Annotated in this window: 202 protein-coding genes, 4 pseudogenes and 1 riboswitch; of the genes and pseudogenes, 115 read left to right on the top strand and 91 right to left on the bottom strand. The window is 33.1% G+C overall.

Annotated features, from left to right (window positions below; genetic code table 11):
- Positions 1-43: 43 nt before the first annotated feature.
- The 11 genes and pseudogenes from HM986_RS09835 to HM986_RS09780 all read right to left on the bottom strand — a co-directional run bounded on the left by HM986_RS09835 (position 44) and on the right by HM986_RS09780 (position 10,343).
- The gene (locus tag HM986_RS09835) at positions 44-964 is read right to left on the bottom strand and encodes a glutaminase (protein ID WP_179334916.1); all 921 of its coding nucleotides are present in this window, start codon (positions 962-964) and stop codon (positions 44-46) included.
- Positions 965-1,120: 156 nt separating this feature from the next.
- Complete coding sequence (locus HM986_RS09830) at positions 1,121-2,023, bottom strand: EamA family transporter (protein ID WP_179334915.1); 903 nt, start codon at positions 2,021-2,023, stop codon at positions 1,121-1,123.
- A 50-nt stretch (positions 2,024-2,073) separates the two neighbouring features.
- On the bottom strand, positions 2,074-2,715 hold the full coding sequence (locus tag HM986_RS09825; protein WP_179334914.1) for a thiamine phosphate synthase: 642 nt from the start codon (positions 2,713-2,715) through the stop codon (positions 2,074-2,076).
- Between the two features lie 219 nt (positions 2,716-2,934).
- Complete coding sequence (locus HM986_RS09820; RefSeq protein WP_179334913.1) at positions 2,935-3,732, bottom strand: type 1 glutamine amidotransferase domain-containing protein; 798 nt, start codon at positions 3,730-3,732, stop codon at positions 2,935-2,937.
- Positions 3,733-3,831: 99 nt separating this feature from the next.
- Complete coding sequence (locus HM986_RS09815) at positions 3,832-4,992, bottom strand: iron-containing alcohol dehydrogenase (protein WP_179334912.1); 1,161 nt, start codon at positions 4,990-4,992, stop codon at positions 3,832-3,834.
- Between the two features lie 21 nt (positions 4,993-5,013).
- Positions 5,014-6,012: an NADP-dependent oxidoreductase gene (locus tag HM986_RS09810; RefSeq protein ID WP_179334911.1), complete on the bottom strand. Its 999-nt coding sequence runs from the start codon at positions 6,010-6,012 to the stop codon at positions 5,014-5,016.
- Between the two features lie 14 nt (positions 6,013-6,026).
- Positions 6,027-6,659: pseudogene (locus HM986_RS17760) on the bottom strand (NAD(P)H-dependent oxidoreductase).
- A gap of 17 nt (positions 6,660-6,676) precedes the next feature.
- Positions 6,677-7,342: an NAD(P)H-binding protein gene (locus HM986_RS09795; protein ID WP_179334908.1), complete on the bottom strand. Its 666-nt coding sequence runs from the start codon at positions 7,340-7,342 to the stop codon at positions 6,677-6,679.
- 1 nt (position 7,343) lies between these two features.
- Positions 7,344-7,928 (bottom strand): TetR/AcrR family transcriptional regulator, encoded by a 585-nt coding sequence (locus HM986_RS09790; protein ID WP_020897202.1) that lies wholly within the window; start codon positions 7,926-7,928, stop codon positions 7,344-7,346.
- Between the two features lie 110 nt (positions 7,929-8,038).
- Positions 8,039-9,367 carry a Na+/H+ antiporter NhaC family protein gene (locus HM986_RS09785; RefSeq protein ID WP_179334907.1) on the bottom strand — a complete coding sequence of 443 codons (1,329 nt, stop codon included), beginning with the start codon at positions 9,365-9,367 and terminating at the stop codon, positions 8,039-8,041.
- Positions 9,368-9,423: 56 nt separating this feature from the next.
- Positions 9,424-9,521, bottom strand: a riboswitch (SAM-I-IV-variant riboswitch).
- Positions 9,522-9,605: 84 nt separating this feature from the next.
- Complete coding sequence (locus HM986_RS09780; RefSeq protein ID WP_179334906.1) at positions 9,606-10,343, bottom strand: NUDIX hydrolase; 738 nt, start codon at positions 10,341-10,343, stop codon at positions 9,606-9,608.
- A 344-nt stretch (positions 10,344-10,687) separates the two neighbouring features.
- Here HM986_RS09780 and HM986_RS09775 point away from each other — a divergent pair, with 344 nt between their 5' ends.
- The 3 genes from HM986_RS09775 to HM986_RS09765 are packed head-to-tail and all read left to right on the top strand — an operon-like array spanning position 10,688 to position 14,856.
- The gene (locus HM986_RS09775; RefSeq protein WP_179334905.1) at positions 10,688-12,403 is read left to right on the top strand and encodes a purine-cytosine permease family protein; all 1,716 of its coding nucleotides are present in this window, start codon (positions 10,688-10,690) and stop codon (positions 12,401-12,403) included.
- Between the two features lie 5 nt (positions 12,404-12,408).
- Positions 12,409-13,896, top strand: a complete 1,488-nt coding sequence (locus tag HM986_RS09770; protein ID WP_179334904.1) for a mannitol dehydrogenase family protein — start codon at positions 12,409-12,411, stop codon at positions 13,894-13,896.
- Positions 13,897-14,856 carry a carbohydrate kinase family protein gene (locus HM986_RS09765; RefSeq protein ID WP_179334903.1) on the top strand — a complete coding sequence of 320 codons (960 nt, stop codon included), beginning with the start codon at positions 13,897-13,899 and terminating at the stop codon, positions 14,854-14,856.
- 101 nt (positions 14,857-14,957) lie between these two features.
- Here the strand turns inward: HM986_RS09765 and HM986_RS09760 are convergent, their stop codons facing one another.
- Both HM986_RS09760 and HM986_RS09755 read right to left on the bottom strand, forming a co-directional pair.
- Positions 14,958-15,695 carry a hypothetical protein gene (locus HM986_RS09760; RefSeq protein ID WP_179334902.1) on the bottom strand — a complete coding sequence of 246 codons (738 nt, stop codon included), beginning with the start codon at positions 15,693-15,695 and terminating at the stop codon, positions 14,958-14,960.
- 208 nt (positions 15,696-15,903) lie between these two features.
- Positions 15,904-16,797 carry an AraC family transcriptional regulator gene (locus tag HM986_RS09755; RefSeq protein ID WP_179334901.1) on the bottom strand — a complete coding sequence of 298 codons (894 nt, stop codon included), beginning with the start codon at positions 16,795-16,797 and terminating at the stop codon, positions 15,904-15,906.
- Between the two features lie 159 nt (positions 16,798-16,956).
- On the opposite strand from HM986_RS09755, the gene HM986_RS09750 reads away from it, so the two are divergent.
- The 23 genes from HM986_RS09750 (at position 16,957) to HM986_RS09640 (ending at position 42,458) form a co-directional block, all read left to right on the top strand.
- On the top strand, positions 16,957-18,459 hold the full coding sequence (locus HM986_RS09750; RefSeq protein WP_218841422.1) for a BCCT family transporter: 1,503 nt from the start codon (positions 16,957-16,959) through the stop codon (positions 18,457-18,459).
- Between the two features lie 70 nt (positions 18,460-18,529).
- Entirely contained in the window at positions 18,530-19,159 is a 630-nt protein-coding gene (locus HM986_RS09745) for an alpha-ketoglutarate-dependent dioxygenase AlkB family protein (RefSeq protein ID WP_179334900.1), read from the top strand.
- A 215-nt stretch (positions 19,160-19,374) separates the two neighbouring features.
- Positions 19,375-20,049 (top strand): NAD(P)H-dependent oxidoreductase, encoded by a 675-nt coding sequence (locus HM986_RS09740; RefSeq protein WP_179334899.1) that lies wholly within the window; start codon positions 19,375-19,377, stop codon positions 20,047-20,049.
- A gap of 565 nt (positions 20,050-20,614) precedes the next feature.
- Positions 20,615-21,211, top strand: a complete 597-nt coding sequence (gene kefF / locus HM986_RS09735; protein WP_179334898.1) for a glutathione-regulated potassium-efflux system oxidoreductase KefF — start codon at positions 20,615-20,617, stop codon at positions 21,209-21,211.
- A 3-nt stretch (positions 21,212-21,214) separates the two neighbouring features.
- Complete coding sequence (locus tag HM986_RS09730; RefSeq protein WP_179334897.1) at positions 21,215-23,104, top strand: monovalent cation:proton antiporter-2 (CPA2) family protein; 1,890 nt, start codon at positions 21,215-21,217, stop codon at positions 23,102-23,104.
- A gap of 287 nt (positions 23,105-23,391) precedes the next feature.
- Positions 23,392-24,012 carry a MarC family protein gene (locus tag HM986_RS09725; RefSeq protein WP_179334896.1) on the top strand — a complete coding sequence of 207 codons (621 nt, stop codon included), beginning with the start codon at positions 23,392-23,394 and terminating at the stop codon, positions 24,010-24,012.
- A gap of 272 nt (positions 24,013-24,284) precedes the next feature.
- Positions 24,285-24,788, top strand: a complete 504-nt coding sequence (locus HM986_RS09720; RefSeq protein ID WP_179334895.1) for a GbsR/MarR family transcriptional regulator — start codon at positions 24,285-24,287, stop codon at positions 24,786-24,788.
- An 11-nt stretch (positions 24,789-24,799) separates the two neighbouring features.
- Positions 24,800-25,924, top strand: a complete 1,125-nt coding sequence (locus tag HM986_RS09715) for an efflux RND transporter periplasmic adaptor subunit (RefSeq protein WP_179334894.1) — start codon at positions 24,800-24,802, stop codon at positions 25,922-25,924.
- A 22-nt stretch (positions 25,925-25,946) separates the two neighbouring features.
- Positions 25,947-29,084, top strand: a complete 3,138-nt coding sequence (locus HM986_RS09710; RefSeq protein ID WP_179334893.1) for an efflux RND transporter permease subunit — start codon at positions 25,947-25,949, stop codon at positions 29,082-29,084.
- Between the two features lie 4 nt (positions 29,085-29,088).
- Positions 29,089-30,507, top strand: a complete 1,419-nt coding sequence (locus tag HM986_RS09705) for an efflux transporter outer membrane subunit (RefSeq protein ID WP_179334892.1) — start codon at positions 29,089-29,091, stop codon at positions 30,505-30,507.
- A gap of 11 nt (positions 30,508-30,518) precedes the next feature.
- Positions 30,519-31,112 carry a TetR/AcrR family transcriptional regulator gene (locus HM986_RS09700; protein ID WP_179334891.1) on the top strand — a complete coding sequence of 198 codons (594 nt, stop codon included), beginning with the start codon at positions 30,519-30,521 and terminating at the stop codon, positions 31,110-31,112.
- Between the two features lie 101 nt (positions 31,113-31,213).
- Positions 31,214-32,218, top strand: a complete 1,005-nt coding sequence (locus HM986_RS09695; protein WP_179334890.1) for an LLM class flavin-dependent oxidoreductase — start codon at positions 31,214-31,216, stop codon at positions 32,216-32,218.
- A 421-nt stretch (positions 32,219-32,639) separates the two neighbouring features.
- Positions 32,640-32,981 carry a hypothetical protein gene (locus tag HM986_RS09690; RefSeq protein ID WP_179334889.1) on the top strand — a complete coding sequence of 114 codons (342 nt, stop codon included), beginning with the start codon at positions 32,640-32,642 and terminating at the stop codon, positions 32,979-32,981.
- Positions 32,982-33,016: 35 nt separating this feature from the next.
- On the top strand, positions 33,017-34,129 hold the full coding sequence (locus HM986_RS09685) for a DUF6688 domain-containing protein (RefSeq protein ID WP_179334888.1): 1,113 nt from the start codon (positions 33,017-33,019) through the stop codon (positions 34,127-34,129).
- A gap of 200 nt (positions 34,130-34,329) precedes the next feature.
- Complete coding sequence (locus HM986_RS09680; RefSeq protein WP_179334887.1) at positions 34,330-35,658, top strand: TolC family protein; 1,329 nt, start codon at positions 34,330-34,332, stop codon at positions 35,656-35,658.
- Positions 35,659-35,669: 11 nt separating this feature from the next.
- Entirely contained in the window at positions 35,670-36,878 is a 1,209-nt protein-coding gene (locus tag HM986_RS09675) for an efflux RND transporter periplasmic adaptor subunit (RefSeq protein ID WP_179334886.1), read from the top strand.
- 6 nt (positions 36,879-36,884) lie between these two features.
- Complete coding sequence (locus tag HM986_RS09670; RefSeq protein WP_218841421.1) at positions 36,885-37,628, top strand: ABC transporter ATP-binding protein; 744 nt, start codon at positions 36,885-36,887, stop codon at positions 37,626-37,628.
- 89 nt (positions 37,629-37,717) lie between these two features.
- Positions 37,718-38,938 carry an ABC transporter permease gene (locus tag HM986_RS09665; RefSeq protein ID WP_179334885.1) on the top strand — a complete coding sequence of 407 codons (1,221 nt, stop codon included), beginning with the start codon at positions 37,718-37,720 and terminating at the stop codon, positions 38,936-38,938.
- A gap of 6 nt (positions 38,939-38,944) precedes the next feature.
- Positions 38,945-39,982: a sensor histidine kinase gene (locus HM986_RS09660; protein ID WP_179334884.1), complete on the top strand. Its 1,038-nt coding sequence runs from the start codon at positions 38,945-38,947 to the stop codon at positions 39,980-39,982.
- A 2-nt stretch (positions 39,983-39,984) separates the two neighbouring features.
- A complete protein-coding gene (locus HM986_RS09655; protein WP_179334883.1) occupies positions 39,985-40,713 on the top strand; it encodes a LytR/AlgR family response regulator transcription factor in 729 nt (242 codons plus the stop codon).
- A 134-nt stretch (positions 40,714-40,847) separates the two neighbouring features.
- Positions 40,848-41,147 carry a hypothetical protein gene (locus HM986_RS09650; protein ID WP_179334882.1) on the top strand — a complete coding sequence of 100 codons (300 nt, stop codon included), beginning with the start codon at positions 40,848-40,850 and terminating at the stop codon, positions 41,145-41,147.
- Positions 41,148-41,400: 253 nt separating this feature from the next.
- Positions 41,401-42,015, top strand: a complete 615-nt coding sequence (locus HM986_RS09645) for a DUF6515 family protein (RefSeq protein ID WP_179334881.1) — start codon at positions 41,401-41,403, stop codon at positions 42,013-42,015.
- Positions 42,016-42,284: 269 nt separating this feature from the next.
- Positions 42,285-42,458 (top strand): adenylosuccinate synthetase, encoded by a 174-nt coding sequence (locus HM986_RS09640; protein WP_179334880.1) that lies wholly within the window; start codon positions 42,285-42,287, stop codon positions 42,456-42,458.
- A 121-nt stretch (positions 42,459-42,579) separates the two neighbouring features.
- On the opposite strand, the gene HM986_RS09635 is transcribed toward HM986_RS09640, so the two are convergent.
- Complete coding sequence (locus HM986_RS09635; RefSeq protein ID WP_179334879.1) at positions 42,580-43,449, bottom strand: outer membrane beta-barrel protein; 870 nt, start codon at positions 43,447-43,449, stop codon at positions 42,580-42,582.
- Positions 43,450-43,668: 219 nt separating this feature from the next.
- Between HM986_RS09635 and HM986_RS09630 the strand changes: the two genes are divergently transcribed.
- The 3 genes from HM986_RS09630 (at position 43,669) to HM986_RS09620 (ending at position 50,075) form a co-directional block, all read left to right on the top strand.
- Positions 43,669-44,997, top strand: a complete 1,329-nt coding sequence (locus HM986_RS09630; RefSeq protein WP_179334878.1) for a sensor histidine kinase — start codon at positions 43,669-43,671, stop codon at positions 44,995-44,997.
- Between the two features lie 97 nt (positions 44,998-45,094).
- Positions 45,095-46,021 (top strand): 1-phosphofructokinase family hexose kinase, encoded by a 927-nt coding sequence (locus HM986_RS09625; RefSeq protein ID WP_179334877.1) that lies wholly within the window; start codon positions 45,095-45,097, stop codon positions 46,019-46,021.
- A gap of 514 nt (positions 46,022-46,535) precedes the next feature.
- Positions 46,536-50,075, top strand: a complete 3,540-nt coding sequence (locus tag HM986_RS09620) for a prolyl oligopeptidase family serine peptidase (protein WP_179334876.1) — start codon at positions 46,536-46,538, stop codon at positions 50,073-50,075.
- 542 nt (positions 50,076-50,617) lie between these two features.
- On the opposite strand, the gene HM986_RS09615 is transcribed toward HM986_RS09620, so the two are convergent.
- Positions 50,618-53,539, bottom strand: coding sequence for a hypothetical protein (locus tag HM986_RS09615; protein ID WP_179334875.1), 2,922 nt, complete (start codon positions 53,537-53,539; stop codon positions 50,618-50,620).
- A gap of 610 nt (positions 53,540-54,149) precedes the next feature.
- Here HM986_RS09615 and HM986_RS09610 point away from each other — a divergent pair.
- Positions 54,150-54,749 carry a DUF6642 family protein gene (locus HM986_RS09610; RefSeq protein ID WP_179334874.1) on the top strand — a complete coding sequence of 200 codons (600 nt, stop codon included), beginning with the start codon at positions 54,150-54,152 and terminating at the stop codon, positions 54,747-54,749.
- A gap of 166 nt (positions 54,750-54,915) precedes the next feature.
- Here HM986_RS09610 and HM986_RS09605 read toward each other — a convergent pair whose 3' ends face one another.
- Positions 54,916-55,302, bottom strand: a complete 387-nt coding sequence (locus HM986_RS09605) for a DUF302 domain-containing protein (protein ID WP_179334873.1) — start codon at positions 55,300-55,302, stop codon at positions 54,916-54,918.
- A 345-nt stretch (positions 55,303-55,647) separates the two neighbouring features.
- On the opposite strand from HM986_RS09605, the gene HM986_RS09600 reads away from it, so the two are divergent.
- Positions 55,648-56,442 (top strand): hypothetical protein, encoded by a 795-nt coding sequence (locus HM986_RS09600; RefSeq protein ID WP_179334872.1) that lies wholly within the window; start codon positions 55,648-55,650, stop codon positions 56,440-56,442.
- Between the two features lie 10 nt (positions 56,443-56,452).
- Here the strand turns inward: HM986_RS09600 and HM986_RS09595 are convergent, their stop codons facing one another.
- The 4 genes from HM986_RS09595 to HM986_RS09580 form a co-directional block, all read right to left on the bottom strand.
- A complete protein-coding gene (locus HM986_RS09595) occupies positions 56,453-56,902 on the bottom strand; it encodes a TlpA family protein disulfide reductase (RefSeq protein WP_179334871.1) in 450 nt (149 codons plus the stop codon).
- A 428-nt stretch (positions 56,903-57,330) separates the two neighbouring features.
- Complete coding sequence (locus HM986_RS09590) at positions 57,331-58,059, bottom strand: DUF6090 family protein (RefSeq protein ID WP_179334870.1); 729 nt, start codon at positions 58,057-58,059, stop codon at positions 57,331-57,333.
- 99 nt (positions 58,060-58,158) lie between these two features.
- The gene (locus HM986_RS09585) at positions 58,159-59,034 is read right to left on the bottom strand and encodes a YihY/virulence factor BrkB family protein (protein WP_179334869.1); all 876 of its coding nucleotides are present in this window, start codon (positions 59,032-59,034) and stop codon (positions 58,159-58,161) included.
- A 68-nt stretch (positions 59,035-59,102) separates the two neighbouring features.
- Positions 59,103-59,609, bottom strand: a complete 507-nt coding sequence (locus HM986_RS09580; protein WP_179334868.1) for a redoxin domain-containing protein — start codon at positions 59,607-59,609, stop codon at positions 59,103-59,105.
- Between the two features lie 251 nt (positions 59,610-59,860).
- Here HM986_RS09580 and HM986_RS09575 point away from each other — a divergent pair, with 251 nt between their 5' ends.
- Positions 59,861-60,601 carry an SDR family oxidoreductase gene (locus HM986_RS09575; RefSeq protein ID WP_179334867.1) on the top strand — a complete coding sequence of 247 codons (741 nt, stop codon included), beginning with the start codon at positions 59,861-59,863 and terminating at the stop codon, positions 60,599-60,601.
- 36 nt (positions 60,602-60,637) lie between these two features.
- Complete coding sequence (locus HM986_RS09570) at positions 60,638-62,032, top strand: NAD-dependent succinate-semialdehyde dehydrogenase (RefSeq protein ID WP_179334866.1); 1,395 nt, start codon at positions 60,638-60,640, stop codon at positions 62,030-62,032.
- A gap of 75 nt (positions 62,033-62,107) precedes the next feature.
- Here the strand turns inward: HM986_RS09570 and HM986_RS09565 are convergent, their stop codons facing one another.
- On the bottom strand, positions 62,108-62,299 hold the full coding sequence (locus HM986_RS09565; protein ID WP_179334865.1) for a cold-shock protein: 192 nt from the start codon (positions 62,297-62,299) through the stop codon (positions 62,108-62,110).
- A gap of 206 nt (positions 62,300-62,505) precedes the next feature.
- Between HM986_RS09565 and HM986_RS09560 the strand changes: the two genes are divergently transcribed.
- Positions 62,506-62,769 carry a hypothetical protein gene (locus HM986_RS09560; RefSeq protein ID WP_179334864.1) on the top strand — a complete coding sequence of 88 codons (264 nt, stop codon included), beginning with the start codon at positions 62,506-62,508 and terminating at the stop codon, positions 62,767-62,769.
- Between the two features lie 168 nt (positions 62,770-62,937).
- Here the strand turns inward: HM986_RS09560 and lpxD (HM986_RS09555) are convergent, their stop codons facing one another.
- From lpxD (HM986_RS09555) to HM986_RS09535, 5 genes are all read right to left on the bottom strand, one after another.
- Entirely contained in the window at positions 62,938-63,927 is a 990-nt protein-coding gene (gene lpxD / locus HM986_RS09555) for a UDP-3-O-(3-hydroxymyristoyl)glucosamine N-acyltransferase (protein ID WP_179334863.1), read from the bottom strand.
- Between the two features lie 346 nt (positions 63,928-64,273).
- Positions 64,274-65,392, bottom strand: coding sequence for a DEAD/DEAH box helicase (locus HM986_RS09550; protein ID WP_179334862.1), 1,119 nt, complete (start codon positions 65,390-65,392; stop codon positions 64,274-64,276).
- 115 nt (positions 65,393-65,507) lie between these two features.
- Positions 65,508-67,058 carry an SDR family NAD(P)-dependent oxidoreductase gene (locus tag HM986_RS09545; protein ID WP_179334861.1) on the bottom strand — a complete coding sequence of 517 codons (1,551 nt, stop codon included), beginning with the start codon at positions 67,056-67,058 and terminating at the stop codon, positions 65,508-65,510.
- 30 nt (positions 67,059-67,088) lie between these two features.
- Positions 67,089-67,538: a KTSC domain-containing protein gene (locus HM986_RS09540; RefSeq protein ID WP_179334860.1), complete on the bottom strand. Its 450-nt coding sequence runs from the start codon at positions 67,536-67,538 to the stop codon at positions 67,089-67,091.
- 79 nt (positions 67,539-67,617) lie between these two features.
- A complete protein-coding gene (locus tag HM986_RS09535) occupies positions 67,618-69,171 on the bottom strand; it encodes a DEAD/DEAH box helicase (protein WP_179334859.1) in 1,554 nt (517 codons plus the stop codon).
- A gap of 208 nt (positions 69,172-69,379) precedes the next feature.
- Between HM986_RS09535 and HM986_RS09530 the strand changes: the two genes are divergently transcribed.
- On the top strand, positions 69,380-70,306 hold the full coding sequence (locus HM986_RS09530) for a peptidoglycan DD-metalloendopeptidase family protein (RefSeq protein WP_179334858.1): 927 nt from the start codon (positions 69,380-69,382) through the stop codon (positions 70,304-70,306).
- A 60-nt stretch (positions 70,307-70,366) separates the two neighbouring features.
- Positions 70,367-72,601 carry a type IA DNA topoisomerase gene (locus tag HM986_RS09525; protein ID WP_179334857.1) on the top strand — a complete coding sequence of 745 codons (2,235 nt, stop codon included), beginning with the start codon at positions 70,367-70,369 and terminating at the stop codon, positions 72,599-72,601.
- Here HM986_RS09525 and HM986_RS09520 read toward each other — a convergent pair.
- The 5 genes from HM986_RS09520 to HM986_RS09500 form a co-directional block, all read right to left on the bottom strand.
- Entirely contained in the window at positions 72,591-73,067 is a 477-nt protein-coding gene (locus tag HM986_RS09520) for a GyrI-like domain-containing protein (protein ID WP_179334856.1), read from the bottom strand. The genes HM986_RS09525 and HM986_RS09520 overlap by 11 nt on opposite strands.
- 125 nt (positions 73,068-73,192) lie before the next feature.
- On the bottom strand, positions 73,193-73,768 hold the full coding sequence (locus HM986_RS09515; protein ID WP_179334855.1) for a fasciclin domain-containing protein: 576 nt from the start codon (positions 73,766-73,768) through the stop codon (positions 73,193-73,195).
- Between the two features lie 154 nt (positions 73,769-73,922).
- On the bottom strand, positions 73,923-74,384 hold the full coding sequence (locus HM986_RS17650) for a cold-shock protein (RefSeq protein WP_218841420.1): 462 nt from the start codon (positions 74,382-74,384) through the stop codon (positions 73,923-73,925).
- 254 nt (positions 74,385-74,638) lie between these two features.
- Complete coding sequence (locus tag HM986_RS09505; protein ID WP_179334854.1) at positions 74,639-75,100, bottom strand: hypothetical protein; 462 nt, start codon at positions 75,098-75,100, stop codon at positions 74,639-74,641.
- 1 nt (position 75,101) lies between these two features.
- On the bottom strand, positions 75,102-77,570 hold the full coding sequence (locus HM986_RS09500) for a zinc-dependent metalloprotease (protein WP_179334853.1): 2,469 nt from the start codon (positions 77,568-77,570) through the stop codon (positions 75,102-75,104).
- A gap of 134 nt (positions 77,571-77,704) precedes the next feature.
- Between HM986_RS09500 and HM986_RS09495 the strand changes: the two genes are divergently transcribed.
- The gene (locus HM986_RS09495; RefSeq protein WP_179334852.1) at positions 77,705-77,998 is read left to right on the top strand and encodes a DUF3817 domain-containing protein; all 294 of its coding nucleotides are present in this window, start codon (positions 77,705-77,707) and stop codon (positions 77,996-77,998) included.
- Positions 77,991-79,229, top strand: a complete 1,239-nt coding sequence (locus tag HM986_RS09490) for a mechanosensitive ion channel family protein (protein WP_179334851.1) — start codon at positions 77,991-77,993, stop codon at positions 79,227-79,229. Before HM986_RS09495 ends, HM986_RS09490 begins: the two co-directional genes overlap by 8 nt.
- On the opposite strand, the gene HM986_RS09485 is transcribed toward HM986_RS09490, so the two are convergent.
- The gene (locus tag HM986_RS09485) at positions 79,226-79,621 is read right to left on the bottom strand and encodes an acyl-CoA thioesterase (RefSeq protein WP_179334850.1); all 396 of its coding nucleotides are present in this window, start codon (positions 79,619-79,621) and stop codon (positions 79,226-79,228) included. The two genes, HM986_RS09490 and HM986_RS09485, sit on opposite strands and share 4 nt — an antisense overlap.
- Before the next feature lie 47 nt (positions 79,622-79,668).
- Positions 79,669-80,562 (bottom strand): DUF72 domain-containing protein, encoded by an 894-nt coding sequence (locus HM986_RS09480; RefSeq protein WP_179334849.1) that lies wholly within the window; start codon positions 80,560-80,562, stop codon positions 79,669-79,671.
- Positions 80,563-80,745: 183 nt separating this feature from the next.
- On the opposite strand from HM986_RS09480, the gene HM986_RS09475 reads away from it, so the two are divergent.
- Together HM986_RS09475 and HM986_RS09470 are read left to right on the top strand one after the other, a co-directional pair.
- Complete coding sequence (locus HM986_RS09475) at positions 80,746-81,162, top strand: glyoxalase (RefSeq protein ID WP_179334848.1); 417 nt, start codon at positions 80,746-80,748, stop codon at positions 81,160-81,162.
- An 11-nt stretch (positions 81,163-81,173) separates the two neighbouring features.
- Complete coding sequence (locus HM986_RS09470; RefSeq protein WP_179334847.1) at positions 81,174-81,620, top strand: hypothetical protein; 447 nt, start codon at positions 81,174-81,176, stop codon at positions 81,618-81,620.
- Here HM986_RS09470 and HM986_RS09465 read toward each other — a convergent pair.
- The 3 genes from HM986_RS09465 to HM986_RS09455 form a co-directional block, all read right to left on the bottom strand.
- The gene (locus HM986_RS09465; protein ID WP_179334846.1) at positions 81,615-82,292 is read right to left on the bottom strand and encodes a DUF2461 domain-containing protein; all 678 of its coding nucleotides are present in this window, start codon (positions 82,290-82,292) and stop codon (positions 81,615-81,617) included. The two genes, HM986_RS09470 and HM986_RS09465, sit on opposite strands and share 6 nt — an antisense overlap.
- 76 nt (positions 82,293-82,368) lie before the next feature.
- Entirely contained in the window at positions 82,369-82,539 is a 171-nt protein-coding gene (locus tag HM986_RS09460; protein ID WP_179334845.1) for a hypothetical protein, read from the bottom strand.
- A 123-nt stretch (positions 82,540-82,662) separates the two neighbouring features.
- A complete protein-coding gene (locus HM986_RS09455) occupies positions 82,663-83,562 on the bottom strand; it encodes a mechanosensitive ion channel family protein (protein WP_179334844.1) in 900 nt (299 codons plus the stop codon).
- Positions 83,563-83,898: 336 nt separating this feature from the next.
- Here HM986_RS09455 and HM986_RS09450 point away from each other — a divergent pair, with 336 nt between their 5' ends.
- On the top strand, positions 83,899-84,120 hold the full coding sequence (locus HM986_RS09450; RefSeq protein ID WP_115808801.1) for a hypothetical protein: 222 nt from the start codon (positions 83,899-83,901) through the stop codon (positions 84,118-84,120).
- A gap of 246 nt (positions 84,121-84,366) precedes the next feature.
- Here the strand turns inward: HM986_RS09450 and truA are convergent, their stop codons facing one another.
- A complete protein-coding gene (gene truA / locus HM986_RS09445) occupies positions 84,367-85,152 on the bottom strand; it encodes a tRNA pseudouridine(38-40) synthase TruA (RefSeq protein ID WP_179334843.1) in 786 nt (261 codons plus the stop codon).
- Positions 85,153-85,262: 110 nt separating this feature from the next.
- On the opposite strand from truA, the gene HM986_RS09440 reads away from it, so the two are divergent.
- From HM986_RS09440 to HM986_RS09430, 3 genes are all read left to right on the top strand, one after another.
- Complete coding sequence (locus HM986_RS09440) at positions 85,263-85,922, top strand: hypothetical protein (RefSeq protein ID WP_179334842.1); 660 nt, start codon at positions 85,263-85,265, stop codon at positions 85,920-85,922.
- A gap of 5 nt (positions 85,923-85,927) precedes the next feature.
- Positions 85,928-86,719 (top strand): LytTR family DNA-binding domain-containing protein, encoded by a 792-nt coding sequence (locus HM986_RS09435; protein ID WP_179319885.1) that lies wholly within the window; start codon positions 85,928-85,930, stop codon positions 86,717-86,719.
- A 95-nt stretch (positions 86,720-86,814) separates the two neighbouring features.
- Positions 86,815-87,762: a DUF5694 domain-containing protein gene (locus HM986_RS09430; RefSeq protein WP_179334841.1), complete on the top strand. Its 948-nt coding sequence runs from the start codon at positions 86,815-86,817 to the stop codon at positions 87,760-87,762.
- A 96-nt stretch (positions 87,763-87,858) separates the two neighbouring features.
- Here HM986_RS09430 and HM986_RS17880 read toward each other — a convergent pair.
- From HM986_RS17880 to HM986_RS09330, 20 genes and pseudogenes are all read right to left on the bottom strand, one after another.
- Positions 87,859-87,969: pseudogene (locus tag HM986_RS17880) on the bottom strand (T9SS type A sorting domain-containing protein); the annotation flags it as partial.
- Between the two features lie 172 nt (positions 87,970-88,141).
- Positions 88,142-88,741 (bottom strand): bifunctional phosphoribosyl-AMP cyclohydrolase/phosphoribosyl-ATP diphosphatase HisIE, encoded by a 600-nt coding sequence (gene hisIE / locus HM986_RS09420; RefSeq protein WP_179334840.1) that lies wholly within the window; start codon positions 88,739-88,741, stop codon positions 88,142-88,144.
- Between the two features lie 57 nt (positions 88,742-88,798).
- Entirely contained in the window at positions 88,799-89,554 is a 756-nt protein-coding gene (gene hisF, locus HM986_RS09415) for an imidazole glycerol phosphate synthase subunit HisF (protein ID WP_179334839.1), read from the bottom strand.
- Between the two features lie 68 nt (positions 89,555-89,622).
- Positions 89,623-90,357: a 1-(5-phosphoribosyl)-5-[(5-phosphoribosylamino)methylideneamino]imidazole-4-carboxamide isomerase gene (hisA, locus tag HM986_RS09410; protein ID WP_179334838.1), complete on the bottom strand. Its 735-nt coding sequence runs from the start codon at positions 90,355-90,357 to the stop codon at positions 89,623-89,625.
- Positions 90,358-90,427: 70 nt separating this feature from the next.
- Complete coding sequence (hisH, locus tag HM986_RS09405) at positions 90,428-91,009, bottom strand: imidazole glycerol phosphate synthase subunit HisH (RefSeq protein WP_179334837.1); 582 nt, start codon at positions 91,007-91,009, stop codon at positions 90,428-90,430.
- A gap of 58 nt (positions 91,010-91,067) precedes the next feature.
- Entirely contained in the window at positions 91,068-92,201 is a 1,134-nt protein-coding gene (hisB, locus tag HM986_RS09400; protein WP_179334836.1) for a bifunctional histidinol-phosphatase/imidazoleglycerol-phosphate dehydratase HisB, read from the bottom strand.
- A gap of 89 nt (positions 92,202-92,290) precedes the next feature.
- Positions 92,291-93,337: a histidinol-phosphate transaminase gene (gene hisC, locus HM986_RS09395; RefSeq protein WP_179334835.1), complete on the bottom strand. Its 1,047-nt coding sequence runs from the start codon at positions 93,335-93,337 to the stop codon at positions 92,291-92,293.
- A 58-nt stretch (positions 93,338-93,395) separates the two neighbouring features.
- On the bottom strand, positions 93,396-94,682 hold the full coding sequence (gene hisD / locus HM986_RS09390) for a histidinol dehydrogenase (protein WP_179334834.1): 1,287 nt from the start codon (positions 94,680-94,682) through the stop codon (positions 93,396-93,398).
- A 16-nt stretch (positions 94,683-94,698) separates the two neighbouring features.
- On the bottom strand, positions 94,699-95,556 hold the full coding sequence (gene hisG / locus HM986_RS09385) for an ATP phosphoribosyltransferase (RefSeq protein WP_179334833.1): 858 nt from the start codon (positions 95,554-95,556) through the stop codon (positions 94,699-94,701).
- Between the two features lie 268 nt (positions 95,557-95,824).
- Positions 95,825-96,640 (bottom strand): prohibitin family protein, encoded by an 816-nt coding sequence (locus HM986_RS09380; protein WP_179334832.1) that lies wholly within the window; start codon positions 96,638-96,640, stop codon positions 95,825-95,827.
- Positions 96,641-96,650: 10 nt separating this feature from the next.
- Complete coding sequence (locus tag HM986_RS09375) at positions 96,651-98,684, bottom strand: VWA domain-containing protein (protein WP_179334831.1); 2,034 nt, start codon at positions 98,682-98,684, stop codon at positions 96,651-96,653.
- 49 nt (positions 98,685-98,733) lie between these two features.
- Positions 98,734-99,480, bottom strand: coding sequence for a 3-oxoacyl-[acyl-carrier-protein] reductase (gene fabG, locus HM986_RS09370; RefSeq protein WP_179334830.1), 747 nt, complete (start codon positions 99,478-99,480; stop codon positions 98,734-98,736).
- A gap of 226 nt (positions 99,481-99,706) precedes the next feature.
- The gene (locus HM986_RS09365; protein WP_179334829.1) at positions 99,707-102,679 is read right to left on the bottom strand and encodes a M16 family metallopeptidase; all 2,973 of its coding nucleotides are present in this window, start codon (positions 102,677-102,679) and stop codon (positions 99,707-99,709) included.
- A 104-nt stretch (positions 102,680-102,783) separates the two neighbouring features.
- The gene (sucD, locus tag HM986_RS09360) at positions 102,784-103,656 is read right to left on the bottom strand and encodes a succinate--CoA ligase subunit alpha (RefSeq protein WP_179334828.1); all 873 of its coding nucleotides are present in this window, start codon (positions 103,654-103,656) and stop codon (positions 102,784-102,786) included.
- Positions 103,657-103,939: 283 nt separating this feature from the next.
- Complete coding sequence (locus tag HM986_RS09355) at positions 103,940-104,875, bottom strand: UDP-3-O-(3-hydroxymyristoyl)glucosamine N-acyltransferase (protein ID WP_179334827.1); 936 nt, start codon at positions 104,873-104,875, stop codon at positions 103,940-103,942.
- Positions 104,876-104,942: 67 nt separating this feature from the next.
- Positions 104,943-105,509 carry an elongation factor P gene (efp, locus tag HM986_RS09350; RefSeq protein ID WP_179334826.1) on the bottom strand — a complete coding sequence of 189 codons (567 nt, stop codon included), beginning with the start codon at positions 105,507-105,509 and terminating at the stop codon, positions 104,943-104,945.
- 61 nt (positions 105,510-105,570) lie between these two features.
- On the bottom strand, positions 105,571-106,356 hold the full coding sequence (lpxA, locus tag HM986_RS09345) for an acyl-ACP--UDP-N-acetylglucosamine O-acyltransferase (protein ID WP_179334825.1): 786 nt from the start codon (positions 106,354-106,356) through the stop codon (positions 105,571-105,573).
- A gap of 259 nt (positions 106,357-106,615) precedes the next feature.
- Complete coding sequence (locus HM986_RS09340; RefSeq protein WP_179334824.1) at positions 106,616-108,022, bottom strand: bifunctional UDP-3-O-[3-hydroxymyristoyl] N-acetylglucosamine deacetylase/3-hydroxyacyl-ACP dehydratase; 1,407 nt, start codon at positions 108,020-108,022, stop codon at positions 106,616-106,618.
- Complete coding sequence (gene lpxD, locus HM986_RS09335) at positions 108,009-109,037, bottom strand: UDP-3-O-(3-hydroxymyristoyl)glucosamine N-acyltransferase (RefSeq protein WP_179334823.1); 1,029 nt, start codon at positions 109,035-109,037, stop codon at positions 108,009-108,011. The genes HM986_RS09340 and lpxD (HM986_RS09335) overlap by 14 nt, the downstream gene beginning before the upstream one ends.
- Before the next feature lie 50 nt (positions 109,038-109,087).
- The gene (locus HM986_RS09330; RefSeq protein WP_179334822.1) at positions 109,088-110,317 is read right to left on the bottom strand and encodes an HD domain-containing protein; all 1,230 of its coding nucleotides are present in this window, start codon (positions 110,315-110,317) and stop codon (positions 109,088-109,090) included.
- A 41-nt stretch (positions 110,318-110,358) separates the two neighbouring features.
- Here HM986_RS09330 and porX point away from each other — a divergent pair, with 41 nt between their 5' ends.
- The 9 genes from porX (at position 110,359) to asnB (HM986_RS09285) (ending at position 119,747) form a co-directional block, all read left to right on the top strand.
- Entirely contained in the window at positions 110,359-111,906 is a 1,548-nt protein-coding gene (porX, locus tag HM986_RS09325; RefSeq protein ID WP_179334821.1) for a T9SS response regulator signal transducer PorX, read from the top strand.
- A 200-nt stretch (positions 111,907-112,106) separates the two neighbouring features.
- Complete coding sequence (gene tsaE, locus HM986_RS09320; protein ID WP_179334820.1) at positions 112,107-112,553, top strand: tRNA (adenosine(37)-N6)-threonylcarbamoyltransferase complex ATPase subunit type 1 TsaE; 447 nt, start codon at positions 112,107-112,109, stop codon at positions 112,551-112,553.
- Positions 112,554-112,729: 176 nt separating this feature from the next.
- Positions 112,730-112,876 carry a hypothetical protein gene (locus HM986_RS09315; protein WP_179334819.1) on the top strand — a complete coding sequence of 49 codons (147 nt, stop codon included), beginning with the start codon at positions 112,730-112,732 and terminating at the stop codon, positions 112,874-112,876.
- On the top strand, positions 112,839-113,372 hold the full coding sequence (locus tag HM986_RS09310) for a hypothetical protein (RefSeq protein WP_246288491.1): 534 nt from the start codon (positions 112,839-112,841) through the stop codon (positions 113,370-113,372). The genes HM986_RS09315 and HM986_RS09310 overlap by 38 nt, the downstream gene beginning before the upstream one ends.
- Before the next feature lie 97 nt (positions 113,373-113,469).
- Positions 113,470-114,663: an alanine dehydrogenase gene (locus HM986_RS09305; protein WP_179334817.1), complete on the top strand. Its 1,194-nt coding sequence runs from the start codon at positions 113,470-113,472 to the stop codon at positions 114,661-114,663.
- A 44-nt stretch (positions 114,664-114,707) separates the two neighbouring features.
- Complete coding sequence (locus HM986_RS09300; protein WP_179334816.1) at positions 114,708-115,085, top strand: hypothetical protein; 378 nt, start codon at positions 114,708-114,710, stop codon at positions 115,083-115,085.
- Positions 115,086-115,168: 83 nt separating this feature from the next.
- A complete protein-coding gene (locus HM986_RS09295) occupies positions 115,169-116,188 on the top strand; it encodes an NAD-dependent epimerase (RefSeq protein WP_179334815.1) in 1,020 nt (339 codons plus the stop codon).
- A 144-nt stretch (positions 116,189-116,332) separates the two neighbouring features.
- On the top strand, positions 116,333-117,712 hold the full coding sequence (locus tag HM986_RS09290; protein ID WP_179334814.1) for a nucleotide sugar dehydrogenase: 1,380 nt from the start codon (positions 116,333-116,335) through the stop codon (positions 117,710-117,712).
- 229 nt (positions 117,713-117,941) lie between these two features.
- The gene (gene asnB, locus HM986_RS09285) at positions 117,942-119,747 is read left to right on the top strand and encodes an asparagine synthase (glutamine-hydrolyzing) (RefSeq protein WP_179334813.1); all 1,806 of its coding nucleotides are present in this window, start codon (positions 117,942-117,944) and stop codon (positions 119,745-119,747) included.
- A gap of 231 nt (positions 119,748-119,978) precedes the next feature.
- Here the strand turns inward: asnB (HM986_RS09285) and HM986_RS09280 are convergent, their stop codons facing one another.
- On the bottom strand, positions 119,979-125,588 hold the full coding sequence (locus HM986_RS09280) for an Ig-like domain-containing protein (RefSeq protein ID WP_179334812.1): 5,610 nt from the start codon (positions 125,586-125,588) through the stop codon (positions 119,979-119,981).
- A 92-nt stretch (positions 125,589-125,680) separates the two neighbouring features.
- Between HM986_RS09280 and tnpA the strand changes: the two are divergent.
- The 14 genes and pseudogenes from tnpA (at position 125,681) to HM986_RS09215 (ending at position 139,213) form a co-directional block, all read left to right on the top strand.
- A pseudogene (gene tnpA, locus HM986_RS09275) lies at positions 125,681-126,058 on the top strand (IS200/IS605 family transposase).
- A gap of 461 nt (positions 126,059-126,519) precedes the next feature.
- Positions 126,520-126,927, top strand: a pseudogene (locus tag HM986_RS17900) (transposase); the annotation flags it as partial.
- Between the two features lie 57 nt (positions 126,928-126,984).
- Positions 126,985-127,137, top strand: a complete 153-nt coding sequence (locus HM986_RS17755; RefSeq protein WP_246288490.1) for a hypothetical protein — start codon at positions 126,985-126,987, stop codon at positions 127,135-127,137.
- Positions 127,138-127,295: 158 nt separating this feature from the next.
- On the top strand, positions 127,296-127,463 hold the full coding sequence (locus HM986_RS17750) for a hypothetical protein (RefSeq protein ID WP_246288489.1): 168 nt from the start codon (positions 127,296-127,298) through the stop codon (positions 127,461-127,463).
- Between the two features lie 406 nt (positions 127,464-127,869).
- Complete coding sequence (locus tag HM986_RS09260) at positions 127,870-128,862, top strand: glycosyltransferase (RefSeq protein ID WP_179334810.1); 993 nt, start codon at positions 127,870-127,872, stop codon at positions 128,860-128,862.
- A gap of 27 nt (positions 128,863-128,889) precedes the next feature.
- On the top strand, positions 128,890-130,437 hold the full coding sequence (locus HM986_RS09255; protein ID WP_179334809.1) for a lipopolysaccharide biosynthesis protein: 1,548 nt from the start codon (positions 128,890-128,892) through the stop codon (positions 130,435-130,437).
- A 19-nt stretch (positions 130,438-130,456) separates the two neighbouring features.
- Positions 130,457-131,548: a glycosyltransferase family 4 protein gene (locus HM986_RS09250; RefSeq protein WP_179334808.1), complete on the top strand. Its 1,092-nt coding sequence runs from the start codon at positions 130,457-130,459 to the stop codon at positions 131,546-131,548.
- A gap of 71 nt (positions 131,549-131,619) precedes the next feature.
- A complete protein-coding gene (locus HM986_RS09245) occupies positions 131,620-132,738 on the top strand; it encodes an O-antigen ligase family protein (RefSeq protein WP_179334807.1) in 1,119 nt (372 codons plus the stop codon).
- On the top strand, positions 132,725-133,306 hold the full coding sequence (locus tag HM986_RS09240) for a serine O-acetyltransferase (protein ID WP_179334806.1): 582 nt from the start codon (positions 132,725-132,727) through the stop codon (positions 133,304-133,306). Before HM986_RS09245 ends, HM986_RS09240 begins: the two co-directional genes overlap by 14 nt.
- Positions 133,307-133,324: 18 nt before the next feature.
- The gene (locus HM986_RS09235; RefSeq protein ID WP_179334805.1) at positions 133,325-134,392 is read left to right on the top strand and encodes a glycosyltransferase; all 1,068 of its coding nucleotides are present in this window, start codon (positions 133,325-133,327) and stop codon (positions 134,390-134,392) included.
- A complete protein-coding gene (locus tag HM986_RS09230; RefSeq protein ID WP_179334804.1) occupies positions 134,379-135,527 on the top strand; it encodes a glycosyltransferase in 1,149 nt (382 codons plus the stop codon). Before HM986_RS09235 ends, HM986_RS09230 begins: the two co-directional genes overlap by 14 nt.
- 11 nt (positions 135,528-135,538) lie before the next feature.
- Positions 135,539-137,443, top strand: a complete 1,905-nt coding sequence (asnB, locus tag HM986_RS09225) for an asparagine synthase (glutamine-hydrolyzing) (protein WP_179334803.1) — start codon at positions 135,539-135,541, stop codon at positions 137,441-137,443.
- Positions 137,444-137,449: 6 nt separating this feature from the next.
- On the top strand, positions 137,450-138,586 hold the full coding sequence (locus tag HM986_RS09220) for a glycosyltransferase family 4 protein (protein WP_179334802.1): 1,137 nt from the start codon (positions 137,450-137,452) through the stop codon (positions 138,584-138,586).
- 6 nt (positions 138,587-138,592) lie between these two features.
- Positions 138,593-139,213, top strand: a complete 621-nt coding sequence (locus HM986_RS09215; RefSeq protein WP_179334801.1) for a sugar transferase — start codon at positions 138,593-138,595, stop codon at positions 139,211-139,213.
- An 8-nt stretch (positions 139,214-139,221) separates the two neighbouring features.
- On the opposite strand, the gene HM986_RS09210 is transcribed toward HM986_RS09215, so the two are convergent.
- Together HM986_RS09210 and HM986_RS09205 are read right to left on the bottom strand one after the other, a co-directional pair.
- A complete protein-coding gene (locus HM986_RS09210) occupies positions 139,222-139,878 on the bottom strand; it encodes an HAD family hydrolase (RefSeq protein WP_179334800.1) in 657 nt (218 codons plus the stop codon).
- The gene (locus tag HM986_RS09205; protein ID WP_179334799.1) at positions 139,862-140,833 is read right to left on the bottom strand and encodes an ATP-grasp domain-containing protein; all 972 of its coding nucleotides are present in this window, start codon (positions 140,831-140,833) and stop codon (positions 139,862-139,864) included. The genes HM986_RS09210 and HM986_RS09205 overlap by 17 nt, the downstream gene beginning before the upstream one ends.
- Before the next feature lie 359 nt (positions 140,834-141,192).
- On the opposite strand from HM986_RS09205, the gene HM986_RS09200 reads away from it, so the two are divergent.
- Genes HM986_RS09200 through HM986_RS09185 form a run of 4 tightly spaced genes read left to right on the top strand, consistent with a single transcriptional unit; the run spans position 141,193 to position 147,414 of the window.
- Positions 141,193-142,320: a DegT/DnrJ/EryC1/StrS family aminotransferase gene (locus tag HM986_RS09200; protein ID WP_179334798.1), complete on the top strand. Its 1,128-nt coding sequence runs from the start codon at positions 141,193-141,195 to the stop codon at positions 142,318-142,320.
- Positions 142,314-144,209, top strand: a complete 1,896-nt coding sequence (locus HM986_RS09195) for a polysaccharide biosynthesis protein (RefSeq protein ID WP_179334797.1) — start codon at positions 142,314-142,316, stop codon at positions 144,207-144,209. The genes HM986_RS09200 and HM986_RS09195 overlap by 7 nt, the downstream gene beginning before the upstream one ends.
- 36 nt (positions 144,210-144,245) lie before the next feature.
- Positions 144,246-145,022 (top strand): polysaccharide biosynthesis/export family protein, encoded by a 777-nt coding sequence (locus HM986_RS09190; protein WP_179334796.1) that lies wholly within the window; start codon positions 144,246-144,248, stop codon positions 145,020-145,022.
- A gap of 25 nt (positions 145,023-145,047) precedes the next feature.
- Positions 145,048-147,414: a GumC family protein gene (locus tag HM986_RS09185; RefSeq protein WP_179334795.1), complete on the top strand. Its 2,367-nt coding sequence runs from the start codon at positions 145,048-145,050 to the stop codon at positions 147,412-147,414.
- Positions 147,415-147,506: 92 nt separating this feature from the next.
- Here HM986_RS09185 and HM986_RS09180 read toward each other — a convergent pair whose 3' ends face one another.
- Positions 147,507-148,679, bottom strand: coding sequence for a proline dehydrogenase family protein (locus HM986_RS09180; RefSeq protein ID WP_179334794.1), 1,173 nt, complete (start codon positions 148,677-148,679; stop codon positions 147,507-147,509).
- Positions 148,680-148,777: 98 nt separating this feature from the next.
- On the opposite strand from HM986_RS09180, the gene aroB reads away from it, so the two are divergent.
- A complete protein-coding gene (gene aroB / locus HM986_RS09175; RefSeq protein WP_179334793.1) occupies positions 148,778-149,848 on the top strand; it encodes a 3-dehydroquinate synthase in 1,071 nt (356 codons plus the stop codon).
- Here the strand turns inward: aroB and HM986_RS09170 are convergent.
- The 3 genes from HM986_RS09170 to HM986_RS09160 all read right to left on the bottom strand — a co-directional run bounded on the left by HM986_RS09170 (position 149,845) and on the right by HM986_RS09160 (position 152,122).
- The gene (locus tag HM986_RS09170) at positions 149,845-150,357 is read right to left on the bottom strand and encodes a DinB family protein (protein ID WP_179334792.1); all 513 of its coding nucleotides are present in this window, start codon (positions 150,355-150,357) and stop codon (positions 149,845-149,847) included. The two genes, aroB and HM986_RS09170, sit on opposite strands and share 4 nt — an antisense overlap.
- A 68-nt stretch (positions 150,358-150,425) precedes the next feature.
- Complete coding sequence (locus tag HM986_RS09165) at positions 150,426-150,905, bottom strand: Lrp/AsnC family transcriptional regulator (protein ID WP_179334791.1); 480 nt, start codon at positions 150,903-150,905, stop codon at positions 150,426-150,428.
- A gap of 74 nt (positions 150,906-150,979) precedes the next feature.
- Positions 150,980-152,122 carry a M14 family zinc carboxypeptidase gene (locus tag HM986_RS09160; RefSeq protein ID WP_179334790.1) on the bottom strand — a complete coding sequence of 381 codons (1,143 nt, stop codon included), beginning with the start codon at positions 152,120-152,122 and terminating at the stop codon, positions 150,980-150,982.
- A gap of 303 nt (positions 152,123-152,425) precedes the next feature.
- Between HM986_RS09160 and HM986_RS09155 the strand changes: the two genes are divergently transcribed.
- From HM986_RS09155 to HM986_RS09145, 3 genes are read left to right on the top strand one after another with little or no spacing between them, the layout of a single operon-like run.
- Entirely contained in the window at positions 152,426-152,842 is a 417-nt protein-coding gene (locus tag HM986_RS09155; RefSeq protein WP_179334789.1) for a helix-turn-helix domain-containing protein, read from the top strand.
- A gap of 41 nt (positions 152,843-152,883) precedes the next feature.
- Positions 152,884-153,270, top strand: coding sequence for a hypothetical protein (locus tag HM986_RS09150; protein ID WP_179334788.1), 387 nt, complete (start codon positions 152,884-152,886; stop codon positions 153,268-153,270).
- A 4-nt stretch (positions 153,271-153,274) separates the two neighbouring features.
- On the top strand, positions 153,275-154,060 hold the full coding sequence (locus HM986_RS09145; RefSeq protein WP_179334787.1) for a TerC family protein: 786 nt from the start codon (positions 153,275-153,277) through the stop codon (positions 154,058-154,060).
- Between the two features lie 31 nt (positions 154,061-154,091).
- Here HM986_RS09145 and HM986_RS09140 read toward each other — a convergent pair whose 3' ends face one another.
- The 10 genes from HM986_RS09140 to HM986_RS09095 form a co-directional block, all read right to left on the bottom strand.
- Complete coding sequence (locus HM986_RS09140) at positions 154,092-156,740, bottom strand: DNA gyrase/topoisomerase IV subunit A (RefSeq protein ID WP_179334786.1); 2,649 nt, start codon at positions 156,738-156,740, stop codon at positions 154,092-154,094.
- Entirely contained in the window at positions 156,737-157,213 is a 477-nt protein-coding gene (locus HM986_RS09135) for a hypothetical protein (protein WP_179334785.1), read from the bottom strand. Before HM986_RS09135 ends, HM986_RS09140 begins: the two co-directional genes overlap by 4 nt.
- Positions 157,210-159,069, bottom strand: coding sequence for a DNA topoisomerase IV subunit B (locus tag HM986_RS09130; RefSeq protein ID WP_179334784.1), 1,860 nt, complete (start codon positions 159,067-159,069; stop codon positions 157,210-157,212). The genes HM986_RS09135 and HM986_RS09130 overlap by 4 nt, the downstream gene beginning before the upstream one ends.
- 197 nt (positions 159,070-159,266) lie before the next feature.
- The gene (locus tag HM986_RS09125) at positions 159,267-160,679 is read right to left on the bottom strand and encodes a hypothetical protein (protein ID WP_179334783.1); all 1,413 of its coding nucleotides are present in this window, start codon (positions 160,677-160,679) and stop codon (positions 159,267-159,269) included.
- Between the two features lie 9 nt (positions 160,680-160,688).
- Complete coding sequence (ychF, locus tag HM986_RS09120; protein WP_179334782.1) at positions 160,689-161,783, bottom strand: redox-regulated ATPase YchF; 1,095 nt, start codon at positions 161,781-161,783, stop codon at positions 160,689-160,691.
- A gap of 929 nt (positions 161,784-162,712) precedes the next feature.
- The gene (locus HM986_RS09115; RefSeq protein ID WP_179334781.1) at positions 162,713-163,399 is read right to left on the bottom strand and encodes a hypothetical protein; all 687 of its coding nucleotides are present in this window, start codon (positions 163,397-163,399) and stop codon (positions 162,713-162,715) included.
- Between the two features lie 206 nt (positions 163,400-163,605).
- Positions 163,606-163,983: a hypothetical protein gene (locus HM986_RS09110; RefSeq protein WP_179334780.1), complete on the bottom strand. Its 378-nt coding sequence runs from the start codon at positions 163,981-163,983 to the stop codon at positions 163,606-163,608.
- A 40-nt stretch (positions 163,984-164,023) separates the two neighbouring features.
- Positions 164,024-164,350 (bottom strand): hypothetical protein, encoded by a 327-nt coding sequence (locus HM986_RS09105; protein ID WP_179334779.1) that lies wholly within the window; start codon positions 164,348-164,350, stop codon positions 164,024-164,026.
- Positions 164,351-164,431: 81 nt separating this feature from the next.
- Complete coding sequence (locus HM986_RS09100) at positions 164,432-168,019, bottom strand: PAS domain S-box protein (protein WP_179334778.1); 3,588 nt, start codon at positions 168,017-168,019, stop codon at positions 164,432-164,434.
- A gap of 7 nt (positions 168,020-168,026) precedes the next feature.
- A complete protein-coding gene (locus HM986_RS09095) occupies positions 168,027-168,470 on the bottom strand; it encodes a response regulator (protein ID WP_179334777.1) in 444 nt (147 codons plus the stop codon).
- A gap of 988 nt (positions 168,471-169,458) precedes the next feature.
- On the opposite strand from HM986_RS09095, the gene HM986_RS09090 reads away from it, so the two are divergent.
- Positions 169,459-170,820: an acyl-CoA dehydrogenase family protein gene (locus HM986_RS09090; protein WP_179334776.1), complete on the top strand. Its 1,362-nt coding sequence runs from the start codon at positions 169,459-169,461 to the stop codon at positions 170,818-170,820.
- A gap of 93 nt (positions 170,821-170,913) precedes the next feature.
- Here HM986_RS09090 and HM986_RS09085 read toward each other — a convergent pair whose 3' ends face one another.
- A complete protein-coding gene (locus HM986_RS09085) occupies positions 170,914-171,270 on the bottom strand; it encodes a 4Fe-4S dicluster domain-containing protein (RefSeq protein ID WP_179334775.1) in 357 nt (118 codons plus the stop codon).
- Between the two features lie 155 nt (positions 171,271-171,425).
- Here HM986_RS09085 and HM986_RS09080 point away from each other — a divergent pair, with 155 nt between their 5' ends.
- From HM986_RS09080 to HM986_RS09045, 8 genes are all read left to right on the top strand, one after another.
- Positions 171,426-172,484 carry an acyl-CoA reductase gene (locus HM986_RS09080; protein WP_179334774.1) on the top strand — a complete coding sequence of 353 codons (1,059 nt, stop codon included), beginning with the start codon at positions 171,426-171,428 and terminating at the stop codon, positions 172,482-172,484.
- 118 nt (positions 172,485-172,602) lie between these two features.
- Positions 172,603-173,664, top strand: coding sequence for a 3-phosphoserine/phosphohydroxythreonine transaminase (serC, locus tag HM986_RS09075; RefSeq protein ID WP_092467520.1), 1,062 nt, complete (start codon positions 172,603-172,605; stop codon positions 173,662-173,664).
- 140 nt (positions 173,665-173,804) lie between these two features.
- Complete coding sequence (locus HM986_RS09070; protein WP_179334773.1) at positions 173,805-174,755, top strand: D-2-hydroxyacid dehydrogenase; 951 nt, start codon at positions 173,805-173,807, stop codon at positions 174,753-174,755.
- A 101-nt stretch (positions 174,756-174,856) separates the two neighbouring features.
- Entirely contained in the window at positions 174,857-175,492 is a 636-nt protein-coding gene (locus HM986_RS09065; RefSeq protein ID WP_179334772.1) for a DUF937 domain-containing protein, read from the top strand.
- Positions 175,493-175,704: 212 nt separating this feature from the next.
- Positions 175,705-176,142, top strand: a complete 438-nt coding sequence (locus HM986_RS09060; protein ID WP_179334771.1) for a DUF6146 family protein — start codon at positions 175,705-175,707, stop codon at positions 176,140-176,142.
- Between the two features lie 48 nt (positions 176,143-176,190).
- The gene (locus HM986_RS09055; protein ID WP_179334770.1) at positions 176,191-176,685 is read left to right on the top strand and encodes a DUF6787 family protein; all 495 of its coding nucleotides are present in this window, start codon (positions 176,191-176,193) and stop codon (positions 176,683-176,685) included.
- A gap of 375 nt (positions 176,686-177,060) precedes the next feature.
- Positions 177,061-179,457, top strand: a complete 2,397-nt coding sequence (locus HM986_RS09050; RefSeq protein ID WP_179334769.1) for a TonB-dependent receptor — start codon at positions 177,061-177,063, stop codon at positions 179,455-179,457.
- 14 nt (positions 179,458-179,471) lie between these two features.
- Positions 179,472-180,044, top strand: coding sequence for a type 1 periplasmic binding fold superfamily protein (locus HM986_RS09045; RefSeq protein WP_179334768.1), 573 nt, complete (start codon positions 179,472-179,474; stop codon positions 180,042-180,044).
- 44 nt (positions 180,045-180,088) lie between these two features.
- Here HM986_RS09045 and HM986_RS09040 read toward each other — a convergent pair whose 3' ends face one another.
- Complete coding sequence (locus HM986_RS09040; protein ID WP_179334767.1) at positions 180,089-180,367, bottom strand: hypothetical protein; 279 nt, start codon at positions 180,365-180,367, stop codon at positions 180,089-180,091.
- A gap of 197 nt (positions 180,368-180,564) precedes the next feature.
- Between HM986_RS09040 and HM986_RS09035 the strand changes: the two genes are divergently transcribed.
- Positions 180,565-181,239, top strand: a complete 675-nt coding sequence (locus HM986_RS09035; RefSeq protein WP_179334766.1) for an ABC transporter ATP-binding protein — start codon at positions 180,565-180,567, stop codon at positions 181,237-181,239.
- A 10-nt stretch (positions 181,240-181,249) separates the two neighbouring features.
- Here HM986_RS09035 and HM986_RS09030 read toward each other — a convergent pair whose 3' ends face one another.
- On the bottom strand, positions 181,250-182,479 hold the full coding sequence (locus HM986_RS09030; protein WP_179334765.1) for a DUF3999 family protein: 1,230 nt from the start codon (positions 182,477-182,479) through the stop codon (positions 181,250-181,252).
- The gene (locus tag HM986_RS09025) at positions 182,463-184,856 is read right to left on the bottom strand and encodes a DUF2339 domain-containing protein (protein WP_179334764.1); all 2,394 of its coding nucleotides are present in this window, start codon (positions 184,854-184,856) and stop codon (positions 182,463-182,465) included. Before HM986_RS09025 ends, HM986_RS09030 begins: the two co-directional genes overlap by 17 nt.
- Before the next feature lie 440 nt (positions 184,857-185,296).
- Here HM986_RS09025 and fumC point away from each other — a divergent pair, with 440 nt between their 5' ends.
- The 3 genes from fumC to hutI all read left to right on the top strand — a co-directional run bounded on the left by fumC (position 185,297) and on the right by hutI (position 189,503).
- Positions 185,297-186,694: a class II fumarate hydratase gene (gene fumC / locus HM986_RS09020; RefSeq protein ID WP_179334763.1), complete on the top strand. Its 1,398-nt coding sequence runs from the start codon at positions 185,297-185,299 to the stop codon at positions 186,692-186,694.
- An 81-nt stretch (positions 186,695-186,775) separates the two neighbouring features.
- Positions 186,776-188,170, top strand: coding sequence for a T9SS type A sorting domain-containing protein (locus HM986_RS09015; RefSeq protein ID WP_179334762.1), 1,395 nt, complete (start codon positions 186,776-186,778; stop codon positions 188,168-188,170).
- A gap of 97 nt (positions 188,171-188,267) precedes the next feature.
- Positions 188,268-189,503, top strand: a complete 1,236-nt coding sequence (gene hutI, locus HM986_RS09010) for an imidazolonepropionase (protein WP_179334761.1) — start codon at positions 188,268-188,270, stop codon at positions 189,501-189,503.
- A gap of 62 nt (positions 189,504-189,565) precedes the next feature.
- Here hutI and HM986_RS09005 read toward each other — a convergent pair whose 3' ends face one another.
- A complete protein-coding gene (locus HM986_RS09005) occupies positions 189,566-190,453 on the bottom strand; it encodes a chromosome partitioning protein ParA (protein WP_179334760.1) in 888 nt (295 codons plus the stop codon).
- Positions 190,454-190,567: 114 nt separating this feature from the next.
- Here HM986_RS09005 and HM986_RS09000 point away from each other — a divergent pair, with 114 nt between their 5' ends.
- Positions 190,568-191,587 (top strand): formimidoylglutamase, encoded by a 1,020-nt coding sequence (locus tag HM986_RS09000; protein WP_179334759.1) that lies wholly within the window; start codon positions 190,568-190,570, stop codon positions 191,585-191,587.
- A gap of 254 nt (positions 191,588-191,841) precedes the next feature.
- Here HM986_RS09000 and HM986_RS08995 read toward each other — a convergent pair whose 3' ends face one another.
- The 4 genes from HM986_RS08995 to HM986_RS08980 all read right to left on the bottom strand — a co-directional run bounded on the left by HM986_RS08995 (position 191,842) and on the right by HM986_RS08980 (position 193,940).
- Positions 191,842-192,669, bottom strand: a complete 828-nt coding sequence (locus HM986_RS08995) for a mechanosensitive ion channel family protein (protein WP_179334758.1) — start codon at positions 192,667-192,669, stop codon at positions 191,842-191,844.
- Positions 192,670-192,694: 25 nt separating this feature from the next.
- Positions 192,695-192,877 (bottom strand): hypothetical protein, encoded by a 183-nt coding sequence (locus HM986_RS08990; RefSeq protein WP_179334757.1) that lies wholly within the window; start codon positions 192,875-192,877, stop codon positions 192,695-192,697.
- A complete protein-coding gene (locus HM986_RS08985; protein WP_246288487.1) occupies positions 192,861-193,454 on the bottom strand; it encodes an RNA polymerase sigma factor in 594 nt (197 codons plus the stop codon). Before HM986_RS08985 ends, HM986_RS08990 begins: the two co-directional genes overlap by 17 nt.
- 81 nt (positions 193,455-193,535) lie before the next feature.
- On the bottom strand, positions 193,536-193,940 hold the full coding sequence (locus HM986_RS08980) for a DUF2721 domain-containing protein (RefSeq protein WP_179334755.1): 405 nt from the start codon (positions 193,938-193,940) through the stop codon (positions 193,536-193,538).
- Positions 193,941-194,202: 262 nt separating this feature from the next.
- Here HM986_RS08980 and HM986_RS08975 point away from each other — a divergent pair, with 262 nt between their 5' ends.
- Positions 194,203-194,793, top strand: a complete 591-nt coding sequence (locus tag HM986_RS08975) for a hypothetical protein (protein WP_179334754.1) — start codon at positions 194,203-194,205, stop codon at positions 194,791-194,793.
- A 197-nt stretch (positions 194,794-194,990) separates the two neighbouring features.
- Here the strand turns inward: HM986_RS08975 and fabV are convergent, their stop codons facing one another.
- The 6 genes from fabV to HM986_RS08945 form a co-directional block, all read right to left on the bottom strand.
- Positions 194,991-196,181, bottom strand: coding sequence for an enoyl-ACP reductase FabV (fabV, locus tag HM986_RS08970; RefSeq protein ID WP_179334753.1), 1,191 nt, complete (start codon positions 196,179-196,181; stop codon positions 194,991-194,993).
- Between the two features lie 10 nt (positions 196,182-196,191).
- Complete coding sequence (lpdA, locus tag HM986_RS08965) at positions 196,192-197,592, bottom strand: dihydrolipoyl dehydrogenase (RefSeq protein WP_179334752.1); 1,401 nt, start codon at positions 197,590-197,592, stop codon at positions 196,192-196,194.
- A gap of 8 nt (positions 197,593-197,600) precedes the next feature.
- Entirely contained in the window at positions 197,601-198,158 is a 558-nt protein-coding gene (locus tag HM986_RS08960) for a porin family protein (RefSeq protein WP_179334751.1), read from the bottom strand.
- 81 nt (positions 198,159-198,239) lie between these two features.
- Positions 198,240-199,847 (bottom strand): S41 family peptidase, encoded by a 1,608-nt coding sequence (locus tag HM986_RS08955; protein ID WP_179334750.1) that lies wholly within the window; start codon positions 199,845-199,847, stop codon positions 198,240-198,242.
- 287 nt (positions 199,848-200,134) lie between these two features.
- On the bottom strand, positions 200,135-200,905 hold the full coding sequence (locus HM986_RS08950) for a LuxR C-terminal-related transcriptional regulator (protein WP_179334749.1): 771 nt from the start codon (positions 200,903-200,905) through the stop codon (positions 200,135-200,137).
- A gap of 175 nt (positions 200,906-201,080) precedes the next feature.
- Positions 201,081-201,539 carry an Lrp/AsnC family transcriptional regulator gene (locus HM986_RS08945; protein WP_179334748.1) on the bottom strand — a complete coding sequence of 153 codons (459 nt, stop codon included), beginning with the start codon at positions 201,537-201,539 and terminating at the stop codon, positions 201,081-201,083.
- Between the two features lie 255 nt (positions 201,540-201,794).
- Between HM986_RS08945 and HM986_RS08940 the strand changes: the two genes are divergently transcribed.
- The 5 genes from HM986_RS08940 to HM986_RS08920 all read left to right on the top strand — a co-directional run bounded on the left by HM986_RS08940 (position 201,795) and on the right by HM986_RS08920 (position 206,095).
- The gene (locus tag HM986_RS08940; RefSeq protein ID WP_179334747.1) at positions 201,795-202,994 is read left to right on the top strand and encodes an aminotransferase class I/II-fold pyridoxal phosphate-dependent enzyme; all 1,200 of its coding nucleotides are present in this window, start codon (positions 201,795-201,797) and stop codon (positions 202,992-202,994) included.
- Between the two features lie 147 nt (positions 202,995-203,141).
- Entirely contained in the window at positions 203,142-204,611 is a 1,470-nt protein-coding gene (gene nhaC / locus HM986_RS08935; RefSeq protein ID WP_179334746.1) for a Na+/H+ antiporter NhaC, read from the top strand.
- 141 nt (positions 204,612-204,752) lie between these two features.
- Positions 204,753-205,391, top strand: a complete 639-nt coding sequence (locus HM986_RS08930) for a peroxiredoxin (protein WP_179334745.1) — start codon at positions 204,753-204,755, stop codon at positions 205,389-205,391.
- Positions 205,392-205,483: 92 nt separating this feature from the next.
- Entirely contained in the window at positions 205,484-205,792 is a 309-nt protein-coding gene (locus HM986_RS08925; protein WP_179334744.1) for a thioredoxin family protein, read from the top strand.
- Between the two features lie 45 nt (positions 205,793-205,837).
- A complete protein-coding gene (locus tag HM986_RS08920) occupies positions 205,838-206,095 on the top strand; it encodes a DUF6952 family protein (protein WP_179334743.1) in 258 nt (85 codons plus the stop codon).
- Positions 206,096-206,147: 52 nt separating this feature from the next.
- On the opposite strand, the gene HM986_RS08915 is transcribed toward HM986_RS08920, so the two are convergent.
- Positions 206,148-207,206 (bottom strand): flavin monoamine oxidase family protein, encoded by a 1,059-nt coding sequence (locus HM986_RS08915; RefSeq protein ID WP_179334742.1) that lies wholly within the window; start codon positions 207,204-207,206, stop codon positions 206,148-206,150.
- A gap of 510 nt (positions 207,207-207,716) precedes the next feature.
- Here HM986_RS08915 and HM986_RS08910 point away from each other — a divergent pair.
- The 8 genes from HM986_RS08910 to HM986_RS08875 all read left to right on the top strand — a co-directional run bounded on the left by HM986_RS08910 (position 207,717) and on the right by HM986_RS08875 (position 217,757).
- Entirely contained in the window at positions 207,717-208,286 is a 570-nt protein-coding gene (locus HM986_RS08910) for a Crp/Fnr family transcriptional regulator (RefSeq protein WP_179334741.1), read from the top strand.
- Between the two features lie 62 nt (positions 208,287-208,348).
- Positions 208,349-209,353 (top strand): NAD-dependent epimerase/dehydratase family protein, encoded by a 1,005-nt coding sequence (locus HM986_RS08905; RefSeq protein ID WP_179334740.1) that lies wholly within the window; start codon positions 208,349-208,351, stop codon positions 209,351-209,353.
- A gap of 316 nt (positions 209,354-209,669) precedes the next feature.
- Positions 209,670-210,476: a hypothetical protein gene (locus HM986_RS08900; protein ID WP_179334739.1), complete on the top strand. Its 807-nt coding sequence runs from the start codon at positions 209,670-209,672 to the stop codon at positions 210,474-210,476.
- 166 nt (positions 210,477-210,642) lie between these two features.
- The gene (locus HM986_RS08895) at positions 210,643-211,629 is read left to right on the top strand and encodes a hypothetical protein (protein WP_179334738.1); all 987 of its coding nucleotides are present in this window, start codon (positions 210,643-210,645) and stop codon (positions 211,627-211,629) included.
- 168 nt (positions 211,630-211,797) lie between these two features.
- A complete protein-coding gene (locus tag HM986_RS08890) occupies positions 211,798-212,232 on the top strand; it encodes a hypothetical protein (RefSeq protein ID WP_179334737.1) in 435 nt (144 codons plus the stop codon).
- Positions 212,220-213,512, top strand: coding sequence for a hypothetical protein (locus HM986_RS08885; RefSeq protein WP_179334736.1), 1,293 nt, complete (start codon positions 212,220-212,222; stop codon positions 213,510-213,512). The genes HM986_RS08890 and HM986_RS08885 overlap by 13 nt, the downstream gene beginning before the upstream one ends.
- Positions 213,513-213,724: 212 nt before the next feature.
- Positions 213,725-214,444, top strand: coding sequence for a hypothetical protein (locus HM986_RS08880; RefSeq protein ID WP_179334735.1), 720 nt, complete (start codon positions 213,725-213,727; stop codon positions 214,442-214,444).
- 154 nt (positions 214,445-214,598) lie between these two features.
- Positions 214,599-217,757: an SIR2 family protein gene (locus HM986_RS08875; protein WP_179334734.1), complete on the top strand. Its 3,159-nt coding sequence runs from the start codon at positions 214,599-214,601 to the stop codon at positions 217,755-217,757.
- A gap of 167 nt (positions 217,758-217,924) precedes the next feature.
- Here the strand turns inward: HM986_RS08875 and HM986_RS08870 are convergent, their stop codons facing one another.
- A complete protein-coding gene (locus HM986_RS08870; protein ID WP_179334733.1) occupies positions 217,925-218,170 on the bottom strand; it encodes a hypothetical protein in 246 nt (81 codons plus the stop codon).
- Positions 218,171-218,216: 46 nt separating this feature from the next.
- On the opposite strand from HM986_RS08870, the gene HM986_RS08865 reads away from it, so the two are divergent.
- The 12 genes from HM986_RS08865 (at position 218,217) to HM986_RS08810 (ending at position 230,485) form a co-directional block, all read left to right on the top strand.
- A complete protein-coding gene (locus tag HM986_RS08865) occupies positions 218,217-218,558 on the top strand; it encodes a hypothetical protein (RefSeq protein WP_179334732.1) in 342 nt (113 codons plus the stop codon).
- 783 nt (positions 218,559-219,341) lie between these two features.
- On the top strand, positions 219,342-219,932 hold the full coding sequence (locus tag HM986_RS08860) for a hypothetical protein (RefSeq protein ID WP_179334731.1): 591 nt from the start codon (positions 219,342-219,344) through the stop codon (positions 219,930-219,932).
- Between the two features lie 56 nt (positions 219,933-219,988).
- A complete protein-coding gene (locus tag HM986_RS08855) occupies positions 219,989-220,771 on the top strand; it encodes a hypothetical protein (protein ID WP_179334730.1) in 783 nt (260 codons plus the stop codon).
- Positions 220,772-220,859: 88 nt separating this feature from the next.
- Positions 220,860-221,414, top strand: a complete 555-nt coding sequence (locus HM986_RS08850) for a hypothetical protein (protein WP_179334729.1) — start codon at positions 220,860-220,862, stop codon at positions 221,412-221,414.
- Between the two features lie 173 nt (positions 221,415-221,587).
- Positions 221,588-221,986: an Imm7 family immunity protein gene (locus tag HM986_RS08845; protein ID WP_179334728.1), complete on the top strand. Its 399-nt coding sequence runs from the start codon at positions 221,588-221,590 to the stop codon at positions 221,984-221,986.
- 242 nt (positions 221,987-222,228) lie between these two features.
- Complete coding sequence (locus HM986_RS08840) at positions 222,229-223,416, top strand: alpha/beta fold hydrolase (RefSeq protein WP_179334727.1); 1,188 nt, start codon at positions 222,229-222,231, stop codon at positions 223,414-223,416.
- A gap of 107 nt (positions 223,417-223,523) precedes the next feature.
- Entirely contained in the window at positions 223,524-224,255 is a 732-nt protein-coding gene (mddA, locus tag HM986_RS08835; RefSeq protein ID WP_179334726.1) for a methanethiol S-methyltransferase, read from the top strand.
- A 182-nt stretch (positions 224,256-224,437) separates the two neighbouring features.
- Positions 224,438-225,565 carry a phosphatidylserine decarboxylase gene (locus HM986_RS08830; protein WP_179334725.1) on the top strand — a complete coding sequence of 376 codons (1,128 nt, stop codon included), beginning with the start codon at positions 224,438-224,440 and terminating at the stop codon, positions 225,563-225,565.
- A gap of 350 nt (positions 225,566-225,915) precedes the next feature.
- Positions 225,916-226,425, top strand: coding sequence for a DUF6933 domain-containing protein (locus HM986_RS08825; RefSeq protein ID WP_179334724.1), 510 nt, complete (start codon positions 225,916-225,918; stop codon positions 226,423-226,425).
- Between the two features lie 207 nt (positions 226,426-226,632).
- A complete protein-coding gene (locus tag HM986_RS08820) occupies positions 226,633-227,889 on the top strand; it encodes an aryl-sulfate sulfotransferase (RefSeq protein WP_246288486.1) in 1,257 nt (418 codons plus the stop codon).
- A 304-nt stretch (positions 227,890-228,193) separates the two neighbouring features.
- Positions 228,194-229,189, top strand: coding sequence for a glycoside hydrolase family 26 protein (locus HM986_RS08815; protein ID WP_246288485.1), 996 nt, complete (start codon positions 228,194-228,196; stop codon positions 229,187-229,189).
- Between the two features lie 84 nt (positions 229,190-229,273).
- Complete coding sequence (locus HM986_RS08810) at positions 229,274-230,485, top strand: hypothetical protein (RefSeq protein ID WP_179334722.1); 1,212 nt, start codon at positions 229,274-229,276, stop codon at positions 230,483-230,485.
- Positions 230,486-230,686 lie beyond the last annotated feature (201 nt).

The following is a 230,686-nucleotide window of genomic DNA, read 5'->3' as shown; positions in this document are numbered from 1 at the left end:
CAATCAAAAGCAGAAATGGTTTTTAAAATCGTAATTAAAATGGTTAAAAAATACTCATTTCTGAATGAGTAGTCACCGTTTCTAGTAATTTCATACCTTTAAAAGAGTTTCCGTTGGGATTTAACTTAGGACTCCAAACCGCAATCGTAAAGTTATTAGGATATAAGGCGACAATACCTCCGCCAACACCACTTTTTCCTGGTAATCCAACTTTAAATGCAAATTCACCAGACTCATCATAGAAGCCACACGTAAGCATTAAAGCATTAATACGTTTAGTTTGGCTGCTTGTTAAAATCTTTTTGCCATCGTTTAATTTTAGGCCTCCATTAGCTAGAAATGAAAAGGTACGTGACAATTGCTCGCAATTCATTTCTAAAGAACACATATCGAAATAAAAATCTAATACTTCAGCAGGATCGTTTTTAATATTACCCAAAGACTTTATAAAATTACATAAGGCAACATTTCGGAAACCTGTGGCTTTTTCAGAATCAGCTATTTTATCAGAGTAGTTCAAATCGGGAATATCACTGAGGTCTCTGACAAATTCTAGAAACTCTTCCCTTGCATTTTCTAGATGCGAAATTAAGATGTCGCAAATAACAATAGCACCAGAGTTCACAAAAGGATTACGAGGAATACCTTTATACGTTTCTAGTAAAAGAAGCGAATCGAACTTAGTTCCCGAAGGCTCAACATCAATACGCGTCCAAATACGTTCTCCAAGAAATTTAACAGCTAAAGAGAGTGATAATACTTTGGCAATACTTTGAATAGAAAATTTCTCTAAATGGTCTCCAATTCCAAAATTATGACCGTCTAATTTTGTTATATGTACTCCAAATTTATCGGGATCAACGTTCGCTAATTCCGGTATGTATGTTGCTAGTTTACCTTGATTTTTAAGGGGTTTCGTAAACTTGTATGCGTTTTCTATAATCTGACTGTAATCTGAATTCATGTGCTTTACTACTTTTGAAAAATTAGAGCAAGTTAAGTTTTAAATTGGTATTTCTAAATAGGTTGTCGTTCTGAAACTTATATTAATGTGTAGCTCATCTAATTGTTCATGGCTAAAAAACTGAAACCGCTACAATAATATTGAATTGGTTTTTATCTAATTTGAATATAAAATGAGAAAAACCCCAATCATAATGCCTGCTAAAGGCACTAATTTTTTACGTTTGTTTTGTTCTTTAAATACCAAACCACCAACGACAACGGCTATTAAGATTTGACTGCGTTTTATAGCCGATAAAAGCATAATTAAAGCATCCGGATCTTGTAAGGCTTTAAAATAGAAATAGTCTGCGGCTTGTAATAAGACTCCCACAGCAACAATGGACCAACGAAATTTAAAGGCTTGTCGTTTTTCTGCATACGGAAACCACGTGATGGTTAAGATGACTAGTAAAATTAATATGGTGTATAGGCAAAACCAGAATTGTAAGGTTTGTGGGTTGAGACTTAAGTTTTGAATTAAGAATTTATCATATAAACCACTGGAAGCACCTAAAAATGTAGCTCCAATTATAGCGAAAATCCATTTATTGCGTTTGAAGTTAATGCCTTCTTTTTTTCCTATTTTAGAATAAAGCATTACTGAAAAAATGATGAGGAAAAAGCCAATCCATTGTAAGGTATTTGGTTTTTCTTGGTAAATTAAAATGGCACCAATAAAGGTAAAAAATGGTCCTGCAGAACGAATGGGAGTCACAATCGTAATCGGCAAATGCTTTAAGGCTTGGTAGGCTAATATCCATGAACTCGCCATAATTGCTGATTTTATAAAAATAAAACCATGAGTTTGCCAAGGGATATATTGAAAATTGTAGCCATTAGCGAGCGCATATTCGGGCTGATACAACGACCAACAGTAAAAACTAGCAATAAATAAAAAACCACTAGAAACCGTTCCTAAAAGCACAGGAAATACTTCGTTTCCTTGTACGGCATGTTTTTTACATAAGTTGTGTAATCCTAAAAAGAGTGCGGCCAATAAGCCTAAATACATCCACATATTGGACTATAAATTTTAGTAATGAATTGTTGTGAAGGATTAAGATTTATCTACTCAAACGTATGTCTAATTTCACCCGTTGCAGATGCTTTCAACAACTGATTGAATGTTTTTATGCTGTCAAAATTTTCTGTGATTGCATCAGATACGGCAATTCCAGAAAGCCCTGTTTCTAATATATCTGTGACATCATCTGTGGTGATGTCACCAAAACCAATAATTGGTTTTTCTGTTATTAAAGCATTACTAATAGAGGCATAACCGTCTAAACTTAAAGCTTTAGTTGAACTATTTTTAGTTGATGACCTCAAAGGTCCTAACTTAATATAATCGATATCTTTAGCAAGTAATACCTCACAATCTTCTAAATTGTTTGCTGTACCACCAATAATTTGCCAAGTGTATAAAGCTGGTCTAACTGCAGTAGGGCAGATGTCTGATTTTTCTAAATGCACACCTTCTGCCTTAACTTCTTTAGCTATTTTATAATTAGAATTAATGATTAATCGTGTTTGAAAATGAAAGGTGATTTCTCGAGCAGCTTTGGCGATCTCTAAATATTTAGCATCCGAGACATCTGTAAGATGCAATTGTACTAACTCCGCACCAGATGTACATGCCTTTTGAATGTTTTCTAAATGCGCTTCAGGAGTATTTCCCTGAGATATGTAATGTAGTTTAGATATAATCATGTCGTGGTGTCTTAATATTAAGCCTTCTCTTTAAATGCGGCGCAAAAATACAAATGTTTGGTGGTGTAAGTCATTAATATCGAATAGAAATAGATGGCTTCTTAGATCCTTAAGACTCTAAATCTTAATCAAACGGACAAACAGACTTATGCAAACAAATAAAAAAGCCTGCAAACATTACGTTATACAGGCTTTTCGCTACTAATTAACTAGGGGTAATTATTTCAATGTTTCTAATAACTTTTCAGCAACTAACTCTGACGATGCTGGATTTTGACCTGTGATAAGGTTACCGTCTTGTACAGCATAAGGTGCCCATTTATCTCCGTTTGAATAGAACGCTCCATTCTCAATCAACATATCTTCAAGTAGTAATGGTACAACTTCGGTTAAACCAACTGCCGCTTCTTCTAAGTTTGAAAATCCAGTGACTTTTTTACCTTTTACTAATGCTGTTCCGTCTTCATTTTTTACATCCTTCAATACTGCTGGTGCATGACAAACGAATGCTATTGGCTTGTCTTGACGGTCAAACTTTTCAATTAATGCTACTGAATTTGCATCATTAGTTAAATCCCACAAAGGACCATGACCACCTGGGTAAAATACAGCATCAAAATCATCAGCATTCATATCTGCTAGTACTTTAGTGTTTGCAATTTTATCTTTTGCATCAGCATCCTTGTTATAACGGTCAGTAGCTTCAGTTGCCGCATCTGGCGAATCACTACTTGGATCTACTGGTGCAGCTCCACCTTTTGGTGTCGCGATTGTAATGGTTGCACCTTTATCTAATAAGGTGTAATATGGACTTGCGAATTCCTCAACCCAAAATCCTGTTTTCTTTCCTGTATCTCCTAGTTTATCGTGAGATGTTAATACGAATAATACCTTCATGTTCTTTTCTGTTTTTAATTCTTTTTGTCCTTCTGAAACGGTTTCAGAAGCTGTATTCTCTTTACAACTTGAGGCTGTAATTAAAGTTAGAATAACTACTATAGTTTGTAGTGTTTTCATTTTTTATAAAATCTAATGTCAGTTTGAGTGTTGAACAAATTGATCTTGATACATTCCGACGTCAACGTCGAGATACTCAAACGGACATTTCGTTTAAAATTAATATGCCATTTTTACGATTTTCTCTACTTTATCTGGTGAAAGCGATTGGTGTTCACCTAATCCCAACCATCCACGATCAGTAAAACGTTTTGCTATTTTTTCAGCCGTACCTTCATAATCTTTAGTGTAATCTGATAACTTAGTATCGATACCTAATTGGTGAAAGAAAGCTGTTGTTTTTTCAATCGCAGCATAAGCTTTATCGTCTGTGCTACCTTCAGTAACATTCCAAACACGCTCGGCGTATTGTGCTAATTTTTCTTTCTTCGATTCAAAATTAAACTTGTAATGGCTTGGTGCAATTACGGCTAAAGTACGTGCGTGGTCAATACCAAACAACGCCGTTAACTCATGTCCCATCGCATGAACAGCCCAGTCTGAAGGTACCCCTTTTTGGATTAATCCATTTAAAGCCATAGTACAACTCCACATAAAGTTAGAAGCAGCTTTATAATCTGTTGGATCTTTCATCACTTTAGGAGCCACCTCAATTAAAGTTTGTAAAATGCTCTCTGCGAAACGGTCTTGTAATAAGGCACCAACAGGATACGTCATGTATTGTTCTAAAACATGAGTAAAAGCATCTGTTAAGCCGTTTGCTAATTGACGTTCTGGAATAGACGTAATCACTTGAGGATCTAATATAGAGAACTCAGGGAATAAACCAGGTCCACCCATTGCTAATTTCTCTTGGGTTTCAGCTCTTGTAACTACAGCACCAGAATTCATTTCAGATCCTGTAGCAGGAAGCGTTAAAACGGTTCCGAAAGGCATTCCTTTTTCAGTTCTAATATTTTGGGTTAAAATATCCCAAGGAGTCTCACCATCATAAACCGCAGCTGCTGATAAAAACTTAGTCCCATCAATTACAGATCCACCACCAACGGCTAATAAGTATGTAATGTTTTCATCTTTTATCACCTTTAATGCTTCCATTAACTTAGCGTATTCCGGATTTGCAGGAATACCACCAAACTCAACAACATCTACTTTAGATAAGGCTGTTTTAACCTGATCGTAAATGCCGTTTTTCTTGATACTTCCTCCACCATATAGCAATAATACTTTGGAGTCTTTAGGTATTTCGTTTTCTAGTTTTTCTATTGTGTCCTTTCCAAAAATTATTTTGGTAGGGTTTTTAAAATCAAAATTATTCATCTTCTTTTCTTTTTATCTTATTTATAATTCAACTACCATTTTCCCTTTGTTTTTACCTTCAAATAAATCGATAAACGCACTCGGAATGTTATCAAAACCTTTAACTATGGTTTCTGAATAGGTTAGTTTGTCTTCTGCTAACCATTGTGATAATTGCTTCATAGCTTCTGGGAATTTGTCCGTATAATTAGAGACAATAAACCCTTGCATTAACGCACTGTTTTTTACTAAAAACGGTTGAACGCTCAAGCTTTTTGGTGCCTCTGTATTGTTATAAACCGAAATGGCTCCACAAACAATGATTCGTGCGAGTCTATTAATATTCACTAAAACCGCATCTGAAATTGGACCTCCAACATTATCAAAATAAATATCTACACCATTTGGTGCTGCTTCTGCAATGGCAGCTTTCATGTCTTTTGTGGTTTTATAATTGATACCAGCATCAAAACCAAACTTGCTTTTTAGAAGTTCTATTTTTTCATCCGTTCCAGCGATACCAATCACTTTCAGGCCGAGAATTTTTCCAATTTGTCCTACAACAGATCCAACGGCACCAGCTGCACCAGAAACTACTAATGTTTCTCCTGCTTTCGGTTTTCCAATTTCGGTTAATCCTGTGTACGCTGTTAAACCTGTCATGCCTAAAATCCCTAAATAAGCAGATAATGGTGCTTTAGACGGATCAACTTTAGTTAAGCCTTCAGCTTTAGAGACTTGTTTTGTTTGCCAATTAAGCATACCAGAAACATAGTCACCTTCTGCAAATTTTTCATTTTTAGATTCTAATACTTTGGCGATAACGCCAGATTGAATCGGTTTATCAAGTTGAAATGGTGGCACGTATGATTTGGCATCACTCATTCGTCCTCGTAAATAAGGATCTACAGAAACATATTTGGTTTCTAATAGTAATTCTCCTTGGTTTACTGTGTTTTCAGATTCCTCTGTTTTAAATTCGAAATCTGACATTGAAGGTTTTCCTTCAGGTCTATTTTTTAATAAAATTGTCTTTGTCATGATTCTTTGTTTTTTTAGTTAATTACAGTTACTAAATCTTCCATAGGTTTTCTCACCTTAACAAGATCTACTAACCAATCTTCATTTTCTTTTCTGTAGCCAACAGGTAATAATACCGCGCTACGTAATCCTTTTTCTCTTAGTCCTAAAATTTCATCAACTGCATCAGGATCAAATCCTTCAAGTGGAGTGGTATCTACGCCTTCAAAAGCCGCAGCAGTTATCGCTTGTGAAAATGCGATATACGCTTGCTTAGCGGCATGGTTAAAGTTTTCTTCCGCATCTTTTTGAGGATATGAACTTAGTAGCATTTGGCGATAGTTTTCCCAACCTTCGTTTTTAAAACCACGAATCTCATTAGTTAAATCGAACATATAATTAATTCTATCTGCCGTTTACGTATCCCAAGCTGCAAAAACGAGTAGGTGAGAGCAGTCTGTAATTACCGACTGGTTCCATGCTACAGGTTTTATCTTTTTTTTTATATCTTGATTTGTAATCACCATAATCTCAAAAGGTTGTAAACCACTTGATGTTGGTGCTAAACGTGCTGCTTCTAAAATGCGTTGTATTTTTTCTTCTGGTACCACGTTTCCATTCATTGCTTTAGCGGCATATCTCCAATTTAATTTATCTAATAATTCCATATTTGTAATTTCTTTTTTTAAGCGTTGTTTCCTAATTTATTAATGTCATCTGACGTTATAATCACATCAGCATAATGTTTTGTATTTGCTAAGTGTATCATAGCTTGCGCAATGGTTTCGGCATTCACTATTTTATATTTCTTTAATTTACCGATGAATAACGGTTGAATTACCTTGAAAATCACCAATCCTATTTTTTCTAATAGTCTAGATTCTTGTCTATCACCACCAATTAAAGACGGTCTTAAAATAAATGTCTTTTTAAGTTGCTGCTTTAAGACGTTGTGTTCCATTTCTCCTTTTGTCTTATTGTAAAACACATTACTATTTTTATTAGCTCCCATTGCTGAGACGACTAAAAATGTAGAAATGTTATTTTCTTTTGAAAGCTTTGCTGCTGCAACCGGAATTCCGAAATCTATTTTCTTATAAAGTGTTTTATCTGGTGTCTTTTTCGCCGTTGTACCAATACAACAAAACACCTCGTCTGCGGTAAAGTCATTTTTAAATTGGTTGAACTCTAAGAGATCTCCAATAAATTGTTTGACTTTATTTGGTAAACCTTCAATTTTAGAGCGTGAAAACAATTTAATAGTATCGTAACGGTCGTCTTCAATTAATTTTTGAAGAACATGAGATCCTGTTAATCCTGAAGCTCCTAATATGATTGCGGTTTTTTTCATCTTATTTACACATTTTTATACTGCTCCAAGCCGATTGATAAGCCTCTTCTAGATGTGCTTTATCTAAAGTAAATGAACCTCGTTTTTGAGTCATCATTAAAAAAGATAAAGGGTTGATAGCGTAAGCATATAATATGTAATCCGAGAGCGGTTTTATAACGCCTTCTTTTTTACCACGTTCCCAAAGATCGAGTAGGGGTTGTAAATGCTTAATGCCTTCTTGTCTGCTTTCCTCATCTATCATTGGAGTATTATCACACTGTGCTAAAAACATAGCATGCTCGCATTCGTTGAGTTTAAAGTCGGCAATGCGTTTCCATATCATTTCAAAGCCTTCTTCAATTGGCATGTTAGGATCAAAATCGGCAAATGCATAATTGGTGTATTCGGCCTTAACATCTATATACGTTTGATTTACTAAATCTTGTTTATTTTCGAAGTATAAGTAAATCGTGGCTGGTGACACATTAGCCATTTTAGCAATCTTACTCATAGGAGTCGCATGGAACCCGTTGTTGTTAACCAGCTCTATGGTTGCCTTAACGAGTGCATTACGTTTATCTATACTTTTTTGAAGTTTTGCCATTGTGTTTTAATTCTGATGCAAATATACAGAAAAAATGAACGTTCATTCTTTTTTTAACAAAGGTTTAAGTTTAGACTTTAAATGAGCATTCTAAAATGAATATCGTTTGCTTAAACTAATGCGTTTTTCGGGTTGGCATGACTTCTAGGATGGTTTCTAAAAGTAATGAATAGAGTAGTAGAAACAAGTAGTAACACTAAATACCAAGTATTAGATACCAAATCCAAATACGTAATATTACCATTCGCGAAACTTAAAATCATTAATACTTGCGCGCCATATGGCAAAAGTCCTTGTGTAATACAGGCAAACACATCTAAGATTGACGCCGTTTGTTTGTTATCTAAGCCATATTCATCATTAATAGATTTAGCTATAGAACCTGAAATAATAATCGAAACCGTATTGTTTGCAATGGCCGTATTAATAGTGGAAACTAAGGCGGCAATGCCGAATTGCGCTGTTTTCTGATTTCTAATCAGGGTTTTAATTTTGACTAAAATAAATTCAATACCTCCATTGTAAGCTACCAAAGCTGCTAAACCACCAGTTAATAGAGATAGCAGGAAAATCTCTGTCATGTTGGTAAAACCTGTATAGCTGATTCTAGTAAATTCAATGATTGAAAAATCCCCATAAAACACTCCTAGAATTCCCGCTGAAATAACACCCAACATCAAAGTTGTAAAAACGTTAATACCTATTATAGATAAAACAATCACAATAACATAGGGAGCAATCTTTAATACAGAATAGGAATATGCGACGGTTTCTGTACCATCCGTTTGCAGACTTAAGCCTTGATAAATAAGAATTCCAATAGTTACAAGCGCTGCAGGTAAGGCAATCTTAATGTTGGCTTTAAATTTATCGCTCATTTTACAGTCTAAAGATTGGGTAGCTGCAATGGTAGTATCCGATATTACCGATAAATTATCTCCAAACATGGATCCACCTAATAAGGCTCCACATAAAATCCCCAAAGAGAAATCACCAGTGTCCGCAAATCCAATCACTATAGGAGCCAAAGCTACAATAGCACCAACGGAAGTTCCTGTTGAAACGGATAAAAAAGCAGCGATTATAAAAACTCCGAAATAGATGTATTGGCTATTAATGAGGTCTAATCCTAAATGAACAATGGTATCTACACTTCCCGTAGCTTTTGTGACGGCCGCAAATGCACCTGCTAGTAAATAAATTAAACACATGGTGAGTATTTTAGGATCTCCACAACCTTCTAAAAGTGTGCTAATTTTAGAATTGATAGACTGCTTAAACATGAGAAACGCCACTAAAATTCCTGCAATAACCGCAATAGGAGCAGGTAAGGCGTAAAAATCATTTTGAATAATTCCAACACTTAAAAACGTAATGATGAATACAAAAAATGGAAGTAAGGCTTTAAAACTTGGAGTAATTGGTTTAATTGACGACATGAATCTGTTTTTTGTCAGAATCACAAAAAGTAAACAACAAGTAAATACGTGGGAATTGGTGTAACGTTTTTTCCAAAGTATTTGGCTTATCTTATTTAGCACCTTGCTCGTTACTGCAGGTTGCTATCTCTTTTTGAGATTCTTGATAATTAAGTGGGCAAAACTAAAGGGTTTTTAAATACTAAAACTTAAAATTGTGTTATTTTTTTAAACTAAATTTTAAGCTGTATTTTTCGAATTAAATATTAATCAAGTAATTTTTATGATACATCTTTTTGTAAATGTCTTTACTAAACATATACAACTGTGCTGGTTTTTTAGACACACCCACTTGTTTTTCATCTAAAGGAATGATGTACTTTTTATTAATCAGTTTTCGTCTGAAATTACGGTTATCAATCTCTATTCCTAAGATAGATTCATAAAGATCTTGCACGTCGTTTATAGTGAATTTGTCTGGAAGTAATTCGAATATAATGGGTTCAGCTAAACATTTTGTTTTTAAATCCTCATGTGCTTCTTCTATAATTTGCTGGTGATCAAATCCTAGTTCTGGTAATTCTCTAACAGGGAACCATTTAGCCTTGTACTTATTATTTTTTACGTCAACACATTCTGTTTTTAGTAAAAAATAATACGCTATCGTGACCGTTCTAAGGTTGAATTCTTGATTTTGAATCCAGATAAGATCCTTTTTATTTGATAAACGATCTGGATTCCCAAAAGCCTTAAATTGTTGTTTATACTGATTTGTTAAACCTGTCAACTCTTTCAATACGCGCGTCGCGGATTCATCTAAAGTTTCATCTTCATAAACATGATAGCCAGTTAGCACATAATCATCAACCAGAATTTCTTTGGTAGCGCTAGCTTCTAAATACCGTTTTATAAGTAAGACATTCAAAGATTTTGTATTGGTATCGTATCCAAAAACAACACAATCTACAGATAAATTCAGAATTTTATTTGGTATCATACTATCAAATTATCTGATAAAAGTAAATAATTATACTGAATAAACGTCATTATTACATTAAATATTTATTTGTTAACCCCTTTATAAATAAAGCATTCAAGTATCAATATACCATAGTATCAAGGTAATATATTGTATTTTTATGGGGTTGATTAGGAGTTATTCAAATATTATTTTATACATTTGACAAATAAACGTAAATATGACGTTTGCAAATAAAGCAGTATTAAAACCATAGAATTATAATTACATAAATCTTAATTCAGAACATTAACTAACGACAAATACATTGGTATGTACGTCAGAATAAAAAACTAAACAAGACTAATTTCAATTTATAAATCATGGACGCTACCAATGACTTTCAACAATTCGAAAACTTAGAAGACGAACAATTGCCAATTGCAAAACATAAATTGCATAATTGGACGCATTTTGCTGGTATTTATGCCGCTGAGCACGTTGCTGCAACTGAGTTTGTTATTGGTGCTACTTTTGTGGCTTTAGGAGCTACAACAAAGGATATTCTATTAGGATTATTAATTGGTAATATTTTAGCTGTTTTAAGTTGGACCTTCATTACATCTCCTATTGCTGTAGATACGAGATTAAGCCTATACACATATCTTAATAAAATCGCAGGTGATTCAATGACCAAACTTTATAATTGGGCTAATGTCATTATTTTTACAGTGATTTCTGCTGCGATGATTACAGTATCTGCAACAGCGGTTAGGTTTGCGTTTAATATACCTCCACAATTAAATTGGTATCCCACCAATTCTTGGTTTGTACTCATCGTATTAATTGTTGGAACAGTCGTTGTATCTATAGCTATTTATGGTTTTAAAGCAGTTTCAGAATTTGCTGGTATATGTGCTCCTTGGTTATTTGTAATGTTTACCTGTGGTGCATTTGTGCTTTTACCTGCTTTATCTTTGGAAGTTTTAGGTAAGCCATTACCAAATGGATGGGCTGACTTTGTAAGCTTAGGTGACCAATCCATCTGGACAGGTATAAACAGTGATGGACAACAAGGTATAGGTTTAACAGAAGTTATTGGTTTTGCTTGGGCTGCTAATACCATCACGCATTTTGGACTGATAGATATGGCCTTATTCCGATTTTCTAAAAAGAAATCATACGGATTAACCACCAGTACAGGCATGATGTTTGGGCATTATGTAGCTTGGATTTCTGCTGGAATTATGGGAGCAGGAGCGGCCGTTATCATCGGAAAATCTATAGTAGAATTAGATCCAGGTGATGTCGCTTACTACGCTTTAGGATGGTCAGGATTTGTTATTGTTATTGTAGCCGGCTGGACTACGGCAGTTGCCAATCTCTATAGAGCAGGTTTGGCAGCACAGGCGATATTTAAAAGTCATTCGCGTAAAAAAACCACTATAGCAGTAGGATTAGTAACTATGGTCGTGGCCTGTTTTCCTTTTGTGTTTTCTCAAATACTTCCGTTACTTACTTATGCTGGTTTATTAGTTGTACCTGTAGGAGCCATAGTGTTTTCAGAACATCAAATATTTCCCCGAATTGGTTACACACGCTATTGGTTACATTATCGTCAATTGACTGTTAGTACTCCTGCAATTGCCTCTTGGGCACTTGGCCTTGTTTTTGGATTTGGTTTAAACGCATTAAATGTAATGTCATTCTTTTATCTCTTTATACCAACTTGGATATTCACTATATTAATCTATACCTTTTTAGCTGGCCGCTATGGCGCTAAAAATAAGTACCCAGAAGCAGAAGAAAAAGAAAAAATCCGCAACACAAACATCTTAAAATTTCAAGAGCAAAAAGCAGAAGGAGAACGTATAATCATCAAAGACACAACCCTTTTCACTAAGCTATTAAGAGGCATCTCTTTACTTGTATTAATCATAACGGTAATATTAGCCTGTATTGTCTTATTTGGTAGTGAAAATGCGGAGTCGTACACACAGAATAGAGAGGTATTTTATAAATACGCATTTATCTGTACAGTAATATATTTTGTTACGGCCTATTGGGCACTTAAGCGCGGAAAAATTAAAAACACTTAAATATCATGGAAATTAACATCAAACTTAATCAAGAGAGTTTAACAGAAATTTCTAAAAGAATTTCTTGTCCAACTTATGATAGAAGCCAGATCAAAACGGGTATTATACATATTGGTATTGGTGGTTTTCACAGGGCGCATGAAGCCTATTACACCGATCAATTACTACATAACAACGCAATAACCGAATGGGGCATTTGCGGAGTGGCTTTACTGCCTTCTGATACTAATATATATAACACTTTAAAAGCACAAGATGGTCTTTACACATTAATGGTTAAGGAGTTTGATGGCTCATTAACCAAACGTGTTATTGGCTCAATAACCGAAATCCTTTTTGCCCCAGAAAATCCGATACACGTCATTCAAAAAATGGCGAGTCCAGAGGTTAAAATAGTGACTTTAACTATTACGGAAGGCGGTTATAATTACAATGAAGCTACAAAGTCATTTGACAAGGAAAATCCTACAATTCTTCATGATATAAAGAATCCATCGGCTCCGAAAACAGTATTTGGCTATTTAACTCAAGCTTTAAAACTAAGAAAAGATAAGGGAATCCAAGGATTTACCATTCAATCATGTGATAACATACAAGGCAATGGTGATATGACTAAAACAATGCTTTTGAGTTATGTAGAAATGGCAGAACCAAGTTTGGCAGATTGGATTGAAGAGCATGTGTCTTTTCCAAATAGTATGGTAGATCGTATTACACCAGCAACATCACCATCTGATATTGAACGATTAAAGACAGAAGTTGGTATTGTTGACGCTTGGCCTGTGGTATGCGAACCATTTAAACAATGGGTTATTGAAGATGATTTCGTCAACGGCAGACCACTTTGGGAAGCTGTTGGTGTGCAGTTTGTTAAAGATGTGGTGCCTTATGAAAAAATGAAACTGAGTCTTTTAAATGCAGGCCATACTGTTCTTGGTGTTCTAGGGGCATTATCAGGCTATGCTACAATAGATGAAGCGGTTCATGATACTCAAATAAGTACGTTTTTAAAGCATTATATGGATACGGAAGTTACACCAACTTTAGCCGATTTGGAAGGTGTGGATTTAGAAGCCTACAAAGCATCATTGTTACAACGCTTCGGCAATGTAAATATTAAGGATCAAATAGATCGGATTTGCTCAGAAAGCTCAGCTAAAGTTCCAATATTCGTATTGCCTACAGTAGTCGCTAATTTAAAATCTAAAGCATCTATTGACTTTGCCGCATTCCTTATTGCTGCATGGGCCATTTATAGCTTAGGAAAAGATGACAAAGGAGGCGACTTAATTATAAAAGATGCCATGGCAAACACTTTACATGATAAGGCAGTGGTAGCATCAAATGGAAATCCAAAAGCTTTTTTAGAAATTGAATCTGTTTTTGGACAACTTAAAAATTCCGAACGATTTGTTGAAGCTTACACCACAGCGTATCTTAATATAGTGAAAGTTGGTATCACAAAGAGTATTCTTAATTTAAACACTATTTAAATGAAAAACATAGTATGTTTTGGAGAAGTGTTATGGGATGTTTTTCCTAATCGTAAAAAAATTGGTGGAGCCCCTTTAAACGTCGCGTTGAGACTTAAAGCGTTTGATAATAATGTATCTATAATTACCAGAATTGGTGAAGATTTAGATGGAGAAGGTCTTTTTCAGTTTATTAAAGAGAATGGAGTAGCGGTAGATAATATTCAAATTGATTCGGAGTTAAAAACAGGAGACGTAGCCGTTTTGTTAAATGACGAAGGTTCGGCATCTTATACTATAAATTATCCAAGAGCTTGGGACCGTATACAACTAACAAAAGAGGCTGAAGCCATTACTATAGCGTCAGATGCTTTTATATTTGGAAGTTTAAGTACTAGAGATCATAGCACAAAAAAAACGCTATATAAGCTTTTAGAAATTGCTCCATATAAGATTTTTGATGTTAACCTTAGAGCTCCATATTACACTAATGAAATTTTAAATCACTTAATGGAGGCTGCAGATTTTATTAAGTTTAATGATGATGAGATTATTGAAATCGTTACACATCTAATTACGAAAGCTGCGGATTTTAAAAAATTCAATGATAAGGAAGTTACAGCCATTATAAATAAGCTAAATTCCGATACACAAACTTTGGAAGGAAGCATAAAGTTTATAGCTCAGCAGACCAATACAGCATCAATTTGTGTCACCTTAGGCTCAAAAGGAGCTATACTGCTTTATAATGGTACCTTTTACTATAATAAGGGTTATAAGATAAAAGTCGTAGATACGGTGGGTGCAGGCGATTCATTTTTAGCCACTCTAACGGATCAATTACTTAAGGGTGAAGCGCCACAAACGGCGATTGATTTTGCTTGCGCTATTGGTGCTGTTGTAGCGAGTAGTGAAGGAGCTAATCCTAAACTTAATCAAAATGACATAGACGCATTATTAACTAAACATATAAATTGCTAAATTCTAGATCCCTCGCTAGTAGTAATTTTAAAAAAGCTTTATGATATATTCATAAAGCTTTATTTTTTTTCAAAAAAAATCTAAACCAACAGCTAGCTTTTTTATATAAATTTTTCTTTAATATCTTCTAATTTAACAACCTTAGTTTTAGCAATAAAAGTCATAAATAAATACATGGCCATTACATGGCAGCTAACGGCTAATACGGTAAAAGTTTTATCGTAAAATAAAAACTCGTTAATAGCAATTAGTGTAATTTGAAAAAAAGTAAAAATACATGATGCTAATAAAACCGTACTATTATGGTATGTGTCACGAATGTGAATAAAGGCAACCGTTACGGTATAAATTATCAAACTTATTGAACATAAAAAAACAAAGAACAGCTGAATACCTGGTAAAAAATCAATAAGCAAGTCTACAATCGCACAAACTATATATAAGATCAATATAGCACTTACAATTACTGAAAAAGATAATACCGACCTTAACTTTCCTTTATGCAAGTATTTCTTAAGACTCAACGCGCAAAATATTAAATATATCGAAGCAAATATAGCAACCCATATAAAGCATGCTTCAAAACAATAAATTGACAAGATATCAGAAATTAATATAGCCAATAAGGCTAGAGGAAATAGCAGATTAGCTCGCTTCTTTGTAAGGCTTATATATTTGATGAAAATTGAAAAAATAACAACGGGTAAAGCGTATACTAATTGTGCTCTTTCAAGAAAGATACTTATAAATATAGCCGCCAGAAATGAAATGTAAAATACACAATCAATAAAGACTGTCTTTTTTAGAAAACGAGTATTGACTTCTACTTTTTTAGTCATTAGAATGAAGTAATAGTTGTTCTCATAGTATCAAATATACTTAATTTGAATTTTAAAAACAGACCTAATGTATTTAAAATCAATCTATATACTGTTTATTTGTGTTTTAATGACATAGAATTTATGGCCCCATAAAAAAAGAACATATTTTAAATAGCAGTGATTAAAAGAACAATTAACTATTCAAAAAATAAAATATAAGATCGATTTAAAGACTAACATGAGGCGGACAAGCACTTCTTTTTAGCATCATATATTCCCCGTTTTTTTTAAAATCACGGATTGAAATACCTGTGTAACGTTTAAACGTTTTAGATAAATGACTAATATCAGTAAACCCAAGTTCGTCAGCAATTTGAGTTAAGGTATAATCAGAATTTATTAAACGAATTTCTACTAATTTCAACTTTGCTTTAATAATGTATTCTCGCAAAGACATTTGAACTTGTTTTTTAAAATATTCACTCACGTAGGTAGGTGACATCATAAATACTTCAGCTAGATTTTCGACTTTTAATAATTCTGTTTTACTTATATGTTCATTAATATATGCAAGCATCTTGGTGATTCTATCATCAGTATGATTCGGAATCTCAAAATAACTACTCTTTTTAATATTACGGATAAGTATTTCTAAAACACTCGTCATCAGACTAGTAATCAAATTAATAGAAGTATTATCGTAACCTCTAGATTCTTGTAAAATCATGTCAATCAATCTAGTTAAATGACGTCTGTCAATTTCGTTTTGAATAATATCTCCTGGTAATTGATTATAATTTGATAAAATATAGGATGCTTCTTTAAACCATTCATTTCGGTCGATGTTGATTCTATTTACGTTTTTAAAAAATGAGTCCGTGAACTTTAAAAATACAAATTGAGTAGGCTTTTTGATAGTAAAAGAATGACACTTTAAAGGAGGAAGTAGAAACAAACTTCCTTCCCCGTAATTGTATTCGTTGTAGTTAATACATTGCGTTCCTTCTCCTGTCTTGATTAATACAAGCTCGAAAAAATTATTCTTAACAGGTCGTTGTTTCCATTCTGTTAATTCTATGTCTTGTATTTCGAAAGGTTTGTAAGATTCTATGACTTGCATAATACTTAATTTTAGCGCAAATTAAAGTCAAATTTATATGAAAAAGTATTATTCATCTCTATTTTCACTTTAAAAACCTTTAAAAATACATCATTATCCATTCATTATACAAAATCAGGTTAATATTCTAATTCTTATTTTTGTATAAAATAAATTCTATTGATTTTAAAGCAGCTTAGAAAACATTCCATCTTATCCATTTCGGTAGGGATACTATTCGCATGTAGTTTAATTGTGTTTTTCGCTACAGAAGCCAGTTATAGCACCATTGAAAGGGCTTCATTATGGGTTAGAAATTATTTTGGCTATTTCTATTTATACCTAGGATTTGGATGCGTATTAGCACTCATACTCATTGCTTTTTCTAAATATGGAAATATAAAACTAGGAAAACCATCCTCTAAACCAAAATACACACTTTGGTCCTGGACAGCCATGTTATATAGTGCAGGTATGGGATCAGGTATTTTATTAAGAGCAGTGCAAGAGCCTGTTTTTATGCAACAAAATCCACCTTTTGCATCTCAATTATCTCCAAATATCTTAGCTCTAGAGTTTACCTTTTATCAATGGGGATTAACAGCTTGGGCATTTTACGGCCTTTTTGCAATGGTTGTTGGCTACGCGCTGCACGTTAAAAAGAAGAAAGTCAGGATTAGTGCCACAATAAGTGATCATGTAAAAAGTAAGGTTTTAAGAAAAGGAGTCGATATTACTACAATTATAACTACTGTATTTGGACTAATTGCAGCAATTGGCCTTGGAACAACTCAAATTAATGGAGGTCTTAATCATATTTCAGATTCTAATTTTGGAATCGCAACAACCATTGGGCTCTGTGTTTTTATATCGACCATAGCATGTTATTCTGCATGGCAAGGGGTCAATAAAGGAATAAAAATATTTTCAAAACTAAATATCATTGTCACTTTTACGATTTTAATGTTTGTATTTACCACAAGTGATATGGGTGGTATTTTGGTTTCGTTTTCTAAATCAACTATGCATTATATCATAAATTTTGCCCCGATGAGTTTAGCCTTGGGATCTTATAATCCTGGTATAGAATTTTTAACTGATTGGACGTTTTATTATTGGGCCTTCTGGTTAGCGTGGGCACCTTTTACAGGAATATTTATTGCAAGAATATCCAAAGGGCGCACCATAAGGCAATTATTATTAGGTGTTTTAATTATACCGTCTTTGGGGACGTTTTTCTGGTTCTCTGTTTTTGGCACTTCCGCATTCCATTTAATAGAAGAATGGGGAGTTTACAATAACGAATTCAGTAATGTATTCACTTCTATATTTATATTTTTTGAACACTATCCATATGCGTCAATTTTAAATATAACATCCCTGTTTTTGCTGATAAGTTTCTTAATAACTTCAGTAGATTCAGCCGTATTTGTATTAAGTATGTTTACAGATAAGGGCTCTAAAAATCCCAGCAAAACACATCGCGTTATTTGGTCTGTTTTTATTTTATTAGCAACAATCGCTTTGATTCTTTTAGGTAATGCTAAGACAAATATTAATGTTTTAGAAGCTGTTCAGCGCTTATTAATTATTACATCTTTACCATTTTCGTTTTTCATTATCATTATGTTCTACTATTTTATTAAAGATCTTAGGAACAGAAAGATGAAAGAAAAAAAATAACACACTATTTTTTCTGTTAGTTTTTTACTTTTTACACGATTAATACACAACCTATTTAAAGCATGATTATATGGATCTATTTAATCAAACGGACTTATTTTCTACAGATGAAATTCATAAAACAACATTTGATTTACCAGGTGCTGATATAACATTGTTTGAAAACTTTTTCACTACAGAAGAGAGCAATAGGCTTTATAATAGCTTGCTAAAACATACCTGTTGGGGACAAGACGCTATGACCATTTACGGTAAGAAGGTTAATTTACCGCGATTAACAGCATGGTTCGGTGACACAGATAAAACGGAACCATACGCTGCTTTTAATCGTAAAATGCTGCCATGGAATCCCGATTTAATTCTTATTAAAGAGCGAGTAGAAGAAGAGGTCAACGTCAAATTTAAACGCTGTTTACTCAATTATTACAGAGATGGAAAAGATAGCGTTGATTGGCATCAGGATTATGAAGAAAATCAGCGTAAAAACACGGTTATTGGCTCTGTCACTTTTGGGGCGACTAGACCTTTTCAGTTAAAACACGTCACGCGTAACGATCTAGGGCGAATAGCTATTCCGTTAGCACATGGAAGTTTGCTGCTTATGCAAGGTGCAACACAAAACAACTGGAAACACAAAATACCAAAAACCACAAAACAAATTCAACCTAGAATAAATCTTACTTTTAGATGGATTGAGTAAATTAAAAGAGGTATTACTAAAGGTTTATAAGTTCTAAATAGGTACAAATGAGAGCGGATAATGGCGCTACTTTATTTAAATTAAGAGTATTTTACAGTTTAGAGACATAAAAACCTTCTTTTGTACCAATATCACCTTTTGATGTACTTTAAATACGGATGCTGCTGCACATACATTTGCATTAAAATATTAAATAACTTTATAAATCACATAAAATGACAACACCAAACATTGCTAAAGAAGACATATTAAACGCTTTTAATTTTAGACATGCGACTAAGGAATTTGATGCTACGAAAACGGTTTCAGATGAAGATATCAATTTTATATTAAAAACAGCGCAGCTATCACCGAGTTCATTTGGTTTTGAACCTTGGCATTTTATAGTCGTTCAAGATAAAGAATTACGCGAGCTATTAAAACCTGTAGCTTGGGGTGCTCCATTAAAGTTAGATACTGCAAGTCATTTTATATTAGGCTTAAGTATGAAAGCGCCAATGGTTAAGCACAATTCAGATTATATTATACACATGATGAAAGACGTTAAGCAGTTACCAGAAGACGTCATTGAAATGTATTCTAAATTTTACAGAGAGTTCCAAGAACGAGATTTTAATTTGGATACGGATAAAAAGCTGTTCGATTGGTCTTCAAAACAAACCTATATCGCTTTGGGTAATATGATGACAGCTGCAGCTTTAATAGGAATTGATTCTTGTCCGATTGAAGGTTTTCATCAAGAAAAAGCAGAGGCTCTATTAAAAGATAAGTTTAATGTAGATACAGACAAATACGGATTGTCATTTATGACCGCTTTTGGATATAGAAAAGATAATCCTGCTCACGAAAAATCGAGACGAAGCTTCGAAGATATGGTAACGTTTAAATAAATTATTCTGAATAATTATTTTTTTGTCGTTCTGAACGCAGTGAAGATTTTTTTTTAAATATCCTATTGAAAGTGAACAAATTAAGTACAAAAAAACATGAAATCATAGCTTATAAAGAGACTTTTCTAGAAGTAAATGTTAATGCATTACAAAATGTATTATAAGCACTAGTTAGGGATATAAAAGCCATTTCTATAAATACAGCAGGCTTATAAAGTCTAATTTAGTATGACACCTATTTTTAATTAGAGTCGCTGTCTTAATTGATAATGGAACCATACAAGCTTAGGTGAAAATTTCGGAATTATTACTGAGAAAAATCAGGGTAGAGCACATGCGTTGCTAGAAATAGGAAATGCCAAGGATATAATAGTTTAAAGAAAAGGGGAGCTAATATAACATTCAGATGCCTAAGCGTTAGGTGCTTTGCTAGTGATAAAAGCGTGCTAAAGAATTTCTTTTCAATAGCTCATGATGCAAAAACATGGATATATTACTAAGCATCAGCAATTCAATATCGCAAAAAGACTGAGATGTTTTAGTACTTTTCATTTAAATTTGTATAATGAAGAAAATATTAGTCCTTTTTTCCCATCCTAAGTTTGAAAAATCTAGAGTTAATAAAGCGCTCGTAGATCATATAAAAGACATGGAAGGTGTTACTTTTCGCGATTTATACGAATGTTACCCTAGTTTTCATGTAGATGTGGAAGCAGAAAAAGAACTACTAAAAGCACATGATATTATCATTTGGCATCATCCATTTTATTGGTATAGTTGCCCTCCTTTAATGAAGCAGTGGATAGATCTGGTTTTAGAATTTGGTTGGGCCTATGGTCCAAACGGAAATGCGTTACAATCTAAAACATGTCTAAATGTTATTACTACAGGCGGAGCGCGAGAAGTATATTGTTCTGAAGGCACAAATAGTTTTACGGTAAATCAGTTTTTACGCCCCTTTGAACAAACCGCAAATCTATGCGGCATGAATTATTTGCCGCCATTTGCGGTGATGGGAACTCACCAATTGACTGAGAACCAATTAAACGCCTATGTCACTCAATATAGTCAATTAATTAAATTGCTTCAACAAAATCTAGCGTTAAGCGAGTTTAATGGATGCTTTTTTTTAAATGATATTCCTCAACTACAACCACAATAATCTATGACAGGAAGTATACTTTTCGAAGCCATCGTATTTCTATTAGGTGCCATTATTTGCGTATCTATAGCCAAACGATTAGGCTTAAGCTCAGTAATAGGGTATTTGTTAGCGGGTGTTTTAATAGGACCTTATGTTCTAGGTTTTATCGGGACTGAAGGCGAAGATATTATGCATTTTGCTGAATTTGGCGTTGTCGTCATGCTATTCTTAATTGGCTTAGAGATTGAACCCAAAAACTTTTGGGACATGCGAAAAACCATCCTTGGAATGGGTGGGTTACAAGTCCTGGGTACAATATTACTGTCTTATATTTTATTTACCTGTCTTGATTTTGATTGGAAGGTAGCATTGGTTATTTCTATGGCTGTTGCACTATCATCTACAGCTATTGCAATGCAAACCATTAAGGAAAAAGGATTGATGGATACGACATTTGGAACATCATCCTTTTCAATTTTATTATTTCAAGACCTTATTGTTATTGTAATGCTAGGAGCCATGCCTTTATTGGGCAATTCAAATACCATTTCTTCTGTAGATAATCACAACGAACATGTTAATCTGTTAGATAGTTTACCAATGGGTCTTCAAACATTAGCCATTATTTTATCTGTTATATTAATTATTGTAGCGGGTAAATACTTAATTGTACCTATGTTGCGTAAAGTGGCAAAAACCGAAGTGCGAGAATTATTAATTGCAGCCGCACTACTAATAGTGTTCTCTATTTCCTTTTTGATGGAATATGTAGGCTTGAGTCCAGCTTTAGGAGCTTTTTTAGGTGGCGTCGTACTATCTAATAGTGAATTTAAACACGAACTTGAAAGTACTCTTGAACCTTTCAAAAATCTACTATTAGGTTTATTCTTTATGGCAGTAGGTGCCTCAATCAATTTTATTGTAATTGCTAAAAGTCCGTTAACTATTGGAGGATTATTATTGGCTATAATTATACTAAAAGCAGTTGTGTTATTTATAACCGGTCAAATTTTTAAACTGAAATTAGATCAGAAATTATTGCTAACCTTTGGTTTGGCACAAGTGGGGGAATTTGCATTTGTACTGCTGTCCTTCGCTTTTGGTTTAAATATATTAAATCAAGAACAAATGGATATGATGCTTGTAATTACAGCTCTAACCATGTCACTCACGCCAATTATAAGCATTGTTAATGAGCGATTGATCCTTCCAAGAATTGGCACAAAAGAATCTGTAAAGCGACCGATGGATCATATTGCAAAATCGCAAAAAATAATTTTAGTTGGTTTTGGGCATTTTGGAAGTACGGTAGGACGATTTTTAAGATCACATGGTGTTGAGGCTACCATTCTAGATCAAGACTCTAATCGCGTAGATTTTTTAAGAAAAATGGGATTTGAGGTGTACTATGGAGATGCCACCCGTTTAGACTTATTAGAATCTGCGGGAATAGCTGAAGCCAAAATTCTTATATGTGCAATTGACAACCCTAGTGTTACGAAACAAGTGACTAAAATGGTCAAGGCAAAATATCCACATGTAGAGCTTATGATTCGTGTTAAAAACAGATATGAAGCCTATGATTTATTGAATTTAGGTATGGAAAACATATATCGAGAATCATTAGACACCTCTTTAGTTCTGGCTAAAGATGTATTAAGTAAAATGGGGTTTAGAAAATACACCTTAAATACACAAGTTCATAATTTCATTAAATATGAAGAAGCGATAATTAGGCGCTTAGCTAAAGAACTAAAACCCGGTGACGATAGCTATATTTTTAAAGCCCGTCAAGAATTAGAGCAGCAAGAAAAATTCTTAAATGAAGATTTTAAAAGAGGCATAGTAGATTTTGATAATCATTGGGATAGCGAACACATTAAAAAAGCTTTAGAAAAGTCGAAAGATTGAACAAGTTTGTTGCGGCCCAAGAGTAATGAAATATGCGGTCTTAAAGTATCTTATTACTAGCAGATGATGGCACTTAAGACTCTAAAAAAAGAATAATCTAAAAATTACAATCGCTTTTAGATGAACGAAAAGCGCAGTTTTATTGAGTATTTTCCTTAAAGCGCATCAAATTTTGTATCTTTTAAAACTGATAAATAAGAGCGATTTAAATATTAAAAAAACAAAATTAGTTTAGAGATAAAGAACTAGTTTTGCGTTCTTTTTTCAAAAACAAAATTTTCCGTCCAATGGATAACTTAATTACATTTTGTATAACCGTCTTTACCGGTTTTTTCGCCATCACTAATCCCATATCAAATATGACGGTTTTTGTGGCCTTAACTCAAGGTGCTAATAAAAAAACAAAAGATGACATTAATAAAAGAGCAAATATCATTGCCTTTATAATTGTCACTGTTTTTGTATTGTTAGGCAAGTTTATTTTTGAGTTGTTTAATATTAGTATTCCAGCCTTTAAAATCACAGGTGGGATTTTAATATTCTTTATAGGTTTTGAAATGCTACAATCTAAACAATCTAATGTAAAAAGTCTAAAGCATGTAGACATTGATGAAAACATAGCAGTATCACCATTAGCTATTCCTATTTTGGCAGGTCCAGGTACTATTGTTACAGCGATGAACTTTGTAGCCAACGTAGAACCGATTCACATTATTTTAGTCATCGCTATTTTTGGATTAATGAGCATACTTGCCTATGTAACCTTTAGATTAAGTGACAATATTGTGAAACTAGTCGGTAATAACGTTATCTCTGTTATTGGTAAAATAATGGGTTTAATTATTGCTATTATTGGTACTGGTATGATTATACAAGGGATTAAATTATCATTCAATTTAATGTCTTAATTCACTTGTAAACCCAACAAGTTATTGCGTTTTATTTCAACAAATTTCCACTGAGAAATCATTACCTGTTCTCATTGCTGAAATGGTTATAAACCTCCAAACCCTTATGTATTTATAAAATAAATTAAGAGCTCCTTTATGGCCGTTAATTTATTTAACAATCATTTAACTTCGTTTTGTTCGGCTTGTTCCGAACCAATCAATATATTTGCGCAGAATTTTACTGTACATGATCAATTTTATGTTCAAAATCAGTAGCAAATTATTAAAAAATGAAAGAAAACATCTGCCAAAAAAAAATGGGCTTAGTTGAGAAACTAGGAGTCCATTTAGAAAACAGAGAGCAGTTAGCACCTGTCGCCGCGCGAATTTTATCTTACATTATACTTACCGGAAAAAGAGGAGCCACTTTTGAAGACTTAGTAAGTATCCTTTGCGCAAGCAAGAGTACCATTTCAACGCATCTCAACCACTTACAAGATTTAAATAAAATTGAGTATTTCACAAAAACAGGAGATCGTAAAAAGTATTTTGTAATCAATAAAGATACTATAGTGCAGCATGTAGACAGAATGATAAGTCATTGGCAAGACGAACGCGAAGTGCATATCGAAATTAAAGCTTATAAACAAAAACAAAACAATGAAAAAATCGAAAATGAAGACGAGAAGTTCGATTTAACATTTCATAACGATTATATCATGTTTATAGATGAAGCGTCTTCGTCTGTAAAAGCCCTAAGAGAAAAATTAAAAAACAACCAATTCCAAATTTAAACTAAAACGAAATGAGAAAGACTAATTTATATACTATCCTAGGATTATTCTTAGTTATTGTCAGTTGTGGCGATAAACAAAATGCAGCCGCACCATCCGAAGCTCCACCTGCACCTTTTCCGGTGACTCAAATACAAAAGATGACAGTAACAGGACATACTGAATACCCTGCAACTATTGAAGGTATTGTTAACAGTGATGTAAGAGCTAAAACATCTGGTTATATTGAAAAAGTATACGTTGATGAAGGCCAGAAAGTAAAAAAAGGTCAAATGTTATTTAGACTAGAAACTCAGTCTTTAAGTCAAGATGCTGGCGCAGCTCAAGCACGTATTAATGTGGCACAAGTAGAGGTAGATAAATTAATTCCTTTAGTAGAAAAGAACATCATAAGTGCAGTACAATTAGAAACCGCTAAAGCGAACTTAGCACAGGCTAAAGCTAATTATAGCGGGGTTACAGCAAACATTGGTTATGCGACGATTAAAAGTCCTATTGATGGTTATGTAGGTTCTATAAACTTTAGGGAAGGAGCTTTAATTAGTCCTAGCGATGCACGTCCACTAACTACTGTAAGTGAGATCGATCAAGTATACGCTTTCTTTAGTTTTAACGAAGCGCAATATATTAATCATTTACAGAGATCTGAAGGAACGACTAAAGCAGAACGCATTAAAAATTCTCCAGATTTAAGTTTAATTTTAGCCAACGGAACAGAATATTCTGAAAAAGGAAGAATTCAAACGAGTACAGGGCAGGTCAATCAAAACACAGGAACTATAAAAATTAGAGCCGCTTTTGATAATCCTAATGAAATTTTAACCAATGGAAACAGTGGTACTATAAAATTTCCGATAGAATATAAAGACGCCATCGTAGTTCCTCAAACAGCAACATTTGAACAACAAGGAAATATTATGATTTTTAAACTTGTTGCTGAGAATAAAATAGAGACTGTAATTTTAAAAGTACAAGGTACTGTAGACAACTTATACGTTGTAGAATCTGGCTTAGATACCAATGATAAAATTGTGGTATCTGGAGTTGGTAAATTAAGAAACGGTATGGTGATTTCTCCACAAGACACATCTTTTGAAGATGCCATAAAACCTATCGCAACTTTATTTAGAAATTAAATAACCTCTAAACAGATTTATCATGTTAAAAACATTTATTGAAAGACCTGTGCTTTCAACAGTAATCTCTATTATTATAGTGTTGCTAGGAGCCATTAGTATTGGTACGCTACCAATAGAGGAATATCCAGATATTGCACCACCAACAATTAAAGTAACCGCAAGTTATACAGGGGCAAATGCAGAAACTGTATTAGAGAGTGTTATTATTCCTATAGAAGAGCAAATTAATGGGGTAGAAGGAATGACTTACATTACCTCTACGGCATCAAATACCGGAACAGCAGAAATCACGGTCTATTTTGATCAAGAAATGGATGCGGATATTGCGGCGGTAAACGTTCAAAACCGTGTAGCAAGAGCAGCACCATTATTACCGTCAGAAGTAACTCAAACAGGTGTAATTACACAAAAAGTAGAAACAAGTGCTTTAATGTTTGTCTCAATGTATTCTGAAAGTGAGAATTATGATGCAACATTTATTCAGAATTACTTAAAAATTAACGTCATTCCTGCCATGCAACGTATTAGTGGTGTTGGTGATGTTAGTGTATTTTCACAACAAGATTATGCCATGCGTATTTGGTTAAAACCAGATAAATTAGCCGCTTACAACTTAATTCCTTCAGATATTTCAGCAGCTTTAGCAGAACAAAATTTAGAAGCAGCAGCGGGGTCTTTAGGTCAAAACAGTGGTGAATCTTTTTCGTATACATTAACTTATAGTGGTCGTTTTAAAGACGAAGCACAATACAGTAATATTGTAATTAAAGCTTTAGGAAATGGTGAGTTTTTAAGATTAAAAGATGTGGCAACTATTGAATTAGATGCACAATCTTACGCCGCTAACGCAATGAGTTTAGGACATCCTGCTGTATTTATGGGGATTTTTCAAACTAAAGGTTCTAATGCTCAGGAGATTATTGAAGGTATCAAAACAACTTTAACTGCTGTAGAAAATGATTTACCAGAAGGCTTAGGTATTTTTGTCCCTTATGATACAAGTTTATTCTTAAACGCATCGATAGAAAAAGTAATTCACACCTTATTAGAAGCCTTTCTATTAGTATTCTTAGTGGTATTTATCTTCTTACAAGATTTTAGATCAACATTAATTCCGGCTATTGCGGTACCCGTTTCTATTATTGGTACATTCTTTTTCCTAAATGTTTTTGGGTATTCCATTAACTTGTTAACGTTATTCGCATTAGTCCTTGCCATTGGTATTGTGGTAGATGATGCCATTGTTGTGGTAGAAGCCGTCCATGCTAAATTAGATGAAGGAGAAAAGAATCCTAAAAAAGCGACTTTAACCGCAATGAACGAAATATCAGGGGCAATTATCTCAATTACATTGGTAATGGCAGCGGTATTTATTCCGGTAACTTTCGTAACAGGTCCGACAGGTGTATTCTACGAACAGTTTGGTGTCACTTTAATTATTGCGATTTTAATATCTGCAGTAAACGCTTTAACGTTAAGTCCGGCGTTGTGTGCATTGTTACTAAAACCTCATAAAGATGATGAAGATGTAAAAGGTAAAAGTCCTTTAAAACGTTTCTACACGTTATTTAATCGTGGTTTTAATGCTACTATAGAGAAATATGGAAATTCACTTCAATTCTTATACAAGAAAAAATTTATATCTGTATTGTTATTAATTATCGCAGTTGGAGGTATTTATTGGGCAGCAAACAATACACCTACTGGTTTTGTACCTAATGAGGATAGAGGTATTATTTTCGCTAACATTGAATTACCAGCTGGTGCATCTTTAGATAGAACAGATGGAGTCGCAAGAGACCTATACTCTAAAATAGAAGGTATGGATGGTATTGTTGGGGTTAATTTTATTAAAGGTAGAAGTTTAATAAATGGTACAGGCTCAAACTACGGAATGGGAATTATTAAGTTAGAGGATTGGGGTGAACGTGAAGATCCATCACTTTCTTCAGCAGCTATTACAGGAAAATTATTTGGTATTGCAGCAGGAATTCCAGAGGCTAAAATTATTTTCTTCTCACCACCGAGTATACGTGGATTTGGTAATTCGGCAGGATTTGAAGTGAATTTATTAGATAAATTTGGAGGAGAATTCACCGATTTAGATCAGGCTAATAAAGATTTCACAATGGCTTTAATGAGTCATCCAGAAATTAAGTATGCACAGTCCGCATTTAACACAAGTTATCCACAATACGAGATGGAGGTCAATGTGCCTTTAGCAAAAGAAAAAGGAGTGGATATATCTAGTATTTTTTCCACGTTACAAGGTTATATAGGTGGAGTATATGCATCAGATTTTTCTAAATTCGGAAAACAATTTAGAGTGTATATTCAGGCTTTACCTGAGGACAGAGCAGATGTAAATGCTTTAAACAGCATGTATGTAAGAACAGAGACTGGCGAAATGACACCAATTACGCAGTTTGTAAACTTAAATAGAGTTTATGGACCACAATCGGTAACGCGTTTTAATTTGTTAAATTCTACGAGTATTACAGGTGCTACTAACGAAGGATTTAGTACAGGTGACGCTATTAGAGTTATAGAAGAAGAAGTTGCTAAACTCCCAAGTAATTATACCGTTGCTTATTCTGGTTTAACTCGTGAAGAGGTAAGTGCAGGAAATCAAACGACGTTTATTTTTATCTTAAGTATTCTGTTTGTATATTTCTTATTAAGTGCGCAATATGAAAGTTATTTACTTCCGTTTGCAGTCATTTTATCCCTTCCTTTTGGTGTATTTGGTGCTTATATTAGTACACATCTTTTAGGATTAGAGAATAATATCTATTTCCAGATTTCCCTAATTATGCTGATTGGCCTATTGGCTAAAAACGCCATACTTATTGTTGAAATAGCGCTGCAACGCCGAAAGAATGGAGATAGCATTGTAGATGCTGCGATGCTTGGAGCTAAAGTACGTTTACGACCTATTTTAATGACATCATTTGCCTTTATACTAGGATTAATGCCATTAGTATTAGCTAAAGGTGTTGGATCTGAAGGGAACAAATCTATTGGTACAGGTGCCGTTGGAGGATTGCTAATTGGTACTATTTTAGGAGTCTTCGTCATTCCAATTTTATTTATATTATTTCAATGGTTACAAGAAAAAGTTTCGAGTAAACCAGCAGTACAAATTATTGAAGAATAAAACTATGACATCAATTATAAAACATAGAAATTTTAGTAAAGGTGCCCTTTTACTAATTGTAGCGCTAACATTACAAAGTTGTTTTGTAGCACAAGATTATGTGCGACCAGAATTAGATATAGAATCTGAAGCGCTTTACAGAACAGAAAATCTGCCAACAGACAGTGTGTCTATGGCAGATGTATCTTGGAAAACATTATTTACAGATCAGAAGCTTCAAAACTATATTGAAGAAGGTCTGCAAAATAATATGGACATTCGTATAGCGATTCAGCAAATGATAGCTGCAGAGGCTTATGCAAAACAAGGTAAAGCAGGGTATTTGCCAACTGTAAATGTAGGTGCTAACTATACGCGTCAAGAGTTTTCAGAAAATAGCCAATTTGGTTCAATTTTTAGTGGAGGTTTAGACACCTATGATATTACTGCAGATTTATCCTGGGAAGCTGATATCTGGGGAAAAATAAGAAGTAATAAAAGAGCGTCGCAAGCTGATTATTTACAAAATGTTGCAGGACATCAAGCGGTGAAAACACAATTGATTTCTAGTATTGCAAACACGTATTACAACCTATTAGCTTTAGATGCACAGTTAGAGATAACTAAAGAAACTATAGCTACTAGAGAAAGTGGTGTAGAAACCATTAAGGCTTTAAAAGATGCCGGACAAGTAACACAGGTTGCTGTAGATCAAAATATCGCACAATATAATAGTGCAAGAGCATTACAGGTAGATATTGAAGTTGCTATTTTTAAAACAGAAAATACGTTGAGTATTCTGTTGGGTAAAGCTCCTCAAGAGTTCGAAAGAAGTACTCTAGATACTCAAAGTCTTTCTCAAGATATGAAACTAGGCGTTCCTGCTACACTGCTAAGAAACAGACCAGACGTTATGGCTGCAGAATATGCTTTAATTAAAGATTTTGAGTTAACTAATGTAGCCAATAGTAATTTTTATCCATCCCTAACTTTAACCGCTTCTGGTGGTTTACAAAGTTTAGAATTAGATAATTTATTTAATGCTAACTCATTATTCGCTACAGTTATTGGTGGCTTAACGCAACCACTTCTAAACCAAAGAAAACTTAAAACTCAAAAAGAAGTTGCCCTTGCAAATCAAGAAGCTTCACTTTTAAACTTTAAGAAAACCTTATTGGTTGCGGGTAGCGAAGTCTCTAATGCGTTATATGCTTTTAATGCCGAAACTAAAAAATTCGAATTTAGAAAAAATGAAGTTGAAGCGTTACGTACCGCGGAGGCAAACTCAGAAGAATTATTAAAAAATGGGTATGCTAACTATTTAGATCTATTAACAGCAAGACAAAGTGCCTTAAGTGCAGAATTAAATATCATAGATAGCCAATTACAACAATTAATATCTATAGTAGATTTATACGAAGCACTTGGTGGCGGATGGAGATAAAATAGTTTACCATGATTACTAAAGCAGAATTGTTAGAACGCTCTATTAAAAAGTTTACCCAATTTGGTAGTAAACACGTCACCTTAGATCAATTAGCAAATGAACTTGGTATTTCTAAAAAGACTATTTATACATTTTTTGATAATAAAGAAGACTTAATCACCTCTGGTGTAGAAAGTCTAATAAATGAGTATAAAGCCTATATAAATGAGATTGTTGCCAATCACGATAACGATCCTATTTTGAGTGTTATATTAATTTACAAAAGAGGGTTTCAGTATTTAAGATACTTTAAACCCTCTTTTCTTTTTGGCTTAGAAAAGTACTATCCTAATGCGAGTCGTTTATTTGATAATTTCGTAGAAGAATTATCAAATACTAAAGTTTATAATTTACTAGAACAAGCCCAAGAATTAGGGCATATTAAAAAAGAGGTGAATATAAAACTAATCGTGAAAATTTATTTCTTTAGAATCGATAATCTCGTGTTTAAAGAAAATAATTTGTTCGAATCGTATCAAAATGAAGATTTATTTAAGCACATGGTCATTTACAACTTTAAAGGAATAATTAATTCAAATTATTCTAATTCGTATTTTGACTAGACTTATCAATTACCGTACATTTACTAAAATTTAAACTAAAACAAATAAAAGTATATCATACGACTATTATTAACACTAAATCCTAATAATTGTGTTTATTTATGACAATTGAATCCCCAGCATATTCCATTTTAGACCTGGCATTAGTTTCCGAAGGTTTATCGCTTAAGGAAACGTTTAATAACACCCTAAAATTAGCCCAACATGCAGAAACCTCAGGATATATTCGCTATTGGTTAGCAGAGCATCATAATGCATCTAACATTGGTAGCAGTGCAACATCGGTATTAATTGGCTATGTTGCACAAGGTACAACAACCATACGTGTTGGTTCTGGGGGTATAATGCTACCAAACCATTCCCCTTTAATTATAGCCGAACAGTTTGGAACTTTAGGCTCATTATATCCTAATCGTATTGATTTAGGTTTAGGTAGAGCTCCAGGTACAGACCCAGAGACCGCTCAAGCTATTCGTTCCGATTTTATGCAGGCGGCACACTCTTTTCCGAAAGAAGTAGAAAAAATACAAACCTATTTTTCAATTGAAAACGAAGAAGCTAAAGTACGTGCTACAGTGGCTGAAGGTGTAGATGTGCCTATTTATATTTTAGGTTCTAGTACAGATAGTGCCCATTTGGCTGCCAAAAAAGGTTTACCTTATGCTTTTGCAAGTCATTTTGCAACGACGCATCTATGGGATGCTATGCACATCTATAGAACCGATTTTCAACCTTCTGAAACGTTAAAAGAACCTTATGTAATGACTGGTGTTAACATTATCATTGCAGATACAGACGAAGAAGCCGAACGCTTATCAACCTCATTAATCCGAATGATTGTAGGGATTTTTACGGGCAGACGCGCAAATGTGCAGCCACCAACAGACATGACAGAAGATTTACGGGATATTATGAGGAATCCTCAAGTACACCAAATGTTGAAATATTCCTTTATAGGAAGTAAGGCGACGGTTAAATCTAAAATTAAGGAATTTTTAGAACACTCTAATGTCGACGAACTTATTGCTGTTACCAATATATATGATATTAATGACAGAATTAGATCTTATGAATTATTTGCTGAAATTATGCAAGAATTAAATTAGGTTTTGCCCCCCTAAAGCTAGTATTCACACGTAATAAAAACCATTTAAAAGAGGCGCTTATTTCGACTATATAGTAACTGATTTTCAACAAAAGGAAACCTGCTCTTTAGCAGGTTTTTTTATGGTCATATCACAATAATTAAGTGCTATTAATTTATCTACAATCTATTATAAGGCTCTGCATAAACATACACTGTTAAGTTAAAACGCGTCACTTATCGTTATAACGTCTTCATATAGAGATTCCTTTTCTATCATTTTGAATACAACTATTTTATTTTTTTAACATTTAGGGACTAGGAGCCATAATTACTTTATATTTAATCCTGTATAAGGGCCTTACTATTTATGTAAATTCTATCGGATTCAAACAGATTAAAACAATGGATTTTAGATTAGCTGTACCATACGAAATTTACCTATGAGAATTTTAAAACGTATTCTAAATTATAGTATTACCACCAGTATAGCCTTATTGTTTGCCTTTGCCTACATGCGAATTATTTTAGGGCCCAAATCAAACGATACGGATTGGATTGCTAAATTTTCACGCATAATTTACGATGTAGCTTTTGCTTACGCTAGTCTTATATTGGGCTGCATTATCGCCGTACTATACATTGTAATCGATGTGTTATACACTTATAAAAAATTAGAGGACAATGCAAATGCAACGCGCATTCGCTTACTCATACTTATTGGATTAGCTATACTGGTCACAGTAACACATTACATCTTAGAAAAAGGTATTGATGTCATATAATAAGTAAATACTAAATTTAAAACAACACCAAATCTATGTTTCCAATAGTTTTAATTATTATAATTCCATTTTGCTTTGTTCTATTTAACGGGTTCTATTATGCCGCTAAAGGCAAAATTAAAACTAGCGAAAAAGGCTTCAAAATAATTCAATTATGGACCGTTCTCTTAGTACCTACATTTTTTATAGTAACCTTCGATGTTGGTAAATTAAATGATTGCTGTGCAGATAGCGCATTGTTTTCTCCCGATCACAGCATAGGCATGTATATATTATTAATCGTCTATACGGTATGGTATAGCATCTCAATCTTCAGAAAACGTATTTTTCCTCCTTTGGTTGAATTGTTTTTAAATTCCTTTTTAGTATTGGGTTTAATCATCAATGTGCTCTTGTGTTTTCATATTCATAATATAGATATCGGACTATTTTTATGGGTTTTTGGTAATCTCCCAATTATCATATTACTACTTATTGAATTAGCTAAAAATCAAAAAATCATAACACAACATATAGAACAGAACAGATTAGAATCTCACCATATTATCGGAAGATTCAGCATTACCATTTTAAAGCTAAAACCAATTTATAAATACCCAATCGTAACACTACTTTTAGTTCCTGTATTAATAACCTTATCTCTTTTTCTATTAATTTTCGGACAGAAACCAGACAGTCTTATTAGTGCGTTTACACAAACCTATAAGCATGGTTTTTCGCAATTAGATTATATGTGCGATAATGTTTCATGCGGTGGTCATTTTTTATGTTCAGTTGGAGCAAACGGTCACCAATCCATCGTAAAACCTATTCGGTATGGTGAACGTAATGGCCATAAAATAATTTGTAACAGACAATTACTAGTTGCTAATGCCTTTGAAGATTTAATCCAAGATAGGCACCCTAAACTCCATAAAATCATAAGAAAAGGGTATAATAAAGTTGGAGACCAAATTCATAAGCATTATCATATTTTCAATATAAAATTAGTATCAGATAGTGTTTACATTCTTATGAAACCTCTAGAGATCCTATTTCTAGGAGTCCTTTACACTTGTGATAAATATCCTGAAAATCGCATCGCTATGCAATATGTAAGTAAGGCAGACAGACAAGAACTACTGGCACTAAAACCAAAGTCGACTTAAAAAAAGCTATTCCATAAAGACCAAAATCGATTAAAGCCATAATTGTAATTCTAATGGTGAATTCCATTACAGTTAAATCTAAAAAAATCTCATCGATAGAATCCCACAATTTATATAGTGAATTAGCGCAAACGTCTATCGCTTTATATTAAGATAAGATAGTGTTTCATATTTGTAGTGTAATATTAAATACACTCAAAATGAAACATCTTTTTATCATCATAACACTGCTAGCAACTCAGCTCATCTTTTCGCAAGAGCCCAATTCTGAAGCGTCAAAACTTTGGACTTTAGAGGAGTGTTTTCAGTATGCTTTAGAGAATAATATCACCATAAAGGATGCGGCTTTAAATTATGACCAAGCAGCTGTCGATTATAGCAAGGCAAAATCTTCTAGACTCCCAAACCTGTATGGTACAGCTTCTGAAACATTTTCTAACGGTAACTCAATCGACCCAATTACAAGCGATTATGTTACCGATCAAATCTACAGTACTAACGTCAGTCTTAATAGTACTATGACCTTGTTTCAAGGCAATCAAATTAATAATCAAATTGCTCAAAATGAGTTATTACTCAATCAAAGTGTATTTCTAGAAGAAGAAACGAAGAACAATATTGTCTTAAGCATATTAGAAAACTATTTACAAATTCTCTATGCTAAAGAGGGCATCACAATTGCTGAAAACAATGTTATCGCCTCAGAAAAGGAAGTGGAGCGTGCCAAAGCAAGATTAGATGCTGGTACTATTGCCTTAAGCGATTACACCGAAGCACAGAGTCAAACGGCAACAAACAAATATACGGTCATCACGGCTAAAAATAACTACCAGCAATACATTATAGCTTTAAAACAATTATTAGAGCTAGATCCTACACAAGATATAGAGATTGAAACCTTAACTACAGATACCGAGTACATAATGTTAGAGCTAGATAAAGTGGCTATCTATAATAAAGCTCTTGGGATTCTTCCTGAAGTTAACGCTAGTAAAATTGGAGTAGAGGTAAGCGAAAAAGAGTTAGACATTGCTAAAGGCGCTTATTTACCAACTTTATCATTAGTGAGTAGTTTGGGGTCTGGGTATACAAGTGTTAATGATAATAATTTTTCTGATCAGTTTAATGTGAATTTTAATCAACGTGTCGGACTGTCTTTAAACATTCCCATTTTTAACAGAAACCAAACAAAAGCAGCGGTACAATCGGCACAGATTAATATTGAAAAAGCACAGATTAATCAACAACTAACCGAAAAGACAATATACAAGAAAGTGGAAACCGCCTATCAAAATGCCGTATCTGCGCAAGAACAATTGGTGGCAGCAGAAGCCTCACAAACAGCAGCAGAACAATCTTATAACCTAGCGCAGAAAAAGTATGAATTAGGAGGTTTAAGTACCACTGATTTAGTGATTAGTCAAAACACCTATACCAATGCTCAGCAAAACTATTTACAAGCAAAGTACTTAAGCATTCTATACCATCAATTATTACAATTTTATCAAGGAAACTCTATTAAACTTTAATTTAAGCACTCATGAAAAACAATAAAAAAACCATAATCATAGCTAGTATTGTAGTCCTAGCATTGGCCTTTGCGGGCTACACGCTTCTAAAAGGAGATGACGCCATGATCATCGAAGCTAAAACCATAGTGGCAAAACAAGCAAACGTCACTACGATGGTAACTGCAACCGGAACCATGGAGCCTATTACACAAGTAGAAGTCGGAACCCAAGTATCGGGTGTAGTAGAAAAAATATATGTAGACTATAACAGTGTGGTTACAGAAGGGCAATTGATTGCTGAATTAGATAAAACCAATCTTAATGCAGCTAAAACCCAAGTTCAAGCGGCTTATGATAATGCATTGAGCCAAAGAAATTATACGAAAACCATTTACGACAGACAAAAAACATTGTTTGACAATCAGGTAATTAGTAAATCCGATTTCGATGATGCGGAATACAATTATCAAACTGCAAAAGGGACAGTGACACAACGCTATTCTGATTTACAACAAGCTAGAACCAATTTGGAGTATGCTAACATTTATTCTCCTATAGATGGTGTGGTATTATCTAGAGCTATTGACGAAGGACAAACCGTAGCGGCAAGTTTAAGCACACCGACCTTATTTACCATCGCACAAGACTTAAAAGAAATGCAAGTGGAAGCGGATGTGGATGAGGCTGATATCGGACAAGTAACAGAAGGACAACGGGTAGAATTTACGGTAGATGCTTATATCGGAGAAACCTTTGAAGGGGTTGTAACACAAGTAAGATTAGACCCAACTATTACTTCAAATGTAGTAACCTATACAGTTGTAATTAAGGCAGATAATCCAGACTTAAAATTAAAACCAGGATTAACAGCGACCATCTCTATCTATACGTTAGAATTGAACGATGTGCTAACAGCAGAAGCCAAAGCCATCAACTTTAAACCAGAAGCAGAAACCCTAGCAACATACAATGCACAACACCAATTGGCGGCTAATAATAGCGACCAATCTAAAGAGGGAACGACCCTTTGGGTATTAGGAAACAATGGATCTATTATACCCAAAACGGTAACGCTTGGAGCTAGTGACGGGGTGAATGTACAGATCGTCAGCGGAATCACTAAAGGAGATCAACTCGTTTACAGTTTAAAAGAAGTGGCAAAATCAGAAACAAGTACGGCAGCTAAAAGTGAAAGCCCTTTTATGCCGCAACGTCCAGGCGGTAACAAGAAAAAATAAAGAATCATGAGTAAAGCAATCATAAAAATTGAAGATTTAAAACGAGAGTTTACCATGGGCACCGAAACGGTTCATGCGTTGAAAGGTATTTCGTTCGATATTAAAGAAGGTGAATTTGTCACCATTATGGGATCGAGTGGTTCTGGTAAAAGTACAATGCTAAACATTTTAGGGTGCTTAGATCAACCAACTTCTGGAACTTATGAAATTGATGGTGTACGTGTAAAAGACCTCAGCAGAAATGAATTAGCCACCATCCGAAATGAAAAGATTGGGTTTATTTTTCAATCGTATAATCTTTTAGCAAGAACATCGGCTATTGAAAACGTAGAATTACCATTACTATACAACAGCAAAGTATCTACAGAAGAACGCAGAAGACGGGCTATTGAAGCCTTAGAAAAAGTAGGATTAGGTGACCGCTTACATCATACACCTTCTCAGCTTTCGGGTGGACAACAACAGCGTGTAGCTATTGCCAGATCTTTAGTGAATAACCCCGTAATGATATTAGCTGATGAAGCCACAGGAAACTTAGATACTCGGACCTCTTACGAGATTATGGCCTTATTTCAAGAGTTAAATAAACAAGGCATTACCATAACGTTTGTGACACACGAGCCAGATATCGCCACCTTTAGCAGCAGAACTATTGTATTAAAAGATGGCGAAGTGATGCAAGATTACAACAATCACAAAGTGCAATCTGCGGCAGACGAGTTAGCAAAATTACCTAAACAAGACGATTAATTATCAAATGCCTTATCAAACTCCCTATGTAAACATAGATGGTATTAAGGCATTCCACAAGACCTTAAAAAACATTAAACATAACACAGATGAGACTATTAAATTTATTCAAAATCGCAACAAAAGCGATCATTCTTAATAAAACAAGAACGTTATTAACGATGCTTGGGATCATCATAGGTGTCGCATCTGTAATCGCCATGTTGGCTATAGGTGAAGGCTCTAAAGAAAGTATCCGTACCACAATTTCCGCAATGGGTTCTAACATGATTACCATAAAAGCTGGAGCTGATGTGCGTGGAGGTGTAAGACAAGAAGCCAGTGTTATGGAGTCACTTACTTTAAGCGATTTTGAAGCTATTAAAGAAAGTGCAACGTTATTAAGTTATAGTTCTCCTGTTGTTGACGGTAGAGGACAAGTTATAAACGGTTCAAATAACTGGCCATCATCTATTTATGGTGTAAATCCTGAGTATTTAAACATTAAAGTTGTTGATTTACAGAGCGGAAGCATGTTTACAGATGCTGACGTTTATTCGGCTTCAAAAGTTGCTGTAATTGGGCAAACTGTTGTAGATAATGTATTTCCAGATGGTCAAGATCCGGTCGGACAAATGATTCGTTTTAATAATATTCCGTTTAAAGTGATTGGGGTTTTAGAAGAAAAAGGGGAAAACACCTTTGGTCAAGATCAAGATGATGTCGTTATTGCACCATATACAACAGTTCAAAAACGTATTTTAGCTATCGACCATTTAAATCAAATTATGGCTTCTGCTGTTAGTGAAGAAGAAGCGCCAGACGCCGTTTTAGAAGTATCTAATATTTTGAGAGAGCAACATAAATTAACGGCTAGTGATGAAGATAATTTCACGGTGCGTTCTATGGAGGAATTAATTTCAACGTTCAGTTCTACCAGCGAAATGTTAACTATTCTATTGGTCGCAGTAGCAAGTATCTCATTATTAATCGGTGGTATTGGCATTATGAATATCATGTATGTTTCTGTAAAAGAGCGTACTAAAGAGATTGGTTTACGAATGGCAGTAGGAGGTAAGGGGTCCGATATTCTAATGCAGTTTTTAATCGAAGCTATTTTAATTAGTATCACAGGTGGTGTCCTCGGGGTAATATTAGGTCTCGGAGCAACCGTGTTCATCGAAAAATTCTTAAATTGGCCTACAAGCGTGGCAGTGTATTCCATTGTGATTTCTTTTGTTGTATGTGCTGTAACAGGTATCTTTTTTGGATGGTATCCTGCAAGAAAAGCATCAGCTTTAGATCCAATAACCGCCTTACGTTACGAATAATAGATTATGTACAAGAATAAAACAATTACAGCCCTTTTACACCTGCTCGTTTGGTTAACACTATTTAGTTTACCTTACTTGCTGTCGTATGGCCAAGAACAAGAGTTAGATAAAGTTAAAGCGCATTTTTGGATCCCTTTATTCTTTTCCGTTATTATATTCTATACCAATTACTCGGTCTTAGTCGATCGCTTCTTGTTCCCTAAAAAAATGCTGCAGTTTATAGTTATAAATGCTGCAATGATTGCCTTTTTCTTGTTTTTAAAAGAGTATATTGAAGATAACTTCTTTCAAGAGATTATAAAAAAACGTCTTGAAAACATAAATAGAACTGCACCACCATTTAAAATGGCCATCTACATACAGGTCTTGTCCTATATGGCACCACTGTTATTTTCAATTGCTTTAAAAACAACAAAACGCTGGAATAAAACCGAAGCAGAGCGTAAAGAAGCAATGCATGTAAAGTTAAAGTCCGAGTTACAGCATTTACATTACCAATTACAACCGCATTTCTTTTTTAACTCCTTAAACAACATTTATTCTTTAGTTGATATTTCACCAGACCAAGCCAAATCATCTATACACAGTTTAAGTAAACTAATGCGCTATATGTTGTATGAAACTAATTTGGAAGTCGTACCATTATCTAAGGAAATCGACTTTCTAAAAAAGTATATCGATCTAATGAAGTTGCGCGTTTCAGATAAAACAACCGTTAGCTATAGCTTTCCGGTCAAAGAAATAGGGATTCAGATAGCTCCGTTATTATTTATTTCTTTAATCGAAAATGCATTTAAACATGGGGTCTCTGCTACAAAACCAAGTCGTATTGATATTAGCATGACGTGTGATGACAACACCGTTTTATTTTCGGTTGAAAACAACAATTTCCCAAAGAAAACAGACGATAAAAGTGGCTCTGGTATCGGCCTTCAAAATTTAGAAAAACGACTAGAATTGTTATATCCAGATAAATTCAACTTTAAAACAATTGTAAAAGACGACCGGTTTTTAGTCACCTTAAAAATTGAAACCAACTAACCATGAGCAACTTTAAAATTACCTGTAGTATTGTAGACGATGAGCCTATGGCGCTCAATTTAGTTGAAAGTTATGTAGAGAAAACCCCATTCTTAGAGCTGCGAAACAAATTTAGTAGCGCTTTAGAAGCGATGGAAGCACTTAAAAACAACCCGGTGAACTTACTCTTTCTAGACATACAAATGCCAGATCTTACAGGTATTGAGTTTTCTAAAATGCTACCTAAAGAAACCCGTGTTATTTTCACTACAGCCTTCGATCATTATGCTTTAGAAGGTTTTAAAGTCGAAGCCTTAGATTACTTATTAAAACCGTTTGACTATGCTGAGTTTTTAGCCGCAGCCAATAAGGCGAATACTTGGTTTGAATTGGTAAAAGGAAAACGAGAAAGCATCCTGTCTAAAGAAAAAGAATTCTTATTCGTAAAATCCGAATACAAACAACTAAGAGTCAAATTAGCAGACGTCTTATACTTTGAAGGCTTAAAAGACTACATCAAAATATGGTTAAAGGACAACCCAAAACCTATTTTAACGTTGATGAGTTTAAAATCACTAGAAGAAGAATTACCAGATACTCAATTTATGCGTGTCCACCGCTCGTTTATCGTCTCACTAAATAATATTGATGTGATTGAACGTAGTCAAATTATCATCAACCAACAGCGGATTACAGTGTCTGAACAATACAAATCTAAGTTTTTAGAATACATTAACAACAACTCCTTATAAAACAAATCGTGTTTTGGTTTCGTCTATAAAATACACATATTCAGCGATGAATATAAGGGTTTGGTATATTGGTTTTCTAAATGCCATCTAGGCAAATTACATTTGTACCACCAATAAAAATAGATCCTTATAACATGAAAAAAATAATACTATCAATAACTGTAGCGGCTACACTATTTAGCTGTAATAGTGTAAAAGATGTTAACACCTCAACCTTAACTCAGGCAGCAACATTATTAAGCTCATTAAGTTCTAATTCAACCGTACAGCAAATCTCTAGTCTTTTCAGTTTACTAGATACTAATAACGACGAGGCTATTAGTACTACAGAAGCCATAGGGTCTGTCGCTGAGAACTTTAATATATTAGATACGGATAGCAATTCAAGTTTAAACCTAACCGAACTTACAGGTTTGTTAAGTTTATTAAAATAAATACCCTAGTTCAATTAATAGCGAAAAGAGGTATACTACATATGTAGTATGCCTTTTTTTATGACCTATAATCAGAAGGTTAATACACGCTTGTAAATAGCGCTATCGGTATTATTTTCTTATTCGTAGATACAATTCAAGCAAACGTCTATTTCCTTTTTATTTAAAGAATAATACAAATACCTTTAAACTATCAATAATAAATAAGGTCTTAATATAGAGACAAAAGTTGAATCCTTTAAATCTTAAAATCATGAAAACAGTTATAAAAACAATCATTTTGCCAGCAATAGTTTTGATGGGAATGGCAACACAAGTTACTGCACAAACAAAAAGAACCAGTGCTAAACAAAAAACAGTAATAACAACAACCACCAAACGTACTAGTGTCGCTACTAATAATAATAATACAACAAAAAGAGTATCAAGCACAAAAGTCACCTACAAAAAACCAACTAAGAAAGTAGTATCCGTAAGAACAGTACCTAACAAAATCGAGGTTAGACATAATGGTCAAAGCTATTATTATGCAAATAATAAGTATTATACGCAATCGCGAGGGCGTTACATTGTTATCGCTCCAAAAGTAGGATTTAGAATAAAAACGTTACCCGTTAGTTATAAACGTATTAATTACAATTCGCGTAATTACTACAACGCTCAGGGCATCTTCTATGTTCAGATAAATAATGAATATGAAGTGGTAGATCCAGAAGTAGGAACAGTCGTTTACGAACTTCCAGAAGATTACGAAAAAGTAACCATAGATGGACAAACCTATTACGAATATGCCAATATACTTTACGAAAAAGTACAAGTAGATGGCACCAGAGCTTATGAAGTGGTAGGTATTATAGATATGGAATAGAAAGAAAAAAGATTAGATTAGATTAGATTAGATTAGAGTGTTAATTGAAAGAAAAGGAGGAGAGTTAGTATAACTAGCCTCCTTCTTGATTGATATAATTTAAACTAAGAAGCGACTCAGCAGAAGCTTAATACATCGCATTTTAAAGAAGATTATAGGATATCATAGGCTGTTTACAACTAGAATTTTAACGAAGTTTTAAAACCTCAATTACGAGAACTCTCTTAAAATTCATTAACTTAAACCATCAATCCATAATCATAAAAACAATGCAAACGACCATCCAATTATTAAGAGCACAAATTCCTCAAGGCACACCAAACCCAGGTGAAAACACATCTATAGATATCTCTAGACCTTTTGATCTTATTGTCTACATCATTTTACCAATTCTCCTCATTGTAGTCCTTCTAGTATGGAGACAGAAGAAGCGAAAGAAATAACAGCAGTAATCACATGGCAAGCCAATTGTAGCATTGCTATATAATTTTTTAATAAAAGCCCATAAAAAAACTCCCATTTACAATAGGAGTTTCTTTGTTGTTTAAAATTACATAATTAGAATTATCGAGTAGTCGTGTCAGGTGCTTTCTTAAATTTATAAATCACACCAAAATTAATCCCGAAGGATGAATAAGGCACTTTCACAGCTAATTGTTTTGAGGTGTCCGTATTACCTGCAGGTAACTCATCAACATAGGTCGTGGTTCTGTTGGTCCCTTCTGGTAAATTATTCAATGTATAAAGGCCTTCTACGGCAACCGTTCCATCTGGTAACACCACATTGGTATTAAATGCTGTGATTTCAGAATCTTTTCGTTTTAAACTAATTCCGTAATATTCAGCTTCCGCAAAAACACTAAAATTGGTATCTATAGGATACTCGTAACCAAGTGCAGCTACAAAACCTAATGGAAACTGGCCATGGTAATCTTCAACATAGTTCGTTTCAGAATACGACCCAAATGGCACACCAATAGCATCGGCTTCAGCCTGCGTAAAATCGGCTTGCTGATGCACAACGGCTTCTGTTTTACCTCCTAATTTTACAAGGGCTCCTATACGCCCATAGACGTTAGAATTAAATTTATAAACAATAGAAGCTGCAGCACCAAAGGCACGCGCTCTAGCAATCGCATCAACTTCAGTGTAAGGTAACGTTACTTTAGTTACCGTCTGATCTGAGCCATGGAGATAACCCAAGCTCAAATCCACACCAAAACTGTCATTAAAAAAATAAGTCCCGCGTAACTGCGCATTTAAACCTTCCCCATAACTGCCGTAAGAATTCTCTGTGCCTTCAAAAGTTAGAGTTTCACCTAGTTTCATTCCGGCGCTACCTATGGCATAGCCACCACTCGCAGATACCTGAAATTGAGCATAAGACGCCGTACTTAATAATAAGGCTGTAAATAATATTATAGTTTGTTTCATAATTTTAGATTTTAAATGAATGTAAATTGTAATAAAGATAAGGGTTCTATTGGGTTTGGAGGGTTAAGATTTTCTTAATTCTTACAGTAAATACAACATTGATGTCATGGTGTATGGGGTTAAAAGACGACAAATTTCTAAATCCTATTTTTATAATCCCTCGGTAACTAGTACCTTAGTAAAACCTTACAGCCTAAATTTAAGAATTCAATAAACCGCATGAACCAAAAAGACCCCAAATATAGTACCTGTTCTGAAACAGAAAAGCAAACACAATTAGAAAAAGATAAAATTATAGAAAGACAGCTGCGCTTTCAAGACTTACTCATAAGCATTTCTACCACCTATATCAATGCCGATTTATCAGATGTCGATACACTAATCCGCACCTCACTGCAACAAATTGGAGAATTCGTAGAATCCGATAGAAGCTATATTTTCACCTATAATTTTAAAGACAACACCACCTCTAATACCTACGAGTGGTGCGCTGCAGATATAGAGCCCGAAATTCAGAACCTTCAAAACGTGCCCATCGATTACATTCCGCAATGGATCCAAGCACACAAAAAAGGAGACGCTTTTTATGTAGAAGATGTCAGTCAGTTACCCGAAGATGGCGAACTAGGCCTAAGAGCCGTACTAGAGCCACAAGGCATTAAAAGTCTTATCACCATCCCAAAAATTAAAAACGGAGAACTCATCGGCTTCATTGGTTTCGATGCCGTTAAAAAGCTAAACAAATACACCGAAAACGAAAAAGACATTCTTTTTGTATACGCCAATATGCTCGTCAATGTCATTAAGCGTAAAGAGAATGAAGAACACATCAAAGTACAGGAAAAGAAAAAGGAAGAGCTCCTACAAAACTTATCCTTGCAAAACGAAGAGCTTAACGAATACGCCCACGTAGTGTCTCACGATCTTAAAGCTCCACTCATCAATATCCACACTTTAATCAGTTGGTTTATGGACGATCATAAAGCCGCCTTTAATGAAAAAGACCTAATACCCTTGCATCAGGTGTTGTTTAATGTTGAGAAAATGGACTTCCTCATCAAAGGTATTCTAGATTACTCTACCATCGATAAATTAGAACAACAAGACAAACAGGTCAACTTTAATACACTCATCACAGAGGTTTTACAAACGTTGCTCATCCCTACACACATCAGCATTACCGTACAAGACAACCTTCCAAACATATATGGCAATACCTGGAGGTTCAAACAAGTCTTCCAGAACCTTATTCAAAATGCCATTAAGTATAGTGATAAAGACCAAGGCTCCATAGAAATCGGCTATACAGAGCAGGGCGATCTGTATCAGTTCTTTGTAAAAGACAACGGTGTGGGTATTAAACCCAATTATTTCGAAAGAATCTTCAAGGTCTTTACCAAATTAGAAAGTAGCAGCTCGTCTTCGGGCATCGGACTCTCCATCGTAAAAAAAATCATCACCTTTTACAAAGGCAGCATATGGCTAGAAAGCGAAGAGGGTAGTGGCACCACCTTTTATTTTACCTTACCTAAATCTGGGTCGCAATAAAACCGTTGACGTCAGTTGGAGTGTCCCAACCATTTCGTCGGGATGTATCGAGATACCATAGTAAAAAGCATAAACTAAAAAGCAACATACCACAGCCATGAACATCATTACCCTCACCATAAATCCAGCATTAGACAAAAGCGCCACCATAAACCATTTAGTCCCTGAGCAAAAACTAAAATGCCACGCTATCGAATTTCAAGCGGGTGGAGGCGGAGTGAATATTTCAAGAGTCCTGCATACTTTAGGCGTTAAAAATAACTGTATGTTTACCTGCGGTGGCGATACAGGCCACACCTTAAAACGCTTATTAGAAGAAGAACAACTCAACATCACACCAATACCTGTAGAAGCGTGGACACGTGAAAACCTAGCAGTTGTAGAAGCTAAAACCGAATTACAATACCGTTTCGGAATGCCAGGACAAGGCTTAAGTACTACTGAAACAGAAACCCTTAAAAGCACTATAAATAAGTTAGTTACAGAAGATACTATACTTATTATGAGTGGTAGCGTTCCAGATACCATGGCACCAGACTTTTACATCCAACTCATAGATAGCCTCACCGCTAAAAACGTCAAAATCATCGTAGATACCTCTGGCGAAGCTTTAAAAGCAAGCCTCCAAAAACCGGTATTTCTAATGAAACCCAACCAAGGGGAACTCGCCCAATTAGCTGGCAAAGACTTTTTAACAAAAACCGAACAAGAGGCATTTGCCATGCAACTCATTCATAACAAACAGGCACAATATGTGGTGGTCTCCTTAGGTGCTCGTGGTGCTTTTTTAGCCTCAGCAAACGGTATCGTATACCAAAATACACCTTCCGTAAAAGTAAAGAGTACCATTGGTGCTGGCGATAGTATGGTAGCGGGCTTAATTTATGCCATATCACAAAACTTATCTCCTGCCAACATTCTAAAATGGGGTGTTATCTGCGGTGTTGCAACCACCATGACAGGCGGTACCAATTTAGCATCAAAAGAAAATATACAAAAGGTGGTAGACTTGTTAAAAGAGTAATGTCATATAGAACATAGATCTCATCTGTATACTTCAAAACCATTAACGTCAGTTCGAGTGTCCCAACCGTCAGTTCGAGTGTTTTTTAATTCAAAGTGCAACGACGACTTAAGAACTGTATCGAGAACGATCTAACAATCTAACTTAGTCTAACAATCTAACCTAGTCTAACAATCTAACAAATACCTCAAAACCTTTGACGTCAGTTCGAGTATCCCGACCATTTCGTCGGGATGTATCGAGAACCGCAATCGTCCGTCAGTTCGAGTGGTTCTTAATTCGAAGCGCAACGGAGACTTAAGAACTGTATCGAAAACTATCTAAAAATCTAATCATCTAATCATCCAACAATCTAACTTAGTCTAACAATCTAACCTAGTCTAACAACCCAACCAAAAACATACTTTTTTTCCTAAAAAAATGTTATTTGTAAACCAAGGTCAATGTTAAGACCCTATTATTACAAAATCAAACCCTTGTAAGTCAATCATCAACAAAAAACAATCAATCATCCATGCCAACTCAACCGCTCTTACTATTGCTATGCTTAATAATGTCCTTTGCAAAAGCCCAAAACAATCAAACAAACACCACGTCATCAGAAACAATCAAAGGCACCGTCGTTGATAAAACCGATGGCACTCCATTGCCTTATGCCTATTTAAAAATAGATAAAGTAGGTTTAGGTACGGTAACAGAAGGTGATGGTAAATTTCAAATTACCATTCCAAAAAAATACGATACCTACACCATTACCATCAGCTATTTAGGCTTTGAAGATTTAAAACTTAACATCTCAGATTTCAAAGCACTAAACGGTACCACCTTTAACATGACTCCAGAATCTGTGTCTCTAGATGAAGTCTTTGTAGAAGAGAAAAAAGAAAAACTACCTAGCGCCAAGTCGTTACTGAGAAAAGTGATTAAAAACATACCCTCTAATTACTCCAATACTCCAAGCCTCATAACAGGCTATTACCGAGAAACCATGAAAGAAAATGGGGAATACATCAAATATACCGATGCCGCTTGTGAGTATTATGAAGCGCCTTACCGTAAAAAGAAGTTCAAATGGAGAGATTACCAAAATCCTTACGATTTTTCCGTAAGTGCTGGTACCTTTAGCTACGATGCGAGCTCCTTACATCGTATTCATTTTCACTATAAAACGTTGAAAGACGAACAAGTCAACATTATAAATTCTAGATCTAGTGCGAGTTTGAGCAAGCGCGATTTTCACGGTAATATTGAAGGTGGTCCTTTAGGATTATTCGGCCGAAATCGCGTAAAATACCAAGAGAGTTTTTTAGGTAAAAAGGCAACACGCGATTTCAACTATACCATTTCCGAAGAACTAGACGACTCAGGCAATTGGGTATATGTCTTAGAATTTCAAACCAAAACCACTAAAGACGAACTTGATGATTTAGCGTCTCCCAACCAAAGAAGTAGTAAACAATGGCGCAAGGCCAACAACCGTAAATTACTCAAAGGTAAAATCTATATCAATCCAGAGAATTACGCTGTGGTTCGTTACGAGTGCATGGTACCTAACGAACTCAAAGAATACTTCTGCGGCTACAAATACAACCAAGTCAAGCATTTCGATTACAAACTCGATGTACGCTTCAAGAAAGAAGGAGCAACGTATTACATTGATAATATGCGACATGAAGACGAATTCATCTATAAAGACAGTACCAACCAAACCACAACCTATTATTCGGCAATATCCGAATTTAAGACCTCTAAAATCAACACTACAAACGTCAAGAAATTCCCTAAAGAAGATAATTTCGCTAACACCATGTCCAATCACTTATACGAGTTTCCACTAGACTACGATACGGCATACTGGCAAAATTACACCCTCAAAAATCCAATAGCTACCATTGATGCAGCCATTAGAGAGGATATGGAATTCGAAAAACCTTTAGAACAACAATTTAGAGATAAACACATTCGTAATGATGCTATGCCACAGCCTAAAGCTAATATCATAAGCTCTAGTTTTAAAATCCATGGCGAAACCTATACCGATAATTACGCTTGGCTAAAAGATACCAAAGCTCCACAACACAATCAACCAATTATGGAGTACCTGCGTGAAGAAAACAAATACACCGAAAACTATATCATCCCACTCAAAAAAGCGCAACGTATTATTTACAAAAATTTGGTACAAACCGTCGAGAAGAATACCAGTTCACTGCCTGTTGAAAAAAATGGATACAGCTATTACAGTAGCTATACCGAAGATGATGAATATCCCATCTATTACAGAAAAAGCCTCGCCAAAGATACCCTTACCGAAGTCTTATTAGATGTCAATGAAATGGCTAAAGGGAAAGACTACTACACCGCTAGTCCTGGTTCGGTAAGTCCCAACAATCAATTCATCACCGTTTACGAGAACACCACAGGTACAGATGCCTACATGCTCAAAATAAAAGATCTTAGCAACAAAATGTTTTTAAACGATTCTATTAATAGCGTAGGTGGCACCGTTTGGTTAGATAACAATGCCTTTTTATATGTAGATGTCGAAAAAGGCACCTACCGTTCGTCTCAAGTAAAACGTCACATCTTAGGCACCAATTCAAATACCGATGCCATCATCTACCAAGAAAAAGATCCAAAATTTAGTGTATCCATCGGCAAATCAAAATCTAAAGACTATATTTTCTTAAACACATCAAGTAGCACGTCTTCCGAAAATTGGTATCTAAAAACAGATAACCCTATGGGCGAATTTAAAATCATCCGTCCACGCGAAACGAATCATATCTATGCCATCGCACATCATAAGGACCTATTCTATATCCTCACCAATAAAAACGCGCTCAACTATAAAATAGCCACTGTGCCTGTTAATGACCTCGAATCAGGAACATGGACCGATATCATACCGCATCAAAAAGGCGTGCTAATTCAAAATTTTGCGGTCTTCGATAAGTATGTCGTCATTAATGAAAAAGAAAACGCACAAGCACGACTCAAAATCATTGACCAAACCACACAAAAAAGCCATATTATTAAATTCAAAGAAGACTTTTACAACATCGGTATGGGTTATAATCCAGAGTTTGCCACAGACAGTTTACAGTTTTCATACAGTTCCTTTGAAACGCCAACAACCACCTATAAATACCACATGGCCACCAAAAAGAAACGCCTGGTAAAACAACACAGTAAACCCCTTACGCATCCGTATTACAAATATGTGGTAGAACGCAAATGGGTGACCGCTAAAGACGGACAACTAATTCCCTTAACGCTCATCCGACACAAATGGCGCACCAACAAAGGAAAAAACCACAAAGTCTACCTCACCTCATATGGTTCTTATGGTTCCGGACAAGGCATTCCTGGTGGCGCATCCGTTCATCAGTTGGTTAACGCAGGTTACGTCTATGCCATTGCACATGTTAGAGGTGGCAATGATAAAGGAAACGAATGGTACGAAGACGGTAAACTATTCAATAAGAAAAATACCTTCACCGATTTTATAGCTTGTGCAGACTACCTCATCGCAGAAAATTATGCCGCCAAAGGTAGCATTGTAGCCCAAGGCGGAAGCGCAGGCGGTTTACTTATGGGAGCCGTAATTAATGAGCGACCAGAACTTTTTAACACCGTTATCTTAGACGTCCCTTTTGTAGATGTCATTAACACCATGTTAGATGAACACCTACCGCTTACCGTTGGCGAATTTGAAGAATGGGGAAACCCAAAAGACAAAAAAGCTTACCAATACATCAAGTCGTACAGTCCTTATGACAACATCAAAGCACAAGACTATCCTAATCTATTGTTTTTCACTGGACTCAACGATACCAGAGTAGGGTACTGGGAACCAGCGAAAATGGTCGCAAAACTAAGAGCGACTAAAACCGATGATAACATCCTCTTACTAAAAACCGACTTTGCAAATGGTCATGGTGGCGGATCCGGACGCTTTGCAGGTTTTAGGGATAGTGCTTATAAATTAGCCTTGATTTTTGAATTAGAGCGCTTAAGAAAGTTGAGTGAGTTAAAGGTGTCGAAACCTTAAGAGTTTATAAAACCAGCCGTCAGTTCGCGTGTCCCGACCTTTTCTGGTCGGGATGTATCGAGAACCTTCACGTCAGTTCGAGTGTTTCTTAATGAGAAGTACAACGAAGCATTAAGAAATGTATCGAGAACTCTCAATAACAAAATTTAGTAATCATTAAAACACCAATCGTCAGTACGAGTGTCCCGATCATTTCTCGTCAGAATGTATCGAGAACGAAATAAATAGCATTTTTGAATTACAATACTGGAAGTATTAATGAAAATAGTATTACAAATGAAAATCTGTCATTCCTGCGAAGGCAGGAATCCACTATATCAAATAGAAACCAATAATGAACTCACATAATAGGTTACGGCTTAATAAACACTACTAACACTTTAAAAATTGAATCCCATATGCCTACAAAAGGAATCATTTTTAGTGATGGTATTAAATCCGATTTTTTGAATTTTAATATAGGAAGTATTGCAAAAATTTTTATAACGAGATGATAGGAGCATAATGTAAAGTATATGTGGAATTAAATATTACAATAACCTTTAAAAAATAGTTAGATCCTTTCCATCTTTTAGAAAATTAAAGCGTTCGATTAATAAATCTTTAATAGCTACTAAATTTGGTGTACATGAAAAATTCTGAAGTCCATAAGAAGGAAGGACACTGACAACGCCTGTTCTTAACATGTAATTTTCAATATTCTCCTTAGAAAAAATACCCATTGGTAATTCTATCATCCATTCACTTTCTTTTTTCCTTGAATATTCTAAATACTTTTTTTGAAATTCATGGGGTTTATCTGGGTTATCCAATTTTAAACCAATCTTTTGAAGCTTATAGTTAATTACAATGTTTACTATAGCTAAATAAATATGCCAATCTGACCAATTCTCTCTAAACTCATTTATAATTAAGATGAAATCATCATTGTTTTTTAATTTTTCTAGAGTTATTTCTAAAGGTGCAGTAAAGGCTAACCTCTTCTTTATGTACGTTAGGTTCTCTTCTTTTGAATATGTTTTAGATAAACCAGTAGGCCATGGAACTTTTGTGTTTTCTGGAAGACTATATTCTAAAGTTATGTTAACATTACTAAAATTTGTTCTTTGGGATTCGTTAAAACCATTCTCACTAATAAATTCTCTATATAAGTAATTATAAGTATTACCAAAAGTCACCTTATTAAATAAGCCCTGCCCAAACTTATTTTCTATAATTTCTTTAAATTCATTATTGGGGAGTAAACTAATTTGTCTTAAAATAGCACCAATTAACGCAGAATAAAAATACTGACACTCTTCAATTTTATTTAATTCATTTCCTTGATAAAACGGAATTTCGGCTTCCCATATTATTTGTTCATTTGATGGTTTTTCTGTAAAAAGAGGTTGATCGTTTTTAGTTTTTTTGAATCTAACAAGAACATTTGACTTTATCAAAAAAAGTTCTTCATCTATTAATTCTACTAGAAAAACTTGAAGCATAGCGACAAGTTGTTCTGCCATAGAATTAGTTATATAATCATTTTTAAATTCAATATTCCATTTAATGCCAAAAGCTTCAAACGAAATTACCCTTAATTCCCCTATATCATTAAATGGTATACCTCTAATCTGTTCTGATAGGCTACTGACAATATTGCTTTTTTTAAATAGTTCTTTACCTTCTACATTTATTTTTTCATAAAACTCTATAATTTCATCGCCTATATAACCTAGCTTTTTAAATTTAAAATCTAAATAATTTTCTATTGTTAGGTTAAATTTATTTGAAAAGAGTTTAATCAATGCAGGATAATAAATTAGAGTTGAAGTTTCGTCATCCTTATAGATGTCAAAGTCCTTTTCTATAAAATGATATGAATTTATTGTTAAGTCAATTAAATCTAAATAATTAACCCAAGACCCACTATTATAAGAGGAATCAGCTGTTCTTTTTAAAGCAGAAGGTAGTAAATCAAATACATCAGCAGATCCTTTGTAAACTATGGCCATATTTGCAGCAATCATACTATAATATTTACTCGCATATTCCATATTTAATTTTGAATAGCAATCAGATAATAATATAGACGTCAAAATTGAACCTCTCAAAGTTTCATTTGAAAACCATTTCATTTTAAGTTGATGCAAAAGGGTTATTGCCTTGACCGTTTTATTTGCTTTGAGATATAATTGGACTCTATCTCTGATGTTCTCTCCAGCCCTATATGCACCATACCTTTCAGCCAATATGCCATCTAATTTTTCAGAGAAACTTTCAAGTAGGCTAGTATCATTTTTAAGTTCTAGATTAAGCTTAATAGATTCTAAAATCCTATTTGAAAGTCGTTCTAAAGGATAAAAAGGTGCATCTTGAACATATTCAAAAATTTCTTCTAATTTTTCAAGATATTTAATAACTGCATTATCGAAATCATTTAAAATAATATTAGCTTGAATCTCAATTATAGAAGATTTCTTATTGTTACTATTTGTATTATTGAATTCACTTTCTAATAGGACGTTTAATTCATTCGCATATTTATCTATTTCATCATTACTAATTTCATTTCCAATAATCAATTTTGAGCTTTTAACAAAAGATAGTAATATTTGTGCATCTTCCATGGATGCTGGATCAGGATAATCCCTAATGTCGCTAAAATAATCTCTAACAATGATTTCTAAATTATTAATATTATTCTGACCCATTAATTTTGTTACAAACTTCTCATAAATCGCTTTCCTCTTTAAAATTCTTGGACTAGAATCAGAAATAAACAAATCAAGTAGTTCTAACCAAAAATTCAAATCAATTTTTAGAACCTTATCTTTATAAATATGTCTAATTGCAGATTTTATATCTGAAAATTCTTCAAAAGTTATTTTTACTTCTCTAGTTTTATATTCTTTATAAATATTATTATACCAATTAGTTTCAGTTACTCTAGGGAAAAAATCATTAGGTATTTTCAAATACTGATTAGCAACCCAGAATAGGTCTGAATCAGATAAATGTTCTGATAAGGCTTGTGCATCTATAATTTCTAAGTCAACATTATAATTTATCTTAATTTCTTTTTCTTTTTTATGTCTTTGACCTACCGGAATATCTATACCGCTAAAAAAATAAATACGTTCAATACTTAAGTTTGGCTCCAATATCGTTTTTACATCCTTATCAATTTTACCATTTTTCTTGAGTGGATTTTTTTCTAGAGAACATGCGAATACAATAGGAGCCTTTGAGTAAGCTAAAGAAAAATTTTTATCGTTATTGTCTATTAAATAAGAATGAAAAGTCTCAAAATCTCTGCCTTGATCTCCACCAGATTGAACTGGACCTGTGGCTGGAATTACATTTTGAACAATTCTACTTCTTGCAAAAAACCTACATATATGTTCAAAATCAGAAGTTCCATTATCACTTTTCAGTTGCTCAAACCCAAATCTAATTTGTCTTATTAATTCTACTTTATTCATTAAAAATATTCTATTTTGTAGGACATAAATCCAGATTTATTATTTGTATTTCTAATAACAAACTATGTTGAAAGTTTAATATTTTTTTTTACAATATATTCCTAATTTGTATTTATAAAATTAATAGTTTTCTATTAGCTTTTTTTAATAATAATACTTTAATTTTTTTGGTAAAACAATTAGACAATTTTTACAATTCTAAAATAATAAAATCTTTTATACCTTATAGTATTTATAAATAATTTTGCAACAAATAGTTTACAATCGATATGCAATTACAAAAGTTATTAGCAAATATTATTTCGCTAAAAATCGAGCGTAAAGGATTGTTTCCAAAACCATATACTATTTTAAAGAATTGATTAAGCGCATCATATAAACACAAGAAAATAATACATCACCGAAAACAATGTGCTACTGATAAACACCACACCGTTCCTTCAACGTCTCAAACAAAGACATAGTATTGGTAACACCAAAAGCTGCAGTAACTTGTTTTTTCAGAAGCAAATGGATATAATCCGTAACAAAATTTCACCCCAAACCACTAAAAAAATTAAAAGCATTCTATTAATTTCGCACTGTACAAACATTGCATAAATTAAGAAGCTTGCTAGAAAAAAGACCACAAGTACCACAAGAACAGATTACAGACACAGATTACTTTATTTATTGCTTAGAAGGGGTAGATGATGTAGACGCCAACACGGTAACTGAAGCACAACACAACTTAGAGCAATTGGCGCTCAACTATGGCATAGCAAGTATCTATAAAACGTGTGACACCATTGAAGGATTAGAAGATAGCTTAAACGCACTGGTATTAGATGATCATAACTTTAAGGATTATGAAATCATCTATTTGGTGATTAAGGGAGAAGCCAATACCATTTGTTTAAATGACTACTACTATAGTTTACAGGAAATCGCAGAACTTTTTGAAGGCCGATTAGACGGTAAGATTTTACATTTTTCAAATGCCAAACTTCTAGATTTAGATGAAGAAGAGGCACAATTATTTTTAGATATCACGGGAGCAAAAGCGATTTCTGGCTATGGTCATCCCTATAATGGCATAGCGAGCACAAAACTTGATGAAGCCTTCTTTAATTTATTTAAAGAAGATGATGATATGTTTGCTGTGGTAGAAGAATTGCACCAAAGACATTATAACGCCTGCAAAGTATTGGATTTTAGATTGTATTACTAATCGCAGTCGCTTACAAAAAACCACCACCAACTACCAACCAACCACCTTAAAATTAATACTTTACACTGAACACTGAAAACTGAAAACTGAACACTGAACACTGAACACTGAACACTTCAAACTCCACACTTAACACTTTACACTTCCAACTTTACACTTCAAACTTCTACAACCCCTCAACAACTCCCTTAAGCTTCAAAGTAATCTCCTCAGCAATAACTTTTAAATCATCATTTTCCACCGCTTGCATAGAAGCCATAGGGTTAACAGCAGCCACTTCAATATCACCAGAATCTAATTCCTGAACAATAACATTACAAGGCAGCATGGTGCCAATTTTATTCTCCGCTAATAAAGCTTTATGAGCATACGGAGGATTACAAGCCCCTAAGATTTTATAATTATTAAAATTGACATCCAGCTTCTTTTTAAGCGTGTCTTTAATATCGATTTCCGTTAACACACCAAACTGTTCCGTTTTAAGTGCTGCGGTAACCTTTTCTACGGTATCGTTAAAATTACCTTTTAAGATTTTGCTAAAATAATAGTCCATAATACGTTAATTTTTAAGATTAATAAGGATTACAAATTATAAACCATAAGTTACAAAAATCACTGTAACACACGAAGCATTAACCCGTTAAATAAGTCCTAAAAGCGATGGTATATCATAAGTCTTCATAAACGTTTTGGTTCTTAACTTTATGATCCATATACACCGAGAGTTCCAATGTTTAGTCCGGCCTCATATCATTTTGGCGAAAACGATAGCTATCAAAATGCAATTATCCTGTGGAGGATTTACAATCACACACCTAAAACCCTAACTTTAAACAAATTAACAGCATTAGATAACTTTTTTTTACTAACTTTAACACCATAACCAACACAAAATCAAATGCCTAAACAAGAAGGCATATTCAAATTCAAAGGCACATTACAAGGCCGATGCTATTACCAACTCAATGGAGAATATGTGGTGCGCAAAGCCGTAGGCCCATCTAGTGAACGTATTAATACAGATCCTGCCTTTGTAAACGTGAAGGGTAATAATCAAGAGTTCACAGCTGCAACCCAACTATCTAAAGCCATAAGACGAGGCTTAGGAGCTACAGGTAAAGCATTTCAAGATACGTATATGGCAAGTCGGTTAACGGGCCGTTGCCGTAAAGTCATCCAAAAGGGGAGTGGTGCCCTTGGAGAACGAGAGGCCAATCTGTTTAATAATCCGAACGCTATAATCGGGTTTCCACTCAAAAAAGACCTTCCATTTCAGCAAATCTATACCGCAAAAGCAGTGGTGAATTCAAACACCAACCGCAGCATCATCACAATCAATATCCCTAAAAGCGAACAGTATAACCATAACCAAATCCCAGAAAACGCGACACATTTTCAATTAACAGCAGCCTTAAGTACCGTTTCAAATAGCGCATGGCAACCCAATAAAAATGAATATATTACAGAATACCTAAATGACAACGCCTTAGGTGTCACTGTACATAGTCAACCGTTATTATGTAAAATAGAACATCACAATATCAGTCTACAATTGCAAAGTCCAAATACAAATAACACACCAACACATGTGGCACAAACCATCTGGTTAGGCATCACATATCTAAAACAGCAGCATAACGCGTTGGGGATTTTAAAAACAGCACAAGCCATGGAATGCATCGCGGTGATTTAAACAAAAGACATTAAGTTGGAGTATCGTTGGTGATCAAACTTTCCAAAGCATAATACAAACGATTTTTGGCATTCGCCTGAGAGCCAAATACAGAACGAAAAATCGTTCCATCAGCAGCAAGTAACACCCATTGCGGAGTCCCTTCAGATGCAAACTGATCATAAACTTGGTGATCACGATCTATATAAATCGGAAAAGGAAGCTCACCACTAGTAAAAATGGCTTTAATAGTAGCTTTATCACCAGTCCGACCTATAAAATCCGCATGAATACCAACCACGTGTATACTAGGAAATTCCTGCTGAAATTCATAAGCCAGAGGAATCGCACGGCCTGTGCAACCCAAACAATCGTTGTTATAGATAATTAGCAGCAGAATCTTATCCTTATAAAGTGGCATTAAATCTACAGGAACACCGTCCAAATCTAAAACATTAATGTGAGGTATAGAATGAGTCATTGCTAAGTAGTTTGGTAAGTATTAATAGGTATTTTAGAATAAAACACAGCACAAATTTAAGGACTTAAGACGTTTGATCATCATAAATATCAAAATGACAATGCTAAAAAACCATACAAGCCAAGCATATCAAGCTACGGAACAGTATACCGCAAACCATTATCAAGGACACCTAATAAGAGGTTCACCCATAGTAACCTCGGGTTAACTCCGTATGAAAGCCAGGTCTGATTCGGGTAAATGTCATATCAATTTCGTTAAGGGTGTCCTATAAATAAATACATTAGCATTCGCAATCTACATCAGCGAACACATCATCATTAATGATAGATAACACGGTGAATACCTACAAAATGCCCCATTTCGAAATCTACTATAGTTGTCCTATAATTTATATTATGTAAAATAGAATTAAAATAAGCACACCACTATTCTTTAGTACGCATCAAAGTTTGTAATTCTGATCTTATGTCCTTCAAATCATATGAGAAGCCATTAGCAATCTCACCATACCCTTTAATATATAAAAAACGTAAAGATGCTATTCTTGCTTTATGGTCAACATCACCAGACAAATACGTAACGCAATCTGTTTTACAGTTAAAATCTGTAATTAGTTCAGTATACCATGGCTGTGTCGCTTCTAAAATTTCGAGATTACGCGTTAGTTTTTTATAAATAATACTTTCAATATCGTTGATGTTCTTAAAATACAGCTTATACATGCCACTTAAATCTAAAAGCTTTTCAGAGGTTTTAGAATCTTCAAGTTTTGCATTATCAATCCAATTAATCGCCTGCGTATCTAGACCTAATTCTGTAACTTCAAAAAGTATCAAGGAAAAGACATTCTTACCAACCGTTTTCTGTTCATCATAATCCCGATTCAAATATTTTAAATACACATGATCTAACGTATCTAATTCCTTTCTAAAATTATCCACACTGATAATATCACGCTCCAATTGCGCTAAGACTTTGTCCTGCAAGCTTCTGTTGGCGCGCTCTATTTGCTGCTCAGTATTCCAATTATTGATCCATAAAGCAATAAGAATTCCAATCACCACCAAGATAATTTCACCAGTGGCATAAACGAGATAATTCGAAAAGCGTTTACTTTTTAGCATCTTAAATCGCATTGTGTTGAAGAATTTCATGCGATTAAAATACAAAAAAAGCCTATCATCTTAAGAATAAGCTTTTAAATAAATGTGTAAAGTCTTTAATTTTAGTGGTGTCAAGATATAGAATCATCATCAAGAGATATGATCATTTTTAACAAATCGCTTCGCATACTGTTTGGTAAAATGAGCACCAAACAATAAAATTAAACAGGAATAAGAAACCCACAGCATAATTAAAATAATAGATCCTGCTGCACCATAAGTCGATCCTGGTTCCATAGTATTAAAGTATAACGCCAAAAGGTACTTCCCTATTAAAAACATAAGGGTCGTTAATGCAGCTCCTGAACGTACAGATTTCCATGAAATCTTAGCCGACGGTAAATACTTAAACATCGTCGCAAACAACACATAAATAAAGGTTAAGGACACTAAAAAGTCTACTACAAATAAATAATCGAATAAATTATCTGGCAAAAATCGGTTCAGTTGCCTACTAAAGGTGCTCAGCAATGAAGTTAACACAAAACTGGTTAACAATAAAAATCCTAAAATTAATATAAATCCAAAACTCTTCACACGACTCATCAACGTAGCTACAAAATCATTTTTGTACGCTGGCTCTTGCTCCCATATTTTATCTAAGGCCGATTGCAACTGAAAAAACACTCCTGTAGATCCATACAATAAGGTTCCAATACCAATCACCGTAGCAAATACTGAAGTCTTTTCACCACTCTGGTTTTCAATCATCGTTTTTATAGCATCTGCTGCATCTGCTCCAATTGCTCCAGATATCTCACCTAACAACTCTCCTCTTACAATCTCTTCTCCCCAAACAGCACCAACCACTTTTAAAATAATAATAACCAAGGCTGGTAAAGAAAGCACAGCGTAATATGCCACAATAGCACTCAGCTGAAATGGTTCTCCGTTTAACCAAGCCTTACCAGTATCCACTAATAATCGTGGTAAGTATTTAATTTTAAATGTTTTGGTTTCGTTCATAGGACATCAATATAAAATAAAAACGCAAAGCCAATATCGACTTTACGTTTTATATAGGTTTAGAAGTATTAAGCCTCTCCTCTAGCCGGATAATCTTTATTTAATACAAATTTTATAGCATTAATAATATCATCTAATTCTGGTCTTGCAAATGGCATGGTTTGTATTGATGCACAATACAATTCTTGGTTTGGTCTAATAATAAACAGTCCAGGTTCAATAAACGTTTCTGGCTCATCCTTAATTCCTTTCGAAATAAATAAGCCCCATTTACGCGCTTCTTCTATGGGGAACTCATAACCCAAAGGCACATCAGCAATATCCCATTCGTCGTATGTTTTCTTCGCGATGGCCTCGGTGTCACTACTAACCGCGATAACATTCACGCCCAAATCATGAAACTTGGACAATTTAGGTTGTAATTCTTCTAAGTATTTTTTACACACCGGACAGTGAAGACCCCTGTAAACAATTAATAAGGTAAAGGCATCTGGGTTCTGTTTGCTCAGTTTCCATTCCGTACCGTTCACTAAACTAATGGTTAAATCTGGTGTTTGTTGTCTTGGTTTTAACATGTCTTTTATATTTTAAATTATATAAACTTAATTCTTAAGCTTGTCAATGGTATAAAATTAAAAAGATCCCAAAGCATTCATTACCGCATTTGGTAATATTATTAATGGTAATGGAAAGAATTACTCATCCAATTCGCTCACCACTGCCCTATTTCTATTTACGGCAATATTTATCACATTACCGTTAAATGAATCCTACAATAGATTGCAATTTAGTGCTCAGTAAATTAAGGATTAAAAAAATTGAACTTATGAAGTTAAAGAATAGTACAATAATTATTACGGGAGCATCAAGTGGAATCGGAGAAGCTACAGCAAAAAAACTAGCGAAAGATGGAGCTCAAGTCGTATTAATGGCAAGACGAAAAGATAAATTAGAGGATTTAAAACAGGCTATTGAAAAAGATGGAGGAACCGCTCTTGTCGTTTCAGGCGATGTCACAAAAAAGAAAGATTTTGACCATGTGGTGTCAAAAGCCATTGAAACTTATGGCAAAATCAATGGCTTAATTAATAATGCAGGACTAATGCCCTTGTCTTTTGTTGAAAAACTGAAAACAGATGAATGGGAACAAATGGTCGATGTTAATATAAAAGGTGTTCTCAACGGTGTGGCCGCAGTGCTTCCCAAACTAAAAGAGAATAAAGGAGGGCATATCATTAATATCTCATCAATGGCTGCGCATCGGTATTTCCCTGGAGGTGCCGTATACTGTGCCACTAAGACGGCGGTAAAAATGTTTTCGGAAGGCTTAAGACAAGAATTAGCTCCTAAATATGGTATTAACGTAACGTCTATTGAACCTGGCGCTGTGGCTACAGAGTTAACCGATACCATTACAGATGAAGATATTCAGGAGACGATGAAGAAAATGCAAGAGATGACCACCTTAGAGGCTGAGGATATTGCCAATGCCATTCATTATGCATTATTGCAACCAAGCCGTGTAAATATTAATGATATCTATTTGGTGCCAAGCGAACAACAATAAAAAAAATGATTAAAGCTTAAAAAAGAAATTGAAATTATGGAAACGAAAATAAAAGAAGATACATTCACAACAACCAATCCTGCCACCGGCAAAGAATTAGCATCATATACCTATATGACGGATGATCAGGTAGAATCAACAGTAAAGAAATCACACGAAGCTTTCCAAAAATGGAAGATGAAGTCCTTTGAAGAACGCGGAAAAATTATAAAAGCAATAGGAAAAGAATTGCAAAACCATAAAACGGAATTAGCAGCATTAATGACGGATGAAATGGGAAAACTTCTCAAACAAAGCCATCAAGAAGTTGATTTATGTTCGGGTATCTGTGATTACTCTGCAGACAATGCTGCGGAGTTCCTTAAAAGTGAAGAACGCGAATTACAAGATGGTAGCAAAGGTATTATTACCTATGCACCGATAGGTGTCATTTATGGTATACAACCTTGGAATTACCCATCATATCAAGTCATACGTTATAGCATCGTCAACCTCATGGCAGGAAATAGTGTGTTATTAAAACATGCGTCTAATGTCACAGGGACAGCGAAACTGTTAGAATCGATATTCAAAGCAGCAGGCTTACCTGAAGACTTATTTAGTGTAATGGTAATTAATCATGAGCAATCCGATGAACTCATTAAGCATAAATTAATAAGAGGAATAACCTTAACCGGAAGTCCTGTTGCTGGTGAAGCTATAGGTGAAAAAGCCGGAAAAGCTCTAAAAAAATCAGTGCTAGAATTGGGTAGTAACGATGCGTATATTGTGCTTGAAGATGCGGATATAGAGCTCGCCGTAAAAACTTGTGTTATGGGCCGAATTTATAATAATGGTGAAACTTGTATTGCTGCAAAACGTTTTATTGTTGTAGAATCGGTATATAATGACTTTAAAGACGGTTTTGTAAAAGCAATGAAAGAATTAAAACTTGGAGATCCTACAGATAAATCTACTAAGTTAGGCCCGATTGCACGAGAAGATTTAAGGGAAACATTACACGAACAAGTTGAAAAAAGTGTAAAAAATGGAGCTAAAGTACTTTGTGGTGGTAAAATGCCAGATGGTGATGGTTATTTTTACCCAGCTACGGTATTAGAAAATGTAACTAAGGGGCAACCGGCTTATGATGATGAACTCTTTGGGCCTGTAGCTGCGCTTATCAAAGCTGAAGATGAAGACGATGCCATGCGTATTGCCAATGATAGTCGCTTTGGACTTGGTGGTGGTATTTTCTCAAAAGATGTTGATCACGCTATAGAACTAGCTGAAAAGTATTTTGATACAGGAATGGTATTCATTAATAAATTCGGAACAGCTTATCCTAATATGCCTTTTGGTGGAGTTAAAGATTCTGGATATGGACGCGAACATGGTGGCTTCGGTATGAAAGAATTCGTTAACGTAAAATCTATAATGATCGGAAAATAATAGGATCACAATATAAATCATGTAAAAAGCCCATCACATTGTGATGGGCTTTTATAACTGAGGTTAAGCGATATATTAGATAACTTTTACGTTGACTGCGTTTAAACCTTTTTTGCTTTCTGTAAGATCAAATTCTACTTGGTCTCCCTCACGAATTTCATCGATTAATCCAGAAATATGGACAAAATGTTCTTTGTTAGAACCTTCTTCTGTAATAAAACCAAAACCTTTAGTGTCATTGAAGAATTTTACTGTTCCTGTACTCATAATAATATTATATTTAATTTTTAATAATTACTTAGTAGTATTCAAATATGATGCCACAAATGATTTAAGGTTAATCGTCCGATTTTTAAGTGCTTACAAACAGCTTATCGAAAAAACAGAGAACTACAACAAACAAATTATACAGCTGAGTCATAAGCGTATAACTTTGTCCGCAGATCTCCCTCTATCTATTAAATCTCGATATTATGGAAACAAAATTCTCATTGTTTAACCAGATTAATAGTTTATGTTACTGGTTATTAGTCTCAAGCGATTACAGAACTTCAGTTAATCTAGATGCTGAAAACGACACGTATAGTGTTTGTATAAAACATTGTGGTGTAGAGCTATATGCTAATAGCATTAAAGGGTTTAGTAAAAGAAATGCTACCTTCTTAGAACACGAATTAGATGGAATGGTGGCTGGTTTATTACAATTAAAACAAAATGTAGAGCATAAATCAGCTTAATATTTAAATCCTAGTTTAATTTTACAATAATAACGTCAGTTCGAGTGAATTTGCCTTAGGAAATTTGTATCGAGAACTATTTGTACTAAAGAACTTCTCGATACAAAATTCGAAAAAAAAGAATTTCACTCGAAGTGACATCAGTGTACTTATTAAAAAATGATTAATCTAGCGCGCTAGTTTTCTAAGCGCCACCCACTGCTTCAACATTTCTCTAGAGTCAACTGCAGGATATCCCAAAACGGTTTTTCCGGCGGCGACATCATTCATAACTCCAGAACCAGCACCAACAGTAGCACCAGAATGAATTGTGGTATGATCTTTAATAGACGCTGAACCACCTATAACAACACCGTCACCTAAAGTTACTGAACCTGCAAGTCCAGAACTTCCTGCCATAATACAAGAGCGGCCAAGCACACAGTTATGTGCTATTTGAACCAAGTTATCAATCTTACAGCCATCTCCTAAAATTGTAGAACTGAATTTACCACGATCTACACAAGAATTGGCTCCTATCTCTACAGCATTACCGATTACAACATTACCAATATGTGGAATCTTAACTAAGCCTCTACCATCATCACTTGGACGATATCCAAAACCGTCGGCTCCAATGCTCACATTACTATGAAAAATACAGTGACTTCCTATAACGGAACGCTCTCTAATTACGGTACCAGACCAAATTGTGGTATAGTCTCCAACAGTTGTTTCGTCTAAAATAGTAACATTAGGATAGATAGTAACATTCTCACCTAAAACTACATCTATACCAATATAAGAACCAGCTCCAACTCTACTACCTTTACCTATTTTCGCCGTTGAATCAATAATAGCAGAAGGATGAATTTCAGTTTCAAAATGAGGTGTAGTAGGCGTAAAAGACTCAAGTAATTTGGCCATTGTTAAATCGGCATTCTTTACTTTTATAAACACACGATTCTCACCTGGTTCAATATCAATGTTATCATTTACAATTGCCAAACTCGCTTTAGAATCTTTCCAAAGGGCTGCAAACTTTCGATTACCAATGAAGGTCGCCTGATTTTCAGTCGCTTTTTGAATTTGTTCTAATCCTGTGATTTTATGTGTAGTTGTGCCTACAACTTCGCCATTTACAAAGGCGTTAATGTCTTCTATTGTGAATGATATCATGGGTATAAAATTGTATGTTTATTATTAGACACACAATATAATACTAATAAATGAAAATGACGTCCGTCATGCTTTGAAGAATTCAATCATTTGAAATGATTTCTCGTCTTTTACAGAACGTAATACGTATGGATATGCCCTTATATTCTAAAACATTAGTTTAAGTAATTTTAAAGCACGAAAAATTGCATAAAGAACCGCTTGTAAACACATGGTTTTTTAAGATAAACTTCTAGAAAAATAAATTACACTTAAAGTGATGTCAATCTATAAAATACTGAGATTGCCATTCCGGAGAAGGCAGGAATCCACCATACAACAGAATAATAACTATGTAACAATAATACTAAATAGAAATTTCCTTAAAGCTTATCCCTAATGCCTTCTGAAGATCCAAAACTTTTTGCATTTCACCAGGAATAATTAATGCAATTGATTGCCCGGTTTTACCAGCTCTTGCTGTTCTTCCACTTCTATGGGTATAATACTCTAAATGTTCTGGTAATTGGTGGTGTAATATAAAAGCTAAATTATTAACATCAATACCTCGTGCAGAAACGTCTGTAGAAATTAAAACTTGTAAGTTTTCATTCTTAAAAGCGCGCATAACTTTATCGCGTTCCTTTTGTTGCATATCACCTTCTAAAGCGCCGACAGCAAAACCTTCCTTTTGTAGTTGATGTGCTAACGCTTGTGTACCAGCCTTAGTTTTACAAAAAATGATACCTCGTTCATCCTGACGTTTATCTAAGATTTGAGTGATTAAATTTACTTTATCTTTTATTGACGTGTGTATATAGTGATGTGAAATATTTTCGTTAACCAAAGCATTTTTGTTGACTTCTACACGAACCGCGTCTTTAGCCATATAGTTTTTAACGATGTTTTTAATTTCGTCTGGCATTGTTGCTGAAAATAGCCATGTGTTTCTTTTCTTAGTATTGTATTGTAAAATCTTGGTTAAGTCTTCTTTAAAACCCATACTCAACATTTCATCCGCTTCATCTAAAACTAAGATTTTTACGTTTGAAATATCAACTGCACCACGTTCTACTAAATCGAGTAAACGTCCTGGAGTAGCGACTACAATGTGTGTTGTTCTAGTTAGATTTTTAATCTGACGGTCTATTTTTTCACCGCCATAAACACCTTCGGAGAAAATCTTTTGATCAATATATTTTGTAAACCGGAAGAGTTGTTTTTGTATTTGTTGTACCAATTCACGCGTTGGAGCGATAATTAAAGCTTGGACATCAGAATCATTAGTATCTATAGCGTGTAGCACAGGTAAGCCAAAAGCAGCCGTTTTCCCTGTTCCTGTTTGTGCTAAACCTATTAAATCTGTTTTAGATTTTAATAACACAGGAATGACCGATTCTTGTATTTCCGTTGGATTTACAATATTAAGTTCTTTCAGTCCTTTGATATAATTCTTGTGTATTCCTAATTCTGAAAATGATGCCATAGTATTTTTATTATGTTGCAAAGGTACTTCGCCTGTTTTGTAATTCTTTAGAATTAAGTAGAAAATTAAAATATGAGGTTCTAGAATTCAATTTAAAACTCTACTTTAACTTCACCTACCAACTGATAGGTCGGTAATCCTTTAAGAATTTACCAGACCAATGTTTACCGGTATTGATTCCATCAAATAATGGATCCATAACACGAGCAGCACCGTCAACAATATCTAAAGGTGGTTGAAAATCGTGTAGGTCTTGTTTGCGTTTTGCCAATTCAGCAGGATCTTCGTCAGTTACCCAACCAGTATCAACCGCATTCATATATATCCCTTCTTTAGCTAAACTACCAGCAGCAGTATGCGTTAACATATTTAAAGCGGCTTTAGCCATATTGGTATGTGGATGACGATCTTCTTTAAAAAAAGAATGAAACTTCCCCTCCATTGCTGAAACATTGATAATGTGTTTTTTACCTGTGTTATCTTTCTTCATTACTTCAGATAGACGATTACACAAAACAAATGGTGCTACAGAATTTACAAGTTGTACCTCAATCATTTCAGTGGTTTCAATTTCACCTAATTTAAGTCTCCAACTGTTGGTTTTTCTTAAATCTACTTGTTGTAAATCGGCATCCAATTTCCCTTCAGGAAACACCTCCTGAGACACCAATGTATTATCAAAACTATAAGGAATCTGCGATAATTTAGCTGATGAACGCAAACCAATACCCGGCTCTGGTCCATGCCAAGTTACAGGCATATTTTTATTGGGCGAAGCTCCAGAAGTTAATTCTTGTAACTCCACTAAGCATTCGGTATGATCGTTTAATAAATCGCGTGCAAACTTAGGCAATGCTTTTATTGGTCGTTCTTCATTTGGCATCAAATGACTGTAAAAACCTGCTGGTCTTCTCACCGTTTGTGCCGCATTATTAATAAGGATATCAAGCTTTTCGTAACGTTGTTCTATAAAATTACAGAAGATTTCTACACTTGGGATATGCCTTAAATCGAGACCATGAATTTTTAGACGATGTCCCCATTCTGTAAAGTCTTCCTCTTTAGAAAAACGCAACGCAGAATCTACAGGAAAACGCGTAGTCGCAATAACCGTAGCTCCTCCACGTAATAACATAAGAGTAATATGATAACCAATTTTTAGTCGAGACCCTGTAATGACAGCCACTTGACCTTTAACATCAGCGGTTTGAAAACGTTTCGCATAGTTAAAATCACCACAGTCTTCGCACATCGTATCATAAAAATGATGCAACTTGGTGAATAGTGTTTTACAAACGTAGCAGTTTCTTGGAGATTCGAGTTCTAACTGCTCCTTAGCTTTTAAATCGGCTTCTGGTAACAATTTAGGAGCAACGAAAACATGTGCTTCTCGTGCACTACGAATTCCGGTAACTTTTCGAGCATTTTTATCCCTAGCCGCTTTCTTTCGCTTTTCTGCTTTTTTAGCATCCTTTTTACGACGCGAAAACTCTTCTCTACTTGGACGCGATAATTGTCCGGAAGCTTTAATTAGAGCAGTACGCTGTGGTTTCGGAATTTCGAATATCTGATCCGTATCAGTAACTAACCGTTCTAAAATAGAAATGCAGTTTTCAATCTCTTGGATTGAAATCTCTTCTGTCTTTTCTGATGTATCGTTACTCATAACTATATAAGGACTACGTGTTGCGTTATATTAAGCGTCTTGAAGTTCTTTCTTAGACTTTCTATAGATGTAAGAATTGAAGATACTTCGTCTAGCAAAACGCATTTGTTTATCTGAATTTAAAAATTTGATAAACACACCTTTAGGCACACCGAAATACTCGTATGTGGCTCCATCTAAAAATGTAATTTCTAATAACAAACCTTTATGTTGAAAGTCTACAATGCTAGAATCTGTGATTGTTGCAGTATACTCCTCTAAGTTTGCTGCTTTGGTTTCTGGCGCAATACTTACTAAAAAATGATAACCATCAATGATTTCAACACTCTTTAATTCTGCTTCTTCTTGTCCAGCATCTCCATCTTGAAATTTATCAGGATGCCATTCTTTTACTAAGTTTCTATAGGTCTTTTTTAAATCTTTAAGATTAATTGAATCTTCTATGGAAAAAAGCTTTTTGTATTGACTAATGCGTTTCATTTTTAGTATTTTAAAATAAGGCGCAAAATTACGCTATTTTATAATACAAAATATATTTAATTCTTTTTATTATAAACCTTTAATCTTCAGGTGGAAATCCGTGTATTTCTTCGAATTTTTCATCAAAATTAGTTCTTAAGTATGCACTTAATTTTTTCTGATAATCATCTTTTAGCCATTTTAGGAAGTTATAAGTACTTCTACTAATACATTTGGCATAAGTTTCAATACGCTGGTTGATGTCATCTTTCAATAATTTTGCCAAGGCTAATGCATCATAAACGTCTTCACTGTTTTCAATGCAAATTTTAGCATGTTGTTCTATAGAACGTTCTAATACTACCTTTGAAGATTCACCACTATCTACAGCATCTTTATAAGTTTGCTTAATGTCAAAATAGGTGTCTTCAGACTTAGAAAATTCCTCTTTAACTTCATCCGATAAATCGTGTTTAAAAGTAGATTCAATAGCATCATCATCCTTAATGCGATCTGCGTACCAATTGGGTGATTTAAAAATTAACTGCCAATCTAAATCTGCTCCCCACGGTCCAAATCTATATAAATTGTTTCCTAAATCAATAGTTGTAAATTTCGACTTATTATTCAAAATACGAGATCCACGACCAATCATTTGGTAATATAAAGTCAATGATTTTGTTGCTCTATTTAAAATAATTGTATCAATCGTAGGTTCATCAAAACCAGTTGTTAAAATACTTACAGAAGTTAAAATAGCATCTGGGGTTTCATGAAACCACTGTAAAATCTGCTTACGTTGTTTCTTTGTCGCCGTATTATCTAAGTGCATAACCGGCAAATCCGCTTCCTTAAATGCATAATATACATTTATAGACGTGTTAATACCGTTATTAAATATTAAAGCTTTCTTACCTAATGAATGCTTCTTATAAGCATCTACTAATTTTTGAAGCATTGCAGGACTCGAATATAAATCTTCAGACGATTTTACCGTATAATCCCCGTTAGAACCTACTTCTAAAGAGGTTAAACCCATATCGTAAGCATATGTTTCTGCTCTTGCCAAAAACTCATTTTCTATAAGGTTCTCAATAGTTTCTCCTGTAATAAGTTCATCGTAGTTATCCTTCATTGGCAACTCCTTATTAGAACTTAATGGCGTTGCTGTAACTCCAAGAATAAATGATTTTTCAAAAAACTTAAATAATTTTGTAAATGAATTATAATGCGCCTCATCAATAATTACCAAACCGACATCAGATATATCTAACATACTGTCATTTAGTCGGTTATTCAAAGTTTCAACCATAGCAACAAAACAGGAGTACTCTGCTTGGTCATCTAAATTAGCCTTACTATTTACTACTTTATTAGTCACTCCAAAGCCATCCAACATTTTAGACGTTTGGTTACAAAGTTCCACTCGGTGCGTCATTATTAAAACCTTCTTATTATGGTTTTTAAGGTATTGACGTACCATTTCAGAGAAAATAACCGTTTTACCACCACCTGTAGGTAACTGATATAATAAGTGATAGTCGTCGCGTTCTGAATCAAACTTTTCGAAAATCTGGCTTATCGCACCTTGTTGATAGTCATATAATTCTTTATCGGTTTTTTTTTCTTGAACAGCTGATTTCGTTACTGACATAAATTTCTTTTCGGATTATTTTAGAAGTTGCAAATTTACAACACTTTGGTACACAAAAAAAGTCTCAGGTCAATTGATACGTATCAAATTTCAGGAAAATGAGATTTTTATAGTTAAAAAAAACATCTAAAAATTAAAATTTTGACTTTGAAATAATAATTATTCTATATTTACGTTTCATCATTTTATCCGGTTATTTTTCCCCTCTATGAAATACATTTTTTTTAGTATTGCCCTTTTGTATGGTTCATTATTTATCAGCGCACAAAACGATTCATTACAACCTTCATTAAAGATAGAACTACCAACCTATAAACTCAATTTAGGTCCAATTATAGAAACTATTGAAATTCCGTTAGTTGCAAAAAAAGCATCAGAAATTGATATTAAATCAGATCATTGGGACACAACTTTACATAATCCTTACGCGGATACGGTGCAACAATTTCCTTTAGAATTAAACTTTACTGACAGCACTTATGCATCTCCAGTTCCACACACTAAAGTAGTGACATCGCGATATGGTTGGCGAAGAGGCCGAGCACATAATGGTATTGATATCGATCTAGTAACAGGAGATTCTGTGGTGTCTATATTAAGTGGAATTGTACGCTTTGCTAAATATGCCAATGGATTTGGAAATACGATTGTGGTGCGTCATTATAATGGCTTAGAATCTACCTACGCTCATTTATCTTATATTGATGTTAAAGCAAATGACACCATAACAAAAGGTCAATATATAGGAAAAGGTGGCAATACCGGAAACTCTAGAGGTAGCCATCTTCACTTAGAATTGAGTTATAAAGGAGAGCAGATTCACCCGGAATATCTTTTTGATTTTTCCTCTAAAAATGCGATTCGATCAGAGCAAGTTTGGGTAACTCAAAAGTGGACACATGCGAGATACCACAACTCAAGAACAGTGAGCAAGGTTAAGCTCATAAAATCAGCAGATGAAGCCGCATTGGTAAATTTAGCTAGACAACCTAAACTATATGTGGTGCAAAAGGGAGATACGCTTTATGCCATTTCGAGACGTAATAATATGTCTTTATCAAGACTTTGCGAAACCAACGCAATTAAACAAACGTCTCCTTTAAAAATTGGACAAAAATTAGTCTTAGAACTCTAAAAAAAATACGCTTTTCATTTATAAATTTCTGTATTTTCGCACTCCTTAAATTCATATTTTTTGAAAGTCTGTATTGCCGAAAAACCAAGTGTTGCTAGAGAAATCGCCTCTGTGTTAGGAGCTACCACCAAACGTGATGGCTATTATGAGGGCAATGGCTACGCTGTAACCTATACTTTTGGGCATCTCTGCACGTTATTTGAACCTGTTGACTATAAACCCTATTGGAAAAGTTGGGATTTAAACAACTTACCTATGCTTCCTGAAAAATTTGAAGTTAAAGTGGCTAATAATGATGGAATTAAGAAGCAATTCAAAATTGTAAAAAGTTTATTTGACAAAGCAGATGTTGTCATTAACTGTGGTGATGCCGGCCAAGAAGGAGAACTCATTCAACGTTGGGTGATTAATAAAGCCAACTACAAAGGGAAGGTAGAACGTCTTTGGATTTCGTCTTTAACAACTGAAGCCATCAAAGAAGGTTTTAATAATCTTAAACCTTCTGAAAATTACGACAATCTTTATTATGCTGGTTTTTCACGCTCTATTGGTGACTGGCTTCTGGGGATTAACGCTACGCGACTCTACACTGTAAAACATGGCGGTTATAAGCAAGTACTGTCTGTTGGACGTGTTCAGACCCCTACCCTCGCAATGCTTGTAAATCGTTTTAAAGAGATTGAGAACTTTGTACCACAACCCTATTGGGAATTGCAAACACTTTATAGAGATACGCTGTTTAGCTATGAAGAAGGCCGTTTTTTAAAAATGGAAGATGGTGAAATTTTAGCAAAAAAAGTTAAAGAGCACGACTTTGAAATCGTTTCTATCACTAAAAAGAAAGGAACAGAATATGCTCCAAAATTATTTGATTTAACAGGATTGCAAGTTTACTGTAACACGAAATTTGGATTTTCAGCTGATGATACCCTAAAAATTGCACAGAAATTATACGAAAAAAAAGCTGTAACCTATCCTAGAGTAGATACTACATTTTTACCGAATGATGTGTACCCAAAAGTTAATGGTATTTTATCTAAATTAACTGATTACTCAACATTTACAGCCCCCTTATTAAACAAAAAGATAAAGAAGTCTTCACGCGTCTTTAATGATAAAAAAGTAACGGACCACCATGCGATCATTCCAACAGGGATGCAAACACATTTGCAATATAACGAGCAGCAAGTTTATGATATTATCGTTAAACGTTTTATCGCTGTTTTTTATGATGATTGTAAGGTATCCAATACCACCGTTATCGGAAAAGCAGCTGATGTTAATTTTAAAACTACAGGAAAAGAAATTTTGTCTAAAGGCTGGCGTGTTGTTTTTGAGAAGAAAGATGCCTCAACTGTTCCTAGTCAAACAAAAGATAGTCTACTACCGTCCTTTGTTAAAGGTGAAAAAGGTCCGCATGAACCATCCTTTTTAGAAAAGCAGACTAAAGCTCCCAACCAATATACAGAAGCGACATTACTGCGTGCTATGGAAACAGCAGGTAAACAAGTTGAAGATGAAGAACTAAGAGACTTAATGAAAGAAAACGGTATTGGTCGTCCGTCGACACGCGCCAATATTATTGAGACGCTGTTTAGGCGTAAGTACATTAAACGAAATAAAAAGCAAATTCTACCAACTATTACGGGTATTCAATTGATAGACACCATTCAAAATGAGCTCTTAAAATCTGCAGAACTTACTGGAACGTGGGAAAAGCAATTAAAAGATATTGAAAAAGGAGAATACACGGCAAGCGCATTTATAAAAGGCATGAAACGTATGGTTGATGCTTTAGTATATGAAGTGAGAAGTGAAAAGGTTCAAACACGAATTTCAGCAGTTAACAACAAGCCTGCTGGGAAAACGAAATCAAAGTCGAAAACAAAAACGACAGCTTTAGTTGGCAGTTCTTGTCCTAAATGTAAAACGGGGTCACTTTTAAAAGGAAAAACCGCATATGGTTGTAGTCTTTATAGCAAGTCTTGTGATTTTACCTTACCATTTAGCTTAGGCGAAAAGAAAATATCTGAAAAACAATATATTCGGTTAATTACTAAAGGCTCTACAGTAAACTTAAAAGGCTTTAAGGTTAAAGGAAATTCACAAGAAGGGTTACTCCGTTTTACGGACAACTTTAAACTGAAGTTTGAACCAAAGCAAACTATTAAGAAACCAGCACTCAAAGCTGGAGACGTTTGTCCGAAATGCAAAACAGGGCAAGTTCTGCAAGGTAAAACTGCTTTCGGTTGCAGTAACTATAAGCGTGGTTGTGATTTTAGAGTTAACTTTTAATTGATTTTATAGGAATATAAAAATCCTCTTCAGAATCATGACTACCATTTTTATACTTTTCTCCCATCACCTGAAAATGCGGCCGATCATCAATCGCGTAGCCAGAATTTTCTAACCACTTAGACATTATGTTTTCATAAGTCAACCTAGCATCGGTCCCTTTATGAAGAAACACGGCATATTTACCACTAGGAATTGTAAATTTTTTCAGATTTTGTGGTATAGAATTAAAATCATCGACTTCAGCACATGCCCAAATATCAAAGTCCTGTTTTGGATCACCGTTTTTATCCAAGCTAAAGACTTGCATAGCTATTAATTTTTCAGAAACACAATTATCTAATTCTTGTTTTCTTGGCATAAACTGTTTCCAAAGCGCTACTATTTTATGTTGTTCATGTAATTTAATTCTTGTAGATAACCCTATCACATTAATTTGAGAGGATTCTATTAGTTTAGGGTGCATAGTAATTTGATAAAGAAAAAATAAATATATAAAAAAAGCACAAGTGTTTAAACTTGTGCTTCAAAGAATTAGTATTAACACCAACCAAACATTACAAACTAATTCTTTATTTGAGTAAAAAAAAATTACATTCCTGGCAATACTACAGTGTCAATAACATGAATTACACCGTTTGACTGGTTAACATCTGCAATTGTAACCATAGATTTATTACCTGCACTATCTTTTAAAACTAGTGCCTTACCATCCATCATTGCTGTTATCATATCACCGTTAACTGTTTTAAACGTTGCCTTTCCATTACCTTTTTTTATGGCTTTCATAATTTCTTTGCCACTAAATTTACCAGCAAGGACATGATATGTTAATACCGATTGAAGTTTCCCTTTGTTTTCAGGTTTCAATAATGATGTAACTGTACCTTCAGGTAGTTTATCAAAAGCTGCATTAGTTGGAGCAAACACAGTAAAAGGGCCTTCGCCTTGTAGCGTTTCTACTAATTCTGCAGCCTTAACAGCAGCAACTAATGTTGTATGATCTTTAGAATTTACAGCATTACTAACAATGTCTTTAGTAGGGTACATCTCGGCGCCTCCAACCATCTTTGTGTCTTTTTTCATTTTGGTTTGAGCCATTGCTGTAGTTCCAAATAATAATGCGATAGCTAATGATGCTGTTGAAATAAATGTTTTCGTTTTCATAGTTTAAGTTTTAAATTAATTGTTTCTCTACCTACGAAGTTTTTTAGAGGTCGGTTTTTAAAACTTTAAAAAAATATAAAAATGATAAATTCAAAACAAAAAAAAAAAGCCACTATAGTAAACTATAATGGCTTTCAATATTTGTAATTTAAAATTATTCTGCTTGCTTTACTCTAACAGCATTCATTCCACGTTGTCCTTTCTCTAATTCGAAAGTAACTTTATCGTTTTCTGCTATTTCGTCAATAATTCCACTGACGTGCGTAAAATGCTTTTCATTAGTTTCAATATCTATGATAAATCCAAAACCTTTGGAGTTATCATAAAAAGAAACCTTTCCGTTTCTGATTGGATCAAACGGTTCTTCGTCTGACTCCTCTTTTGTAGGAATACCAAGAACAATATTCTCAGCTTTTACCTTCACCTTCATTGTTGGATCTGGAGGAGTATCTGTAAGATTACCATTATGATCTACATAAGCAATCGGGATTCCCTCTGAACCATTTTCATCTCTGTTGAGTTTACGCGCTTCCATTTTCTTGCGCTTGTCTTCTCGTTTTTTTAATCGTTTTTTTTCTTTTTCACTTTTACTAAAAGTCTGTTGTGATTTAGCCATTCGTAGTTTTAAAAATTAATATGTGTGTGTGCTTTTGAAAATATTTATAATGCAAACAAGTTAATCAACTTAACAATGAATAGTATTAAAATCTAGTAAAATAACTTAAAGAGTTATGTTATTTGTGTAGTATATCTCCAATGAACCGATGACAAAGATACAATATCTATACCAAATATTTAAATTGTTAATCATTATTCTATTTGAAAATACACAATTTACTTGCTAAATAACCATATAAAAGTCAAATAATTCTAAATTCTGACCAATTTACCAGCGTACTCCTGCTTACTAATGTCATTTCCTGTTAGCGTTAAGAATGCATTACCGTTTGGTTTCACTTCAATATTTATACTATAAGACGACATCTTAACAACAATAGAAATCTGCTGATTTTCATCGTTAACTATTGTGTTAATATCACTATTAGTCTCTTTTAAAGTATAAATTGCTTTATCTTTTGAAAAACCATGTAAAATACCTTTTACATTTAGGTTATTAATATCTATTTGATTGCTGTCACCATTGAGTATTTCTCGTTGTTGGCCATCATAGATCACGTCTGCAACAAATTGATAATGTTGCGTTTTAACTGTCGCTTTTGTATTTTGATAAGTGGTTTCAAAAGTTTCTCTTTGGCTCATTTTGGACTGAGAAGTCACGAAAGATGTAAAGGAAATACTAAAAAGCAAAGTTAATAAGAGTAATTTTTTCATGTTATTTTGGGTTTAAAATGGTATTAATACGTTCTATTGCGTCTTGATAATGGTACTTAGTCTCTGTATTTATTGATGTTTTGGAAGTTGAATTCAGCATGCGCTTTACAACTTCTAATTCTCCTCTAACTAATGCTCTAACGTCCGACTGATTAACATTAAAATATTGTCTGCTACGATTTGGATCCAAATCTTCCGTCATCAATGCGAACATCGCATCTAAATAAACACGTTGCAAATTACGTCTAAAAATTGAAACATTAGTTCCCGATTTCAATTCTGACCATATACCTATTCTAATATCGCTCAATAATTCTAATGCTGAATAATTTTTAGAATCCAAAGCATTGTGATCTATTAATCGACCTAAGCGTTCAAAATTTAATAAATTATTTAAGTGTCTTGCCTGTAAACTTCTGATACGATCAGTATAACCTGCATAATTAATGTTTTGAAGAATCGATTTATCTATTAACCAGTTTGGTGTTTCAAATGCATTTGTTTGCAGCCAACTTAAGGCTGCTTTCTGATTAGATTTAGAAACAGGATTGTAGACATCACCTTGTTGAGATGGATTTTTAATTTCTTCTACTACTCCACCGACATGAGTTACCACATGACCTACATACCTACTCCAAACACTTAATAATTCTCCATAGAGTTCTTCTAGGTCTTCGTAATTATCGGTTTGATCACTCGTCCAGTTTGGTAAATTTTTAGCAACAATTTTTAAATTATTAAGTCCATATGTACTTGCCTTAATACTATTATTCCCTATATCTTCAGTTTGTGCTGTGGGATCATAACTTCCACGACCTCCGAATTTATAAATAGCATCACCAGATTTTTCTATAATCCAACTATTTAACGTCTCTTTTTCATCATCAGGAGATTTGGTCTCGTCAATATATCTGTAACCAAAATTAATAGCATAGTGATCGTATGGTCCTAACTGTCTTATAAACCTAATATTTTCATCACCGGGTTGTGCTATGTAATTATAACGTGCATAATCCATTATGGTCGCTGCAATGCCATTCTTTTGTGTAAAGTTGCCGTCTCTATAACTTTCTACATCGTAAGCATAACTTGCACTCATATTATGCGGTAAGCCTAAGGTGTGACCAACTTCGTGTGCAATGACCATTTTCATCATTTCACCAATTTCTGCGTCCGGAGTATTTAATGTTCTAGCTAACGGATTTGCAGCTCCCGTTTCTAACATGTAGCGATTACGGTACGAACGTAAATGATTATGGTACCAAATAATATCACTTTCAATAATTTCACCACTTCTAGGATCTGAAACACTTGGTCCTGTTGCGTTTCTTGTTGTACTAGCGACGTATCTTACCACTGAATATCTAATATCTTCTGGACTAAAATCTGGATCCTCTTCAATAGTAGGTGGGTCTTTTGCAATAATTGCATTTTTAAAACCAGCGGCTTCAAAAGCCTTTTGCCAAAGTTCAATACCTTCCTTCATATAAGATCGGAACTTCATTGGAGTCGCAGGATCTAAATAATAAACGATAGGTTTAATAGGTTCTACTAACTCACCTCTATTATAAGCTTCAATATCTTTTGGAACTAATTTCCAACGTCTTAAATACGTTTTTCTATCCGATTTTAATTCTTCACTGCTATAATCATAATTACTCAAAGTAAACCACCCCACGCGTTCATCAAAAAGACGTGGTTGCATTGGTGTTTTTGGTAATAGAATCATCGATTGATTCATTTGTATGCTAATCGTTTCGTCACCAGTATTTACTGGAGGATTAGAAGCATTATAAGTAAAATCTTGAATCACTTCAATATTTTCAGGAAAACTTTTTACGGAATTAATAAAACTTCTTGTCTTGTCTAAATTTTTTACTTTATAAGTTGATCTCAATCGTGATCCTAATCCGCTGATCGCTTTAACGTCTGAGTTATAAAAACTTGTTACATCAATCACTACTGCGGATGAATCTTTAGAAAATGCAGCAATATCAAAAGCATATAATGTAGGCTCGTAATTGTTAGATTTTACAGAGACATTAATAGGTAAACTATCCGAAGCGACAGCACTTGACGATTTTTCCTTTATAAGAATTTTGTTTTTAAAACGTTCCCAATTAATCATTCGTGTATTGGTTTTTGTACCTGCATTTACATAACCTCCACCTAAATTTGAAGGTAGTTTTGCAAAACGGCTCACCAATAACATATCTGTATTGAGGTGCTCCATTGGTATTTCAAAATAGTACTTCTCATCTACCACATGCACATCAAATAGTCCCTTATCTGAAATAGCGTCTTTTGTAATCACTTTGTCATAATCTTTTATTTTACTAGCACTCTTTTTCGGAGCTGGCGTTTTTGACTGTGCTGACTGACTATTTGATTTTTTATCACCTACTGATTGTGCTGTTGCACAAGACAATAAAACGAAGGAACATAATGTAAGTGTTAGAATTTTTCTCATAAATACAAGCTAATGGATTAAAAATATCGCTAAATATAATAATAGAATTTTAGTTTTTTCTTAATTTATTAAAAGCTGTTAAAATCTTCTCTTATTACTTAATTCTAGAGTATTTTTGCACAAAATTTAATGTTATGCCAAAATTATTACCTGTTTTTAGGATTGTAGCTTTGTTAGAAGGTGTTTCATATATCCTATTATTGTTTATAGCAACGCCTGTAAAATACTTATATGAAGACCCTCAGTATGTGAAATTATTAGGTATGCCACATGGTATTTTATTTATGGCTTATGTGGTTATTGCTGTGTTAATCAGTAGCGATATGAAATGGCCAACACGTACACTTTGGATTGTCTTATTCGCTTCTATTATTCCATTTGGAACCTTCTATATTGACAAAAAATACTTAAACAAAAAACGTGCTTAACTTAAGACATACTTTATACGATTTTCTAATAGAAAAAGGGCTATCCGAAGATACGGCGATGTATCTCAATATGCTCGGTCTTCTGCTAGGATTAATACTTATTGCGTTTGTTGTAGACTATATTACGAAACGTTTTCTTTGGAGATTTTCAGCAAGTGTTGCGAAACGGACTAAGACCGATTTTGATAATATATTAATCACCAATAAATTACCGAGAAATATAGCTCATATTATTCCATTGCTAATTCTCATAGAATTTGTGCCTCAGGTGTTTACAGATTTTGAAGTTGCACAAAACATTATTGAAAAAACGCTAAAGGTTATAACCATTGTTTTAACGCTTCAAATTATTAGAAGCTTCCTAAGTTCTATAAAAGATTACTTAAAAACTCTAGATGCTTATAAAGACAAACCTGTTGACAGCTATGTACAGGTCTTTATGATTTTTGCGTGGCTTCTTGGATTCTTTTCTATTCTAGCTATTGTTACAGGGGTTTCATTTATAAAATTCGCAACTACATTAGGTGCTGCTTCTGCGGTAATAATCTTAATTTTTAAAGATACCATTTTAGGCTTTGTTGCCAGTATCCAAGTGTCCATAAATGATATGGTGAGAATTGGTGATTGGATAACATTTGAAAAATATGGTGCTGATGGTGATGTTATTGAAATTAACCTAGCCACTGTAAAGGTTCAGAATTGGGATAAAACGATAACTACCATTCCAACTTATGCTTTAATTTCAGATTCATTTAAGAACTGGAGAGGTATGATGGATTCTGGCGGACGACGTATTAAACGTTCTGTTATTATTAAAACATCCACAATTAATTTTCTTAGTGATGACGATATTGAACGTTTTGGGAAAATTGAATTAATTTCTGAGTATATCAAAACACGAGCTACTGAAATTAAAACTTACAATACGCAACATAATGTAGATAAGTCTATTTTAATTAACGGTAGAAATCTAACCAACTTTGGCGTATTTAGAAAATACCTCCAAACATATATTGAAAATCATTCGGCCATAAATAAGGACATGACTTTAATGGTGCGTCAGTTAGAACCCACCTCACAGGGTATTCCGATGGAAATTTATGCATTTAGCAGTGATCAACGTTGGAAAAACTATGAATATATATTAGGAGATATTTTTGATCATATACTCGCTTCTGTAAAATATTTTGATTTAGAAATTTACGAGCTATCTCTAGGTACTAAAAGTTAAAGTCCAGTATATAGCCTATCTTTAACAAACTCAACTCTAGTTTTTCCGTGTGGTGCAGGTTTACCGTCGGCTCCTAAATTAACCATTACAATGTTATCGACTGTTAATATGGTTTCTCTAGTCATTTTGTTTCGGGCTTCGCATTTTAAGGTTAGCGATGATTTACCAAATTTAATTACCTCAATGCCTAGTTCAACGATATCTCCCTGTACGGCAGAACTCATAAAATTAATTTCGGATATAAACTTGGTGACAATTTTAGAATTTTCAAATTGAATTATGGTATAAAGCGCAGCTTCTTCATCAATCCATGCTAAAAGTTGTCCTCCGAATAACGAGCCATTAGGGTTTAAATCTTCCGGTTTTACCCATTTTCTTGTGTGAAATCTCATATGTTTTTTTGTTATTAACCACTAAGTCTCTGACCTAAGGTTTATTATTATAAAAGTTTTTGTTGTGTAACTATAGTGTCGTTCGGGATTTTTAAATTCGTTCCCAATTCAGCATTTAATTGTTTTATAAAATAAGTAGATAGTAAAGGTGATTCTTTTTCAATATTCTGATGCACAAAAAAGTCAATTTCTTCTACACCATTAGCTTTCCATAATTTTAATCGATCTACCCATTCGTCTAATCTTTCGTAATCACTTTGATGATTAGCTCCGACATAACGCACAAAAGCCCTAGAATTAGTTAAACGCATATGCATTATGTCGCGTCTACCAGCACTGTCTACTATGATATTTGAAATGTTGTTTTCTTCTAAAAGTTGATATAAGTCTTCAGCTATAGCCTTATCGTTGTACCAGTCCGTGTGCCTAAACTCAATGGCTAAAGGTATTTCCTTTGGCCAGCTTTGCGCAAAATTTACAACACGATCAAAATCTTTTGGTGCAAAATTATTGTGCATTTGGAGAAAAACACAACCGAGCTTCTCTCTTAAGTTTATAGCACTATATAGGTAGTTGTCAACTATTGGTGTAATATCTTCACTTAAGCGTTTCCAATGACTAATCTCTTGATTAATTTTTGGAAAAAATCTAAAATTAGGAGGTGTTTTATCATACCATTTTGAAAACTGTTCGGGAGGAAATATCCTATAAAACGTAGCATTTAATTCTATAGAATTAAACTGACGTGAGTAGTATTCTAATTCGTCTTTAGTGCCTCTAGGGTAAAAGCCCTTTAAATCTGCTCTATTCCATTTCGCACAGCCAACAAAAACATTGAAATTCTCTGACGTTTTTTTTTGTAATACTTTTAAAGTATCCGAGTGATCCTTTGGTAAAGTGAAATCTATATCTCCAGGGTTATCTACACGTCCGAACTTCATAACTCAATATTTTACTCAAAGATAAAATTTAGAACGCAGTATTCGGTTGTGGTTCTATAAGATTTAGCAATATTAGAATACAAAATGTTAATAAGACCGTTAACAACATAATAGCTATACAAATAGACCTATTTCCTATTTCATTAATTTTAATTCAGAATTAATCCTTAAATCAAATAGATTATGACTACAAGATTTAATAACCTACTTTCCATAAGGCCCGAAATTTTATCTGCTAAAATACACCATGGCACAAGTGCAGATGAAGCTTTTCAGAATAAAACGTTACGACCTATAATTAAGTTGCAGCACGACTTGCTTATAGCAGTTTTTAAAAATTATATTGTAAAACACAAAAATGTTTTCTATGATTTATCGTTGGAAAAACAAATAAACTATATCTCTAACTCCATCCAAAAAGATATTAAATTTAGAAACGCTTTAAAAGGGATGATTATTGGTCAGTTTACTGTTGAAGAATATGAAATTTATATTCAAAATTCATCGGCTTTAAACAAACGCATGATGGCTATTGTAAAAGAACGTTTAATTCAAAGTATTCAAATATTTACACCTACTGAAATTAATCAGGAAGTTTAGCTTCAATCTAAATGAACATAAAAACGCAACTATTAGAGCTTTGTACGCAATATGCAGATAAACGCATATTAGGATACAAAAATGAAATTGAATTAATTAAAGAGTCCATTGAAAACAATGACAAAGTTAGCAACGAAGAAGATGATTCTGGAAATTCTAAATTATTAGATGATTTAGAAAAGAATATGAATTATCTAAGTGATGCCAATAAAATGCGAGAACAATTAAAACTAGTTCGCCCTAATTTAGTGTCTGATAATGTCGTTTTAGGAAGCTTGGTAAAAACGGATAGCATCACGTTTTATATAGCCTTAAGCTTAGGAAAAGTTGAAGTGGAAGATTCTGAATATTACATTATTTCTTTGGCCTCACCGTTAGGACAACTTCTTAAAAATCGTCAAAAGGGAGATCAATTTAAATTTAACGAGAAAAGTTACGAAATTAAAGCTGTGCTATAATAATGATTCACCATTTAGATTTGTTGTGAGCACATCACTCATGTAATTAAAAAATGGTCTAACATTTTTAAAAGTAAGATTGACATCAATAAGGAAATCACCTGCTAGGACTTCTTTATCCGTATATTTTTTAACGAAGATAAATTGCTTTCTTCTAATTAAGTCTATTGCTTCATGTTCTTTATTAAAGCCTTTTGGTGCGGTTTTCAGCTCGTCTCCTGTAAAATCGCCCCAAGAATCTTTAAATGTTTTATCTTTTAAAATAGCGCGCATTTCACTGTCATCCATTTCAAACTCCTTTCTAATTCGCAATAAGTCCTCTTTACTCGGGTCCCAAAAACCTGCAGCAATGAAAGATTCGTTATTAGGTTGTATGTGCACATAATAACCGCCCCTTAATCCTGGTTTCACTCTAGAAAACGACGCACCAAAGTGTGTTTTATATGGTAATTTATTTTTAGAAAAGCGCACGTCTCTATAGATTCTAAAGATTTTGATTTTCTCAATCTGATCGTGTGTATTCAATAATTCGCCTAAATAATTGTAGACTTCTTTTATCTTGGCTTCTATAGTTTTAAACTCTATTTTGTGCTCATTGAACCAATCGCGATCATTGTTTTTCTCTAGTTTATTAAAAAAAGTAAAGGTTTCTTTAGGGATAGAATGGCTCATGGAAAATATATTTTTATAAAAATATAAAAAGCCATCTAAACGATGGCTCTTTACTTTACTATTAAAATGTTAATTCTTAGTTGTCATCTACTGCGTCTTCAACATCATCAGCAGCATCATCAATTGCATCCCCAGCATCATCAACCGCATCTTCTATTTTATCACCTGTAGATTTTTGTTCTCTACAGCTCGTTGTCATTAAACTTAAACTAAATAAGGCTATAAATAAATAACTGAATTTTTTCATTGTTTTTTGGTTTTTATGGTTTTGTATATCACAAATATCGTTATGATAAAGAGATACTATTGGCTCTTATACTAAGAGTTTTAACTCAATTAAAAATAGAACCTCTTCGTTGAGCTACGATCATTACTCAGAGGTTGAAGCGTTCTGATTTTTAGATCCGATATCTAATTTATTATCAAATTGTACTGTTCTAATAGGAAAAGGAATATTAATTCCCTCGGCATCATAGGCTTTTTTAATTTCTATAATAGCCCTTGTTTTTGCTCTCAATTTCTCGAGAATACTATCTGCATCGATCCAAAATCGACATAAATAATTAATGGAACTATCTCCAAATTCGGTATAGTAAAATTCAACATCTTCGGGTGATTTCACCTGATCGAAGGTCTTAGAAATAACCGATTTAGTAAGCTCTTGTACTTTTTCTAAATCAGACTCATACCCCACTCCACATTCTAGAAAAATTCTCATTTTAGTGGTAAGCGAATAATTTTTCATGGGATTATCTAAAATTGTCTTATTTGGAATTATCACAATATTATTATCTGCTTCTTTTAGGGTAAAATCTTTAAGATTAATATCGATGACTTCTCCCGCAAATCCGGTCGTCTCCACCCAATTTCCAATTTGAATTTTCTTTCTAAAAGATAACACAAGTCCGGCAAATGTATTAGCTATAGTTCCTTGTAATGCCAAACCAATTGCTAAACCTACAACCCCTGCACCTGCTAATAATGATGTCAGCGCTTTTCCTAAATTTAAAACCCCTAAAGCTATAAATAATCCAAAAACAACAACTAATACAGCTACTACTCTAGCCATAGCATTTTTTATAGAATCTTGCTCTATACGATTAGAAACAACCCTTCTAACGAGTCGGCTGACGTATTTTGCCGCAAAATACGAAGCGATCATTACTAAAACTGCTAAAATAAAATTTGGTATATTTTCTATTATCGCATTAAACCAACCGATTAATTTATCTACTAAATTTTCTAATGCTGTATTGAATTGCTCCGTCATATAAGTATTGAATTATTTATCTTCCTCTGCAAATATCACTAAGATAGTAAGATAAGATTGGCTATTATCCGATAAGTTTTAACGCTAATCAGTATCCACTAATCTATAAATACAAGCTTTTATCTATAGAAATATGATCTTTTCTAGCTAAAAGCAAATACCTATTAATCGTTAGAATACAAATCACTTTTTAATGACCTTTAAAGAAATAAATACCAAAAGCGTTAACGACCTAAATTATAAAATATAGCTTGGTTAATAATTGTTTCCGAATAAACTTGTGAGTTCGTATAATATTTACTATTATGCACAACTTTTAAAACAGACATTATATTTATGGGTAGACCAGCAACAAGACCAACAGCACTAAAGGACGGTTTCTATATTGAGATTAGAAACAAAGGCTCAAAATCAGGCGTAAAACTTTACAGTGGTACTAAATTACAGATGCATCGTGCTATAAAAATGTACGAACGCTCTAAAGAAGTTATCATTTTAGGTGAGTCTGTCAATGGAAAATTTGTAGACAAAGAGCCTAAAGTGCACGTAGCAGATTAAATATTAGAGTTTGTTTATTCGTTAAGCTCTTTTAGAAATTAACACTTTATTATTTAATTTTACATTGAAAAGTGACTAAATATCAATTTTGTATTTTTCCATGTAATGAAATAGAAGGTAAAACTCTTTATTTATGAATTCTTAAATTTTTGAATTTAAATAGCAGCGTGTTATTAATTCATTATAAGAAATTATAACCAACCAAGTTGTTAAAAGGTATTAATTCATAGAATTAATACCTTTTTTTTATTCAAAATTTACAGAATGCAAAATTAGCCCTGAGGCCGGTGCAATGTAATCCATCACTTCCGTACTTTCCATTTTCAAAGTATCTTCTATATAATCTAAAGTAACGTCTCCTCTTCCCAATTTAATTAAGCAGCCAACCATTAATCGGATTTGGTTTCGCATAAAACCTTTACCTACGACTTTTAATACATAAGATTTCTCAGGGAAAAAATTGGCTGTATATATATCGTTGTCTACAATTTCTGAATATTCTATTGTCCTTATATATTGTCCTTTATCTGTAGCGCGATAGCAATAGGTTTTAAAATTATGATGGCCTTCAAATAATTTAGCACCTTGTTTCATTAAATCAACATTAAGCGGCTCAAGAATTGTAGTTAAAATTGGTGCACAAAATGGGTGGTTTTTTTGACCTTCTGAAAATACATAATGGTATTCCTTTAATTTGGAGTCTTGAATAATATTAAATTGCTTATCAACTTCTTCAATAGATAAAGCTCTAATATCTTGAGGCAAATTAAGATTGAATAAATCCAAAAATGCATCGAAATCTTGAAGTGGCTCGTTATATACAAATAACTCTAAAGCGGCTTCATTTGCAGACACCATGGCATCTGTTCTGCCAGCACCTAAAGTTTTAAACCGCGTATCTTGAAAAATAAATTTTAAAGTACGATCTATCATTAGGTGTACCGTTTTAACATCAGGTTGCTTTTGCCAACCATGAAAACGATAACCTAAATATTGAATTTTTATAAGATAATAGTAGCGTTTATCAAACATAATGACAAGAACGTAATTTTATTGACGATTCCAAAAGCAATGCTTATATTTATGATTATTATAATCATATGAGATGTAATTTAATCGTATTATTCATTTTCTTTAGCTTAATGAATTGCGAAAAGGAAAAGGTTAAAATAAAAAAAGGTCAAATTGAAATTGAAGAGTTATACATCAAATATAAACCTGAAGAATTCAACCTTAATCGAAGTTATATCATAGAATCCATTGACGACTCTGAAATTTATAATTATAAGCGCCTAACAGATTCTAATTTTAAACTACCTTTTGGACCTTACAAATTGGTTTATTCTACATTTTACAAACAAGAAAACAACATTGACTTTACAATAAATAGTAAAAATACTAAAGTCATTTTTTATCAAGATTCATTAGATTATTCTTTAATTAAAGACACCAAATGTTGTTTGCTTGTCGATGCATTAAAAGAAAATGAAATACTTAATCTTTACACAAATAGCTCTGGCTGTTTCTTATCTTATATTACAAAATTAGAATTATATAAAAAAGAATCTGAATATTACATCAACACAAATTATCACAAGAATAAAAAACTGAATGCCAATCAAGTTAGACGTTTACGCGAGTTTGAATTTGAAGTTTACAACCTAGACTTAAGCGACTATTATTGTACTAATACTGAAAATTATTTATTTTTAAATTCAACTAGTAATGAGTTTGTAAGTGCCAACAATGGTTCTTGTCGTTACTATGGTTATCATTATTTAATGAAAAGCTTAGAAGAATAAATCCTATGAAATATCCGTTTGATCCTTTAATTAAACACCATGTGATAATTAGTTTACTATTGGCAATTTGGGTATTTGTATTTTTATACTTCACAGAACCGCTCGACGTCAATCAATTGTCTACTAATGAAAAACTTATTTACTTACCTGGCTACGGTTTAGTTGCCGGCTTTTGTTATTTGCTCTTTTTACCATTTCAAACCTATTTATATCAGAGGTTGAAAAAGCAATGGATGGTTTTAAGCGAACTTGTTTTTATACTCACCTTTTCAATAGTATCTATCCTAATTGCACGCTGTTATTATTTATATATAGTGGTAGCTAATGAACCTAACCCCTACACTTTAGGATATATGCTTACTGCAATTTTACTACCTGCAGTAGCTACAATTTTGCCAATTATATTAATTGGACGTTTTAGTTTCGGAAAATATTATGAAAAGCAAATAGACGATCAAAAAATTGAAATTAAAGGAGAAGGTAATTATGAAGGATTACGTTTACAATTAAATGACGTGATTAGCATTCAATCGTCAGACAATTATATTGAAGTTTTTCACCTCTCAGGCCCTAGCTTAAAGAAAACATTAATTAGAAATAAGCTATCAGTTATTGCAGAGGAATTTCCAGAATTACTTCGTGCACATCGCTCTTATCTTATTAATCCTTTTCATTTTCAACGTTGGAAAACTGAAAATGGAAAGCTTTTGGTAATCCTTAATCATCATGTAGAGGTACCCATTTCCAAAACGTATAAGACTCATATAAAAACGATGATTAATTCCACCACAAACTAAGGTCATTTCACCCCAAACACCTATTAATACTGTATTAATAGCATTTTCAAATGTAAGTTTGCTTCAAGAAAGTTTAACACTAAAACGCATTAACTATGAGAACGCTATTCACTTTAATCATCGTATTATTTATTTCAACATTAAATGGAAACGCTCAAGAAGCTCAAAAAGAAATCTTAATTGTAGGCACCATGCATACGGTTCCAAATATTGTAAAGAACAGTTACAAACCCATGTTAAGACGTGCTAAAAAATATAATCCTACAGCAATCTATGTTGAAAGTCCACGTAGTAATGACTCCTTGAGTTGGGACTACTTAAAAGAAGGTTGGTCTAAAAACTACAAAGCCTTTTATTATTTGTCAGATTCTATTCAACAGGTTTTTACTCCAAATATTGAAAAATACAATGCTATTTTAGAAAAATCATTTTCCGACATGACTTCTGAAGATTTAGATTTTATGATTACATCTTTTGCTTACCATAGAGATAATGCCAATCATGAATTCTACACTTATATTAAAAAGTATGGAATAGATGGCTCTAAAAAACCAACACGACATGAAGACGGAGACTTAACTTTTAAACTCGCTTTAAATAAAGAGATAAAACGACTAACTTCAATGGACGACCAACAAACCAATGGTGAATATCATGATGCTTGGTCTAAATGCAGCAAAGAAGGACAGGCAAACCGTAATAATGCTATTAATGTTAAACTAAATAAGAAGGCTTACAATTCTGCTATTATTCCTGCTATTTTTAGAGGATTAGGAAAACATACCAATAAAATAAAATCCTTAGAGCAATTACATAAATCGAGTTCTTTTACATACGTTGCAGTGCAAACTGAAGGTTGTACTGAAGGTGAACGTTATTGGAATGAACGCAATATGCGAATGGCAAAAAACATAGGAGAACAAGTCGTGTCATCAGATTCAGAACGGAATATTGTTATTGTTGGAGCCTCTCATGTTATAGGATTACAAAAAGAATTACAAGCTAATTATCCTGAATTAAAAATTGTGCTTGCTGGTGAATAAACTTTCTTAAATATTACCGCATAAACAAAACAGCCATAATTTTACAATTATGGCTGTTTCTAATAATAGTAGTTTTTTTTTTTACAGATATAAGAATTATCTAATTATTAATTTTTCAATTCGTCTTTCAGTAGTAGAATTGCTTAATTTTACAATATACACTCCAGAACTCAATTGACTCAAATCAATTGATTGCTTCTTATGGCTAGAATTTGAAACATTTTTTTAAACAAGCCGACCATTCACATCGAATAATTTAGCTTCAGTATTATTTTTTAATTGACCGTAATATCCTCAATCTATACCTTCAGTTGTATTACTATTAAAAAAGAAATCTGTAATTAATTCAAATCCTCCTGAAGCTGCCACACCGAACTTCTTAAGATACTCTTCCCTGAAGTACTGACACTACATCGTTAATTTTAAAACCTTTAGCTTGCAATAACATTAGGTAGTGAAATAATAAATCTGCACTTTCTTCTAAAAATAGGTGATCATTATCGTCTTTTGCTTCAATAACAACTTCTACAGCCTCTTCCCCTACTTTTTGAGCGATCTTATTAATCCCCTTTGCAAATAAAGATGCAACATAAGATTTTTCTGAATCAGCAGCATTTATACGAGATTCAATGGTGCTCTCTAATTCAGAAATAAAACCATAAGATGCTACATTATCTTGGTTCCAACACGTATCAGTTCCTTTATGACATGTTGGGCCTTTAGGGTTTACTTTTATTAATAAAGAATCACTATCGCAATCTAATTTAATATCTACTAAATTTAAAACATTCCCGCTTTCTTCTCCTTTAGTCCAAAGACGTTGCTTTGTTCTACTAAAAAAAGTAACTAAGTTAGACTCTAATGTTTTTTTGAGCGCTTCAGCATTCATGTAACCTAACATTAATACTTTTTCTGTACTATTATCTTGAATAACAGCAGGCACTAATCCGTCTGGATTTTTATTGAAATCTACGTTCATAATATATTTATTTAGTCTCATCGACTATTTTATTCGGGTGATTATAAGATGTTTTTGCTATAGTCTTACAGGTATGCCCTTTATTCTTAACTCTTCTTTTAATTCTAATATTGGAATTTCGCCAAAGTGAAATACACTAGCAGCCAATGCAGCATCTGCTTTTCCGTCTTTAAAAGTATCTACAAAATGTTGAATAGTTCCGGCACCACCAGAAGCTATAATCGGAATATTTACTAAATCTGACAATTTAGACAAGGCTTCATTTGCAAAACCAGCTTTGGTACCATCATGATTCATAGATGTAAATAAAATTTCGCCTGCTCCACGTTGCTCGACTTCTTTCGCCCAATCGAATAAATTTAATGCAGTTGGAATAGTTCCTCCCGCTAAATGTACAAGCCACTCCCCATCAACTTCTTTAGCATCAATAGCAACAACTACACATTGACTTCCAAATTTATCCGAAAGTTCATTAATTAATTCTGGTCGTTTTACCGCCGAAGAATTAATAGAGACTTTATCTGCACCACAGTGTAATAAATCGTCAACATCTTCTACAGACGAAATTCCACCACCTACTGTAAATGGAATATTGACTTGTTCCGCCACTTTCAAAACCATATCGTGCATGGTTTTACGATTTTCTAAGGTGGCAGCGATGTCTAAGAACACCAATTCATCTGCTCCTAAATCGGCATATTGCTTTGCTAATACTACAGGGTCCCCAGCATCTCTTAAATCTACAAAGTTGACACCTTTTACAGTTCTTCCGTTTTTAATATCTAAACAAGGGACTATTCGTTTTGTTAACATACTTTGGCTTTTAGGAATTAGCCTTTAGACATTAGCCAAAAGCTAACGGCAAAGGTCTAATTGCTATTTTATATAAATCGTTCCAATTCCTTTAAACTTATTCTGTTCTCATAAATGGCTTTCCCAATGATAACACCTTCACAGCCGATGTCTTTTAACAATTCTAAATCATTAATCCCTGAGACTCCTCCAGAAGCTATAAGACTTATAGATTGAGCACCGCTACTGTTACTGCAAGCATCAATAATATTTTTATAGAGTTCAATTGAAGGTCCTTCAAGCATGCCATCTTTTGAAATATCTGTACAAATAACGTACTTAATCTGTTTTCTTTGATAGTCTTTTATAAACGAAATAACTTCTTCTTTACTATTATCTTGCCAACCGTTTATGGCTATTTTACCATCGTTGCTGTCGGCTCCTAAAATGATTTTCTGTGGTCCATATTTAGATAACCATCCTTCAAATGTTTCACGGTCACTAACCGCAATACTGCCACCTGTAATTTGTCTTGCACCAGAATTAAAAGCGATATTTAGGTCTTGGTTGGATTTTAAACCACCTCCAAAATCAATCTTTAATTTTGTTTTTGATGCAATAAGTTCTAATACTTTATAATTAACAATATGCTTTGCTTTAGCACCATCCAAATCGACTAAGTGTAAATATTCAATACCTGAATCTTCAAATGCTTTTGCTACTTCAAGTGGGTTTTCGTTATATATTTTTTTAGTGTCGTAATCTCCTTTGGTTAAACGCACACATTTTCCGTCAATAATATCTATAGCTGGTATAATTCTCATGTATTTGGCTTTTAACCTTTAGTTTCTAGTCATTAGCCGAAGACTAATAGATAAAAACGAAAAGTTATTTTTATAATTTTAAAAAATTCTTTAATAATTGTTCTCCTGCTTTACTACTCTTTTCTGGATGAAATTGTACACCAAAAAAGTTGTCATTCTCTAATGCAGAAGCATATTCTAATTCATAATCTGATGTTGCAATAGATTCACCACATTGCTCAGCGTAATAACTATGCACAAGATACATGTATTCCTTTTCATTAATAGCTTTAAACAAATCGGATTTAAGATTAGAGATAGTATTCCACCCCATTTGAGGCACTTTTACATGATTAGAAAATCGCTTGACATTCACATCAAAAATCCCTAAACCCTGTGTATCACCTTCTTCAGAGTGCTTACACATTAATTGCATGCCTAAACAAATCCCTAAAACAGGTTGTTTTAACGTTGGAATTAATTGATCTAACCCACTTTGTCTTAATTTAATCATGGCAGAACTTGCTTCACCAACTCCAGGGAAAATCACTTTATCTGATGTTCTAATTTCTTCTGGATTATCGGTTAAAATTGCATCATAGCCTAAACGTTGAAAAGCAAATTGTATGCTTTTAATGTTTCCTGCTCCGTAATTTACTATTGATAGTTTCATTTTTCTGCTTTTAGCTTTTGGCTTTTGGCTATTAGTAAATGGCTAACAGCTAAAGGCTTTACAGCATTCCTTTTGTTGATGGTAAAATCATTTTTTCTACATCTTGCTTTACCGCCATTTTAATCGCTTTAGCAAAGGCTTTAAAAATGGCTTCAATTTTATGATGTTCGTTATTACCTTCTACTTTAATATTTAGGTTACACTTTGCGCCGTCTGTAAACGATTTAAAAAAGTGAAAAAACATTTCTGTTGGCATTTTACCAATCATTTCACGTTTAAATTCAGCCTCCCAAACAAGCCAATTACGACCGCCAAAATCAATACCAACTTGTGCTAAACAATCGTCCATAGGTAAAGAGAATCCGTAACGTTCAATACCTAATTTATTACCTAAAGTTGTCGCAAACAATTCACCTAAAGCAATAGCTGTATCTTCAATAGTGTGGTGTTCATCAACTTCTAAATCCCCATCAACTTTAATATTTAAATCGAGTTGACCATGACGAGAAATCTGATCGAGCATATGATCGAAAAATGCAATTCCGGTATCAATATTACTTTTCCCTGTGCCATCAAGATTTAAATCGATCTTAATTTTAGTTTCATTGGTATTTCTTTCAATACTTCCCACGCGTTCTGTAGTTTTGAGAAACTTATAAATCACTTCCCAATCGTTTGTTTCTAAAGCTATAAATTCTTCCAAATCCTTATTGCTAACGGTAACTTCATCAGTTCCTAAATTGGTATTATCATTAATAAAAATCCCCTTAGCTCCAAGGTTTTTCGCTAATTCAACATCTGTAAGTCTATCTCCAATAACAAATGAATTCTTTAGATCATAAGGTTCCGAAAAATACTTGGTTAATAAACCTGTATTTGGTTTTCGTGTAGGCGCATTGTCTTTTGCAAACGTTCGATCCATAAATTGTTCTTTAAAAACAACACCTTCCCCTTCAAAAGTTTTTAGAATGAAATTATGAACGGGCCAAAACGTATTTTCAGGATATACATCGGTCCCCAAACCATCTTGGTTGGTAATCATTACGATTTCGAAATTCAATTCTTTAGCTATTTTGCTTAAATATTGAAATACTTTTGGATAGAATTCTAATTTTTCGAACCCATCAATTTGTTCGTCTGCAGGTTCTTTAATTAAAGTTCCGTCTCTGTCTATGAATAATACTGGTTTCATATGTTACTTTCATTCCTGCATTGGCAGAAATCTAATTTTAGATTAATAATATATTTGTAAATTCCGCATCAAGTACGGAATGACAAAAATTACGATAATTGAATTAATGTTTGAATTAACGTCTCATTCTCTTCTTTTGTACCTACTGAAAATCGTAAACAATTTTCGCACAACGGTTGATTGGTTCTATTACGAACTACAATTCCTTTTTCTACCAACTGTTGATAGCGTTTATTAGCATCATCTACTTTTGCTAATATAAAGTTGGCATCAGAAGGATAAACTTCCGTTACAAAATCGATAGTTTTTAAGGCTTCATTTAATATCCCTCTTTCTAGAATAATGCTTTTTACTTCATTATCTACAACTAATGTCGCATTTAAACGCTCTAAGGCTTTAATTTGCGTGAGTTGATTGATATTATAAGGCGGTTTGATTTTATTTAAAACCGCGATAATTTCTTGAGAAGCATAGCAAATCCCTAAACGAATCCCTGCTAAACCATAAGCTTTAGATAAGGTTTGTGTAATTATTAAATTAGGAAACTCTTCTAGTCGACTTAACCAACTGTCTTCTGCTGAAAAATCAATATAGGCTTCATCAATAATCACAAGACCTTCAAAATCACGAATTAATTCTTCAATCTTTTTCGCATCAAAACTATTGGCTGTAGGATTGTTTGGTGAACATAAAAACAAGAGTTTTGTATGCGTTTGTACTGCTCTCGATATTTCATCCATGTTAGGTTGAAAATCTTTCTGCAATTCAACTTCTATATTTTCAACCGCATTTAGATTCGCTAAAACATCGTACATACCATACGTTGGTGGCAATGTGATAATTTTATCGCGATTAGGCTCACAAAAAGCTCTAAAAATCAAATCTAAAACTTCGTCACTCCCATTTCCTAACAAAATTTTGTTTGTTGGGATACGTTTCAATTCAGATAAACGCTCTTTAACATTGGTTTGTTGAGGATCTGGATACCGATTCACATCCGTATTAAAAGGATTTTCATTGGCATCAATAAAAACCATACCGTCAGTAATATCCTTATATTCATCTCTTGCTGAAGAATAAGGCTTGATGGATTTAATGTTATCTCTGATGAGATTATTTAAGTTGAAATTTTTCATTTTAATTGCTTCTCAATACAATTTCTCCTACCTCGAAATCACTCGAAGTGACGTTAAATTATTTTTTTAATTCCTTTAATCTTAAAGTTACCGCATTTTTATGGGCTTGTAAACCTTCAGCTTCAGCCATTAACTCTATCGCATGTCCGATATTTTGAATCCCTTCTTTAGAAATTTTTTGAAACGTCATGCTTTTTTGAAAACTATCTAAGTTAACTCCAGAATACGCTTTAGAAAATCCGTTTGTTGGTAATGTATGGTTCGTACCAGAAGCATAATCTCCTGCACTTTCTGGTGTATAATTCCCGATAAATACAGAACCTGCATTGCTTATATTATCTACAAAAAAATCATTATCGGTTGTAGCTACGATAAAATGCTCTGGACCATAGTCGTTAATTAAGTCAATCGCTGTGGCATTAGAATCGACAACTATAGATTTAGAATTGGCTATCGCTTTTTCGGCCATGGCTTTTCTTGGTAAAAAAGCGAGTTGATTTTTAACTTCAACCAAAACCTGATCCGCAAAAGCTTTAGATGTTGAAACTAAAATCACCTGACTATCACTACCGTGTTCTGCTTGACTCAATAAATCTGAAGCCACAAAAGCTGCATTTGCAGAATCATCTGCCATTACCAACAACTCACTTGGCCCTGCAGGCATATCTATCGCTACACCATATTTAGTCGCTAATTGCTTGGCAACGGTTACAAACTGATTTCCTGGACCAAATATTTTGTAAACCTGAGGAATTGTATCGGTTCCGAAAGTTAACCCAGCAATAGCTTGGATACCTCCTACTTTTACAATTTTTGTGACACCACAAAGGTTTGCTGCATATAAAATCTCATTAGCAATTTTTCCTTCTTTATTAGGTGGTGAGCACAAGACAATTTCTTTGCATCCTGCTATTTGAGCAGGAACAGCCAACATTAATACTGTTGAAAATAAAGGTGCTGTTCCCCCTGGAATATAGAGTCCGACTTTTTGAATAGGACGTTTCTCTTGCCAGCATTCTACACCAGACATCGTTTCTACAAAAACTTTATCTGTTTTTTGAGCTTTATGAAAAGTTTCAATATTTGATTTTGCTAAAGTAATAGCTGTTTTTAAAGCTTCTGAAACATCAGCAATAGCTTTTTCAATTTCTAATTCAGAAACAATAGTGTCTTCTAATGCTACACCATCAAATTTTGATGTGTACTTTTCTATAGCTTTGTCTCCATTTTTAGAAACATCGTTAAAAACCTCATTCACAACAGCTTCAATATCTGCAACCGTTTGTGTTGGTCTTTTTAATATTTCGGACCAAACTGATTGATCTGGATTTGTATATAATTTCATAACCTAACTAAAATTATTAAAGTACCATATTTTCAATTGGGCAAACTAAAATACCTTCTGCACCATTCGCTTTCAATTCGTCAATAATATTCCAAAAATCATTTTTGTCTATTACTGAGTGCATAGAACTCCAACCCTCTCTTGCCAATGGCAAAATAGACGGACTGTTCATTCCTGGTAGGATTCTTATAATTTCATCGAGTTTATCGTTTGGTGCATTTAATAAAATATATTTGCTTTCTCTTCCTTTTAAAACTGATTTTAATCGGAATTGAAGTTTATCGATCAAGGCTTGATTTTCATCAGAAATCATAGGTGACGTTGCCAAAACAGCTTCAGATTTCAAAAGGACTTCAATTTCTTTTAAGCCATTTTTGAAAAGGGTACTTCCACTCGATACAATATCACAGATACCGTCTGCAAGTCCGATGTTTGGTGCAATTTCAACAGACCCATTAATAATGTGTAAGTTTGCTTTTACCCCTGCTTTTTCTAAAAATTGATTCACCGTATTTGGATACGATGTTGCAATGCGTTTGCCACCTAAATCCTTTAAACTTTTTGCTTTTGAAGATTTTGGTACCGCAATAGACACTTTACATTTTGAAAACCCTAAGCGTTCTACAATTTTAAGATCGTTTCCTTTTTCAATTAAGACATTTTCACCAATAATAGCTGCATCTACGACTCCATCTCTTAAGTATTGTGGAATATCTCCATTTCTTAAATAAAATACTTCTAATGGAAAATTACGTGCTGAAGCTTTAAGCTGATCTTTACCATTATCCACAGAAATACCAATTTCTTTTAAAATTTTCATTGAGTCTTCATTAAGTCGACCCGATTTTTGTACGGCAATTTTTAATTTACTCATTTTTAATTTGAATTATGTCTAAGACTTCAGCTTGAATTTATAAAACAAAAAACCCATCTGATTGCTCAAACGGGTTTTTAAAATATATTTTGATTTTATTCAATACAGATTCACCTCGCTTGATTGCTAGTATGAAAATGATGATGAAATTGAATAGTTGTCATGTTTCTAATTGTTACTACAAATATTGTTAATTTAATTTTAGTAATCCTAATTTTAATTCAAAGAAAACAAATTTTTAACATATTAGTAGAATTCGTTTCTTTTATTATTGATTTCCTAAGATAATCGGTAAGCCACTATCACCAGAACCAATAATAATCGTTTTACTATTTGGCGATTCTGAAAGCTTTACTGTCGCTTCAATACCTTTATCTTGAAGAATTTTATCTGTTAGTGAAGCACTTAAAATACGGTTAGCATCTGCTTTACCTTGTGCGTCAATGATTACTTTTTCTGCTTCTTTTCTAGCACTTTCAAGTCTAAATTCATACTCTAAAGATTCTTGCTCTTGTCTTAATTTACGTTCAATAGCTTCTTTAATTGTAGGAGGTAAAGTAACATCTCTAATTAAAATATCATTAAGTTGAATATACTGTGGTTCTACTAATTTTTTAGTTTCCTCATAGATTTCTTCTTGAATCGCATCTCTTTTACTAGAGTACAACTGCTCAGGTGTGTATCTACCAACAACACTTCTTGCTGCACTTCTAATCGCTGGCTGAAGCACACGACTTAAATAATCTTCACCTTTTTGATTATGTAATTTCCCTAAACTCTTAACATCGGGCTGGTATAGAATAGAGGCGTCTAATTTAATATCCAAACCATTAGAAGATAGTACTGCCATTTTTTCTGCAACTTCTTGTTGACGCGTTTCATAATCGATGACTCTATTCCATGGAGCAATAACATGAAAACCTGGACCTAATGGTACTTTTTCTGGATCTACACCATCACTAAGTGTTTCATATAAAACACCAGCATGACCCGAATCTAGCGTAACAGCAGATTTTGCTAAAACAATAATTAAAAGTACAACTCCGATTAAAATCGGTAATCCAATCTTTGGTAATTTCTCCATTCTATTCTTTTTAAATTAATCCGTTATATTTCCTAATAAACCACTCAATAAAAAGGCTTAAAGCGATTAAACCAAGTAGATATTTCCAATCTATCAAAGGTACAATATTTTTAGTGCCTTTTTGTATGGTTTTATACCGATTATCACTAATTAAACCACTAATTAAGTTATCGATTTGAGATGGAAAATATGCAGATCCATTACTCGTATTAGCAATGATTTTTAATTTGGTAATGTCAGCATTTAAGAATTGCTGTTCTACATTGTATTCTAAAATTTGAAAGCTTCCAGAAGCCGAGATTGATTCTGTATTATGCTTAATTGTAAAATTATACAAACCAGCATTAATACCACCTAAATCTACCGTGTAATTACCATTATTTAATAAGAGAGGAACTTCTTTAGTCGTATCATCATCCTTATTATTTAGTACAATACTCAATGAAGCTAAATTATCAAACTCAAAATTTTTGTTGAAATATTGTGCTGAGATTATAACATCATCATTACCGTTATAGAAGGATTTGTAATCGATATTAATACGTTTCCTTTTTTTGTTAGAACTTAGATATTGCACCAGTTTATTGATAAATTCATCAAACCCATTAAAACTACCTGTATTTATAAAGGATTGTGCTCGCCAACGCCATACATCTTCACCATTTAAGATAGCATGTTTTGTAGCATCGGCTTCGAATGTAGCTAACAATATATCTTCAGTTGTAATTCCATTTATCGTTCTATACAATAATGTTTCATGCGGCACTGTAATTTGAAGTGTTCCAAATTCAGATTTTAAAGGAGGGAAACTATTGAAATTCAAATTTTCAACGATAAACGTGCCATAGTTTTGATTTAAACTTGGTTGAAAATTTTCAGTTTGATTGGTTATTTTTTGTTTGAAATATCCTTGAGTCTGATTCAACAAATTCCAATCAGTTGTTGCACCGGAAATAATGAATGTATTTATTTTCTGTTCTTCAATTTTTTTAAGTATTGAATTAAAGTTATTATTTGGCTGATACAATATAACTAATTGATAGTCATTAATTTTATTTATAATGTCCTTAGGTTTAAATATAGAGACATTGCGTTGTTCATTACTTTCAATAGCCTTTTTTAAAGCACCTAAATCTGGATGTAAACGATCATAAACCAAAGCAATATTTGTTTTCTGATCGATAACTTCTACACCAAAATTCTTAATGTTATTGACAGTGTTTTTTTCATTATCTAAAGCCACCAACTCAACTCTGTAAGTTTTTACACCAACACTATTTGCCATTAACGCGGTTGAAATAATTTCAGAAGATTTTAATGCATTAAACTGAAGTGTTTTTCTAAAGACTTCAGCATTACCAGACCAAATTTTCAACTCTGTAGTAATGGGATCATTACCACTGTAATTAGCAATGATCTCAATAGGAAACTTATTCTTGAGATATACATACCTATTTACATTCAGTTGTTTTATACTTAGGTCAGAATATACTGTAGAATCACCAAGTATAATCGGATAAATAGGCTGCTTCACCCCTTTGGCTGTATAGCTATAATCTGAACCATAGGTTTGATTTCCGTCACTCACAATAACAATGGGAGCGGTTTGATTAGCATATACTTCACCAAATTGCTTTAAAGCTAAGGCCAAATTAGATTGACGCTCATTAAAATTTAAACTATCGAAGACTGCAACTGATTTTCCAAAACTATAGGTTTGAATATCAAAACGCTCTTTTAATTCTGAATTCGTATTTAAAACATCGACTACTTCCCTAGCCTGTTGCTCTTGCTTTAGATACGAAACGGATTCCGAATTATCAACAGCAACAACTAATGTTGGTTTTTCGTCGAAATAAGTAAAAGATTCAAACTTCGGATTAATTAATAATAGTAAAATTCCGAAAATTGAAATCGTTCTTAATGCTGTAAGCACGTATTTAAGATTCGACTTTAATTTAGATTTATATAAATACTGAAACAGCGCTAGTAAAAGCGCTGTTATTGCAGCAATCGTTATGTATATAATTGTTAGTTTATCCATTAAAAACTCATAATAACTATAAGATTCTTGCCTTCGCAGGCATGACAATTTAAGTCAGCATACCTCCATCCACATTAAGTGTTTGCCCCGTAACATAAGCACTTAAATCACTTGCTAAAAACACACAAGCATTAGCAATATCTTCTGGAGTTCCTCCTCTTTTTAGTGGAATACCTGCTCTCCAAACTTTTACAGTTTCTTCGTCTAATTTTGCTGTCATTTCTGTTTCAATAAAACCCGGTGCGATGACGTTGCTTCTAATATTACGAGATCCTAACTCTAAAGCCACCGATTTAGAAAAACCAATAATTCCGGCTTTTGATGCTGCATAATTTGTTTGTCCGGCATTACCTTTTACACCAACTACAGAACTCATATTTATAATAGAACCTTTACGTTGTTTCAACATCGTACGTTGTACCGCCTTGGTCATGTTAAAAACTGATTTTAAGTTCACTTCAATCACTTTATCAAAATCATCTTCACTCATTCGCATTAACAAATTATCTTTTGTAATACCTGCGTTATTGACTAATATATCAATAGTTCCAAATTCGGCTAAAACATCTTCGGCAAGCTTTTCAGATTCTTCAAAATTTGCTGCATTACTTTGGTAGCCTTTAGCTTTTACTCCTTTAGAATTTAATTCTTTTTCTAATTCGTTAGCCGCTTCAACCGACGAGCTATATGTAAATGCAACGTTTGCCCCATGATCTGCAAAAACCTCTGCAATTCCTTTTCCTATACCTCTACTTGCACCAGTAATTATGGCTGTTTTTCCTTCTAAAAGTTTCATGTTTAATATGTTATGTTAGTTATTTCAAAGTTGGTATTCCTAAGGTGTTTTTCTTAAATAATGTTCTTTATCTATTTTCAAATTGAAAAAAATTAAAAATCACTTAAACCAACAATTAGGAAGATATTCAACAGTTTCAAATATACCAATTACTAATTGTGCGACATAAAAAAAACCTCATATTTTAACATAAATATGAGGTTTAATTTTAACATTGCTTTTGATGTTATTGCTTTAATGTTTCGGGTTGATTGTAATTAAAAAGATAATCAATATCCATTTCCTTAATCGTTCCTAATTTACTTAAAGCGTCAAAATCCATATCCTTTTTATTTCCTATAACCATCACATTATATTCCTCCCCCTTAATGTTTTCGTTAAAGAAAGCTTTAAGGTCTTCCATTGTCATATTATCAATAGCATCGTAAATTTCTTTACGATTATCATTATCAATACCTTGTTTTTTCAAACCTTCATATGTCCAGAATATATTAGATTTTGTAATTCGCTCTGAAGCAATTTTCTTTAGAGTTGCTTCTTTGGCTTGGTTAAACTGATCTTCTGCCTCTGGCATATTAGTCATTAATTCCATCATAGCGCCAACTGCCTGTTCAAGTTTATTAGCTTGTGTTCCTACATATGCCATTGTGTAATTAGGTTTCCCTGCTTCGTTAGCATTACTATAACTTGAAAATGCAGAATACGCTAAAGATTTAGATTCTCTAATTTCCTGAAATACAATTGAAGACAATCCGCTACCAAAATACGTATTAAATAACTCAGATGCTGCCAATTTACTAGGATCTAAGTCTTCTCCTTTAGCGACTAATAAAATTTCGCTTTGTACCATATCGTAATCTACAAAATATACGTTGCCACCTGTTTCTAAATTTGTATATTCTGTTTTTTCAGGATAATCTAATAAAGTTTCAGGAATATTATGATGTGTATTTAAAGCCACTTTTACGTCATCTATAGCATTACCATAGTAAAAAATTCGATGTTTGTAAGCACGCATTTCTTTTATTTTATTCACTAATTCTGTTGGACTCATAGCTTTTAATTCAACTTGAGAGTAAATATTTCTTAGTCTTGAATTATCTCCATATTGACCATAATTCATTAAGCCATTCCAAAAAATATTTCCTTTTTGAGTTTTACCATCCTCTCTATCTTTTAAAATACTTTCTACATATTTTTCATAAGCTTCTTGGTTAGGCTCCGCATTATTCCATAAATGTTCTAGTAAAGCTAAACCTGCATCTAGATTTTCTTTAAGTCCCGAAATACCAACATAAGTTTTATCGTTAGATGAAAACACATTGTAGCTCACGCCAATTTTATAAAATTCTTGCTTTAATTGCTCTGGAGTGTATTTGTTAGTTCCTAGATAATCTAAATAACCCGCAGCTAGGGATACCATGCGATCGTTATCTTGACCCATATCAAAAATAATATTTAAATCAAAAATATCATTATTAGGGTTTTCAATATAAGAAAGCTTAAGTCCTTTATCTATTTTTGATTCCTTAATTGCTGTTTTATAATCGATAAATTGAGGTTTCAAATCTGGCGAAACCATAGCGTTTAATGACTTTAAGAACTCAGACTCTTTTCCTCTATTTAATTCAATTGGAGTAATTCCTGGGTTTTCCACTTTTACTATTGATGTATCTTCACCTTTAAGCTTGTGAACTTCTACATAATTATTTCCATAGAATGCATTAGCAAAATCAATAACTTCTTGCTTGGTGATTTTTTTCATCTCATCAAGCATTTTAAGACGGTTATCCCATTCTTGGTTACCTATAAACGCATCTAAATACGCATAAGCTGTTGCAGAACCATTCTCATATTGTTGAATTTGAGATAAACGCATATCATTAATAACGGCATCTAACAACCAATCTTCAAAATCTCCTTTTTTAATTTTGTCTACCTGAGCCAATAAAAGATCTCTAACTTCGTCTAAAGATTGCTCTGCTTTTGGTGATCCATAAAGTAAATGAAAACCATAATCATTATCAAAATTTGTGAAAGATGATGCGTTTTGAACCATTTGTTTTTGGTTCAGGTTTAAATCAATTAAACCTGCCTGAGAATTAGCGAGCATGTAATCCACTAATTTCAACATCATCTCTTGATCAGATCCTTTTCCCTCAGACCTAAAGGCAATATAAACAGATTCTGAAGTTGGGCCTAAAACTTCTTTTTTAACAGGAGTCTCAATAGGCGCCAGCTTAGGAAATGTAGGATGAATAACTTCCTTTTTCTCATAACTTCCAAAGGCTTTATTTATCTTTTTGATAGTACTATCAAAATCTAAATCACCCACCATAATCACGGCCATATTATTTGGTACATAATATTTATCGAAATACGCATTTATAGCTTCCATCGAGGGGTTTTTCAAATGCTCCGAGACACCAATTGTAGATTGTGTTCCGTAGGGATGTGTTGGGTATAAACCTTCAAGAGTAGCAAAATATTGCTTACGTCCATCATTGTCTTGTCCTCTATTAAACTCCTCATAAACCGCTTCTAATTCTGTATGAAACAAGCGCAGTACTAATTTACTGAAACGCTCACTTTCAATCTTTAACCATTTATCAACTTCATTTGAAGGGATTTTGTTGACATAAACAGTTTGCTCATTTGACGTAAAGGCATTTGTTCCTTCAGCCCCTAATGAATTCACCATTTTATCGTACTCATTAGCAATAGATAATTTTGATGCTTCTAAAGAAACGTCATCTATTTGTTTATAAAGTGCTTTTTTCTTTTCTGGATCTTGTTCCTTTTTATGCGCTTCATATAAATCTGAAATCTGCTTAATTAGCTTCGATTCTTCTTCATAATTAGTGGTACCTATTTTGTCAGTACCTTTAAAAACCATGTGTTCTAAATAATGTGCTAAACCCGTATTGTCTGCTGGATCATAAGTAGAACCTGCTCTAACGGCAATAAGTGTTTGTATTTTAGGTTCTTCATTATTTTGCCCCAAATAAACTTTTAGACCATTGTCTAAGGTATAAAGACGTAAACCTGTTGGGTCATTAGCAACGGTTTCGTAATTAAAACCATTATTGTCTTGATGTGTTGAGATGGCATAAGCCATTTCCTTTTTATTGTTTTCTGACTTACAGCTAATAATTGCTGCTGCCATAAACAATAATAAAATTGTTTGATGGTGTTTCATTTTTTGATTTTAGTTGATTTATTGGATAAAAAAAATCCATTAGTTATATAAATATAACTAATGGATTAATATCAAAATGTATTTATTTACATTTTAAGAGAAAATTAGCCTAAAACTTCAGCAACTTTCTTTCCTATTTCTGCTGGAGAATCTACAACGTGAATTCCACATTCTCTCATAATTTTCTTTTTAGCTTGAGCAGTATCATCACTACCACCTACAATAGCACCGGCATGTCCCATCGTACGACCAGCCGGAGCAGTTTCACCTGCTATAAATCCAATAACTGGTTTTTTACTACCACTTTCTTTGTACCAATGTGCAGCATCTGCTTCTAATTGACCACCTATTTCACCAATCATAACCACAGCTTCAGTTTCTGGATCATTGATTAACAATTCAACAGCTTCTTTAGTCGTTGTTCCAATAATTGGATCACCACCTATTCCAATAGCAGTTGTAATGCCTAATCCTTGTTTTACAACTTGATCAGCAGCTTCATAAGTTAAAGTACCTGATTTCGATACAATACCTACAGTTCCTTTCTTAAAAACAAAACCTGGCATAATACCAACTTTAGCTTCACCAGGAGTAATTACACCTGGACAGTTAGGACCTATTAAACGACACGCTTTATCTTTGATATAGTCAGATGCTTTAATCATATCTGCTACAGGAATACCTTCAGTAATTGTAATAATTACTTTAATACCAGCATCAGCAGCTTCCATAATAGCATCAGCAGCAAAAGCTGGTGGTACGAAAATAATTGTAGTATCTGCACCTACTTTTTCTACAGCTTCAGAAACAGTGTTAAAAACAGGTCTGTCTAAATGTGTTTGACCACCTTTACCAGGAGTTACACCTCCAACGACATTTGTACCATATTCAATCATTTGTTCAGCGTGAAATGTACCTTCACTACCTGTAAAACCTTGAACTATAATCTTAGAATTCTTATTAACTAAAACGCTCATTTGTTATTGTTGATTTTAAGTTTTATGTATTTTGTTATGCAAAAATAAGAGATTTTAAACGCAAAAGCGACCTCTTTTATAATTTTATTTCTCTATATAATTTGATGCTTTTTTTATCAGTTTTATCAACTTGGTGACTAATCTCAAATCTACGATAAAATTTTTCATTGCTTCCTTCTTAAAGCGTCGAAAAGTGAGCGATTGTAATAACATCTAGAAACCATCAAAGCATCATTCACAAGGTCTGACTCATAAAATATTTTAAAAACGTTGCTTACGGACATTATAAATCCTTTAGTTTTTGAAGTATTTCTGGGATTCTCTTAACGTAAGCCATTTCTTTAAACATGGTTCTAGCATCTTGGGCAGGGCTACCAAAATAAGTTTTACCTTCTTCTGTCGTTTGGCCTAGACCCGATTGGGCATATAAAACAGTACCTTTAGCAATTGTGATTCCACTCTTTACTCCCACTTGCCCCCAAATTATAACATTATCCTCAACAACGACACAGCCCGCAATACCTGTTTGCGAAGCTATTAAGCATTTCTTACCAATTAAAGTATCATGACCTATTTGGATTTGATTATCTAATTTAGAACCCTCACCAATAGTTGTATCTCCGGTAACACCTCTATCAATAGTACAAAGTGCTCCGATATCTACATTATCTTTTATAATAACACGACCACCAGATTTTAATTGATCGTAGCCCTCAGGTCTGTTTTTATAATAAAATGCACTTGCTCCTAAAACTGTTCCTGAATGAATAGTAACATTGTTACCTATAATAGCATCATCATAAATACTGACATTAGCATGGATGACACAATTTTCACCAATTGTTACATTATTACCAATAAAACAATTTGGTTGTATTACAGTACCATCTCCAATAATAGCATCACTAGCAATAGCACTATTTGAAGCTTTAAATGGTTTAAAATGGGATGTGATTTTATTAAAATCCCGAAATGGATCTTCAGAAATTATAAGAGCCTTTCCTTCAGGGCAAGTTACCTCTTTGTTAATTAAAATTATTGTTGCAGCTGATTCTAAAGCCTTATCGTAATATTTAGGATGGTCTACAAAAACAATATCCCCAGGTTCTACAACATGAATTTCATTAATACCTAAGATTTCAAAATCTTCTGAACCTCTAAATTCACAATCAATTAAGGTTGCAATTTGCTTTAAAGTATGTGGTTTGGGGAATTTCATTTCTCAGTTTACAGTTTTCAGCCTCAGTTTGCAGTCCGCTAAAAGCAGACTGTAACTGCAAACTAAGTTATTCTTTAATACGCTCTTTGTAAGTTCCTTTTTCTGTTTCTACCTTAATCTTATCTCCTTCATTAATAAATAAAGGCACATTAACTTCTGCACCAGACTCAACAGTTGCTGGTTTCGTAGCATTCGTAGCTGTATTTCCTTTGACTCCTGGTTCTGTAGCTACAACTTCTAACACCACAGAAGCTGGTAAGTCTACAGATAGCGGCATATTATCTTCAGTATTAATCTGAATAGTTACCACTTCTCCTTCTTTCATTAAATCCGTTCTATCAATTGCAGATTCTAATAACCTGATTTGTGTATAATCTGCTTCATTCATAAAATGATAAAATTCACCATCATTATATAAATATTGAAATTTATGAGTTTCAACACGAACATCTTCAATCTTATGTCCCGCAGAAAACGTATTATCTAATACTTTACCGTTGGTAACACTTTTCATTTTTGTTCTTACAAAAGCAGGACCTTTTCCTGGTTTTACATGAAGAAATTCAACAATCTTGTAGATATCATTGTTATATCTAATACATAATCCGTTTCTAATATCTGAAGTACTTGCCATGAGTTATTTTTAATTATTTATTATTTAGTTGTAATTAATTTTATTAAAATCAGATTAAGATTTAATTTGATTTAAAGTAGCCTTTCATTATACCGCGATGTGAATTCTTGATAAATTGAAGAATCTCATCACGCTCTGGCGTCGCTTCCATTTCTGCTTCAATTAAATCTGCAGCTTGTGTGTTATTGTAATTTTTTTGATATAATATTCTGTAGATGTTCTGAATTTCTCTAATTTTTTCAGCGGTATACCCTCTTCGTCTTAATCCAACAGAATTAATACCAACATAAGATAATGGCTCTCTTCCTGCCTTTACAAAAGGTGGTACATCTTTACGTACTAAAGATCCACCCGTGACAAAAGCATGGTTTCCTATAGAACAGAACTGATGAACCGCTGTCATACCAGCTAAAATAACGTAGTCACCAACAGTAATATGACCGGCTAGTGTGCTGTTATTCGAAAAAATACAATTATTACCAACAATACAATCGTGAGCAATATGACAATACGCCATTATTAAACAATTGTCACCAATTACTGTTTTCATCTTATCTGTTGTTCCTCGATTAATAGTAACACATTCTCTAATTGTTACATTATCTCCGATTTCAACAGTAGTATCCTCATCATTATATTTTAAATCTTGAGGTACGGCAGAAATTACAGCACCAGGAAAGATGTTACAATTTTTACCAATTCGAGCACCTTCCATAATGGTTACATTACTTCCAATCCAAGTGCCTTCTCCAATCTTTACATTATTATGTATGGTTGTAAAAGGTTCTATCACTACATTCTTTGCAATCTTTGCTCCAGGATGTACGTACGCTAACGGTTGGTTCATTTTTCTAATATTTATTTTAATAAAGCGGTAAAAATGTGTTCGCCTTTAAACTCTACGGAATCTAACATTAAGTTAGAAGTCTGCTCGGTTCATTTTTCTAATATTTATTTTAATAAAGCGGTAAAATGTGTTCGCCTTTAAACTTTACTGAATCTAAGTTTAATTAAGATTTCAGTATGGTTCATTTTTCTAATACTTATTGTAATAATACTTTAAAATCAAATACTTTAAGTATCTTAAAGCTTATATTGTTTTTATTTTATTTCACTTTTGATATTTGCGCCATCAATTCTGCTTCTGCACACAATTTTCCATTAGCGTAAGCATAACCTTGCATATGGCAAATTCCTCGTCGGATTGGTGTTATTAATGAACACTTAAATATTAGAGTATCTCCAGGAACTACTTTTTGTTTAAACTTTACTTTGTCCATTTTCATAAAAAATGTCAAGTAATTTTCAGGGTCAGGAACAGTACTTAGTACTAATATCCCTCCTGTCTGTGCCATCGCTTCAACAATTAAAACACCTGGCATCACTGGTGCCCCTGGAAAATGACCTCTAAAGAACTCCTCGTTCATAGTGACATTTTTCATACCAATAACATGATTATCGGTTAACTCATAAACCTTATCTAATAATAAGAAAGGTTGTCTGTGCGGTAACATATCCATAATTTGATTCACGTCCATTAGTGGCTCTGAATTCAAATCGACTTGAGGAACATTATTTCTTCTTTCGTTCTTAATCAGTTTAGACATCTTTTTTGCAAACTGTGTGTTTACAAAATGACCAGGTTTATTAGCTATAATTTTACCCCTAATACGTGTACCAATTAATGTTAAATCACCTAAAACATCTAATAATTTATGTCGAGCGGCCTCATTTGGATGATGCAATGTAAGATTATCCAAAATACCATTAGGCTTTACGGCAATATTATCTTTATTAAAAGCAACTCTTAATTTATCCATAGTTTCGGCAGATAATTCTTTATCGACATAAACTATAGCATTATTTAAATCTCCTCCTTTAATTAAACCATGCTCTAAAAGCATTTCGATTTCATGCAAAAAGCTGAATGTTCTAGCATCAGCTATTTCAGTTTTAAAATCTGAAACCTTATTAAGCGTCGCATTTTGAGTTCCTAGAACTTTAGTACCAAAATCTACCATTGTGGTAATTTGATAAGTGCTTGCCGGCATTAAAATAATTTCGCTTCCTGATTCTTCATCTGTGTATGACACAACTTGTGTCACCTCATATTCTTCTCTAAAAGCATTTTGATCTACAATACCAGCTTTCTCTAGTGCTTCGACGAAAAATTTTGAAGACCCATCCATAATTGGTGGTTCTGACGAATCTAATTCGATAATTGCATTATCCAAATCCAAACCAATAAGCGCTGCTAATACATGCTCGCAAGTTTGAATAGTAACTCCATTTTTCTCCATACAAGTACCACGCTGTGTACTTGTTACATAATTGGCATCAGCTTCAATTTTTGGCGAACCTTCTAAATCTGTACGTTGAAATACGAATCCAGAATTTTCTGCACCAGGTTTAAATACTAATTTAACATCTGCACCAGTATGAAGTCCAACACCTGTTAGCGTTACTTCTTTTTCAATGGTTTTTTGCTTCGTTTCCGTTTTAATTATTGCCATCTACTTTTTTTTCTAATTCATTAATAGTTTTTGCCAGTTTAGGCAAGTTTTTAAAATAAACATACGATTTATTAAAATCGCCATATCCTAAAGCTGGAGAGCCCTGCAAAATTTCATCGTTTTTTACATTTCGTCCAATTCCAGATTGTGCTTGTATTTTTACATTGTTTCCAATGGTTAGATGTCCAACAATACCAACTTGACCACCAATTTGGCAATGCTCACCAATCTTAGTTGAGCCTGCTACACCAGATTGTGCTGCAATTACTGTATTTTTTCCAACTTCTACATTATGAGCGATCTGTATCTGATTGTCTAATTTTACACCAGACCTTATAATCGTTGAGCCCATTGTTGCTCTATCTATTGTTGTACCTGCACCTACATCTACATAATCTTCTAATATAACATTTCCAATTTGTGGAATTTTAGAATAACCCCCATCTTTATTAGGTGCAAAACCAAAACCGTCAGCTCCGATTATAGCACCAGAATTAACAACGCAGTTTTCACCAATAATACAATCTGAATATACCTTCGCTCCAGGAAAAATAGTAGTATTTGCTCCTATCTTTACATTATCACCTACATATGCGTTTGGATAAATTTTTACATTATCCCCTAATTCTACATTACTACCAACATAGGCAAAAGCACCTATATATATAGTATCGGATATTTTGGTGCTTTCTGAAATAAAACTTGGTTGTTCTATTCCTGATTTATTAGACCTTATCCTGTCGTAATACTCTAATAATTTAGAAAACCCTTCATAGGCATCCTCTACTTTTATTAAGGTTGTTAATATGGGTTTCTCTGGCACAAAATCATCATTAACAATAGTTATTGAGGCTTCTGTGGTATATATATAAGGTTTGTATTTTAAATTGGATAAGAAAGTTAAAGATCCTTGAGTTCCTTCCTCTATTTTAGAAAGTTTAAAAACTTCAATTTTAGGATCACCAACAACTGTTCCTTCTAGAATACCTGCGATTTGTTCTGCTGTAAATTTCAATGATTAGATTTTAAAGTCTTATTGCTTTCCGCAAAAATAGAAAAAAAGGATTACATTTTCTTTTTAGGATAGCACATATAATATTTAGTGATGGGTTTGCTAAGTGCTTTTAGGTTTAATTGATGCGATGCTTTTACAATATCCTTTATCTTACCCGACTTAAATAAGATGTTGATTTTTTGAGCTTTATTCTCATATGCCTGATTACTTAATTCTCCCTGAAACACAAAATATTTAGCTTCAGACTTAGAAATATTAAACCTTTCCATCAACACTTCGAAATGACTTTTTAGTTCAGATTCCTTAAACGCTTTATTTTTAATCTTAATTTTTAACAAATGCCTTTCAAGAATCATCTGACAAAGGTTACTTAACACAAAGTCATCATGGTGCTGCCAATCTTTCATTGCTGCTACTATATCATAATCATCTAATTGTGAAAAAACAATTAGGGTATCATCATTAAAACTTTCAGCACTAATTTCTGAATTCAAGAAATAAAATAATGCTTCACTACAGTTAAGATCTACATTTTGATGCACCAATTCTTTCGCACGTTTTAAAACGCGCATTAATAATTCTTCTGCAACAACACCTGTCTTATGCAAATAAACTTGCCAATACATAAAGCGTCTTGCTACTAAAAATTTTTCGACGCTTAAAACACCTTTTTCTTCAACGACTAACTGATCATTTACAACATTGAGCATCGTTATTAATCGCTCGCTATTAATATTACCTTCTGCAACTCCTGTATAAAAACTATCCCGCTTTAAATAATCCGCCCTGTCCATATCTAATTGACTTGAAATGAGCTCGCACATAAATTGCCTAGGATATTCTTTCTTAAAGATTGAAATGGCTAACGTTAAACTTCCGTTAAACTCTAAATTGAGTTCTTCCATAAAACGCAACGAAATTTCCTCGTGAGAGACGTTATTTACAATACTATGTTCCATAGCATGAGAAAACGGCCCATGTCCAATATCGTGTAAAAGGATTGCTATTAATAATCCATTTTCCTCATTACCAGAAATCATAACCCCCTTAAAACGAAGGACATTGATAGCTTTTTGCATCAAATGCATACACCCTAAAGCATGATGAAAGCGCGTATGATGTGCTCCTGGATACACCAAATAGGATAACCCCATTTGACTTATACGTCGTAATCTTTGGAAATATTTATGTTGAATTATATCAAATATTAACGAATTCGGAATCGTAATAAATCCGTAAATTGGATCGTTAAAGATTTTAAGCTTATTTTTTGTAGGCAAAATTTTAAAATTCAATAATTAATTAACAAATATACCACAACATGATAAATATTCTCTGGGTTGATGATGAAATCGATTTACTAAAACCACATATTATTTTTTTAGAGCAAAAAGGATATCAAGTTACAAAATGCCAAAGTGGTACCGAAGCCTTAGAAATTATAAATGATATTAATTTTGATATTGTCTTTTTAGATGAAAATATGCCAGGTCTTACGGGATTAGAAACCTTAAATGAAATTAAGGAACGACGCGCCAATTTACCTGTTGTAATGATTACTAAAAGTGAAGAAGAATACATAATGGAAGAAGCAATTGGTAATAAAATTGCTGATTACTTAATAAAACCGGTTAATCCACATCAGATTTTATTAAGCTTAAAAAAGAATTTGGATCATTCGCGGTTAGTCTCTGAAAAAACGACATCTAACTATCAACAAGAGTTCAGAAAAATTGCTATGGATTTATCTATGGTAAACTCTTACGAAGAATGGGTAGATTTATATCAGAAATTAATTTACTGGGAACTTCAGCTTGAAAGCATTGAAGATGTCGGAATGACCGATATTTTAGAATCTCAAAAAACAGAAGCCAATATGCAATTTGGTAAATTTATTGAGAAAAATTACGAAAATTGGTTTCAACCAAAAACAGACGCACCTGTAATGTCTCATACCTTATTTAAAGATAAGGTGGTTCCTGAGTTAAGCGATAAACAGCCCACATTACTAGTTGTTATCGATAATTTGAGATATGACCAATGGAAAGCCTTTGAGCCTTTTGTAAACAATTATTACAAGAAGTCATCTGAACTTGCCTTCTATAGCATTTTACCAACAGCGACTCAGTATGCGCGTAACGCTATTTTTTCTGGTTTAATGCCAGCTGACATGGAGAGTCTATTTCCTCAATATTGGAAAAATGATACTGATGATGGAGGAAAGAACATGCATGAAGGAGATTTTTTAAGAGAACAATTAAAACGTTTAGGATTAGGGCACTTAAAACATGAGTACCATAAAATCACAAATCTTAAAGCTGGAAAAAAATTAGTTGAAAATTTTAGGTCTTTAAAGGATAACGACTTAAGTGTTATTGTATATAACTTCGTTGATATGCTCTCGCACTCTAAAACAGAAATGGAAGTCGTTAAAGAACTAGCTTCTAATGATAAAGCTTACCGCTCACTTACAGTAAGTTGGTTTAAGAATTCACCTTTATTAGAAATGATTCAACTATCACAACAACTCGGTTTCAAATTAATATTAACAACAGACCACGGTACTATAAATGTAAAAGCGCCAACTAAAGTTATTGGAGATAGGGATACCAGTTTAAATTTACGTTACAAAACAGGACGGAGCTTAACGTACCAAGACAAAGATGTATTAGCTATTAAAAACCCTAAATCTATTCACCTACCAGCTTTAACTATGAGTAGTTCGTTTATTTTTGCTAAAGGAGATTTGTTTTTAGCCTATCCAAACAATTTTAATCATTACGTAAGTTATTACAGAAATACCTATCAACATGGAGGCGTGTCATTAGAAGAAATGATTATTCCTTTTGTAGTTATGGATCCTAAATAGATGATTTTGTACTATTATTAAAAAAAATGAAGCTAAATTTAGTTTAGTTTCATTTTTTTTTAATCGTTATGAGCCACAATGCAAGTACTCTAAAAGAAAAAACACTTTGAAACGCAAATAAATCCGACGAAATACATATTATTTTAGGTTATCTAAAATATTATTCCTACTATTGTATCACTAAATTGTATAAATAAATAGTGAAAACTCTCGAATTTACATACCATCTAAATGATATAGATACTATTGCCTCCGCCGTTTTAGAGCATTTACATTCTAAAATTATAATATTCAATGGAGAAATGGGAGCTGGTAAAACAACATTTATAAATTCACTTTTATTGGCCATGGGAAGTAATGATGGAGCTACGAGTCCAACATTCTCAATTGTAAACGAATACAACTTATTAGATGACAAAATTTATCATTTTGACTTTTATAGAATAGAATCCATAGAAGAAGCTTATAATTTTGGAATAGAAGATTATTTAAGCACTAATCATTGGCTATTTATGGAATGGGCAGAACGTATAGAAGAGCTTATCCCAAAAAACACACAAACTATTACTATTACTGATCTACAAGACAATAAGAGATCTCTCGAGTTAACTTTAAACACCAAAATTCAACCGACAAAACAGCTATGAATATACAGAAATTTTGATTAAAAAAACATAACACTTTTCCTACAAGATTAAACTAGCGTTACGGAAAAACCGTAATTATAAGCTCATATTTTTTAGATTTTAACAATTATACATTTGTAAGAATTTAGCATTGCTATTACATTTGAACTAATTAATTAATTAAATCCCTTTAAATTATGAAAACTAAAAAAAATTTAGTCCTAGCCATTGCAATCTTAGGAGGTATGTTATTCACTGTACAAGCTACTAACCTTATTGACTTAGATGGACAAACAACCACAAAAATTGAAAAAAAGAAGAGAAAACTCGTTAAGTGGGGATAGTAATAAATTAAGTAGAAGCGCTATTAAAGGAACTATTATTGCGACTATTATAGCCTCTACTCCACTACTGTTTTTAGTACATGAAAGTGTTCCTGACGAAGAAGTTTGGAACACTTTTTTTGGAACCTATGAAAGCGGGTTGTGGGAATCAGCACAATATGCTATGTGGGTTTACACAGGCAAGCTTATACCACTAATATTAATTATAATTTGGTTTTTTACATGTCGTCATTGGTGGTATCACGTACTATTAGTGCCTATTGTAATGTATTCTTTTCAAATTATAACTAGCATTAATGCAGAATTAAAAAACACAGACGAAAATCAATTATTATTCTTATTACCTGTAATGGTATTAGTAGTTCCGTCAATTTATCTTATTAGAGCTAAAATGTTTAACAAAATTAATACTGCAGACAAAACTCTTGAAGAACTAGAAGAAGAGTTTATGATTAAACCCAAAGGAGTTTGGGGTAAGCTTAAACAATATTTTTAGAACTACAATTCATTTTCAAATTTAAGTTATTCTAATACTACCTTTATTTTAGTGTTATTCGCTATATTGCAATAGCAATACTAAAGTAATTGACTTAATGAGCATATCACCATTTACCAAAGCCCAGTTATTACCTCAAGAAGAAACCTTAGAGATTCTTAAGCAAAAAGGTGAACTCTTTATTGGGATTCCAAAAGAAGCACATTTTCAAGAACGTCGTGTTTGTTTAACACCAGATGCTGTTTCTGCATTAACAGCTAATGGTCACCGCGTATTATTTGAGTCTGGCGCTGGAGAAGGTGCTAATTTTAAAGATAAAAATTACAGTGAAGCTGGTGCTGAAGTCACAAAAGACACAGCAAAGGTTTACTCCTGCCCTATTATTCTTAAAGTAGAACCACCTTCCTTAGATGAGATTAAGCTTATTAATCCGCAGACTATCTTAATATCTGCGCTTCAAATTAAAACTCAAAATAAATCTTATTTTGAAGCTTTAGCCAAAAAACGAATTACCGCTTTAGCTTTTGAATATATCAAAGGTGATGATGGCCAATATCCTGCTGTTAGTTCCTTAAGTGAAATCGCAGGAACTGCATCGATTTTAATTGCATCAGAACTTCTCTCTAATGTTAATGGAGGAAATGGATTAATGATGGGCAATATTAATGGTGTGCCACCAACAGAGGTTGTTATTTTAGGAGCAGGTACTGTTGGCGAATTTGCGGCACGTTCTGCTATGGGTCTAGGAGCAAACGTTAAGGTTTTCGATAGCTCAATAACCAAATTACGCCGTCTTCAAAATAATTTAGGTCGCACGCTTTACACATCAACGATGCAACCAAAAAATCTACTAAAAGCTTTAAAACGCTGTGATGTCGCCATTGGTGCTGTTAGAGGAACCAATCGCGCCCCTGTAATAGTCACCGAAAGCATGGTTTCAAACATGAAATCTGGATCCGTGGTAATAGACGTAAGTATTGACATGGGAGGTTGTTTTGAAACTAGTGAGGTTACGACTCACGATCGTCCTGTTTTTGAATATAACGGAGTTGTACATTATTGTGTACCTAATATTCCTGCGCGTTATTCTAGAACAGCTTCAGTTTCTATTAGTAACATCTTCACCCCTTACCTTTTAGAAATTGGTGAATATGGAGGTATTGAAAATGCTCTTAGATTTGATCGCGGTTTAAAAAATGGGTTGTATTTTTACCACGGCATTTTAACTAATAAATCCGTTGCAGAATGGTTTGGTTTAGAGTATAGCGATGCCAATTTATTAATTTTTTAATCTGTACTGAGCGATCAATCGTTTGACAGAATTATTTCACAACTATGAAATTTATACATCGTTTAGCCTATTATTTGGGTGGATTTGCTATTGGTTTAATGCTCCTTATGTTTTTTTTAAACGGAAAAGACGCCTCTTGTGATTATGGTCCAAATGCCAGAACTATTAAAAACATTGGCTCCAAATCTTTTATTTATAATAATGAAGCCTATAGTTTTATAATGGCAGAATCTTTAGATTCTACTATTGTAAGCAACCTAGTGAAATTTGGAAATGTTGACTTTTCTAAAAGTAAAACGGATATCGATTCTTGTAAAATCTATCTTATCGAGAATAGTTATAAGGAACGTGATCTAGAATTAATGGTAAAGAATTGTGACTCAATAGCGACAATCCTCGATATTAAGTATGCAAACAACTAATAAATTGAATACTTTTCTTCAAATCTTAGAGAATTCCATCTAAATTTATAATATTTGGAGCACGATTCAAAAACCACTATAATATGAAAATATTAGTAACAGGGGCAGCAGGTTTTATCGGTTTCTATACCGCTAAGGTACTTCTATCTAAAGGTCATCATGTTGTTGGATTAGACAATATAAATGATTATTACGATGTTAATTTAAAATATTCTAGGCTTAATGAATTAGGCATTGGTAAAATTGAAGCTGCTGAGTTTAAGAAGCTTTGCATAGCTAAGTCTGAAAAGTTCTCCTTTATAAGGATGAATCTTGAAGACAGAGAGGAATTACCAAAATTATTCAAAAACGAAAAATTCGACATTGTTTGTAACCTTGCGGCTCAAGCAGGAGTAAGATACAGTCTTGAAAACCCTGAAACGTATGTAGATTCTAATCTTGTAGGTTTTTTAAATATTCTTGAATGTTGTAGAAACAACGCTATAAAGCATTTAGTGTATGCAAGTAGTTCTAGTGTATATGGGATGAATAAGAAAACACCGTTTTCTACAGAAGATAATGTAGATCACCCAATTAGTTTATATGCGGCTACAAAAAAGAGTAATGAACTAATGGCTCATACTTATAGCCACCTATTTAATATTCCTACCACAGGCTTACGCTTTTTTACAGTTTATGGACCTTGGGGTCGACCAGATATGGCGATGTTCTTATTTACAGATGCCATTGTAAACGACAGACCTATAAAAGTATTTAATCATGGTAACATGGAACGGGATTTTACTTATATAGATGATATTGTAGAAGGTGTTGTTCGTGTTATTGAGAAATCACCAACCAAACGAATAAAATCCAATGAATTTTACAAAATTTATAATATTGGAAACAACAACTCAGTTAAATTATTAGATTTTATAAAGGAAATAGAATTAAACTTAGATAAAATAGCAAAGAAAGATATGATGGACATGCAGCCGGGTGATGTAGAACGTACTTGGGCGGATGTCGATGAGTTAATTAAAGACTACGACTATAGCCCTAATACTTCCATTAACAAAGGAGTCAAATCTTTCATAGATTGGTATAAAGCATATTACAATTAAAATATTAAATTTGACAAAATTCTATAACGCAGTCTTTTAGTAAAGAAAGGCTGATCACATAAAATATAAATTCAATCACTTAAAAAAAGTCAAAAATTGTATACATCATAAATTTTAGACTTAAATCAAAATAAACTTAAAAGCATGAAAATCACGAAGATTTGCTGTATTGGTGCTGGTTATGTTGGTGGACCAACGATGGCAGTAATAGCAAAAAAAAATCCTAACATTAAAGTTACAATAGTAGATATTAATGAAGAGCGTATCGCAGCTTGGAATGATGAAGACTTGTCAAAATTGCCTATTTACGAACCAGGATTAGCTGAGATTGTTGCAGAAACAAGAGGAAAGAATCTATTTTTCTCAACAGCAATTGATGAAACAATCAAAGAATCAGAAATGATTTTTATCTCGGTGAATACCCCTACCAAAACATATGGTAAAGGAAAAGGAATGGCGGCAGATTTAAAGTATGTAGAATTATGTGCTAGAAATATCGCAGAAGTTTCGACCACAGATAAGATTGTAGTTGAAAAATCTACTTTACCAGTAAGAACAGCTCAAGCTATAAAAAGTATTTTACACAATACAGGGAGCGACGTAAAATTCGACATTTTATCTAATCCTGAATTTTTAGCTGAAGGTACAGCTATTCAAGATTTATTAAATCCAGATCGTGTTTTAATTGGTGGAGAATCGGAAGAAGCGATAGAAAGTTTAGCAAACATTTATGGTAGTTGGGTTTCACAAGATAGAATTCTAAGAACTAATGTTTGGTCTTCTGAATTATCTAAATTAACCGCTAACGCATTTTTAGCTCAACGAATTTCGTCTATTAATGCCATTTCTGAATTATGTGAACATACAGAAGCTAACGTCAATGAAGTTGCACGAGCAATTGGTATGGATTCTAGAATTGGCCCAAAATTTTTAAATGCATCTATTGGTTTTGGTGGCTCTTGTTTTCAAAAAGACATTTTAAATCTTGTGTACATTGCTAGAAGTTATGGCCTGAATGCTGTTGCTGACTATTGGGAACAAGTGATCATTTTAAATGATCATCAAAAAAGACGTTTTTCAGATAAACTAATTAGTACACTATACAATACCGTTTCTGGGAAAAAGATAGCCATGTTAGGTTGGGCATTTAAAAAAGACACAAATGATACTAGAGAATCGGCAGCAATTTATGTCGCAGATCATTTGTTAAATGAACAAGCCAATATTGCGGTTTACGATCCAAAAGTTAACAGTAAAAAAGTGCAAGCAGACCTTAATTATTTAAATACAAGATCTGAGGAAGAAAACAACGACTTAGTTAAATCGTATAGTGATCCATACGAAACATCAAAAGATGCGCATGCGATTGCTATTATGACAGAATGGGATGAGTTTAAGACCTACGATTGGGAAAAGATATATAACCAAATGAAAAAACCAGCTTTCATTTTTGATGGTAGAAATATTCTTGACAAAGAAGAAATGAGTAAAATTGGTTTTGAGTACTCTTCTATAGGTAAGTGATATTTAAAATTTTATAATGTAAAAAATGCATCAAACTTTAAAGTTTTGATGCATTTTTTATATCTATGAAGATAAACTTTTAATTATAATCTAATGGGTTAATAACAATTTCAATTGGTTTATCTTTTAAATTTCAACTCACTGTCTTATTTTTTCAATTTTCGACTGTTTTATTAAAATCCTAATGGTTTTTAGGTAAAAATGTATATTTTCCATAAAAATTAATATTATGTGCGGCATATATTTAAGCAACATCCCTTACTCTGACGAGGAAGTTAAAACAAAATTGAATTCAATTTCATTTAGAGGACCAGATTATATTGGAGTTGAAAAAGTTAACGATATTACTTTTGGGCATTTACGTCTATCTATATTAGATTTAGAGCAACGCTCTAATCAACCTATGGTTTTTGAAAACTTAATTATTGTTTTCAATGGGGAGATTTATAATTATAAAGCTATAAAAAAAGAACTTCTAGATTTAAACTATACTTTTAAGACACAAAGTGATACTGAAGTCCTATTAATTGGGTTCAAGCATTGGGGAAAAGCCATACTCGACAAAATAAATGGGATGTTTTCATTTTCGATATACAATGCGGATACCAACACGTTATTTTCAGCAAGAGATAGGCTTGGTGTAAAACCATTTTATTATTATTGGGAAGATGGACAATTTGAGATATGCAGCCAAATAAAACCCATGCTTGCGGGCAAAAGAGTTAATGATGAAGCCATTTCTATATACTTGGACTGTATGTTTATTCCGAGTCCATATACTATAGTTGAAACCGTGTTTAAACTTCCCCCTGGCAATTATATGGAAATTAATTTAAATGACAGAACGCTCAAGACAGAAGAATACTGGAACTTAAAACCCACTAAAATACTTGATATTTCCTATGAGGATGCTAAAAAAGAATTACATGCACTCTTATTAGATGCCGTTAAAATAAGATTACAATCTGATGTTCCAATTGGTTCATTTTTATCTGGAGGTATTGACTCGGCATTAGTATCTAGCATTGCTGCAAAAGTATCAGAATCAAAAATAAACACATTTTCAATAGGATTTGACAACCCAGAATATGACGAGAGTAAAATAGCAGAACAATATGTCGAAATTCTAAATACAACCCACAAAACAACCATTTGTAAACCTAGTGATATACTTAAGCTTATCCCAAAACTTATCGACGTTTATGACGAACCTTTTGCCGATAGTTCAGCCTTACCTTCACTTTTACTAAATAGTGTAACCAAGCAATATGTCACTGTTGCACTATCTGGCGATGGTGGTGATGAGAGTTTTATAGGTTATGAACATTTTAATTCTTTAATCCAGAATAAAAAGATCATGGATATTCCCTTTATCTTAAGAAAGATTATAGCTAACTCTGGTATTTTAAAGCTTTTTGGAATGGATTCTCACAGAATTAAGAATGCTTTAAATACAAAAGGCAGAAACGATTTTATCGAAAATATTTTTTCAAGAAAAGGATTTCTTTTAATGAAAAAAAAGCAAGACTATATGAAGTATTACCAAGGTTATAAATCTTGGTCTAGTAATTTTCTACAAAAAGCAGCCGACCTAAATATAAAATTATGGTTGGAAAATGATAGTAATGTAAAAGTAGATAGAGCAAGTATGGCATATTCCGTTGAAGTTCGAAGTCCATTTTTAGATTATAGAATTGTAGAATATGCTAGGTCATTACCTATGCATTTTAAATATGAAAAAGGAAGGCAAAAGAAAATATTACGAGATATTTTAAAGGATTATATTCCAGAAGAGGTGTTTAACCAACCTAAACGGGGATTTGCTGTTCCAATAGGAGATTGGATGCGAAACGAGCTTAAAGAAGAGTTTTTAGAAGCTTTAAATGACGATTTTTTAAATAAGGTTCCCAATCTTAATGTACCTAGATTTAAAAGGCTTTTACAAGAACATATGGAACATAAAGAAGATCACACTGCCAATGTTTGGAAACTTTACGTATTAAGCAAGTGGTACAGTGAATTTGGATTTAAATAAATTCTAATTGAGTATAGGTTTTAGTTTTCTGACTGAGAGCTTCATTTATGAGGTTTTCAGGGAGTTCTAAATAATCATTACAAATCAAGTACTAATGTAAGATATTTCTAATTAAATCATTCACGTAATTAATAGTCATTGCAATGGTATAAGAAACGTAATTTTTTATTGATACTGAACCGAAACAGAAAATATAAAAATTTGATACCGTAAGAGTAGTGATAATTCTAATTATTCCACAATGAGTTTTTTAGTCATAGCTCTACCATTACCTATAAGTTTTATAAAATATACACCAGATTGAAGTGAACTAATACCTATTTGGGTCGTGATAGTATACTCTAAATTTTCATTCGTAATTTTTGAGTGCTTAACTAGTTTTCCTGTTACGTCATAGATGTTTACATCTGAAACATTTAATACACCAAACACTTTTACATTAACAATATCTGATACTGGATTAGGATATACATCAAATCCAATTTCTGTTTCTTCATCAATTGAATCAGAAGCACAATTTACACCCACCTCGACTCTTACTGTGGCCTCATCAAAATCTAAGGCATTAAATACCGTAACAGTATAATCGGTTGTTTCTGTCGGTGATACCTCAATCGTTCGCGTCGTCTCACCTGTACTCCATATATAGTCATCTCCTCCACTTGCCGTTAAGGTTGATACTTCTTCTAAACAAGCAAATACATCTTCACCAGCATCTGCAATAACGCGATTTAGGACATTTACGGTGACTTGCTTTTCATCATAACATTCACCAATAAATCCTTTTATTTCATACGTTGTGGTTATAGAAGGGCTTACTGCTATATTTGGTTGCGATGCACCATTATTCCAACGGTATGTATTAGCACCAAAAGCAGATAACGTTACAAAGTCTCCTCTTAATATTTCAACACTTTCCCCATTTGCTATAGTTACTACTGGGCTCGGATCTACATAAACCTTAACGTCATCTGTATCTGATTGATCCCCTTGTGTTACCGTAACAGAATAAGTTGAAGTCGATAATGGATTTACGACTATACTTTGACTTGTTTCACCTGTACTCCACAAATAACTATCTCCTTCATTTGCTGTTAAAATAACTTCGTAACTCTCATTATCACAAACGCGTGAATCTGTACCTGCTGAGGCTTGAAATAACGGAATAACAGTAACAATTATTTCCGATGGCTCACTTGTACACGTATTTGATATCCCAACAACGCTATATATGGTTGTTTGAGTAGGACTTACTGTTATAGAACTTGAGGTATCACCTGTGTTCCATAAATATGCTACAGCACCATTTACTATTAAATCAGTACTCTCCCCTTCTATTATTGTAATGTTTTCACTTGTACTAATTAGAGGTAATTCATTTACGGTTACTGTCATACTATCTGAATCTGAATTTCCTAAATCGTCAGTTACTGTAACTGTATAGGTTGTAGTTTCAATTGGACTAACTATCATTGATGCGGTAGTCTCGCCTGTATTCCAAGAATAATTAATTCCTCCTGAAGCGTTCAAAGTAATACTCTCTCCTAAACAAATAGCAACATCGTTTCCTGCATTAGCATTTATTTCTGGAATAACCGTTACTGTTACTTCTGCTGAAGTTTCACAATTACTTGATGAAAAACCTGTGACACTATAAGTTGAAGTAATCGTTGGATTCACTACTATTGAGTTTGAAGTGTCGCCTGTATTCCATAAATAAGATTCGGCACCATTTACTGTTAGGTTGATACTCTCCCCTTCAAAAATAGTAACATCTTCAGTTAACAATAGAGTCGGTAATTCATTTACGGTTACTGTCACACTATCTGTATCTGAATTCCCAAAACTATCCGTTACTGTAACCATGTAAGTTGTAGTTTCTATTGGATTTAAAGTTAGAGAAGCATCTGTTTCACCTGTACTCCATGCATAATTTATTCCACCTGAAGCATTTAATGTAACACTTTCTCCAAAACAAATAGCAACATCATTACCTGCATCTGCATTAATTTCTGCTATGACTGTCACCGTAACTTCCGCTACACTCTGACATCCATTAGCAGAGAAACCTGTAACACTATAAGTTGTTGTTTCTGTTGGATTAACAGTAATTGAGTTCTCATTGTCTCCTGTATTCCATAAATAGGTTTCTGCTCCACTCACTAATAAGTTTGTGCTATCTCCTTCTATTATTGTAATACTTTCACTTATTGTTATAGTTGGTAATTCATTTACGATAACTGTTACACTATCTGTATCTGAATTCCCAAAACTATCCGTTACTGTAACCATGTAAGTTGTAGTCTCTATTGGATTTAAAGTTAGAGAAGCATCTGTTTCACCTGTACTCCATGCGTAATTTATTCCACCTGAAGCATTTAATGTAACACTTTCTCCAAAACAAATAGCAACATCATTACCTGCATCTGCATTAATTTCTGTTATGACTATTACAGTAACTTCTGCTACACTCTGACATCCATTAGCAGAAAAACCTGTAACACTATAAGTTGTTGTTTCCATAGGACTAACCTCAATAGAATTGGAAGTGTCACCTGTATTCCATAAGTAAGAATCTCCTCCACTCACTAGAAGTGTCGTAGAACTACCAGTTGTAATCGTTATATCTTCACTTACAACAAACTCTGGCATGGCAGAAACAAATACGGTAACATCAGCACTATCTGAACAATTGTTAGAGTATGTCTCTACTGTATATATAGTGTCTTCATTGGGATTTACTGTAATATTAGCTGTAGTCTCACCAGTACTCCATAAGTAAGCATCCCCACCTTCAGCTGTTAAATTTACAAACTCACCTACACAAATTGTTTGATTTTCTCCTGCATTTGCTATTGGTAATGGATTGACGGTTACAATAACATCATCCGTATCTGAGTTTCCAAAGCCATCAGTAATTGTAACTGTGTAAGTTGTGGTCTCTGTAGGAGTAATTGTTGGTGTTGCACCTGATCCTCCCGTATTCCAAATGTAAGTTATGCCTCCTGAAGCATTTAACGTTACGCTTTCTCCTAAACAGATTGAAACGTCTTCTCCTGCATTGGCATTTAATACTTCTACTACAGTTACAGTAACCTCTGCAGTATTTTGACAACCATTTTCTGAAAATCCTGTAACTATATATGTTGTTGTTACATCTGGACTTACTGAAATTTCATTTGTAGTTTCTCCTGTACTCCAAACAAAATTATTCCCTCCATTAGCCGTAAGTGTTGTAGAATCACCTATCATAATGAACACGTCATCACCAACTGTAATATTTGGTGATTCATTTACAAATACAGTAACACTATCATTTTTAGTATAGCCATATTCATCTTCCACAGTTACTATATAGGTTGTTGTAATCGTAGGGTTAATAATAAGTTCAGAACCTGAATCTCCTGTATTCCATAGATATGTTAATCCACCTGAGGCAGATAAAGTAACGAATTCTCCATCACAAATAGTAACATCTTCACCAGCATCAGCTATGATTTCGGCTATTACTGTTACAGTAACATTAGCACTACTTATACATCCGCTCCCACTAACAGAGTTAACTATATATGTTGTTGTTTCTGCTGGATTTACCTCTATAGATTCTGTAGTTTCATTTGTGCTCCATTCGTAGTTTTCTCCACCAGTTGCTGTAAGCGTAGTTGTCTCACCTTTAACAATTACAATATCTTCAGAAATAATAATATTTGGAATTTCCGCTACAAAAACAGTAACTTCATCTATGATCGAACAGTTCTCATTACTTACTTCAACACTGTAGCTTGTTTCTACTAATGGATTTACCTCAATTGAAGCTGTAGTTTCACCTGTATTCCATAAATAAGAGACTCCTCCGGTAGCGATCAGTGTTGCAGATTGACCTAAGCAAATAGTTTGATCTTCCCCTGCGTTTGCTAATGGTATGCTGTTTACTGTTACAGTAACACTCGCTTCTTCGGATTGACCAAAATCATCTGAAACAGTTACAGTATATGTTATTGTTGCATTAGGAGTTACTTCAATACTTTCAGTAATTTCACCTGTACCCCAAACATAACTTGTTCCTCCAATCGCTGTAAGTGTGACGCTTTCGCCTTCACAAATTTGTTGGTCAATACCTGCGCTCGCTTGGAGCGCTTCAGGAAAAACCGTTATTTCAGAAATATCTGTGAAGCCACCATCATCGGCAATGAATGTTATTATTACTTCACCTATATCAACTGGTGTCACAAGACCAGTTGCATCTACTGTAGCAATGGCTTCATCACTAGAACTCCATATTCCATTTTGGTTTGTTGCGTTTGAAGGTGTAAAAGTCGCTGTTAACTGAAGTGCATCTGTTATTTGTAATTCAGCAGGGTTTGGAGTTATTGCTATGCTTTCTACACCAATTGCACTAATATTAGTATCAGCATCTACTCCATTTAAGTATTCTTCGAGATCAGTGTAGCCATTTCCATCTGAATCAAGCGTACCATCATGTAATGTAGTATTAAATTGTAAAAGCTCCCACTCATCAGACATACCGTCATTGTCCGAATCATAACTATCTTCTCTAGTGATTGAAATTATTGCTGGAACGGTATAATTTGCTTCAGAAATTTCCACTACATATATACCTGCTTCAATATTTGCTTTCCAAGCCGTATCTAAAGCATCATTATTGTCACTTATTGAGCCATCCTGATTAAGCCTTTTGCTAGCACCCGCATTCGGAACTATTTGAGTTTTTAATTCAAGAGCATCAAAAATTACAGGAATTTTTCCAAGTATTGGAAGTCGTATATCTGCGAAATAATCTGCCTCTAATTGATCACCTCTATTTTTAAGTCCATATCCACATTCTGAGTTGTTATCATAAAAATATTTCCACATTAAATTATTGTTTGCATTCATTTCTGCTATTGTGTTAGATACGGCTTCATTGTCTCTTTGACTTTCAATACCTACAATAGTATTACCTTGAGCATAAATGATAGGGATTTCATTTCCTGTTTCGCATCCATGATGATTTAACGTTTGATCCCAAACCCTATTATTACCATAATCATATAAATTTCCTATTTCATTTATTTTATATCCAAAATTTCCTCTAATCATTCTTTTGCTATGATTATAAACATAATTATTAATAACGTCATATCGAGAGTTACTATTTAGATTTGGGAATCTATGAGAGATATTATAATAAACATTGGCTATAAGTGATATACCATATACATTATCTGGAGCTTCTCTCCCTCCCATAATACCCCCAGTACTGCTCTCTGCTAATAGACAATTCTGTATAGTTATTTCACCTCCTGTTTCATCTGGACTATCTACAATAATTGAAAATGCTTCATCACCACCAAAGGAAATTGAACAATGATCAAAAATCACATTGTTTAAATAATAGCCTCCCACAGTATCATTATTTTCGGCATACCCTCCTCTAAATCTTATAAATCTGCATATCAAATTATCCGTATTACTGAATATAACTCTGGCGCCATCAATAGTTATTCCACCTTCAGGCGCTGTTTGGCCAGCTATGGTTACATTATTGCCATATAAGTACAATGTATTTGATAAATTTATAATACCAGAAACATTAAATACAATAGTAGTATTTGATACATTTGAAAAACTTCTTAAACTTCCTACACCGCTGTCATTGAGATTGGTGACTATGGATACCGTTCCACCTCGTCCACCAGATGCATATGCGCCAGCTCCTTTAGCTGAAGGAAATGCTAATTGTTGGGAATTAGAGCTCTGTGAAAATAAAAGTAATGAAAATAATAAAAATAGAGTAGATAAATTACAAATGCAATTAAGTAGGTTATTTGGGGCTTTCATAAGTTTTTGAATTTTATTATCAATTTAAAGGTTAAAACCCTGCAATTTCATTACAGTTCCTTTAGATTCTATAAATGTTTTAGCTTTGTTGAATGTCAAACTACCGAAAGAATTCATATTCGATAAGTAATTTAAGTTGTCATATAGTTTGGGCAACAAAATATCGTTATTCGGTATTAGACGGACATATTCAAAATCGCTATCGAGATTTGTTGATACAGATATGCAATTCTGAAAATGTTCATATTTTAAAAGGCGTCGTAAGTAAAGATCATATTCATATTCACGTTGAGCATCTACGATCATTGAGTATGAGTATTTTGATGAAAAAGTTAAAAGGTCGTTCATGACGTCTTTTACAACAGGAATTTCCGAAGTAGAATAAACAATATTGGGGACGCCATTTCGGGGCAGTTGGTTATGGTGCATGGAGTACAGATCAGATAACAGAAGAGATGGTTCAGGATTAACTTCAACATCACAAGGATAAGCCCAAATCGAAAAAAGGTAATAGGGTATTAGAGTAATATTAAGAAAGAATTTCATTCTTTTTTTTAAAACTATAGACTTCCAGTCCATAGTGATTTATTTATTTATTCGAACATATTGGGACTGCAATTAAAAAAAATAATTTCATTAAACAAGACTAAACACAGTTTTATTCGATAAGACTCAAAAATTTGTAAGAAAATTACAATAATCTAAAAAAACATAACGATTAATTACTGTTAACTACGATTATATACGTTGTCTTTATAAATTTAGACGCATAGAAATAATGTTTAACATCCTGGAGAAAAAAGCTACGAAATAATGATTACATAAAAAAAACTTATAACCGAAGTTCGATGTTAAAATCCAGAGTTTTTAAAACAGAAAAAGCAGAATATTAAAGTACTAAATTTTCAATATATTAAAACATATTCTGCTTATGATTTCCACAGATATAATTACAGAAATATTTTGTTCTATCGATGATTTTTGTCTTTTTTTTTGTTCCTGCATTGCAAAAAGTCAAGTTCCTACTGGTAAAAAGAAAAAGCAAGTTAAGAATATTTTCCAGTGAAATAGTTACTATCACAGGTCTGTTTCATTTAAGTCTTATTAAAACCTTTAAATACTTTTATATTAACTAAGTTCAAAACATCTAAAAGAAGAATTTCCAAATACGGTTTCCTATAATCACTTTATTGAATTAATGAAATCGAATCTATTACAATTAACTCTATATATGAAGACTTGCTGTTTAGGTAAGTGTACAGATATTTCATTTATAGATTCAACTCCTATTAGAGCATGTAAAAATAAAAGCATAGCACAAAACAAAGTATTTAAAGATTTTGAAAATACCTAATCTCGAAAAGGCCTATTATTAAAAGAAAAGAGACAAGGATGGATGAAGCATTATCAAGGTTATAAGAAATGGTCCAATATATTCTTGCAAAAAGCAGCAGACTTAAATATAAAGCTATGGTTAGAGAATGACAGCAATGTAAAAGTTGATCGCTTTAGTATAGGATATTCTGTTCAAGTGAGAAGTCCTTTTTAGATTATGGGATTACTTAATATACGAGATCTTTAACAATGCAATTTAGTTACGAAAAAGGTAGGAAGAAAAAGATACTATGCGACATTTTTAAGGAATACATTCCTGAATAAATCTTTAACCAACCAAAGAAAGGGTTCTCTGTTCCCATAGGTAGTTGGATGCGTAACGAATTAATAGACGAATTGCTTACATCTTTAAGTGATGAATTTTTAAACAAGGTAGCTAACTTAAATGTAGCTAAATTTAAAACGATGTTGCATAAGCATATGGAAGAGAACAAAGATCATACTCCAAATATTTGGAAATTGTTTGTTCTCAGAAAGTGATATAATGAATTTGGTTTTTTAGATAAAGAAAAACTGTAAATTTTCATATCACAAAATCTATGTATATCTATAAAAGGAAAGCAATAATTATAAAATAAGTTGATTTTATCAATGATATTTAACCAAGATTTAATTCACATGCTTTTAAAATATGACGTTTATCCTAAAAAACAATTACTTAGTATAATATTTAAGAAGTATTTAATTTTTTATTCACATATTTGCTCAAGTTTAGAATAAAACCCAAATCGAATACACCCCAATTAATTTTAAATTACCAAGAGCTAAAAGCATGTAATTCATAAAGTCTTATTTTTTGATAGATTGAATGTGCATTTATATACTTATCATTGCTTTTTCTGAATTTCAAATTAATTATCGTGGAAAAAAACTTAAACAGTTTTAAATGGAATCTAAAATCAGTATTGTAGTCCCAGTTTACAACGTTGAGAAATTTTTAAATAGATGCGTAGATAGTCTTCTCAATCAATCTCACAGAAATCTAGAAATAATTTTAATAAATGATGCTTCCTCAGACCACAGTGGAGAAATATGTGACGATTATAAATATAGGCACAGTAATATTATTGTAATACATAGAGAAACAAGTGGTGGATCCGCAAGTATTGCACGGAATACAGGTTTAAAAATTGTTTCAGGGAAGTATGTAGCCTTTGTAGATAGTGATGATTGGATTCATCCTAATATGATTGAAACTTTACTAAAAGTTTTAGAGGACAATAACACAAAAGTTGCCGAATGTGATATTATAGAAACTAGTGATTTTTATATAAAACCATTGAGCGAGGATATAGATAATCGTATCGTTTTGGAGGACAAGATGGATGCCTTAAAACGAGTAATAAATAATCAACGCTTCTCTGTTTGTGTAAGGTTATATGAATATAATTTAGTTAAAAATTTTAAGTTTCCTGAAAATGTAATTTCGGAGGATGTGTTTTTCACATTAGAGGTCTTCAAAAAAATTACTAATTTGGTTCGCATAGACGAGCCTTTCTATTATTATTTTATTACTCCAAACAGTGTAACTAGACAAAGCTATAGTTTAAAGTACTTCGATTCATTAAATTCTGGACTACATTTACAGCAATATATACAAGAAACTGAAAAAGACCCTGAACTATTAAAAATAGTTCAACTTCACATATTAAAAAAGTTATTGTACCATTATAAAATGCTAAACTATAATCCAAAAGTAGATCCTGAATACATTCACCGTAAAAGACTAAAAGGATTAATAAATAAAAACTACTTTAGGGATAAAAAACATGAATTATATTTAAAGCTTGCGAATTATTTATCTGTTAAATCATTTGAAATTTTAATTTATTTAAATAAAACGAGACATCAAATTTTTAAAACCAATGAATTCTCATAACAACTTAACACGTTACAATTATTAAAAATGTCTAGAGTTTCAAAATCTATTAAGAATGCTAAAGTCGGTGCATTTTTCTTCATTTTATCGATTTTTGTTCAGTTTTTCTCTAGAAAAATATTTCTGGATTTTCTTGGTGATGAATTCATCGGGCTTACTTCTACATTAAGAAGTATTTTAGGCTTTTTAAATTTGGCAGAATTAGGGATTGGTACAGCCATTGGTTACGCCCTTTATAGACCTGTTTTTGATAAAAACCATATTGAAATCAATAAAGTAATAGCTCTTTTAGGCGTAATGTATAAAAAAATTGGGTTCTTTATTTTTGGTGCTGGTGTCCTTATTTCCTTATTTTTCCCTTTTTGGTTTGACGATGTCGATTTTTCGTTAGGGCTTGTATACTTTGTGTTTCTTTCATTTTTAACATCTACTTTATTAAGCTATTTTATTAACTATCACATGACTTTGCTCGAAGCTGACCAAAAGGGTTATGTTGTGCAAATTTATTTTCAATCCTTAAACATTTTAAGGCTTTTATTACAAGCTGCCTTAGCCTATTATTTACAGAGTTATTATGCTTGGATAATTATGGAGGTTATATTTTCTACTTTCTTTAGTATAATTCTTAGAATAAAAGTGAAGCAAGAATATCCATGGTTAATTATAAAGTCTAAAGAAACAGCCAATATTATTAAAAGTTATCCCGACGTCATTAAAAAAGTGAAACAGCTCTTTATTCATAAAATGGGTGCTTTTGTAAAAGATGGAACGGATAATATTCTTGTATTTATATTAGTCAGCTTAGAAAGTGTTGCTTATTTCGGTAATTATATGCTTATTTTTAATCAGCTCACTAGCTTAGTAAAAATAACTTTTGCAGGTACTGGTGCAGGTATAGGAAATCTTGTAGCTGAAAATAATAAAAAAAATATTAGTAAGGTTTTTTGGGAAATGATGGCCTTACAATTTTTTATTGCTGGATTCCTTAGTCTTGCCATTTATTATCTAATAAGTCCTTTTGTTGTCCTTTGGCTAGAAGATGAAAAATATATACTTGATAAAGCTATTATTTTATTAATGATTGCCAATTTTTTTATAAGTATAGTAAGATCACCAGTACAACATTTTCAGAATGCATATGGCCTTTTCTCCGATACATGGGCTCCAGCAGTAGAGATTTTAATCAACTTAGTAATATCATTTATTTGTGGGAAGATTTGGGGGATTTTCGGGATAATGCTAGGTACTTTTACTAGCTTATCCATTATAGTTATATTTTGGAAACCTTATTTTCTATATTCAAAAGGTTTTAATATTAGTGTCTGGCAATATTGGAAAAGATTTATACCTCTAATGACTGTTTTTATAATATCTGCATTTGCTGTAGATTTTATATTTATTGAATTTATTAATCAAACTGCGACAAATATTTTTCAATGGTGCCTTAATGGTATACTTTTAAGCTTAGTGATACTTTTTGTTTATGGACTTTCAATGTATATTATTTCAAAAGGTTTTCGAGATTTTTGTATTAGAGCATCCAAATTAATTTTAAATAAGATAGAAAAAACATAATTTATTTAAAATTTCAATTATGAAAAAAAAGAAAATTGCATTTGTTATTGGATCACTCTCTTCTGGTGGTGCAGAACGTGTTATAACCAACTTAGGTAATAGTCTTATCGAAAGGTTTGATATTGTAATCATTACATTTTCAAAATCAATTCCATTTTACACTCTAGACGAGCGTATTAAAGTAATCGCTTGCCGCGATTCCGCTGATTTACCTACATCATTTTTTCAATCTATAAAATTGAATTTTTATTTGACTAAAAGAATATATCAAGTTCTTAAAACAGAACATATAAATCTTGCGATTGGCTTCATTACTTCAGCAAATATTTTAACTACAATTGCGGCTAAAATTTGTCGTATCCCTTGTATAATTAGCGAACGGAATAACCCTCTAGTTGAAGATGTACCAAAATTTTGGGTCATTTTGAGGAGATTTGTCTATTCCATGGCAGATAAATTAGTATTACAAACAAAAGGAGTAAAAAAAATATATGAAAAGAAAGTTAAACAACACAAAATCATTGTTTTACCAAATCCTATTTCCTCTGAACTGTCGAGGTTGAGAGATGAGACTGTAGTTAAAGAAAAAATAATATTAACAGTTGGTCGATTAGATAAAAACAAATGTCAGGATCAATTGATAAAAGCCTTTAATGCGCTCGAATTAGAGGACTGGAAAGTTCAAATAATTGGTGATGGTAATAATAAGGGAGAACTTCAGTCTCTAATAAAGAGTTACAACTTATCTGATAAAATAGAAATCACTTCTAAAGTAAAGCGTATAGATAAATATTATAATAAATCATCTATTTTTGTATTTACCTCTAAAACTGAAGGTTTTCCTAATGCACTTTTGGAAGCTATGCACTTTGGTTTACCTTGTATATCGACTGATTGCAATTTTGGTCCGTCTGATTTAATTAAGGATAGTACCAATGGGTTTTTAGTACCAATTAATGATTTAGTTATATTAAAAGATAAATTATCCCTACTCGTTAATAACCAATTATTGCGTACTCAGTTTTCGGAGAAATCAAAAGAAACAACTGAAGCTTATCATAGTAAAATAGTGGTAGAGAAATGGGAAAACTTAATATTAGAATACATTTAATATAAGTATTTAAAATCAACTTGGCCAGTTGCATTTATAACTTAAACATGGCATCTTACAATCTTTATAATATGAAACTTTTAAAATATATAATATTGTTACTAATTATATTAAACCTTCCTTCTAAAGCTCTAGTTACAATGGGAGAATCTATTGGGAGTTTACTGAGCTATATTACAATTCTATTATTAACGTTATATTATTTTTTTTCAAAAAAAACAACTCCAAATTGGAGTCTTATCATTATCGCATTAACATATTTTATTATAGGTAGTTTTCAATATCATGGACCAAGTAAAGTCTTTATATTTGAAACTATTAAATATTTTATTTTTATTATTTGTGGTTACGAATTAGTAAAAAAAGTATCAAATGTAGAGCTATTTTATTTCTTTTTAATTGGTAGTATTACTATTGGATTTGATGCACTATTTAATCCTACTAGATTTGGTCGATATGCTGGTTTCTATCTCAACCCAAATGTTGCTGGATTTATGTGCATTTATGGATATTCATTAGTGTACAGTATAAAGAATACAACTATTAAACTATCAGGTCAATTTATATTTACATTAATGGGCTTATTAACATTTTCAAGGACTTTTATTGTAATTTGGGTGGTTCTAAATCTCATTTCATTAAAAATTAGCGTAAAAAATTTAAGAATATTGGGAATTGTCTTTTTAATTTTTAGCACACTAATTGTTATTGATGAAATCGTAGGACTTAATAACCCACGCTTTGAACAATTAAAAAGTATTGTTAATAACGAAAAAGTATCAACTGAAGAAGTAAATCAAGACTCAAGAGCCGAGACTTGGGCTCTCTTTTATGATGATATATTAGCTGCACCAATTTTCGGTAATGGTTATGGAACATTTTCAGGCAAACTTGGATCTCTAGGTGCTCACAATACCTATTTAATGATTATTGGTGAGGCTGGTATAATTCCCTTAACCTTATTCATTGGCTATATTGGATATATTTTATATTGGAGTATTTCCTTTTTTAAACGAGCACCCAACTTAATTATGCAAACTATTGCCTTGGTAATGTTTTTATTAGCTAATCATAATTTTTTTATTTTTTATTTCGTATCCTTTGCTGCAATGTGGATACAGTATCAAATATATGAACATAAAAAGATCCAAGAGATTAATGAAAAACAGCTAGAATATGATAAGTTCTAAAACAGATTACTTCGATTACTTAAATAAAGATAAAATCGCTCTCGGTATGAAAACACATAGCTTAGCGAGTAAAATTATTAATATACTCTCTCCAAACCCAATATGGACATTTCAAAAAGCATTAAGAAAACTAGAATACTACACTAATTGTAAAAACAAAGGATTCTTTAAACTTTATAAACTCTATTTACAATTCAAGTTTAAAAAAATATCTCTCAAATTGGGTTTTTCAATTCCGATAAATGTCTTTGGTCCTGGTTTAGCTATTGTTCATTATGGTACTATAGTCGTAAATAATGCTACAAGAGTTGGTAAAAATTGTAGAATACATGCATGCGTAAATATCGGAGCTTCGGGTGGAGAAAAAGAAGCTCCACTTCTTGGTGACAACATATACATAGCTCCTGGAGCAAAAATTTATGGAAATATAAAAATTGCTAATAACACCGCAATTGGGGCAAATGCCGTAGTTAATAAATCTTTTGATAAAGAACATACAATGATAGCTGGTATTCCCGCTAGAGTGATAAATGATATCGATATTAAAAAAATCATTAAGCACATTTAATTAATGATGAATAAAAAAATGAAAATTATATTTATAATTCCCTCATTAGTTCCTGGAGGTGCCGAGAGGGTTGTTTCGTTTGTATCTCAAAATATTGATAATATAAAATTTGACCCACTTCTCTTAGTAATAGGCTTTCCTGAAGACACAGCCTATGATGTAAGTAATGTTAATGTAAAGTATTTAAAAAAATCTAGAGTACTAACAGCAATTCCAATAATTATCTCTGAATTTTTAAAACATAATCCTTCTATTGTTTTTAGCTCTATCTCACACACCAATATGGCAATGTCGTTAATAGCACCTTATTTTAGAAAAATAAAATTCATTGGACGTGAAGCTACAATATTAAGTAAAAGAACAAAAGAGCCAAGAACTAGGAAATGGTCACCGATTAATTTATTATCCTTAAATTTCAATAATTTAGATATGATAATTTGCCAATCTACGGAAATGGCTCAAGACATGATTAAGAATTACAATATTATAAAAGAAAAAACTTGTATAATCAATAATCCAATATCAGAATTACCTCCTCTAAAAACTTTCAACTCTGCATTGAGTATTAAGAAGTTTATTACTGTAGGACGATTAGTTGAAGTAAAGGGATATTTTAGAATTTTAGAAACACTCTCTAAATTAGATTTTCCATTTTTATATACAATTATAGGTGATGGAAATCTTAAAGAAGAAATTTTTAATAAAGCAAAAGAATTATCTATAAACAAGTACATCAATCATATTCCTTTTACAACTAATGTTAATGAGTATATAATTAATCACGACTATTTTCTTCAAGGATCATACGTAGAAGGTTTTCCAAATGCATTACTAGAAAGCTGCGTAGCTGGTACACCCGTTATTGCTTTTGAAGCACCTGGAGGCACAAAAGAAATCATTATTAACGGTGTAAATGGTTATTTAGTAGCTAATGAGCATGAATTTCTAGAAAGGCTGCAAGATGAGAAAAGTTGGAATCCAATAGAAATTAGAGCATCTGTTTATAAAAAATTCAATAAAGAAAAAATAATAAAACAATATGAAACTTTATTTTTCGAGATTTTAAAAGAAAATGAAAAATATTAAACAAAACATAAGTATCCTCAGTATTACCCTAGGAAGTGGCGGTGCTGAAAAAGTAATTAGCTTACTACTAAAAAAACTAGTTATAGATTACAATGTAACACTCGTCTTATTCTATAATACAATTCACTTTCCTATACCCGAAGGTGTTAATGTCGTTATACTTTCAAAAAAAGGGGCTAATCGTTCTTTTTTCTCAAAATTCATAGACAGTTTAAGATTTATTATAAAATACCACCGTTTCGTAAAAACGAATTGTATAAATATCTCAATATCATTTTTGGCATTTCCTAATCTTATAAATGGAATAATTTCCAGTCTAAATAAATCAGTAAAAACGATTATCAGCGAACGTGGATTTCCTTCAGATAATGTAACAAGTAAGCTTTCATTATTTGTTTCTAAAATATTCTATCCTATTTTTTATAATAGATGTGACAAATTATTTTCTAATTCTGTACACATTAATAAGGATTTAAAAGATAACTTTGGTGTTAAAATACCAATGGAGGTCATTTATAATCCCATAGAAATACCACGTTTAGTTATAGATTCTAAAAAACTAAATACTTCTATAGATACATTAAAAGTAATTACAGCAGGAAGTTTAATAAAAAGAAAAAATCAAATAATGACCATTCTTGCAATAATGGTGTCTAAATTAAAATATGAATTTTCTATTTTAGGAGCTGGGGACTTACAAGACTATTTAAAAGATGAAATAGACAAAAATCAGTTAAGTGATAGTGTTTTTCTAAAAGGAAAAGTAAAAAAGGTAAATGAGCATTTAGTTAATAGCCAATGTTTTGTGCTTTCTTCTTTCACAGAAGGGTTTCCAAATGCGTTAATTGAAGCCATGGCAATTGGTCTTCCTAGTATATCAACTAATTGTTTGTCTGGTCCACTAGAACTGTTAAATGAAAACAACGACGTAAACATTAAAGATGGTGAGTTTTTTATTGCCAAATATGGACTACTCGTCAATAATGATGATCATATTGGATTAAGTAAAGCGTTAGATTATTTTCATAATAACCCTGAAGAAAGAGAAAAATTCAGCAAATTAAGTTTACAGCGATCCAAAGAGTATCAATTAGAAAGTATTTATAAAAAGTTTGATTACTTTATACAGAATTAACAATAGAATACATGTGTGGAATTAACGGCATCATTGCCAAGACAAATAGAAATAAAGACGACATAGCCACTACTCTCAATACAATGAATAATCTTATTATTCACAGAGGTCCAGATGAAGATGGCTTATTCTGCGAAGAAAATGACCAATTCACAGTTGGTATGGCAATGCGTAGGTTATCTATTATAGATTTGTCTTCAGGAAAACAACCTATTTTTTCAGATGATAAACAAATCGTCATTGTATTCAATGGTGAAATATATAATTACAAAGTCTTAAAATCTAAATTAGAATCTGAAGGTGTTACTTTTAAAACATCTAGTGATACTGAAGTCATCTTAAAAGCCTATGAAAAATATGGAGTTGAATCTTTTCAATGGTTAGATGGCATGTATGGATTTAGCATTTATGATAAAAACATCAATAAGCTATTTATTGCTCGTGATTTCTTTGGTGAAAAACCATTGTACTACACGCATACTGACAAAGAATTTATTTGGGCTTCAGAATTAAAATCGATTATCAATATGATAGATTTCACTCCTAATATTTCAAAAAAAGGATTAAACCTTTATTTTAGGTTAACTTATATTCCAGCTCCACATACTATTTATGAGAATATCTTTAAGCTTGAAGCAAATCATTTTATAGAATATGATTTGTCTTCACATAATACCACAATTCATAAAATAAACGCTGAACCTAAACCAAAAGCAACAAATATTTCTTTTGAAGATGCTAAAGCAAAAACTAAAGATCTTGTTTATAAGAGTGTAGATACTAGATCAATTGCAGATGTAGGTTTAGGGACCTTTTTATCTGGAGGTGTAGATTCATCCATTATTTCTTTATGTTTAGCGCAAAGCACAGATAATAAAATAGATACATTTTCTATTGGATTCAAAAAAGCATCTTATGATGAAACAGATAAGTCTAGAGTAGTTGCAAAACAATTAAAGAGTAATCATCATGAGTTTATAATTGATGAAAACGATCTCAAAAATAACATCCACGAAATTTTAATCAATTTCGATGAGCCTTTCTCAGATACTGCAGCACTACCCACTCACCTATTATCCGAAAAAACCAAAGAACATGTTACCGTTGCATTAACAGGAGATGGTGGAGATGAAGTATTTGGTGGATACAACAAATACTACATTGGTAAAATGAACAAAAAATATACTAGTGTTGTACCAAAAAACCTTCATAAATCTATTGCTAGTTTAAGTAATAAGTACCTAATCAATAAGGATGATACGCGTGGCAGAAAGTTTCAGATTAATAAGTTATTAAATGCTATTGACTATGAAGGTGATTTTTATTGGGATATCATTTCCTTAGCCAATACAAGCAATCAATTAGCTGGGATTATGGCACCTGAATATTATGATCCCAATATTTTTCAGGAATACAAAGATGTTTTAGGAAAACAAAAAATTGAAACCCTAACGGATTTTAGACTTGTAGATAAAATTTTAAGTTTAGAAGGTGGCATGCTAGCCAAAGTTGATAGAACTAGTATGATGACATCGCTAGAATGTAGAGCTCCTTTCTTAAACAGAGAGTTGTGGGAATTTGCCAATACCCTACCTGAAAGTTATTTAATGAAAGGTTGGAACAAAAAGCATATTTTAAAAGAGGCATTTAGAAATCAGTTTCCTGACAATTTTTTAGAAAAAGGAAAAAGCGGATTTGGTAGTCCTACTGGAGATTGGTTAAGACAAGGTCTCAGAAAAGAATTAGAAAGCTATATTGAACCCAGCTTGCTTAAATCACAAGGTTTATTTAATACAGATGTAATTACCAAATTAGTTACAGACCATTTAGAAAGCAAAAAAGATAGTACTTTTAGAGTATGGTCTTATTACTGTTTCCAGAAATGGTACAAATTTAATTTTCTAAAACAAGCCTAGTTAGCGATGGATAAAAAACGAATATTACTTATAGCATCTCTATCGGCTTCCTTAATAAATTTTCGAGGAGACTTTATTCAGAGTTTAATAAAAAATGGATTTCAAGTTTTTGCCGCTGCTCCAGAACACCCTGATAATATACATGCTAAATTAGAAGCGTTAGGTGCGACACCATTAGAATTTAATTTAAACAGAACAGGTCTTAACCCTCTTAAGGATCTACAATCTATAAGAGAATTAAAGGGACTTATTAAAGATAATAAAATAGATCTTGTATTCCCTTACACCGTTAAACCGGTTATTTACGGTTCAATTGCGGCAAATCAATGTAAAGTACCCGTGATTTCTTTAATTACTGGTTTAGGTTATGCATTTACAGGCTTATCTACCAAAGCGAGACTGCTACAACGATTCAATGAGATATTATATAAATTATCTATTCGAAAAAATAAAGTTATCGTTTTTCAAAATAGAGATGATTACCAATTGTTCTTAGATAGGAAAGTTATTTCTAAGAAGCAAAACGTGGATTTTGTTAGTGGCTCTGGGGTTAACTTAAATCAATTTAGCTTTAAAGAAAAAAATCCATCAGAACATGTTAGCTTCCTTTTGGTGGCAAGATTGATAAAAGAAAAAGGTATTGATTTATACATGGAGGCTGCCAAGGTATTGAAAGCAAAATACCCCAAAACAGAGTTTCATTTAATTGGGTCACCAGAAACCTCACCATCTGCAATTAGTATAGACGAATTAAACAATTTACACAGTGAAGAGGTTATAATATTTCATGGTGAACAACGGCATATTGACAAACATCTTCATAAAAGAGATGTATTCGTTCTACCTAGTTACTACAGAGAAGGTCTACCAAGAACAACTCTAGAGGCCTGCGCATGTGGTAATCCTATTATCACAACAGATTCTGTAGGCTGCAAGGAGTCTGTGAAGGAAGGTATTAATGGCTTTTTAATAGAGCCACAAAATTTGATTGCATTAATTGAAGCAATGGAGTATTTTATTACCCATCCTGAGAAAATCAAAGAAATGGGAATTAATAGTAGAAAATATGCAGAAGAGCGTTTCGATGTTGATATTATAAACAAGGATTTAATTCAATTAATAAATGGAGTTCTTAAAGCATAAGTTACTATGAATCTATATCCGAAAATCATAAAACGTATTATTGATTTTTTAGCCGCGTTTATTGGACTTTTAATTATTTCTCCAATATTTATATTTCTCATTATTAGCTTATTCATACTTAATAAGGGTAAACCTTTTTTCTACCAAGAGCGCACTGGTAAAAAAGGCAAGGTATTTACGATTATTAAGTTTAAAACCATGACAGATAAAACAGATAGCAATGGCACTTTATTACCTGCAATGGATCGTATTACAAAAGTTGGGGCTGTGTGTAGAAAATTATCTTTAGACGAGCTACCGCAGTTGATCAATATATTTAAAGGGGACATGAGTTTAATTGGTCCACGCCCATTATTACCTATATATTTAGATCGATATAATAAAAGACAAAATAGACGTCACGACGTTTTACCAGGAATTACAGGCTGGGCACAGGTAAATGGAAGAAACACTATTAGCTGGGAACAAAAATTCGAATATGACGTGTATTACGTAGAACATCAATCGCTTACTTTAGATACTAGAATTATCCTAAAAACAATAGATAAAGTCATTAACAGAAAAGACATTAATAATTCTGAAAATATTGATATGCCTGAGTTTATGGGAACCCAATCAGAAATTTAGATAAAGAATTAACTTATATTAATATCGTCGAAATCAATGAAAAAGGCCTTTGGAAGATGTTTAGCTTCCATATACATGTGCGATTCTGAATGTATATTCTTACCATTATCTATTAATGCAACGCTTTTCCAACCTAAAGCATTTGGCGCTAAAAAATCTTTCTTAAAATTGTCAGCTATATAATAATATTCCACACCTATTAAGGCCGTTTCAATAGCTTCAAAATTCGCTAAATTTGGTTTTTCAGAACCAATTTCTTCCGAAATAATAATTTTGTCAATATAGTTCAGTATACCAAGACTCTGTAGTTTCGCTCGCTGCGTTATTGATCTACCATCAGTAACGATACCTATTCTACCGCCTTTAATCTTTATAGTCTTAAAAACTTCTAAAACACCTTCAAACAATTGAATATCTGGTTTGTGATTTCTATACATCTCAATAAATAATCCCATTTCTAGATTATAGGTATTAGAAATAAATTCAAAAACATTAACCTTGCATCTGTACAATGAGAACATCTTTGAGTATAGGGCTTTCCAATCGTTTGGCTCTACGTATCTAGCTATAGACTTATATGCAGATTTTAAGAAATCTAATTCATTATACAGCGTATCGTCTAAATCAAAAACTACTACGGTGTTTTCATTAACCTTTATATCCATGTACTAAAATTTCATCATCATAACGAATCATTAATAAGTCACTTTCCCAAACATCAAATTTTTCTTCTATAGATTTATCATATAAATATTCTTCAATAATCCATTTGCTGAAATTAGCTCCAGATAAATACGATAGTGGATATCCCCCTCCAAATCGTGGGTTAATTTCTATGGCATAAATTTTTTCATCATCCTGCTTATTTAAAAAAAACTGAGCAGTAAGACATCCAACAGCACCATCTATAGTTTTCAAGTTTTTCTTTATATAAGAAACCAGAGCATTATTGACTGTCAAAGCTTTATAAACCTCTCCATCCCTAATTTCTATTCGTTTTCTTGGAACGACACATTTTAATTTATGCTCCTTGCTAAAATATAAATCACATGTAAATTCATCAAATTCTTCGTGATCGATATATTCTAAAAACATCAACTTTTCATTATTAAAATGATAGTCTGTTAGCTCTTCTTTTGTTCTTATTAAATATGTATCCACACTCCTACTTCCATCTATGGGTTTAATAAAAAGAGGTAAATTATAATTATCTTTTTCATATTCCTTAGCAACATTTACATTGTGAGATTGAAAAAACTGATGTATTACACGTTTATCTCTACATTTAGAAACAAAGTTTACAGATGAAATCACAACCTCAATACCTTCTTGCTTAAATTTTGCTTTATTTTTAGCTAACTCAAGTAATTCAGTGTCGATAGTGGGAATAATTAAAGAAATCTCATGTGTTTTACAAAAACGCATTAAAACTGAAATATAATCGAGCGCATCTAATCTAGGCACTTTAAAAAAGCCATCAGCAATTTGGCAAGCTGCAGATAAAATAGGTTCAGCATCTGTAGCAAACACCTTACCGTTTTTATTTATTTTTTTTAATTCTTTTTGAAAGGATCTTATGAGCGAAACTCTACGTCCTGCTGAAGTAATTAAAATATTCATTTTCTCGATTTAGATTACATTTTTTTAACATAGTTAAAATGTTTATAAATATAAAAAAGTTAGCACTATTCTTAATAAAAAACACAAACCTATTTTTTAAAAAAGGCAACTCAAATGTAATGTTTTTGTTACAATTATATACCTACGATAAATCAAAACATTATAGTGACACAATTGAAATTATTTATTCACTACTTTTACTAAAATACAGAACGTAATTATCTGCCTTTTATCGTTTTAATTTGGGTTAGCTCAAGATAAAAATGCATATTTACCTATTAATTTAGATCGTGTCCCAGATCCCTCTATTGACATGAAATTGATCAGTAATAGCAATAATTACTAAACAATTTTTTCATATGAAACCTAAAATATGGCTTTCATCACCACATATGAGTGGTAATGAATTATCTTACATCAATGAAGCTTTTGATACTAATTGGGTCGCTCCATTAGGACCAAACGTCAATGGTTTTGAAAGTGATTTACAATTTTATCTTAAAGATAATAAGCATGTTGCCGCATTAGCATCTGGAACATCTGCTTTGCATTTAAGTTTAATTATGTTAGGCGTCAGCCATGGAGATGAGGTCATTTGTCAAAGCAAAACATTTTCGGCTTCTGCTAATCCCATTGTCTACCAAGGAGCCTCTCCTGTTTTTGTAGATAGTGAAAGAGACACCTGGAATATGTGTCCTGAGCAACTAGAAATCGCTATTAAAGATAGAATATCAAAAGGAACAAAACCTAAAGCTATTATTGCTGTTCATCTATATGGTATGCCTTATAAAGCTGATGAGATTAACGAAGTTGCATTAAAATATAGCATTCCAGTTTTAGAAGACAGTGCTGAGTCCTTAGGAAGTTTATATAAAGGTAAAAATTGTGGTACGTTAGGCGATTTCTCAATATTATCATTTAATGGAAATAAAATTATTACGACCTCGGGAGGTGGTGCTATAGTTACTAAAAGTAAAGAACTTAAGCAACACGCTGTTTTTTTAGCAACTCAAGCGAGAGATGATGCTCCACATTATTTACACTCGCAAATTGGCTATAATTATAGGATGTCTAACATCCTTGCCGGTATTGGCCGTGGACAAATGAGAATCTTAGATAGTCATGTTGCAAAACGTCGTTCAAACCATCAATTTTATTTTGATGCTTTTAATCATAATAGCAAAATTACCTTTCTTAAAGAACCGAAGGGCTATTTCTCTAATCGTTGGTTATCCTGTATTCTATTAGATTCGAAAGAGACTCGTGAAGGCTTAAGGTTAGCACTAGAGAAAGAAAACATTGAATCTAGACCCCTTTGGAAACCAATGCATCAACAGCCTATTTTTAAAGATTATCCAAGTTACCTTAACGGTGTTTCTGATGAGTTATTTGAGAAAGGTTTGTGTTTACCCAGTGGATCCAATCTTACTGATAATGAGCTAGAAAGAATCGCTTCAACTATAAATTCGTATTTTGTAACATGTTAATTACACTTCTGAATAAAATATCGGAAAAATATGCTTCTAAATGGCTAGTACTGTTATTCGACGTAATAATTGTAGTAGCTTCATTTTTCTTGGCCTATTTAATACGATTCAATTTTCAGATAGATTTTGATATTATAAACCTACTCAACCAGATTCCTTACGTCGCCATTATCGCTGCAGCTAGCTTTGTTGCTGTTGGGTCGTATAAAGGAGTGGTTAGATTTACAGGATTTAAAGATATCGTAAATATTATTATCGGAGCAAATATTTTAGCTACTGCTCTAATATTTATCACATTTTTAAGTCGAAAAATGTTGGGTGAAAACAGTATTTTTAATTTACCTGGATCTATTATTTATATCAATTTACTATTAAATATCTTATTACTTATTGGAGCTAAGCTATTTATAAAATCAATTTACAACCATATCACACAAGATTTTCAATCAATATCCAATGTTTTGATTTTTGGTGCAGGAAATTCAGGTATGTTGACCTATGATGCCATTCAAAATGATACTAAAAGTGGTTTAGAAGTTGTCGGTTTTATTGATGATGACGAACGTAAAGTTGGAAAAAAAATAAACTTATTGAAAGTTTATAGTATTGAATCAATAACAGAAGAATTCATCAAAACTAAGGCTGTTGAAGATGTTATAATTTCAATTCAAAATATAGAACCTACGCGGTTACTTCAAATTACGGGAAGTCTTTTTTCATTAGGTCTTAAAGTTAAAATTGTTCCACCTGTTCAGAGCTGGATAGATGGAGACTTAAGTGTTGGTCAAATAAAAGAAGTTAAAATTGAAGATCTATTAGGTAGGGACCCAATTAATATAAAAAACCCTGATTTAGAGGACCAATACGATAATAAAGTTATTTTAATAACCGGTGCTGCTGGTTCTATAGGAAGTGAGATTTGTAGAAAAGTTAGCTTATATAACTACAAAAAATTAATATTAGTAGATAATGCAGAGTCTGCACTTTATGATATACAACAAGAATTTAGACAAAGCAGCTTAGAAAATATCGAAGCAGTTGTAGCTGATGTTCGCAACCGAACAAGAATAGATCAAATATTCAATCAATACAAGCCTAAAATAATTTTTCATGCAGCAGCGTACAAACACGTACCCTTAATGGAAAATAATCCATTTGAAGCAGTTAGTGTTAATATCGGAGGCACAAAAAATGTTGCAGATATTGCTGTAAAGCACAGTGTTGATAAATTTGTTTTAATTTCAACAGATAAAGCTGTAAACCCAACAAACGTCATGGGCGCAACTAAGCGTATTGCTGAACTTTATGTCAGTTGCCTGAAAGGAAAAGGGAGTACAAAATTTATTACCACTAGATTTGGAAATGTGTTAGGCTCTAATGGATCTGTTATTCCTTTATTTAAAAAACAAATCGATAAAGGTGGCCCTTTAACCGTAACTCACAAAGACATTACGCGTTATTTTATGACAATCCCCGAGGCTTGTCAGTTAGTTTTAGAAGCTGCAGCTATGGGTAATGGAAGTGAAATTTTTGTTTTTGATATGGGAGAGCCTATTAAGATTTTTAATCTTGCAACTAACATGATTATTTTATCTGGTTTAAGATACCCAGAGGATATCGACATTAAAATAACAGGTTTAAGACCAGGTGAAAAAATTTACGAAGAACTTTTAGCCGATGGCGAGAACACTACAAAAACTTATCATGATAAAATTATGATAGCAAAATCAAGACACGTTGATATAAATGATGTTGAAAAGCAAATTATTAAACTAACGTCTATAAACTCTTTAACCCAACCGTTGGAAATAGTATCTTTGATAAAGCACTTGATCCCAGAATACATCTCAAATAATTCAACTTACGAAGTGTTAGATATTAAAAAATAATTAACGCTTTTAAACAAACTTATAACAATCACAAAAATGAAAACACGTATTCTTATTATTTCTATACTAGCATTAATTACTGCCACATCTTGTAGTTCTCGAAAAGATTTCATCTATTTTCAAGATGAGCCACTTTCGGAAGGGCAATTGTCATCTGAACCAATTGAGTTAACATACAAGCCAGACGATATTTTAATAATTAATGTAACGGCCTTAGATCCAGCAACTGTTAGTCCGTTTAACTTACCAGTTGTTTCACACAATACTACAAGTTTAACAAGTGCACAAGGTGCATTAACCCAACAAACCTATTTGATAGATTACAACGGTAATATTGAGTTTCCAGTCTTTGGAACTCTTAAGGTTGAAGGTCTAACACGGTCAGAATTAACAACGATGTTAGTAGAACGTATTAGTACTATGGCAAAGGCTCCTATCGTAAATGTTAGATTGGCAAACTTTACAATAACGATAATTGGTGAAGTCAATCGCCCAGGAACTTTTACGATGCAAGATGAAAGAGTGACTATTTTAGAGGCCCTTGGTTATGCTAGTGATTTAACCATATTTGGAAAACGAAAAAACATAAAGTTGATAAGAGAAATTGACGGAAAAAAGAAGTTTGCCAATATTGATTTAACGTCAATTAATTCTGTTAACTCACCGCTATATTATTTACAACAGAATGACGTCATATATGTTGAACCTAATAATGCCAAAATAAGATCCTCTACTTATAACGCAAATAATGGTGTACTAATTTCCGCGATTGGCACACTAACGACAGTAATTGCTGTCTTCTTGATCAAATAATATTATACTCATAATATAGTTTTACATGGAATCTAAAAACATAATATCTACGAAGACCATAAAGAAAACGCTGAGTCTATATCTTTCTCAATGGAAGCTGATTTCGTTTTTTGTAATTATGGCATTAGTACTTGCTTTCCTTCACTTGAGATATTCAACTAATCAATATGAAGCATCTGCTACCATACGAATAAAAGACGATAAAGAATCCCAAAAATTACCTAGCTTAGCTGAACTTAGCGGCAGCAGTCTTTTATCTGGCAAATCGAGTGCTATAAAAGATGAGATTGCCGTTATGACATCGAGAACATTAATTTCTAATATTGTTAAGGATTTAAAACTCAATATTACATATTATGAACAAGGTAAAATTAAGGAACAAGAGATCTATGAAAATCCTCCAATTAAAATAAATTTTTTTGCTCACGATTCTACCATCCATAAAATTGATACGACCCTTTATATTAAGATAAAATCCCCATCAGAGTTTTTAATGTTTAAAGATGATGGAAAATCACTTATTAACCGTGATGACAATTTAGGTAAATCTTATTTATTTGGAGACCGAATTAAAACAGGATTTGGTGATATTGTCATCGTTCCTAATAGTGGGAAATACAGTCCAAAAACAGGGAGTAACTTAAGAGTATCAATTAATCGCATTTCTTCAACAATAGGTCGTTATAGTAAAAAACTTTCAATATCTACAGGAGACGAATCTAGCGTCGTGAAATTAGGGCTTGAGGATAACATACCACAAAGAGCCATAAATTTCTTAAACCATTTAATAAAAGAATACAACAATGATGTTATTATGGATAAAGAAGAGGTTGTACAAGTAACTTCTGACTTTATAAATAATCGGCTAGAATTAGTATTTAAAGAATTGGAAGAAGTTGACTTTACAGCTGAACAACTTCAAAAACGAAATAATTTAACAGCTCTTGGTGCTCAAGCAGATATTTACTTACAAAGTGAAAGGCAAAATGAATCTCAAATTAATAACACTACAAATACGATTCAGTTAATTGATTATCTGCAGCAAGAAATACAAGAAAAGAATAAAAATTCTGACCTTCTACCTTCAATAGGTATTTCTGATGGAAACGTGAATCAAGTCACTCAAACTCATAATGACTTAGTTGCAGAGCGCGATAAACTTTTGAAAAATTCTTCAGAAAGCAATCCAGTAGTCATAAATTTAAACAATCAAATTAATTCTTTAAAGGAAAACTTATCCAGTTCACTTGAAAGCATGAAAAGATCAAGTGAAATAACACTTAACGGTCTTAATCAAGAAGATGCAAGAATTAGGGGGCAATTGTATTCTGCTCCTACTAAGCAGAAACAGCTTAGAGGAATAGAACGCCAACAAAGCATCAAGGAATCACTTTACTTATATTTATTAGAGAAACGGGAAGAATCAGCTATTACACTCGGCATGTTCACGTCTAATGCTAAAGTTATTGACAATGCCTATTCGTCATTTACACCTATTTCACCTAATAGAATGATAACCTATTTAGCTGCTCTCATCTTAGGTTTAATGATTCCTATTGGTATTATCTACATAAAAGACTTATTAGATACAAAAATCTATGATAAGGATGACTTATTAGAGATTCTTAATATTCCTTACATAGGCGATATTCCGTTAACTAGTAAAAAGACTAAGTTAGTTTCAAAAGTTGATTATTCACCGAAAGCTGAAGCTTTTAGAATTATTAGATCTAATATAGATTTTTTATTAAAAAACAATAACTCTAATACTAAAAAAATATTTATCACATCCACAAGAGCCCAAGAAGGCAAATCACACACCTGTACCAATTTAGCAAAGTCAATTTCATTTTCTGAAAAAACTGTATTACTAATCGAAATGGATATTAGGGTCCCTAAAATTATGAAATATCTCAATGAGATACCTACTGCAAGTATTGGCTTATCAGACTATATCGCTAATAAATCAATTAAACCAGATGAAATAGTCAATAATTTAAAAGACAATAAATATTTAAATGTTATTTCATCAGGAACCATACCACCCAACCCTTCTGAATTATTGATGAGCGACAGAATAAAGGATTTATTTGAATATTTTGAAGGTAAATACGATTATATTATTGTAGATACTTCTGCCGTAGGCTTGGTAAGTGATACATTACTAGTTTCAAAGTTTGCTGATATGTTCATATATGTTGTGAGCGCAAATAATGTAGACAAAAGACAATTATCTGCAGTTGTTAAACCACTTTATGACGACAAGAGACTACCTAATATGAAGCTACTTCTAAACGGCACTAATTTTGATAAAAAAGGTTATGGTTATGGCTACGGTTATGGAAATAATCCACATAAAAAGAAAAAATGGTATCAATTTGGAAAATCTTAATTCAAATACTAATTATTTTTCAATATATCTATAAAAAAGCCACTATTGAAATTTAGTAGCTTTTTAATTGAATATTTTTATCAATTGTATCTCTACAACTTCCGCCTACGCTTCTCCGTCTTTAACAAGGTCAATTCCCTACTAGTTTGCCCAGAAACGGATGTATTCTCCTCTGCCCTTCTTATTAAATAAGGCATAACATCTTTTACTGGACCAAAAGGAATATACTTAGCTACATTATAACCTTGGGCTGCTAAATTAAAACTGATATGATCACTCATACCATATAATTGACCAAACCACACATTGTTATCTTGCTTAGCAATATTATGTGTTTCCATAAGATCCATAGCTAAAAAACAACTGGCTTCATTATGCGTGCCAATAAAGACAGAAATGTCTTTTAAATTATTCAGAATATAATTTAAAGTATCGTTAAAATTATCGTCTGTGGCTTTTTTATTTTCACAAATTGGAGACTCATACCCCTTGTCCAAAGCACGTTCGCGTTCCTTTTCCATGTAAGCACCACGAACAATCTTCATACCTATTTTAAAACCATTTTCTTTTGCACGCTGATGTAAACCTTTTAAATAATCTAAGCGATCCCAACGGTACAATTGCAGTGTATTATAAACAACCGTAACATCTTTATTATAGCGACACATCATTTCTTCTACCAAATCATCAGCAGCATCTTGCATCCAACTTTCTTCGCCATCTATTAAGACTTCAACATCTTTTTCTTGAGCCAGTTTACACACCTTATCAAAACGAATGACTATTCTTTGCCATTCTTCTTCTTCTTCTTTGGATAATTCTACTCCTTCAGTCTTTTTTTGATATAATAAAAAACGCCCAAAACCTGACGGTTTAAAGACAACAATCGGCATCGCTTCTCTATCATCACAAAAATGAATGATTTTTAATATTTTCTCTAAAGCATTATCGAATTGATTTTCTTCGGCCTTCCCCTCAACAGAATAATCCAAAACTGAACTGACACCTTCTGTATATAACTTATCTATAACCGGCAAACAATCTTCTTCATTAACTCCTCCACAGAAGTGATCAAAGACGGTTGCTCGTATTAATTTTTCTACAGGTAAATGTGCTTTAAGCGCAAAATTTGTTGCAGCAGTACCAATCCGAACTAAAGGTTCTGATGAAATCATTCTGAATAAAAAATACGCGCGTTCTAATTCTGAATCCGATTTTAAAGTAAACGCCGTAGCTGTGTCCTCAAAGAGTGATCTATTTATCATTATCAAAAAAGTATAAATGCAAATATATTTATTATAGTCTTACATTTTTTTCTAAAAAGGAAGTATTTTCACGTCATATTTCGCACATAAATTTTAATATGGAATCTATTTCAACAAAAAATGCCGTAGTACACTTTAATTCTGATGTTTACACAAAATTAAACAACTATATAAAAACAATAAAACCATCTAAAATATTTATCCTAGTCGATACAAATACACATGATTATTGTTTGCCTAAATTCTTAGAACGTGTAGAATATGAAGATATCGCTTTAGAGGTTATGGAAATGCCTAATGGAGAAGAACATAAATCTATTGATATTTGTACTGGTGTTTGGGAAGCGTTATCAGAATATAATGCTGATCGTAAAAGTTTATTAATTAATTTAGGAGGTGGAGTTGTTACAGATTTAGGTGGTTTTGTAGCAAGTACCTATATGCGAGGAATAACTTATATAAATATACCAACCTCTTTATTAGCTATGGTAGATGCTTCTGTTGGCGGAAAAACAGGAGTCGACTTAGGAGCTTTAAAAAATCAAGTTGGTGTTATAAATGAAGGCGTAATGGTCGGCGTGGACACTTCATTTTTAGACACATTACCTCAGAATGAAATGGTTTCTGGCTTTGCCGAAATGTTAAAGCACGGCTTAATTTACAATGAAGCCTATTGGAACACATTAACTCATCTTGAAAATTTAGATCTTTCTGATTTAGATCGCCTTATTTACGAATCTATAGTTATAAAAAACAACGTAGTCACTTCTGATCCGACTGAACAAGGCTTAAGGAAAATATTGAACTTTGGACACACACTTGGTCATGCCATAGAAAGTTATTTCTTAGAAAATGCGGATAAAAATCCACTACTTCATGGTGAAGCTATTGCTATAGGCATGATTTTAGAAACCTATTTATCGACTAAAGTATGTGGACTAAGCAATGAACAATTAAATATAATTACAAAAGGTATTTTAAAAACGTTCTCTAAAGTTGAGATAACCAAGGAAGATCAAAATCACATCATTGAATTATTAAAATACGACAAGAAAAATAGTCACGGCATTGTAAAATTCGTACTTCTTGAGGCTATTGGAAAGCCCAAACTAGACTGCGTTATTAGTAATGACTTAATTTTAGAGGCTTTCGATTATTACGCGAATTAAAGGTAACGTTCTTTTATAATTTTAAGGTGATGATTTTCATGGCCCATTATAATATAACCAATTGCTCTAACGGATACAGGAAAACCAGAGGCTTCACCAATAAGAAGTAAGGTTTCAGTATTAAATGTATTAAACAAAGTAATTGTCGCTCTCCTCACCGATTTATACTCCTCTAATAGACTTTGCATAGAACGTTTTTCTGCAAAAGCACTAACAACATAACCATCTTGCTCAAAACCCACCAAAGGGGTGCTGTCTTTTCTAGCGATGCGCAACGCTCTATAAGCAAAAATACGTTCAGTATCTATGGTATGAAGCAATACGTCCTTTATAGTCCACTTTCCTTCCGCATAAGAATACCCGTGTTTTTCTTGTGGAATATTGGAGTAAAAAAAAATTAAATCACCAGAGTTCTGTTCTAACCCTTCAATAATACTCAAATCTTTATTTGTTGCCTCAATATAAGGCCTATAATAAGGGTTGTATTCTGTTATTTTTACGAAATCCATACTAGTTGAATAAAAAAAAGCCCTAAGTCATAAGAACTAAGGGCTGTTGTTAATCTATTTTGTGTTGATTACAATTCATTAAAAATGGTATGCATCAAACGTTTTTTATCATTAAGACTCTCTTCTAATGAGATCATCGTCTCTGTTCTATAAACACCATCAATATCATCTAACATAAAAATAATATCCTTAGCATGCATCGTATCTTTTGCTCTTATTTTACAGAAAATATTGAATTTACCTGTAGTGATATGTGCCACCGTTACATATGGAATATCTGTAATACGCTCTAAAACAAATTTAGTTTGTGATGTATTCTGAAGAAAAACACCTACATAAGCTATAAATGAATAATCGAGTTTTTGATAATCTAATGTTAGAGACGACCCCATAATAATACCAGCCTCCTCCATTTTCTTTACACGCACATGAACAGTACCAGCAGAAATCAATAATTTCTTTGCTATATCTGTAAAAGGAATACGCGTATTATCGATAAGCATATCGAGAATTTGGTGATCAACTTCATCTAATTTAAACTTTGCCATAATTATAATATCTTTAAACTAAACGCAAAAATAGAACATTTACATTAACAATTATGCATTAAAACTGAATATTTTTACGATTTTAATGAGATTCTTTCATTATTTATAATTACGAAATCGATTTCGGAACTGAGAATTAGCTCAGAATCCTCTAGAGTCTTTACAATAAACCCATTGGCTTCTATTTCCTTATGACCGTATTTACTATTCAGCTTTGAGATATCTACCACAACTGGCACAAATTTTAATTCATCATCTACCAAAAGCTCTTTATATTGAATTGCTATATCCACCAAACTAGTAAACTCTTTATGCTTTACATTCCTTATAATGACATCATAAAAACATTTCGCATTTTCTGGTATATTAAAATAAGCGTTATACTTATCACTAGTCACTCCATTAGCAATAACATCGAGCCCCTTCAGAATAGCCACAAACATTAAACGCCTCACTTCTTCTCTATCATAATCGTTTTTATAGTGTCCGGCTTCATATAATAATGTAGGTACACCAAAATTCTGAAATGTATCTCCAACACAATTGAGATTAAAGCCATCATCATAGCGCCCTATTCCATCTGGAATTTCAATTTGAAGTAAACGATTTATTTCCGCTATAATAGACATAGCAACTTTTCTATTAGCGGTCAGTGTTCGCTCTTTGTCTTGTGCAGGCGAGAGAAACGATAGCGTCGCCACGTTATTTGTTTCACCAGCACTAAAAATAGTCCGTTGCCCATGAAGATTAAAGCAGTACTCAGGCTTAAAATCGTCATATACCTGACGTAATATGCGGCTTTCCGGCTGAGACAATTCTTGTGCATCTCTATTTAAATCAACATCGTTAGCATTTATACGAGTGAAACGTTCAGCTCCATCAGGATTTAATATAGGAATTACCATCAAGGTACAATGTGCTAAAATATGTTGAGAAACCTTATGTTCAGATTCAAATAAATTAAAACAGTCAAATAGCGCTTTAGTTGAAGTAGATTCGTTACCATGCATTTGCGACCATAGCAAAATTTTAACCGGTCCGTTACCTATTTTTAAACTATATATTGGTCGGTTTTCAACAGAATACCCAAGTGTTGTAATTATAGGTTTTGATAATTTATCGAAACATTTTTCTATGTGAGAATTGGTGATATAACGACCATATAGTTTTGGTGTTTTTACCTCTAAAAATATCTGCCTTAAAGACTTTAAATTCATATGACTAAATTAATGGTTACAAATGTAATCATTTGATTTTTTACAATTGTAAACACAAAAAAGAGTTCTAATTGTTACATTCGTAAACATTATTTATTCCTATTACCACTGCTAAAGCCGAAAGTCAACTATACTTTTTTGAAAATAAAATTAATCTATTACAAAATGTATATTTTCAGTTAATTAAGCGCAAAAATCAAACTAATTATTTAACTGAATTGAAATTATTAAAGAATATTAACACTCCATACAAGTACTATTGTTTACATTTGTATCATTACAATTATTAATCCCAAGTTTACAATGATAAACTCCACAGAATTTACCGAGCGCCTACAAAAGGTCATCGATTTCTATAGTGAATCCGCCTCTAGTTTTGCCGAGAAAATCGGAGTACAACGCTCTAGTATTTCTCATATTTTAAGCGGCAGAAACAAACCCAGCTTAGACTTTGTGATGAAGGTTCTATACTCCTATCCTGAAGTTGAACTGTACTGGCTAATGAACGGAAAGGGAGAGTTCCCTAACCTCCCTAAAAACACAGAAACTCCTCAACCCACGATTACCGAAATTAAACCAAAGCCAAAACCCTATAAAACAAACCCTAATAACAGCTCTACCCCAAGCCCTGACTTAAGCTCTAATTCTGATTCTGATTCTGAAATTGACAAAATCGTAATATTCTATAAAGACGGCACTTTTAAAAGTTACAAGCCCTGATATTAATTATACTATTCATTATCTTTGTTTAAAACACTTATATGAGATTTTTTCTTTCCTTATTATCGCTCGTATTACTAAGCAGCTGCTATTCAATAGAACGAGATTGCACAGATTTTAAAACAGGCACTTTTGAGTTCACATACACTATAGATAGCATTGAACAAACCTCAAGATTTAAGCGCACTGAAAATTTCAACATTGATTACCACGAAGAAAAGGCGGATTCATCATCGATTAGATGGATTAATGATTGTGAATTCATATTAAAGAAATTAAACCCGACGACTAATTCCGAAAAAGAAGCTATCCACATGAAGATTTTATCTACTTCTGAAGATTCTTACACCTTTGAATACAAACTCACCGTTAAGCGACCTAACAGACCTTCACGAGTCGAAAAAGGTACCGCCACGAAAATAGAATAACACTATGCTCGACTTCTTGCTAACTTCCGATGCTATAATGGCATTGCTTACTTTAACGTTTTTAGAAATTATACTCGGTATCGATAACATTGTATTTATATCTATAGCCGCCAACAAATTACCCGAACATCAAAGAAGTAAAGCTACTCGAACAGGACTACTACTAGCACTAGTGCAGCGTATTATCTTATTATTTTTTGTTTCTTTTTTGGTTGGTCTTAGTAAACCTTTTTACACCATAGAAACCAACTGGTTATCTATAGGAATTAGCTGGCAAGCTATAATTTTATTTGCTGGAGGATTATTTTTAATTTACAAGAGTACCTCTGAAATCCGAGAAAAAGTAGAAAACCCATCTCATGATGAGGACCAAATAAAATCTAAACCCATTAAATCACTTGGCAACGCTATAATTCAAATTGTTATAATTGATTTTATTTTTTCAATCGACTCAATACTAACCGCTGTCGGAATGACAAACGGACTGCACCCTAACCATAATTACACCTTAGTATTAATGATTATCGCAGTAATGATTTCGATTGGTATAATGATTGGCTTTGCGAATCCGATTCGAAAATTCATAGACAAACACCCAAGCGTACAGATCCTAGGCCTCGCCTTCCTCATCTTAATTGGCTTTATGCTAATTACAGAAGCTGCACACCTATCAGATACTGAGTTTTTCGGACAGTCGGTTGGTGCAATACCCAAGGGTTACCTATATTTTGCAATAGCGTTTTCCTTATTTGTAGAATTCTTAAACTTTAAAGCAGTTAAAAAGAAATAATTACAGAACCATTACATTGCATTACAACACCTTAAAATAACGTCGGCTGCCCCGTAACATCTAAATCATCATCCTTAGAAGAATCATCAGATTGCGATACACTTTTAGATTCCGTACCACGATCAGCAACCTCCTCACCAATAACTTCTATCTCATTTGCAGAGACTTCAATAGGCGCTTCGTAAGGCAACGAATCCAATAAATTAATTTGGTTTATTTTATCTTTAGTCAGCTGATTTCCAAGAGCAGTAATTCCTTTTACTGAAATAAATTCTTCAAGGTTAACTTCCATATTTGGTTTACGATCTTTACCACGTTCTTTGGTAAATTCCACATCTACCATCGGCCTCCAATCGGTTGAAACAATCTCCAATTGAGAATCTGGATGATCCGAAATAAAATCCTCTTCCTTACCTTCTTGCTCTATTATAAAACGCTTTACATAATAGCGTTCTTTTTCCCCATCATAGTAAATAGCCGAAATTGGTTTTTTCGGAACCCACTTTTCCATAACAATCATATCACTATCAAAATGCGCTGTTAGTTCAGGAATAATAGTTTTTACAATTCCAGATTGATTAATAATTAGAAGTCTATCCTCTCCTCTAAATTCACCGATCAACCCGCCTCTATTATCAACGTTCAATCGCTGAACCGTATCATCAAACCAAATTCTTCGAGGCTTTAAAGTAGACACACCTTTCTCTTTCAACTCTACACGCTTAATAGCATATTTAGTAACAACATTACCTTTAGAGGCTCTACCCTTAATTAAAACGTCGGCAAAATCTAAATCCCATTTCAGTTTCTTTATACTACCAACTTGGCGCAACATAATAGTCACAACTTCTGCCTCCCCGTTAGGATTGGCTGAAAAATACCATAATGCAGACCCCTTACTTCCGTTAGTTAAATCATATTCGCGATCTCGGGTCATACTAGTTACAGCAAATCGTTTTACATACGAAGGACCACCTTTGCCGTCACGATAAATTAAATTATAAATAGTTCGCTTGTCTTTTTTCTTAAAAACAGCGACATGAATAATATTCTTCCCTATAAAGGTTTTAGTGTCTACCTTAGTCACCATCATAGTTCCCTGATTAGTAAACACTATAATATCATCGATATCACTACAATCACAAACATACTCATCGCGCTTTAAAGCTGTACCAATAAACCCTTCCTCTCGATTAACATAGAGCTTTGTATTCCTAATCACTACTTTAGTAGCATCTACGTCATCAAAAATTCTGATTTCTGTTTTGCGTTCTTTACCTTCTCCGTACTCTTTTTTCAATCTTTCAAAATACGCTATGGCATAGTCGATTAGGTTTGCTAAGTGATGTTTTACTTCAGCTATTTGATCTTCCAAAGCATCAATCTTTTGCTGTGCTTTATCGATATCAAACTTAGAAATACGCTTAATTCTAATCTCAGTTAAACGTGTAATATCCTCAACAGTGATAGCGCGCTTTAAATGTTTAATGTGCGGTTGCAATCCTCTATCAATGGCATCAATAACCCCATCCCAAGTTTCTTCTTCTTCAATATCGCGATAAATTCTTTTTTCGATAAAAATACGCTCTAGAGACGCAAAATGCCATTGCTCTTGGAACTCATCGAGTCGTATTTCTAATTCGCTCTTTAAAAGCTCTACGGTATTATCGGTAGATCGGCGAAGCATTTCAGTAACCCCAACAAAATAAGGTTTGTTGTCCTCAATTACACAACCCAAAGGAGAAATTGAGGTCTCACAACTTGTAAAAGCGTAAAGTGCATCAATCGTTTTATCTGGTGACAAACCTGCAGGCAAGTGGATTAAAATCTCTACTTCCGCAGCCGTGTTATCTTCTATTTTTTTTATTTTTATTTTGCCTTTATCGTTCGCTTTAAGAATAGAATCGATAAGCGAAGACGTTGTTGTACCGAACGGGATTTCGGTAATCATCAAGGTGTTTTTATCACGTTGTGAAATTAGCGCACGTACACGCACTTTTCCCCCACGTAAACCATCATTATAATTGGTGAAATCCGCTATACCCGCTGTTGGAAAATCTGGTAAAATCGTAAAGCGTTTTCCCTTTAAGTGTTTAATAGAAGCATCGATTAACTCAATAAAATTATGAGGTAAAATTTTTGTAGACAAACCAACGGCAATTCCCTCTCCTCCTTGCGCTAACAATAATGGGAACATTACCGGTAAATTAACTGGCTCTTTACGCCTACCATCATATGACGCTTGCCATTCTGTAATTTTAGGATTATAGACAACATCTAATGCAAACTTAGAAAGCCTTGCTTCAATATACCTTGAGGCCGCCGCACGGTCACCTGTTAAAATATTTCCCCAGTTACCCTGCGTGTCTATAAGCAAATCTTTCTGACCAATTTGCACCATAGCATCAGCAATACTAGCATCACCATGAGGATGGTATTGCATGGTATGCCCCACAATATTGGCTACTTTATTATAACGACCATCATCTAAATCCCTCATGGAGTGCATAATACGTCTCTGCACAGGTTTAAAACCATCTTCAATTGCTGGTACAGCACGTTCTAAAATTACATAAGATGCATAATCTAAGAACCATTCCTTATACATTCCGGTAACCTTAGTAATAGTCTCTTGGCTACCATTATCTTCGTTTAACAACTCCTCATGTTCTTCTATCATCTATCCAACTTTATGCTTTTATTTTCTTTTATAATCTTACGCAGAGATTGCCTAACATACTTCACTTTCTTATACTTTAGAAGCGTAATATTAAATCGCTCTTTCTCTATTTTCCCATTACTATGCGACACATAAATAACCAAACTTTTATAAAAGTAATAGTTGTGAATTTTATAACCCGATAATTTCCCTCTAGGAATTTCAATCTTGTTTTCTCTATAGTTTAAATAATCTGTAAGTATCAATCCGCTATTTGTAATTATAACTTGCGCACCATCGCTGTCATACTCAAAAAATCTTGCTATAAAATGCACAATCACTACAGCAACCAACAAACCTATTAATACGTAAAGCGAGCTTCCCTCAACTAAATTATAAGACCTAAATACCGTAGCTAACAAAATCGCCGCGATTATCAATATAAAATAAATAGAGATTATGGTGCTTTTTATTTCTCTGTTATCTGTTCTCATAATGTATCCTCAACAACATCAAGTTCAACTTTAAGATTGTCAATAATAAATTCTTGGCGCGTAGGTGTATTTTTACCCATATAAAAAGACAACAACTCCTCAATAGACATATCTTTATCTAACATTACCGGATCTAAACGAATATCTTCACCTATAAAATGCACAAATTCATCTGGAGAAATTTCCCCCAAACCCTTAAATCGTGTAATTTCTGGCTTAGGCTTTAATTTTTCCATAGCATGTCGACGTTCCTCTTCAGAATAACAATAGATGGTTTCCTTTTTATTTCGAACCCTAAATAACGGAGTTTGTAAAATATACAAATGACCATCTTTTATAACTTCCGGAAAAAACTGCAAGAAAAATGTAATTAACAACAAGCGAATATGCATACCATCCACATCGGCATCAGTTGCTATCACCACATTATTATAACGCAAATCCTCAAGAGACTCCTCAATGTTTAAAGCCGCCTGCAAAAGGTTAAATTCTTCATTTTCATAAACGATCTTCTTGCTTAAGCCATAGCAATTTAACGGTTTCCCTTTTAAACTAAAAACAGCTTGTGTATTTACATCGCGGGACTTTGTAATACTACCGGATGCTGAATCTCCCTCTGTTATAAATAAAGTCGATTCTAAATTTCGATCATGTTTAATATCCCCAAAATGCACACGGCAGTCACGTAGTTTTTTATTATGAAGACTTGCCTTCTTTGCTCTATCTTTTGCTAATTTTCGAATACCAGACAATTCCTTGCGTTCGCGTTCGGCCTGAAGGATTTTACGCTGAAGTTTTTCTGCTGAATCCGGATTTTTATGTAAAAAATTATCTAAATATGTTTTTACAAAATCATTGATATAAGTTCTAACCGTTGGCAACTCACCTCCCATATCCGTAGATCCTAATTTTGTTTTTGTCTGACTTTCAAAGACAGGCTCCATTACTTTAATAGCAATGGCGGTAACCACCGACTTCCTAATGTCCGAAGCTTCATAGCTTTTACCGTAAAATTCTCGAATAGTCTTAACAATAGCCTCTCTATAAGCTGCTAAATGCGTTCCTCCCTGAGTTGTATTTTGTCCATTAACAAATGAATGATATTCTTCGCTATATTGTGTTTTACTATGTGTTATGGCGACTTCGATATCTTCACCCTTTATGTGAATGATAGGATATAACATATCTGATTCATTTATGTTCTCAGACAGCAAATCCTTTAAGCCGTTTTCACTATAAAACTTTTCACCATTAAAAACAATAGTTAATCCTGGGTTTAAGTACACATAGTTTTTAAGCATCTTAACGACGTACTCGCTTCGATACTTATAATTTTTAAATATAATTTCATCTGGAATAAAAGACACTTTCGTTCCTTTTCTTCGGGATGTATCCTCTAACAACTCTTGATTGGTAAGATTCCCTTGCTCAAATTCTGCTGATGCCGATTTACTATCTCTGGTAGATTCAACTCTAAAATAAGAGGATAAGGCGTTTACAGCTTTTGTACCAACACCATTTAAACCTACAGATTTCTTAAAAGCCTTAGAATCATACTTTCCACCTGTATTCATCTTAGACACCACGTCTACCACTTTCCCTAGCGGAATACCACGACCGTAATCGCGAACGATAACGCGTTCACCTTGAATAGAAATTTCAATGGTCTTACCTGCTCCCATCACATATTCATCAATGGAATTGTCCAACACTTCTTTTAAAAGAATATAGATACCATCATCTGGAGATGAACCATCACCTAATTTACCGATATACATACCAGGTCGCATTCGGATGTGTTCTTTCCAATCGAGTGAGCGTATGTTATCTTCAGTATAATTAGTCTGTTCTGACATAAATTTGGGCGAATAGTTAGATGAAAGGCTAATATAAGATTATACCTTAAAACATGAAATAAGGAAGCCGTAAAGTAATTAACAAAACTGTATTAATATGTTGAGAACAGTGGAGTTTTTCTAAATTAACATCCAAAAGAGCTGCATTTGGAATTTTACAAATTAGTTTTAGCTATTTTTTTAATCAAAATGCTCGATTACTCTTTTTTATACAACGACATAAAAACACCCAACTGAGAATAACGTTTAACCAACTTCCAGTTGTTCATTATCTCATTTAACTCTTCGTCTTTAGTCTGGTTATCTATATTAGAAAGTAATATAAATTGATTAGTAGCTATATTGAATTTAGCATATCGATCCGCATCTTGTATATTTTTAAATTCCGAAAATTCGCGCTCATTTAACAAAATCCGTGTTCCTATTTCAGAAGGCGCAATACCCAAAGAATCGATATAACGCTCCATTTTAGCTTCAACTTTATAACTGCTTAAATACGCTAATGAACTATCCCAAGATTGTGATAGAGTTGCTGGGTAAATCCAAAAATGCCCCGTCAAAAACATAACCCCAATAACAACATACATTAAGGATTTTTTAGCAACATTATAATGCGTTATTAAATTAACGAGCAATATAGTTGCCAACAGATAACACACCATGAAATAACGATCACCGAACGGGTTAGAAAACGGAACCATTCCTAAGAAAAAGACAAAAGCGAACACAAAAAAAGCGATAGCAACCCTATCGATCTCAACACTTCTATCCGCTTTATCCTTTACATATTTAATTAAAAGAGGCAAAAGAAATACCACTACTATAAAACGTCCATATTCCAAAAAACTCTTAACATATACGATACTATTTATAAGCACTTGCTTTACCCCCACAGATTGCCGATGCGCATTATAGTTTTCATTCTGACTAATTAAAAACCAACCTAATTTTTCATATTGAAAATAACAAAATAAAGCAAAACTAAACACCGCTAACAAATAGCTTATCCACATAGATTTTGTGTTTTCTATTAATTTTAATCGACAATAAATAACATGAATTAAAGCTATAGATACAACTATGTAAATACCTCTGAGATTAGAAAATAACAAACCCACTAATGCTAAAGCAAATAGTATTTGCTTCGATTTTACAAGTGAATTCAGACCTAAAAATGTAAAAAACAACAAGAGCATATCGTTATTTAAACTTGTGGTTTGCGCCATAAACGTAGGCTCTAAACATACTAGCAAGATGGCAAATGCAGATACGGTTTTTAAAAAGTTAGTTTTACAAAATAATACTATTTGCCAAACGACACCGATATTAACAATTAACAATAATAAACGCGAAGACCAAAGGGCTTTCTCAAAAATGGTCCAAAAGATAGCCAATAAAGAAATCCACAAAGGTGGATGACCTGAGTTATATTCTGTAGGTACAATAAATTCAGAAAGACCATTAGTATAAATCCAACTGGCTCGAGACGATTTAGTAATAGCATCCCAAAAAAAAGGTGTGTGTTTTAGTAATAGAAACTCTATTACTAATACACACACCAAAAAAAATAGAATCTGTTTAAAGCTTATCTTTTTTAAATATCTTATCATTTATGCAAGTTACACATTAAACAAGAAATGCATTACATCTCCATCCTTAACGATATAGTTCTTCCCTTCTACTCGCATTTTACCTGCTTCTTTTACTTTAGCTTCACTTCCGTATTGCACATAATCGTCATAAGCAATAACTTCTGCTCTAATAAAACCTTTTTCAAAATCGGTATGAATAACACCTGCCGCTTGTGGACCTGTTGCACCAACGTTAACAGTCCAAGCTCTTACTTCTTTTACACCTGCAGTAAAATAGGTTTGTTGATTTAGCAATTTGTATGCTGAACGAATTAATTTTGCCGAACCCGGTTCTTCTAATCCAATATCAGCCAAAAACATCTGGCGTTCTTCGTAATCGTCTAATTCATTAATATCTGCTTCTGTACCTACGGCTAAAACTAAAACTTCTGCGTTTTCATCTTTAACAGCCTCTTTAACTTTATCCACATAAGCATTACCTGTATTTGCAGCTGTTTCATCAACATTACAAACATACATTACAGGCTTATCTGTAATAAATTGAGAAGGCACCACGTAATCTTCGTAATCTTCTTCAGAAAACTCTAAAGCTCTAACTGAAATACCAGCTTCTAAGTTTTCTTTAATTTTTAAAAGTACAGCCTCTTCTTTTTGAGCTTCTTTATTACCTGTTTTAGCAGCACGCTTCACTTTTTCTAACTTCTTATCTGCTGTTTCTAAATCTTTAAGTTGTAATTCCATATCGATGGTTTCCTTATCTCTAATAGGATCTACAGAACCATCAACATGAATAATATTTGGATCATCAAAACAACGTAACACATGCAAAATAGCATCCGTTTCTCTAATATTCGCTAAAAACTGGTTTCCCAAACCTTCGCCTTTACTTGCTCCTTTTACTAATCCAGCAATATCAACAATCTCTACGGTTGCTGGTAATACACGTTCTGGATTAACTAATTCCTCTAATTTTTGCAATCTTGGATCTGGCACATTTACCACACCAATATTTGGTTCTATTGTACAAAACGGAAAGTTAGCACTTTGCGCCTTTGCATTAGATAAACAGTTAAATAAGGTTGACTTCCCTACGTTTGGTAATCCTACTATTCCAGCTTTCATCGAAAAACTTGTTTTTCGTTCCCACCAAAGTGGGAAACTTGTTAATTTTTAATCGCAAATTTTGCGATTGCAAATGTAGGTAATTAGTAGAATAGTTAGGATAAAAGTTTTTGGAATAATTACACAGTATTTTTAGTATTACACTTATCATGCTTACTTATGAATTATAGATATGGAAAATTACGTGTTTGCGTGCGAGGATTTATCGCAGTAAAATTAAACACAGCAATCACCAAATAGCTTTGTTTGAGTACAACGCCAACAATTTTTTCATTTATGGTTGGCCAGCAGTTATGATTTCGTTACTGCTTTAAACTCCTTGTCCAATTCCCTAAGTCTGATAATTATTTTTTCCGTTTTGTTCTCATTAAAATACAATTTAAAAAGCGGTAAAATTTCATCTTTTCTTACTTTAAAATGAGTGGTTAAAAAGTCCTTTTCATTAATTTGTCTAAATATATTTTTCTTCACCTTCTTATATTGATGCCCAATAAGAAACATTTGTAATTTTTCTTAATCTTGAGAAGTCGCATATAATGTAACCCACAAAACATCATTCTTATTACAAACAGAAATTATCAGATTAGCAGAATAGCTTTTCCCCTCTATATTTTTAAACTCAGTTTCAAATTGTTTATAATCTACGCGCTTTTTTTTGTTGTTGTTCCCGAGCTATTTTCAGAGTTATATGGTGCGTAAATATTAAAACAATAGTTGTCGTCTTTTAATTCTTTTTTTAGTTTTCATTAAAAGAGCATAATCCAACAATTGACCATAGTATCACAAAGATTGTTTTGCTCACTTCTTATACTTCTTGTGTGTACTCCGGTTTGTTTTGGTTACTGTCAACAATAATCTCAATACACACGTAATAAGATTAGTAAATTAAAAATAACGAAATGATACACACTGCAACAATACACTTTTATTTACTCTCCTATATTATCACATCCCGTTTCAATACGTACTTTTTTATCAATTCTTGTATAGTTTATCAATTTTTCCTTGAAACTTAAATTGCCATAAAAGTCAATCATATATCTCTCTTTAAAAATTCCATTAGGAACATTTTTTTTACTTTTCCATTCTTGATAGGCTATTGGGATATAAAAAAGAGGTAAGTGAAACTTGGTCTCCTTATCAATGATATAAAATTCGGTAGAAAGTTTTTTTCTTTTTTCCTTTTTAGGCTTAATAGAAGTCAACTTATACCTACTGTATTCGGTTCTTTCGATTATTGTATCGGTTAAATTGACAAAATCATAATCTTTAATTAGATATTTAAACGAATTATGATAATCCCTAACATAATCACAATGAACAGTAATAAATTCCGAGTTATTAAAATCTGCTTTCAATAAATTAATGTTAAATGCTAAACCATTTTCGTCTTTAAAATCTATTTGATAATTCAAACTATCTATCTCAATAATAAGCGCTGAATAATTATTCTTTTTTGAATTTGTTAGATAAAATACTTTTTCAGTTTTTCCAACAGAATCTTCATATGTTGTAAATTCATACGCTATTAAATAATCGAAGTCATATTCTTTTTGAGACAAGCAGAATGATGAGATTAACAAAAAGACTATTAAAAATACTGATTTTGGTTTCATAAATAATTTACAACTTTTAAAACTAAGAATTTATTTCAGCGACTACTAAAAGTCATTAATATAGTTTTTTAGACGTTCAATTACAATAAATCATCTTACAAAAAAAAAAAAAAAAAAAAAGATCCCAAGCCATAGACTCAGGATTTTAAAATAGCGACATTACCCGTTTGGCGTTAACGGTAAACAAACGCCTAGCGTAATATAACCTATGCCTGTGTTACGTTTTTAAAGGTCGGAGAGTTTTCTGTAATACTCCCAATGCCTTTTTTATTCACCTTAAAAACAACATCTTTTTCAGTAGTAAATAGTAGCACCGATAAAAAGGAATTTTTTAAATGTGATTTTATAATATCTAGTGACGCGTTTAAAGTAAGTTCTTCTTCAATATCTTCCATTTCCCTTGGCCTAAAACTGTATTTGAGCATGACTTTAAATTCACCATCTCCATAAATTGGCCTAATGAATATATTTTTCAACTCTGGTTTTCCAATAGTTTTAGCCATCGTTAATTTAGCAAAAGTACCTTTGCTAATACTTTCTTTTACTTGTTCCCAAAAAACAATAAAATCTTCTTGGTATGTCATAAACTTAAAATATATAATAAAATCAATTGTGCATTTACATTTACTCGCGCTCTAATAGTTTTTTTGAAACTTTATAAGTCGCAGAGTAAACCAATCCTTCTTGTCGTTTTTTAAGATCTGAAAATGCCTTTGTGTACCATTTTGGATCTGTGGCCTTCTTTTTATAATCGTCATGATTAGCAACATCAAATACCTCTCCTTCTAATAAAGGTTCAATCTTATAGATACTAAGACCAAAATGCTCTGCCCTTTTAAGGACCGTTGCAAAATCGGATTCTGAAAAATTATGAATAGACGTATCATCGCTATCGTTTACATTTTTCAAATCAATAAATATATTTTTTTCTAAAAATTCAGTTTGTGTCATAGTAATTGGTCATTATATTTAATAACTCGGCTAATTAGTAATACCAAGTAAAGTGCGAAGTTAATTCTTCCTTTCTATAATTTAGTCTTCGGGAAGATAAATATCAAAAATGGCACCATTATTAAACTCACTTCGAGCAGCAATAAACCCATCATGATTCTCTATGATACGCTTTACAATAGCCAACCCGATACCAGTACCAGAATAATCTTCCTTACTGTGCAGACGTTGAAATACTTCAAATATTTTTTCGTGGTATTGTTGTTCAAAGCCAATACCATTATCAGAGAAACGTATATGACAATAGGTGCGATCATTATTTAAAGCCGAAATGCCTGTTGACTTCCCTTTTAACATTTCACAACTAATTTTAATAATAATCGACGTTCCTTCTTTAGAAAATTTAATAGAATTACTGACTAAATTAAGGATGACTTGCTGAAATTGTACAGGAATAATTCGAACATCACATATATTTTCTAATTTAAAAACTACCTTTTTCTCCTCCAGCTCTTCACTTAAGGTTTCCTTAGTATCATCGATAATGTCTTGAAGATTATAAACTTCGAAGGTGCTTTCTTGAACATTGGTTCTAGAATAGGCTATTAAATCTTGAATTAAAGTTTGCATGCGGTAGGCAGAGGTCTGCATTCTTGAAAAATAATTCTTCGCACTGTCCGACAATCGATCTAATTCCTTTTCTTTAATCCGCGAAGCAAAGGTTTGTATTTTTCGTAATGGCTCTTGCAAATCATGACTAGATATATACACAAATGACTGCAACTCCTTATTCATTTTTTCTAAGTCCAAATTTTTATTTTCCAGCTCATTGGTTCTGCGTTTCACCATATTTTCAAGCTTGGTTGTAAACACCTTTTGCTCCTGAATATCCGTACTACTTCCCACCCATCGCTTAATCACACCATTAGCATCCTTCTGAGGTGTAGCTCTACTTAACTGCCAACGGTATTCGCCAGTATGCTTTCGAAACCGATGTTCTAATAAAAAATCTTTTCCAGTGCTAATAGATGCGTTCCACAATTTAATATTTTCTTCCCTATCATCTGGGTGAACAATCTGTAACCATCCATCATTCGTAATTTTTTGTAACGCTAAGCCGGAAAAATCATAAACTGCCTGGTTAAAATAATTAAGGTTTCCCTCAGGGTCCGACGTCCATATAAATTGCGGCATAGAGTCTGCTAACAATCGGAATTTTTCTTCGCGCTCTAATAATTGTTCATGATAATGCTGTTCTTCTGTAATATCTCTTACAGTACCTAACATACGTTCAGGCTCATTATTTTCATCATAATAGACTTTCCCTTTTACATCTTTCCAATGTATGGTTTGATCTTCCCAAATAGTTCTAATTTGATAATGTAATATACCTGCTTTAAAAGCGTTTTTGAAGGCCTCTGCTCTCAGTTGAAGATCATCCGGATGCACATGAGACATTAACTTTTCTTGAGTTAAAATATCTGTATGCGAAAAACCTAAAATATCATAGTAACGGTCTGAAGCTTCCATGTTTTGCGTTTTAAGATTTAGATCCCATATACCGAGATCGCTAGCTTCTATAATAAGTTTTAATTTTTCTTCATTTTCCTCTATAATAAGTTTTGCTAATACAGTTGCTGTTACTTCTGTAGCTACAACCATAATACCAGTAATATTATTATTTTCCATTAATGGTTGATAAACAAAATTGAAATAACTAAGATCTGTCTTACCATGTCGGTTTAAATTAACAGGAAATTCGTAACCATAAAAAGCATGTCCTGTTTTATAGATATCTTCAATTACAGGAGCTATAACTTCTTTAACTTCAGGCAAAGATTCAAAAAGGGGTCTTCCAACAAACTCATCCTTAGTTCTATCCACAATTTGCAAATAGTTTTCATTTGCCATCTCTATAATATTTTCACTACCTCTAACAATTACAATACCAAGTGGTGCTTGCATTACAGCTTCCCTAAAACGCTTTTCGCTCTCCTCTACTTTCTGTTTCGCTTCATGCAACTCAGTAACTTCCGCAGCTGTGTTCATAACAGCATAGGTTTTATTATTGACATCTAATAATGGTGAAAAGCTATAATTATAATAATAAGGTTTTAATTCACCTTCTTTTTGAATCATTACCTTTTGGTTTACAGCATGAAATGAAACACCTGTTTTTAAAACCTCCCTTAATTGATTAAAAATTTCTTGATTATCAAATTCTGGCAGAATATCAGTATACAATTTTCCAACAACATCATTTCCTTTTCCCCATCCATCTATCATAGATTGATTAGCAAGCGTTATCCGCATTTCTTCTCCAACAAAAACTCCAATCGGAAATGGTGCGCTTTCTACTAATGCTCTTATGCTTTGCTCGCTTTCTTCAATTTTTTTTCTAGCTTCTACTTGCGTTGTTATATCGTTTGCAATGGTCATAATGCCATCAATATCTCCTTGAGCATCATACAACGGCTCGTAAGAAAAGTTAACATATAACGTTTCTAAAGTTCCATTTCTAAAGAGTTGTACAGCATGCTCTGGCGTAGAAAAACTTATCCCTGTGCTGGTTACATTGTCCATCAATTCTTTAATACCTTGACTTTTGAGTTCAGGCATCGCCTCAAAAACAGGCTTGTTAAGCATTTCTTCTTTAGGCCTTCCCCATAATTCTAAGGCATACTTATTGGCAATCTCAATCTTATAGTCAACTCCCTTTAAAATTGCAATAGCTATAGGTGCCTGAAGAATCATTAATCTAAGACTACGTTCACTTTCTTCTATTTTCTTTCTCGCTAATACACGATTGGTGACATCTTCCACGGTTCCTGTTAATCGATATGCAATTTTTTCTTCATTAAACCAAGCTTTACCTTTAGCGTGTACAATCGTTTCTTTTTTAGTAAGTTCGTTTATAATAGTATATTCTACATCGTAATGACCACCCGAAGTATAATCCAAAACAGCCAAAATAGCGTTAGAGACACGATCTTTATCCTTTTTTGAAATAACATCTAGAGCCGATGAAAGTTCAATGTGTTCTTTTTGAGCCAAACCAAACCATTCTTTTAATCGTGTATTACAAGAAAATTTATTGGTAAGCGGATTATAATCGTAGGTAGCTAGTTGTGCTGCTTCAATTACAAATTCGAGTTCATCTTTACTGTTCTCTAAATCATCTTCAGCCTTCTTTTTATTTATCGTTTCAATAGCGGTTACCAAAACTCCACCGACCTCACCAGACTCTAATCGTATAGGGCTGTAAGAAAAATCGAAATAAAAATTTTCAACCTTACCATTTCTATTTAATGGCAGCATAAAATTAGGTAAACGAACTGACCCACCAGCCATTGCCCCATCGAAGGACGAAGCCACCCTATTCCAAACTTCAGAAAAAGTTTCTCCTGAGCTGTCACCCAATGCTTTTGGATGTTTAGTAGCACCTATAATAGGGATATAGGCATCATTGTAAATCTGAGTCAACTCTTTGCCCCAAGCAATGCACATACCAAATGGGCTATCTAACAGTACATTTACCATTGTTTTTAAAGGCTGAGGCCAATTTTTAGGATCACCAAGAGGCGTTTTACTCCAATTTTTTGCCCTTATGAGATGGCCCATTTCTCCTCCTCCTTGTAAAAATATATGCTTGTCGATTTTAATACTCATGTAATAATTAAGGTTGTATAATAAAATTGTCTCTAGACCGTGTCTCTAAATTAGCGGTAGAAAATAATGTAATCGCCTTTTCCACTACCTTTTTTATATTAGCGAATTCTCCTGGCTTTTGAATATAATAATTTGCCCCCATATCATAAAGGCAATCAACCACAGCTCTATCCAAGGAAGTAGAATAAATAATAATTGGTATATCCTTTAATGCAGTAATCGCCTTTATCTCCACCATACATTCCATGCCCGATTTTCTAGGCATATTGAGATCTAAAAATATTAAATTAGGGTGATTAAAAGGTGTTGCCAGCAGAAAATTCATTAACTCAACTCCGTCATTCAATACCGAAAGTGTTAATTCACCTATTTCATCAATGGCTTCTTTAAAAAAGTCGCAATCATCGATATCATCATCTGCAATTAAAAGGTGAAGGTTGGTTTTTTTCATTTAGTAAAATTATAGGGAATTTATTTGCTAATAATGTATAATTTGAACGCTGTTGCATCTGTAATAAAAAAAATTAGTAAAAATAGGTTTCCTAGCTCAAATACTCATTAAAAATTATGATGCTAAAACCCATTTCGAATTCGTGATAATTATATAAACAATGGGCAATTTAAGATACGTATTAGTTTGAAGACTAAAATAATAATAAAATTTAAATTATACGATTTAATATTTATTCTATAATCGTTGAAAAAAACCACAGGCCTTAGCATACACGGGAAATTCGCAGATAAATTTAAGCATAAAATTTTATTGTTGTTTTTAACGAGATGACATTCAGCCGAAACAGAGAACAAACTATGTAAACTGACTTTTTTAATTAACACTTAAAATTTCAAGTTTTAAAATGGAAAAAACAAAGGAAAAATTTAGGGTTTATTTCAGAAACACCTATCATTAATAACATTCTTCATTATAGAAACTATGCTTTATAAATAATCTTAAAGCCGACTTGCTGTCGGTTGAAACGCTACAACCCTAAAAGCATTATCCTAATTTTATAAATCAAAATTATAAAAATCATGGAGCTTCTTCAGCGTATATAGAAAGAAGTCCAACTGATGAATTTATTAAAGTTTAAGAGTAAGTATTCTTAGAACTAATACGATTGCTTTAGTTCCGATTTTAAACTTTATTTAATTGCTCTCGTATTAGCTCTCAAACTTTCAAGTGAAATAATTTCTGCTTGATATCGACACACAAAACACTATCGGCGAAACCCTCTGTATTAAAAGATAAAAAAATCCTCTTTTTTAAATATGATGTTACAAACTCTTTTTTATAAATACATTTCACATGCATATCTTTTAAATTTTAATTATCTAACGTATTAATATAATATGCGATAGAGCAAATCGATTTAATTAGTGTTCTTTATTTTAGAGAAATATTAGAAGCCACTTGAGGTCTATAAATTAAAATAAAGAAAATGGAGTTCTTCAAAAAAATAAAGCACATCACCCATCTAATGAAACAAATAGATTTTAAGGAATTAGGCGAAATTTCTAAAAAAATAGATTTACCTAAAATTATGAAATCCGTTGGTGAGTTAGACGACAATCAACTCAAAGGATTAATGAAAATGCTGACCGAAAAAGCAAAAAAAGGTCAACACCAATTACCGCCGATTGATGGTGATTTTTATGACTACGATTTAAAACTGAATCAAGAACAACGTGCCATACAAATGAAAGTCCGTAGGTTTATGGAGACGGAAATTGAACCTATAGCTAATGACTATTGGAATAGAGCAGAATTTCCTATGGATATCATTCCAAAAATGGCACAATTAAATATTTGTGGTGTGGCTTATGAAGGCTACGGCTGCCCTAACCTACCTTTTATAATGGAGGGTATTATTGCTGAGGAGTTGGCCCGCGTCGATGTATCAATCTCTACATTTTTTGGCGTACATAGTGGATTAGCGATGGGCTCAATCTATCTCTGCGGAAGTGAAGAACAAAAGCAAGAATGGTTACCTAAAATGCAAAACATGGAGCTAATTGGCGCTTTTGGATTAACAGAACCGAATGTAGGAAGCGGTGTTGCCGGAGGAATGGAAACTACCTGCCAAAAAAATGGCGATGAATGGGTGTTAAATGGTCAAAAAAAATGGATCGGAAACGCCACCTTTGCAGATGTTATTATTATTTGGGCAAGAGATGTCGATGATAATCAGGCCAAAGGGTTTTTATTGCGAAAAGGAAACCCTGGTTATAAAGCAAAGAAAATTGAAAACAAAATGGCTTTACGTACCGTACAAAATGCGTTAATAACCATCACCGATTGCAAAATTCCAGAAAGTGACCGTTTACAGAAGGCAAATTCTTTCAGAGACACCGCTAAAGTATTACGAATGACCCGCGCTGGTGTTGCTTGGCAAGCCTTAGGTTGTGCAAGAGGTGCTTATGAGAGCGCTTTAAAATACACCAAGAAACGTGAACAATTCGGAAAGCCCATTGCAAAATTTCAATTGATTCAAAATCATTTAGTGGAAATGCTAGCTAATCTCACTGCTATGAAAGCCATGGTTTATAGACTTTCAGAATTACAAGATCAAGGTTTGCTTACAGACGAACATGCGTCACTTGCTAAAGTCTTCTGTTCCATGCGCACTAGAGACGTTGTAAGTCGCGCAAGAGAAGTTATGGGTGGCAATGGTATACTTTTAGAATATGACGTTGCCCGCTTTGTTGCTGATGCAGAAGCCATATACTCCTATGAAGGAACCAAAGAAATTAATACTTTAATAGTCGGTAGAGCTATTACAGGTTATAGTGCCTTTGTTTAATACAACACGTCATAATATCTTACATTTCATGTTTAAACCTAAAAATCCTGAGCGAAAGACTCAGGATTTTTAATATCTAATATATTAAAACGATTAATGCCCGTCAGGATGCATAAAACGTTGCTTCCCCAATAATTGCTCCTCAGTTTCCACATGGTCTTCATCTGGTACACAGCAATCTACAGGGCAAACAGCAGCACATTGCGGCTCTTCATGGAAACCCATACATTCTGTACACTTATCAGGAGATATGTAATACACTTCATCGCTTATAGGCTCTTGTGTTTCCTCCGCGTCTACCTCCTTACCATTTGGAAGGACTACTTTGCCTTCTAAACTGGTACCATCAGCATAACGCCAATCATCAGCACCTTCGTAAATAGCAGTATTTGGACATTCTGGCTCACAAGCTCCACAATTAATACATTCGTCTGTGATTATTATTGCCATAGTAATTTCTATTTTATTATTTAACTTTTAAATGAGTCTTGTTAATTCTGATAAAATTCATTTATTATCAAAATCAAACCTTTTCTCGCTCACTTGCTTTGCTTAAATTTGCAATTGCAAAAATAAAGCCAAAACATCGCATAACCAAACCCATTATGGATTTAGAACAAAGAATTAACGCATTTGTAAAATTAGGCGACTTTTTAAATCAATTTCAACAAAATGAAAGCATAAGAAATGAAAATGTAGAAGCCAATAAATTATTTTATGACGGTTTTAAACACCAATTAAAATTAGCAGAAGAACATAATGGTTGGTTTACAAAACAAAATATCGCTTTCACTCTAAAAAATTGGTCTAAAGCATTAACTGACAAAAACATTAACCAGTGGATAAGTAAGTATGACTTTAAGAATACGAACCCACAGACGGTTGCCATAATTATGGCAGGGAATATTCCTTTAGTTGGTTTTCATGACTTTGTAAGCGTACTTATCTCTGGTCATAGTGTTCTCGTAAAACAGTCATCTAACGACAAACATTTACTTCCTTTCTTAGCTAAATATTTAGAGGCTGTAGAACCTAACTTTAAGGGCAAAATCAAATTTACTGAAGAAAAACTAGAAAACTTTGATGCCGTTATTGCCACAGGAAGCGATAATACAGCGCGCTATTTTGAATACTATTTTAAAAACAAGCCCTCTATAATTAGAAAGAACAGGAACTCCGTTGCAGTATTAACTGGTAACGAAACCAAAGAAGAACTAGAAGCCTTATCTGATGACATCTTTAGATATTATGGTTTAGGCTGCAGAAATGTATCTAAATTCTTTATACCAAACGATTATAATTTTGATGCGTTTTTTAATGCCGTGTACAAATGGCATTCTATTATTGACGGTTCAAAGTATGCTAATAATTACGACTATAATAAAGCGGTTTATTTAATGAGTGAGTTTCAAATGTTAGAAAATGGTTTTTTAATGATAAAAGAAGACCAAAGCTACTCCTCACCTATAGCGACGTTATTTTATGAAAAATATAATAACATCGAAGAATTACAACAAAAATTAGGCACAGATTCCGACAAAATACAATGTATCGTTGCTAATGGGTTTACTGAAGGCGAAATTACTTTTGGAGAAACTCAAAACCCACAACTTTGGGATTATGCAGATAATGTAGATACCGTTGATTTCTTGCTAAAAATATAGCCTAAAAATTATCATTTTCATAACATTTTTTAGGCAATTAATTAGCACCTTTGTATCTGTTTAAAAATAATAGATTCAAGATAAATTTGTTAAAATCTTGAATTAAATTCAGAATAAAATGAAAAAACACAATTTTAGTGCAGGTCCATGTGTACTACCAAAATCGGTAATGGAGCAAGCAGCAGCAGCAGTTTTAAACTTTGACGATGGGCTATCGCTTTTAGAGATTTCTCACCGCAGCAAACCTTTTGTTGATGTTATGGAAAATGCACGATCCTTAGCTTTAGAGTTGTTAGGACTTGAGGGTAAGGGTTATAAGGCGTTATTTCTTCAAGGTGGTGCTAGTACACAATTCTTAATGGTTGCTTTAAACTTATTAGAAAAAAGAGCAGGCTATTTAAACACTGGTACTTGGGCGGATAAAGCGATTAAAGAAGCTAAAATCTATGATGATATTTACGAAATAGGATCGTCTAAAAGCGCCAACTACAATTACATTCCTAAGGGTTACGATATTCCAGAGGATTACGATTATTTTCACTGTACATCAAACAATACTATTTTCGGAACTCAGATGAAGAGTTTTCCAAACTCGCCAATTCCTATGGTATGTGATATGAGTAGTGATATTTTTTCACGTCAGTTAGATTTTTCAAAATTTGATTTGATTTATGCTGGAGCTCAAAAAAATATGGGACCTGCAGGAACAACTCTAGTGGTTATAAAGGAAGATATTTTAGGAAAAGTATCTCGTAAAATTCCTTCAATGATGAATTACAAAGAACACATCAGTAAAGGCAGTATGTTTAACACACCTCCTGTATTTGCCGTTTATGTTTCTATGCTAACTTTAGAATGGTTAAAGAATTTAGGAGGTATCAAAGCTATTGAAGAGGAAAATGAAAAGAAAGCGAGATTAATCTATTCTGAAATTGATTTGAATCCTTTATTTAAAGGATACTCAGTTAAAGAAGATCGTTCTATTATGAATGCAACTTTCACTTTAGAAAATGAAAATCTAAAGGAAACGTTTGAATCAATGGTTAAGGAAGCTGGTATTAATGGTATCAATGGACATAGAAGTGTTGGAGGTTATAGAGCATCAATGTATAACGCCTTGTCTTTAGATAGCGTAAAAGCATTAGTTGAAGTTATGAGCGAGTTAGAGAGTAAGGCTTAAATTTTAGGGCTCAGTAAACCCTACATAATGCTTACTCAGACGCCGTAAAAAGAGCGTTAAAAAAATAAATTAATTTAATATTAACTATAAAATTACCCGAATCAATTCTCTTTCGCCAAGAAAGAGTTAGGGATAGGAATATGAAAGTATTAGCAAACGACGGAGTTTCTCAAAGTGGAATTAATGCATTAGAAGCAGCTGGTTACGAAGTCATCACAACAACAGTTGCACAAGAACAACTAGAAAACTACATTAATGAGAACAACATCGATGTCCTTCTAGTAAGAAGTGCAACAACAGTAAGAAAAGATTTAATAGACAACTGCCCTAACCTAAAAATCATAGGTCGTGGTGGAGTTGGTATGGATAATATTGATGTAGATTATGCACGTAGTAAAGGATTAAATGTTATTAACACCCCTGCTGCCTCTTCTCATTCGGTAGCAGAATTAGTATTTGGACATTTCTATGGCCTAGCACGTTATTTACATAATTCTAATCGTGATATGCCATTAGAAGGAGATTCTAAATTTAAAAATTTAAAAAAGGCCTACGCTAAAGGAACCGAACTTAAAGGTAAAACTTTAGGTGTTTTAGGTTTTGGACGTATAGGTCAGGCTACAGCTAAAGTAGCTATTGGTGCCGGAATGAAAGTTGTTGCTTTTGATCCCTTTTTAGAAAAAGCGAATTTAGAATTAGATTTTTTCGATGGTCAGAAATTAAATTTTGAAATCGAAACCATTTCAAAAGAAGACGTTTTAAAACAAGCAGATTTTTTAACACTTCACGTACCAGCACAGAAAGACTATGTTATTGACGAAGCAGAATTCAAACAAATGAAAGATGGTGTTATTATCGCTAATGCTGCACGTGGTGGAGTTGTTAACGAAATAGCGTTAGTTCAAGCGATTCAAAGCGGAAAAGTTTCTAGAGCAGCTTTAGATGTTTTTGAGAAAGAACCACAACCAGAAATTCAATTGTTAATGAATCCGGCATTATCATTAACGCCTCACACAGGTGCAGCAACTAATGAAGCGCAAGATAGAATTGGTACTGAATTAGCTGAGCAAATCATAACTATTTTAGGTTAACATAAAAATGTGACCAAATCAAATAAAATGAGTCCTACTATTGTGGGACTTTTTTTTGTACCTTGAAATGATATTTTTTTAACCTTTAATTATATAACAAAATGGCAGGAATTTTAGACTTATTAAACAGTGATATCGGAAAATCAATTATTAGTGGTGTTTCTGGTTCTACAGGAACGGATCAAGATAAAACAAGTAGCGTATTAACAATGGCGTTACCTGTATTGATGAAAGCAATGGAGCGCAATGCTTCTACTCCAGAAGGAGCAGCAGGACTTATGAGCGCTTTAAGCAGTAAGCACGATGGTAGTATTTTAGATAACCTTGGAGGTTTATTTGGCGGTGGTGTTGATGATAATGTAAAAAATGATGGTGCTAAAATTCTTAGTCATGTATTGGGAAGTAAACAACAAGGTGTAGAACAAGTCATTGGTCAGAAAGCAGGCTTAGATGCCAGTTCTGTAGCAAATATTCTAAAAGTAGCAGCTCCGATTTTAATGGGGGTTTTAGGAAAACAAGCAAGCGAAAGTAATGCAAGTTCTCAATCGGACATCAGCGGCCTTCTAGGAGGTTTACTTGGTGGCAGCAGCACACAAAACGAACAAAGTTTCTTAGAAAAAATATTAGATGCAGATGGTGACGGAAGCGTTATTGATGATGTAGCAGGAATGGTTCTAGGAGGCAGCAAGAGTTCTGGCGGAATTGGAGGTCTTTTAGGAGGCATGTTTGGTAAATAAAATTCTTTACATATAAATTAAAGCAGTTCGTTACAACGAACTGCTTTTTTTGTTTTTACAATCTACACTTTCAAAATTGATAGCTTAACACATTCAAAAGGTTAGTTAACTTAGTTTAGCTTGTAATACATATACATCTGCTGTTACTTTGCGCTGTTAAATCGAAGTAAAACTCTGTATACATTAATATTTTTTTAATACCTTTAATACTTATGAAAAAGATTATCCCATTCATTATTGTCTTAATTTTAATTGCTAGTTGTAAATCCTACAATTACAGTCCAACCATTAATAACGACAACGAGAATAGCTTTGTAAAAAGTGATACCGTTTCCATAAGCAGCGATGAAAACGATTACGAAATTCTTATCATAGAACCAGGCTTTAACTCATGGCTACTAAGCACGGCAAGACCAGAGGGTTATTACTCACAAGAATTTTTAGAATCTAGAAATGCACTTTTAGTACAAGGTTGGAATCAAAGAAACCTTCAACCCCATATTTACGACCCAAACCTCTATGAGGTTAGAATAGATTACGATACACGTACAGATTATGGTTACGACATTAATTATAAACTTTATAATTACTTTATATACTTCCAATTAAAATACAAGCAGCAACTTTCATCGTTTACACCTAGAATTTAGAGTAGAAAACCCACATAATTTAGTAGTTTTGCATCACGACATTGCGCTATGGAAAAATTTAAAAAACATTGGGAAATTCAGCAAAATTGGCAGTTGCTATTTCCCTTTTTTGGTTTAGTTATTTTGGGGTATTCAGCTTTTAAAATTTCGAATGGCTTTTTAACGAATTATGGATTAACCTTAACCATCGTTGGTGCTCTATTTGTTTTCTTTTTGTTATTAAAGCTTACCTTATTCATATTTAAGAAACTTGAGAAGAAATGGATTCTCGACTATAAGTGGGAAATGATCCGCGTTTTTATGGTATTTGCCTTTACTGGGACATCATCTTTATTTGTTGGCAGGCCGATTATAAAAATCCTAGGAATTACTAAAGAAAACTTAAACCCTATACTCTACTGGTTTTTATTCATTATCATTGGCCTTATTTTCTATCAGATTCTTTTAGTAACCTTTGGATGGCTTTTTGGGCAATTCAAGTTTTTCTGGGAATTTGAAAAGAAAATGTTAAGCAGATTTGGATTAAAACGCTTCTTAGATTGATTATAAAAACAGTACTTTCTACACTTTTTAGAACATTGGCATTTGTGCTAGTGCTAGCTGTGCTGTTACCTTCTGCAGTTAAAATTAATCATGTATTTACACATCACACGCATGACGTATGTAAGAATGACCAATCATTAGACACCCATTTCCATAAAGCTGATATTGATTGTGATTTTTATAAATTTAAACTCACCAATAACCTATTTCTAGTATTTAACAACTATGAAATAGCATTAACAAAAACAGCAGCTGGACAGCTGCCATCATATTATATTTCTTTAAAAAATTATCAGCATTTAACAAGTTTTGTAAGAGGCCCTCCTAAGGTTAGTTAGAATTACAATTTTCTAATATTCTCATAAATCTATTTAAATGAAATCAATAATTATTGGTTTAGTAATCGCTATTTCTAGCTTTAGCTACAGCCAAAACTGCAATTATATTTTTTTAGGCGAACTTAAAGATTTTCATGACGGAACACCAATAGAGTCTGCAACTATATACCAAAAAGAAAGTGGTAAATATGCTTTTTCAGACTTAGATGGTAAATTCAAAATTGAAAATTTATGTGCAGGTACCTTAACATTAACTATTTCTCATGCCAACTGTGACACTAAAACAGTGAGTTTTGAAATTAATGGAGATACTTTTAAAACCATATTAATTGAACATCATATTGAGGAACTCAAAGAGGTTTCAGTTATAGCACATGTTGACCAAAAAGAAACTAAAACAGCCCAAGAGACCGTACTTAAGGAGCTTACTCTAAAAAAGTATTCTGCTTTAAGTATTGGTGACGCGCTAAAGGAGGTTGCTGGAGTTTCTTCTATTAATACAGGGAGTTCTATCGTTAAACCTATGATTAACGGTATGCACAGCAGTAGATTAATCATGTTAAATAATAATGTAAGATTACAAGACCAAGATTGGGGAATTGAGCATGCACCTAATATGGATATTAATGCGGTGTCTCAAATCTCTGTAATTAAAGGTGCAGGAGCACTCGCTTATGGGGGCGATGCTATAGGAGGTGTTATTGTTACAAACCCAGAACGTGTGTTTTTAAAAGATACACTATTTGGTAAAACAACACTTAGTGGTCAGTCTAATGGAAGAGGTTATTCTGCAAACACTAAGTTAAGTAAATACACTAAAAAAGGTTGGTTTGCATCTATACAAGGATCTCTAAAACAAAATGGTGATTTTGAAACACCAGATTATGTATTAACCAATACTGGATCTAATTCTAAAGGTTTTACTTTTCGTGGTGGAAAGCAAAATTTTGAGTCTGGTTTTGAAGTTTTTTATAGTTATCTAAATAATGAAATAGGTATTCTTAAAGCTTCTCATATTGGTAACATTGGAGATTTAGTAAGCGCTATAAATAGTTTAGAACCTTTAGTAATAGAAGATTTTAGTTATGATATAGACGCACCTAAACAAGATGTAACACATCAACTTGCAAAAGCCATGTATTACAAACGTTTTAATAATTTTGGAAAAGTAAATTTACAATACGATTTCCAAAACAATCAACGTTTTGAATATGATATTCGTGTAGGAGATGATAGAGATAAAGCCGCTTTAGATCTCAAGCTTCAAACCCATACTCTATCTTCAGACATTGTGCTCGATGCATTTTCTGACTATAAATTGAAGTTTGGAATTATGGGTAGATATCAAAATAATTTTGCCAATCCGGATACAGGTGTAAGACGCTTAATTCCGGATTATGACAAGTATGATTTTGGTGTCTATGCGACAACAGAGCATAATTTAAATTCTAAAATGACTTTAGATTTTGGATTGCGTTATGATTTCAATCGTATTGATGCTAAGAAATTTTATTTTACATCACGTTGGGAAGAACGTGGTTATGATGAAGATTTTTCGGATCTCATTATTGATGATTTAGGAACACAATTATTAGCAAACCCTGTGTTCGATTATCATAATTTTTCAGTGTCAACAGGATTTAATTATCAACTTAATGAGCGTCATAGTTTTATAGGAAACTATAGCTTATCAAGCAGACCACCAAATCCTTCAGAATTGTTTAGTGATGGATTACACCACTCTGCTGCTAGAATTGAATTGGGAGATTTAAGGCTAACTAAAGAAACTTCTAATAGAGTTTCTGCAAGTTACATCTATAATTCAAAACAGTTTAACCTAACAGCTGAAGCTTTTTACAATCACATTAATGATTATATGTTTATAGAACCAACAGGTATTGAGCAAACCATAAGAGGTGCTTTTCCTGTTTGGGAATATTTACAAACTAATGCCGAGTTATACGGTATCGATTTAAGTGCAAACTATAATTTTAATGCGCATTTTAATTTTTCAAATAAAACATCTTTCACCGTAGGAAATGATATTGAAAATGATAGACCGCTTATAAATATACCTGCTTTTAATACTCGAAACAGTATAACTTACACTAACGATTGGAAACAATTTTCAGCGTCATTGACAAGTGATTGGACTTTTGAACAAACAAAATATCCCGATAATAACTTTGAAACGTACATTGCATCTATAGACGAAACAGTTTTAGTGGATGTAAGTACACCTCCAAGTGCTTATCAATTGTTAAACTTTTATTCTGAAGTCACCTTAAAAACGTCAGATAAAACCAATCTAAATATTGCTCTTAGCGTAAATAATTTATTAGACACTAATTACAGAGCTTACTTAAATCGCCTTCGTTATTTTGCTGATGACATGGGAAGAAATATAATGTTACAATTACAATATAACTATTAAAAAAAATCAAAAACATGAAAACAATTAAATTTTTATTTATTACCGTATTAAGTTTATCTGCATTAACATCTTGTTCATCTGATGATGACACCCCTGAAGCTGTAAACGAAGAAGAAATCATTACAACAGTGCGTTTAGAATTAACATCAGCGAGTGGCGATGTTGTAGTGCTTCAAAGTCAAGATTTAGATGGAGATGGACCAGATGCACCTGATTTTTCTACGGAAGGAACTATTTTAGCGGACACAGAATATACAGGAAACATTCAGTTTTTAAATGAACTTGAAAACCCTGCTGAAGATATTACTGAAGAAGTATTAGAAGAAGGGGTTGATCACCAAGTATTTTATACATTTACGACTAACAATGCTAATAGTAGTGTTACTTATACTGATATAGATGCTGATGGAAATCCTATTGGATTATCAACGACATTTAATTCTGGTACGACTTCAACAGGTAATATATTAGTGGTTACTTTAAGACATGAACCAACAAAAAGTGCTGATGGTGTTAGCACTGGAGACATTACAAATGCAGAAGGAGCAACAGATGCCAACGTAACGTTTACATATAATGTAAACTAAAAACTATTTTCAATTAAAAAAAGCACTCCAATGGAGTGCTTTTTTTATGCATTAATTTCTGGTGTTTCTTTTTTAATCACGTATGTGTACAACCACATTAAGGTAAATGTTGGTATCACATCAAAGCCTGGCAATCCTTCTTCTACTAAAGAAATGAATCCTGCTACTTTACCTGCTTTACCTACATATAATTTTGTCATTAACCAACCCGAAATTGGTGCCCAAACAATATCAGAAAATTCCCCGATCCCTGGTATTATAAATGAGACCAAGCCCAAAGCGTCTAAAATAAGACCTAATATTAATTTTTTGTATTTATTCATGTTATGTATTAGTTACTAAGGTATTTAAAGCAATAACTATTCCAAATAAAATAGGCTGCCATATTAGTATACAGATTTATGGTGTGGTTATCGTTTTTATATTTAACACCTTTTAAAGTTTTACATTTGTCTTAAAATAAAATATATCTGATTCTTAGTTTTGTAGAATTAGGCATTAAGTATTACTTTCACATCGTATGAGTAAAACCGTTATTTCCGCAAAGCAAATTATGAAAGCCTATAAAGATCTCGATGTCTTAAAAGGTGTTGATTTAACCATCTTAGAAGGTGAAATTATTTCTATTGTTGGCGCTTCTGGTGCTGGTAAAACTACGCTGCTTCAAATTTTAGGAACTTTAGACAAACCCGATTATAAGTCAGACACTGAACTGATTATAAACGACCAATCTATTAAAACTTTAAATGATAAAGATTTAGCTAGGTTCAGAAATAAGAATATTGGTTTTATTTTTCAATTTCATCAGTTGTTACCAGAATTTACAGCCTTAGAGAATGTTTGTATACCTGCATTTATTAATAATACATCAAAAGCTGATGCCGAAAAGCGCGCTATAGAACTGTTAGATTATTTAGGTTTAAAAAATCGTATCCATCACAAACCTAATAGTATGTCTGGAGGAGAACAACAACGAGTGGCTGTTGCTAGAGCCTTAATAAACAATCCGAATATCATTTTTGCTGATGAACCATCTGGAAATTTGGATAGCGAATCTGCAGATCAGCTTCATAATTTATTCTTCAAACTTAGGGATGAAATGAATCAAACCTTCGTCATCGTAACTCACAACCATGAATTAGCTGAAATGGCGGACCGTAAATTGACTATGGTTGATGGGAAGATTTTAGGATAATATTGAAAGGCTAGCTCTTCTTTAGCATCTTCAATGTAAAGCCTCCAAGAACCAGAATCACAACAATTATAACAGCCCAAAGCCAATAACTGTTTTCAAATAGTGGTTTTACCTTGGCTTGTGTTTGCTTTACTATAACTTGCTCCTCCCCTATATTTAAAGCTTTTAATCCTTTAGGTATTTTAGTTTTAAACTTTGCAATGTCATAATTTGGAGTTCTCGCTGAGGACTTACCATACGCTAGTACATACTCGGCCTGCTCCGTAAACCGTCCCACTAGTTGGTGCTCGTAACCTTTTACAGAAATATCTTTTAGCGTTAATGGCTGATTATCCCCATTATAAATTGTTATTTTTAAATGATTCGCTATTGTGTTTGAAAATTTAAAATGATTAGTTTCAAGCGAGTTTAAGGTGGCATTTTTAATGGTTCTGTAACTATACCTCCACCCTTTTTCAGTTTTTATACTATCGCTTTTATATTCAATTTTTAAAGGTCTATAATAATCAAACGTATTACCAACGTTAATATGTAATTGACTTATGGATACCGATTGTTTTAAATCTAAACTAATAGTGGTCTCTTTTTGCTGCTTATTCTCTGTAGTCACAGTATTCTTAATAGGATGATTTACAAAGCTACCGTCGGTAATTTCGTATTTAAAAAGTTGTGCTGATTGTAGTTCTGGCTGATCTTTTTGTTTCACTAAAAGTCTAAAAAAACGGTATTTAGCATCCGGAAAATCTAGCTTGGTAAACTTAAAATCAGTCGTTTCATTTTTAATGGCCATAATCCTATAATCGTCAAGAATTGTAAACCATTCTTGTTGATTTTGGCTGCCTTGCAATTCTATTCTCCAATCAAAATTTTGCTCTTTAAAATTTAAATCAATCTGATTTATAATGTCCTCAGAATTTAACTGGAATGTAAAATAATAACCATTAGATCCTTTTGTTTTATTAATGATATCAAATGAAATGGTTTTACTAACCACTTTTTCAGAAAGCACTTTTAATAAATACGGAGCTTCAATGGTATCCTTTTTTGTTATTCCATAAATTCTAAGATCTGATAAATCCGAATTTACTTTTCCGAATACAGCCTCTGGCAGAGCAATTTTATGCCACTCATCATTCACGTCATTTAATGCTCTTTTATAATTATGAGTTTCTATTTGCGCAGCACAAAATGAGGTACATCCGATAAGAAAACCTATAAATAACCTAATTGTTAACGTCATCTGAAATTTGATTTTTGTATTTATTGTATAAAAACGAAATGATTAAAAGTAGGACACCAAGCGACACAAATACTATAGTTTTTGAAATGGTATTTAGATGCACAATATCGTAAAAGAATAGCTTTACTAAGGTAATTGCAAAGAAAGCCATACCTCCAATTCGTAAATAGACTTTATTTTTCCAGATCCCAAAAGTAATTAATAAGAACGAGTACACTCCCCAAAGAATGCTTAATCCGAGTTTATAAGATTGGGTAGATTCAGACATATCCATCCAATGAATAAGCTCGCTGCTCAATACCCAAACAATGGAAACATGAAGAATAATATCATAAGCTATATTATAGCCTTTGGCAATATCTTCGCGTTTAACAAATTTATAACACGTATATAAAGCGCCTGCTAAGAATAGAAAAGACACATAGCGAATCCATAAATGAAAACTGTTTTCTGCAAAATATTCTGACGGATTTAAATAGCTTTCTCTTAATTCACTAATAATAAGTAAACCTTGTGTTAAGAACACAAAAATGCTCATAACCGTTAATGCTAAAGCAACTTTCTCGAATAGTTTATTTTTTATAATCTTGAAATTAATCATAGATAATACGGTTGTAAACAGTAAAGAATAGTTCAGAATCCAAATAATTTTAAAGTCTAATAAATCATAATTACTAAACGTTTCATCATAATTATCTTCTGTAGGAATTACCAATCGAGAACTATAAAATATCTGATCCCAATACATTTCAATTTCTAATCTAAATGCATAATAAGCAGTAAATAATAAAATTGCAGGTATGATATAAGTGAATAAACGATTCCAAATAGAATTAGCCTTTAAAGCTGAGACATAATCTTCTTTCCTAGAAAGCCAAACGATAACGCCAAATGCAGCAACAAACAACATTGAAGTTAAAAAGTAAATATTAAAAATTGAACTTACTTTATTATCTGCATCAATAGTGTAGTATAAACTATAACCATCAGACCAATCTTCTAGAAGACTCACAAATGCCAACACCATCAATGGATACGATAATTTCTCATAAACCGTAATCCCTTTTGTTCGTCCCAACCAAAATAATAAAGCAGCTTCACTTACCCATAAAAGCGTCACCCAATTACCATCTAACTGTACCGGAATTGTAATCGTAATAAACACTAAGACCATTGCTGAAGCTAAGTAGAACAAGTTTTTGTTCCCTAATTTCATCTTATAAAAAAGAACACTAACTATAAAATGGATAACAGCATTACCAAGAGTAAATAGTCCTAGAAGCTGAGAACCTGTCTCATGATCACTCAAAATAGCATAGCCAAATCCAAAAAACAAAAACGAATTAAGAAGTAACAATACAACATCGCTTCCCTTAAAAATCTCTCTTTTAAGCATCTTATAGGCCAAAAATGTGATGTAAAAAATAATAAAGAATAAACTTAGAAAAGTTAAAGCTAAACTTAGATGCTCCGCTTCATAATATTCAAAAAAGAACCATGATCCAAAAATAAGCCACGTAAATATAAAGGCTGAATAATATAATGATTTCCAATGTTTCTTAAAGGAAAGCACTAAGATACCGATATTAATTATCACCATATAGCTAAACAGTACTTCTACTTGCCCAGAACCATTACTCAGTAAAAACGGCACCGCATAAGCCCCAACTAAACCAATATGTGCTATAACTTGTTTATTATAACTTATGGCAGCCACCACTGTAAATGAAGTAAAAATTACCATGAGTGCAAACGCAAAAACCTGAGGTATTAAATCATAAAAGCTGTAGGCAAAAAAGGTGATAAAATACAGAATCACAATAGAACCACTAACTAAAACAGCACTGTAGGATTCATATTTCTCTTTGAGTTTAAAACCAAATCCTAATAAGCCAATCGCCATGACATAACCAAGTATAATTCGTGTTAATGGACTTATTAAATCGTTTTCAATGGAGTATTTGGCACCAATCGCCACACCAATAACAGTAATAATAATCCCAATCTTATTTAGAAGGTTTTCACCAATAAATTTTTCAATACTCGATTTAGATTTGGGCGTTTTATCACTAGTTTTTTCTTCTACTTCTTCAAGTTCACTTTGATATTCGGGCTCTAAAACAGGCTCCGTTTCTTGTGCTGTAGAGTCGCTAGCTTCAGCAATAATTTCCACAACTTCTCTTAAGTCTTTTACAGGTGATTCGTCTTGCTGTATTTCATCTACCGTTGATATTGGTTTTTCCTCTATCGAACCAGATTTTAAGTGATACAATTCCTCTTTAAGACTATTAATTTCAGAAGAAAACTCGGCTTGCTTCTTAAAAAGCAGCTCTAACTTCTCAATTAACTTATCAATAAGTTCTTGATTTGTTGACATATACAATTGATTTGGACGTCTTTTCGTATAAAAAGACTAAGCTAAAATAGTTTTAAAAAACTGAATGGTCAACTTTGCGCATTGAAGTTCTATTTATAATTACATTTTATCGTGCTTATGTAACACTTATTTTTCGGCTAAAAACTATTCATTTTTAATGTAAGTTTGAAGCCATAACGGTCAAAATCAACAGTCAACTTACCCGTCTTATAGAACACTAATTGATTTGAATATAATTCATCCATATGGAGTTTTATTTGAATCCGCAATGAGGATTTAGGGTAACACAAATTCCTTACAATCGAATTAAAAAAACAATTACCATTTATATATTAAACTTATTAACTATTTGACTTAAAAGCTGTTCAAATAAAACTAAACATTATATCTAATTAAACTTTCAAAAACTTTAATTTTGTAAAGCAATAAATACAATACACATGAATTTCCGAATTGAAAAAGACACAATGGGCGAGGTTAAAGTACCTGCCGACAAACTTTGGGGAGCGCAAACAGAACGTTCTCGTAACAACTTTAAAATTGGTGCTTCTGCATCTATGCCCTTAGAAATTGTATATGGTTTTGCCTATTTAAAAAAAGCCGCTGCTTATACTAATTGTGAGCTCGACGTTTTATCTAAGGAAAAGCGTGATTTAATTGCACAAGTATGCGATGAAATTTTAGAAGGCAAGCACAATGATCAGTTTCCATTAGTTATATGGCAAACAGGTTCTGGTACACAAAGTAACATGAATGTTAATGAGGTTGTTGCTAACAGAGCTCATCAAATCGCGGGTCAGGTTATTGGTGAAGGAGAAAAAACAATTCAACCAAATGACGATGTAAATAAGTCGCAATCATCTAACGATACATTCCCAACCGGAATGCACATTGCAGCTTATAAAAAGGTTGTAGAAACTACGATTCCTGGAGTTATTCAATTACGAAACACGTTACATAAAAAATCATTAGAATTTAAAACGGTTGTAAAAATTGGTCGAACACATTTAATGGATGCAACTCCGTTAACTTTAGGTCAGGAATTTTCTGGTTATGTATCGCAATTAGATCATGGGTTAAAAGCCTTAGAGCACACCTTAGCGCACTTAAGTGAATTAGCTTTAGGTGGTACAGCTGTAGGAACAGGTTTAAACACACCAGAAGGTTACGATGTTTTAGTAGCTAAATACATTGCTGAGTTTACAGGTTTACCATTTGTAACTGCTGAAAATAAATTTGAAGCTTTAGCTGCTCACGATGCTATCGTAGAAACACATGGTGCTTTAAAATTATTAGCGGTTTCTTTGAACAAAATAGCTAATGATATTAGAATGATGGCTTCTGGGCCTCGCTCTGGTATTGGAGAAATTATAATTCCTGCAAACGAACCAGGAAGTTCAATTATGCCGGGTAAAGTTAACCCAACACAATGTGAAGCTTTAACTATGGTTTGTGCACAAGTTATGGGTAATGATGTTGCTATTGCTGTTGGAGGCACGCAAGGCCATTATGAACTTAATGTATTTAAACCAATGATGGCTGCAAACATTTTACAGTCAGCACAATTAATTGGAGATGCCTGTGTCAGTTTTGAAGAACATTGTGCAAGTGGCATTGAGCCAAATCATCAAGTGATTAAAGAGTTATTAAACAACTCATTGATGTTAGTAACAGCATTAAACACAAAAATCGGTTATTATAAAGCCGCTGAAATAGCAAATACAGCACATAAAAACGGAACGACTTTAAAAGAAGAAGCCGTAAATCTAGGTTATGTTTCTGCTGAAGACTATGACGAATGGGTAAAACCAGAAAACATGGTTGGGACTTTAAAATAACGATAAAAAGGCTAATAAAATCGATGAAATACGTATTTCATCGATTTTTTAGTATATTAGCATTTCAAAACTATAATTATTATGAAGCATAAATTACTCTTTGGCTTTGCGATGCTAAGTTATTTCGCTATAGCGCAAACCTCTTTTCTACCTAAGGAAACGATTAATTCAAGTACCGGAGATGCTCCTTACACTATGACATCTGGTTTAATTGACGGAGATGTATTCCCTGATATTATTATTGGTACATATCTAGGAAATACTATTGAATGGTATAAAAACAATGGTGATAACACATTCACAATTCAGCCTTTAATAACAACCACATTAGAAGGCATCGTTTTTACTAAACTTGCAGATTTAAATGGGGATGGTTTTTTAGACGTTGTGGCATCTGGATATTCGAATGATAGCGTTGCGTGGTACCCAAATGATGGAAGTGGAAACTTTGTAACAGAAAATATAATTTCAAATGCTGTTGCTGGAGCTTCTGGATTCTCTATTGGAGATATCAATAATGATACATTTATAGATATCGCTATAACGGCTTACAATAACAACGAAGTCCTTTGGTTTTCAAATGATGGTATGGGTGCCTTTACTTTAGATACCAACAAAATTGACGACACTTTAGTAAACCCAGGGGCTATGGATATGGAAGATATTGATGGTGATGGCGATTTAGATGTTGTAGTGGGAACAGCCATCTATGGCGGTGACGTCATCGAAATATTTAGAAATAATTTAATTGAAGATGGTACGGTTTCATTTACTAAAGATCCCACAACTATAGCAAGCGGAAAAGCAGGTATTTTCCATGTGAGTTTTGAGGATATTGATGGTGATACAGATTTAGATATTTTAGCGACTGAAGTTTCTTATGGAAGTGGACCAACTGGAAACTTATATTGGTATGAAGACAACGGTTCTGGTTTTACTGAAACTACTTTTACAACCACACTCAATAACCCTGCGATGGCGCAATTTAGAGACTTAGATAATGATGGCTTAAATGATATCGTCCTAGGTAATGGTGCATCTGGCGCTGGGAATGACCTCGTATGGTTCAAAAATAATGGTTCAGGTAGCTTTGATGCAGAAGACATTATAGACGATACTCAAAGCCAAGCTTTCGTGCTTGCCATCGAAGATTACGACAACGATGGTGACTTAGATATCGCAACTTCTGCATATAATCAAGATGCCTTAAATTATTTTGAAAATGAGAAAATTGTACTAAGTATATCAGATGCTCAATTTCAGAATTTAACGATCTACCCTAACCCTACAAAGGATTTCTTAACTTTTAAAGGACTTACGACTAATAGTAATGTTTCTGTTTTCGATATATTAGGAAAACAAGTACTCGTTAAAGACTTAATCAATGGACAAACGCTTAATGTGTCAGAATTAGAATCGGGTATTTATACGCTTAAAATTAATAACCAAGTGACTTCAAAATTCATAAAAGAATAAAGAAATCCTTTTTTAAATATCTAAAACGCTTGTATATTTATACTAGCGTTTTTTTTTGTTCAAAAAAATAGCAATCTTTACAAAAACACTAATTCATATGTCTCTACTCATTACCAACATAAAACAATTGATTCAAGTTCACGATTATAATACCACCATTATTAAAGGTAGTGACATGAAAAAATTACCTGTTATAGAAAATGCTTACCTCTATATAGAGAATGATACGATAATAGAATTTGGTGACATGAGTGACTGCGAAGGCTTTGATGCCGAAACGATTATTGATGCTACCGGTAAATTAGTTTTACCATCATGGTGTGACTCTCATACCCATATCGTTTATGCTGGAGATAGAACTTCAGAATTTGTTGATAGAATAAATGGCTTATCTTATGCTGAAATAGCAAAAAAAGGTGGAGGGATTCTGAATTCTGCGAAAACGCTTCAAAACACCTCGGAAGATGAATTATTTGAACAATCCCTAAAGCGATTAAACGAACTTATCGCTATGGGAACCGGAGCTGTCGAAATAAAAACAGGCTATGGCTTAACGGTTGAGGCTGAGTTAAAAATGCTTCGGGTTATAAAACGTTTAAAGCAAGAAAGTTTAGCTATTATCATCCCTACATTATTGGCGGCTCATGCTATTCCTGAAGAATTCAAAACAAAAAAGGACGCTTATATAAGCTATATTACAGAAGACTTAATTCCGAAAGCAGCAGCGCTAAACATCACTAATTACGTCGATGTGTTCTGCGAAGAAGGTTATTTTAGTATAAAAGACACAGAAGCTATATTAGACGCTGGTAAAAAATTCAATTTGAGACCAAAAATTCATGTCAATCAATTCACCATTCTTGGTGGTATTGCGCTCGGAGTAAAATACAATGCGTTATCTGTAGATCATATTGAAGAATTAAGCGATAAGGATATTGAAGCTTTAAAAGGAAGTGATACTATCCCTGTAGCATTGCCAGGTTGCTCTTATTTTATTAGTATTCCTTATACACCTGCCAGACGCCTTATAGATGCAGGTTTACCACTAGCTATTGCTACAGATTACAATCCGGGTACTGCACCAAGTGGTAATATGAACTTTGTTGTAAGTGCCGCTTGTGTAAAGTTAAAATTAACACCAGAGGAAGCTATAAACGCAGCAACAGTGAACGGTGCGTATGCTATGGGAATAAGTAATATGTATGGGAGTATAACTCGTGGCAAAAAAGCCAACCTCATTATTACAAGACCAATGAATCATTATAGTGAAATACCATATGCATTTGCTCATAACCCCGTTGAGCAAGTCATTATTAATGGGCAAGTATTATAACAAAAAAAATCCAGAAGCGTTGCTTCTGGATTTTTTTTTTTAATTAATCAACTAAATCGTTTTTACTTCAATTCAAATTCTGAAGATGAAATTAAAGATTTGTCGTTAAACACATTTATAACATAACGTCCTTCTTCAAATTTAGAATCTTCTAATTCATTAATATATTCACAAATATTTAAATTTCTATTTTCATAGTTAAACCTACTAATTAAACTGTAGTTTAAAGTCTGTCCTTCAAATTCAATCTGTTCGTTAGAACCTAGAACATTATTTTTAGGATCGATAATCTGAACGTACAATTCTTTATCTCCTCCTTCTGTCAGCATATTTTTAGCTACAGTAAAACAAACTTTAATCTTATCACTTCGTTTGGCACGTTCTGTTGGGATTTGCTTACCGTTATTTCTTTCAATAACTCCCATACCTACTAAACCAACTGCTTGTAAAGCAGCGGCATCTTTTACAACAGTTGCAAGTTCTGTATTTTGAACTAATAACGAATCTGTAAACATTGTACGTTCTGCCAACTGCACTTGAGTGCTATCTAAAGAAGAAGCTAAGTATTGGTTTTCACCTTTTAAACGATCGTTTTCAGTTAATAAGACGTCCATCTCTTCTTGCAAAGCCATAAACTTTTTCTTGTAACTCCATAAACTACCAACGCTATTTTGAGATACTTTTAAAGAATCCATTAAACCTTGAATACGTTCTCTTGCTGCAATTAAATCCTGATTTTTAACTTCGCTCTCAGCAATGGCTTCATCATAATCCTTGGCCATACTATTAAGATCGTTCATCACTTGTTTCTTTTCACTAACAAGTAATTTTTCGTTCTCTTGTTTTTCGCTGTAAAGCTTAGAGGTGTAAAATGCAGTTACTAGGAATAATACTAATAATATCCCTAAGCCTACTTTTAATCCTGTACTCGATTTTTGTGAACCTTCCATAAATTGTTTGGTTTTAAATAGTGTTAATTCTAGTTTTTTTTAAAAAGTTAATTAGAAGCCAAAGTAATTAAATAAAAATGTACTTTTAATCTATTATCTAAATTTTTTATCCAAATGGAACATCTTATTTTATTTACAGAAAAAGACAGACAACAGCTTTTAAAGAAACGTAAAGGTGAAACAAAATTTGGAGAACATATTCAGTTAGTTTCTAACTTCAATAAGATATACGATGACATTGTTAATTTGGATGTTGACTATGTAGTTTTTGGAATAACAGAAGACATCGGAATCGTTGCAAACAACGGTAAACCAAGTCCATATAAAGCATGGAGCACTACTCTAAAAGTTTTGTTAAATATACAGAGTAATGATTTTAATAATGCCAAGCGCGTTTTAATACTTGGTCATTTAGATTATGCCGAGGAACACCAATCTTTGTCTGGGTTAGATCTTTCAAAGAAAAAGCAGCTTTCTAAAGTTAGAAAACTTGTAGAAACCATAGATAAAGACGTAACACATGTGGTAGCTGCAATTCGTAAAGCTGGTAAAACTCCAATCATTATTGGTGGTGGCCATAACAATGCTTATGGTAACATTAAAGGCTGTGCTCTAGCAAGTAATGAAAGGATAAATGTAGTTAATTTTGATGCGCATTCTGATTTTAGAGCTGAAGAAGGCAGACATAGTGGTAATGGCTTTAGTTATGCCTATGCCGAAGGTTTTTTAAAAAACTATTTCATTTTTGGCTTGCACGAAAACTACACGTCCGACACCTTATTAAAAACAATGAAGAAAGTAAAATCTCTAAGATATAATACTTACGAAGCTTTAGAGGTTAGAAATGAACTCAATTTTAGTTCAGAAATGAAAACCGCTTTAAGTCATGTTTCTAATACGAGTTTTGGAATTGAAATTGATTGTGACGCTATTGAAAACATACCCAGTAGCGCTATGACGCCAAGTGGCTTCAGTATACAGCAAACGAGACAATTTGTAAATTATTTAGGGAAGCATAAAAATGCAGCATATCTGCATATTTGCGAAGCTGCACCAATTAATAATGAAGACATAAAAGTTGGAAAGTTGATCACTTATTTAATTTCAGATTTCATTCGTGCTAATAACCAATAAGAGTAGTACGGTCTCAGAATAATTTTTAAGCGCATTACCTATAGCTTCAATTATTTTTTATCTTAGAAATTACAATGTTGACAACTATAAAATCGACAACATTTAAATGATTAACTTTACGGTAAGAAATCGATAAATCATTTATAATGGGAATATAAAAACCCCATTTAAATTAATAAATGGGGCTTTAACTCTCAAGCACATGCAGGATTACATTTTATGTAGACATAAAACCTATAACCCTAACCTTATAGTTAATCCTGCATTTGTACTTGATTTTCTACTATATCTTTAATAGGAACAATCAATTTCCCTTCAGAATTCTTTAATATTATTGAGATACTTTTTACAGCCTCTATTTCATAAATTTTAGCATTAAAAATAATTTTCTGCCCAACCTCAAAGGTCTTACGTGCATAAAATGTATTTAATAATTTAGCGACAACCTCCCTTGCTCCTAAACCAAAAGCTATGGAAAAGGCTAACAAGAAACCTGCGATTATCATGTTAATATTATTGGATATAATATCTGTATTAATCCCAGCTTGATTTAAAGCTGTAATGGATATAAAAGTTAACAATAAGAAAAACACAACCTGGCTAATCATTTTACCGCCCGACAAATCCATAGATTCGAATAATTTTTTCAGGCTATTCTTAACGAAATTGGCGAAAATTAAACCAATAATAAATATAATAAGTGCCGAAAATAATTTTGGCAAATAAGACAATAACGCACTAATTTGATTAGAAATAATTTCTAATCCCATAATGTCTGAAGCGGTAATTAACAAGACGATATACATCATCCATTTTACAGAACTACATACAAACTTAACGGTATCGAAATTGAGTTTTTTACCTTCTATTATCTCTATTTCATTTAACTTTTCATCTAATTTATTAGCCTTAGCTAATTTTAAAACTTTCTTAATAAGCTTAAGAATAAGCTTAGTTACAATCCAACCAATAATCAATACAATTATGGCCCCAACTATATTAGGAAATATTTTAGTAATCTCTAACCACATTGTAGTTAATGATTGCATAGCAATATCTTTAAATTCTGTTACTTTTTCCATACCAATATTATTACACTAGAATTTTTTACTTATTATCTTTTTTTCTTCTGCTTGTTACACTGTCTATAATGTGACCAATATTATACGAAAATAATTCAGCCAATTCTAAAAAGAGCTTAGCTAAAGCAATATCGTGCATAACTTTATCTTTCAGTTCCAAGGGAACTTCCTGTAAAGGCTTGTCTAGTTGCTTAAATGGATTTTCCATCTCTCGTATAATTTGTGTACTTATGTACAAGTTTATCTTTCGCTCTTTTTAATCGCATTTTAACCGCGCTTTCTCCTATATCTAAAACGTCAGCTAATTCTTTAATTGATAAATTATCTTGATACTTTAATAATAACATCATTTTGTCATCTGGTGAGATGAGCTCCATAACCAGTTTCAACTGCTCTACTCTCATGCTTTCAAACTCAACTGTAGAGTCAATATCTTCACCGATATTTTCTATGTCAATAATTTCGGAACTAATAGATTTTTTTTCAAATTTCTTAGCCGTATTTCTAGTGACATAATTAACGCAGTGATTATACGTAAACGCATATAACCATGTAGAGAATTTAGACTTTCCTTTAAAACTACCTAATTTGACATAAACCCTTAAGAAAACATCCTGAGTTAGATCTTTAGCCTCATCAACTCCATTTGCAAATCCATAACATTTGTTATAAACCATAGTGGCAAATCTATCGTACAGAACCTCGAACAACAAAGTGTCGTTAGTTTTTACAATGGCTTCTACAAGCTCTTCATCGGTTAGACTATGAATAGCGTCTTTTGTCAAGGGATTTTTAAGCGGTATTAGGTTGGTTATTAATATTAAGACACTCAACATTTAAAAAGGTCACAAAAAAAATTTAAAAATTTATTTTTTTAAATGATTCTCAATATCTCCTAAATGATGCTGTAATGACTTTGCTGATATTTGAATTTCCCATATTAAAAACAATAGAGAAAGTATAAGAAGTATTAGTCCTAAACCAAATGCCCAAACTGCTATAATATGATAATGTATATAAATTAAGAACATCGTTAACACACAAAACAATAAACTAGTAATACCCGCAATCTGCATATATCTTGTTAGCCGTATTCTTAATTTTAAATTTTTAATTTGTCTGAGAACGGAAGCATCATGATTTTTTAAATACTTATCACTAAGGTTTCGTATTATCGCTGCATAAGCCAAAAAACGATTGGTATATGCTAACATTATTAGCGATATTGCCGAGAATAAAAGTGCTGGTGTCGTAAGCGTGAGTTCTTCCATAATTAATTTTACAAAATTACAGAAATAAACCACTAAAAAATAAAAAAGTGAATTTTATAAACTACGTTTATCCTACATTGTGATGTTCATAGACATACAATTCATTATAAACAAACCTACTATTTTTAATCGGATATCGTTTTGCATTAATCGAAGTTATAAGAAAGAAGTTTTAAAATAGCTGAAAAATTTTTAACTTTAAGAAATAAATACCCAAATTTAAACGTTACAAAATAACAGCTTTTGTACTGACAAACATTAAATGAACGACTATCTACACAACGCTATTCCTAATTTAAAACCATTTAATTATGAGTATCATCACGATGCGCATTTTATAAATAAACCATGGGTTTTAGTGAATGGCATTTCTAAAAAGAAATCTATATATACGTTTAAGGAAGATAACATTCTAGAAATATCTAGAAAAAACAATGTGATAACGACGTCTTGGAGTATTAATATTCAGAATGTCTTTTGTATAGAAACTGAAGATGGAAAAATAACGGTAAAAGCGTTTTTTAAAGATGATGATATTTTGGTACTAAATAATGAGAACAAAGAAGAATTCGCCATGTACATTAACGTGTTCAACTATGAAGATGATATTAATTCGGTTGAAGATATTCAGGACTTCTTAAAAGATAAATACAAAAAGAAAGTGAGCACCATTATCTATGATCACCAATTCTACTACATCGAAAAATCAAAAGAATTTGGCCCATTTAAAGTTGAAGTTTTAGCAGAAAAAGTAAAAACAGGTGTAATCAGTGCGCATTGCTTTGTGAGAGATGTTAATGAGCACGATTATAGTAATCGCTTGCGCATTTCTGACTTAATACAAGAACTTTGAAGATTAGTGATATGTCGCGCAAAGCAGCTAAAAAAATAATATTCGACAATTATATTAAAGAAACTTAACAAATCTCTCCGTGAATCTCCATGTCTTCTTTGTGCAACTTTGCGTACTAATACCTAAGTATTTATCATAAAAAAAGCGAAAATCTAAAATAGAAATTCGCTTTTAAAATTATTTACAATGAAAGTTTATTATTCCTGTAACCCAGGAATCGCAACCATTTCATTAACATCCTTATCATAATCAACACCATCAACATTAAAGCCAAAAAGGTTGAAGAAATCCGTTTTATAACCGTCTAAATCACCAATTTCCGGTAAAGTTTCAGTGGTAGCCTCTTTCCAGAGCTCTAACACTTTTGCTTGGATATCATCGCGCATTTCCCAATCGTCAACACGTATTCTTCCTTGTGCATCTAATTGTAAATTTTCAGCATATAAACGCTCGTTAAATAAGCGTTCTATTTGCTCTATACAACCTTCGTGGATACCTTCTTCTTTCATCACTTTATACAATAATGAAATGTATAACGGAATCACCGGAATTGCAGAACTCGCCTGCGTTACTAAAGCTTTATTTACAGACACGTAACCTTTGCCGTTAATGTCTTTTAATGAATCAGTAATTTTAAAAGCAGTCGCTTCTAAATGATCTTTTGCACGACCAATAGTACCTTTTCTATAAACAGCTTCGGTTAATGAAGGGCCAATATAAGAATAGGCAACCGTTTTAAAATCTTCAGATAATACATTAGCCGATTTTAAGAGATCAATCCACATTTTCCAATCTTCACCTCCCATTACGGCAATCGTATTATCAATATCATCACCAGAACAAGGTTCTATTGAAATTTCTTTCACAATTCCTGTATGAAAATCTACAGTGTTATTCGTAAATGTTTCTCCAATCGGTTTTAAAACAGATTTAAAACGCTCTCCTGTATCTGGGTGTGTTCTAACTGGTGATGCCAAACTATAAATAACCATATCAATCTTCCCTAAGTCGTCTTGAATTAATTTTAAAGTTTGTGCTTTAATTTCATTTGAAAATGCATCTCCATTTATACTCTTTGCATATAAGCCATCTTTGTGCGCTTGCGTTTCAAAAGCAGCACTGTTGTACCAACCTGGTGAAGCTGGACGCCCTTCTGTTGGTGGTTTTTCGAAAAACACACCTATTGTTGAAGCGTTAGATCCGTAAGCACTAGTAATTCTAGATGCTAAGCCAAAGCCTGTTGATGCTCCAATAACTAAGACTTTTTTAGGCCCATTGGTTGTTGGATTTGATTTAATATAATCTATTTGATTCAATACGTTTTGCTCACAGCCAACAGGATGCGATGTTAAACATATAAACCCTCTAGTTCTTGGTTCTATTATCATATTTTATAGTCTAAACGTGTAATGCTCTATCGTCTGTTGCTGCTAAAGCGGCTTCTTTTACTGCTTCTGCAAATGTTGGGTGTGCATGAGACATGCGTGAAATATCTTCAGCAGAAGCTCTAAATTCCATAGCGGTTACCGCTTCTGCTATTAAATCGGCACAACGTGCCCCAATCATATGAACTCCTAAGACTTCATCTGTGGTTTTATCTGCTAAAATCTTTACAAAGCCATCGATATCTCCGCTGGCTCTTGCACGGCCTAATGCTCTAAATGGAAACTGACCCACTTTATACTCCACATTATCTGCTTTTAATTCTTCTTCTGTTTTACCAACAGCAGCCACTTCTGGCCATGTGTAAACCACTCCAGGAATTAAATTATAATCAATATGTGGTTTTTGTCCTGCCATAGTCTCGGCAACAAAAACACCTTCTTCTTCCGCTTTGTGCGCTAACATCGCTCCTTTTATAACATCACCAATAGCGTAGATATTAGACACATTAGTTTGTAAGTGTGCGTTAACTTCAACCTGACCTCTATCGTTCATTGCCACTCCTGCTGCATCAAGATTTAAGCCAGCTGTATAAGGTTTACGACCTACAGAGACTAAACAGTAATCTCCTTTAAATTCCACAACCTCTCCTTTTTTATTTTCAGCTTTTACAATAACCTCATCTCCATTACGCTCTACAGACTGCACTTTATGAGAGAGCATCATTTTGCATTTTGCTTTCTTAAAAACTTTATTCAATTCTTTAGACAAACCTGCATCCATTGTTGGAATAATTCTGTCCATATATTCAATAACAGTAACCTCAGCACCTAAGCGACGGTACACTTGTCCTAACTCTAAACCAATGACTCCACCACCAATGATAATAAGGTGCTTTGGAATTTCTTTTAATTTTAAAGCTTCAGTAGAAGTGATAACACGTTCTTTATCTAAAGTGATAAATGGTAAATTTGATGGTTTAGAACCGGTAGCGATAATAACCTTTTTTGCTTCAATTTCCTGAGCATCTTTACCTTCGATTGTAATATGAGTAGCATCTTTAAATGACCCTAAACCTTCAAAAACATCGATGTTATTTTTCTTCATTAAGAAATCAATACCACCTGTAGTTTGGTCTACAACAGCTTGCTTACGACCAATCATTTTTTCTAAATTCACTTTGATGTCTCCAGGGATTTCAATACCGTGTTCTTCAAAATGTTTTGTAGCTTCTTCATAATGATGAGAAGAACTTAATAAGGCTTTACTTGGAATACAACCTACGTTTAAGCACGTACCACCAAGCGTTGAATATTTTTCAATAATAGCTGTTTTCATGCCTAATTGTGCGCAACGGATTGCCGCTACATAACCTCCAGGTCCAGAACCAATTATTGCTACATCGTATGATTTCATATCTTTTATTAATTTAATTTAAATTGTAATGCTAATTGTAATGCTCTATTTTTAGTATTTAAGTCTTCATCAGAAATCACATTAGATAGTCCCATATAATACCTAAATGAAACTCCGACTATTTCTGATAAGTTTATTCCAAATCCCAAATTTAATCCAAAATCCTGACTATTAAAAGCAGTATCTAAATCTCCGTTTTGTATAAATAAACCATCTGCTGATAATAATATTCCAGCTTGCGGTCCTACATCAAAACTAAAGTTTTCAGATAAGTGGATGCGCGCAATAATAGGTAAAACCACATAACTCAATCTTATTTTTGTACCATCTTCATAATCATCCTTAAATCCATAAACAGAAAACAATAATTCTGGTTGAATAGATAACCAAGAAGAAACTTGTACTTCTGTAAAAAATCCTATCTGAAAATTTGTTGCACTTGAAACATCGTCACTATCATCTCCCGAAATCGTTGATGAAAGACCACCAATCTTTAATCCCATTGGGTTATCCTGAGCATTGAGACCTAGACTAACCAAAAATATTAAACCGACTAATAATCGCATGCAATTAAACAAATAAGCTACAAAAGTACAATTTAGATTACTTATTTACGAATTTTAAAACCCATTATTGACATCAACAATTTAAGGCTTTTGCGCTATATCTTCTAAAATCCATTCTAACTCCGGATCAACAGATTGTAAGCGATCCTTATAACTTGGTAATAACTCTACATCTGGCTTTACACCATAGCCATCTGGTGTTGTTTTATGAGGCGCATCGATATGCGCAAGTCCTATTCTAGCGCGTACTTTAGTATTGGGCATTTCGTACACTTTATAAAACCCTGCAACGGTACCGTTATAAGCTCCGCCTGTTTCTTCTCCTACAAAAGTCGCCCGTTCATCTCCTTGTAATTTTGTAGACAATAAAGATGATGCCGAAAAAGAATTACCATTAATTAAGACATAAATTTCACCTTTAAAATTAAGAGGCTTTGGTACTTTTTCCTTTGCCGACTTAAATTTATAGTATAGCTTATCATCTTTCTTTTTTGTTTTAATAAGATCTAACGTAAAAAACACAGGAGACATTATACCAGCAAATACTTTCGCTACGTTTGGAGTGGTGTTACTCATCACACTCTTTAGAAGTGGAAACCGAGTATTCACCTCACTAGGATTGATCATAGTGAAATTTTCATCAGTGAGATACGAATATAAATAGGTAATTTCATTTAAGCGCCCACCAAAGTTGTTTCTTAAATCGATAATAAGCACATCTGTTTTAAGGGAGTCTAATGTTTTAAAACTGTCATCATAAAAATCTTTATAGTTACCGTTTGAGAATCCTCTTATTTTTAATAACCCCACTAAACTATCCTCTCCTACAAAATTTAAATTTCGTGTATATTCTTGGCGCGATGCGATATAACCATAATTACGATTGTATTTTCGTTTGGCTTTATTGGCTTTATTTTTAGCTTTCCGTTCAGCTTTCGTCAATTTTATGGCTTTCGGTTTTTCAACTTTAACAGAATCAGATTTTATAGAATCTTTTTTTATAGCGGTGGTATCTACTTTTAAAACGCGTTTATAATGCTTCACAAAAGTGGAATCAGAATTCCTTAGCGTTAACTTAAGACTATCAAAACGCCCTTTATCATTTACATAATAACTCATAAAGCGATGACCAGCAACTCTATTATGAAACGTAGTATTATATCCGTCAGAAGCTATAATTTTACTATATTTTTTAATTAAATCCTGAGGGGTTTCATCTTCAATCTTTAAAACTTCGGCATTAATTAAAATGGAATCTACTCCTCTTGCATTGGAAATAAAAAGGGTATCATCTAAATATTCAAAATCTAAATTATTGATATCAAACTTGGTTTTACGCAACGCTTTTCTTTCTTTTCTACTGAATCGTTGACTTGGGGGAGACAAAGACATGTGACCTTGCCCAATGTGTTTGGTAACCGCAGCGAGCTGCTTATAGAACGTACGACTATCTAAAGGGGTGTCAATGGCGTGCTTTAAACTATCAAACTTAAAATCGAGCACAGCCCTAGAGGTAAACTGATACAAGTGCGGATGGTGCCGTTGTAATTGGTCATAGACGTCATCTATATCGTCATGCAAGTCTTCAACAGAATGTAGTTTTGAGATTTGTAAGTTATGTTTGTCAACACTAGCACAAGATGCTAATAGTAATGTAATTAAAAGTGTAATTAATAGTGTCTTCCTCATGTTAGTTGTTCGATATAAAATGTGAATCGTTGAAGTATAGCCCATATTCATAAAGACGTAAAAATATGAAGAAAGGTTGCTTCTCATTTTATTTATATATAAAAAGAACGCTAATGTCTATAATTTATGAAGAGAACTCAGGGGTTAGGAAAAAAAATAGTCCAAACTTTCGATTAATGACAATAATCTTAAGAATGGACCTATTTTCCCCCTAGTATATAATAGTGCTTCAAAGTTGCACTTTATAATATTCATTCGCAATACTCAATTTGAGTATTTTTATACTTTTATAACCAATGCTGATTCATTTTTAACATACCAATCAGTTCTCCTGTAGATGAAATGTTAAGTTTTTTCAAAATATTTCTTCGGTGCGTATCTACGGTATGAGAACTAATGTTTAGCAGTTTTGAAATCTCTTTGCTCGATTTACTTAAAACCAGCAATCTAATAACATCGCGCTCACGGTTACTTATGCCGTCATTCAATAATTTTTGAGAAAAGTTATTAAAAAACAAGGTTTCGTATTCTTTATTAGAATTTAGCAATTTTGCGGACGCCGTGATTTCCATTTTTATGTTAGAATCTAAAACCGTGTAATGAGCTAATCCTATTATAGGCTTACCATCAGAATCAAATACTAAAGGAGTGGTGTTCTGAATAATATTAACATAAACATCCTCATTATTTTTAAGCCTAAAATTCCAAGTGTAATTAGCATCTTTTCGTTTGTTTTCAGGAATCTCATTCAACGTAAACTCCATTAAAGAATTTAAGGAGCTTAACCAAGCATCAATATCGTCTGGATGAATTCTATTCCACAAGTAACGCATACCGTGAGTCTTAAAATCATTGGCATCGAGACCTAAACATGTGGTGAAGTTTTTACTTATATATTCAAAAGTTAAATCTTGCGTGTTCGTAACACAAAAAAAAGTAGAACTATAGGGTAAATAATCATCGAGCTCTATAAACTTTGCGATATGCTCTTTTAGAAATGGCTTATCGTAGGATTTAAATATAAACTTATATAAATCCTTAATTTCAGTATATCTCATAACGTAAAATTAGGAAATTTATCGCAGCACTAGCTTTTTAAGCTCTAATAAAAACCAGCGCACCGCACTTAACCAAAAGATTAGGAATACATTAAAACCTCAACAACACGTTCAAATCAAAAAAACAAAAGACTCAAAATCAGTAAATTATAATAAAACTAAATCACCATAATGGTTATAGTGTAATCGCTGTGGTGTGCTTTACTTCATTAATCATAAACATACTATGTGTACTGCCAATATGATTGATTTTAGTTAATTTTTCGACCATAAATTCCCTAAACGCTTTCATGTCTTTCACAAGTACTTTAAGTAGATAATCATAATCGCCACTGAGATGGTAGCATTCTAAAACCTCATTGAGCTGTTTCACTTCGCGCTCAAACATCACCACATAATCTTGTGAATGCTGTACCAATTTCACATGGCAAAAGGCCACAAAATCCTTTTCTACTTTAGTTTTATCTACCAAAGCCACATACTGCTTTACGATACCGCTCTTTTCAAGTTTTCTAATACGCTCATAGACCGCTGTCACAGACAAATTTAATTGGTGCGATAGAGCCTTATTGGTTTGCTTACTATCTGTTTGTAGTAAATGAAGTAATTTTCTGTCAGTGGCATCAAAAGTCATACGTGTTATTTTTTCGGAAATAATTATATAAAACTCAAATTTAATTATAATAAAACTACTATAATTAATAAATATAGATTATTCAACTATATATATACTCACCTATTGATTAATAATCTGTTAATAGCGAATTTTGAATTAATTAATACTTAAATCACACAACTATGTCACGAGCTTATTCGAAATCTTATCGCCTAAAAGAGATGGTCAATAGCGAACTGCACATGACCATTAAAAAACAATAAAAATAAACACATGACTTTTAAACCAGCAAACAATATACAAGACTTACAATACTTCGGAGAATTCGGTGGTGTTAATCCATCCATTTCAGATTCATCAACCTATACGTTTTTATCGGCAAAAACCATGTTCGATACTTTTGAAGGCAATGCAGATGGTTGTTACTTATACTCACGGCATTCCTCTCCATCTAATCTATACTTAGGTGAAGCTTTAGCCGCTATGGAAGGTACCGAAACCGCAACAGTTACAGCCTCTGGCATGGGAGCTATTACTCCTGTGTTATTACAACTTTGCGATGCTGGTGACCACGTAGTAAGTAGCAGAACCATTTACGGAGGGACATATGCCTTCTTAAAAAACTTTACTCCACGTTTAGGCATTACCACCACCTTTGTAGACATCACTAAATTAGATAGTGTTGAAGCAGCAATTACTCCTAATACTAAAGTATTGTATTGCGAATCGGTTAGTAATCCGTTATTAGAAGTTGCTGACATTAAAGGTTTAGCTGCAATCGCTAAAAAGCATAATTTAAAACTCATAGTAGATAACACCTTTTCTCCTTTATCTATTTCACCAATTAATCTAGGTGCTGATATTGTAGTACATAGTTTAACCAAATTTATTAATGGCTCGTCAGACACGGTTGGCGGAGTGGTTTGTGGCACACAAGAACTCATAGACGACCTACGAAACGTTAATAGCGGTGCTGCCATGCTATTGGGTTCTACAATGGACAGCTTGCGTTCGGCTTCGGTTTTAAAAAATCTGAGAACCTTACATATTAGAATGATGCAACACAGCTATAATGCCACGTATTTAGCAGAGCGGTTTGAAAATGATGGTTTAAAAACGGTATATCCTGGTCTAGCCTCTCACCCATCGCATGAGTTATTTAAATCTATGATGAATGAGAAATACGGATTTGGTGGTATGATGACGATTGATGTGGGTTCTTTAGACAAAGCCAATGCCTTAATGGAATTAATGCAAGAACGTAACCTAGGCTATTTAGCCGTGAGTTTAGGCTTCTACAAAACCTTATTTAGCGCACCTGGAAGCTCTACCTCTTCAGAAATCCCTGAAGATGAACAAGACGCCATGGGCTTAAGCGATGGTTTAATTCGATTTTCTATCGGATTAGATGCCGATATTGAACGGACTTATAATACTATGAAAGCCTGTATGAAAGAATTACATATTCTTTAAATTAAAATAACAGCTATATAATTAAAGGTTAGATGCTTAAATATAAATAAGCGTCTAACCTTTTTTTTGCATCCCATTCTATGATTTATTTTCCATTTGCAAATGGCTTAACAAAATCGTAACATTACAACACTAAACTGAATGAAAATGCAAGAAAACGACAATCTAAGTGAAATTAAAACAGAAGATCAAGTAATTATAGACAATAAAGAACTTAGTTTTTTTGAAGCACTTATACCTGTTGTAATTCTAATGGCAATGTTAGCCTACAACATCTTTTTAGTGGAAGACCAAGAATGGTTTGGAGGGTATACCAATCAAATAATTTTAGTCATAGGTGGCGCCGTTGCCGCTGTGGTTGGGCTTTTTAACAAGGTCACCTTTAAAACCATGCTAAAAGAAGTATGGGAGAATCTAAGAAGTGTTTTTGTGCCGATCATGATTCTATTTTTAGTCGGAGCCTTAGCAGGCACGTGGCTCGTCAGTGGTGTCATTCCTGCAATGGTCTACTATGGCTTACAAGTCTTAAGTCCCGAAATATTCCTACCAGCTTCTGTTATTATTGCAGCGGTCATCTCAATCGCAACAGGCAGTTCTTGGACCACCTCGGCTACCGTTGGTATTGCTTTAGTGGGTATCGGAACCGCTCTAGGCATTAATCCTGGGATGATTGCCGGAGCCGTTATTTCTGGAGCCTATTTTGGAGATAAAATGTCGCCTTTAAGTGATACCACCAATTTAGCACCTGCTATGGCGGGTACAGATTTGTTTACACATATTAAATATATGACCATCACTACGGTTCCTACAATTATAATCACCTTAATTGTTTTCGGAATTATTAGTTTTAATATCGATACCACCGGAAACGCAGATATCAGTAATCTCCTAGCATCAATAGATAGCACCTTTAATATCTCTCCATGGTTATTTTTAGTGCCGGTTGCTGTAGTGGCATTAATTCTATTAAAAACGAAACCATTAGTCGCTTTGGCGTCAGGGATTGGGTTAGCTATTATATTCGCTTTTGTATTTCAAGGTCCCATTTTAGAAGGGCTATCCGATTCTAAATTTTCGGCTATTGTAAATTCAATTCTTACAGATACGTCTATTGTTACAGACAACGAAAAATTAAATGATCTCTTCTCTGCTGGTGGAATGAATGGTATGCTTTGGACTATCTACTTAATTGTATGTGCCATGATTTTTGGGGGTATTATGGATGGTATCGGTGCGCTTTCGCGAATCACAAAAGCTTTACTCTCTATAGCTACGTCTATATTCGGATTATTTGCTAGTACGGTGTTAAGCTGTTTAGGCCTAAACCTTATTGCCTCTGATCAGTATTTAGCAATTGTTATCCCTGGAAAGATGTTTAAGCAAGCCTATGAAGATAAAGGCTTAGCACCCGAAAACTTAAGTCGTACGCTCGAAGATTCCGGAACCGTAACCTCTGTCCTAATTCCTTGGAACACCTGTGGTGCTTACCAAAGTGGTGTTTTAGGTGTGGGCGTCGGCGAGTACATTGGCTATGCCATTTTTAACTGGTTAAGCCCGTTTACGACCTTAGTATTTGTAGCTTTAAATCTCAAAATTAAAATGCTTCGAGATAAATAGTTTTTAATTATTAAAACTAAAAATTACTATAACAAAAAACTATAGTTTTATAAAAAATTAAAATTTGCTTAACGTATTAATTCCTTAATGAAAAGTATCTTTGTAGTTCAAAATAATTAATCAAATTAAAACTATAAAAACATGGCATTAGTAGGAAGAAAATTTCCAGATTTAGACGTAAACGCAATGAATGATATGGGCGACACTTTTAAAGTGAACGTTCTAGAAGAAGCACGTAATAATAACAAAAAAGTAGTGTTATTCTGGTATCCAAAAGACTTCACTTTTGTTTGTCCAACAGAATTACACGCTTTTCAAGCCGCTTTAAGTGAGTTCGAAAAAAGAAACACACTTGTTATTGGAGCGTCTTGTGACACGGCCGAAGTACACTTTGCTTGGTTAAGCACATCTAAGGATAATGGTGGAATTGAAGGGGTAACATACCCAATTTTAGCAGATTCTAACCGTAACCTAGCATCAGCTTTAGGGATCTTAGATATCTTCAATGAACAATTCGATGAAGAAACAGGATTGGTAACAGTTGAAGGTGATAACGTAACGTACAGAGCAACATACATCATTGACGAAGAAGGAACAATTCAACACGAAAGCGTTAACAACATGCCATTAGGTAGAAACGTTAACGAATACATAAGAATCATCGATGCGTTAACACACGTACAAGAAAAAGGTGAAGTTTGTCCTGCAAACTGGGAAGAAGGTAAAGAAGCAATGCAAGCCAACGCTAAAGGGACTGCTGCTTATTTAGCAACGCACTAAAATCTTACCGTCATTGCGAGCAAAGCGTGGCAATTCCAATTAAGCCTGACAGGTTTCAAACACCTGTCAGGTCTATTTAAAATTCAAGAATTATGATACAAGAATTAGATCAAGATAATCTACAAGAGATCATCAATGGTAACGATACAGTGATCGTACAGTATTCTGCAACATGGTGTGGCAATTGTAGAATAATGAAACCTAAGTTTAAGAAATTGGCAACAGAGCACGAAGGCGCAACTTTTGTGATCGCTGATGCTGAAAAATTTCCTGAAAGTAGAAAATTAGCAACGGTAGATAATTTACCAACCTTTGCAACATTTAAGAATGGTGAATTTAAAAGCCAAGTACAAACAAATAAGTTCGATGTTTTAAAAGAACTTGTTGACGAAGTAGCTTAATTTGTTTAACCTTTTAATAGATTCCTGCTTTCGCAGGAAATGCATATGAAACTACCTGTAATAAAACACCTAACGCAATTTATAGAAGACAATGACGAAGATTACATCATCGAAACTATTGAAACTTTAGAAACGTTAACCGAAGTACCATCACTTAAAGATGAAGAACTAGACGTGATTGGAGAACTAATCTCTAATATGTACGGCGCTATTGAAGTGAATAAAATGATTAAAGAAGGCACGCCTAAAAAAGAAGCCGTTAACGGATTTATGAAACGCGTTTTAGGATCTATTGATAAATAGTAAGCGTAAAGAATATCCTAAAATCTCAAGTGAAAGCTTGAGATTTTTTAGTTTATAGAAACTGTTGTTCTAATTGAAGCGCTATTTGATGCCCTCTATAAATAGCTCCTTCCATATAACCTCCATAACTTGGGGACGTTTCAGAACCAGCAACTATAAATTTACCATTCAAATACGTCTTTTGAAAAATAGGATGACCATTATTGGCATGCGGAGTTAAATACGTATCAGTTGCTGTAGTCGTTAGTGGCTCTTGACTCCATACCTTCTCTTCATAAGACAAGTAGTTGTCGCCAGCGTCTCCAAAAAACTTTAAGAGCTGGGTTTTAACCAGCAATTCCCTTTGAGCTTTGGTTTCAGTAGCTAAGTTCCCATTCAAAAACCCCATGAGGGCAAACCTTTTATTAGCAAAATCAGAATGATCGTAAATTTCTGTAAACGGACCAACATGACTAAAACCAGTGCCAGATAAGCCTTTCTTTTTCCAGAAGGGAGTGTTATAAACGATTGCAAATTTTATAGAATCTTTCATCCAAGTATGGCAGTGGTTAGCCACCTCTACAAGATCTGTATCTAATGCTACAGGAAAATGAATAGAATGCACTAAAAGCTGAGGCGGTATTGTAGACACCACCCGATCAGCTATAAATGTAGAATGTTCCGTAATAACTTCAATGGCGTTATCCTGCTCCTGAATGGTATTTACGGTGGCATTCAGTAGAAGTTCGTCTTCAGAAAAATGAGCCGCTAATTGCTCTAATAGCGCTGCCGTACCTCCTGCAATTCTATAACTTATTTCCTGATGCGCAGGAAGCTTAAAACGTTCCACATTAGCTGCTTCTGTGGCTTCAAACAAAGCCTCGCCAGCCATAGCTTGCTCAAATAAAGTCAGCTTTAAATCTTGGCACAACGCCATTAAATCCTTGTTATACTTCCAAAGCCAAGTGGCACCTAATTCCACAGAAGTGTCATGGGTCTTCTTTGTAAAAATACGGCCACCAATGCGATCATTTGCTTCTACTATTTTAATGGTAAAACCTGCTTTTTTAAGGAGATACCCTAAATATAAGCCCGAAAGCCCTGCTCCTATGATAACGATGCTTTTATTCATGCTATCAAAGATAGATAAGTTAACGGCAAACCGCCAATAATTTTTCTGAATGAACGTCTAGTGATAAGCAACCTAAACCTTATATTTTAAAAATGTCAGGTTGAACACAGTCTAAACCTATTTGTCCGGTTGAGCATTAGCAAGATCAAAATATATGTTGTGCGAAGATAGCTTACAACATAAGTCGAAATCTCTTAATAACACACAGCTGTCTGGTTGAGCGCAGTCGAAACCTATTTGTCCGGTTGAGCATTAACGAGATCAAAATATATTTAGTGCGAAGATAGCTTACAACGTAAGTCGAAACCTCTTAATAACACAAAACACCATCAACAAAGAAACGACCTGCAATCAAACACCTAAAGCAATTCACAGAAGACAAAGACTATAACAATAAACCTATTCAAACCACGCTGCATAAACAAAATAGTTGTTGCGATTCTTACAGTTTCATAGGCTAAAATTTTCAGCTATCTTCGTAAAACAGCTACGTTGATTAAAAACACACCCATGAAAAACTTACACCACTATATCCAATCACGATGTAACATATCCCAAACCGATAGCCGTCTAGTGGAAACCTATTTTACCTCCCAAAATGTACCAGCCAACACCCTACTCTTAGAAGCCGGAAAAACAGAACGCTATGTGTATTTTCTAAGTGAAGGCATTGTAAAGGGCTATCAAAATGTAGATGGTAAAATTGTAGTACAACATTTAGTCGCCGAGCACGATTTCTTCACCTCCCTAGAGAGTTTTATGAGTGAAACTCCAGCACCTGACTATTACGAAACCATTACCGACTGTAAATTGCTTAAAATCTCTAAACCAGATTTCGAGCTGATCCAAGTGCAATCCACCTTTTGGAGCAACTTTATAAAAACAGTCACCAACGCGCACCTTAATTGTAAAATAGAACGGGTCAAAGATTTCCAGGTATTATCAGCAAAAGAACGCTATCTAAAGTTTATAACACAACAGCCTAACCTAGCCCTAAACGTCTCTGTAGACAATATCGCCTCCTTCTTAGGGATGGAACCGCAATCCTTAAGCCGGATTAGAAAACAGATCACTATCTAACATTTGTTATTTTTCAACGCGGCATTACGGCAGACCTTTACGAAAACAAAAAAACAATAGTGATGAGTAAAGACTTAGCCTTAGTAACCGGTGGCAATGGCCATTTAGCAAACAATCTAATCCGTTTGTTGCTATCCAAAAACCAAAACGTAAGAACAACCGTTAGAGATTTAAATAACACCGCACCTTTTAAAGGTTTAGATGTCGAGGTGGTACAAGCAGATCTTCTAGACAAAGCAGCCCTAAGAAAAGCATGTATAGACGTCACGCACATCTATGCCGTGGCCGCCAACTTTAGCATGTGGGCCAAAGATCCAAAAACAGAGATTTACGACAACAACCTAAAAGGCACCCAAAACCTATTCGATAGCGCCAAAGCATGTGGCATTAAAAACATCGTCTATGTAAGTTCTGTGGCAGCTTTAGACTTTAACACCTTACCAGCCAACGTAGATAATGGCTATAATACAGACCGAAGAAACTGGTATTACAATTCTAAGAACGATTCTGATAAACTGGCTTTAGCCTTAGGTAAAACATACAACATCAGAACCGTTCTCATTTTACCATCGGCAATGATTGGCAGCCACGCCCACAAACTCAGTTATTCTAACAACTTAGTCTATCAAATTTTAAAAGGTGAAATCCCAGTAGATACCAACGTCACCTTAAACTGGGTAGATGTAAAAGATGTGGCGTTTGGCGCTTACCAAGCCATGCTAAAAGGCAAAGACCAAGAACGCTATATCCTCTCTAACCCAACACACACCACCTTACAAGACAGTGTAAACATAGCCGCAAAGCTGTACCCAGGATTACAATTAAAAACCCCTAAAAAAGTACCCAAATGCCTACTGTACACCGTTGCAGGTCTCATGGAGTGCAGCAGTAAACTCACAGGAAAAGAACCCTTATTACAACGGCATTATTTAGATATGTTTTATGGACTAAAACAAGATTACGACATTAGTAAATCTAAAAAAGAACTCAACTTTAATCCTAAACCATCAAAACAAGCTTTAGAAGAGGCACTGACCTACTTAAAAATGGACTGGAAAGTGCAGTAGATGTAATACATAGTTATAATATATAGGAATATAAAACCACTTGGCAAAAGCTTGGTGGTTTTTGCATTTTTCACTTTAGTTTTTGCGATTACGGTTTACCGTAAGTGATTTAGAATAGAAGGTTTTAACTTGGCTTTTGATAAAGAGGATCTATACGTAACTTTACGTATAGGTTTTATAAGAAATAGAATTAACTTTGGGACTCATGACTTTAAATATTTAAAACACTTCTTATTACCTGACTAATTTGTGGGATATGAGTGATAAAAGTTATTATATAACGAGTTAGCCATTATTAGAAAAACGAAACTCACGAATGAATAATACACCAAGAAAGGTAAAATTTTCTACTATAATTAATATCTTGAAAAAGAAACCAATTTCAATAATTTTTGGATTTGGTTTCACTGTTTTTCCATTATTTATTGCTACAATTTTATTAATAATATTTTCATCACTTGGAAATGAAACACCAAAAGTTGATTATGAATTAATAAATTCTAAAGGAAAACAAATTACAGCCGAAATAACAGATATTGAAACACAGTATAATGTTACTATTAATAGCGTTCATCCAACAATTATATCATACAAATATTCAGAAAATGGAAAAGAAACTGAATCAAAATATAAAGTTCTTGAAGAAAGAAAAATAGAAAAATTAGAAATTGGAAACAGTATACAAATTAAAGAACTTAATGGAAATTCGATATTGAAAGACTTAAAACCATATGATTTTGAATCAGGTTTCTTATTACTATTTCCTATTCCATTTCTGATTATTGGATTACCTTTTCTAATTTATTCAATTCGAAAATTGAAAAAAGAAGTAAAACTCTACAAATTTGGAAAAGTGCTTAAAGGAAAAATCGTTTCTATGATGCCTAAATCTGGACTTCCTGTATCTAACGCTGGACAAGGAATTATTGTGCACTATGAATATCAAACATTGAGCGGAAAAAAGATTATTGGAGAATCATTTACAACTGATTTTTCGATTATGAGCGATAAAAAGAAAGGTGATTTTGTTCCAATTTTCGTTTCGATTGAAAATGAGGAAAAATCTTGTGTTGTTCCTAAATTACAATCATTGAGAAATAATTGGAACATTGAATTTGAATAAAATAACAATGGCTAACACCGTATATAATTTATTGCTAGTTCTAGCCTACTTACGAAAATCCTCGCGGATTTTCTATTCGGTTTTTATTTGCTAAATTAGGTACTTAAACACGCAACAAACCATATACAAACACGTTAGCAAACATTTGAAAAAACATTGTAACTAAATGAAAAACTTACTTCTGACATTATTAATTACTTTCCTAATTTCATCTTGTGGAAAAAACCGAAGTAAGAAAATATCAGAAGCTAACGACATAAAAAACTCAAATTCAGAATTTGCAATTAAAAAAGACACTTTTGATTTTACAATAAATGGAGACTTAAGAAAAGTAACATACTTTAATGGCAAGTATTATTGTATGTTTGAAACAAATCAAGAAAACACATCAAACGACTCAAAGAAAATGATTGTACTTGACAAAAAGGGAGCTTTTGTTGAGGACGTCTTCATTCCTGAAGGAATACAGGATATGATTTACTATAATATAAGAATAGAAAATGATAGTCTATTTCTACAAAGAGCACAATTTGATGAGGAAAATTTTGTTTTAGGGAAAGATGTTACGGATTTTCAATCAACCGAAACAAGAGCCTTTAAAACGTACGAAGACGAACTATTTAATGTTTATTCAACTTGTCGTGGAGAATGGGGAGGAACAGTATTCTTTCAAGACAAAAAAACAAATGAACTATTTGAAGGTTCATCAACTTGTCCAATCGTTGTAAATAAAATAGGAACTGAATACTTTGTTACAAATTACATGGGCCATATGATAGGGTTCGCAAGTGTCAATAAAATTTCTGACCCAAGAAATCTCGAAAAATCAAAATGGGATTTTAAAAGTCGTTTTGGAAGTGAAAATCAAAAAGGAGTAGAAAAAGTTCTCGATACAATGGGTTTTTACATTCCTACTTCATTTGTTTCTAATAGCAATTTAGTTCATCTTTACAATGATGATAACGGAACTTATATCGCTGAAATTGAAAATGGTAAAATGAAACCAATCTATACTTTTGATTTTAAATTTTATCCTCAATTCAATCAACAACTAGAAGACGGAAAACTACTTACTTTTAAGGTTGTAGAAACCGAAAAGGATGGAATTTTATTAATTGACGGAAATAATCTGAATTTTAAATTCTTAAACTGAAATAAAAAACGTTTGCTAACACCGTATAAAAATAATTGCGGTTTAGTGCTTAATCAAAGGGTAGTTGCGTGTTTGTAACGTCTGATTTTCCTTCGGAAAATCCTCGCATACAAACCCGCAACTATTCTTATACATAAACGTTAGCACCAATTTGAAGAAACATAAAGAATGCCATATATAACAGATACTGAAATAGAAATCGAGCTTAAAGAGGAGTTGACTACAACTTATATAATTTCTTCACAACATAGAGCAACTGGAAATCCGAACAAAACTGTTTGGACAATAGATTTTGAGGATGAAGTTGAATGTTTTACTCAAACCAAAACTTCCGAATGGATTGAAAGTAATTATGGCTGGGGTTTAAAAGTGATTGATTCAGTTTTACAGTATATTGGTCATAACTATGAGAATGAACTTTTAAAAATCGCCAAATTTGTTGACGGAAGTACAAATGACATTTGGCACGGATATCCAGCGGATTATTTAAGAAGGTCACAAGATAGACCGCCAACATTCGTACTAAAAAGCTGGGTTGACCAAGGATATATGACAAAAGCAAAAATGAATAAAATAAGAAGAGGACAATCGTGCAACCTTTAAAGATAAGCATAAAAGGAGATTATTATGACTGCCAAATTTATCGTGGCAGGTTATATCTATGGGGCTTTGACGGAAGTCTCAAAGTCTACGATTGGACATCTATTATTCAAAGTCTAATCAAGAAAGAGACGGATAAAATTGCATTAACTTTTAGTTTTTTAGATGGTAATTATTTATATAAATCATCATTAATAGAATTATTCAAAGACAAGGATTTCAAAAAACTGTTATTAAAGAAATTTAAACGAGTTGAAGATAAGACCTATGAAATCAGTCAGAAAAAGTTAACTAAATTTTTAATTGGAGAACAAGACACACCAACAGGTATTTTACCGACAGACACAGAAATTTACAGTAACAAGTTATACTTTATTCACGAAAAAGGTTTGTTTTCAAGTTCTGCCCATAGAGGGAAATCTGAAAAGTATTTAGTAAGTTCAAGACCAGCAAAGCTTTGGGATTGTAATTTACTGTCAATAAAAGCCAACAAATATCCTCAAATAGCTTTATCAGGTGGAGACGAAGGTTTATTTGAACTTAACACTTCGAGAGCTCAACCAGAGAACTTAAAAAAAGTAGAGAGCAAAAAACCTATATATCAAGTAAGTAATGAACATTCTTCATTTTCGAATTATTCGTATATGAACATTTATAATTCATCACTTGTAAAAGATTCTTTTTTAGCAACCTTTAAATGGGATGCAAAGCTTCAAATTACTGGTCAAATGGATGTTACCAGAAATTTTGAAACTAAACTTACTGACCGAAATCTGTTTAAAACCAAATCCAAACAACACTTTGTGAGTTGGGGAATAGCCGATAAATTATATAAAGCTAAAAATGGTGGATTTGAAATAATCAAGTATAATAATTACGCAAATGAAGAAAAAGGAGAGCAAAAATTTGAAAAACTAACTTCATTCAATTTACACGCTTGGAAAGGAAAAGTTACAAATGGAGGAAGTGCTTATTTTGGGAATATTGTGGAATGTGAAAATGCACTAATCGTAATATTAAGCGATAACCAAATTATCACCATTCCAGGACCAATTACACGTTGGAGAGTTTATCCAAGGTCTATGAATTACGAGAATCATTTGCACGTAATTCTTGATGACTGTATTCAAATTTATTCATTTAATCAAGATTATTTTTTATCACAAGAGGAAAAAACGATAGGAATTCAATTTAAAAATGAAAAATCGAAAAGAACACCTAGAGGTAGTTATTTTGACGATACAAATGAAACTCTATTTGATGATTTAGACTTGCCATTCTGATAAAAAACTGGCACCAACAATGTATATAAAACATAGCTAATATAGGATTTTCGAAAGGTTATAGTGTATTTTCGAAGACCGCCAAACTTTAAATTTGGCTTTTAGTAAAATAAAGAGAAAAAGAAAAATCTAAAAATTAGGCTCGTGTATAATCCGAAAAGTTAGAGTTTATTTATACGCTACTTTTCATATACGGAGACGTTGTATACAATATGGAAGAAAACATTCATGACACAAGAGAATTGAATAAAATAGGGTTGTATTCATATTTAGAAGAGTATGAGTACCCAAACCTTGAAAATTTACTTGAAAGTGCTATAGAAAAACTTCATGCTGAATTCAAAACAGTTACAAAAGAATATACTGAAGAAATTGAGAAAGAAGACAAAGGTGAATTTTCAAATGTCCCCTACATTGAAGATGAAATTTTTTCTATTCAAGATAGATTGTTGTCAATTTATGAGATGATTATTGTAAATGACTACAAAGAATTTGAACTAATTTTAAAAAGATTATTGAAGGCTTCATTAGACTTTGAAGAAAAAGATTTTCGCTCATTTAATAACTTAAAGCCTATCTTAAAGGATAAAGGAATTAAATTTTCTGAAGTAAAAAGTTATAATGATATCAACGATTTAAGAAAAGTTAATAATCATATTAAACACAGTAAAATTGTACAAATTCCAAACGACTTAAAGCAAATATTAGAATTTAAAAATGAGGAAAAGTTGAGTTATCTTGAACTTATGCAATTTCACAAAAGAGTTAAAGACTTGCGATATGGTTTTATTTCGGACCTAAAAGAAAAAATATTTTCACACCTTTATGAATTTGACGAAAATCGAATAGAAAACATTGCTTCTAGAATGTTGAAAAGAATGGACAGTAATCATATAGGCATTTTAATTAAGAAATTAAAAGAATTGAAGTAATACTGTATTCAACACCGTGTATAATTAATGGCTAGTCCTCGCCTACTTACAAAAATCCTCGCGGATTTTCTATTCGGTTTTTATTTATTAACTCAAGCATAAAAGACAAATTAGCTATATTCAAAAAACATTACCTAAAAGCAAAAAAAACTGAATGACAGAAGATTTAAGACTAGATTATGATGCTTTTTTAAGATCATTTAAAAGAAATACTGATGTTCCTCATTCAATCTTGTTAGGAGCTGGTGCTTCAATAAGTTCAGGAATTCAATCTGCATATGACTGTATTTGGGAATGGAAAAAAGACATTTATCTCTCTAAGAATATAAACGCATCTGATTATTATAAAAATTACAAAGAGGATTCTGTTAGAAAAAGCATACAAAAATGGCTGGATAGTCAAGGAGAATATCCTGAATTAGACTCTAATGAAGAATATTCCTTTTTTGCAGAAAAAGCATATCCAATTAGTGATGATAGAAGAAAATACTTTTTAAGTCTAATAGAAAATAAAGAGCCATATATTGGATATAAACTATTATGCTTACTTGCAGAGCATAATATCATCAAGTCTGTTTGGACTACTAATTTTGACGGACTTATTGTTCGCTCAGCTCATCAGAACAAGCTGACACCAATAGAAATAAATCTAGATAATGTAGACAGAATCTATCGGAATCAAAGCAACAAAGAACTTCTTGCAATCGCTCTTCACGGTGATTATAAATTCAGTTCATTAAAAAACACAGTAGAAGAGTTAGATTCACAAAATGAAGTGTTTATTGAAAATCTATCTAATTATCATCTAGATAAAAATTTGATAATTACTGGTTATAGTGGAAGAGATAAATCTTTAATGGACGCATTAACAAAAGCTTTTACTCGAAAAGGGGCTGGAAGATTGTATTGGTGTGGTTATGGAAGTGAAATATCGGACGAAGTAGCTAAGTTGCTTAGAACTGTTCGAGATTCTGGAAGAGAAGCTCATTACGTAACAACAGACGGATTTGATAAGACTATAATTCATTTAGCTAAATCAGCATTTGAGGATAATGATTCTCTTTCACAAGAAATTCAAAATGCACTTGAGAGCTCTGAAAATCAAGAGTATTTAAAAACAGAGTTTCATTTAGATTTTTCAAATACAGGAAAATATATTAAAAGTAATTTACACCCTGTTGTTTTCCCAAAAGAAGTATTTCAATTTGAAATTGACTATAAGGATGAAAAACCTTGGAGTTTTTTAAAAACCATTTGCCAAACAAATAATATTTGTGCAGTACCCTTTAAAAGAAAAGTGTTTGCCATAGGAACACTAACCGATATTTCAAAGGCATTTAATGGTCTTTTAAAAAGTGATATTAAAAGAGAATCTATAAGTAAGTTTGATGTCGAAAATGTATCAGCTTTCAAATCTTTAATGCTGCAAGCAATTTTGAAGCATTTTGCTAATGACAAAAGAATTTCCACCAATAATAAAAATAAAATATGGTTGACTTCCAATGAAAGCGAATATAAAAGCATCAAAATTCATAAAGCACTATTTCTTTCATTTTACTTTGATAAAAACAAAAGTTTTGGTTACTTAACTTTTACACCTACAATAAATTTAACCTCTGACCTAGAAATTTCAAAAACAGAAAAATTAACTATTAGTAAATACAACTTAGAGAAATTATATAACAATAAGTATGACGAAATATTAGAAAACTGGAATAAGCTTTTATTTAATAAACCTAGAATAAAATTTGAATACCCTCTTCAATCAGGTAGTGGTCTTGAATTTCAAATATCTTCAAGTACTGCTTTTGGAGAAATAAATGTTCTAGACCCTAAATTTAGAGGTTACGAACCAAAAGAATACGACAATAGACAAACTCAATTTAAAGGTGTTCAATTTTTAGAACCACAACTTGTTTTTCGTAACATTTCATCAGATATGGAATTCAAAGATTACCATCCAATGAGAGGTTTAGTAAATAATCGTCCTTATGATGTTAATCTAAATGGAGTAATCTTATCTAATGAAATAAACTTATCTGTTATTTGTGGAGGAAAATATTCAAATAAGTTTTATGCCTTTCTTTCCCAATTACAAACAAAACACTCAACAGACAATAAAAACCCTGATTACTTAATAGATTACCCAGGCTTTACATCAATTTATAATATTCCGTTAAACATTCCATACTTTGAGAATGATGGGAGTTGGTTGGATATTGATTTTAGAGGTGAAAATGAACTTGAAGCACACGAGAATGCAATTAAACTAGCTAGACTTATAACTTCAAAAATTGAACAAATAGCGAATACCCAAAGTCAAAGTACTATCGTTATTTTTATTCCAAACGAATGGCAAAATTTTGAAAGTTTTGTAAACAAAGAAGAAAGTTTTGACTTACACGATTATGTAAAAGCATTTGCTGCTTCAAAAGGAATTGCGACTCAATTAATTAGAGAGAAAACATTAGAAGATAATTTAACTTGTCAGATTAATTGGTGGTTATCATTATCATTTTATGTGAAATCATTAAGAACACCTTGGATTTTAAATAATCAGGAAAAAAATACAGCATATGCTGGAATTGGATTTAGTCTTTCTAAAATAAAAGATAAATCAGAAATTGTTATTGGTTGTAGTCACATTTATGATTCAAACGGTCAGGGTTTAAAATATAAGTTATCTAAAATCGATAACTATTTCCTTGATAAGCAAAACAATCCTTTTTTATCATTTAAAGATGCTTTTCAATTTGGGGTTTCAATTAGAGAGTTATTTTACGAATCACTAGATAAACTTCCTGAAAGAGTAGTTATACACAAAAGAACAAAGTTTACACAAGATGAAATAGACGGAATTAAAGCTAGTCTTCATAAAGCTGGAATCAAAAAAATAGACCTTATTGAAATTAATTTTGAGCCTGATGCTCGTTTTGTAGCAATGAGTGTATATAACAAAGAACTACAAGTGGATAAGTTTCCAATTTCAAGAGGAACTTGTATTGTCACTAACAAACATACGGCTTTATTATGGACCCACGGAATTGTACCTTCTGTTCGACAACCAAATTGGAAATATTTTCTTGGAGGAAGAAGTATTCCTGCTCCAGTAAAAATAACTAAGCATTATGGAGAATCTAATATTGACTTAATTTCGACCGAAATTTTAAGCTTAACTAAAATGAATTGGAACTCATTAGATTTATACTCAAAACTTCCTTCAACTATCGACTCATCAAATAAGATTGCGAGAATTGGAAAGTTACTTGCTAGATTTGAGGGTAGAACTTATGATTATAGATTGTTTATATAAGATAAAAGCCATTTGCCAACACCGTATCTATTTTATTGCCAGTTCTAGCCAACTTCTGAAAACCCAAACAGATTTTATATTCAGCTTCTATTTATTAAATTTGAAGCCTAAAACACATAACAAACCATAAACAAAACTTTTGGCAGTAATTGTCTACTTAAATTATATTAAATATTATCAAAAAATAAAAACATGAAAGCATTATCAATTATAGGAATAGTTTTATCTACTTTTTTTATCATCTGGATTCTAATTGCCATAGGCAGTAATGGAGCAATAAGCATGCAAGAAGCTGGTCCTGCAATAATTATATTTGGATTGTTTTTTCTAGCTTTATCAATAGTTAGTCTAGTTTCATCAATTAAATTCAAAAAACTTAAATAACTTCGATTTAAATTATAAAATAAAATCATTTAATGTCTTTTTTTAGTTAAGATCTGTAACACTCGAAATAAACACATGAGTACAAAACAACTCAATCACTTAGAAGCTTTTCTTAAAAATGAAATGTTACAACTCAAACTGATGAGTTTCACCATTAAAAAAGCGAGTAAACGCTTTAATTTACCCAAAGATCAGGTTAAAAGCACTTACTTAAAGGTGAGGTCGATGATAAGAAAAGAGGCTATAAATAGAGGAATAGTTTACCTTTTATTAAGCACTATATTCTTGTTTGTCGGTATCAAATCTGTGCAAGGGAACTCAGGTTATATCTATTTAGGAGGCTTATTACTTGGTTCTGCTGGAATGCTATCAGCTTTTGGCTATTTCATCTTAGCGATAAAAGGTAATTCTAAATAATAAAATAGTATACAATGATACATAGCAAATGTAGAATATTCTAATGTATTCTAAGCCCTACCCTATCCAAGTAAATCCACACTGATCCCCTATTCCATTTTCATTCACTAAATAAGTTGCTTAATCATCTGGAGACCAAAAGGCAAGACGTCTTGTCATTGGATAAAGCCATACGTAATCAATCTAAAAAACATAACATAAAAATATGACTTGGATCTTGATTACCCTGTTTATAATATTAGCCAGAGCTCTAATGGCGTATCTAAAAATAAGAGACAACAAAAAATACCAAATGTAGCACAACTTAACGGAATTAAAATTAATACCATGTAACGTCCCTACTATAGGGATAATTCCGCACTGTTGTGCCATAACATCATATTTTAAGTTAAACACCTATAATACAGTAATATACTAAATATTTTAATACAGGTTATAGCGTGGTTATAGCATGCTTATAAGATGCTTAAAACAAGCTTATAGCATAATAGATAACATGCAGTGACGAATAATACCAATATCCAGAAGCGTAATTCAGACTTATTACCTTAAGAGGTGCACAATCCATTCCTAATCCTAACCAGATACAGACACAGAGAGGTCATTGAAAAAATCAACAATAGACAAAACCAGTCTCATAAAAGCAATTGACATAAAATAATACAGGCCTCCAAATGTAATATGACTTCTAGCCTATTTACTAAAGTCCTCACAGCGTAGCTATTCAAATATTATTTCCTAAATTAGAGCCTCAAACACGCAACACATCCAAAACCAACCCAAATGAAAAAAATAACCGCCATCCTCATCCTAGCAGTCCTGCTCGTTGCTTTCAAGGATCAAGACTTAAAAGGCTACATCACCTTGTTTGAAGATGGAAGCAGCGCCAAATATTACAAATATGGTGACAGCCATTATTTCGAATCGTTTGCTAACGACAAAGAAACAATTGGCGGCAAGGAATACTATGTACGATACAGAAAATACGGTTGGGGAACTGTAGATACCACCTATTACAGAAAAGGCTCGGAAAACTACTACCATATAAATAAAAAGACCTTAGAAGAATCGATTATCCTCCCTGTCAACCCTAAAGTGGGCGATCAGTGGCTAGAACATGATAACAGCTGGAGCTACGAAGTGATTGCCAACCAACAAAAGTTTAAAACACCAGCCAATAAATACAAAAACTGTATTAAAGTGCGCTGTAAACAACTCACCAATAAGGATAAAAGAAAAAATAAAGAATACCTACTCTACTATTCACCAGAATATGGATATGTGGGTAATGTAGATGGCAAAGGCAAAATTTTAAGCTATCTAAGCGACGTAAAACTCAACGCCAAAGAAGGAGAGGTTATTGGTGAGCACTAAGGGCAATATACGCTTATAATAGAAATAGCATCGGCTTCATATCAAAAATTTAAAACATGCACAAAACAATACAAATAGCGTTATTTCTCATATTAACCACCAGCATAGGGTTCGCACAATCTGAAACCATTAACATAAAGTCCGAACACCTCAAAGAAGCCAACTACCTAAAAATGGATGACTTCTATCTCACGCACTATTTATATATCGATTTGTTCTTAAGAGAGAACTTATTTCCAACAGCAAGTCCAAAGGAGGTGTCATCCATACTTAAAGCCATAAAAGCATATGTTTCTGTAGAGACGCCGTTAGAAATTGAGATCGAAAAACCTGGCGATAGTAATTATTTAATTAAAATGGCCATATTAAAAAAAGACGATGGCACAGAACTTTTAATTGCCTTTACCAATTGGAGTACAAAAGAGCAGAAATTTGAAAAAGACATCAAAAGGGAAAATGATTCCTACACAAGATGGTATTTTCTCAATGATAACAAAATGACCTATAGAAAAGATATGTCTGGAGAAAGTGATTATACTGCATTAAGTAAGTCCGATTTAGCAAATGCCTATCTCTTTGACGAACGTACAGAAAACGATACTCAAATTAAAAGCACTATTGACGAAGCACTAAAAGAAACCGATCTATTAGATAATATTACCACGCAACTAATACAATTAAAATATCAAATTTTTAAAAGAGATACCAACAATTTTAAAAAGCAAGTAGACTATTTAGACACCCTAATTGAAACCAATAAAGCACATGTAAATCTCAAAGGCATAAAAATGGCTTTTGAGGCTACTAAATTTCAAATAGAATTAATGAACAAAAATTAGGCATAGTTTACTTATATCCTGTTTAATTTACGGGATAGGGGTTATAAAATCTGTTTTATAACGAGTTAGCCATCAGTTAAAAAAAAATATGACGCAGAAAAATAATCAATCAAATTTATTAACAATTATATATGTTGGAATTAGCTGCATATTCCTTGGCGGATTTATTGGAGCGGTTACAAATATTATAAATGGAGCTGTAAGTCCGACCTATTTCAGAAATGTTATGGGATGGGATTTTTATGAAATTTGGCTTGCGAGTATTGCGCAAGGAATTTTTGAAGGATTAATTTATGGCGTTATTTTTTCGATAATATTTACAAGTGCTTTCAGTTTGATAACAAAAAATACGGGAACATATAAATTTGCCTTTAACCAGCTTTTAAAAATAATTCTATTGGTAATTCTATGTTGGATTATTGGAGGAATAATTGCAATTTTACTTGCAACTTTAAGCCCAGATTTTTACCAATCAAATTTTTATAACGTTCCGACTGATAAAACTGAAATGCTAAAATATGCTTGGGTTGGAGGCTCAATTTGGGGCGGAATGATTGGCGGTATATTAAGCGCATTTTTTAGTGTGATTTTACTAAAAAATAATTGGAATGGAAAAGCATCGCGGATAAAACCGAATGGCTAACAACGTATAAAAACAATAGGGCAATTGTAGCAATACCGAATGGTTCGGGCGCATTTGCGAGGGCGCCAAATTTTTAAATTTGGCTTGTGTTTAACCGAATAGTAACAGTTCATTTTCAGCCCTACTGTTCTTATACACAAACGTTGCATGTAATTTAAGAAAAACGTAACGAAATGATTGAAATTAACGGTTGGGCTGTAATACGAGAATCTTATAAAGAAGAAGATGACGATAATGAACTTTTGAACGCGACTATAAAGCAAATTGAATCAAAAATAAACGAATTAGATTATAGCAATGAATTTTATTCTTTAAAACGTCTGAATGGAACATATCATTTATCTATTATGGTAAATCATAATCATCGGGCTGTAACTGAACACGTAATTGACTTTTTTAAATGGTTAGCTCTAATTTCAAAAGGTACTTATGGTATCATGTATGTGCAAGATGATGAAGATACGGAAAGAGGAAACGAGGCTAAATTTAAAGTATGGTCTATAAAAAAAGGAAAAGTGGCTGAATTAGATGATATTTATCTTTCACCATTGAATCCAGAAATTGAAGAATAAAAATTGCAAACAACAACGTGTACAGTTAATTACAATGTTCTTCCCTACTTGCGAATATTCCTTCGGAATTTTCTCTGATTCGTATTTGTTTACTAATTTAGTGGCGTAAACCACGCAATATCCAAGCGCAGCAAACAGATAAAGTAAACCATACAGAAAACCGTTAAGCATAATTTCCAAAAGGCTCAACAAGTAAATTTTCAGAAACCATTCCAAGAAAATAAAAATAGATTTTATTGAAAATGAAACCCAAAACAAAATATACTAAAAGCGGAAATTTTAATATTGCGTATCAAGTTATGGGTAATGGTCCTGTTGACATAGTTTACATCCCAGGTTGGGTTTCAAACATTGACATGATGTGGGCTGAACCTAGACTTGCTGGTTTTTTAACAAGGCTAACATTATTCTCTAGATTGATTGTTTTCGATAAAAGAGGTACTGGACTTTCAGATCGTTCGGATGAATATTCAACTATGGATGGAAGAATGGAAGACATAAACGCTGTATTAGATGCTACTAATTCGAAGAAAGCATTTTTATTTAGCCATTCAGAAGGCGGATCTGTTAGTCTTTTATTTTCTATAAATTATCCTCAACGAACCTCAGGAATAATTGGATTTGGAATTTTTGCAAAACGTAGATATTCTCAAGATTATCCTTGGGCTCCCACAGATGAAGTACGAGAGTTGTCTTATAGAATGATAGAAGATAATTGGGCTTATGGTTACATGAATGGATTGCGCACTTTAGCGCCTTCCTTAGCTCAAGACAAAGGTTTTATGGATTGGCTGGCAAGTTACTTGCGTTCAGGAGCAAGTCCTGGCGCAGCATTAAATTTACAGCGTCAAAACACACATATTGATGTTACTAAGGTTTTAAGCGATATAAAAACTCCTACTTTATTACTCTTTCGAAAAGGTGACAAAGACATTCTTGTAGAAGAAGGTAGATATTTAGCGGAGAAAATCACTAATTCTAAGTTAGTAGAATTCTCAGGCAAAGACCATCTTTTTTGGACAGGTGACACCTATTCAGTTTTAGCAGAGATTGAAGAATTTGTTACTGGAATGCGTCCAAACAAATCAGAATTTCTAAAAATAAAACAGAAAACGGACATCAAGATAGAAACTATAATGTCTGAAAATTATCTTTACAATCTTAAAGTTGAAGAATTTGCTAAATTATGTGGACGAAGTTTAACGGTATTTAAAAGAGATTTCAAAAAGCAATTCGCTACTACACCATATAGATGGTTAAAGTCAAAACGGCTAGACTACGCCAAAACACTTTTACTTGAAAGTGACTTGAACATAAACCAAGTATGTTATGAGAGTGGATTTAAGAATAACTCTCATTTTATTCAATCATTTAAAGAAAAGTTCAAGTCATCTCCTAATCAATTCAAGTCAAAACATAGAGGTAAATAATTTTCTGATGAATCATTTGGCCCTTAGAACACATTATTAGGATTTTTAAGCAAATCAAAGTTGTTTCTTTTAGTTGAATTTTGTTACATAACAAAACAACTAATGAAATGAAAAAAGTAGTTATAGTAATTTACGGAGCAATAGCATATATCATATTTCTTATTGCTTTTCTTTACGCTATTGGGTTTGTAGGTAATATATATCTTCCAAAAACAATAGATTCTGGAACAGAACCTTCATTAATTAATGCCATATTAATCAATCTTGCAGTACTAAGTGTATTTGCATTACAACATAGTATTATGGCAAGACCAAAATTTAAAGAATGGTTTAACTCTATTTTTAACCAAGCTATTGAACGAAGCACTTATATTCTACTATCAAGTTTGGCATTAATTTTAATTTACTGGCAATGGCAACCAATAACAACTGTAGTTTGGAATGTGGAAAATAAAATTGGCTTTACCATTTTAACAGGAATATTCTTTTTAGGCTGGCTTATTGTATTTCTTTCTACATTTATGATTAATCATTTTGAGCTTTTCGGTCTTAGGCAAATCTTTGATAATCTAAAAAACAAGCAAACTCCACATCCAAAATTTCAAACAAATTATTTCTATAAATTGGTAAGACATCCTATAATGTTAGGTTTTCTAATTGCTTTTTGGGCAACACCTGTAATGACATTGGGACATTTATTGTTTAGTAGTGTAACCACACTTTACATTTTTATAGCTGTAAAGTATTTAGAAGAAAAAGATCTTCGTAAACATATTGGAGAAGCATATGAAATATATCAAAAAGAAGTTCCTATGATAATTCCGTTTACAAAAAAATAATTCTATAAATATAACGATAAGACAAACATTTATTTATTATAAAACAATTTCAAAATCTAACACTCATATTACTTATGCCTATTGGAATTATTTCCTGTGATTCTCAAAAAAAAGAAGTCGGATACGGAAAAGCGACAAAACAACTCATTACTATTTTAGAAAGTGACCCAGCACTAAAATCAATGTTGGAGTCTTCATTATTACAAGCAAAAGAGATCAATCCAGACAGGAATACAAACCCAGCTCAAACCCTTGAAGACTACTATCATTTTATAACATGGACAGAAACCACAGTGCCATGGGCAATTATCAAGAAAGAAGCATATCCTGAAATATTTGACAATATCGTTCAAGGATTATGCGCTTTTTATTTCCTAATTGATCAGCCACTCCCAGAGTTAGAAGAGAAGGGTTTGGTAAATAACTCCTTACAGTATTACGAACCGTTTGCCCAATGGTTGGTTACTTTCAGCAAATCATGGGGCGACTACTTAGACACTGAAGATTCTTGGAATGAAGTGTATCATCAAATGGCATTTAACGATACTAATTTCGGTCTACAAAATGGATGGTATGAAGATCCTTCAAATTGGAAAACTTTCAACCAATTCTTTGCCAGATACTTGAAATCTCCTGAGATGCGGCCAGTAGCAAGTCCAGATTTAGATGCTGTAGTAGTATCATTTGCAGACTCAGAACCACAGGGAGTATGGGGAATTGATATCACCTCGAATCTGATAGAAAAAGAAGGAGTTCCTGTAAAGTCTGCTACTCTCAAATCTATAGCAAAACTTATTGGTGATGATAGTGAGTACACAGACGCATTTGTCAACGGCACGTTTACGCATTCTTTCCTGAATGTCAATGACTATCATAGGTATCACTTTCCTCTAAGTGGAACAATAAAAGAAGTCAGGATAATTCAAGGTATCAATCCTACTGGCGGACATCTTTCGTGGAACCAAATAAACAACAGATATGCATTTAATCCAAGTGCGAAAACGGGATGGCAAACCTTAGAGACCAGAGGATGTGTTATACTAGAAACTATTAAATATGGACTAGTCGCGCTAATGCCTATTGGGATGATAGCCGTTGGTTCTGTGAATTTCGAAGAAAATGTAACTCCTGGAACAGCCGTAAATAAAGGTGATATGCTCGGTCATTTTGCTTTTGGTGGATCGGATTTCATAATGATTTTTCAGGAAGGTGTAACTTTTACTTTAGATTCTCCCATGCAAAAACATGGCAATTCATATAAGCACATTTTAACGGGTGAGCGCTTAGGGCTTTTATCTAAACAGAAATAATGCAACAAAATTTGTATTAATCTTTGTGGAAAGCAACAATGAAACAAGGTCAGATTTTAGTGCAAAAGGAAATAACAATATTATCAATTTTTAGCAAATGATGATGGAATATATCTAATGACAATAAATATTCTAGAACAAGAAACTTTTGAGAAATTTAAAATGTATTACGAATAAAAAACTATGCCCAACATTGGGTAAAATTAATTACTAGTACTAGCCCACTTCCAAAAACCCTAAACGATTTCCTATTCCATTTTTATTCACTAAATTAGTTGCGTAAACCACACTCATCCAAGTGCAGCGAACAGACAAAGCAAACCACATACAACAAATTCACACACAAGCTGATGACAGAAATATTTACCACAAAAAAACTAGAAAAGTTAATAAAAAAAAGAATTGAAGATAAAACGCTGAATATTGAAAATATTTTTGGTAAATGGAATGCTTCTGTATTATATATTGCAAGAAAAAAATGTTTGATTTTTGTTAATTCTAAAAGTTTCTATTCTGTTATTATTCCGAGGTTTTCAACGACTGAACTAGATAAAATTCATTTATATTTCCTTGAAAATTTTTACGCACAATTAGATTTTGAAAAAATTAAGACTGATGCAGAATTTCTTGCTGATAATGTTGGAGAGTTGAAATTCTACGCGACTGATAACGATAAAAAAATAACTGGAATCATCAACTATAATATTTCAAAGATAGACTACCTTAAATATGACTATGATGCTTTTAATTCTTCTGTGATTAGAGAATTAACAGAGAAATTGAATTTGACACCTTTTAAACAGTTGAATTGGAATCACCCCAAAAAAATAATGAGTGAAATTATAGAAAAAGCCCGTTAGTAAAACTATATATAATCCATTCCAACTCCTAACCTACTCAGAACATCCACACAGATTTCCTATTCCATCGGCAGGTTATAAACCAGCCATCCACACCCACACAACCTATTAATTCACAACCAACTACAACACAAACCCCTATAACTATCATAACCAAGCGCATGTTTTTATTAGAAATGGCATCTAAAGAGATAAAAAATAGATACTATGAAAAACACATTGAAAATGAATTCAACTAGCATTACGTCTTTAGTATTATTAGCCGTTATGGCACTTTTTACAGCATGTAATGATGATGATATTGAAAGTAGCGATACCGATACCACAACAGGAACAGACACCTCTACCTATATTTTGGTAGTAGACCAAACAGGGCAAGGTGCAGATATAATTAATCACGATGGTGACGAAATATTTAGTTGGGACTTTGATGCCGCAATAGGCAATGATGCCAGTCTATTAGATGACGGTAGTATGTTAGTGTGTCTAAAAGCCAGCGATGCGGCCATTACCTTTGGAGGGTATGGTGGTGTGTTTCAAAAAATAAATGCTGACCAAACAACAGATTGGGAAGTGTCTTATAGCACCACCACACAAACAGCCCATCATGATGTAGAATACTTAGCGAATGGCAATATTATATTCCCAGTATGGGAACAGCTTCTAGTAAGTGATGCAACCGAAATGGGGTTTTCAGGTAGTCAAGACATTTATCCTGAAGCAATCATAGAAATGAATCCTGTAACCCAAGAAATTGTTTGGGAGTGGCATGTTACAGATCATTTAATACAAGATCATGACAGCACCAAACTTAATTATGGTACCGTACAAGACAATCCTAATAAAATAGATATCAACTACAACAGCGCGCAAGCCAATGGAGATATCATGCACATGAATGGTATTACTATAGATGAAACTAATAATATTATCTATGTAACAATTAATAACTATAGCGAGATTTGGGTGATTGACCACAGCACAACAACAGCGCAAGCAGCAACAAGTACGGGCGGAAACTATAATTTAGGCGGAGATTTAGTGTACCGTTTTGGTAACCCTTTAGCTTACGATAATGTAGGAGACGTCACCATAAACGATGTCCATTATCCTAATTTGTTAGATACAGGAAACATGTTAGTGTTTTCTAACAACATTTACGATAACCAATCAGCGGTTTTTGAATACCAATTAAATCCACCATATCAACTTGTTGCAGGTGAAGATAACGAACCTGAACTGGTATGGTCATTCACCGATTCAGAACTATACAGCGCTGGATTAGGAGGAGCCGTACGTACACCAAACGGAAATACACTTATTGCAGAAGGTAGAGACGGCATCGTTTGGGAAGTGTCCGATAGCGGTGAAGTCTTATGGAAATATGCCGGATACGATACCCTCTGGAGAGTCTACGCCATACCTGTAGATGACGATCGACTTTCGTTTCTAGGAGTGAATTAAAAAACAAAGTACTTACAAAAAATGACTTTTACTTAAACCTTAGTAAAAGTCATTTTTTTATGGCACAGAAATCCAAATCCATTCCTATCAGCGCAAACCAGATACAACAACGTCCAAAATCAAATTCAAATACGCTGTATAGTGTAGAAGAACCATAGATCGTGTTCCTCATTAAACCACTATAAATACTATTAGGATTAATGTGTTTCTAATACATTATGCCTAATTTTGATTTAAACTAAAAAACATGACATCCAATAAGTTAATTTTCACACTACTATGTCTTTGTGCGACCTGTATAATAGTGGCACAAAAATTCGAACCAGAAGATGGTAAATGTTTAGTTTTTGTCGGACAAGATTTAGAGGCTACCGGAGGTTTAGAGGATTATAATAATGGGTACACAGATTATTTTGATGCACCTGCTGGAGTAACCATATACACCAACTTATCTCCTAATAATGAATCTTACGGCCACTATAACAAAGGGTTAGACGGGATAAAAACAAAAGTAAATTGGGGTGCTGGTGATTCTTGGGCTAATCTTTACCTTCAAGATTCTACGTATCAAAATACTGCTTTAGCAATAGGGCTATCTATGGTTAATCATGAAAAAAGTGTTGCAAAAGGAAAACTTGACTATTTAATTAATGAGCTAGCGGATTGGATTAAAGCGACTAAGCGTCCTGTTTTCTTAAGAATTGGTTATGAATTTGATGGTTGGGATTGGAATCATTATAACAAGAAACATTATCTTAAGGCGTGGCAAAGAATACATGCCATTCTCAAAGCTAAACAAGTAGATAATGTTGCTTTTGTCTGGCAATCTAAAGGAGCAGGTTCTAACCAAAAGGTGTTAGAAGAATGGTATCCTGGTGATGATTTAGTAGATTGGTGTGCGTATTCCTATTTTGGGCAACCAGATAAAGAAATGATTGTGTTTGCAAGGAAACATAAAAAGCCGGTATTTATTTCAGAAGCAACTCCGGTAAGGCAAATAGACAATTTATACTTTGATTCGGATCTAAAAAAAGTGAAACTAGAAAAAACAATATGGAAAGACTGGTTCATACCTTTTTTCCAGACTATACAAGAAAATTCTGATGTAATAAAAGCCTTTAGTTATATAAATTCGGATTGGACGTCTCAGCCTATGTGGATTACTAATGCGACCTTTAATAAGGTAGACTCCCGAATTCAAGTTAGTCCATACGTATCCCAAAAATGGATTGAAGAACTAAAAAAATCAAAATACTTAAATGCTTCAGATGGATTGTGGAATACAAAAATAAAAAAATAGACATAGTTCAGCTTATATCCTGTTTAATTTAGGGGATATAGGTTATAAAATCTGTTTTATAACGAGTTGTGTGTAATTATGAAAATGACATTCAGGACAATAAATATCATCCTTTTAACACTTTGTTTTAATCCATTATTTGGACAAACAAATGTACTTATTCCGAATAAAGGAATTGAGGGAATATCTATTGTGATTGACTCATCCAAAATTTCGGATGTTATTGAAATGTATGGAACTGAATATACTTTATCCGAAAAGACTTTGATAACAAACTATCGTTACAACAAAATCGGATTAACTTTTCAAATTGACCCATATGACAAAAACCAAATTGTTAGGTCAATTTCAGTTGAATCGCCTTTTAAAGCAACAACAGAAAACGGAATTGTACTAAATGAAAGTACAATGAAAGACGTCTGGAATACATACAATGACAAAGGTTGTTTCACATCAAAGACTTATGCTTGGAATACTCAAAATGGAATTTCTTACTATATCAAAAAAGACCCAAATGCAAAAGGATATGATACAGAAGAGAAAATATTCAAAATAGAAATAAACAATGATGGCGATTTTGGAATTTCTTCAAGAACAAACTTCGAGTTTAATGATGAACCTGTAAAAGAAAAATTAAACAGTTTGATAGCAATTCTTAAATCGGACAGTTTCAACTTTCAGAAATTAGACAGTTTTTGGAGTAAAGAGAAAATTACAGAGGAAGAACCATATGGTCTTGAAAAAAAGACAGTTTTTAGAAGAAAAATTGAATATGGACTGACACAGGAAAACATAGAAATTAGAATTGTTGGAAGTTCTTACGACTTGAATATTATTGAAAACAATAATAAGCTAGCCTATTTAGAACTGATAGACAATGAAGAACAAAAAACTCTAGTTAAAAGAATAGAGAACCCAAGATTAGAGAATACAGACTTTAATGTTTACACTTTTGGGACATTCTGTGGAATTGCAGGAACACCACCAATTAAATGCCAAGAAATGCTTGACCTCATTAATAGAAATGACTCTAGTGAGTTAGCAAAATGGTTGCAATCATTAAATCCAGAAATTGCTACTTATGGTTATATTGGACTACAGTACCTAGTCCAGTATGAAATTGATATTCCTGAATTTTGGTTTACACGAATGAGAATATTAAATAAATCTGAAACACAACTCAACACTTGTCAAGGCTGTATTTTTGGAGTAACAGAAAGAATTTCAGATGTATTAAAAGAAAAGAATTTAAAACAAATATATAGGTCATTTAAAGAAAGTGGATGGCTAAAATAACTACACACAACACCGTGTATAATTAATTGCTTTGGTCGTTGCTTATTTGGAAAATTCCTTCGGAATTTTCTCGCGTTCGTTTTTGTTTACTAAATTAGTTGCTTAAACACGCAACAAACCATATACGTATTCCAAGATCAAATCCTAGTAATATTTAGTTTTATTTTTTATGCTGCATATTGCTGAAGAACCACATATGGT

The sequence above is a fragment of the Winogradskyella costae genome (assembly GCF_013403865.1).
Taxonomy (GTDB): domain Bacteria; phylum Bacteroidota; class Bacteroidia; order Flavobacteriales; family Flavobacteriaceae; genus Winogradskyella; species Winogradskyella costae.
The sequence above is the reverse complement of the archived record's forward strand: the minus strand, read 5'-3'. Positions and strand labels throughout refer to the sequence as shown.

Bases quoted from the DNA above. Each gene is read 5' to 3' on its own strand.
- HM986_RS09080 (WP_179334774.1), top strand. From the start codon at position 171,426: ATGGATTTAGAACAAAGAATTAACGCATTTGTAAAATTAGGCGACTTT.
- HM986_RS08955 (WP_179334750.1), bottom strand. From the start codon at position 199,847: ATGAGGAAGACACTATTAATTACACTTTTAATTACATTACTATTAGCA.
- HM986_RS09535 (WP_179334859.1), bottom strand. From the start codon at position 69,171: ATGTCAGTAACGAAATCAGCTGTTCAAGAAAAAAAAACCGATAAAGAA.
- HM986_RS09505 (WP_179334854.1), bottom strand. From the start codon at position 75,100: ATGAAAAAATTACTCTTATTAACTTTGCTTTTTAGTATTTCCTTTACA.
- HM986_RS09125 (WP_179334783.1), bottom strand. From the start codon at position 160,679: ATGATAAGATATTTAAAAAAGATAAGCTTTAAACAGATTCTATTTTTT.
- serC (WP_092467520.1), top strand. From the start codon at position 172,603: ATGAAAAAACACAATTTTAGTGCAGGTCCATGTGTACTACCAAAATCG.
- HM986_RS09645 (WP_179334881.1), top strand. From the start codon at position 41,401: ATGAAAACAGTTATAAAAACAATCATTTTGCCAGCAATAGTTTTGATG.
- HM986_RS09055 (WP_179334770.1), top strand. From the start codon at position 176,191: ATGGAAAAATTTAAAAAACATTGGGAAATTCAGCAAAATTGGCAGTTG.
- HM986_RS09780 (WP_179334906.1), bottom strand. From the start codon at position 10,343: ATGATACCAAATAAAATTCTGAATTTATCTGTAGATTGTGTTGTTTTT.
- HM986_RS08810 (WP_179334722.1), top strand. From the start codon at position 229,274: ATGACATTCAGGACAATAAATATCATCCTTTTAACACTTTGTTTTAAT.
- HM986_RS09830 (WP_179334915.1), bottom strand. From the start codon at position 2,023: ATGTGGATGTATTTAGGCTTATTGGCCGCACTCTTTTTAGGATTACAC.
- HM986_RS08900 (WP_179334739.1), top strand. From the start codon at position 209,670: ATGAATAATACACCAAGAAAGGTAAAATTTTCTACTATAATTAATATC.
- HM986_RS09245 (WP_179334807.1), top strand. From the start codon at position 131,620: ATGAAACTTTTAAAATATATAATATTGTTACTAATTATATTAAACCTT.
- HM986_RS09475 (WP_179334848.1), top strand. From the start codon at position 80,746: ATGACTACAAGATTTAATAACCTACTTTCCATAAGGCCCGAAATTTTA.
- kefF (WP_179334898.1), top strand. From the start codon at position 20,615: ATGAAGAAAATATTAGTCCTTTTTTCCCATCCTAAGTTTGAAAAATCT.
- HM986_RS09045 (WP_179334768.1), top strand. From the start codon at position 179,472: ATGAAAACAATTAAATTTTTATTTATTACCGTATTAAGTTTATCTGCA.
- HM986_RS09825 (WP_179334914.1), bottom strand. From the start codon at position 2,715: ATGATTATATCTAAACTACATTACATATCTCAGGGAAATACTCCTGAA.
- HM986_RS09240 (WP_179334806.1), top strand. From the start codon at position 132,725: ATGATAAGTTCTAAAACAGATTACTTCGATTACTTAAATAAAGATAAA.
- hisF (WP_179334839.1), bottom strand. From the start codon at position 89,554: ATGTTAACAAAACGAATAGTCCCTTGTTTAGATATTAAAAACGGAAGA.
- truA (WP_179334843.1), bottom strand. From the start codon at position 85,152: ATGTTTGATAAACGCTACTATTATCTTATAAAAATTCAATATTTAGGT.
- HM986_RS09550 (WP_179334862.1), bottom strand. From the start codon at position 65,392: ATGGCATCATTTTCAGAATTAGGAATACACAAGAATTATATCAAAGGA.
- HM986_RS09640 (WP_179334880.1), top strand. From the start codon at position 42,285: ATGCAAACGACCATCCAATTATTAAGAGCACAAATTCCTCAAGGCACA.
- HM986_RS09435 (WP_179319885.1), top strand. From the start codon at position 85,928: ATGAAATATCCGTTTGATCCTTTAATTAAACACCATGTGATAATTAGT.
- HM986_RS09690 (WP_179334889.1), top strand. From the start codon at position 32,640: ATGAGAATTTTAAAACGTATTCTAAATTATAGTATTACCACCAGTATA.
- HM986_RS09355 (WP_179334827.1), bottom strand. From the start codon at position 104,875: ATGAAATTCCCCAAACCACATACTTTAAAGCAAATTGCAACCTTAATT.
- HM986_RS09065 (WP_179334772.1), top strand. From the start codon at position 174,857: ATGGCAGGAATTTTAGACTTATTAAACAGTGATATCGGAAAATCAATT.
- hutI (WP_179334761.1), top strand. From the start codon at position 188,268: ATGTCTCTACTCATTACCAACATAAAACAATTGATTCAAGTTCACGAT.
- lpxD (WP_179334863.1), bottom strand. From the start codon at position 63,927: ATGATATCATTCACAATAGAAGACATTAACGCCTTTGTAAATGGCGAA.
- HM986_RS09115 (WP_179334781.1), bottom strand. From the start codon at position 163,399: ATGAAACCAAAATCAGTATTTTTAATAGTCTTTTTGTTAATCTCATCA.
- HM986_RS09630 (WP_179334878.1), top strand. From the start codon at position 43,669: ATGAACCAAAAAGACCCCAAATATAGTACCTGTTCTGAAACAGAAAAG.
- HM986_RS09025 (WP_179334764.1), bottom strand. From the start codon at position 184,856: ATGTCAACAAATCAAGAACTTATTGATAAGTTAATTGAGAAGTTAGAG.
- HM986_RS09365 (WP_179334829.1), bottom strand. From the start codon at position 102,679: ATGAAACACCATCAAACAATTTTATTATTGTTTATGGCAGCAGCAATT.
- HM986_RS09795 (WP_179334908.1), bottom strand. From the start codon at position 7,342: ATGAAAAAAACCGCAATCATATTAGGAGCTTCAGGATTAACAGGATCT.
- HM986_RS09725 (WP_179334896.1), top strand. From the start codon at position 23,392: ATGGATAACTTAATTACATTTTGTATAACCGTCTTTACCGGTTTTTTC.
- HM986_RS09380 (WP_179334832.1), bottom strand. From the start codon at position 96,640: ATGGAGAAATTACCAAAGATTGGATTACCGATTTTAATCGGAGTTGTA.
- hisD (WP_179334834.1), bottom strand. From the start codon at position 94,682: ATGAAATTATATACAAATCCAGATCAATCAGTTTGGTCCGAAATATTA.
- HM986_RS08945 (WP_179334748.1), bottom strand. From the start codon at position 201,539: ATGACTTTTGATGCCACTGACAGAAAATTACTTCATTTACTACAAACA.
- aroB (WP_179334793.1), top strand. From the start codon at position 148,778: ATGGAATCTATTTCAACAAAAAATGCCGTAGTACACTTTAATTCTGAT.
- HM986_RS09430 (WP_179334841.1), top strand. From the start codon at position 86,815: ATGAGAACGCTATTCACTTTAATCATCGTATTATTTATTTCAACATTA.
- HM986_RS09635 (WP_179334879.1), bottom strand. From the start codon at position 43,449: ATGAAACAAACTATAATATTATTTACAGCCTTATTATTAAGTACGGCG.
- HM986_RS09685 (WP_179334888.1), top strand. From the start codon at position 33,017: ATGTTTCCAATAGTTTTAATTATTATAATTCCATTTTGCTTTGTTCTA.
- HM986_RS09695 (WP_179334890.1), top strand. From the start codon at position 31,214: ATGACAATTGAATCCCCAGCATATTCCATTTTAGACCTGGCATTAGTT.
- hisA (WP_179334838.1), bottom strand. From the start codon at position 90,357: ATGAGAATTATACCAGCTATAGATATTATTGACGGAAAATGTGTGCGT.
- HM986_RS08915 (WP_179334742.1), bottom strand. From the start codon at position 207,206: ATGAATAAAAGCATCGTTATCATAGGAGCAGGGCTTTCGGGCTTATAT.
- HM986_RS09170 (WP_179334792.1), bottom strand. From the start codon at position 150,357: ATGGATTTCGTAAAAATAACAGAATACAACCCTTATTATAGGCCTTAT.
- HM986_RS09705 (WP_179334892.1), top strand. From the start codon at position 29,089: ATGACATCAATTATAAAACATAGAAATTTTAGTAAAGGTGCCCTTTTA.
- HM986_RS08925 (WP_179334744.1), top strand. From the start codon at position 205,484: ATGATACAAGAATTAGATCAAGATAATCTACAAGAGATCATCAATGGT.
- HM986_RS09790 (WP_020897202.1), bottom strand. From the start codon at position 7,928: ATGGCAAAACTTCAAAAAAGTATAGATAAACGTAATGCACTCGTTAAG.
- HM986_RS17650 (WP_218841420.1), bottom strand. From the start codon at position 74,384: ATGGCTAAATCACAACAGACTTTTAGTAAAAGTGAAAAAGAAAAAAAA.
- HM986_RS09040 (WP_179334767.1), bottom strand. From the start codon at position 180,367: ATGAATAAATACAAAAAATTAATATTAGGTCTTATTTTAGACGCTTTG.
- HM986_RS09005 (WP_179334760.1), bottom strand. From the start codon at position 190,453: ATGGAAGGTTCACAAAAATCGAGTACAGGATTAAAAGTAGGCTTAGGG.
- HM986_RS09600 (WP_179334872.1), top strand. From the start codon at position 55,648: ATGCCTAAACAAGAAGGCATATTCAAATTCAAAGGCACATTACAAGGC.
- HM986_RS09720 (WP_179334895.1), top strand. From the start codon at position 24,285: ATGAAAGAAAACATCTGCCAAAAAAAAATGGGCTTAGTTGAGAAACTA.
- HM986_RS08830 (WP_179334725.1), top strand. From the start codon at position 224,438: ATGTTGGAGTCTTCATTATTACAAGCAAAAGAGATCAATCCAGACAGG.
- HM986_RS09180 (WP_179334794.1), bottom strand. From the start codon at position 148,679: ATGATAAATAGATCACTCTTTGAGGACACAGCTACGGCGTTTACTTTA.
- HM986_RS09815 (WP_179334912.1), bottom strand. From the start codon at position 4,992: ATGAATAATTTTGATTTTAAAAACCCTACCAAAATAATTTTTGGAAAG.
- sucD (WP_179334828.1), bottom strand. From the start codon at position 103,656: ATGAGCGTTTTAGTTAATAAGAATTCTAAGATTATAGTTCAAGGTTTT.
- HM986_RS09675 (WP_179334886.1), top strand. From the start codon at position 35,670: ATGAAAAACAATAAAAAAACCATAATCATAGCTAGTATTGTAGTCCTA.
- HM986_RS09605 (WP_179334873.1), bottom strand. From the start codon at position 55,302: ATGGACTATTATTTTAGCAAAATCTTAAAAGGTAATTTTAACGATACC.
- HM986_RS09715 (WP_179334894.1), top strand. From the start codon at position 24,800: ATGAGAAAGACTAATTTATATACTATCCTAGGATTATTCTTAGTTATT.
- nhaC (WP_179334746.1), top strand. From the start codon at position 203,142: ATGCAAGAAAACGACAATCTAAGTGAAATTAAAACAGAAGATCAAGTA.
- HM986_RS09030 (WP_179334765.1), bottom strand. From the start codon at position 182,479: ATGACGTTAACAATTAGGTTATTTATAGGTTTTCTTATCGGATGTACC.
- HM986_RS09255 (WP_179334809.1), top strand. From the start codon at position 128,890: ATGTCTAGAGTTTCAAAATCTATTAAGAATGCTAAAGTCGGTGCATTT.
- HM986_RS09515 (WP_179334855.1), bottom strand. From the start codon at position 73,768: ATGAAAACGAAAACATTTATTTCAACAGCATCATTAGCTATCGCATTA.
- HM986_RS09785 (WP_179334907.1), bottom strand. From the start codon at position 9,367: ATGTCGTCAATTAAACCAATTACTCCAAGTTTTAAAGCCTTACTTCCA.
- fumC (WP_179334763.1), top strand. From the start codon at position 185,297: ATGAATTTCCGAATTGAAAAAGACACAATGGGCGAGGTTAAAGTACCT.
- hisIE (WP_179334840.1), bottom strand. From the start codon at position 88,741: ATGAACGTAGATTTCAATAAAAATCCAGACGGATTAGTGCCTGCTGTT.
- HM986_RS09340 (WP_179334824.1), bottom strand. From the start codon at position 108,022: ATGGCAATAATTAAAACGGAAACGAAGCAAAAAACCATTGAAAAAGAA.
- HM986_RS09140 (WP_179334786.1), bottom strand. From the start codon at position 156,740: ATGATAGAAGAACATGAGGAGTTGTTAAACGAAGATAATGGTAGCCAA.
- HM986_RS17750 (WP_246288489.1), top strand. From the start codon at position 127,296: ATGCGTAACGAATTAATAGACGAATTGCTTACATCTTTAAGTGATGAA.
- HM986_RS17755 (WP_246288490.1), top strand. From the start codon at position 126,985: ATGAAGCATTATCAAGGTTATAAGAAATGGTCCAATATATTCTTGCAA.
- HM986_RS09585 (WP_179334869.1), bottom strand. From the start codon at position 59,034: ATGAACGAAACCAAAACATTTAAAATTAAATACTTACCACGATTATTA.
- HM986_RS09710 (WP_179334893.1), top strand. From the start codon at position 25,947: ATGTTAAAAACATTTATTGAAAGACCTGTGCTTTCAACAGTAATCTCT.
- HM986_RS09070 (WP_179334773.1), top strand. From the start codon at position 173,805: ATGAAAGTATTAGCAAACGACGGAGTTTCTCAAAGTGGAATTAATGCA.
- HM986_RS09150 (WP_179334788.1), top strand. From the start codon at position 152,884: ATGAGATTTTTTCTTTCCTTATTATCGCTCGTATTACTAAGCAGCTGC.
- HM986_RS09095 (WP_179334777.1), bottom strand. From the start codon at position 168,470: ATGAAAAAAACCAACCTTCACCTTTTAATTGCAGATGATGATATCGAT.
- HM986_RS08855 (WP_179334730.1), top strand. From the start codon at position 219,989: ATGCACAAAACAATACAAATAGCGTTATTTCTCATATTAACCACCAGC.
- HM986_RS09820 (WP_179334913.1), bottom strand. From the start codon at position 3,732: ATGAAAACACTACAAACTATAGTAGTTATTCTAACTTTAATTACAGCC.
- HM986_RS09000 (WP_179334759.1), top strand. From the start codon at position 190,568: ATGGAACATCTTATTTTATTTACAGAAAAAGACAGACAACAGCTTTTA.
- efp (WP_179334826.1), bottom strand. From the start codon at position 105,509: ATGGCAAGTACTTCAGATATTAGAAACGGATTATGTATTAGATATAAC.
- HM986_RS09195 (WP_179334797.1), top strand. From the start codon at position 142,314: ATGTTAATTACACTTCTGAATAAAATATCGGAAAAATATGCTTCTAAA.
- HM986_RS09130 (WP_179334784.1), bottom strand. From the start codon at position 159,069: ATGTCAGAACAGACTAATTATACTGAAGATAACATACGCTCACTCGAT.
- HM986_RS09540 (WP_179334860.1), bottom strand. From the start codon at position 67,538: ATGAAACGCATTAGTCAATACAAAAAGCTTTTTTCCATAGAAGATTCA.
- HM986_RS09050 (WP_179334769.1), top strand. From the start codon at position 177,061: ATGAAATCAATAATTATTGGTTTAGTAATCGCTATTTCTAGCTTTAGC.
- HM986_RS09135 (WP_179334785.1), bottom strand. From the start codon at position 157,213: ATGAGAACAGATAACAGAGAAATAAAAAGCACCATAATCTCTATTTAT.
- HM986_RS08920 (WP_179334743.1), top strand. From the start codon at position 205,838: ATGAAACTACCTGTAATAAAACACCTAACGCAATTTATAGAAGACAAT.
- HM986_RS08875 (WP_179334734.1), top strand. From the start codon at position 214,599: ATGACAGAAGATTTAAGACTAGATTATGATGCTTTTTTAAGATCATTT.
- HM986_RS09470 (WP_179334847.1), top strand. From the start codon at position 81,174: ATGAACATAAAAACGCAACTATTAGAGCTTTGTACGCAATATGCAGAT.
- HM986_RS08905 (WP_179334740.1), top strand. From the start codon at position 208,349: ATGAGTAAAGACTTAGCCTTAGTAACCGGTGGCAATGGCCATTTAGCA.
- HM986_RS08880 (WP_179334735.1), top strand. From the start codon at position 213,725: ATGGAAGAAAACATTCATGACACAAGAGAATTGAATAAAATAGGGTTG.
- HM986_RS09615 (WP_179334875.1), bottom strand. From the start codon at position 53,539: ATGAATAAAGTAGAATTAATAAGACAAATTAGATTTGGGTTTGAGCAA.
- HM986_RS09570 (WP_179334866.1), top strand. From the start codon at position 60,638: ATGGAAACGAAAATAAAAGAAGATACATTCACAACAACCAATCCTGCC.
- hisB (WP_179334836.1), bottom strand. From the start codon at position 92,201: ATGAAACCAGTATTATTCATAGACAGAGACGGAACTTTAATTAAAGAA.
- fabV (WP_179334753.1), bottom strand. From the start codon at position 196,181: ATGATAATAGAACCAAGAACTAGAGGGTTTATATGTTTAACATCGCAT.
- HM986_RS09680 (WP_179334887.1), top strand. From the start codon at position 34,330: ATGAAACATCTTTTTATCATCATAACACTGCTAGCAACTCAGCTCATC.
- HM986_RS08890 (WP_179334737.1), top strand. From the start codon at position 211,798: ATGCCATATATAACAGATACTGAAATAGAAATCGAGCTTAAAGAGGAG.
- HM986_RS09660 (WP_179334884.1), top strand. From the start codon at position 38,945: ATGTACAAGAATAAAACAATTACAGCCCTTTTACACCTGCTCGTTTGG.
- HM986_RS09520 (WP_179334856.1), bottom strand. From the start codon at position 73,067: ATGCACCCTAAACTAATAGAATCCTCTCAAATTAATGTGATAGGGTTA.
- HM986_RS09105 (WP_179334779.1), bottom strand. From the start codon at position 164,350: ATGACACAAACTGAATTTTTAGAAAAAAATATATTTATTGATTTGAAA.
- HM986_RS09165 (WP_179334791.1), bottom strand. From the start codon at position 150,905: ATGGCAAAGTTTAAATTAGATGAAGTTGATCACCAAATTCTCGATATG.
- HM986_RS09015 (WP_179334762.1), top strand. From the start codon at position 186,776: ATGAAGCATAAATTACTCTTTGGCTTTGCGATGCTAAGTTATTTCGCT.
- HM986_RS09100 (WP_179334778.1), bottom strand. From the start codon at position 168,019: ATGAGTATTAAAATCGACAAGCATATATTTTTACAAGGAGGAGGAGAA.
- HM986_RS09530 (WP_179334858.1), top strand. From the start codon at position 69,380: ATGAAATACATTTTTTTTAGTATTGCCCTTTTGTATGGTTCATTATTT.
- HM986_RS08895 (WP_179334738.1), top strand. From the start codon at position 210,643: ATGAAAAACTTACTTCTGACATTATTAATTACTTTCCTAATTTCATCT.
- porX (WP_179334821.1), top strand. From the start codon at position 110,359: ATGATAAATATTCTCTGGGTTGATGATGAAATCGATTTACTAAAACCA.
- lpdA (WP_179334752.1), bottom strand. From the start codon at position 197,592: ATGAAATCATACGATGTAGCAATAATTGGTTCTGGACCTGGAGGTTAT.
- HM986_RS09625 (WP_179334877.1), top strand. From the start codon at position 45,095: ATGAACATCATTACCCTCACCATAAATCCAGCATTAGACAAAAGCGCC.
- HM986_RS08960 (WP_179334751.1), bottom strand. From the start codon at position 198,158: ATGCGATTATTAGTCGGTTTAATATTTTTGGTTAGTCTAGGTCTCAAT.
- HM986_RS09210 (WP_179334800.1), bottom strand. From the start codon at position 139,878: ATGGATATAAAGGTTAATGAAAACACCGTAGTAGTTTTTGATTTAGAC.
- HM986_RS09595 (WP_179334871.1), bottom strand. From the start codon at position 56,902: ATGACTCATTCTATACCTCACATTAATGTTTTAGATTTGGACGGTGTT.
- fabG (WP_179334830.1), bottom strand. From the start codon at position 99,480: ATGAAACTTTTAGAAGGAAAAACAGCCATAATTACTGGTGCAAGTAGA.
- HM986_RS09650 (WP_179334882.1), top strand. From the start codon at position 40,848: ATGAAAAAAATAATACTATCAATAACTGTAGCGGCTACACTATTTAGC.
- HM986_RS09560 (WP_179334864.1), top strand. From the start codon at position 62,506: ATGGAAACAAAATTCTCATTGTTTAACCAGATTAATAGTTTATGTTAC.
- HM986_RS09485 (WP_179334850.1), bottom strand. From the start codon at position 79,621: ATGAGATTTCACACAAGAAAATGGGTAAAACCGGAAGATTTAAACCCT.
- HM986_RS08825 (WP_179334724.1), top strand. From the start codon at position 225,916: ATGACAGAAATATTTACCACAAAAAAACTAGAAAAGTTAATAAAAAAA.
- HM986_RS09810 (WP_179334911.1), bottom strand. From the start codon at position 6,012: ATGACAAAGACAATTTTATTAAAAAATAGACCTGAAGGAAAACCTTCA.
- HM986_RS09575 (WP_179334867.1), top strand. From the start codon at position 59,861: ATGAAGTTAAAGAATAGTACAATAATTATTACGGGAGCATCAAGTGGA.
- hisG (WP_179334833.1), bottom strand. From the start codon at position 95,556: ATGAGTAAATTAAAAATTGCCGTACAAAAATCGGGTCGACTTAATGAA.
- HM986_RS09085 (WP_179334775.1), bottom strand. From the start codon at position 171,270: ATGGCAATAATAATCACAGACGAATGTATTAATTGTGGAGCTTGTGAG.
- HM986_RS09440 (WP_179334842.1), top strand. From the start codon at position 85,263: ATGAATTGCGAAAAGGAAAAGGTTAAAATAAAAAAAGGTCAAATTGAA.
- HM986_RS09230 (WP_179334804.1), top strand. From the start codon at position 134,379: ATGAAAAATATTAAACAAAACATAAGTATCCTCAGTATTACCCTAGGA.
- HM986_RS09580 (WP_179334868.1), bottom strand. From the start codon at position 59,609: ATGTTAAAACCAAGACAACAAACACCAGATTTAACCATTAGTTTAGTG.
- asnB (WP_179334803.1), top strand. From the start codon at position 135,539: ATGTGTGGAATTAACGGCATCATTGCCAAGACAAATAGAAATAAAGAC.
- HM986_RS09200 (WP_179334798.1), top strand. From the start codon at position 141,193: ATGAAACCTAAAATATGGCTTTCATCACCACATATGAGTGGTAATGAA.
- HM986_RS09760 (WP_179334902.1), bottom strand. From the start codon at position 15,695: ATGACTAAAAAAGTAGAAGTCAATACTCGTTTTCTAAAAAAGACAGTC.
- HM986_RS09480 (WP_179334849.1), bottom strand. From the start codon at position 80,562: ATGAAGTTCGGACGTGTAGATAACCCTGGAGATATAGATTTCACTTTA.
- HM986_RS09215 (WP_179334801.1), top strand. From the start codon at position 138,593: ATGAATCTATATCCGAAAATCATAAAACGTATTATTGATTTTTTAGCC.
- HM986_RS09590 (WP_179334870.1), bottom strand. From the start codon at position 58,059: ATGAAATTCTTCAACACAATGCGATTTAAGATGCTAAAAAGTAAACGC.
- HM986_RS08910 (WP_179334741.1), top strand. From the start codon at position 207,717: ATGAAAAACTTACACCACTATATCCAATCACGATGTAACATATCCCAA.
- ychF (WP_179334782.1), bottom strand. From the start codon at position 161,783: ATGAAAGCTGGAATAGTAGGATTACCAAACGTAGGGAAGTCAACCTTA.
- HM986_RS09450 (WP_115808801.1), top strand. From the start codon at position 83,899: ATGGGTAGACCAGCAACAAGACCAACAGCACTAAAGGACGGTTTCTAT.
- HM986_RS09110 (WP_179334780.1), bottom strand. From the start codon at position 163,983: ATGACATACCAAGAAGATTTTATTGTTTTTTGGGAACAAGTAAAAGAA.
- HM986_RS09495 (WP_179334852.1), top strand. From the start codon at position 77,705: ATGCCAAAATTATTACCTGTTTTTAGGATTGTAGCTTTGTTAGAAGGT.
- HM986_RS09500 (WP_179334853.1), bottom strand. From the start codon at position 77,570: ATGAGAAAAATTCTAACACTTACATTATGTTCCTTCGTTTTATTGTCT.
- HM986_RS08845 (WP_179334728.1), top strand. From the start codon at position 221,588: ATGATTGAAATTAACGGTTGGGCTGTAATACGAGAATCTTATAAAGAA.
- HM986_RS08860 (WP_179334731.1), top strand. From the start codon at position 219,342: ATGAAAAAAATAACCGCCATCCTCATCCTAGCAGTCCTGCTCGTTGCT.
- HM986_RS09290 (WP_179334814.1), top strand. From the start codon at position 116,333: ATGAAAATCACGAAGATTTGCTGTATTGGTGCTGGTTATGTTGGTGGA.
- mddA (WP_179334726.1), top strand. From the start codon at position 223,524: ATGAAAAAAGTAGTTATAGTAATTTACGGAGCAATAGCATATATCATA.
- HM986_RS08840 (WP_179334727.1), top strand. From the start codon at position 222,229: ATGAAACCCAAAACAAAATATACTAAAAGCGGAAATTTTAATATTGCG.
- hisH (WP_179334837.1), bottom strand. From the start codon at position 91,009: ATGAAACTATCAATAGTAAATTACGGAGCAGGAAACATTAAAAGCATA.
- HM986_RS09235 (WP_179334805.1), top strand. From the start codon at position 133,325: ATGAAAATTATATTTATAATTCCCTCATTAGTTCCTGGAGGTGCCGAG.
- HM986_RS09185 (WP_179334795.1), top strand. From the start codon at position 145,048: ATGGAATCTAAAAACATAATATCTACGAAGACCATAAAGAAAACGCTG.
- HM986_RS09755 (WP_179334901.1), bottom strand. From the start codon at position 16,797: ATGCAAGTCATAGAATCTTACAAACCTTTCGAAATACAAGACATAGAA.
- HM986_RS09770 (WP_179334904.1), top strand. From the start codon at position 12,409: ATGGAAATTAACATCAAACTTAATCAAGAGAGTTTAACAGAAATTTCT.
- HM986_RS09700 (WP_179334891.1), top strand. From the start codon at position 30,519: ATGATTACTAAAGCAGAATTGTTAGAACGCTCTATTAAAAAGTTTACC.
- HM986_RS09190 (WP_179334796.1), top strand. From the start codon at position 144,246: ATGAAAACACGTATTCTTATTATTTCTATACTAGCATTAATTACTGCC.
- HM986_RS09090 (WP_179334776.1), top strand. From the start codon at position 169,459: ATGGAGTTCTTCAAAAAAATAAAGCACATCACCCATCTAATGAAACAA.
- HM986_RS08865 (WP_179334732.1), top strand. From the start codon at position 218,217: ATGAGTACAAAACAACTCAATCACTTAGAAGCTTTTCTTAAAAATGAA.
- HM986_RS09060 (WP_179334771.1), top strand. From the start codon at position 175,705: ATGAAAAAGATTATCCCATTCATTATTGTCTTAATTTTAATTGCTAGT.
- HM986_RS09295 (WP_179334815.1), top strand. From the start codon at position 115,169: ATGAAAATATTAGTAACAGGGGCAGCAGGTTTTATCGGTTTCTATACC.
- lpxA (WP_179334825.1), bottom strand. From the start codon at position 106,356: ATGAACCAACCGTTAGCGTACGTACATCCTGGAGCAAAGATTGCAAAG.
- HM986_RS09545 (WP_179334861.1), bottom strand. From the start codon at position 67,058: ATGAGTAACGATACATCAGAAAAGACAGAAGAGATTTCAATCCAAGAG.
- HM986_RS08870 (WP_179334733.1), bottom strand. From the start codon at position 218,170: ATGATTTTATTTTATAATTTAAATCGAAGTTATTTAAGTTTTTTGAAT.
- HM986_RS09740 (WP_179334899.1), top strand. From the start codon at position 19,375: ATGACAACACCAAACATTGCTAAAGAAGACATATTAAACGCTTTTAAT.
- HM986_RS09250 (WP_179334808.1), top strand. From the start codon at position 130,457: ATGAAAAAAAAGAAAATTGCATTTGTTATTGGATCACTCTCTTCTGGT.
- HM986_RS09565 (WP_179334865.1), bottom strand. From the start codon at position 62,299: ATGAGTACAGGAACAGTAAAATTCTTCAATGACACTAAAGGTTTTGGT.
- HM986_RS08820 (WP_246288486.1), top strand. From the start codon at position 226,633: ATGAAAAACACATTGAAAATGAATTCAACTAGCATTACGTCTTTAGTA.
- HM986_RS09665 (WP_179334885.1), top strand. From the start codon at position 37,718: ATGAGACTATTAAATTTATTCAAAATCGCAACAAAAGCGATCATTCTT.
- HM986_RS09260 (WP_179334810.1), top strand. From the start codon at position 127,870: ATGGAATCTAAAATCAGTATTGTAGTCCCAGTTTACAACGTTGAGAAA.
- HM986_RS09205 (WP_179334799.1), bottom strand. From the start codon at position 140,833: ATGAATATTTTAATTACTTCAGCAGGACGTAGAGTTTCGCTCATAAGA.
- HM986_RS09670 (WP_218841421.1), top strand. From the start codon at position 36,885: ATGAGTAAAGCAATCATAAAAATTGAAGATTTAAAACGAGAGTTTACC.
- HM986_RS08980 (WP_179334755.1), bottom strand. From the start codon at position 193,940: ATGGAAGAACTCACGCTTACGACACCAGCACTTTTATTCTCGGCAATA.
- HM986_RS08930 (WP_179334745.1), top strand. From the start codon at position 204,753: ATGGCATTAGTAGGAAGAAAATTTCCAGATTTAGACGTAAACGCAATG.
- HM986_RS08950 (WP_179334749.1), bottom strand. From the start codon at position 200,905: ATGAGATATACTGAAATTAAGGATTTATATAAGTTTATATTTAAATCC.
- HM986_RS09305 (WP_179334817.1), top strand. From the start codon at position 113,470: ATGAGCATATCACCATTTACCAAAGCCCAGTTATTACCTCAAGAAGAA.
- HM986_RS09455 (WP_179334844.1), bottom strand. From the start codon at position 83,562: ATGACGGAGCAATTCAATACAGCATTAGAAAATTTAGTAGATAAATTA.
- HM986_RS09300 (WP_179334816.1), top strand. From the start codon at position 114,708: ATGAAATTTATACATCGTTTAGCCTATTATTTGGGTGGATTTGCTATT.
- HM986_RS08850 (WP_179334729.1), top strand. From the start codon at position 220,860: ATGACGCAGAAAAATAATCAATCAAATTTATTAACAATTATATATGTT.
- HM986_RS09315 (WP_179334819.1), top strand. From the start codon at position 112,730: ATGAAAACTAAAAAAAATTTAGTCCTAGCCATTGCAATCTTAGGAGGT.
- HM986_RS09465 (WP_179334846.1), bottom strand. From the start codon at position 82,292: ATGAGCCATTCTATCCCTAAAGAAACCTTTACTTTTTTTAATAAACTA.
- HM986_RS09145 (WP_179334787.1), top strand. From the start codon at position 153,275: ATGCTCGACTTCTTGCTAACTTCCGATGCTATAATGGCATTGCTTACT.
- HM986_RS09620 (WP_179334876.1), top strand. From the start codon at position 46,536: ATGCCAACTCAACCGCTCTTACTATTGCTATGCTTAATAATGTCCTTT.
- HM986_RS09775 (WP_179334905.1), top strand. From the start codon at position 10,688: ATGGACGCTACCAATGACTTTCAACAATTCGAAAACTTAGAAGACGAA.
- hisC (WP_179334835.1), bottom strand. From the start codon at position 93,337: ATGAAAAATTTCAACTTAAATAATCTCATCAGAGATAACATTAAATCC.
- HM986_RS09155 (WP_179334789.1), top strand. From the start codon at position 152,426: ATGATAAACTCCACAGAATTTACCGAGCGCCTACAAAAGGTCATCGAT.
- HM986_RS08990 (WP_179334757.1), bottom strand. From the start codon at position 192,877: ATGGAAAATCCATTTAAGCAACTAGACAAGCCTTTACAGGAAGTTCCC.
- HM986_RS09460 (WP_179334845.1), bottom strand. From the start codon at position 82,539: ATGAAAAAATTCAGTTATTTATTTATAGCCTTATTTAGTTTAAGTTTA.
- HM986_RS09220 (WP_179334802.1), top strand. From the start codon at position 137,450: ATGGATAAAAAACGAATATTACTTATAGCATCTCTATCGGCTTCCTTA.
- HM986_RS09730 (WP_179334897.1), top strand. From the start codon at position 21,215: ATGACAGGAAGTATACTTTTCGAAGCCATCGTATTTCTATTAGGTGCC.
- HM986_RS09745 (WP_179334900.1), top strand. From the start codon at position 18,530: ATGGATCTATTTAATCAAACGGACTTATTTTCTACAGATGAAATTCAT.
- HM986_RS09835 (WP_179334916.1), bottom strand. From the start codon at position 964: ATGAATTCAGATTACAGTCAGATTATAGAAAACGCATACAAGTTTACG.
- HM986_RS08975 (WP_179334754.1), top strand. From the start codon at position 194,203: ATGAACGACTATCTACACAACGCTATTCCTAATTTAAAACCATTTAAT.
- HM986_RS08995 (WP_179334758.1), bottom strand. From the start codon at position 192,669: ATGGAAAAAGTAACAGAATTTAAAGATATTGCTATGCAATCATTAACT.
- HM986_RS09765 (WP_179334903.1), top strand. From the start codon at position 13,897: ATGAAAAACATAGTATGTTTTGGAGAAGTGTTATGGGATGTTTTTCCT.
- asnB (WP_179334813.1), top strand. From the start codon at position 117,942: ATGTGCGGCATATATTTAAGCAACATCCCTTACTCTGACGAGGAAGTT.
- HM986_RS08940 (WP_179334747.1), top strand. From the start codon at position 201,795: ATGACTTTTAAACCAGCAAACAATATACAAGACTTACAATACTTCGGA.
- HM986_RS09160 (WP_179334790.1), bottom strand. From the start codon at position 152,122: ATGAATTTAAAGTCTTTAAGGCAGATATTTTTAGAGGTAAAAACACCA.
- HM986_RS09280 (WP_179334812.1), bottom strand. From the start codon at position 125,588: ATGAAAGCCCCAAATAACCTACTTAATTGCATTTGTAATTTATCTACT.
- HM986_RS09035 (WP_179334766.1), top strand. From the start codon at position 180,565: ATGAGTAAAACCGTTATTTCCGCAAAGCAAATTATGAAAGCCTATAAA.
- HM986_RS09375 (WP_179334831.1), bottom strand. From the start codon at position 98,684: ATGGATAAACTAACAATTATATACATAACGATTGCTGCAATAACAGCG.
- HM986_RS09655 (WP_179334883.1), top strand. From the start codon at position 39,985: ATGAGCAACTTTAAAATTACCTGTAGTATTGTAGACGATGAGCCTATG.